Below are 221,381 nucleotides of genomic sequence, written 5' to 3'. Positions count from 1 at the left end.
AGAAGTTTTTCTCCGGCGAAAACTCCGGGGAGTTCTCTGCTGAACACCGCGTTACGTAAGCCGTTGTGCCGTGTCAGTGGAGGCGCATTATAGGGCGTTCTTTCTGGGTGACAAGCATTAATTATAAAAAAATGACTGAGCGATTCATTTTTAAACGAACGGGGTAAAAAGCAACACATCCTGCGTAAATAACGCACGGAAATCACCACATATCGGTTGAAAGAGGCGTATTGTGCATTTCTGCCAATGCTATTCTTTTTTATATTCTTTGCCGAAGACATTACGAAGGACGCTCAATGATTAAATCCGCGCGCAGTATGGCCGGTCTGCCATGGATTGCCGCTATGGCCTTCTTTATGCAGTCACTGGATGCCACGATACTCAATACCGCGCTGCCCGCGATCGCTACCAGCCTTGAACGTTCCCCGCTAGCCATGCAGTCCGCCGTTATCAGCTACACCTTAACTGTTGCCATGCTTATTCCGGTTAGTGGATGGCTTGCAGACCGCTTTGGCACACGCAAGATCTTTATTATTGCCGTTTCGCTGTTTACGCTGGGTTCACTTGCCTGTGCCTTATCGCCCTCCTTATCAATACTGGTCACATCGCGCGTTATTCAGGGCGTGGGTGGCGCGATGATGATGCCCGTCGCGCGGCTGGCCCTTCTGCGTGCCTATCCCCGTAGTGAACTCTTACCTATTCTCAACTTTGTCACCATGCCGGGATTAGTCGGACCGATACTGGGGCCGTTGCTGGGGGGAATCATGGTGACCTATGCCACCTGGCACTGGATCTTCCTGATAAACATTCCGATAGGTCTGCTCGGCATCGTCTATGCACGTAAATTCATGCCTGACTTCACGACACCAAAGCGCCGCTTCGACTTTCTGGGATTTTTATTGTTCGGCATTGGATTAGTGATGATCTCTACCGGCATAGAGCTGTTTGGTGAGCGTATTGTCTCACCCTGGCTTGCGGCAGGCGTTCTGACTGGCGGCGTTGTCTTGTTGCTCCTCTATATAGCCCATGCCCGGCGTCATCCCTCGCCGTTGATCAATCTGCCCATGTTTAAAACACGCACATTCTCGGTAGGCATCATTGGTAACATCGCTTCGCGGCTGGGCACTGGTTGCGTGCCGTTTTTGATGCCGCTGATGCTTCAGGTAGGATTTGGCTATTCTGCGATTCTGGCTGGCTGCATGATGGCCCCCACAGCCATTGGCTCCATTCTGGCTAAACAAAGCGTGACGCAATTACTGCGCTGGTTTGGCTATCGCCGCCTGTTAGTCAGTATTACGATGATCATTGGCGTGATGATCGCCAGCTTCTCGCTGCAGTCACCTTCTGAGGATATTGCGTTCTTATTAATTCCACTCTTTCTGTTAGGTATGGCGATGTCCACCCAGTTTACGGCAATGAACACCATTACCCTGGCTGATTTGGATGACGACAATGCCAGTGGCGGCAACAGTGTACTCGCGGTGACACAGCAGCTCGCGATCAGCTTTGGGGTGGCCGTGAGTGCAGCTGTCCTGCGCTTTTATCAGGAATTTGATAGCACGACAGTAGAACAGTTCCATTCTACCTTCCTGACGATGGGCATCGTCACCGTCCTGTCAGCGCTGACGTTTACGATGCTGCGCAATGGCGACGGACGCAACCTGATTAAAAATCGCGATAAAAAGAAGAAAGCTTAAACCGATCCCCGCGGAACCAGTTCCGGCGTCAGTACCAGCGTCTGCTGGCTGACGTCGGGATTACTCAGACGATAAATCAACGTATCAATAGCCAGTTCACCCAGCTCATCTTTCGGTTGATGAATGGTGCTCAGCGGCGGCGACATATAGCGCGCCAGTTCCACGTCATCATATCCCATCACCGCCATATCCTGCGGAATCTGCAAGCCGGCCTGATGTAGTGCATGGTAAACCCCAACCGCCATCGCGTCGTTGCTGGTAAAAACGGCATGCGGTGGGGTATCCAGCGCTAACAGTTCGAACATGGCGTTATAACCGCCCGCAAACTCAAAGTCACCGCTCACGACATAGTCTGGCGGGACCTCCAGACCGTTTTTCTGCATTGCCTGATGAAAACCTTCAAGGCGCATGCGCGCCGGGGTTTTATCAAGCGGCCCGGAAATACAGGCGATTCGCGAATATCCGCTGTCAATCAGATGCTGTGTCGCCAGTTCACCCCCCAACAGCGCGTTATCCTGAATGATATCGCCCCGCCCTTCGAAAGGCGCCCAGTCCATCATCACCATAGGAATAGAAGGATAACGATTCAGGATTTCCGCCGACGGTAAATGGCTTTCCGTGCACATAATCAGCAAACCATCGACCCGCTTTTGCAGCAAGGTTTCCAGGCTACGATTCATACGGTCTTCGTCCCCGGCGGTATTGCACAGAATCAGGCTGTATCCACGCTCATAACAGCTGTCTTCAACACCACGTACCACTTCGGCATAAAAGGGGTTACTGCTGGCGGTCAGTAGCATGCCGATCGTATGGGTTTGGTTAAGCTTGAGGCTACGAGCCAGTGCCGACGGCGCATAGTTCAGATCGCGAATCGCCTGTTCGATTTTTTCACGCACCCCATCGCTCACAAAACGATTCTTGTTGATGACGTGTGAAACCGTTGAGGTGGAGACGCCCGCCAGCCGGGCGACATCTTTCATCGTAGCCAAGCGCTTAACCCTGTTGCTGTAAAAAGTCGTCGATCTCGGCACGCCAGGGTACAGAGGGCTGTGCTCCCGAACGGGTTACCGCAATTGCCGCAGCAGCGTGCGCAAAGCGAACGGCATCCAGCATGGCCTTGCCTTCAAGACGTGCTGTGATAAACGCGCCGTTAAACGTATCACCCGCCGCAATCGTATCTACGGCTTTCACGTCAAAGCCCGCAACACGTTGCCCCTGGCCCTTTTCACTCAGCCAGACGCCACGGCGTCCCAGGGTGATCAAGACAGTGGGGATGCCTTTATTATGTAACGCAGCCGCCGCACGCGCAGCGTCCTCATCATTTCTGACGGCGATTCCTGTCAGGATTTCAGCCTCAGTCTCGTTTGGCGTAATCACGTCAACCAGCGCTAACAGACTGTCCGGCAGAGCCGTTGCTGGCGCAGGATTCAAAATGACCTGCGTCTGATGCTGCCGGGCAAGGGTTGCCGCCGCTACCACGCTGTCCAGTGGCGATTCAAGCTGCATCAGTAATGCGTCAGCCCCGGCGATAACCTGCTGGTGACGCGCGACGTAGGCTGGCGTTAACGCGGCATTAGCACCGGAATAGATGCCTATATTATTTTCGCCTTCACCATTGACGAAGATCATCGCAACGCCCGTCGATTCACCCTTAATGACCTCTACCGGCTGGGTATCAATCTTATCCTGCGCGAGTTGCTGACAGACACGTTCACCAATGTCATCGGCACCGACACAAGCAATAAAGGCAATATCAGCGCCCGCACGGCCGGCAGCAACAGCCTGATTGGCGCCTTTACCACCAAACGCAATCTGATATTTCTGCCCGATCACCGTTTCGCCGGGACGGGGAAAGTGTGCCAGGTTAAGGATATGGTCAGCATTGATGCTGCCGAGAACGGCCAGTTTTGCGTGTTTGCTCATTGGGAGAGTCCGAAATAAGTGCGCCACCGATGGGTGGCGCAGTGCCCTGCTTTTCTTTGATTTATTTAGTAACCAGTTTCAAATCAACTGGATAAACTGCCTGCACTTTTTCGCCTTTCAGCACTTTATCAGCAGTCTGAACGCCGATCATGCCAATTTTCTCTGGCATCTGAGCAACGGTCGCCGCCAGCTTACCGCCTTCAACGGCTTTCACACCATCTGGCGTGCCGTCAAAGCCCACCACCAGCACATCGGTCTTGCCAGCAGTCTGCAGTGCACGCAGGGCACCCAGTGCCATTTCGTCGTTCTGGGCAAATACCGCCTGCACATCTGGATGCGCCTGCAACAGGTTCTGCATCACGTTCAGGCCTTTAGTACGGTCAAAGTCAGCAGGCTGGCTGGCCAGAACCTTGAACTTGTGTGCATCAACGGCTTTCTGGAAGCCTTCGCCACGTTCACGGGCTGCTGAAGTTCCCGCGATCCCTTCTAATTCGATGATTTTCGCGCCATCACCCAGTTTACGGGCAATAAAGTCACCTGCCATTTTTCCGCCGAAGCGGTTATCAGATGCAACATGGCTTACCACGGTACCCTGAGCCGCCACGCGATCCAGCGTGATAACAGGGATTTTTGCCTGGTTAGCCAGCTTGATGGCATTGCCTACAGAGTCAGAATCGGTTGGGTTGATCAGCAGTGCTTTGGTGCCGCGAACCGTCAGATCCTGCACGTTAGCCAGTTCTTTCGCAGGGTTGTTCTGTGAATCCAGCACGACCAGGTTGTAACCCAGTTTGTCCGCTTCTTTTTGCGCGCCGTCTTTCAGGGACACAAAGAACGGGTTATTCAGCGTAGAGATAACAAGGGCAATGGTATCTTTCGCCATTGCGCTGGCGCTGAGGGTTGCGCCAAGAATGACAGCGAGTGCAGTTAACTTTTTCATCATTTTATCCTGTATAAGAGTCTGAGTTATTTGCTGCTTTTATTATCCACCAGCACCGCCAGCAGAATAACGACTGCTTTGACGATCATCTGGTAGTAGGAAGATACACCCATCAGATTTAATCCATTGTTTAAAAAGCCAAGGATTAATGCGCCAATTAAGGTGCCAACGACGCGGCCTTTACCGCCTGCCAGACTCGTTCCGCCCAGCACGACAGCCGCGATAGCGTCCAGTTCATAGCCTGTACCCGCTGTTGGCTGGGCAGAAGACAGACGCGCCACTTCAATCGATCCCGCCAGCGCGGCCAGCATGCCAGACAATGAGTAAACAATAACTTTCACACGGTTAACGTTGATGCCGGAGAGACGCGTGGCCGCCTCATTACCGCCCAACGCATAAATATAGCGACCCAGGCGCGTGTGATGCAGCATGTACCAGGCGGCGACAAACACCAGCGCCATCAGCCAGACCGGGGTTGGAATACCCAGCGGACGACCAATACCAATCCAGCCAAACAGATCGGCATTATCGTTGAAACCGGTATTGACCGGACTGCCGTTGGTATAAACCATGGTGACGCCGCGCAGCAGTAACATCATGACCAGCGTAGCGATAAACGCCTGCACCTTGCCCCGCGCCACGATGGTTCCCGTGACCGCACCTATCGCCGCGCCCAGCACCAGGGAGGCTGCAACGGCAACAAAGGCATTCACCTCCATGCCTACCAGCGAGGCGGCCACCGCGCCCGTCAGCGCCAGCAGCGAGCCGACGGAAAGATCGATGCCGGACGTTAAAATGACCAGGGTCATTCCCACAGCCATGATGGCATTGACCGATGTCTGCTGAAGAATGTTGAACAGGTTGGCCACAGTAAAGAAATTCGGGCTCTGGCTCGCCACCACAGCAATCAACACAATCAGCGCAATCAGCGATTTTTGCTCAAGTAGCCAGGCTTTGCTGAACCAGCGACGGTTAGATGGAACGGTTTGGGTGGTCATACAACTAAATCCTCACTGTGTTGCTTACCGACGGCTGCTGCCATCAGGCTTTCCTGGGTAGCTTCTTCACGGCTAAATTCGCCGCTTAAACGGCCTTCATGCATCACGACAATACGGTCACTCATGCCCAGCACCTCTGGCATTTCTGACGACACCAGGATGATGCTCAGCCCTTCAGCTTTGAACTGATTAATCAGCTGATAGATCTCTTTTTTGGCCCCGACGTCCACGCCGCGCGTCGGTTCGTCAAGAATCAACACGTTAGGGCGCGTCATCAATCCACGGGCTATCGCCACCTTCTGCTGATTCCCGCCCGATAACAGGCCAATCGGCTGCTCCATCGACGGCGTTTTCACGTTAAATAAGCGAATGAAATCTTTTACAGCGAGCTGCTCTTCCGCATGGCGCAGTCTGCCAGCCGGGTGACTGAAATAGCGTAAGGCGGTAAGCGACATGTTTTCTTTGACTGACATGCCTAACACCAGGCCATCGCGCTTGCGATCTTCGGAGATATAAACGATGCCGTTAGCCAGGCCATCCTGAGGAGAACGGATCACGACTTCACGTCCACTCAGCCAGACCTGCCCCCCGGTACGGGGCAAGGCACCATACAAAATTTTCATTAACTCTGTCCGGCCTGCGCCCATCAGGCCCGATACGCCGAGAATTTCGCCTTTACGTAAGGTAAAGCTGACGTCATCCACGCCAGGGCCGCTGAGGTTCTGAACCTTAAGACGAATTTCGCCGGGCGCCTCATCCAGATGGGGATACTGATCTTCTAATTTGCGTCCCACCATCATTTCGATCAGGCTCTCTTCGCTCATCTCGGCGACCGGACGCTCTGCAATAAATTGCCCGTCACGGAAGACCGTCACGTCATCACAAATCTCAAAAATTTCTTTCATGCGATGAGAGATATAAACGATGCCGCATCCTTGCGCCTTCAGTTCATTGATCACCCGGAACAAGGACAATGTTTCAGTATCCGTCAGCGCATCCGTGGGCTCATCCATAATGATGACTTTCGATTCAAAGCTCAGAACCTTGGCAATTTCGACCATTTGTTGATCGCCGATGGATAAATCGCCCACCAGCTTGTGACTGCTAAAACGCAGATTCAGGCGTTTCAGGAGCGCATCCGCCTCCGCATACATCCGCTTCCAGTTAATGCGACCAAAACCATTAATGAATTCACGCCCAAGAAAGATGTTTTCTGCCACAGTCAACTGCGGGATCAGGTTGAGCTCCTGATGGATAATGCCGATACCGGCTTCCTGCGAGGCTTTCGGTCCACTGAAGGTGGTTTCTTCGCCCAGCCACTGTAGTGATCCGGCGTCACGGGTATAAATCCCGGTCAGCACCTTCATCATGGTGGACTTGCCGGCGCCATTCTCACCGACTAATGCCATAACGCGTCCTGCCCAGACGGACAGCGACGCGCCATTTAATGCTTTCACGCCCGGAAACGCTTTTTCGATGCCTTTGAGCTGCAGTAACGGTTGCATAACGGCCTCAGAAGGTCACACCGGCACTCAGGATGACATTCGCATACGGAGAGCACTCTCCGCTGCGAATGACCGCCTGGCTACGTTGTGTTTGTTGTTTAAACTGTTCATGACTGATGTAGCGGATGGTAATGCGATTTCCCTGGTGCTGTTGCAATGCGTCGAGCACGGCGATCAGTTCGCTATGGAGCTGCGGATTGTGTTGCTTAATTTCTTCCGCGATAAAGGCGCTTTCCACCTGCATCTCATGCGTTACCGCTTCCACCACCTGCATGAAGCCTGGCGTACCCGGTATCAGTGCCAGATCGATACGCTGCGTTTCTGTCGGAATGGGCAACCCCGCATCAGCGATCGTCAACGTATCTGTATGGCCCAGGCGGGCGATAACGTAAGAGAGTTCAGCGTTTAACAGGCGACCTTTTTTCATTTTTCCACTCCAGAGCGAAACGTTTCGCTTTCTGGAGTGTATAAAAAGAAGGTTACAATTCAACCACTGGAGAAGAAATTTGTGATCGCTATCGAAACGTTTCGATATTGCCGGAGGGAATTTGAGTTAGGGACTGTTATGAAAGGAAAACCGGACCGTCAATACGGTCCGGTCACGGGTGATTAAGGAAGCTTCTTAACCTGTTTCACATCCAGTTCAATGCTGTTGAAGTCTTTATCCAGTTCACCTGTCAGCTCAACCCGATCTTTCGGCGAAACCGTGACGCCATTCCAGCGTTTATGGTCGATCTCGACCGTCATTGTGCCGCTTTCATCGCGGAACAAATAATCTTCGTTACCCGTTTGTTTTTCAAGCTGGCCCCTTACGGTAATCCAGCTGTCATCTTTCATCGCTTCAGCCTGCTTCACCGTCACGACGCTGGTGTGATCGGCGTGAAAACCACCCTGCTGCGTGTGTGCTGCCGGTGCAGGCGCATTCGGGTCAACAAAACCGCCTTGTTGTGCCGCCAGTACAGGCGCAGACGCTAACAGTGTTACAGCGATAAGTGCAGCATACTTTTTCATTTCGTCACCTCTTGTCTGTGAATCCGTTCTTTCAGTGACAGCAGTAAACCACACAGTTCTTAACAGGATCTTAAGGGGAAAATATCCTCTTTTTTTAGCCAGACTCGCTGTACAACCGCCATTTCGCTTCGTATAAATCGCTTATTAAAAGGGAGAGACGATGCGCATTTTACTGATTGAGGACGATCGCCTGATCGGCGACGGCATTAAGGCTGGACTCAGCAAGCTGGGGTTTAGCGTCGACTGGTTTGTCTCAGGCGAGGCCGGATTTCAGGCCCTGAATGCCGCCCCGTGGGATGCGGTTGTGCTTGATTTGTCCCTGCCGGAGCGTGACGGGCTGGACATTCTGCGCCAGTGGCGTCAACAGGGCTACGATGTCCCGGTACTCATTCTGACGGCGCGCGATGCACTCGACCAACGGGTTGAAGGATTACAGATGGGCGCGGACGATTATCTGTGCAAACCCTTTGCGCTGACCGAAGTCGCCGCGCGTTTACAGGCACTGATTCGACGACGCCATGGGCAACTGCAACCCGAACTGCGTCACGGCGATGTCGTATTGATCCCCGGTAACCTCAGCGTGGTACAAAACGGGGCCAGCGTTGAACTAAAAAGCCGCGAGATGGCGCTGCTGGAACTGTTTATGCGTAACCCGGGGCGCGTGCTGACGCGCAGCCAGTTAGAAGAAAAACTTTACACCTGGGATACCGAGGTTTCGAGTAATGCGGTTGAGGTGCATATTCATCATCTGCGCAGGAAATTAGGCCAACGCTTTATTCGCACGATCCACGGCGTGGGCTATACGCTGGGGGAAAGCGAATGCGATCGATGAGCTTATTCCTGCGTCTGGGCATTGGCCTGATGTTGATACTCGGCATCTGCTGGGGAGCGGCCACGCTGAGCGCTCGCTACCAGACGCGCGAAACGATCAATGAGCTGTTTGATACGCAGCAACTGTTACTTGCAAAGCGCCTGCTGACACTGAATTTCACCTCAGTGAACGAAACCTCGCTTCCCAGGAGTAAAAAAATACTGCCCCATAACCGGGGCGAACAGGATGATGATGCGCTGGCCTTTGCCGTCTTTACGCGTGATGGAAAACCGGTCCTCAACGATGGCGATAACGGCAAAGATTTTCTCTTTAATGCCGATCATCAGGGCTTTCTGAATGGTCAGCTCAGGGACGATGACGATCCCTGGCGGTTAGTCTGGCTGACCACGCCCGATCAACGCTACCGCGTAGTGGTGGGTCAGGAATGGGAATACCGGGATGACATGGCCAACGATATCGTGAAGACCAGCACGCTGCCCTGGCTGATTTCACTCCCCTTTATGCTGCTGATGTTAACGGGCCTGGTCTGGTATGAACTCCGCCCGCTAAAAAAGCTCAGCCAGCAACTGGCTCAACGCGCACCTGATGATGATGCGCCTTTACAGGCTGACCGCGTGCCGAAAGAGGTGCGCCCGGTCATTGACGCGCTGAATGGGCTGTTTGGTCGAATTCATACGATGGTGCAGCGGGAACGCCGCTTCACGTCCGATGCGGCGCACGAATTACGCAGTCCGCTGGCGGCCCTGCAGGTACAAAGCGAGGTCATCCAACTGGCCGCCGATGACGAGGCAATGCGCACGCATGCACTTCAGCAGTTGGATGCGGGCATTGTCCGGGCGACACGTCTGGTGGATCAGTTACTGACGCTGTCGCGTATTGAAGCAGAGGATGCCCGTAACGCGTTCCAGCCTGTCATGCTGAAGAAAGTGGCGCAGGAAACCCTGACCTCACAGCTGCCGCTGGCAGAGAAAAGTGATATCCGGTTGCGCTTCAATGCTGAAGCCGATCCGGTCATTTCGGGACATCCCTTGCTGCTGTCTTTGCTGATAAGGAATCTGCTTGATAACGCCATTCGTTATACACCGCCAGGCAGCAACGTAGATCTGATTCTTCAGTCAGGAAGATTGCGAGTGGAAGATAACGGCAACCGTTTATCACCCGACGCGCTACAACGACTGGGTGAGCGTTTCTGGCGTCCGCCAGGGCAGGAGAAAAGCGGCAGTGGATTAGGTTTATCCATTGTGCGCAATATTGCCCAGTTACATGGCATGACGCTGCACTTCAGTCAGCTTCCGGAAGGCGGGCTGTGCGTCAGCCTGAGCTGGTAAAAAAAGCGCCTGACAGGCAGGCGCATGCTGTTAAATCTCGACCTGGGTACCCAGTTCAATCACCCGGTTGGGCGGAATCTCAAACTGATCTGGCGCACGTAGCGCATTGCGCTGTAGCGTCATGAACAGCTTGCCGCGCAGTCGCAGATACCATGGCCGTTTGCCGATAATCAGCGACTCATGAGACATAAAGAATGAGGTCTCCATCATGCGGCAGTTCAGTCCCTCCAGCCCACAACGATGGAAAATCTCCTCTACGTTTGGCGTTTCACGCCAGCCGTAACTGGCTACCACACGCCAGAAGGTCGGCGACAACTGTTCGATAGTCACGCGTCTGACGTTATGCACATAGGGCGCGTCTTCTGTGCGCAGTGTTAATAACACCACGCGTTCGTGCAGCACCTTATTGTGCTTAAGGTTATGCAGCATGGCAAAAGGGATCACATTTAGTGCGCGTGACATATAAACCGCCGTTCCGGGCACGCGCACAGGCGGCGATTTTTCCAGAGAAGCAATCATTGCCTCCAGAGAGTTGCCGTGTTCATGCATACGACGCAGCAAACGGAAGCGTTCACTCTTCCATGTCGTCATCACGATAAACATCATCAATGCCAGAGTCAGCGGCAGCCAGCCACCGGAGAAAATCTTGATCAGGTTGGCCGAGAACAGGGATACGTCAATGCACAGCATGGCAATCAAAATCAGTCCAACCAGATAGCGATTCCAGTGCCAGTTCATTATCGCGACGGTCGCGCAAAGCACAGAGGTCAGCACCATTGTGCCCGTGACCGCAATCCCGTATGCCGCAGCGAGATTACTCGAATGCTCAAAACCAATAATCACAATTACCACAGAGAAATAGAGCAGCCAGTTAATGATTGGGATATAGATCTGGCCTGACTCTTTTTCTGAGGTATGAACAATGCGCATGGGCGGCAGATAGCCGAGACGCACGGCCTGGCGGGTTAACGAGAATACGCCGGAAATAACCGCCTGCGAGGCGATGACGGTGGCTAACGTTGCCAGAATCAACATGGGGACAAGCGCCCAGTCGGGTGCCAGCAGGAAAAACGGGTTTTTGATCGCTTCCGGGTGTTTCAGCAACAGCGCGCCCTGACCAAAATAGTTGAGCACCAGCGACGGCAGCACCACCACAAACCAGGCCAGGCGAATAGGAAACTTACCGAAGTGCCCCATGTCTGCATACAGCGCTTCAACGCCCGTAATCGCCAGCACAACGGCGCCAAGCGCAAAGAAGGACACCGATTTATATTCCACAAAGAAGTGCAGCGCCCAGTAAGGATTCAGCGCCTGGAGTACCTCAGGATTGTTGGCAATGCTTCGTGCGCCCAGTATTGCCAGCACGATAAACCACAGCAGCATGACCGGCGCAAACAGTTTACCGACAATCCCTGTACCGTGTTTCTGGATAATAAACAGCAGCGTAAGCACGGTGATTGCCAGCGGAACAATATAGCTGTCCAGGTTGGGCGCGGCGATTTCCAGCCCTTCAATCGCTGACAACACGGAGACGGCTGGCGTAATCACCACTTCGCCATAGAAGAAGCTGCCGCCAATCAGTCCCATAATTACCAGCGTTGCCGTTATGCGCCCGCCCGTATGTCGGCCCGCCAACGACATCAGCGTCAGAATACCGCCTTCTCCGGCATTATCAGCACGCATAACGTAGCTGATGTATTTCAACGAGACCACCAGCACCAGCAGCCAGAAAATCAGCGAAAGAAAGCCAAAGACGGCATCCCGTTCAACGCCAAAACCAAACTGTCCCGAAAGACATTCGCGTAAGGTATAAAGCGGGCTGGTACCGATATCGCCATAGACGACCCCAATAGCCGCAAGCGTTAATCCGCCTAGTGAGTGCTTATTATCAGAGCTCATAAAATGATCTTTTGTTAGATTCTGAGAGGCGCTCAAGCCATCAAAAAGCGCACAGTATGCACGTATTCACGAAAATTTATACTCCGCCGTCAGGGTTACAGGCGGTCATCCCCTGATTTCTTGCGTTCTTATTAACATTAAAAGCCGCGCTATCGAACCTTCTGAAACAAAAAAGCTGACATCGATTAACGCTTTCGCGCATCATACCCTATAGAGTATTGCGTTCGCTAAAACGCTGCGGCTCGACGATCGTAAGGACATAGATGTGATTATGGCTCAACCCCATCTTTTGGCAGAAAGAATTTCTCGGCTCAGCAATGCGTTAGAAAAAGGTTTGTATGAGCGACATCATGCCATTCGCCTTTGTTTGCTGGCCGCACTTAGCGGCGAAAGCGTTTTTTTACTTGGCCCGCCAGGTATTGCAAAAAGCCTGATTGCCCGCCGACTGAAATGCGCCTTTCAACATGCCCGTGCCTTTGAATATTTGATGACCCGCTTCTCCACACCGGAAGAAGTCTTTGGTCCCCTTTCCATCCAGGCATTGAAAGATGAAGGCCGTTATCAGAGGCTGACCAAAGGTTATTTACCGGATGCTGAAATCGTTTTTCTGGATGAGATCTGGAAAGCCGGCCCGGCCATCCTGAATACGCTGCTCACCGCCATCAACGAACGCCGCTTTCGTAATGGCGATAGCGAAGAAAAAATTCCGATGCGCCTGCTGGTCACCGCCTCGAATGAGTTACCGGAAGCCGACAGCGGACTGGAAGCCCTGTATGACCGTATGTTGATCCGCCTGTGGCTGGACAACGTGCATGAAAAACAAAACTTCCGCAGCATGCTGACCCACCAGCAGGATGAAAATGACAATCCGGTAGCCGAGTCGCTGCGCATCAGTGACGAAGAATATGTGCAATGGCAGCAAGGCATCAGTCAGGTTGCGTTGCCGGATAATGTCTTTGAACTGATTTACCAGCTACGTCAGCACCTGGAGAAGCTACCAGAGGCACCCTACATTTCCGATCGCCGCTGGAAAAAAGCCATTCACCTGTTGCAGGCCAGCGCTTTTTACAGTGGCCGCAATGCGATAGCGCCTCTCGATCTGATCCTGCTTAAGGACTGCCTGTGGCACGACGTCGCGTCGATGAAAATTCTGGACAGTGAAATCGATCAGTTGATGACGCAGCACGCCTGGCAACAGCAAACGATCCTGCTGAAACTCCAGCAGCTCAAAGCGCGTCGGCTGGCGTTGCAACAGCAGCAAAGCGTCGCTGCTGCAATTACGCTGGAAAAACACAGCGGTATGTTTAGCCGTAAACCCCATTACGATTTGCCCGAAAGCTTTACCGAGGCACAGTTAACCCTGATGTTGCAGAAACCCCTGGTGCTGCACGACATGCAGGTGACGCATTTGGTGATCGAGCGCGAAGCGCTGGATCACTGGCTGCAAAAAGGTGGTGATGTGCGCGGTAAATTAAATGGCATCGGTTTTGCGCAGACGCTGGATTTGCTGGTGGATGCGCAGCACTGCCTGGCGATACGCGACGTCAGTTTGCAAACCGCCAGGCTGACATTGCCGGGTGCCAGCAGCGCCGATGCCTTGCCGCAGGAAATCAGCGACGCGCTGGATGAACTTGACGGCCAGTTGCGTCAACAGCGTCACCTTTTCAGCCAGCAGCAACGTTGCCTGTTTATCAGCGATGACTGGCTGGCACGCGTCGAAACCAGCCTGCAGGATGTGGCGGAACAGCTCAAACAGGCGCGTAAATGATCTCACTGGAGACGCTGAGTACATTGCTGTCAATCGGCGAAACGGACCTGATTGAAGAGCTTATTCTGGCCTTACTCGCGTCTCCACAGCTGGCGCTTTTCTTTGAAAAATTCCCCGGTATGAAGAAGGCGCTGCTACGTGACGTCCCTCGCTGGAAAGCCGAGATTGACGCCGAACTCAAAGCCACGCCCGTTCCCGACATGCTGGCGGAAGAATTTCAGCTGTTTCAGCGTATTCAGTTACTCAGCGATCGTGAATTTAGCCAGCAGCTTGATGAAACGCTTGCTCACCTCGAACGCCTGACGTCCCCTTTCTTAGAGGAAGCTCGACGGCTGCTGCTGCATAACGATCCCGGTAATCTCAGCACCGCACAACATACCTTATTCCTGCAACGCTGGCGGCTCAGCCTCACACTGCAAACGCTCACGCTGAATGAACAACTCCTTGAGCAGCAGCGTGAACGTCTGATGGCAGAGTTGCAGCAACGTATGGCACTGAGCGGGCAGCTGGCGCCGGTACTGGCGGATGATGACGAGGCAGCAGCCGGACGCTTGTGGGATATGGGCAAAGCCCCGCTCCAGCACGGCGATTACCAGTTGATGCTGCAATATGGGGATTTTCTTGCGCAGCAGCCTGAATTAATGAAGCTGGCTCAGCAACTGGGCCGCAGCCGGGAAGCAAAGTCGGTGCCTTCACAGGATGCCCCGCTGGAAACATTCCATCATCTGGTACGCGAACCGGATGCCGTGCCGGAAGAAGTCAGCGGTATTCATCAGAGCGATGATGTGCTGCGTTTATTACCGCCCGAGCTTGCGGCATTAAGCGTCAGTGAACTGGAACTTGAGTTTTACCGACGCCTGGTAGAGAAGCGATTACTTACTTACAAACTTCAGGGTGACGCCTGGCACGAAAAGATCACTCAGCGTCCGGTCAGCCACCAGCAGCATGAAGAACAGCCACGTGGCCCCTTTATCGTTTGTGTCGATACGTCCGGCTCGATGGGCGGTTTCAATGAGCGATGTGCAAAAGCCTTTTGCCTGGCCCTTCTCAAGATTGCGCTGGCCGATCGGCGGCGCTGTTACATCATGTTATTCGCGCATGACGTAATTGGTTACGAATTAACGGGCGATGACGGACTGGAGCAGGCCATTCGTTTTCTCAGCCAGCGTTTTCGCGGTGGCACCGACCTGGCAGCCTGCCTTTCCGCCGTCATTGCCCGCATGGAAGGGCCGCAATGGCAGGATGCGGATGCCGTCATCGTGTCTGATTTTATCGCGCAACGCCTGCCAGATGAGGTTGTGCGCAGCGTTAAACATCGCCAGCAACAGCAGCAGCAACGCTTTCACGCTGTCGCCATGTCTGCGCACGGAAAACCCGGCATCATGCGTATCTTTGACCATATCTGGCGTTTTGATACCGGCATAAAAAGCCGTTTATTGCGTCACTGGCGCCGTTAAGCCCTACGGCAGAAATTCCATTTTGCTTTATAGTAAATATCTGCAATTACTTATTCAGCAATCTGGAGTGCCCTGTGAACGCTGTTCAACACCATCATGATTTGCCAGCCCCAACCCGAACATTGCTGCTCTCTGGCCAAAACGTCGAACAAAAACGTGCCGAGCTCCTGGCTTATTTCAACCAGACCTGGGCGCTGTACGAGGATCTGTTTACCTGCCTCAACGATCAACGCGCCTGGTTTACAAAAGCGATACCGCTGCGTCATCCGCTGATCTTCTATTTCGGCCACACCGCCACCTTTTATATAAACAAGCTCATGGCAGGCCGCTACATCGACTCACGTATTGACGATCGCATCGAAGCGATGCTGGCAATAGGCGTCGATGAAATGAGCTGGGATGATCTTAATGACAGTCACTATGACTGGCCTTCAGTGGAAGCTGTACGCGATTATCGCGGCAGTGTGAAAGCACTGGTGACGCAGTTTATTGAAACGATGCCGCTGGAATTGCCTGTTAGCTGGGACAGTCCGGCCTGGGTTATTTTGATGGGCATTGAGCATGAACGTATTCATCTTGAAACATCCAGCGTACTGATTCGGCAGTTACCGGTTGAATGGGTAAAACCGCAACCACAATGGCCGGTCTGCAGCGAAGCGCGTCACGATCGCCAGTCCGTCCCGACAAACAGCCTGGTTTCTCAGCCAGGCGGACTGATTACGCTGGGTAAAACCGATGACACCTACGGCTGGGACAACGAATACGGCACGCAGCAGACCGAGCTGAAACCGTTTAAAGCCAGCAAAATGCTGGTCAGTAATGCCGAGTTTTATACCTTTATCGAAGCGGGCGGTTACCAGAACGATCGCTGGTGGGATGAAGAAGGGCTGGGCTGGCGTAAGTTTGCCAGGGCGACAATGCCGACCTTCTGGGTCGGCAACGCCGCGATGCCCGATCAGCTAAAACTGCGTTTGATGTGCGAAGAAGTGGCAATGCCATGGGACTGGCCTGCTGAGGTGAATCAGTTGGAAGCGGCCGCGTTTTGCCGCTGGAAAGCCGAGGAAACCGGAAAATCTGTGCAGTTGCCTTGCGAAGCAGAATGGTACCAGTTGCGTGAACAGGTTGAAGGCGACCAGCCAGACTGGGATCAGGCGCCGGGCAACATAAACCTGGCCTACTGGGCTTCATCCTGTCCTGTTGATCGCTTCCCACAGGGTGAGTTCTTTGACATCGTGGGGAACGTCTGGCAGTGGACGACTACGCCAACCAATGGCTTTGAGGGCTTCAAAGTTCATCCCCTTTACGATGATTTCTCGACACCTACCTTTGATGGTAAGCATTCACTTATTAAAGGTGGCAGTTGGATATCGACTGGCAATGAAGCCATTAAATCGTCACGTTATGCCTTCCGTCGCCACTTTTTCCAGCATGCCGGCTTCCGCTATGTCGTTTCTTCCCATCAGGAAACCATGGCGCTGAACCCTTATGAAACCGACAGCATGGTTTCACAATATCTCGATTTCCAATACGGCCCACGGTATTTCGGCGTTGATAACTATGCAGAAGCGCTGGTCACACTGGCGCTGCCGCACTGTAAGAACCGCGGAGAGGCACTGGATATCGGCTGCGCGACGGGCCGCGCGAGCTTTGAGCTGGCTCGTCACTTTGCGCATGTGACCGGCATGGATTACTCGGCACGCTTTATTGATGTCGCGTTACAGCTGACCACGGGTGAGGATTTCCGTTATGTCGTGCCGGAAGAAGGCGAGTTGGTTGAGTATCGTCAGGTAAGGCTTAAGGACTTTTCTGTTACCAGCGAACAGGCAAAGCGTATTCAGTTTATCCAGGGTGATGCCTGTAATATGAAACCCCAGCCTACACGTTACGATCTGGTCCTGGCATCAAATCTGATTGATCGCCTGCGCCAGCCGGCCCGGTTCCTTCATGATGTCACTCCTATGATCCGCCCGGGTGGCCTTCTGGTTCTGTCATCGCCGTACACCTGGCTTGAAGAGTTTACGCCGAAGGAAAACTGGTTGGGCGGGGTAAGGGAAAATGGCGAAGCGCTGACGACCTTACAGGCGCTACAACGCCTGCTGGCGGCAGACTTTGAGCAAATCGGTTCGCCACAGGACGTGCCGTTTGTGATTCGTGAAACCGCCCGTAAGTTCCAGCACACGCTTGCCCAGGTCACGCTCTGGCGTAAGCGTTAACCCGTGGGCAGCGGCACGTGCCGCTGTCCGTTGGTTGCCAGGGCCGTTATTTTGCTGCACATTCTCCTCAGTTCATTGAAGAAAAACGATAACGAGGATGACAATGCCTGACCATCTGCAGCTGGATAATCTGGACCGGGGCATTCTGAATGCCCTGCTGGAAAATGCGCGAACCGCCTACGCCGAGCTGGCCAAACAGTTCAATGTCAGTCCGGGAACGATTCATGTACGCGTCGAAAAGATGAAGCAGGCGGGCATCATTCTGGGCACGCGGGTCGAGATCGACCCGCGTCAGCTGGGTTTTGATGTCTGCTGTTTTATCGGCATTATCCTGAAAAGCGCCCGTGATTACCCGGCAGCCCTCAGCAAGCTTGAAGCCCTGGATGAGGTCGTGGAAGCCTGGTACACCACCGGGCACTACAGTATTTTCATTAAAGTCATGTGTCGTTCTATCGATGCCCTGCAGCAGGTATTAATCAATAAGATCCAGACCATCGACGAAATCCAGTCCACTGAGACACTGATCTCACTGCAAAATCCAATTATGCGAACCATCAAGCCCTGATCTTTCCACTGGCTTGTGCACAATCTTATCCTTTGACGATCAGCCGTCTGACAACGGCTGTATCGGGTTTATCTAAACTAATAACCTTGTTTTCCACAGGTGGATCACTGCTTGATCACAGCGTACAATACTGGCTTCACCTCAGGAGAGCACGATGGCCGACATTACGTTAATCAGTGGCAGCACCTTAGGCAGCGCCGAATATGTTGCCGAACATCTCGAAGAAAAACTGCAGGAAGCGGGCTTCTCTACGCAGATGCTGCATGGCCCTGAGCTGGAAGAGGTGCCGCAGGAAGGCATCTGGCTGGTGGTAAGTTCAACCCACGGCGCCGGTGAGTTACCTGACAATCTGCAACCTTTTTATGATGCTATTAATGAAAGCCGTCCCGATCTGTCTGCCGTCCGTTTTGGGGCTGTTGGCATTGGCAATCATGAGTACGATCTGTTTTGTGGCGCCATCCGCAATATTGATGCTCTGCTGATTGCCTGCGGCGCGCAGCGTATCGGTGAACGACTGGAAATCGACATTCTCGAACATGAGATCCCTGAAGATCCGGCTGAAGAATGGGTGATGACCTGGAAATCCGCGATCTGAGCGGGTGTGGGATCGTGAAATAATGACGATCCCCAGCAGATAATATTGTTTTTCGTCGGATCCTGCTGTTTGTTTTGTGGATAACTACCCTGCTTTTCTGCGTATAACCGGTAGTTATCCAAAGAACAACCGTAGTTTACTTTCTGAGCTGTGGATAAAGACCTGTTTTGATCCCAGCTTATACGGATCGGGATCACCGATCATTCACAGGTATCGATCCTCGCTACCAACTTGTTTCCTTTGAGGTTTCCGCAGATATCCACAAGGCATGGCGATCCTAATAAGAGATCTAACAGAGAGATCATATAAAGAATAAAGATCTTATCTTTTAAACCTGACGATCCCGCTGCTTTCGCCTCAGCCATAATTTCAGTAGAATCCACCGCCCAGAGAGAACGATCTCTGACTATTCATCAACGAGGTACCACTTCATGTTTTATCAAGATCCTTTTGACGTCATCGTTATTGGTGGTGGTCATGCGGGCACGGAAGCTGCCATGGCAGCAGCCCGAATGGGTCAGCAAACCCTGTTACTGACCCATAACATTGATACGCTGGGACAAATGTCCTGCAATCCGGCGATCGGTGGTATCGGCAAAGGACATTTGGTAAAGGAAGTGGATGCCTTAGGCGGTTTGATGGCCAGCGCGATCGACCAGGCCGGCATTCAGTTTAGGATACTAAACGCCAGTAAAGGCCCTGCTGTTCGGGCAACGCGTGCGCAGGCCGACCGCGTGCTTTACCGTCAGGCTGTGCGTACAGCACTGGAGAATCAGCCCAACCTGATGATCTTCCAGCAGGCCGTCGATGATCTCATCGTTGAAAACGATCGTGTCGTCGGTGCTGTGACGCAAATGGGCCTGAAGTTCCGTGCCAAAACCGTTGTGTTAACCGTGGGCACGTTCCTTGACGGGAAAATTCATATCGGGCTGGATAACTACAGCGGTGGACGCGCGGGTGATCCCCCTTCTATCCCGCTGGCGAAACGTCTGCGTGCGTTACCCTTACGTGTTAATCGTCTGAAAACCGGCACTCCGCCGCGTATTGACGCACGTAGCATCGACTTCAGCGTGTTATCGCCGCAGCATGGTGACAACCCCATGCCTGTGTTTTCGTTCATGGGAAGCGCGTCACAGCATCCTCAGCAGGTTCCGTGCTGGATCACCTATACCAATGAAAAAACGCATGATGTGATCCGCAATAACCTCGATCGTAGCCCCATGTATGCCGGGATCATCGAAGGGATCGGCCCACGCTATTGCCCTTCGATTGAAGACAAAGTCATGCGCTTTGCCGATCGCAATTCGCATCAGATTTTCCTTGAGCCTGAAGGGCTGACCAGTAACGAGATCTACCCGAACGGTATCTCCACCAGCCTGCCGTTCGATGTGCAGATGCAGATCGTACGTTCTATGCAGGGTATGGAAAATGCAAAAATCGTGCGCCCGGGCTATGCCATTGAGTATGATTTTTTTGACCCACGTGATCTGAAACCCACGCTGGAAAGCAAATTTATTGCCGGTCTGTTCTTTGCTGGCCAGATCAACGGCACCACCGGTTACGAAGAAGCGGCGGCCCAGGGCTTGCTGGCAGGCCTGAATGCGGCAAGACAGTCTGCTGATAAGGAAAGCTGGGCGCCACGTCGTGACCAGGCCTATCTGGGCGTGCTGGTGGACGATCTTTGTACGCTCGGCACCAAAGAACCGTATCGCATGTTTACCTCGCGTGCTGAATACCGTTTGATGCTGCGTGAAGACAACGCCGATTTGCGTCTGACGGAAACGGGTCGCGAACTCGGTCTGGTGGACGATGCGCGCTGGGCGCGCTTTAACCAGAAGCTGGAAGCGATCGAGCAGGAGCGTCAGCGACTGCGTGATATTTGGGTCCATCCTAAATCCGCAAACATCGCCGACGTGAATACCGTAACCAGCGCACCGTTGACGAAAGAAGCCAGCGGTGAAGATTTGCTCCGTCGTCCTGAAATGACCTACCTGAAACTGATGACGCTGGAAGCATTTGGCCCGGCGTTAACCGATGAGCAGGCTGCTGAGCAGGTCGAAATCCAGGTGAAATACGAAGGTTATATTGCGCGCCAGCAGGAAGAGATTGAACGTCAGCTGCGAAACGAAAATACATTACTGCCTGCGACGCTGGATTATCGTCAGGTCAGCGGTCTGTCCAATGAAGTTATCGCCAAGCTGAACGATCATAAACCCACGTCAATTGGTCAGGCGTCACGCATTTCAGGCATTACGCCTGCGGCAATCTCGATTTTACTTATTTACCTGAAAAAACAAGGTCTGTTGCGCAAAAGCGCCTGATCTGAACCGGGGCGGGCTTACCCGCCCCCGCTGACTGGACTGATGCTGTGATCAACAAACTCACTTCGCTGCTGCAAGCGGCAAACATTTCTCTTACCGATCAACAAAAACAGCAACTGGTAGCCTATGTCGGGCTGCTGGATAAATGGAATAAAGCCTACAATCTGACGTCCGTACGGGATCCGCAGCAGATGCTGGTGCGCCATATTCTGGACAGCATTGTGGTTGCGCCGCATCTTAAAGGTGCCCGCTTTATCGATGTCGGGACAGGGCCGGGCTTACCAGGTATTCCTCTGTCCATCGTCATGCCTGATGCGCATTTCACTTTACTGGACAGCCTCGGTAAGCGTGTGCGTTTTTTACGGCAGGTCCAGCATGAACTCGGTTTGACCAATATCACGCCAGTGCAGAGCAGGGTAGAGGACTTTCCTGCAGAGCCGCCATTTGACGGCGTCATCAGCCGTGCTTTTGCCTCCCTGGACGATATGGTGAGCTGGTGCCACCACTTACCGGCGGAAGACGGCCACTTTTATGCTCTTAAAGGCGTACGGCCTGATGATGAAATTGCCAACCTGCCTGCGGGATATGCGCTTGATAGCGTGGTTGCATTGCGGGTACCCCAGCTTGAGGGTGAACGTCACCTGGTCATTATCGGACGTGAATAGCTGAAGTTTGCACCGTGCGCGACGACGAGGCATGGTGCATGTGTTACCAAAGATGCGGTAGGGCGACATTTGTCTCATCGGTTATTTCACCTCGCAATGTTAAATACCCACGCGGAAATTATCTGAAAAACTTTTTCACATTTAACTTTTGCTTCACAACTTTTTATCAAAATAATCACGCATTCCTGGAATTTTCCAGGTGTGAATCACCCATTATCCGGTTAAACGGCAATGAAATGTGGTCACGGGGAATAAGCATTTTACGATTCTGAACCCGTCTTCGATGTCAATAGACCCTTTCTATCGTCATTACGAAAAAATGAGGCGGTAATTCTTTTTAAGCAACTGTCCATAAAGGGTTTATTTATTGATTCTTAGCTCAGGTAATTACGGGACGATAAAACCGGCTACGGTGCGAATGCTTATTATGTGATCTAAAGCACGCTTTAAAACAGCATGACGACCGAACTTTTCGGCGTGTAATTCGTAACGACCGGCTCTCTATCTTTGGAAAAATAGTCCTTCGGAAAGAAATTTAGATAATTGTTCACCTTTTCGTTACTTAACGATTGAAATCACAGGTGCGGCCCGTATAATTTGCACGGCTTTTGCTACTTGACTCAAATGCACAAAGGCAGTCTTATACGACACGCGACATACCCCTAAAGGGGCAGGAGAGTATCAGCGTCATGTCAGTGTCTCTTTACAGTGTAAAATACGCCCGAACGGTGCTGATGATTCAGTTAGTGACCATTGTCATCGTCGGTGTTCTCTTTTTTGCCCTGAAAGATATGACCTGGGGCGCCTCTGCACTTGCTGGCGGCGTGGCAGCCTGGCTGCCGAATGTGTTGTTCTTGTTTATAGCCTGGCGCCTGCAAGGGCAAACCCCGGCATCGGGGCGCGTCGCATGGAGCTTTGCTTTGGGTGAAATAGCCAAAGTGTTCGCGACCATTATTTTGCTCATTGTGGCGTTGGGTGTATTCGATGCGGTCTTTTGGCCGGTCGGAGTAGCCTGGTTATCGGTGCTGGTCGTACAGATGTTGGCACCGGCGGTAATTAACAACAAAGGGTAAGAGGCATCATGGCTGCAGGAGAAATCTCTACTCCGCAAGAGTACATTGGTCACCACCTGACTCATCTTCAGTTGGACCTGCGTACCTTCGAGTTAGTGAATGCTCACGACGCTCCCGCGACGTTCTGGGTATTAAATATCGATTCCATGTTTTTCTCTCTGGTGCTAGGAGTTATCTTCCTGGTGTTGTTCCGTAGCGTGGCGAAAAGCGTCACCAGCGGTGTGCCAGGGAAAATGCAGGCGGCTATCGAGCTGGTTGTCGGTTTCGTTGATAGCAACGTGCGCGACATGTATCACGGTAAAAGTAAACTTATCGCCCCGCTGGCTCTGACAATTTTTGTCTGGGTCTTCCTGATGAACTTCATGGATCTGCTGCCAATCGATCTGCTGCCGTATATCGGTGAGCATTGGTTAGGCCTGCCAGCGCTTCGCGTTGTGCCGTCCGCAGACGTGAACATCACGTTATCTATGGCGTTGGGCGTCTTTATTTTGATTCTGTTCTACAGCATCAAAATGAAAGGCATTGGCGGCTTCACGAAAGAGCTGACGCTGCAGCCTTTTAATCACCCGATCTTTATCCCCATCAACCTGATTCTGGAAGGTGTTAGCCTGCTGTCCAAACCGGTTTCTCTCGGTCTGCGACTGTTCGGTAACATGTATGCGGGTGAACTGATCTTTATCCTTATTGCCGGTCTGTTGCCGTGGTGGTCACAGTGGGTTCTGAATGTGCCGTGGGCCATTTTCCATATCCTGATCATTTCGCTACAGGCTTTCATCTTCATGGTCCTCACGATTGTCTATCTGTCGATGGCATCTGAAGAACATTGATTTTTTTCTCAACAATACGCGTTTAACTGAAACAAACTGGAGACTGTCATGGAAAACCTGAATATGGATCTGCTGTACATGGCTGCCGCTGTGATGATGGGACTGGCGGCAATCGGTGCTGCGATCGGTATCGGCATCCTCGGAGGAAAATTCCTGGAAGGCGCTGCTCGTCAGCCTGACCTGATTCCTCTGCTGCGCACGCAGTTCTTTGTTGTAATGGGTCTGGTGGATGCAATCCCAATGATCGCTGTTGGTCTGGGCCTCTACGTGATGTTTGCTGTCGCCTAAAGCCCTGTGTTCACTCTGCGCCCGGCGCAGGCGTGAACGGATTCTGCCGTTTATCACTGATAGCGGCAGAAAAGTTTACTACTTAATTAGAGGCATTGTGCTGTGAACATTAATGCAACAATCCTCGGCCAGGCCATCGCGTTCATCCTGTTTGTCGCGTTCTGCATGAAGTACGTATGGCCGCCGATTATGGCTGCCATCGAAAAGCGCCAGAAAGAAATTGCTGAAGGCCTTGCTTCTGCTGAACGCGCGAAGAAAGATTTGGATCTCGCGCAGGCTAATGCGACCGACCAGCTGAAAAAAGCGAAAGAGGAAGCTCAGGTCATTATCGAGCAGGCGAACAAGCGTCGCACGCAGATTCTGGACGAAGCCAAGACTGAAGCTGATAACGAACGTACTCGCATCGTGGCACAAGCGCAGGCTGAAATTGACGCCGAGCGTAAACGTGCACGTGAAGAACTGCGTAAGCAAGTCGCGTTGCTGGCAATGGCTGGCGCCGAGAAGATCATCGAACGTTCCGTGGATGAAGCTGCTAACAGCGACATCGTTGATAAACTGGTCGCTGAACTGTAAGGAGGGAGGGGCTGATGTCTGATCTGATTACTGTAGCTCGCCCCTACGCCAAAGCAGCTTTTGACTTTGCTGTTGAGCATCAAAGTATTGAACGCTGGCAAAAGATGCTGGCGTTTGCCGCAGAAGTGGCTGCCAATGAACAGATGGCTGACCTGCTTTCCGGTGCGTTAGCACCTGAAGCGCTGGCTGCCTCGTTTAACGCAGTCTGTGGTGATCAACTGGATGAACCCGCGCAGAACCTGATTAAGGTGATGGCGGAAAACGGACGTTTGACAGCGCTTCCAGCTGTACTGGCGCAATTCATTCAACTTCGGGACGCGTATGAAGCGACGGCCGAAGTGGATGTCATTTCTGCCAGCACGCTGAGTGACGACCAGCTGACTAAAATCAGCGCCGCGATGGAAAAACGTCTGTCACGCAAAGTTAAGCTGAATTGCAAAATTGATAAGTCTGTGATGGCAGGCGTGATCATCCGTTCGGGTGATCTGGTGATTGATGGCAGCGTACGCGGCCGTCTTGACCGTCTGGCAGACGTCTTGCAGTCTTAAGGGGACTGGAGCATATGCAACTGAATTCCACCGAAATCAGCGAACTGATCAAGCAGCGCATTGCTCAGTTCAATGTCGTGAGCGAAGCTCACAATGAAGGTACTATTGTTTCTGTAAGTGACGGTATCATCCGCGTACACGGCCTGGCCGATGTAATGCAGGGTGAGATGATTTCCCTGCCGGGAAACCGTTACGCTATCGCCCTGAACCTCGAGCGTGACTCTGTAGGTGCCGTGGTGATGGGTCCGTATGCTGACCTGGCCGAAGGCATGAAGGTCAAGTGTACTGGCCGTATTCTGGAAGTACCGGTTGGCCGTGGCCTGCTGGGCCGCGTGGTGAACACCCTGGGTGCACCTATCGACGGTAAAGGCGCAATCGACAACGACGGCTTCTCGCCAGTCGAAGTGATTGCACCCGGTGTTATCGATCGTCAGTCCGTAGACCAGCCTGTTCAGACGGGTTACAAATCTGTCGATGCGATGATTCCAATCGGCCGTGGCCAGCGTGAGCTGATCATCGGTGACCGTCAGACCGGTAAAACCGCGATGGCAATCGACGCCATCATCAACCAGCGTGATTCAGGCATCAAGTGTGTCTACGTTGCGATTGGTCAGAAAGCGTCAACCATTTCTAACGTGGTACGTAAACTGGAAGAACACGGTGCGCTGTCTAACACCATCGTTGTTGTGGCTTCTGCATCTGAGTCTGCTGCACTGCAGTACCTGGCTCCGTATGCGGGTTGCGCCATGGGCGAATACTTCCGTGACCGCGGTGAAGATGCGCTGATCGTATACGATGACCTGTCTAAGCAGGCTGTTGCATACCGTCAGATTTCTCTGCTGCTGCGCCGTCCACCAGGTCGTGAAGCATTCCCGGGCGACGTGTTCTATCTCCACTCTCGCCTGCTGGAGCGTGCATCACGCGTTAGCGCTGACTACGTTGAGCGCTTCACCAATGGTGAAGTAAAAGGCCAGACCGGTTCTCTGACCGCACTGCCTATCATCGAAACTCAGGCGGGTGACGTTTCTGCGTTCGTTCCGACCAACGTAATCTCGATTACTGATGGTCAGATCTTCCTGGAATCTAACCTGTTCAACTCCGGTATCCGTCCGGCTGTTAACCCGGGTATCTCTGTATCCCGTGTAGGTGGTGCTGCTCAGACCAAGATCATCAAGAAACTGTCCGGTGGTATTCGTACCGCGCTGGCACAGTACCGTGAACTGGCTGCATTCTCCCAGTTTGCGTCTGATCTGGACGATGCAACCCGTAAACAGCTGAGCCACGGTCAGAAAGTGACCGAGCTGCTGAAGCAGAAACAGTATGCGCCGATGTCTGTCGCGCAACAGGGTCTGGTTCTTTTCGCAGCGGAACGCGGCTATCTGAACGACGTTGAGCTGGCAAAAATTGGTAGCTTCGAAGCGGCTCTGCTGGCGTTCGCAGATCGCGATCACGCCGAGCTGATGGCTGAAATCAACCAGTCTGGTAACTTCAATAACGACATCGAAGAGAAGCTGAAAGGCCTCCTCGAGACGTTTAAAGCAACCCAGTCCTGGTAATGTCTGGCGGCTTGTCTGAAAAGGCAGGCCGCAAGGCTTTGAGGAGAAGCTAATGGCCGGCGCAAAAGAAATACGTACCAAGATTGGAAGCGTAAAAAATACGCAGAAGATCACCAAAGCGATGGAAATGGTCGCCGCCTCCAAAATGCGTAAAACGCAGGAACGCATGGCGGCCAGCCGTCCGTATGCAGATACCATGCGCAAAGTGATTGGTCACCTTGCGTTAGGCAATCTGGAATACAAGCACCCTTACCTGGATGAGCGCGACGTTAAGCGCGTCGGCTACCTGGTCGTTTCGACTGACCGCGGGCTTTGTGGTGGTTTGAACGTTAACCTGTTCAAAAAATTGCTGGCAGAGATGAAGGCCTGGTCCGACAAAGGCGTACAGAGCGATCTGGCCATTGTGGGATCGAAAGGCGTGTCATTCTTCGGCGCTGTTGGTGGCAATGTAGTGGCACAGGTCACTGGCATGGGCGATAAGCCTGCGCTGTCTGATCTTATTGGCCCGGTAAAAGTGATGTTGCAGGCCTACGATGAAGGCCGTATCGACAAGCTGTACATTGTTAACAACAAGTTCAACAACACCATGTCTCAGACTCCGACCATTACCCAACTGCTGCCGTTACCGCCAGCGGAAGGTGAAGAAGAGATGAAGGCGAAGACCTGGGATTACCTGTACGAGCCCGATCCGAAAGCGCTGCTGGATACGCTGCTGCGTCGCTATGTCGAATCGCAGGTTTATCAGGGTGTGGTGGAAAACCTGGCCAGTGAGCAGGCCGCACGTATGGTGGCAATGAAAGCTGCAACCGATAACGGCGGAAATCTGATCAAAGAGCTGCAGTTGGTTTACAACAAAGCTCGTCAGGCCAGCATCACCCAGGAACTTACCGAGATCGTCTCGGGAGCCTCCGCGGTTTAACCAGGTTTGGAATTAGGTAGAGGATTCAAGATGGCAGCTGGAAAGATTGTCCAGATTATCGGCGCCGTAGTTGACGTCGAATTCCCTCAGGATGCAGTACCGCAAGTGTACAGCGCTCTTGAGGTTAAGAATGGTGATGCTCGTCTGGTGCTGGAAGTTCAGCAGCAGCTGGGTGGTGGCGTAGTGCGTACTATCGCCATGGGTACTTCTGACGGCCTGAAGCGCGGTCTGGAAGTTGCCGACCTGAAAAAACCGATCCAGGTACCGGTTGGTAAAGCAACCCTCGGCCGTATCATGAACGTGCTGGGCGAGCCTATCGACATGAAAGGCGACCTGAAAGAAGAAGATGGCAGTGCAGTAGAGGTTTCCTCTATTCACCGCCCTGCGCCTTCTTATGAAGAGCAGTCTAACTCGCAGGAACTGCTGGAAACCGGCATCAAGGTTATCGACCTGATGTGTCCGTTCGCGAAGGGCGGTAAAGTCGGTCTGTTCGGTGGTGCGGGTGTGGGTAAAACCGTAAACATGATGGAGCTGATCCGTAACATTGCGGCTGAGCACTCAGGTTACTCGGTATTTGCCGGCGTGGGTGAGCGTACTCGTGAGGGTAACGACTTCTACCACGAAATGACTGACTCCAACGTTATCGACAAAGTTGCGCTGGTGTATGGCCAGATGAACGAGCCGCCGGGTAACCGTCTGCGCGTTGCACTGACCGGTCTGACCATGGCGGAGAAATTCCGTGATGAAGGCCGTGACGTTCTGCTGTTCATCGACAACATCTACCGTTATACCCTGGCTGGTACAGAAGTCTCTGCACTGCTGGGTCGTATGCCATCTGCGGTAGGTTATCAGCCAACGCTGGCAGAAGAGATGGGTGTGTTGCAGGAGCGTATTACCTCCACCAAAACCGGTTCAATCACCTCCGTACAGGCCGTTTACGTCCCTGCGGATGACCTGACTGACCCGTCACCGGCAACTACCTTTGCTCACTTAGACTCAACAGTCACCCTGAGTCGTCAGATCGCCTCTCTGGGTATCTACCCAGCCGTTGATCCGCTGGACTCAACCAGCCGTCAGCTGGATCCACTGGTTGTGGGTCAGGAGCACTACGATGTTGCACGTGGCGTACAGTCACTGCTGCAGCGTTATCAGGAACTGAAAGACATTATCGCCATCCTGGGTATGGACGAACTGTCTGAAGAAGACAAACTGCTGGTGGCACGTGCGCGTAAGATTCAGCGCTTCCTGTCTCAGCCGTTCTTCGTAGCAGAAGTGTTCACCGGTTCTCCAGGTAAATACGTGACGCTGAAAGACACCATCCGTGGCTTTAAAGGCATCATGGAAGGTGAATTTGACCACCTGCCAGAGCAGGCCTTCTACATGGTTGGTGCCATCGAAGAAGCGGTCGAAAAAGCGAAGAAACTGTAATAACGGTTTCCCAGGAGGAAAATTATGGCTATGACTTATCACCTGGATGTTGTCAGTGCAGAGAGCCAACTGTTCTCTGGTCTGGTACAGAAAATTCAGGTGTCAGGTAGCGAAGGTGAACTGGGGATTTTCCCTGGCCACGCCCCGCTGCTGACTGCCATTAAGCCTGGAATGATCCGTATCGTGAAACAGCACGGCGAAGAGGAGTTTATTTACCTCTCTGGCGGCGTGCTGGAAGTGCAGCCTGGCAGCACTACCGTTCTGGCCGATACCGCTATTCGCGGTACCGATCTGGACGAAGCGCGTGCCCTGGAAGCAAAACGTAAAGCAGAAGAGCATATGAACAGCAGCCACGGCGACGTGGACTATGCTCAGGCTTCTGCAGAACTGGCGAAAGCCATTGCCAAACTGCGCGTGATCGAGCTGACCAAAAAAGCGATGTAATCCGGCTTTATGCGTCACGAAATGCCAGCCCATCGGGCTGGCATTTTTTTTATCTGAAGCCCGGATAGCGGGATAATAGCTAATTTCGGAACGAGAAAAATGTAGTAATCTCAGTGCTAAATCGTTTAACGTTCCTCAGTCAAAAATCAGTCAGGATAGATATGTCTAACAGTGCGATGAGTGTGGTGATTCTTGCGGCTGGCAAGGGCACCCGTATGTATTCCGATCTGCCAAAAGTCTTGCATACGTTGGCAGGTAAACCGATGGTTCAGCACGTCATTGATGCCGCTAAAGGGCTGGGTGCGCAACAGGTTCATCTGGTTTACGGACACGGCGGTGACCAGCTCAAAGCCACGTTAACCGACAGTGCCGTTAACTGGGTGTTGCAGGCAGAACAACTCGGTACCGGGCATGCCATGCAGCAGGCAGCTCCGCACTTTGCAGACGACGAAGACATCATGATGCTTTATGGTGATGTTCCGCTGATTTCTGAAGAGACATTACAACGTCTGCGCGACGCGAAGCCGGAAGGCGGGATTGGACTGTTAACCGTCGTACTGGATAACCCTACGGGCTACGGCCGCATCGTGCGTGAAAATGGCACCATCGTCGGCATTATTGAGCAGAAAGATGCCAGCCCTGCACAACTGGCCATTAATGAAATCAATACTGGCATCCTGATCGCTAACGGTGGTGATCTAAAACGCTGGCTGGCAAAACTTACCAATAATAATGCTCAGGGTGAATATTACATCACCGACATCATTGCCCTGGCGCATCAGGAAGGTCGTGTCATCAATGCGGTACATCCGGCACGCAATAGCGAAACTGATGGCGTAAACAACCGTCTGCAACTGGCAACTCTCGAGCGCACTTACCAGCAGGAGCAGGCAGAAAAACTGCTGCTTGCGGGCGTTATGCTACGCGATCCGGCACGCTTCGACCTGCGCGGCACGCTGCAGCATGGTCGGGACGTTGAGATCGACGTCAATGTCATTATTGAAGGCCAGGTAACGCTGGGCAACCGGGTCAAAATTGGTACGGGCTGCGTCATTAAAAACAGCGTCATCAGCGATGATTGCGAGATTAGCCCCTATTCGGTGATCGAGGATGCGAATCTGGCCACTGACTGTACGGTCGGCCCGTTCGCGCGTTTACGTCCCGGCAGTGAACTGGCCCAGGCCGCCCACGTCGGCAATTTTGTTGAAATGAAAAAAGCCCGACTCGGGAAAGGCTCTAAAGCAGGTCACCTGTCTTATCTGGGTGATGCGGAGATCGGTGCCAATGTGAATATCGGTGCAGGGACGATTACCTGCAATTACGATGGCGCAAATAAATTCAAAACCGTTATTGGCGACAATGTATTTGTTGGCTCGGATACGCAACTGGTCGCCCCGGTGAGTGTGGCGGCAGGCGCAACGATTGCCGCCGGAACAACGGTGATGAAAGACATTTCCACTGCCGATCTGGTCTATAACCGTAAAGAGCAGAATCACAAAGCCGGCTGGCAGCGCCCGCAGAAGAAAAAATAATTTTTACGGCCCGGGCTAAACGGGCCGCTTGCAGTACCAAAACTATAATCCCCACTCTCTACAAGGCTCGGGGAACCGGCGATGCCGGACTATCAGGTCATATGACAACGCAATGGCAAACAGCCATGAAGTCAGGAAATAACTTATGTGTGGAATTGTTGGTGCAGTAGCACAACGTGATATCGCAGAAATTTTGTTAGAAGGTTTACGCCGCCTGGAATACCGCGGTTATGACTCAGCCGGTCTGGCCGTCGTCGATCAGCAAGGTCATGTTACCCGTCTGCGTCGTCTGGGCAAAGTTCAGATGCTGGCTGCCGCAGCGGAAGAACAACCTCTGAACGGCGGAACCGGTATCGCGCATACGCGCTGGGCAACCCATGGCGAACCCTCAGAGGCCAATGCGCATCCGCACGTTTCTGAGCACATCGTTATAGTGCACAACGGTATTATCGAAAACCATGAGCCGCTTCGTGAAGCGCTGATTGCGCAGGGTTACCATTTCAGCTCAGAAACCGATACCGAAGTGGTAGCGCATCTGGTTCATCTGGAGCAGAAAAAGGGCGGTTCGCTGCGTGAAGTCGTGCAGCGTGTGATTCCCCAACTACGCGGTGCCTATGGCATGGTGATCATGGACAGTCGCGATCCATCGTGTCTGGTGGCCGCCCGTTCAGGCAGCCCACTGGTGATCGGTCGTGGTGTGGGTGAAAACTTCATTGCTTCTGACCAACTGGCCCTGTTGCCGGTCACTCGCCGCTTTATTTATCTGGAAGAGGGCGATATCGCTGAAATCAGCCGTCGCGATGTTACGATCGTCGATCGTGCGGGTAATACCGTGCGCCGCGATGAGATCGAATCCAGCGTACAGTATGATGCCGGCGATAAAGGTATCTATCGCCATTACATGCAAAAAGAGATCTATGAGCAGCCAAATGCGATTAAAAACACCTTAACGGGGCGTTTTAATCACGGTGCAGTCGATCTCAGCGAACTGGGGCCAAATGCAGAAGCGCTGCTCAGCAAGGTTGAGCACATCCAGATCATCGCCTGTGGCACTTCTTACAACTCTGGCATGGTCTCGCGTTACTGGTTCGAGGCGCTGGCAAACCTCCCTTGTGATGTCGAGATTGCGTCCGAATTCCGCTACCGTAAATCGGCGGTACGTAAAAACAGCCTGCTGATTACCCTGTCTCAGTCGGGGGAAACGGCGGATACGCTGGCCGCGCTGCGCCTGTCGAAAGAGCTGGGGTACCTGGGATCGCTGGCTATCTGTAACGTCGCGGGTTCGTCGCTGGTACGTGAATCCGATCTGGCGCTGATGACCAAAGCGGGTACGGAGATTGGTGTAGCCTCTACAAAGGCCTTTACCACTCAACTGACCGTACTGCTGATGCTGGTGGCAAAACTCGGTCGCCTGAACGGCATGTCCGCAGAAAAAGAGCACGAGATTGTGCATGGTCTGCAGGCTCTGCCAAGCCGCATTGAGCAAATGCTGGCGCAGGATAAGCTGATTGAAAACCTGGCCGAAGATTTCTCTGATAAGCACCATGCCCTGTTCCTTGGCCGTGGCGATCAGTACCCTATCGCGATGGAAGGGGCGCTCAAGCTGAAGGAGATCTCGTATATTCATGCGGAAGCCTATGCGGCAGGGGAACTCAAGCACGGTCCGCTGGCGTTGATCGATGCCGATATGCCGGTCATTGTGGTGGCACCGAACAATGAACTGTTAGAGAAGCTGAAATCGAATATCGAAGAAGTACGCGCGCGTGGCGGTCTGCTGTACGTGTTTGCCGATCAGGATGCCGGTTTCAGTGACAGCGAAGGAATGAAAATCATTCCTCTGCCGCACGTCGAAGAGGCCATTGCGCCTATCTTCTATACCGTGCCGCTCCAGCTGCTCTCCTATCATGTGGCCCTGATCAAAGGCACCGATGTGGATCAGCCGCGTAACCTGGCGAAATCGGTAACGGTCGAGTAATGCATCTTATGCGTGAATCCCCGACGGGATTCACGCGTTTCATTTATTTGATCTTGCTACTGCATTGCTCCAGTGCACGCTGTTGATCGCTGATTTTGCGGTTAGCCTCATCGAGTGAACGCTGCAGGTTATTGATCGTATCCTCATTGTTGCTTAGCTTTTGGCGAGTTGACTGAGGATATTTGCCTGATTTTATAGCGTTTTTGTTAAGTCTTTAATCTTATCTTTCATTGCAATAACACCTTCAACATCGACGGATGATTGTTTAACGGCGCCGTAATAACCCAATATAGCCAGAGCGCCTCTGTTATTAGCTGCGGTATAAAATTTATCTAAATGAATCGTGGGTGTCGTATCATCCGCCTTTAAGCCTGCCAGCGTACAGAGCAGGACGACATTGCACACCAGAAGCTTCTTCATAAATCTCATCGAACATGTCCTTTTCGAGAGGAGTCTTATGAAATGAGCAATAATTGTGCCTGTCATATAACTGTAATATTAACTACATTTTTCTGTCACTAAACTGTCCTATTTTCCCTCCTGCAGCAATCACTGACTCTTACTAAAAAGGCACTTAGCCTGACTTTTCTCCCCTGGAGGGAACATGACACTGATGCGTAGCACCGTAGCCCGAATCCTCGCCGCCTCTCTTGCCGTTAGTGCGGTTTCTGCATTTGCAGCCACCGATCTGACCGGTGCTGGCGGTACATTCCCGGCGCCGGTTTATGCCAAGTGGGCAGCAGAGTATCAGCAAGCCACCGGTAGCAAAATCAACTATCAGGGCATTGGTTCATCTGGCGGTGTAAAACAAATTATCGCCAAAACCGTTGATTTCGGTGCCTCCGATGCGCCTATGAAAGACGAAGATCTGCAGAAATATGGTCTGTTCCAGTTCCCTACCGTAATCGGTGGCGTGGTGCTGGCGGTTAACCTGCCAGGCATCAAATCTGGTCAGCTGACGCTGGACGGTAAAACCGTTGGCGACATCTATCTGGGTAACATCAAAAAGTGGAACGATCCTGCGATTGTTAAACTGAACCCAGGCGTGAAACTGCCCGATACCAACATCAACGTGGTGCGTCGCGCGGATGGCTCAGGTACCTCTTTCGTTTTCACCAGCTACCTGGCGAAAGTGAACGAAGAGTGGAACAGCAAAATTGGTAAAGGCAACACCGTTAACTGGCCAACCGGTCTGGGCGGTAAAGGTAACGATGGCGTAGCAGCGTTTGTACAGCGTCTGCCAGGTTCTATTGGTTACGTTGAGTACGCGTATGCCAAACAGAATAACCTGACCTATACCAAACTGATGGATGCGGACGGCAAAGCGGTTGCGCCAAGCGAAACCAGCTTCTCTAATGCCGCAAAAGGCGCAGACTGGAGCAAATCGTTTGCTCAGGATCTGACCTTCCAGAAAGGCAATGATGCATGGCCGATCACCTCAACCACCTTTATCCTGATTTACAAAGATCAGACTAATGCGGCGAAAGGTGCCGAAGTCCTGAAGTTCTTTGACTGGGCCTACAAAGATGGCGGTAAAACGGCCAATGCGCTGGATTATGCCACCCTGCCGGAGAGCGTGGTTCAGCAGATCCGTGCTGCCTGGAAAGCCAATATCAAAGACAGTTCTGGTAAAGCGCTTTATAAGTAAGTGAATGACCCTGACCAGCCTGCGTGCTGGTCAGCCTTCAAGGGCGGCGTCTGCCGCCCTGATAACTTCTGAGGACGAAGACTTCTATGGCTGCAACGAAGTCGGCATTCAAAGCCCCAGGTAAGCAAGGTGACCGAATTTTTGGCGCGCTGGTAAAACTCTCTGCGCTGATTGTTCTGTTGCTTATGGGCGGCATTATCGTCTCCCTGATCTTCTCTTCCTGGCCAAGCATACAGAAATTTGGTTTCGCGTTTTTGTGGACCAAAACCTGGGACGCCCCTAACGAACAATTCGGTGCACTGGTGCCGATTTACGGCACACTTGTCACCTCAATCATTGCGTTGATTATTGCGGTACCGGTCAGTTTCGGTATTGCTCTTTTTCTGACCGAACTCTCACCAGGCTGGTTACGACGTCCACTGGGAACCGCAATTGAGCTGCTCGCTGCGATTCCGAGTATTGTTTATGGTATGTGGGGCTTATTTATCTTTGCTCCGCTGTTCGCAGAATATTTCCAGACGCCCGTTGGTGATGTCCTCTCGGGCATTCCGATTATTGGCGCTCTGTTCTCCGGTCCGGCGTTTGGTATCGGTATTCTGGCCGCAGGTGTGATTCTGGCCATCATGATCATTCCCTATATTGCTTCAGTCATGCGCGACGTGTTTGAGCAGACGCCGGTGATGATGAAAGAGTCAGCCTATGGGATTGGCTGCACCACGTGGGAAGTGATCTGGCGCATCGTGTTGCCGTTTACTAAAAACGGCGTCATCGGCGGCATCATGCTGGGCCTGGGACGTGCGCTGGGCGAAACCATGGCGGTCACCTTTATTATCGGTAACACCTACCAGCTCGACAGTGCCTCACTGTTTATGCCAGGCAACAGTATCACCTCGGCACTGGCGAATGAGTTTGCTGAAGCCGAATCGGGTGTTCACGTAGCGGCACTGATGGAACTGGGCCTGATTCTGTTTGTTATCACCTTTATTGTGCTGGCGATTTCCAAGTTAATGATTATGCGTCTGGCAAAAAGTGAAGGAGCGCGATCATGACAACAATGGAAGTACAGGCTCGGGCCGAACTGGAAGCGTCACGTCGCAAAATGCAGTCGTGGCGTAGCACCAAGAACAAAATCGCCTTAACGCTGTCCTTGCTGACGATGGCATTTGGCTTATTCTGGCTGGTCTGGATTTTGTTTACCACCGTGAGCCGCGGCATTGACGGGCTTTCATGGTCGCTGTTTACCGAGTCCACACCGCCGCCAAACACGGCGGGAGGCGGATTAGCCAATGCGCTGGTAGGTAGCGGTTTACTGATTTTATGGTCGACATTCATTGGCACGCCACTGGGCATTCTGGCGGGTGTGTATCTGGCAGAATATGGTCGTAAGTCTTTACTGGCGGAAGTGATTCGTTTCATTAACGACATCCTGCTGTCTGCCCCATCGATTGTTGTGGGCCTGTTTGTCTACACCATTGTCGTGGCGCAGATGCACCACTTCTCAGGCTGGGCAGGTGTGATAGCGCTGGCGTTGTTACAGATTCCAATAGTGATTCGCACGACGGAAAACATGTTACGACTGGTACCTGACAGCATGCGCGAAGCAGCCTATGCGCTGGGTACGCCGAAATGGAAGATGATTTCCGCCATTACGCTGAAAGCGTCCGTATCCGGGATTATTACGGGTGTGCTGCTGGCGGTAGCGCGCATCGCGGGCGAAACCGCGCCGCTGCTGTTTACTGCGCTGTCGAACCAGTTCTGGAGCACCGACATGATGCAGCCGCTGGCAAACCTTCCGGTCACCATCTTTAAATTTGCGATGAGTCCGTTCGCCGAGTGGCAAAGTCTGGCCTGGGCGGGCGTACTGATTATTACCCTCTGTGTGTTGCTGTTAAATATCGTAGCACGCGTGGTATTCGCCAAGGGTAAACACGGTTAACGACTGACACGGCCCTGTGCGGTGTCGTATAAGAGAGAAAAGCAATGAGTACTGCGACTGCATCAGCGGGTAAGATTCAGGTCCGTAATCTGAATTTTTATTACGGCAAGTTTCACGCTCTGAAGAACATCAACCTGGATATTGCGAAGAATCAGGTGACGGCCTTTATCGGCCCTTCAGGCTGTGGTAAATCCACTTTGCTGCGAACCTTCAATAAAATGTATTCGCTCTATCCCGAGCAGCGCGCGGAAGGGGATATTCTGCTGGACGGTGACAACATTCTGGCGTCCAACCAGGATATCGCCCTGCTGCGCGCCCGGGTTGGCATGGTGTTCCAGAAGCCGACGCCTTTCCCGATGTCGATTTATGACAATATCGCCTTTGGCGTGCGCTTGTTTGAAAAGCTGTCTCGCGCCGATATGGACGAGCGTGTGCAGTGGGCGCTTACCAAGGCAGCCCTGTGGACTGAAACCAAAGACAAGCTGCATCAGAGTGGCTACAGTCTGTCAGGCGGCCAGCAGCAGCGTCTGTGTATTGCGCGCGGTATCGCCATTCGTCCGGAAGTCCTGCTGCTGGATGAGCCCTGTTCAGCGCTGGATCCCATATCTACCGGCCGTATCGAAGAACTCATTACTGAACTGAAGCAGGATTACACCGTCGTGATCGTGACACACAACATGCAGCAGGCGGCACGTTGTTCCGACCACACGGCGTTTATGTATCTGGGCGAACTGATTGAGTTCAGCGACACCGACACGCTGTTCACCAAGCCGGCACAGAAACAAACGGAAGACTACATTACAGGTCGCTACGGCTGATTAGACAGGAGATCGCCATGGACAGTTTAAATCTGAATAAACACATCTCCGGTCAGTTTAACGCTGAGCTGGAGCACATCCGCACGCAGGTGATGATCATGGGCGGCATGGTTGAGCAGCAGCTGACCGATGCCATTACCGCCATGCATAATCTGGATGGCGAACTGGCCCAGCGCGTCATTGATGGCGACCAGAAGGTCAACATGATGGAAGTGGAGATTGATGAAGCCTGTGTGCGCATCATCGCCAAACGTCAGCCTACCGCTATCGATTTGCGTCTGGTCATGGCGATTATCAAAACCATCTCCGAACTGGAACGCATCGGCGATGTTGCCGAGAAAATCAGCCGCACTGCGCTGGAGAAGTTTGGCCAGCAACATCTGCCGCTGCTGGTCAGCCTGGAATCGCTGGGCCGTCATACTGTGCAGATGCTGCATGATGTGCTGGATGCCTTTGCGCGCATGGATCTTAACGAAGCCGTGCAGATCTACCGCGAAGACAAGAAAGTGGATAAAGAGTACGAAGGCATTGTGCGTCAGCTGATGACTTACATGATGGAAGATCCTCGGACGATTCCCAGCGTTCTGACGGCGCTGTTTTGCGCCCGCGCCATCGAACGTATCGGTGACCGCTGCCAGAATATCTGCGAAATCATTTTCTACTTCGTGAAAGGTCAGGATTTCCGTCACGTGGGCGGCGACAGGCTGGACGCGCTGTTATCCGGTGACGACGACGGTAGCAACAAACCGTCTTGATCTCGCGCAACCGTGCGCCATAAGGCGCACGGCTCCGGCTATTCTGCATAGACCCCATCCTCTTAGCTCTTTATACTTGCGCCAGTTTTTTAACCAACGGGTGCGCACTCATGTCCTCTTCTTTCCCTGTTAAGCAGAGCATTACGCCTGCGAAAGCGATGCTGGCTGCCGTCAGCGGTTATGCCATGGACGGATTCGATCTGCTGATTCTCGGGTTTATGCTGCCCGCTATCAGCCTGTCGCTGGCACTGGATCCGTCACAGGCTGGTTCACTGGTGACCTGGACGCTGATCGGCGCGGTCATCGGCGGCATTGTGTTTGGCCACCTCAGCGATCGCTATGGGCGCATTCGTGTGTTAACCATCACGATACTGATGTTCTCTGTCTTTACCGGATTGTGTGCAGTGGCGCAGGGTTACTGGGATCTGCTGGCGTACCGTACGCTGGCGGGCATGGGACTGGGCGGTGAGTTTGGCATCGGCATGGCGCTGATTGCAGAAGCCTGGCCGGCAGAAAAGCGCAACCGCGCCTCGGCCTGGGTCGGCATCGGCTGGCAACTCGGCGTACTGCTGGCGGCATTTATCACCCCGCCTTTACTGAGTGTGATTGGCTGGCGCGGCATGTTCCTGGTGGGATTACTGCCCGCGCTGGTGTCATTTGTTATTCGCCGCAGCATGGGCGAACCCGAGAGCTTCACCCGTCAAATTAAACATGTTCCCTCGCTGTCCTTTCCCGCCCGACTGAAACTGCTGTTTAAAGACCGTGCCACCAGCAAAGCCAGCCTGGGGATCTTTATTCTCTGTTCCGTTCAGAACTTCGGTTATTACGGCCTGATGATCTGGATGCCCAGCTACCTGTCCTCTAACTTCGGTTTCAGTCTGACCAAATCCGGCGTCTGGACGGCAGTAACCGTGGTGGGCATGACCTTTGGCATCTGGCTGTTTGGCGTGCTGGCCGATCGCTTTGCGCGCTGGAAAATTTTCCTGCTTTACCAGTTCGGTGCGGTCGTGATGGTTGTGGTTTATGCGCAACTGCGCGATCCGACCGTGATGTTGTTTACCGGTGCGCTGATGGGCCTGTTCGTCAACGGTATGATTGGCGGCTATGGCGCATTGATCTCAGATACCTTTCCGCCGCAGGTTCGTGCGACCGCGCAGAACGTATTGTTTAATCTGGGGCGCGGCGTCGGTGGATTGGGTCCGTTGGTAATCGGGCTGCTGGCGGGTAAATTCTCCTTCGTAGCTGCTATCACGCTACTGGCCCTGATCTACCTGCTGGATATTGCAGCAACGCTGTTCCTGCTGCCGAAAAAGCAAAGTCAGGACGATGCGCTGGGGGCGATTGGTTAAGTAACCCGGCTGATGTCACTTAACCGGCTTTATAATGAAGCCGGTTTAAGTTGGCTGGGGATGCCCGGATCGTTTGCTGAACTGAATTCGTCCATTGCGCATGGTTACACTGGCTGTTTGCGTATTCATTCCAGGCCGATGTTGGTGGAAAGACGCAATGCGGAACTTCGCCGCGCGAAAACAGGCAATGATTTCATCGTATTCATCAGGGTTCGCACCATGCTGGCCAGTTTACTCGATTACTACAAAAGTCTTCCTTTGACAGAAGAAGCCTTAAGGTTTCAGTTGGAAAAATGGCTTAGCATGCAACGCTCATGGTGTTGCGATATGTCATTTGCCACACAGTTTCCGTGGAAGGAAACGGGACTCCCTGCGCATTATTTTCTTCAGCGTCAGGTCGATGTGGATGGCGGGCATTACCTGACGGGCCCACGTTACATGGCAGGCGATCTGGCCCGTCCTTTTGTCGATATCGTGGCATTTGATGCCCCCATTACTTCGCATGTCATAACGAAAATTTGCAGGGAATGGTCAGAAATTAAGCCTCAGCGTGTTCGCATTCTCGTGCCTGGCGACATTCCTGTATGCGGAGAAACGGATCAACTCATCTATGCCTCAGCCCTCACCAGCAAGGGAAACGAGGCTGAAGAACATCATTTGACACTAATTCGCGCTGACGCAAGAAGTTTGAGCTGGTGCATGCAAGGGTTGACTGACGCTTATCAACGGGCATGGGAAGCCATGCCTGCTTTGAAAGAAAGTTTACTGCCGACGAATGAAAGGACACTGATGGAAAAAATTTCTGATGGCAGTGTTTTTATTCTTTATGAAGAAGCACAACGTGTCGGGTTTATTGTTTGTGAGGAAGGTACGGTAGGGTTTCTTCAGGCATTCCAGATAACTGAGGAAGTGATATTGCCTGAATATCAAGGGAGATCGCTGGCATCCCTTGCTCAGCAGGTTTTAAGAAAACAGCTGTGTCTTTCGGGTAAACGAAATTCCCTGTTAGCGGGCACGATTGTTCCGGGGAATCGTCCCTCAATCCGCGTAGCCGAAAAAGCAGGCCGTCGATGCGTGCTCAGATATGAATTTCTTCCAGCAGGACAGCCTTGATCGGCGACGATGAAAACCCTGCGCAGCCAGAGGGCAACACCGTTGCCCTCTGGCTGAATTACAGATTCATCAGCGGCAGCAACTGCTGATACAACCGACTGAACGTCTCACGTCTCGGCTGATAATGTGCATGACGAGCCGGATCTGGCTCATGGCGCTGCACCTGCTTCAGGGCCGGAATGGTCAGGTTGTTATCCATTGCCATCTGCGCCAGTCGGGCGGCACCCAGCGCCGGGCCGACATCGCCACCTTCGCAGTAGTCCAGTGTTTGTCCGCTGATATCTGCCAGCATCTGCCGCCAGTAGCGACTTCGTGCTCCACCGCCAATCAGCATGATGCTTTCGGGTGTTACGCCGCAGTCGTGAACCACATCCATGCCATCCGCCAGCGCAAAACCGACGCCTTCCAGCACGGCGCGCGCCAGCTCGGGTCGCCCATGCTGGTGGGTAAACCCAAAGAAGCTGCCGCAGGCATGCGGATTATTATGCGGTGTGCGTTCACCGGAAAGATAAGGCAAAAACCACAAGGGGGGCGCATCGTCTTTTGCACGTTCCGCTTCGGCTAACAGGTGCGGGACATCATCGCAGCCCGTCAGTGACGCTGCCCAGTCCAGGCAGGAAGCGGCGCTCAGCATTACCGACATCAGGTGCCAGCGCTGCGGCAGCGCATGACAAAAGCTGTGTACCGCCTGCTCGGGATTGCTGAGATAGCCTTCGCTGACCACGAAGTACACGCCGGAGGTACCGAGTGACAACATCCCTTGCCCCGGCGCGACCATGCCGACGCCGACCGCGCCTGCCGCGTTATCGCCGCCGCCCGCCACGATCGGCACCTGCGGCAGCGACCAGCGCTGCGCGATCGCGGTTGATAAAGTACCGGTAATCTGGTTGCCTTCGAACAGGGCTGGCATCTGGCTGTGATCCAGCCCGCAGGCCGCGAGCATCTCCTCACTCCAGTCACGCTTTTCCACATCCAGCCACATGGTTCCGGCTGCATCAGACATGTCGCTGGCAAACTCGCCGCTCAGGCGCCAGCGCAGGTAATCTTTAGGCAGCAGCACCCTGGCAATCCGGGCAAAAATGTCTGGTTCGTGCTGTTGCACCCATAATAGTTTGGGCGCGGTAAAGCCTGGCATCATCAGGTTACCGGTGATGCGCCGAGAGTCAGGTACCCGCTGCTCCAGTTCACGGCACTGATCGCCGCTGCGCCCGTCGTTCCAGAGAATGGCGGGACGCAGCACCCGATGCTGCGCGTCCAGCAAGGTCGCGCCGTGCATCTGTCCTGTCAGGCCCACAGCTTTCACCGTGCTCAGGTCGTGCCGTTGTGCCAGTGCCTGCATTGCCTTATCCGTGGCCTGCCACCAGCTTTCGGGATCTTGCTCGCTCCATAACGGATGCGGGCGGGAAACCGTTAGTGGGGCCGTTTCCACCGCCGCCACCTGCCCTTGCACATCCAGCAACACGACTTTTACGCCGGATGTGCCGATATCGATCCCGATTACCATGTCGCGCTCCTTACGGATTAGAAGTCATAGAGGTAATGATTCACCAGGTTTTCCAGTTGTTCCTGGCGACCGCTGCGATGTTGCGGATTGAACTGCTGCTGGTGCGCATGGGCCGCGAGTGTTTCCAGTGAAAACTCACCTTTCAAAATCTGCTGACCAAACTCCCCGTTCCAGCCGCTGTAGCGCTGTGCCACGCGCTGATCAAGCTCACCGTCAGACAGCATACGCGCCGCCACTTTCAACGCCAGCGCCATCGTGTCCATGGCACCGATGTGTCCATAGAACAGATCGTACTTGTCGGTGCTCTGCCGACGTACTTTGGCATCAAAGTTTAAGCCGCCTGTGGTAAAGCCGCCTGCTTTGATAATTTCATACATCACCAGCGCGTTCTCTTCCACGCTGACCGGGAACTGATCGGTGTCCCAGCCGCACTGGGCATCACCCCGGTTGGCATCGACCGAACCAAATACACCCAGCGCAATTGCCGTCGCTATTTCGTGATGGAATGAGTGACCCGCCAGCGTGGCATGGTTGGCTTCCACGTTTACCTTAATCTCTTTTTCCAGGCCAAACTGCTTCAGGAAGCCATAAACCGTCGCGACGTCATAATCGTACTGATGTTTGGTCGGCTCTTGCGGTTTGGGTTCAATCAGGAGCGTGCCCTGGAAGCCGATTTTGTGCTTATGTTCAACGACCATCTGCATAAAGCGGCCAATCTGCTCGCGCTCCTGGCGCAGGTCGGTATTTAACAGCGTTTCATAGCCTTCGCGTCCGCCCCACAGTACGTAGTTTTCGCCCCCCAGCGTTTGGGTCGCTTTCATTGCACTGCACACCTGACTGGCGGCCCAGGAAAATACTTCCGGATCCGGATTGGTGGCGGCACCCGCACCGTAGCGCGGATGTGTAAAGCAGTTAGCGGTGCCCCAGAGTAGTTTTAAGCCCGTTTCCTGCTGTTTCGCCTGCAACGTATCGGTCATTACCGCCAGGTTTTCGCGATAGCTTTTTAAGGAGTCACCTTCAGGTGAGACGTCCACATCGTGGAAGCAGTAGTAAGGCACGTTCAGCTTGTGGAAAAACTCAAAGGCAACGTCCGCTTTCAGTTTGGCCAGCGCCAGCGCATCGCCCGCTTTTTGCCATGGACGATCAAAAGCGCCGACACCAAACATGTCCGCGCCATTCCAGCAGAAGGTGTGCCAGTAACAGGCGGCGAAGCGCAGATGCTCAGCCATGGTTTTCCCCAGGATGACTTCGTCAGGGTTGTAGTGGCGGAAGGCCAGAGGATTACTGGTTTTTGCGCCTTCGTAGCGAACGCGATCAAGCTGGTCAAAATAAGCGTGCATGGTTTGCTCCTTAACAGTGGTCCCGAATGGGTTACCCAGAAGCCATATTGTGCGTATCCGCTTTCTGACCACTCAATTACGATATTTCACACAGGCAGTAAGAGAATTATTTATTGTGCGCTTGCTCGCAAAAAAATATGACAATGAGATGACCTCATGCTGTGCAGTTTGCGGTAACGGCGAGTCTGAAAATGTTAAAATTTGGATCGCGCTCAAAAATTCAGAAATAAACCAAAAAACGTAATAGCCGGATAAAAATCAGTAATTGCTGGCAGGTAAAAATAAGGTGAACAATTCATCCGCCTGGTTCATAGCCTTACAACGACAATAACCGTTCCCTACAGGATGACCATGATGAAAATGAAACCCGCATTACTCGCTGCGCTTACGCTGTTCAGTCAGGCCAGTCTGGCAAAAGAAGTCAAAATCGGCATGGCCATTGACGATTTACGTCTGGAACGCTGGCAAAAAGACCGCGATATCTTCGTTAAACAGGCGGAAGCAAAGGGCGCGAAAGTCTTCGTGCAGTCTGCCAATGGCAACGAAGAAACGCAAATGTCGCAAATCGAAAATATGATCAACCGCGGCGTGGATGTGCTGGTTATTATTCCCTACAACGGTCAGGTATTAAGTAACGTCGTGGCAGAAGCGAAACGAGAAGGCATTAAAGTTCTGGCCTATGACCGCATGATTAATAATGCCGATATCGATTTCTATATTTCGTTTGATAATGAAAAAGTCGGCGAAATGCAGGCCGAAAGCCTGGTGAAAAAAGTGCCCAAAGGCAATTACTTCCTGATGGGCGGATCGCCTGTCGATAATAACGCCCGCCTGTTCCGCGAAGGGCAGATGAAGGTGTTAAAACCCTCTATTGATAATGGCAGCATAAAAGTTGTCGGTGACCAGTGGGTTGATGCCTGGCTGCCGGAAAATGCGCTGAAAATCATGGAAAACGCCCTGACCGCCAATAAAAACCACATCGATGCCGTTGTGGCCTCAAACGATGCTACCGCGGGGGGAGCGATCCAGGCGCTCAGCGCGCAGGGGCTGGCCGGTAAGGTCGCCATCTCCGGGCAGGATGCCGATCTGGCCGCCATCAAACGCATCATGAATGGCACGCAAACCATGACGGTGTACAAACCGATCAAAGAACTGGCGACTGAAGCAGCTAATGTCACCGTCGAGCTGGGCAACGGTCAGACGCCTGCCAGCAATGCCAAACTCAACAACGGCCTGAAAGACGTGCCGTCGCGCCTGCTGACGCCCATCGAGGTCAACAAAGACAATATCGACAGTACCGTGGTGAAAGACGGTTTCCACAAGAAGAGTGAACTCTGATCGCCATCCTGCGAAGGAGAAGACCGATGTTGCTGGAAATGAAAAATATCACCAAGCGTTTCGGCGCGGTGAAGGCGCTGGACAACGTCAGCCTGCAACTGGATGCCGGTGAAGTGCTGTCGTTGTGTGGTGAAAACGGCTCTGGCAAATCGACCCTGATGAAAATCCTGTGCGGACTGTATCCGCACGGGGAGTTTGAGGGGCAGATTCAGTTTTCCGGGGACCCGATCCAGGCACAGACTATTCGCGATACCGAACGCAAAGGAATTGTCATTATCCATCAGGAGCTGGCGCTGGTACGGCAACTGACCGTGATGGAGAACATCTTCCTGGGCGCAGAACTGGGGCGCTTTGGCATGGTGGACGATGAAACCATGACGCTGCGCTGCCAGCAGTTGCTGGAACGGGTCAAACTTAACGTCTCGCCCGACACGCGCGTGGGTGAGCTGGGCCTGGGGCAGCAGCAGCTGGTGGAGATTGCGCGGGCGCTCAACAAACAGGTGCGGCTGCTTATCCTCGATGAGCCGACGTCCTCGCTGACCGAGCAGGAAACCACGGTACTGCTCAGTATCATCCACAACCTGCGCGAGCACGGTATCGCCTGTATTTATATCTCGCACAAACTGAACGAGGTGCGGGCGATTTCGGACACCATCTGCGTGATTCGCGATGGTCAGCATATTGCCACTCGTCCGGCGGCGGGCCTGAGTGAGGACGATATCATCACCATGATGGTCGGACGTGAACTCACGGCGCTCTATCCACATTCACCTCACGAGATTGGCGACACGGTGCTGCAGGTCAGCAACCTGACGGCCTGGCACCCGGTCAACCGCCACATCAAGCGCGTGAATAACCTGTCCTTTACCCTGCGTAAGGGAGAGATCCTTGGTATCGCCGGATTAGTCGGTGCTGGCCGAACGGAAACCGTTCAGTGTCTGTTTGGCGTCTGGCCTGGTCGCTGGCAGGGTGAGATCCGGATTAACGGCAACAAAGTGACTATCCGCGACTGTCAGGAGGCGATCGCGCACGGCATTGCCATGGTACCGGAGGATCGCAAAAAAGACGGCATTGTGCCGCTGATGGGCGTGGGCAAAAACATCACTCTGGCGGCGCTGGATCAGTTCAGCCAGCGCCTGTCCACGATTGACGAAGCCAGCGAGCTGCACGCCATTAATGCCGCTATCGCCCGCTTGCGGGTCAAAACCTCGTCACCTGAACTGCCGATTGGCCGCCTCAGCGGCGGCAACCAGCAAAAAGCGATTCTGGCGAAATGCCTGCTGCTCAATCCAAAAATTCTGATTCTGGATGAGCCCACGCGCGGTATTGATGTGGGTGCGCGGCAGGAAATTTATGTGCTAATCAATGCGCTGGTACAGCAGGGCATCTCCGTCATTGTGATCTCGTCTGAGTTGCCCGAAGTGCTGGGCCTCAGCGACCGCATTCTGGTGATGCATGAAGGGCAAATCAAAGCCGATCTGATTAACGACAATCTGACTCAGGAGCAGGTGATGGAAGCCGCTCTGCGGAGTGAACATTATGCTTAACAGCGAAACCAAGCCCGCCGTATCGACGCCGGCCAACAAGCCCGTCTCCAGCAAGCTCGGCCTGCGTAATTTGCAGGTGCTGGTCATGCTGGGGGCGATTGTGTTGATTGCCCTGTTTTTTACCTGGACTACTGACGGTGCCTGGCTCAGCCCGCGCAACGTCTCTAACCTGCTGCGCCAGACAGCGATAACCGGCATCCTGGCGGTGGGCATGGTGTTTGTTATTATCTCCGCTGAGATCGACCTCTCAGTTGGCTCTATGATGGGGCTGCTGGGCGGCGCGGCGGCGATCTTTGACGTCTGGCTGGGCTGGCCGCTGCCACTGACCATTGTGGTCACGCTGGTGCTTGGCCTGCTGCTGGGCACCTGGAATGGCTGGTGGGTGGCCTACCGCAAGGTGCCTTCGTTTATCGTAACGCTGGCCGGTATGCTGGCGTTTCGCGGCATCCTGGTCGGTATCACCGACGGAACTACCGTTGCCCCGACCAGTCCGGCGATGTCCCAGATTGGGCAAAGCTATTTGCCAGGCGGCTTCGGTTTTGGTTTTGGCTTTATCGGCCTGGCACTGTTTATTCTGTGGCAGTGGCGCTTACGGCTGCGTCGTCAGCAGTTGGGGCTGGCTCAACCGGCGGCGACAGGCACCGTGGCACGCCAGGCGATCACCGCCGTGCTGGTGCTGGGGGCGATCTGGCTGCTGAATGATTACCGTGGCGTACCTACTCCGGTACTGCTGCTGGCATTGCTGCTGCTGGCGGGAATGTTTATGGCCACCCGCACGGCTTTTGGCCGCCGCATTTACGCCATCGGCGGCAATATTGATGCCGCCCGGCTTTCCGGTATCAATGTGGCGCGCACCAAGCTGGCGGTGTTTGCCATCAATGGCCTGATGGTGGCGATCGCGGGGCTGATCCTCAGCTCACGTCTGGGCGCGGGATCGCCTTCTGCCGGGAACATCGCCGAACTGGATGCGATTGCAGCCTGTGTTATCGGCGGCACCAGCCTGGCTGGCGGCGTCGGATCCGTCGCCGGGGCGGTGATGGGCGCGTTTATCATGGCCTCGCTGGATAACGGCATGAGCATGATGGATGTGCCGACCTTCTGGCAGTACATCGTAAAAGGGGCGATTTTGCTGCTGGCGGTCTGGATGGACACCGCAACGCGCCGCCGTATGTAATCGTGTGAACGATCACACTGTGGCGCAAACCATTTCTGTGATGCATCCAGCTGTGCTATGCAATTCGCTGGGAGTTAACGGGACGCTGCCACTATGCATGAGAAACGATACCGCATTACCCTGCTGTTTAACGCCAACAAGGTTTACGATCGTCAGGTGGTTGAAGGCGTTGGCGAGTATTTACAGGCTTCACAGACAAACTGGGATATTTTCATTGAGGAGGATTTCCGCTGCCGCATTGACAATATCCATGAGTGGCTGGGCGACGGCGTGATTGCGGATTATGACGACAGCGCCATTCAGCGTTCGCTGGCAGACGTGGCGGTGCCGGTCGTCGGTGTGGGTGGCTCCTATCATCGTGAAGAGGATTACCCGCCGGTACACTACATTGCCACCGACAACAGCGCGCTGGTGGAAAGTGCCTTCCTGCACCTGAAAGCGCGCGGTATCAACCGTTTTGCATTTTACGGTTTGCCGGCTTCCAGTGGTAAACGCTGGGCACAGGAGCGCGAACTGGCGTTTCGCCAACGCGTCATGCGTGAGCGCTATATGGGCGTGGTTTATCAGGGCATGGAAACCGCCTCTGAGAACTGGCAGCACGCGCAAAACCGCCTGGCCGACTGGCTGCAAACCCTTCCCCCGCATACCGGCATTATTGCTGTCACTGATGCACGTGCGCGTCATCTGCTGCAGGCCTGCGAGCACCTGAAGATTCCGGTGCCTGAGAAGCTGTGCGTAATTGGCATCGACAACGAAGAACTGACCCGTTATCTCTCTCGCGTCGCGCTTTCCTCGGTAGTTCAGGGTTCACGACAGATGGGTTATCAGGCCGCTAAGCTGTTACACCGCCTGCTGGATAAGCAGGTTCTGCCGCTCCAGCGCATTCTGGTACCGCCAGTGAAAGTGATTGCCCGCCGCTCAACCGATTTCCGCTCGCTGCACGACCCGGCAGTGATTCAGGCGATGCATTTTATCCGTTTTAACGCCTGTAAGGGCATTAAGGTGGAGCAGGTACTGGATGCCATTGGCCTGTCGCGTTCTAACCTGGAGAAGCGTTTCCGTGACGAAACTGGCGATACGATTCACGCCATGATCCATCGCGAAAAGCTGGAAAAGGCAAAGGAACTGCTGGCGGGCTCGTCACTCAGTATCAATGAGATCTCGCAGATGTGTGGTTATCCCTCATTGCAGTATTTCTATTCGGTGTTCAAGAAGAGCTATGCGACGACACCGAAAGAGTACAGGCAGGAAAATGGAGAAGTGGCGTAAGAAGGCGACGTTGGCATTTCTGTGAGTACATGAATGAACCGATGACCTGTCGCCATCATCTATAAGGAAGCCGGTCCGAATGTCCTGGGCTGGCTTTCCACTTATATTTTCTCTGAAAGACAAGACGAGAATGTCAGAATGAATATATTCAACTGAGTAACACCGTAAGGCATATTAAAGTAGCTATAAAAGATTTAATTCGTTGATTTATATAATTAATTATTCAAAATTTCTGAGGTTATGTTCTGTTAAACAGTGTGGCAGAGCTTGCTGTCACTCTGTTTAACAATCACCATGATCCATGGTCACCCTTTTTTTGAGGGACTGTGTAGTTCAGTGCTTTTCTGACAGACTGTCGAAAATATACTTCTTTATATTATGGTTTTCTTTGAGAAAGGGCTGGGCCGCTGCCTCGCTTAAGTAGGAATCGCAAAATTCCACAGCCATTCGTAATACCCTGGTTGACTGCGCCTGCGCTGTCATCGTTATTATGGTCATCAGCCACGATTTTACAGACTCCATCGCATTAAGATAGCTTCTGAGGGAGACTGCTGCTTTACTGATTGAGCAGGCTCCAACAAGCCGTCAGTCGCTGTTTTCGTATCCGCGATGTGTAGCGTCGTCATGGCATTACAGCGGCGAGTTATCTGGCCCATCGACTAAAAGGAACGTCAATGCTTAACGTTCGTAATGCCCTGCCGGATGATTACGCAGCCTGGCTGGGGCTCTGGAAAGATTACCTGCTGTTTTATGGTCATCACCTGGATGAGAGCGTCACGCTATCTACCTGGCAGAGAATCCATTCACCTGACTCCGCGCTCATGTGTCGACTCGCCGAACACAACGGCAGCGTGATCGGTTTCGCGATATGCGTGATACACGAAGGGACCTGGGTCACCCAGCCCGTATGCTATCTGGAAGATCTCTTTGTTAAGGAAAACAAGCGCGGCGTAGGTGCTGGAAAAGCCCTAATCGTAGCAGTCTGCGATGAAGCCCGTGAACTGGGCTGGGCGAAAGTATATTGGGTGACAAATGAAAACAATCCTGCCCGCAGATTGTACGATAAGCTGGCACAGGTGGATGATATTGTCCGTTATAACATCAGGCTCTGAGCATCAATCCGCTGGGCTACAGGCCTGAAATCACGATGGATACTGTCTCCAGAATCACCTTCAGCCTTTAAAGGATGCAAGATGGCTAATCGGGAACATCATTACCATATTCACATTCGCTGGACCGGTAATCGTGGCAGCGGTACAGATTCCTACACCGCGTACGACCGCAATGGTGAGCTTGCCGCTGAGGGGAAAGCGACCATCGCACTGAGTGCCGATCCGGCCTTTCGGGGCGATGCCACGCGCTGGAATCCCGAAGAACTGTTGCTGGCCTCGGCGTCCGCCTGCCATAAATTATGGTATCTGCATCTGTGCGCGGATGCCGGTATCATCGTCGAGGCTTATGAGGATGCGGCGGAGGGCACAATGGTCGAGGGTGAGCGGGGGCATTTCACGCAAATCACGTTGAAGCCGTTGGTCACATTGCGCGATCCGGCGGACGCTGCGCGCGCAGAAGCGCTGCACCACCATGCTCACGATGCGTGTTTTATCGCCAATTCGCTGAATTTTCCGGTGAGTTTTGTGCCGCGGTTTGTCTCACGATAAGCAGTGTGCTTCACGGTACTGTTAATCATGCTTAAGTTTTGCGTATATGTGCCGATACTTTATGCGCCACTGGCGAAATCCGTCGCCAGTATTATGTGACCCCCGTTTGGGGCTCAGTCAACATAAGGAGCAACTGCATGGATATTCAGCAACTCACAACGCTGTCTGCAGGGTTAGATCAATGGCAGGCACGTGGTGAAGCCAATGCGACGCTGTTAAAGAAAACCCTGAACCAACAGGCAGATACCATCACTACACTGGTGGAAGGCGTTACTGCCCTTCCCGCGAACCCGGCTGTAGGGCGGAACATTAACACCACCGCCTGATTATTCTGCTCCAGGTTCCCCGGGCGGATCATGTCGTACCGCCCGCTTTATTCCCTTTCCCCGTCGGCTGAATTTCCCTTCATCCCTTCGCTGCAATTTTTTCCAATACCTGAGCTGAGTAAAAGAATGAAATAAGGTATCACTCACGGTCAGGCAGGGAACTCGATGACGCCGCTTCAGTTTACGCTTCGCTCTCCAGAATGGGCTCTTTTTACAGAATTTACAGGCACATATCAGGTGGCGCAGCGCGAGGTTCTTTCGTGCAGGAGTGCAGTGCGATGATGTCCTTTTCGACGGGGTTTTTCTTAAGTCTGTCACTGTGTCTGGATATCGGCATTGCCAACATCGCAATGATTACGCTGGCAATGCAGCGGGGATATTTTCAGGGATTTTCGCTGGGCATCGGCACCTGTATAGGCGATCTTTTTTATGCCGTGCTGGCGCTGGCGGGCATGGCGGTGTTGCTGCAATTCGAGATAGTGCGATGGATAATCTGGTCGGTTGGAGGGCTTCTGCTGACAGGGTTCACCGTTAAAATGCTGATGGCTGCCTTCAGTACAGTTAACGATATCGACACATCACAGGTGACTGTCAGGCTGTCGCTGTTCCGTGAGTTCCGTCGCGGAATTGTACTGGCCCTGTCCTCACCCACCGCCATTCTGTGGTTTGCGACGGTGGGTGGCGCGCTCATTTCCCGTTTCGGGGAGCAAAACCTTACCGGAACCACGCTATTTCTGAGCGGTTTTTTTCTGGCCGGGGTGATATGGACGGGTGTGCTCTGTCTGGTTGGCAGCGTGGGCGGCAGGCTATTAGGACAAAAGTTGTTGAGATATTCCTACATGCTTTCTGCCCTTATCTTTGCCTGTTTTGCTTTTTACGTCATCGTTTCAGGTTATAAAGAATTTTTGCTTTCCTGAACCTACCTGTGAAGCATAGTGTTTGGGCGTGGTGCCCATTACTTTGCGAAACGCATTGATAAAATGGCTTTGATCGTAAAATCCCAGGCGATGCGCGGCGTCCAGAGGATGCTGATTCTGTCGCAGAAGCGCCCGCGCTGCACACAGGCGAAGCTGCATGTGATACTGCAAAGGTGGAAGCCCGGTATAAGCAGTAAAACGCCTCACCAGCGCGTATTTGCTTATTCCCGCTACCTGCACCAATGCATTCAGCGTAAGCTTCATGTTCACATGCTGGCGCATAAAAGCAATGATGCGGTCCAGGTCTTTATCGACCACGGCATCTCGCGTGACTTTCTCAGAGAACAGTTCTGCGCACAACAGCAAAAGTGCCTGCTCTTCCTCTTCGCTGTCATGGTGTTGTGTCAGTTGGGCATAGCGACATATAGCGTTAAATAACCCCTGATGCGTGAAAACGCCTTCAGTTAAAACGGGTGCCTCACAGTGACTGCTGAGATTTTGGCTGAGATTGAATGTTTTTAATAGCGTCTGCGGAATATGGATGCTGAGGAATTCAGCGCCGTGCTGATCGAAACGTGAAGACTGGATGCTGGCCGGATTATACAGAGTGATCTGGCCCGCATTGACCTGCAGTGTCTGGCCATTAAGTGTGATTTCCTCAATGCCCGACAGGTTGGCGCTAAGCACATATTCATCGTGCGTGTGTTTTGGAAAGGTTGCGTTATGCGCTTTAACGCGCGAGCACTCCATACCATTGCGACTAAACCAGTCCAGAGCGTACAGCGCCATTAAAGCTCTCCTCCACAAAATATCAGCGCGCAGATGGCGCTGATAAAGCCTCTCAGCAGACTATATCACCCCGATGAAAAGACGCACATTAACGCGTAATATTCCAGTCGCTTTTGCCACAGGAAAAAACAGGTAGTTAAAGAAAAGAGCGGAGGAGGGCGAAAAGGCATGATTTTTCAGGATTACTGGCAAATTTTAGTGCGCTTTGCTTACCTGGAAAGCCGAAAGCCGAAAGCCGAAAGCCGAAAGCCGAAAGCCGAAAGCCGAAAGCCGAAAGCCGAAAGCCGAAAGCCGAAAGCCGAAAGCCGAAAGCCGTGACAAACAAACCCATCCGCTCTCTGGAATCTAAGCCATGGGTTAACACGTAAGAAACCAACAGGGGAAAAGGGCGCGCTACGTACTAACGTGCGCAAGCAATAAAGCATTATCCTGTTTGTCGTCTGGCAGCAGTCATCAAGATGTGTGCGCTTAAAAGCGCACAACCTTCGCAGTTAACCGCCCTTAGTGCGCAGATAAGATCTGCCAGACAGGTGAGATATCCTTAATCCCTGGCATAGCAAAACGTGAAATATAGCTGCAGCTCGCGCTGAGCCTCTGCTTTTCCTGCCTCAGTCACCCTTACCAAAAACGTTATATGTCAATTCCGCAACGTCGGCATGAGGTTTTAGCTATCAGCGTGATAGATAGCAGGATCACAATTGCGGCACTTATTGTTAACTTTGTATTAATAACTATGGTTATCATTACTCCCATCGAAAGCACACTGCTTTCCCGCTTACATGATAAGGAACCGGATTATGAAAACCATGAAAACACTTTCCCTTGCTGCCGTTGCTGCGCTTTCACTGATGTCAGCCTCTGCTTTTGCGCAAACTGTCACCGCAACTGGTTCCACCCTTGATGGTACCGAAGCGAAAATTGCAGCCCAGGCTGAACAGCAGGGTGCGCAGTACAGAATCATCGAAGCCAACACGAACGACCGTGTCCACATGACCGCCGAGCTGTATAAATAACCGCGTCGTGTTGAAAGATGCGCAAAGAGCTGCCTGATGGCAGCTTTTTTTTGGTCGCTGCAGAGCGTGAAAAGGACGGTTTATGTCGACAGTGACGTAAACCCGGTGTGCAAATAATTTTCCACTTAATGTCAGTCATTACGTTTTAACGCGGCCAAAAAATAAAGGGCGTTGTATTCATCCTTTAATTAACGTTATTAGCCCGGTCACAATCTGTTGCCTGTTTATTCTCCATTGTCTCAAGCCTGCTCTTTCTTCTGCCGATAAACTCTCCAGACCACTCAACATGGCAGTATAAAAATGACAATTCTAAAAAAATTATTTTCCCTTTTCTCAAAACACCAGCATAAACACGCCGCCGATTCGCTCAAAGCACTGAATGATGCCATTCCGATCATCGAGTTTACGCCAGAAGGCACGATCCTTCGGGCAAATGATCTTTTTCTCAACAAGATGGGCTATGAGATAAAAGAAATCGTGGGTCGTCATCACAGCATGTTTTGCTCGCCCTCGCTGGTCAACTCAGCCGAGTATCGCCAGTTCTGGCTACGGCTGGCCAGCGGCAAGAGCTTCAGCGGTAAATACCTGCGTTTGGGCAAAGATAATCATCCCGTCTGGCTGGAAGCCAGCTATGTGCCAGTAAAAGATCGGCAGGGTCGGGTGATTAATGTCATCAAGCTGGCGGCTGATATTTCCGAGCGTATCAGCGAAGCGCAGCAGCAGGATGCCATGGTACAGGCGATCAGCCGCTCAATGGCCGTCATTGCATTTAATAAGGCCGGGGAAGTACTGGAGGTGAATGAAAACTTCCTGAAAGCGACCGGCTACAAAGCCGATGAGATCCTCGGGCGGCATCACCGTATGTTTTGCTCTGAGGAACTGCGTAACAGCCAGGAATATCAGCAGTTCTGGCAACGCCTGAACCAGGGCGAATTTTTTTCCGGCCAGTATCCGCGCCTTAACCGCCAGGGTAAAACCATCTGGCTGCGTGCAACCTATAACCCGGTTTTTGATACCGAAGGCCGGTTATATAAGATCGTGAAATTCGCGACGGATGTGACGGAGCAGGTGTTGCAAAACCAGCAGGAAAACGAAGCCGCTCAGCACGCATGGAAGATGGCGCAACAGACACGTGAAAGCTCGGTAACGGGTGCCGATGTCATCGAAGACAGCGTCAGAACGATGGCGGAAATCGCCAATGAGATGAACAGCGTTTCGGCGGATGTCTTTGGCCTGAACGGCCAGTCGGACCGGATTGCCGATATGGTGCATTCCATTCGCAATATCGCCGAGCAGACGCGCTTTATTGCGCTGAATGCAGCCATTGAGGCTGCCCGCGCCGGCACGTCGGGGCGCAGTTTTGCCATCGTAGCCGCCGAGGTACGCACGCTGGCGGCACGTATTAACGAAGCGACAGAAGAAATAGGACGCGTGGTGTCCAGTAATAATCAGCTGGCGAAAAAGGTGCTGGAAGACATCGAAAATAACCTGAAAAACACGGCGCGTGGAGTCAATCTTATGCGTCAGGCGGGTGAGGTAATCGCCAGTATTCAGAGCAATTCTGAGCGCGTCGAGGAAGCGGTCAGAAACGTTTCCCGTTCATCCACGCCACATCCTGTCTGAGTATTTTTTCCGGTCGCCTGCCTTTACGGGTGACCGGTTTCCCTGCTTAACACCCGCCGTTTCGCGCATATTTCACTTTCTTTGCTGTTAAGCGATAAGGCACTATGGTTCCAGCCTTTTCAACATCACGGGAACGTCTGTCGCCATGCCGGTTAATTTCGATCTTAACGATCTGTACGCGTTTCGCGCCCTGGTCGAATATGGCAATTTCCGCATTGCAGCGGAGTCCATTTGCCTGTCCCAGTCGGCCCTGAGCCGCAGGATTGAAAAGCTGGAAACGGCACTGGGGATTAAGCTGTTCGACAGAACCACGCGCCGGGTTACGCTTACGCTTTATGGTCAGACATTTGCCGCACGTTCGGAGCAGCTGCTCGCTAATTTTGAAGAGGTTATGGCCGATATCAGTAAAGTCAGCCAGGATCGGACCGGACTGGTGACGGTGGCGACGGTGCCCTCTGCGGCCTACTATTTTATGCCGGATGTCATTCGCCGCTTTCAGGCCCGTTATCCTCGCGTACGCGTCAAAATCATTGATAGCAGCGCAGGCAACGTGATCGAGGCGGTAACCAGTGGTCAGGCAGATTTTGGCATTTGCTTCTCCGGCAATCCACCGCCTGGCACCGAATTTTTACCCCTGGTTGAGGATGTTTATGTTGTCGCCTGCCGACACGACCATCCGCTTGCCAGCCGTAAGGGCCTGACATGGCAGGAATTTTATCAGCAGGATTATGTGGGGCTGGATAAGACGTCGGGTAATCGCAACCTGCTGGACTCTGCCCTGGGTCATGTTGTTCCGGCGCGTCCCAGTATTTGTGAAACCCGACATGTGACCACGATGCTCGGTATGGTTGAAGCGGGAATCGGCATTGCTGCCGTGCCCGCCATGTCGATGCCGTCATCCGGTCATTCGGTGCTGGTGCAGTTACCCCTCACCGATCCGGTGGTGAAACGTACTGTAGGGCTGCTCAGACGCAGCGGACGTATTCAGTCGTATATTGCAGCAGAACTGGAAAAGCTCATTACTGAACAGTATCACGCTGCGTAACAGGCTGCTGCGTTTTCACCGAGTGCAAACCGGTTGCGTGAACGACAGCCTGCGCCTGAGCTGAGGCCAGGAAATCAAGTAGCGCTTTACCTGCTTCCGGATGCGCGGCTTTCGCCGGGACAGCGCCCGCGAAGCGGGTAATGTACTGGACATCGTCAGGCAACTCGCCAACAAAAGTCACGCCCTTGACGGGCAGCAGTTCGCTGACCTGCTGCAGTCCCAGTGCATAGTGGCCTTTTGCCACTTCCGAGGCGACAGGAATACGTTCGACCTGATGTGCTTTGTCTTTGACTTTGTCTTCAATGCCTAACTTCTTAAACAACTCGCTGCTGACATACTGACCGCTGGCGCTATCGGAATACGCAATAGACTTCGCGCTCAGTAAGGTTTGACGTAATTCGTCATCCGTCTTAATTGCGGGCTTAGCGTCGCCTTGCTTCACGACAATACCAATCGGCGAGTCAGCCAGCTCCACGCGTGAGCCGGGTTTTATCCACTTGTCTTTTTCCAGCTGAGTCAGCGCATTGCCCACCATAATGACCGCATCGGCCTTTTCACCACGTGCCAGGCGGTTAGGGATTGCCTGCGGGGTTTTACCCATTGAAGGGCCGGATACCAGGATAATTTTGTCACCGCTTTGGGCTTCAAACTGAGGCGTGAGTTTCTCCAGGGCGGCTTTAAAGCCACCAGAGATCATCACGTTCACGTCCTTTGCCAGTACCGTCGTGCTGACGGTTGAAAGCACGAGGGTGGCAAGGAGTGATCGGTATAGTCGTTTCATAATGGAGTCCCTGACTTAATGTTTAACGGCGGGTTGTAAATTGACAGCGCTGCGGCGGTAAAGATACAGCGTCGCCAGTAGGGCACAGACGGCAGCAAAGCTCATCCAGTAACCGGGTGACGCTTTATCGCCGGTGTACTCTATCAATGCGGTTGAAATCACCGGGGTAAATCCGCCAAAGACAGCCGTTGCGAGGCTGTAAGCGAGTGAAAAGCCCGCCACCCGAACTTCGGTTGGCATAATCTCGGTCAGGGCAGGAATCATCGCACCGTTATACAGGCCGTAGATAAATGACAGCCACAGCAGTACGGTCAGCATCATCGTAAAACTCGGTGCTTCGGCCAGCAGCGTCAGGGCCGGATAAGCCGTTGCCAGGGCCAGCAACGTCATGGCAATCAGAACCGGCTTACGTCCAAAGCGGTCCGACAGGGCACCCCCGACCGGCAGCCAGAGGAAATTGGAAATGGCCACCAGCAGCGTAACCAGCAGGCTGTCAGACGCACTGAGCATCAGCACCTTCTTGCCGAAGGTGGGGGCATAAACGGTAATCAGATAGAACGCTGTTGTGGTCATCGCCACCATCAACATGCCCGCAACCACCACCTGCCAGTTAGCTAACAGGGTTTTAAAGACCTCGCGCATCGCCAGATGCTTACGGCGAGCATTAAATTCCTGCGTTTCTTCCAGCTTACGACGCAGAAAGAAAATGAAAGGCACAATCAGGCAGCCAAACAGGAACGGAATACGCCAGCCCCATTCACGAATCGCGCTCTCTTCCAGGGCGGCATTCAGGGCAAAGCCCATGGCAGCGGCAACCATAATGGCGACCTGCTGGCTGCCCGACTGCCAACTGGTATAGAAGCCTTTGCGGCCTGGCGTAGCGATTTCGGCCAGGTAAACCGACACGCCGCCCAGTTCGGCACCGGCAGAGAAGCCCTGCAACAGGCGACCGATAAGCACCAGCATCGGGGCCCAAAGGCCAATGCTCTGATAAGACGGGATTAATACGATCAGAAAGGTGCCCGTAGCCATAATGGACAGGGTTACGATCAATCCTTTACGTCTGCCGACTTTATCAATATAAGCGCCCAGCACCACGGCGCCGATCGGGCGCATCAGGAAACCTGCGCCGAAGACGGCAAAGGTCATCATCAGTGAGGCGAACTCACTGCTCGCCGGAAAGAAAGTATGCGCGATGTAGGTGGCATAAAAACCAAACAGAAAGAAGTCAAACTGTTCCAGAAAGTTGCCCGAGGTAACGCGCAAGATGGCGCCGATTCTGGCGCGAGTGGTCATAGGTGAAGTCGAGGAATGCATCGGTATCTCCAGTTTATCATTGACGCTTTTTGCTGCGCCTGTTGCTGAAGACTGGATCAGGAAAATAAAGTAAATAAGCGCAATAAACTCATCGACTGATGCGCTATGCGCATTAATGGCCGTTAACAATTACATTGGGCTATGTGCAACAAGGCTTTAACAAGTTTGCCGGGCGGGTGGACGTTTAACCAGCCCGAAAAACCGAATGCGCGTTTTGTGACAGGGTTCATACGGGTATTTAAAGGAAAAGGGGTAGCGTAAAGCCTTTGTCAGGTTCTATCAGGCGACGCGCGCGTTCGCCCCATCGCGAGTGAAATCATTCCAGACAGGAGGCGGGTTAGCGGCCGGGCTGAAAAAGCTCGACGAGCATCTTCTCGTTATCATGAATGAAAGCGAAACGATCGCCATCGCCGTTGGGTACGGCACGGGGCGGGGAAACGATCTCGACACCTTTTGCCTGCAGTTCCGCAACCGCCTCATCGAGATCGTCGACCTGAAGCGCGAAATGGTTGATACCGCCGATTTTCAGATTGGTTTCTGCGCGTTGCCGCTGTGGATCCATCGGGGTGGCCTGCGCATGTTGAAACAGCTCCAGTTTCACATTGCCCCGCGCAATAAAAACAACCTGTACGCCCGGCCAGCCATAATCATACAGACGCGTAAATCCCAGCATCTGGCTATACCAGGCTTCACTGGCTTCAATATCCTGAACCACAATACCGATGTGATGAAATGTATTACCGATTGCCGACATGGTGCTTTTCCTTATCAGGTCGCTGAGGTGAATGTCGCGTTGAAACGGCAAGGCGGTGCTGCGCGCCCTTCGTACAGCTTACCACCCAATCGGGCATACGGCAGAAATGCCCGAGGGGCGAGGGTTGCTTATCGTTGCAGGTAAATCCGTACACCGCCTCACACTGGCCGTAGATGACCCGTGTATCGTCTTAAAACCAGGCTTCCCACATCGCACCCAGATTGAAGTCGTCCAGAATATCGTTTTCCCGGCCATTCACGCGTGCGGTGCGCGCATCATCGACCTTGCCGCCCGTCACATAGAAGCGCAGCATGGGACGGAACTCCGGGCCCATCGCGATAGCGATATTCTGCGACAGCGTCAGCTTCCAGCCGTTGTTGCTACCGCCTTCATCATAGTTGACCCGTTGATAACCGGCTTCGAGCCAGGTGGAGTGCACGTCATTCCAGAAATACATCGGGCGCACAATGGCAGCGTAGTTTTTCCGGTTGTCGCTTTTCAGTCGACTGTTGTCATAATCGTGATAGGCCAGCAGATATTCCACCTGCGCCTGCTGAGTAAACAGGTGCTTACCTTCAAAGCTGGTGTAAAGCGTGCTGAGGCCATGGGTTTTGCTGTAAACGCTGTTATCCGCATTGTCTGAGTAGCGTGCAATCACTTTATTGACGCCATGATCGGTGGTGTGGCTTACGACAAACGCACCCTGCCAGGCGTTGAGGCGATCCTCGCTTTCCACGGCCTTAGAGTCGAAACCGTAATTGGCATACATCTCCAGATCCAGCGGCCCCAGTTTCATGCCGTGGATTTTAGATGTGGCGGCATAGTTTCCTTTATCGCCGGTGCCCGATCCGCCCGTACAGGTAATGCGTGACGGATTGGATTCATCGCTAAGCACTTCAGGATTACAGGATTCCACCGCCGCGACGGCAGCAAGGTCAAATTTTATCCCGCCTACGTCAAAGTCTTTTACGCCCGCGCCCTGACCATCGTGGTTCATCCAGAAATAGTCATTGATGTTCTGTTGCGGGCGCTGATGAAAGTCCCGTCCGGCCCAAAGATAGGCATTGGGATTCGAGGCCAGCACGTTGGTCACGCCAGCGTAAGCTTTTTTCAGGTTCACTTCATCGCCCCAGTGATCGATCATCACGTTCACGTCCCAGATGGCACCGTTCGTGCTTTTAAACGCTTTAGAGAGCTGGAATTCGCCGCCGTTACCTTCGTTCCCCAGGCGACCAATACCGGAGGCGCCGTTGTAAGAGCCATCAACATTGACATACTTTTGGTCACCACTTTGGTAATGCGCGCCATAACGGGCGTAGCCGCTAAACTTCACGCCAAAAGGAATGGCCATATCCGGTGACTGTGCAGGACTCTGCGGTTCTGTTATCACATCCGTTTTTTTCGCGACGGCGGCATCCATCTTAGCCTGACGCTCTGCTAAAGCTTTATCGACTGCTTTGGCGACGATAGCGTCGATTTGTTCCTGCGTGAATTCCTGTGCGAGGCCGGCAATCGGGCACAGCGCGGCGCTCACCGCCAGAGGAAGTGAAAATGTTTTTATCATGTTCATGGTTATCTCGTTTACACCTCATCCTTCGGGTTAACACGAATTAACCCGAAAGACGCGTGCTGTTGTTTTCAGATAATAACCCGCCCGTTTCGGCTTATTGACTGTCACCAAAACAAGTTGATTTGTAGAGTATGTTTTCTTTCCAGAGGGATGTTTTTTGTCAGGCGTTCTCCTGTATTAAGCGATCAAATTACCGTTGATAGAGATGAATTATTTCTTCTGATAATTCACGGGCTAATAGCGACGTCATTAAATGATCCTGAGCATGGACCATAATTAATGTCATCGGCTGTCGGGCCTCGCCAGCATCCTGTTCAATTAACCGGGTTTGCATCTGATGGGCCTTGCGGGAATAGTCGTCGGCCTCTTTGAGGCGCGCATAGGCCTCGTCAAACTGGCCTTGCCGCGCCGCCTGCAGGGCTTCAAAGCACAAACTGCGGGCGTGTCCTGAATTGACGATAATCGTCATTACAGCGTCTTCAAGTTCAATCATTATTATCGCTCTCAGTCAAAACCGTTATTTTCGGCAACGTTAGCAAACCAATTCCCGCTCTTTTTTATCGTACGTTGTTGTGTTTCCAGATCGAGTTGCACTAAGCCATAGCGATTTTTATAGCCATTCAGCCAGGACCAGTTGTCGATAAAGGTCCACATATGGTAACCCAGACAATGACAGCCCTCGCGAATGCCTTTATGCAGCCATTTAAGATGTTCGGAAACAAATTCGATACGGTAATCATCCTGAACTTTACCGTCTTGAATAAAACGCTGTTCATTTTCGACGCCCATTCCATTTTCAGAAATAAAGCAGCGAGGGTTGCCGTAATTATCCCGCAGGTTGATCAGAATATCGTAAATACCCGGCGCATAGATTTCCCATCCGCGGTATGGGTTCATTTGTCGGCCAGGCATGTCGTAATGATCGAATAATGCCTCCGGCATAAACGGTGCGTCAGGGTTGACGGCGCTGTCCCGGCACTTCACCCGGCGCGGTTGATAATAATTGACACCCAGCAGGTCGATGATGCCGTCGGCAAGCAAGGCGCTGTCGCCAGGCAGGCAGTGTGGCAACTGGTCATGCTGTTTTAATAAGTCCAGCAGCGCAGACGGATATTCGCCCTTGAGAACCGGATCGAGAAAGCTGCGGTTAAACAGCAGATCGGCATGCTGTGCTGCGTTGACATCTGCCGGATTCGTTGAGCGCGGATAGGACGGTGTGAGATTCAGTACCACGCCTATTTCACCATCATAGCCGCCGTTACGCCAGGCACGTACCGCCAGGGAATGTGCCAGTACGGTATGAAAGGCCACGGTAGCGGCGCGTTTAAAATCCACCACGTTGGGATAATGAAAATCATACAGATAGCCGCCTTCAACCGGCACAATGGGCTCATTAAAAGTAAACCAGTGCTTCACTTTGTGACCGAACAGCGTGAAACAGCGCTGCGCGTAGCGGCCAAACGCCTGCACCACTTCGCGGTTTTCCCAGCCCCCTTTCTCCTGCAGGGCCAGCGGCATATCGAAATGAAACAGCGTGATAAACGGCGTAATCCCCTGCGCCAGTAATTCATCAATGACCCGGTGATAGAAATCGACGGCCTCGGGATTGATCTCATCCGCTCCGTCCGGCATGAGCCGCGCCCAGCTCAGCGAGGTGCGAAAGCTATTGTGCTTTAACGCTTTTAGCAGCGCGATATCCTGCCGCCAGTGTTGATAAAAGCCGGAGGTATCGGCCGGGCCAATACCGTGATGGAAACGATGCGGCTGGTGTGCGAACCAGTGATCCCAGGTGGTGGCGCTTTTACCGCCCTGAAGGCTACAGCCTTCGGTTTGCAACGCCGAACTGGCGCTGCCCCACCAGAAATTGTCAGGAAAACGGTAGTGCATGTGACTGACTCCTTAAGCCTGGGGATGACCGTGCACGGTATTGCCTGCGGGCACGGTATCCTGAATTTTTTTCTCTTCTGCTTTGATCAGGCTGCGTTCGTAAGCGCGCAGAAAAGGTAAGTACATCAGTGCCGACATCACCATGCAGATCAGGCACATGACCAGTGGACTAAGCGCCCAGTTGGCCGCCCAGGAAGCACCAATCGGCGCGGGCGTCGTCCAGGGCGTCAGCGAAACGACCTGCGCAACCCAGCCCAGTTTTGTGGCGGTATAGGCCAGAACGGCATTAATCATCGGGACGCAGACGAAGGGAATAAACAGCAGGGGATTCATGATGATGGGCGCACCAAATAAGATCGGCTCATTGATATTAAAGAAGCTGGGAACCACGCCCATTTTGCCGATGGTACGCAGATGCAGCACCCGGCTGCGCAGCAGTAAAAAGGCCAGCGGCAAAGTGGAACCGACGCCGCCGATAAGCAGATAGTGATCCCAAAAGCCCTGCAGATAGACATGGGGCAGCGCCGCACCGGCTGCCAGAGCGGCCTGATTGGCGGAGAGATTAGCCATCCAGAAGGGATTCATGATGCCAGTGACGATGAGTGCGCCATGAATACCGGCGAACCAAAAAATCTGGCACAGCAGCACCGACAGCAAGATGGCTGGCAGGGAATCCGAGGCGGATACCAGCGGTTCCAGCAGATGCATAATCGCCTGAGGAATAATCATGCCCGTTTTGGCTTCAATAAACAGATTAAGCGGATGCAGGGTGCCAATGATCACCAATACCGGAATTAAAATCTCAAAAGAACGGGCGACGCCAGTGGGGACTTCTTTGGGCAGGCGAATCGTGACGTTATGCTGTTTGAGCCAGGCATAAACACGGGTGGCATAAATCGCGGTAATCAGGGCCGTAAAAATTCCCTGACCGGACAGGTACTGCGTAGAGATCTTTTCATCAGCATAGGGCGCTGCCACCAGTAAAAAGGCCATAAAAGCCAGTAAACCTGACATGATGGGATCAAGGTTGAACTGTCGGCCCAGACTGGCACCGATGCCGACTGAGATAAAGAAGGTCATGACGCCCATGCTGAGATTAAACGGCAGCATCAGTTGCTGGCGATAAGTGACCGAAAAGTCGAGCCAGGCCCGGGCAAAGCTGTTGGTGGTATCCGCTGAAAAGGGCGGGAAAATAAACACCAGCATGAACGAGCCAATAATCATAAACGGCAGGGCCGCCGTAAAACCATCACGAATAGCGATAACGTACTTTTGCTGACCCAATTTTCCGGCGAGGGGCGTAATAGCCTGTTCAATCACCGTCACCATTGACTGATATAACGAACCCATAAATGACACCTTTTAGTTTGTCGCTTCAATAAGCGACAGAGCGTAATCCAGCACGTTGTCACCGCGTTGCATACCGTAGTCCGTCATATCAATAGCCCGGACAGGAATACCGTGGGTGGCAGCTTTTTCTGAAAGCGTGTTTAACATGTACTTCACTTGCGGGCCGAGTAGCACAACCTGATACGTTGGAAACTGCGTATCAAACTCGGCAATGCCCCAGGCATCAATCTGCACAGCGAGGCCACGCTGATCCGCCACCTCTACCATTTTGCGCACCAGCATGCTGGTGGACATACCTGCCGAACAGCACAACATAATCCTGATCATGAGAACGCTCCTTTACGTGTAAAACTTGTTACGGAGATGATTTGATACGATATGGAAACCGGTTTCCATTTGTCGCAAAAGGAAGTGTGACAGGCATCATACTCTGGCTGATAACGGGTGTTTAATTACGATTCAGATCACTAAATTAAGCGGTAAAAATCATTATTGAGTAGAAACGGAAAATCGGTTTCCATGAAAAAATGAAAACGCTATACTGCCTGTGGCGAAAAATTAAGCCGCCGTTTCGGTCAGTTTTCAGGGAGCCGTTTGGTTCTGTTAGGGGAAAATGATGTCTACTATCAACGATGTATCGCGACTGGCTGGCGTGTCAAAAGCCACCGTATCGCGCGTGTTGAGTGGGTCACGTGGGGTGAAAGAGGCCAGTCGGGCTGCGGTGTTAAAAGCGGTGGATGAACTGAATTATCGTCCAAACGTCATCGCCCAGTCACTACTGAGTCAGTCTACGGGCTGTATCGGTGTTATTTGTGCGCAGGAAAATATCAATCAGACGACGGGTTACCTTTATGCGCTGGAGAAACATTTCAGTCAGCATCAAAAACACCTGTTACTTCGTTTCGCCAACACGAAAGCGGACGTGATGACCTGCCTCAGTGAGTTGACCTGTGGGTTATGTGATGATGTCTTAATTATCGGCGCGCGCTTTCCGTTAAACCTGCGTCAGCCAAACGTGATGCTGGTGGATTGTCTGGAATCCGGCGAAGAAGTGAACAGCATCCAGCGTGATCATGCTTTTGCAGCGGAAACGGCCTGTAACTATCTTATCAGTCAAAATCGTCGTCAAATTGCTCTGATTCATCCCGAGGGCATGGGCTTTGCCGATCAGGTTCTGCTGGGCTATAAACATGCCCTGGAAAAAAATTTCCTGCCTTTTAACCGCAATCTGGTCTTTATGGACACGTCATCTTCTTCAGTGGCGTTGCAGGAACTTCTGAACAATGCCTCCACGCTCAATTTCAATGCATTGCTGGTGGCCGATGAGCAGCAGGCACAAAAAGTGATTCCTCAGTTGCAGGCGTTCAATAAGCAGGTGCCAAAAGACATTATGGTCTTTAGTCTGGCCGGCACGCTGGATCTGCCCGGTATCCCGACGATTCCGGCTATCTCATATTCAATGGATGCCATGGCCGCGCGTATTGTGAAGGCACTGAATCAACAGACGCAGAGCGTGTTACATTCCTCAGTAATGCGTGGCGATCTGGTTATTCCCGATTTTCGCCAGCGCTAAGCCACCGGGCCACGCTCAGTGGCCTGTTACTCGAGACGCTGCTCCATCTGTTCGATAATGGCCAGCGCCAGCCCGGTTGCCGGGGCCAGATGCGATTGCAGAAAATGTACCTCCGTATGGGCCGCAATAAACGCCAGTTTGTTGGCCTGCGTCTGATTGAGCACGGCCTGGCAAAAGGTCGGGCTGATGCTCCAGGGACAGTCAATGATGATCGTGGCAGGATTCAGTAATAACATGATTTGGCTGAGCGCGATGCCCAGATAGTTGCCTGCCAGCTGCATCACTTCATTTACGACATTCGGTGCGCTGTCACGACTGTGCCAGGTTAATCCCGGCTGACGCTGGGCAAGCTGTTGGTTAATGGCAGGTTTGCTGATCATCGCCTCCAGACAACCCTGTCGATTACAGCTACAGCGAGGGCCATTTGGCTGGACGGTAAGATGTCCTGCTTCACCAGCGGTCCAGCTGTTGCCGGTGAAAACCACGCCATGCTGCACCAGCGCGCCGCCAATGCCTTCCGCAATGCGCAAATAAAAATGCCCGCTTTCGGCGGGCAGATTGAGCTGTTGCACAGACAGCAGCGCAGCGGCCCTGACGTTATTCATAATCCGAATCGGCAAGGCGATCTGTTTGCGCAGATCACTGGCCAGGTCAACATTCTGCCAGCCCAGGTGGGTCGATAAATGCATCCAGCCTCGCCGTGAATCGACGACACCGGGAAACCCCAGCCCAATTCCCAGCAGCCCTGGCCAGGCTTCCATCAGTTTTTCGCACAGGGCGCCGATTTCAGCCAGGATCGGGCCAGGTTTACTGGTGTCCGTCCGTATTGTCTGTTCGGCAAGCGGTTGTGAAAAGTAATCGCAGATCTGCCAGTGAATCAGGTTTTTTTCCACCATGATACCGGCACTGACCAGCTTTTCCGGGCGCAGGGTAATGTGAATTTTAGGACGGCCAGCCGAAGAAACGCTGGCTTTACCTAGTTCCTGAACCCAACCGTTTTCCAGCAAATCATCAATAATTTGCGAAACGGTGTTTTTGCTGAGTGCCAGTATCTGCGCCAGATCCTGGCGCGATGTGATGCGCAGCTGACGCAGTTGAGCCATTACGCGCTTTTGATTATTCAGCCGCATCAATGCAGGCCCTTTGCCAGTTGCTTTCATGACGGCTTACCCCAGAGGTGAACAGCGGCGAGGGAACGCCCACCGCCAACGAAGTCTTATTAGTTTGATGTCTAATGAAAACTTAGCATTGGGCAGAGAGGGCTGCCAAATAGCAATGTCCTCTGAATAAGGGGATTACGTCAGAAATGGGGGCCAGGCCACAGGATAATGCAACTGGAGAGTAACCCTACCGCCCGCTTCAGCGGGCAGCAACATCAGTATTCGTCACCCCGGACGCGGCTGCGATAGCTTTCCCAGTCGAAGCGCACCCACAGGCTGTTACCTAAACGCATACGATCCATCACGCGTTCACCTAACAGGGCGTTCATTCCGGTGGGATCGAGATTGGTGAGCATCCCCGTCGGACGTTTAGATGACGAGCGGCGGTCAACAATCTGGTTAATAATCACTTTTTCGTAGCGCGATTCACTCTGCATACCAATCTCATCAATGACCAGCAAATCCACGCTGCTCAGATCCTGAATCAGTCGCTCTTCGGTGATATCACTGCTGCCGCTGAACGTTCCTTTCATGCTGGACATCAGATCCGCGACAGTCACGATAAGCACGCTCTTGCCACGCAAAATCAGATCGTTACCGATGGCGGCAGCCAGATGATTTTTCCCTGTGCCCGGCCGACCTGCAAAGACAAAACTGGCGATGTTTCCTTCAAAATTAGCAGCATACTGGCGCGCCTGCTCCAGGGCTTTGCGCTGACCTTCATTCTCGACACGGTAGTTGTCGAATGAGCAGTTAATATGCAAATCACGAATCCCAGAACGCCCCATGATACGCTGCATTTTCATCGCGCGGTTTTCTCGCACAATCGCTTCTGAACGCAACCGCCCCTGTTCCTGGTTCCAGGCCAGCAACTCTTCACCATTGGTGAATTTGGGACGGGTTCCTGCTGGCATCATTCTTTTCAGACGGTTAAACAGATCGTTGGGCGTTTTCATTACTCACCTCGGAAACCATCGGGAATATCGTATTCAGTACTGCTGATCTGCGTAATATCGCGACGCGGCTGTCCGCCATTGGCGGCGCGGTTCATCTGCAGGCTACGCGCCAGCTTCTGTTGCCACTGTACATGATGAAAAAGGCGGCCTTCGGCCTGCCAGTAAGCCACAAAGGCGGCCAGCTCTGCCGCCGTCACCGGCTCGCTGAGCGCGACGCCCCAGATTGCTGCCTGGCGGGTAAAGTCGGCGTCAGGCTGCCAGCCGTCATACATGGCAAACTTGCCGACGGGTTTATGCAGCGTAGCAGAAACATCGTCATACAGACTGTCATCCAGCGCCACATCACTGGGTTGCTGAGCGGCGGCTTCAAGGGCTAATAACTGTGCAAGACGCGCGGGAGTGAGGGCATACATCACCGGCGTGTAATTATCCAGCACCGCCAGCATGCCGTCTTCAGCCTGCTGTAAGGCGCTCTGCGGGTCCTGACGGAAAGCCTCCAGACCGATTAGCGTTGACGTTAAGATTTTGACTGACATGAAAAGACCTGCGGTTAACTTACACCCAACACCGGATCACCTGTCGCGGTGCAGAAGGGCATATTGTACCTTTTTTAAGGCGCGGGATCGCTGAAAAAGCGTTGCCGGCGATCTCCCCGGCGAGCGCCTGTTATGCAACCGTGGGGCGGACAGAGACTTGCGCGTTCACGGCCGGGTTTGCCACAGATAGCGCAGACCGGCCAGCCAACACAGGCTGTATCCCAGCAGCTCTACCCCTTCTTCGGCCATGTTTTTTACCCCGCGGTTGTAATGATCGGGCATCAGGTGTTGCCAGAGGGTGTTCATGCCAAACAGACGTGAGAAAACCAGCACAATCATCAGTCCGGTCGCCATCACGGGCCAACGGTTATGGTGCAGCAGGTTCGCCAGCGTACGGAGCGTCTGCCTGGGAGTACGCATGGCGACGGCGAAACTCGCCAGTGCGGCCGCCAGTGCAAACCACACCCAACTGCCGTGACGAACAAGATCGAAGAAGAAATCCAGCTCGCGGATAAGCATACAGCTGTAAAAACCGGCTATTAAGGTTAATCCACCGCACTGATCGGGACGGTGTCGTGCGGCAATATAAAATGCGCCCGCGAGACTAACTAACAACAGTTCCTGTGTGGTTTCAGTAAAAGAGGCTTCGTGCAGCGCGTTATCCATCCACACCACATCCATATAGAGGGGGACAAGCATGAAGGTGATAAACAGGGAGGCAAAAAGGAATACCGTGATTTCACGGCCGATAAGAATGACTTCGTTACGCATGGAATGACCTGAAAATGACTATCGTTATCATTGTATTCGCCTGGCGTGGGGCTGCCTTCGCTTTCAATGCTTTACGGATGTGGTGGTGACTATGGAAGCCGCCTCGCATTTTGTCATGTGGCGGGTTCAAATGGTGGCAGTTTCCCTCTACCATCGGTCAACAAACTGGCGCTTTATAAAGGAATACCATGATGCAACGATGCGGCTGGGTTACGCAGGATCCCCTCTATCTGGCTTACCATGACAATGAGTGGGGCCGTGCGCAGAGAGATAAACTGGCGCTGTTTGAAATGCTGTGTCTGGAAGGTCAACAGGCCGGGTTATCCTGGATTACGGTGCTGAAAAAACGCGAGAATTACCGCGCGGCCTTTCACCAGTTTGATCCGCAGGCGGTGGCATTGATGAACGATCAGGACGTTGTCCAACTTATGCAAAACAGCGGCATCATTCGTCACCCGGGTAAAATTGCGGCGATTATTGCCAACGCCAGAGCGATGCTGGCGATGGAGGCGGAAGGGGAAGATTTTGCCCATTTCGTCTGGCAGTTCGTCGATAACCAGCCAATTGTTCACCACTATGCGGATTACAAACAGAGCCCGACCACCTCTTCGCAGGCTATAGCACTCTCTAAAGCATTAAAGACGCGTGGTTTTAAATTCATCGGTCCGACAATTTGCTACTCCTTTATGCAAGCCTGCGGCCTGATTAACGATCACCAAACCAACTGCTTTTGCCATCCTGATAACATTTAACACCGCTCCTTTACAAAATAAGACATTGTCTCAGGATTTCCCTCACTTTTACGCGGCATAATCAGGGCCAGTAAGGGGCCGGGGCGCCCCGATTAGAGAAACCCAAGGGACACATAATGCAGAAAAAATTGATTGCCATCTCGTTATTAATCAGCGGTAGCCTGGTGATATCCGGTTGTACCACGAATCCCTATACCGGCGAGTCGCAGGCCGGAAAATCCGGCGTGGGGGCGGGTCTTGGTGCATTAGTCGGCGCCGGTGTGGGCGTGCTTTCATCCTCGAAGAAAGATCGGGGTAAAGGGGCACTCATCGGTGCCGCCAGCGGCGCAGCCTTAGGCGGCGGTGTGGGGTATTACATGGATGTTCAGGAAGCAAAACTGCGCGATAAAATGAAGGGTACGGGCGTCAGTGTGACGCGCCAGGGCGACAATATTGTGTTGAATATGCCAAACAATGTGACCTTCGATTCCAGCAGCAGCAGTCTGAAGCCAGCCGGTGCCAATACCCTGACCGGCGTCGCAATGGTACTAAAAGAGTATCCGAAAACGGCCGTAAACGTGGTGGGGCATACGGATAGTACGGGGTCGCGCGCATTGAATATGCGCCTGTCACAACAGCGCGCAGAAAGCGTGGCCAGCGCCTTGATCGTACAGGGCGTGGCGGCTGACCGTCTGCATACGCAGGGTGTCGGCCCCGACAGCCCCATTGCGACCAACAGCACTGAAGCAGGCAAAGCCCAAAACCGCCGGGTTGAAATTACGCTGAGCCCGTTAAATTGATCATTTCGCCCCCTGTCACTGGGGGCGAAAGACATGCTACTGTCAGTTATTCGACAATTTTTAGACAATAAACTCGGTAAGGTTTCCAGTTGGTGCCTGTACACAGTGCCAGTTAACGCTTTATGCCAGCATGGTTCAAATTGAACAATGGATAACGCATCATGTCACTTAAAGCCATTGCGTCAGTCCTGGGGCTCTCCGTAACCACCGTGAGTCGCGCCCTGAATGGGTATGAGGATGTAGCAAAACACACGCGTCAGCGCGTGGAAGAAGAAGCCCAGCGACGTGGCTACCGTCCTAATGTAGCTGCCCGGCGTTTAAAAACCGGACGCGCTAACGCGGTCGGCGTCGTCTACCCGATGAGCGCCCCGCCCCTCAGCGATATCCATTTCAATAAGATATTACTGGCGCTGGACCAGCGTCTTTCCCACTATGATATCGACCTGCTGTTGCTGACGGACAAACCCTGTGACGGACAGCGTTCACTGATGCGTATGCTACGCAGTCGCGTGGTCGATGCGCTAATCATCACGCACACCTTGCCGCAGGACGAACGCCTGCGCTGCTTACAGCAGAAGGGCTTTAATTTTCTCTCGCTGGGGCGCACTGATGCACAGCAAAATCATGCCTGGTTTGATGTCGATAACGCCGCAGGTTCCGCGCTGGCGGTAAAACACTGCCTGACCCAGGGCATGCAGCGCATCGCCTTTCTCGGGGGAAACGAACGCTGTACGTTTGTTCGCGATCGCCGTCAGGGCTACCTGAACGCCCTGGATTCCGTACCACCTTATGCCACTGCGGCGGTTGCTCCCTCGCGCCGCGCAGGGTATCAACAAGTCTCCGCCTGGCTGGCTGAAGGGCTACAACCTCAGGCCATTATTACCGATAGCAGTACGCTGGCCGAAGGCGCGTTAATGGCGCTTCAGCAGGCAGGACGACTGCAGGGTGAGGATGCCGTCACTTTGATAGCCTGGGATGGACTCCCGGTTGACGCCATCATTGATTTTCCGGTTATTGCGATTCGTCAGGCCAGTGAGCAGGAGAGAGGCGAACAGCTTGCGACCATGGTGATGCAGTTACTGGACGGCGCACCGCTGGCCCGGCTACAGGTCTTGTGGCAACCCAGTCTGCAACTGCCCGCACAGCGCTAACGTGTTTGTCATGCCGGACGCCTGTGGTAGTCTCGCGGCATGCGTAATTTGCGGAATATTCTATGAAAATCAGGCCTTCTCGCGCCACTATTAGCGATGTTGCCCGCGCGGCAAAAACCGGGAAAACCAGCGTCTCGCGTTATCTTAACGGCGAACAGCATCTGCTTTCTCCCGACTTAAAAGCGCGCATTGAACAGGCAATTAGCGATCTTAACTATCGGCCAAGCCAGATGGCGCGCGGGCTTAAACGGGGGCGAACCCGGCTAATCGGGTTAATCATTGCCGATATCACCAATCCCTATTCCGTGGACGTTATGTGCGGCATTGAAGCGGCCTGTCGTGCCTGCGGCTTTACATTGCTTATGTGTAACACCAACAATGAAGTCGATCTTGAACAGCATTATTTGCAGTTGCTGAGTAGCTATCAGGTTGAAGGCATTGTCGTTAACGCGGTAGGTATGCATGAAAAGGTACTGAGCCGGCTGCAGCAATCTTTGCTGCCGATGGTGCTGATTGACCGAAAAATCCCCGATTTTCCCTGTGATGTGGTGGGCCTGAATAATGCTGAAGCGGCAGAAACGGCCACCGATCACTTAATTGATAACGGTTATGAGGCGCTGCTGTTTTTGAGTGAACCGTTAGGCAGCGTGAATACCCGTCGTGAGCGCCTGCAGGCGTTTCGCCAGCGTCTGGCTGCGCATCCGGCCATCCTCCATGAAAATGCAGAAGTCTCGCTGCATCAGCCCGATGTGATGGATACCGTCTTGCGTGACTTCTGTCAGCGTCATGCAGACAGGCGTTGCGCAGTTATGGTGGCAAACGGTGCGCTGACCTTACAGGTGGCCCGTTCCCTTCAGCGTCTAAATTTGCACTGGGGAAGCGACATGGGTTTATTGGGGTTTGATGAGCTGGAGTGGGCGGCGTTGGCAGGTGTCGGGATTACCACGCTTAAACAGCCCACCTGGCAGATTGGCTACCATGCGCTGGAGCGCCTGATTTCGCGTATCGAAGGCCACGATCATCCTCCCTGTGAGCAGGTTTTCTCGGGTGAGCTGATTGTCCGGGGATCAAGCCAGCGTCTTCACTAATTTTCAGATTGTTCCCTTCACTTACGTGCTCGCTTCGTGAGCACGATCATAATTCCGCATTTTGCTACTTTGCTTTGGAACCGGTTCCATTTAACGTTTTTATAACGTTAATACCGATTTTCCCCCTTAGGAGTCCGCAATGGAGCCCGAAATTATCGTCGTCACGGCGGCTTATGGACATCAACAGATTGCTGCGCTGGGCGGACAAAGGGCGCTCTTACCGATCATTCAGCAGGCTGGTGCGGACGGTGTGGAAATCCGTCGCGAATTGTTCGATGACACGACTTTCGATGACCTGCCCGCGCTGGCGCTGGCCATTGATCAGCACCGGCTGCGCGCCAGCTATTCTGTACCCGATACCTTGTTCAGTGAGGACGGTAAGCTGAACCCTTTGCTGACGCGTTATTTTACCGAAGCTCGTCAACTAAACGCGCAGAGACTAAAGGTGGCGCTGGGCAATTTTACGGGGGCTCTGTACAGCGAAACACTGCGCATGCTGATTGCGGAATATGGCGTGCCGCTGACCGTGGAAAATGACCAGACAGTGCACGGCAAACTGCAACCGATGCTGCGCTTTTTTAACGCTGCCCGTGAGGCGGCATTGCCGATTGGCATGACTTTCGATATGGGGAACTGGCACTGGACAGGCGAAAACCCGGAGCAGGCCGCAGTCCTGCTGACCGACCAGGTGGGTTACGTGCACGTCAAAGCAGCGGTGCCGCAGGGGAAAAGCTATCGCGCTATTGCGCTCGACGATGCCGGACCGGGCTGGCAAGACCTGTTGCATCGGCTACCGGCGAGAGCCCCTCGCGGTATTGAATTTCCGCTGGAAGGCGACAATCTGATTGCGGTTACGCGCCATTATGTGACGCTGCTGCGTAATGTCTGAGGAGTAAAAATGACGACTCATCCTAACGGTACGCTTGATGTCATCACGATCGGCGAAGCCATGGCCATGTTTGTCGCCCGCGAAACGGGTGATTTGGCTGCAGTAGAAACATTTATCAAACGCGCCGCAGGTGCAGAACTGAATGTCGCCATCGGTCTGGCACGCCTCGGGCTGAAAGTGGGCTGGGTGAGTCGTATTGGACAGGACGCGTTTGGTCGTTTTATTTGTCAGGTGCTGGATAAAGAAAATATCGACCATCGTCAGGTGACCGTCGATCCGCGCTATCCCACGGGCTTTCAGCTTAAATCTAAAGTGGATGATGGTTCCGATCCGCTCGTGGAATATTTCCGCAAAGGCTCCGCTGCCAGTCATCTGTCACCCGAGGATTTTGACCACGATTATTTTGGCTCTGCACGCCATTTGCATCTGAGCGGCGTGGCGGCAGCAATATCAGACAGTTCGCTTGAGCTGACCAGGCATGCTGCGAAAGAGATGCGGGCGCGGGGTAAAACAATTTCCTTTGATCCTAATCTGCGTCCGGTGCTGTGGCGCAGCGAAGAGGAAATGCGTAAGCAACTCAATCTGTTAGCGGAATACGCAGACTGGGTACTGCCCGGTGAAAAAGAGGGTTACATCTTAACCGGCTATCGCCAACCGCAGGATATTGCCGATTTTTATCTCGATAAAGGGGTAAAAGCGGTGGTGATTAAAACCGGCGGCGAGGGCGCCTGGTATAAGACAGCCGGGGGGGAGCAGGGCCAGGTGGCGGCAATCAAAGTTGATCAGGTTGTGGACACGGTCGGGGCCGGAGATGGGTTTGCCGTGGGAGTCATAAGTGCATTGCTGGAAGGGAAACCACTGGTAGAGGCGATTCGCCGGGGGAACAAAATTGGTTCACTGGCGATTCAGGTGAGTGGTGACAGCGAAGGTTTGCCGACGCGTCAGCAGTTAGGTGATGTGTAGCCCGGCCCGCAAACAGAAACAGAGGAGTTCCCGATGAAAACGCAGATTATCGCGCCTAAACGCTGGTGGTTCATTATGCCCATCGTGTTTATCACCTACAGTCTTGCCTATCTGGATCGGGCAAATTTTAGCTTCGCATCCGCCGCTGGCATCAATGACGATCTGGGCATTACCAAAGGAATGTCTTCCCTGCTGGGTGCGTTGTTCTTTCTGGGGTATTTCTTTTTTCAAATCCCTGGGGCGATCTATGCGGAGCGCCGCAGTGTAAAAAAACTGATCTTCTGGTGCCTGCTGTTGTGGGGCGGCTGTGCTTCACTCACCGGCGTTGTCAGCAACATCCCTGTGCTGGCGGCGATTCGCTTTGTGCTGGGGGTTGTCGAGGCTGCGGTAATGCCTGCTATGCTGATTTACATCAGTAACTGGTTTACAAAATCTGAGCGCTCGCGGGCAAACACCTTTTTAATTCTCGGTAATCCCGTCACGGTCCTGTGGATGTCCGTGGTTTCAGGGTATCTGATAGAGGCGTTTGGCTGGCGGGAAATGTTTATCTTCGAAGGCATTCCTGCGGTGATCTGGGCCATTGCCTGGTGGTTTATGGTACAGGATAAGCCTGCGCAAGCGCGCTGGATGAGCAATGCAGAAAAAGCCGCGCTACAGGCCGCGCTGCAAAAAGAGCAAGAAAGCATCAAAGCGGTGCGCAACTACGGCGAAGCCTTTCGCAATCGTAACGTGATCATTCTCTGTATGCAGTACTTTGCCTGGAGTATTGGCGTTTACGGTTTTGTCCTGTGGCTGCCTTCAATTTTGCGCAACGGTACACAAATGGGCATGGTGGAAGCGGGCTGGTTATCGGCTGTGCCTTATCTGGCAGCCACGATTGCGATGGTGGTGGTGTCCTGGGCATCGGACAAAACGCAAAACCGTAAACTGTTTGTCTGGCCACTGTTGCTGGTGGGTGCCTTCGCCTTCCTCGGTTCGTATATGGTGGGTTCGGGCAATTTTTGGCTGTCTTATACCTTGTTAGTCGTCGCCGGTGCCGCGATGTACGCGCCTTATGGCCCGTTCTTTGCCATTATTCCGGAAATGCTGCCCCGCAATGTTTCCGGCGGCGCAATGGCGCTTATCAACAGTATGGGGGCGTTGGGCTCGTTTATCGGCTCCTGGATAGTGGGTTATCTGAACGGGGCAACCGGCAGTCCTTCGGCCTCCTATATTTTTATGGGTGGCGCACTACTGCTGTCCGTGGTCCTGACGCTTATCGTCAAACCCGCACAAAATAAGGCGCCTCCGCTACAAGGCGCGAAACCGGCCTGAAAGCGTAAGCGTTAGCATTTTCTCCGGGCGACCTTTGTGTTGCCCGTCATTTATTTACAGGAAGCTATCTGATGAAACCCGCCGTCATTCTTTATAAAAAATTGCCTGACGATCTCCGTGCGCGTCTCGCAGACTATGCCACGATCACCGAAATCAACGATTTATCACCCGAAAGCCAGCAGCAACATGCGCAGGCACTGCAACAGGCCGAAGGAATGCTGGGATCGGGCGGAAAAGTCAACGGCGAGTTGCTGGCCAAAATGCCCGCACTGCGCGCCTGTTCCAGCGTTTCTGTCGGCTATGACAACTTTGATGTGGATGCCCTGAATCAGCGAGGGGTAGTGCTGATGCACACGCCAACGGTACTGACGGAAACGGTGGCCGACACCATCATGGCGCTGGTTCTCAGTACGGCAAGACGTATACCGGAGCTGGATGCCTGGGTGAAAGCTGGCAACTGGCAAAAAAGTATTGGTCCGGACCGGTTTGGCATGGATGTGCACCATAAGACGATGGGAATTCTTGGTATGGGACGCATCGGTATGGCGCTGGCCCAGCGTGCGCACTTCGGATTCGGCATGAGCATTCTCTACAATGCGCGCCGTCAGCACGACCAGGCCGAATCGCAGTTTGCAGCCCGCCGGTGTGAGCTGGAAACGCTGCTCAAAGAAAGCGATTTCGTTTGCATCAGCCTGCCGCTTACCGAAGAAACGCATCATTTAATTGGCGCAGAACAGCTGGCGATGATGAAGCCCAGTGCGGTGCTGATCAACGCGGGCCGTGGGCCAGTGGTAGATGAAAATGCCCTGATTACCGCGCTACAAGAGGGCACGATCCACGCCGCCGGGCTGGATGTTTTCGAAAAAGAGCCGCTGCCGACTGACTCGCCGCTGCTGTCGTTACCGAATGTTGTTACGTTGCCGCACATTGGCTCTGCAACCCACGAAACCCGCTATGGAATGATGCAGGACGCGGTAGAAAATCTCATTGCCGCCCTGAGCGGCAAGGTTGAAAAGAACTGCGTGAATCCTCAGGTGCTGAAGTAATCCTGCGGCTGCCCATTGCGCCCGCCGGGAGCGGGCGTTATGGTGGTTATCCCATTCTTTATTACAAATTTTTAACCGCTATGGCTTTTTCTCAGTTCGGCGACAAGTTTACTCAACATTCCGGCATCTCACGTCTGATGGAAGACATGGGCGCAGGCCTGCGTACGCCCGGCACGATCATGCTTGGCGGCGGGAACCCCGCACAGATCCCGGCAATGAACGATTATTTTCAGCAGTTGCTGCAGCAGATGCACGACGAGGGCAAACTGAGTGAGGCCTTATGCAATTACGATGGTCCACGCGGTAAAGCCGTGCTGCTGGATGCCCTGGCGGCAATGCTACGTGAGCAGTGCGGTTGGTCTGTCACTGCGCAAAATATCGCGCTGACTAACGGCAGTCAGAGCGCATTTTTTTATCTCTTCAACCTGTTCGCGGGGCGGCGCAGTGACGGCAGTAAAAAACGGGTGCTGTTTCCTCTGGCTCCAGAGTACCTGGGTTACGCTGATGCGGGCCTGGATGAAGACCTCTTTATTTCTGCCAGGCCCAACATAGAGTTATTACCGGAAGGGCAGTTCAAGTATCACGTCGATTTTGAACATCTCCCCATGAATGACGATGTGGGGCTGATTTGCGTATCGCGCCCGACCAATCCAACCGGCAATGTCATTACGGATGACGAACTTCTGCAACTGGATGCGCTGGCGCAGCAGCATGAGGTGCCGTTACTTATCGACAACGCTTATGGTGTGCCATTTCCCGGCATTATTTTTAGTGATGTGCGGCCGCTGTGGAACCCCAATATCATTCTCTGCATGAGTTTATCCAAACTCGGTCTGCCAGGCGCACGTTGCGGGATCATCATCGCCGATGAGAGCACGATTACCGCGATCGGTAACATGAACGGCATCATCAGCCTGGCACCGGGCAGTATTGGCCCGGCCATTGCCAGCGAAATGATTCAACGTGGCGATCTGCTGCGCTTGTCTGAAGAAGTGATTAAACCTTTTTATCAGCACAAGGTGATGCAAACGATCACCCTTATTCGCCGGTACTTATCGGCGGAGCGCTGTCTGATCCATAAACCGGAGGGGGCAATTTTTCTCTGGCTGTGGTTCCGGGATTTACCGATCAGTACGGAGTTGCTGTACCAGCGGCTTAAAGCTCGGGGCGTGCTGATGGTGCCGGGCCACTTTTTCTTTCCGGGTCTGGAGCATGACTGGCCGCACACGCACCAGTGCATGCGCATGAATTATGTACCGGATGCGGAAAACATTGAGCGCGCCATACAGATTCTGGCTGAAGAAGTGGAGATCGCCTGGCGCGACAGTTAAATCTACAGACCCGATCGGGCAACAAGGCGTCGTCTCTATCCGGCCGGCCTTGATGAAGCGCAACGCTGCCTTAACCCGATCGCAAAGGCATTTTGCATTATTAACAGACGTGATGCGCATATGGCCGTGCGGGCCAGCGCGGGCAAAAGGAGAGTGCGGTGTCGGGAAAAGACTGGCTGTTAGCCCTGTGTGTAGTGATTGCGTGGGGCGTGAACTTCGTTGTCATAAAACTGGGTCTGCATAACATGCCTCCCTTTTTGCTGGCGGGATTGCGTTTTGCACTGGTTGCCTTTCCTGCCCTTTTACTGGTGCGCCGTCCTGCTGTGCCAGTAAAGTGGCTTTTACTTTACGGCATGACCATCAGTTTTGGGCAGTTTGCGTTTCTGTTTTTGGCCATCAAACTGGGTATGCCTGCAGGCCTTGCTTCGCTGATATTACAGGCGCAGGCGTTCTTTACGCTGCTGCTTGGGGCGCTGTTTCTGGCCGAAAAGCTGCGCTGGAATCACATTGCGGGCATGCTGATTGCCACCTCAGGCATTTTTTTATTAGCCACCTCCGGCATGGCTGGCCAGAGCGCCGCCGGCATAACATTGACCACTATGATGCTTATGCTGGCGGCGGCGTTTTCCTGGGGACTGGGGAATATCACCAATAAAATCATCACCCGGCATTATCCCGTACCGGTTATGTCGCTAGTGGTCTGGAGCGCGCTGGTGCCCGTCGTTCCTTTCTTTGCCTGTTCGCTGCTGTTTGAAGGCCGGTCGGCAATCATTACCAGTCTGACGCACATTGATCTACAGACGGTGATGGCGCTGATTTACCTGGCTTTTGTGGCGACCATTATGGGTTACGGCATCTGGAGTACGTTGCTTAGCCGTTATGAAACCTGGCGTGTGGCACCGCTTTCCCTGCTGGTGCCTGTTGTTGGGATTGTTTCGGCAGCCCTGGTGCTGGGGGAAACCTTATCACGCCAGCAGATTGTGGGTGCTGTAATCATCATTGTCGGGCTGCTGGTCAATATGTTTGGTGGCGTGATTGGTCAGCGCTGGCTCAGGCAGCCGCAACATTAGCGCTTACCACTCGTCAAACTGACGTGCCCGACGTAACTACCCTTTCGTAAATGCCTGTGCATGCGCGCGTTTTCGGGCTGGCTTTGGCAGCCCGCTCGCAGAATAAAACCTCCGCCTGGACAGCAATGCGGATGCATGGAAGTATCCGCATTGCCAGGGCGGCCAGACATCTCTTTTCACTCATCACGACTTTCGCCCGTGTGCTTTATAACCGGGCCAGCAATGATGAAGAAGAAAAACGCAACGCCAACACCACATGATGCAACCTTTCGTCAGTTTCTCACCCAACCTGACATTGCCCGCGATTTCATGGAAATTCATCTTCCCGCAGATCTGCGCGCGATTTGCGACTTACGGACGTTAAAACTGGCGTCCGGTTCCTTTGTTGAAGCGGATCTCCGGCAGTATTTCAGTGATGTGCTGTATAGTCTCAAAACGACAGCGGGTGAGGGCTATATGTACGTCCTGATCGAACATCAGTCTTCACCTGACAGGCATATGGCGTTCAGGCTTCTTCGCTACGCGGTCGCGGCCATGCAGCGCCACCTGGATGCCGGCTATAAAACGCTGCCGCTGGTGATACCGGTGCTGTTTTATATGGGTAAACGCAGACCCTATCCTTATTCCACCTGCTGGCTGGATGATTTTACGCATCCGGCACTGGCTCGCAGGCTCTACAGTACTTGCTTCCCTCTGGTTGATATTACGGTAATGCCTGACGATGAGATTGTGGAACATCGCAGCATGGCGGCACTGACTCTGCTGCAAAAGCACATCCATCAGCGCGATCTCGCAAATCTGATGGACAGACTTGTCCCTGTGCTGCTGTCCGGTTATCTTTCGTCATCACAGATTGTATCGTTGGTGCACTACATTGTGCAGGCGGGTGAAACCCCAGACGTCGAGGCTTTTATTCAGGAACTGGCCTTGCGGGTGCCGCAACACGGAGACACGCTTATGACCATTGCACAGCAGCTTGAACAAAAAGGTATGCAGAAGGGCTTTGAGAAGGGTATTCAGACCGGGCGGCATGAAGGCCGTAATGAAGGTAAACGCGAGGTTGCGCGCACTATGCTGCAGCATGGCCTGGACAGAACAACCGTGATGAAAATGACCGGGTTGAGTGAAGCAGATCTGGCACAGATTCAGCATTGATCTGAACCTGCAAAAGAAGGCGCGGGACAGGTGAAGCCTGCGTTTGTCAACGCGACCTGATGCTTTTCGTTTTCTTACCATCAGGCCATCACCGATCGCTTCGCCGCATCCGCATCAATCTGCTTGTCGCGGTCATAAAAAAACGGCCACAACCTGTATGCTGTGACCGTTCTCATGTTTACTCAGCCGTCACGGCCGCTTTATTTTAAAATTTCAATCCGGCGTGGTTTCGCTTCTTCAGGAATCAAACGCTCAAGATCGATGCTCAGCAGACCATTTTCCAGGCGCGCGTCGCGCACGACGATATGGTCAGCCAGCTGGAATTTACGCTCGAAATTACGCTCGGCGATGCCCTGATAGAGATATTTACGTTCTGTCTGCTCTTCCGGATGCGCACCACGCACGATGAGCACGTTGTCGTGGGCCGTAATATCCAGTTCACTCTGAGCAAAACCGGCTACCGCGATAGTGATGCGGTAATGGTTCTCATCAACCAGTTCAACATTGTAAGGGGGATAACCACCGTTGCTCTGATTTTGATTGGACTCAAGCAGGTTGAACAGGCGATCAAATCCGATGGCAGAGCGATAAAGGGGAGACAGATCAAAGTTACGCATAAAAAGACTCCTGAATGTCAGCAAGTTTTGGCAACCTTCCACTATTGGACAGGTTGTGCAGGACCGCATTGCCCCTTTCGGCGGCAGCCTTAACGACCCTGTTTAGAAAATGGGTGCAGACCCCAGGCTTTCAAGACCCGATGCGTGATTTTTTTCGCCAAACTGGCGAAATGGCATACACTCAAGGGTAAATTGCCGGACCAGAACGGACTTCATGACTGAGAGGGTACGCTGGTGCGCTCACGCAATCAGGTGCCAGAATCGAAGGGACGACATATGAAAATGATGAAAAGGTTACCGTTGGCTGGCGTGATGTGTTGCGCAGTCGCTTCCGGTGGATGTTCCAGCGTCATGACGCATACCGGTGCAAGTCAGGGCTACTATCCGGGCACACGTGCCAGTGCCGACATTCTGACGGACAGTCAGGCCAGCTGGGCGCTAAAGCCCCTGGCGCTGGTTGATCTGCCTTTTTCTGCCGTCATGGATACGCTGTTACTGCCCTGGGATTACTATCGCAGCGACAAGGATAAAGCCCTGGATTCGCCGCGTGCCCGCGTGCTTCAGAGTGAAAAGCTGGCCCACACCGAGGAAAATCTGGCGCATGCTCAGCCCATGCCCGCTATGCAACCGTCACAGTAAACAGGTGCTGCCAGCCCTCTTTTTCCCGCATAAAAGCGATCTTTTTTCCATCCGGTGACCAGACCACCGCATCCCCGGACGGTGCCGACCCGGTGCGGGCGGTTAAGCGTTCGCACTCTCCCGTTTGCCAGTGACACAGCATCACGCTGTTGTCGCAAATAAAGGCAATGGCTTCACCACGAGGATGCCAGCTAAATGCAGACTGAATGCTGTGGTTCAGCCGCGTTATCTGGCGCGGTTCACCGCCGTTAGGCGATACCCACCATAATTGAATCACCTGCTGGCTGTCCGCCATCAAAAAGGCGATAGCGCTGCCATCGGGTGAGCTACGTAACCAGTGGCGAGGTTGTTGCGCCAGTCCCTTGCTATAGGTTAACCGTCGCTGTTGAACCCCCGCTGGTGGCGCAGGTAGATGGTGGCTGTCCCCTTCCAGCGGTGAGCGGCCGGGTTTGGCATAGGCTTCCAGTGCCTCTGGCAAATCGACGACAAATACCTCGGGATGCTTGTCTCCTGCCGCGGAAAGCGTGTCGCCAATAAAGGCGATGGCCCAGCGTTGACGGCTGCCGTCCGGCTTTTCATAGCCCTGATGACCAATCCAGCACTCTTCATAGGCCCGATTGATTTGATCGCTGCCCGGCTGTGGGTGCGCTGTCGTTTCACTGACTACTACACAAAAATGGCTGCCATCATATTCGCGCGGATGCTGTTTTTCTGGTTTCACTGCTTTTAACGGGACGGCAATGCCGACATTGCGCAGATCAAGACTGATATCCAGCTCGTGCATCACGTGATCGTTATAGGTGAAGCTGAGGCGCGAGCCATCCGGACTAAAAACATGGACGTGAGAACCGCCGCGCAAAGCACCTGGCGTAAAGGGCGGCGTGATATCGCATGCATCCAGACTGGCGGCCTGACCCGCTTCAATGATCACGCCGCGGCGATGATGAAAGTCATAATGCCAGTTGTCGTCAGGATGCTCTGGCCCATGAATACAGACATAGCGCTCGGGTAAGGTGGGACAAACCGTCACCACGCCAACATGGGCGCCCGCCGTTGCCTCATACAGCACTTCCACTTCGCCGGTATTCACATTAACGCGTTCAATTGTCTTACCGGTGAACGACGCGCCGGAAGGCCGCACATCAAAGGCCAGCCACTGGCTGTCGGGCGTCCAGACGTTGATGTTGGTCAGTTGATGATGACGAGGAGCAAAAGTAATCTGTTTTTCAGGCATGAAAGCACTCGTGAGCAGGCGCGTTATTTGACAGTTGCAGTGATGTTATGGGTAAAACCGTGCAGATGACTGACCTGACTGCGCGGTTTTACCCATAAAAGAAACCGATTAAAGCACCCATTTTTCAATGGCGTGCGCAACCCCATCTTCCATATTGGTTTTGGTCACAAACTGGGCTATTTTTTTCACAGAATCAATCGCATTGCCCATCGCGACGCCGGTCCCTGCGTATTCAATCATCGCCAGATCATTTTCCTGATCGCCTATCGCCATAACCTCTTCCGCTTGCAAACCCAGCTTCTCTGCCAGCATTTTTACGCCATAACCTTTGTTTACCCGACGGTCGAGAATTTCCAGATAGTAGGGCGCGCTTTTCAAAATGGTATACGTCTGGTGCGCATGCTCAGGCAGTCTGGCGATGGCCGCATCAAGCAGAGCGGGTTTATCAATCATCATGAGTTTTGGAAAACGCGTTGCCGGATCCATTTCTTCAACGGCCCGATAACGTACCGGGATGCCGGTCAGGCTGGCTTCATGAATTGTAAATTCGCTGATATCTTTATTTGGCGTATACAGGTGTGATTTATCAAACGCCTGAAAATGCACGCCCAGTTCTCTGGCCAGCTTCTCAACATACATGTAATCGTCAAAGCCCAGCGTCACATCGGCGACGACTTCACCATCTTCAGCCCGATGAACAAGCGCGCCATTATTACTGATGCAGTACTGACCTGGCGTATGGAGATCAAGTTCCATCAAATAACGTTCAATACCAACATAAGGTCGGCCGGTCGCCAACACGATGGAAACCCCTTTTTCCCGGGCGCGGTTCAGTGCCGATTTTACGCCTGCGGTGATCTCGTGCTGCGGATTCAGCAGCGTGCCATCCATATCAATTGCGATCAGTTTAATAGCCATAGCATCCTCATTGTGTCGGGTTTGCAGCAATGCTAGCGCGATTCAGCTCACATTGACCAGTTTATCGGCGCTTTTCAGCACGCGTGAACCATAACGTGTTACGTTTCGCTCCACGATGATCTGGCAAAAAAAAACCCTTCACGAGGAAGGGTTTTATATCTTTTTGTGCGATTAGATATCGATGTTTGCGGCTTTCAACGCATTCTCTTCGATGAAGGCGCGGCGCGGTTCAACGGCATCCCCCATCAGGGTTGTAAACAGCTGGTCGGCGGCGATCGCATCTTTAATGGTGACACGCAGCATGCGACGGCTGTCTGGATCCATTGTCGTTTCCCACAACTGATCCGGGTTCATCTCACCCAGACCTTTATAGCGCTGTACAGACAGACCACGACGGGATTCTTTCACCAGCCACTCAATCGCCTGTTCGAAGCTGGATACCGGTTGACGGCGCTCACCGCGCTCGATGTAAGCATCCTCTTCCAGCAGGCCGCGCAGTTTGCCACCCAGGGCGCAAATTTTGCGGTATTCCGGCCCCATAATAAACTCGCTGTCCAGAGGATAATCCGTGTCCACGCCATGGGTCCGTACGCGTAAAACAGGCTCAAACTGATTCAGCTCACGATTTTCACGTACGTGTGCCACATAGGTGCTGCCGTGCGCTTCACGTTCAGTCAGATAGCTCACCAGTCCGTTAATCCAGGCGTTAACGGCCGCTTCATTACTCAGATCGCTCAGCGTGTCGTGATAGACCAGCGCACGTAACATCGCCAGTGGAAAACGGCGCTCCATACGTTTGATCATCTTCTGCGTGCTGTTAAAGTCCGCGACCAGAGATTCAAGCGGCTCACCACCTAATGCCGGTGCGCTGGCATTGGTGTGCAGCGTCGTTCCGTCGAGGGCGATAGCGATCTGATACTGATCCATCGCCTCATCGTCTTTAATATACTGTTCCTGCTTGCCTTTTTTCACTTTATACAGCGGCGGCTGAGCAATGTAGACGTGACCACGCTCAATAATTTCTGGCATCTGACGATAGAAAAAGGTCAACAGCAGTGTACGAATGTGCGAGCCGTCGACGTCCGCATCGGTCATGATGATGATGCTGTGATAGCGCAGTTTATCCGGGTTATATTCGTCGCGGCCAATGCCGCAGCCCAGCGCGGTAATCAGCGTAGCCACTTCCTGAGACGCCAGCATCTTATCGAAACGCGCCTTCTCAACGTTAAGGATTTTCCCTTTCAGCGGCAGAATAGCCTGGTTTTTACGGTTACGGCCTTGCTTGGCAGAACCGCCCGCGGAGTCACCCTCCACCAGGTAGATTTCAGACAGAGCCGGATCGCGCTCCTGACAGTCCGCCAGCTTGCCCGGCAGGCCAGCCAGATCCAGCGCACCTTTGCGGCGTGTCATTTCACGGGCACGGCGCGCGGCTTCACGGGCGCGGGCGGCATCAATGATTTTGCCGACAACGATTTTTGCATCGCCCGGATTTTCCAGCAGATATTCCGCCAGCAGTTCATTCATCTGCTGCTCAACGGCCGATTTCACTTCAGAAGACACCAGCTTGTCTTTGGTCTGTGAAGAGAATTTTGGATCCGGCACTTTCACCGACACTACGGCAATCAGGCCCTCACGCGCGTCATCACCGGTGGCGCTGACTTTGGCCTTCTTGCTGTATCCCTCTTTATCCATGTAGGCATTCAGGGTACGCGTCATCGCGGCGCGGAAACCGGCAAGGTGCGTACCGCCGTCGCGCTGAGGAATGTTGTTAGTGAAGCAGTAGATGTTTTCCTGGAAGCCGTCGTTCCACTGCAGAGCTACTTCCACGCCAATGCCGTCTTTTTCGGTCGAGAAATAGAATACGGTCGGATGGATAGGCGTTTTGTTCTTGTTCAGGTACTCGACAAACGCTTTGATCCCGCCTTCGTAGTGGAAATGGTCGTTTTTGCCGTCACGTTTGTCTTCCAGACGAATGGAAACACCGGAGTTCAGGAAAGAGAGCTCACGCAGGCGCTTCGCCAGGATGTCGTATTCGAAGTCGGTCACGTTGGTGAACGTGTCATGGCTTGGCCAGAAACGGATACGGGTACCGGTCGCGTCGGTATCGCCTGTCACCGCCAGCGGCGCTTCGGGCACGCCATGCAGATAAATCTGTTGGTGTACTTTGCCTTCGCGACGAATGGTCAGCTCCAGCTTCTGTGACAGGGCGTTAACCACAGACACGCCCACGCCGTGCAGGCCGCCCGAGACTTTATACGAGTTATCGTCGAACTTACCGCCAGCGTGCAGCACCGTCATGATCACTTCTGCCGCGGACACGCCTTCTTCTTCGTGGATACCGGTTGGAATACCGCGTCCGTCATCCTGTACGGAAACCGAGTTGTCCGCATGGATGGTGACAACGATATCTTTACAGTGACCGGCGAGCGCTTCGTCGATTGCGTTATCCACGACCTCGAATACCATGTGATGCAGACCGGTTCCGTCATCGGTATCGCCGATGTACATGCCCGGGCGTTTGCGTACCGCATCAAGCCCTTTCAGAACTTTGATACTTGAAGAGTCATAAGAATTCGACATCAACGTTTCTCGCTCATTTAATCTTTAGGTTGAACCGCTATTTTACCCTGTTCCACGCGGAACATCTTGCCCTTTTCGTCAGTCATGTCGATTACATGCTCGGACGAGATGGCGCTGACAAAGACCTGAGCCTGAGTCGCCTTCAGTCGTTCCGCCAGCAGGCGGCGGCGACTGTCGTCCAGTTCAGAGGCAAAGTCATCAATGAGGTAAACACAACGGCGTCCGCTCTGGTTAGTCAGGAACTCGCCCTGCGCCAGACGCAATGCACACATCAGCAGTTTAAGCTGCCCGCGTGAGAGTAAATCTTCCACCGGCGTACCTTCGGCACGAATACGAAAGTCCGCTTTATGCGGGCCGCTGGCGGTGTAGGTTAGGGCCCGATCGCGTTCAAAGTTGCGTTCAAGCAGTTCGGCATAATCGCTCTCTTTGTCCCAGCCGCGCTGGAACGAAAAACGCAGATCAAATTCGGGTAAAAACTGCCCGCAGGTGGTTACGATCTCGGCTGAAATCGCGTCACTGTACTCGGCGCGCCACTGGCTAATCTGTTCTGCCAGCGGCACCAGTTCTTGATCCCATGGACGAACCTGACTGTAGCGCGTGACCTGACGCAATGCCGCATTGCGCTGTTTGAGCAGGCGCCGCAGGTTGCTCCAGGCATTAAAAAAACCCGGCGTATTGTGAAAGCAGCCCCAGTCGACATAGGCTCTGCGATATTTAGGACCGCCATTAAGTAGGGTAAAACCCTCTGGCGTGATCAACTGCATCGGCAGTAACTGCGCCAGCTCGGCCACTTTATGTCCGTCGCTGCCGTCAATGCGGACTTTGCTCTCCCCGGCGCGATTTTTACTGAGCCCGACGGAGAACTCGCGCTCCTGGCCTTCCAGCCGGCCATGCAGCACAAAGGCGGCCTGATCGTGCCGAATTACCCGTCCCGCCTGCAAACTGCGAAACGCACGTCCGTGGCCCAGCGTATAGATCGCCTCAAGCACGCTGGTTTTGCCGCTACCGTTCGCGCCCACCAGAAAATTAAATCCCGGCGCTAACGCCAGGTCAGCCTGTTCAATATTGCGAAAATCTTTTATTAGCAGGCGGGTTAAAGCCATGAATCAATCCAGCGTGAAGGGCAAAAGTCAGGATGAAAGGGATTGTGCCTTTTAAAAACAAGCCGCTCGGGTCACGGACAATACTGTCCGAAACCCGAATGGCGAGCAGGCCAGCGTACGATGGCCTACAGGCGCATAGGCATGACGACATAGGCCGCCGCCGGGCTGACGACATCTTCAATCTGCACACTCGACACAGAATCCGTCAGCAGCAAACGGACGTTCTCGCACTTCAGCGCATTCAGCACGTCCAGCACGTAACTCACGTTGAACCCAATTTCCAGCTCGCTGCCGTTATAGCTGACATCCAGCATCTCTTCCGCTTCTTCCTGTTCAGGGTTATTCGCGGTAATTTTTAGCTGATTTTCGGTGATATGCAGACGAACGCCACGGAATTTCTCATTCGACAGAATCGCAGCACGGGCAAACGCCTGTTTCAGCAGATCGCAACCGGCTTCCAGCACCTTATCCGGATTCTTGGGCAACACACGACGATAATCCGGGAAGCGACCATCCACCAGCTTAGAGGTGAAGATATAGTCGCCCACATGTGCACGGATATTACTGCTGCCAATCTGTACCTGAAGCGGCGTATCGCCGCCATCCAGCAGACGCAACAGCTCGATAACCCCTTTACGCGGCACGATGACCGAATGGCTGGGCAGCGCCTGGCCAACGGGCATGGAACAGACGGCCAGACGGTGACCATCGGTGGCGACCGTACGCAGTTCTTCGCCTTCGGTCTCAAACATCATGCCATTCAGGTAGTAACGCACGTCCTGATGCGCCATGGAAAACTGCGTGGCTTCAATAAGCCGTTTCAGCGTTGCCTGCGGCAGCGTGAATTCCACCTCGCTCTGCCAGTCATCCAGGTTGGGGAAGTCGCTGGCGGGCAAGGTCGAAAGCGAGAAACGGCTGCGGCCAGAGCGCACCAACATCCGTTCGCCTTCCAGTGTGACGTTGATCTCTGCGCCTTCCGGCAGGCCGCGACAAATATCAAGAAATTTGCGTGCCGGCACGGTGGTTGCGCCAGGCTCGTGCGCCTGAGTAAGCGCCACGCGCGCCACCATTTCCATTTCCAAATCGGTGCCGGTCAGCAACAGCGATCCGTCATTCACCTGCATCAGCAGGTTGCCAAGGATCGGCAGCGTCGGACGACCACCAAGGGGGCCGCTGACTTGCTGCAGCGGCTTTAGCAACTGTTCACGTTCAACAATAAATTTCATAGCGTCACGAAGATAATGTTCTGATGAGATTAGAGAAATCTTCTTTGATGTCGTGGCTTTCTTCACGCAACTGCTCAATCTTGCGGCAGGCATGAAGCACCGTGGTATGGTCGCGACCGCCAAAAGCATCGCCAATTTCCGGCAAACTGTGGTTGGTCAGCTCTTTCGCCATCGCCATCGCCATTTGACGCGGACGCGCGACTGAGCGCGAACGGCGCTTAGAGAGCAAATCCGCGACTTTAATTTTGTAGTACTCCGCAACGGTCTTCTGAATATTATCAATAGTGACCAGTTTTTCCTGCAGGGCCAGCAGATCCCGCAATGCTTCGCGAACGAAATCGATCGTAATCGCCCGACCGGTAAAGTTAGCGTTCGCAATCACCCGGTTCAGTGCCCCTTCCAGCTCACGCACGTTCGAACGTAAACGCTTGGCAATAAAGAAGGCCACTTCGCCCGGCAAACGAATGTCGTTTTCGTCCGCCTTTTTCATCAGGATCGCAACGCGGGTTTCCAGTTCAGGCGGTTCGATCGCCACGGTCAGGCCCCAGCCAAACCGTGACTTCAGTCGATCTTCAACCCCGTTGATCTCTTTGGGGTAACGATCCGACGTCAAAATGATCTGTTGATTGCCTTCCAGCAGGGCATTGAAGGTGTGAAAAAATTCTTCCTGCGAACGCTCTTTATTGGCAAAAAACTGAATGTCATCGATCAACAGCGCATCAACCGAGCGGTAGTAACGCTTAAACTCTTCAATCGCGTTATTTTGCAGCGCTTTTACCATATCCTGCACAAAGCGCTCGGAATGCATGTAAACCACTTTCGCATTTGGCTTACGTGCAATGATGCCATTACCCACGGCGTGCAGCAGGTGAGTTTTGCCGAGGCCAGTACCGCCATAAAGGAACAACGGATTGTAGGCACCGCCAGGGTTATCGGCCACCTGGCGTGCCGCCGCGCGCGCCAGTTGGTTAGATTTACCTTCAACAAAGTTATCGAAGTTATGGCGATTGTTAACATTGGACCGATAGGTCACATCCGCAGGAGCAGGCACGTTGTCCCAGCTCGGACGTAAAATCTGTGTCGGTGCCGGACGGCTTGGCACAGGCTCCGCCGGCGCACTGACGCTGGCCATCGCGGGCTGGCTGACCGCTGCGGCGTGTTGAACCGGACGCGTGCCCACCTCAAAACGCAACAGCGGGACATTGGCACCGCAGAATTCGTTCAGCAATGCGTTGATGCTGTTTAGGTATTTATCCCGAACCCAGTCGAGTACGAAGCGGTTAGGAGCATACAAGGCAAGCGTATTGTCGTTTAATTCAGCCTGCAGTGGACGGATCCACATGCTGAATTCGGTGGCAGGAAGCTCATCCTGCAAACGGGCAAGACACTGTTGCCAAAGCGTAAGTGACACGGCGGACTCCACTCGTACAAATTCGATAAGAAAAAGTAGGCACTAATCTAAGAAACGTTCATTTTTGACACAGACGAAAGAAAGCGCCTGCGACCGCTATCAGCGGTTTTCCACCCCGCAACCATCGGAGGATCGCCAGAGGAAGGGCGGATCATAGCGCAAAGCGCGACAGAGATCTTCCCTTTCTACACAGTTTTTCTCCTTTTTATCCACAGGGCATGAACGCGGGTAAAAGTCTACGCCTGCGGCAGAAAAAACCACCTGGGATCGTGCTGAATGATCCAAATTTTCGGACGGCTTCTCGTTTTTGACGTGTGGCAGGCGAATTTGATCGCAATAAGATCCTGCGCGATCCTTGCGCTTTAACGCAGACCCCGTATAATTCTCCCCCCGGCGTTGTCGCGTAAAGCTCAATGCCCGGACTCAGCGGGCTGTATCCGGGTTTTCTGGCGCCGCGACAAGCGAAGTAAATTGACTCGGGACTGTACAATTATTACAATCCCGCCTCTTTATTAAAGACACATTGAGGCGTCGGTCTGTTTGTTGGCCCGAAAACGCGTCACCCAGTGAAAATTTTCAAGTTTAGGTAGAAATCGCCATGAAACGCACTTTTCAACCGTCCGTACTGAAGCGCAACCGTTCACACGGCTTCCGTGCTCGTATGGCTACTAAAAATGGTCGTCAGGTTCTGGCACGTCGTCGTGCTAAAGGCCGCGCTCGTCTGACCGTTTCTAAGTAATAAAGCTAACCCTGATGGGTAAGCTCGCATTTCCCAGGGAGTTACGTTTGTTAACTCCCACTCATTTCACTTTCGTCTTTCAGCAGCCACAACGGGCTGGCACGCCGCAAATTACTATTCTCGGCCGCCTTAACGCGCTGGGGTATCCCCGCATCGGTCTTACCGTCGCGAAAAAACATGTGAAACGCGCTCACGAACGTAACCGGATCAAGCGATTGACCCGCGAAAGCTTTCGTCTGCGTCAACATGAATTGCCGTCGATGGACTTTGTGGTGGTCGCGAAAAAGGGTGTTGCCGATCTCGATAACCGTATGTTGGCGGAAGCGTTGGAGAAATTATGGCGTCGTCACTGTCGCCTGGCGCGCGGTTCCTGATCGTCCTGATACGCGTATATCAACGCGGTATCAGTCCATTGCTGGGGCCACACTGTCGGTTTCATCCGACCTGCTCTCAATACGGAATTGAGGCCTTACGCAGGTTTGGCGTGATAAAAGGCAGTTGGTTGACTTTAAAACGCGTATTAAAATGCCACCCTTTGAACCCGGGTGGTGACGATCCTGTGCCGCCAAAAACCTTTGATACCAGAGAACATTAACGATGGATTCGCAACGCAATCTCTTTCTCATCGCTTTTCTGTTCGTGTCTTTCATGATCTGGCAAGCCTGGCAGACGGACCACGCTCCGAAGCCATTGCAGACCCAGACCACGCAAAACACCAACAGCGCTGCCGGTGATGCTACCGGTGTTCCCGCCAGTGGCCAGGGTAAAACGATCACCGTTAAGACCGATGTCCTGTCATTAACCATCAACACTCGCGGTGGCGATGTTGATCAGGCGCTGCTGCTGACTTACCCGGATAAGCTGGGTTCTGACAAGCCGTTTGAGCTGCTTGAAACCACACCATCGTTTGTCTACCAGGCGCAGAGCGGTCTGACTGGCCGTAATGGTCCGGACAACCCGAACAACGGTGCGCGTCCGCTGTATACCACGGCACAGGATCACTTCGAACTGGCTGACGGTCAGAGCGAGCTGCGTGTTCCGATGACGTTCACGGCTGAAAACGGCGTTGTCTATACCAAAACGTTTGTGTTCAAGCGTGGCGACTATGCAGTTAACGTTGATTACAACATTAACAACACCAGCCAGCAGCCGCTGGAAGTGTCAATGTTTGGTCAGTTAAAACAGACCATCGATTTGCCTAAGCACCGCGATACCGGCAGCAATAACTTTGCGCTGCATACCTTCCGCGGTACGGCTTACTCCACCAGCGAATCGAAATACGAAAAGATTAAGTTCGATACTATCGCCGATAACGAAAACCTCAACACCACCACCACCAATGGCTGGGTGGCGATGTTGCAGCAGTATTTCGCTACCGCCTGGGTGCCGCGCACGCAGGGAACCAACACGCTTTACACCAGCAATCTGGGAAATGGCGTGGCGGCTATCGGCTATAAATCTGCGCCGGTCACCGTTGCACCGGGTGCACAGCAGACACTGGATGCCACACTGTGGGTAGGTCCGGAAATTCAGGATAAAATGGCCGCGATTGCGCCGCATCTTGACCTGACTGTGGACTATGGCTGGTTATGGTTCATCTCTCAGCCGCTGTTTAAACTGTTGAAGTTCATTCACAGCTTTATCGGTAACTGGGGCTTCTCCATCATCATCATCACGTTCATCGTGCGTGGCATCATGTACCCGCTGACGAAAGCGCAGTACACCTCGATGGCGAAAATGCGCATGCTGCAGCCGAAGATTCAGGCGATGCGTGAGCGTTTAGGGGATGATAAGCAGAAGCAGAGCCAGGAAATGATGGCGCTGTATAAGGCTGAAAAAGTGAATCCGCTGGGTGGCTGTCTGCCGCTGGTGATTCAGATGCCTATCTTCCTGGCCTTGTACTACATGCTGTCTGGCTCGGTTGAACTGCGTCATGCGCCGTTTATTTTATGGATTCATGACCTGTCAGCGCAGGATCCGTACTATATTCTGCCGATCCTGATGGGCATCACCATGTTCTTCATTCAGAAGATGTCACCGACGACGGTGACCGATCCGATGCAGCAGAAGATCATGACGTATATGCCTGTAATTTTCACCGTGTTCTTCCTGTGGTTCCCGTCAGGTCTGGTGTTGTACTACATCGTCAGTAACCTGGTGACCATTCTCCAGCAGCAGCTGATCTATCGCGGGCTGGAAAAACGTGGCTTACACAGCCGCGACAAGAAGAAAGCGTAAAACCGTCGCGGGAGGTCTCCCGCGATAAAACAGGTTATGCTCAGGCGGTCAAAGCGACCGCCTTTGTTTTTTGTAGTGAGAGAAAATGTATGAGCCATAGCGATACCATTGTTGCTCAGGCCACGCCGCCCGGACGCGGCGGCGTTGGCATTTTGCGTGTTTCCGGTCCGCAGGCCGCCGAGGTTGCCCGCCAGGTGCTGGGTAAACTCCCTAAACCACGTTATGCCGACTACTTATCGTTTAACGACAGTGATGGCAGCGTGCTGGATCAGGGCATCGCGCTATGGTTTCCTGGCCCCAACTCCTTTACCGGCGAGGATGTGCTGGAGCTGCAAGGTCACGGCGGCCCGGTGATTCTGGATCTGCTGCTGAAACGGATTGTGGCCCTGCCCGGATTACGTATCGCGCAGCCTGGGGAGTTTTCTGAACGCGCGTTTCTGAACGACAAACTCGATCTGGCCCAGGCGGAAGCCATTGCCGATCTGATTGACGCCAGCTCAGAACAGGCCGCGCGTTCGGCGGTAAATTCCCTGCAAGGCGCATTCTCTGTCCGTGTTAACCAGCTTGTGGAAGCCCTGACTCACCTGCGTATCTACGTGGAAGCGGCCATTGACTTTCCAGATGAAGAGATCGATTTCCTGTCTGACGGCAAAATCGAAGGGCAGCTTAATGCTGTCATTCGCGATCTCGATGCGGTGCGCGCGGAAGCCAGACAGGGCAGCCTGCTGCGCGAAGGGATGAAAGTCGTCATTGCCGGTCGGCCAAATGCCGGAAAATCGAGCCTGCTTAATGCACTTGCCGGGCGTGAAGCGGCTATCGTCACGGATATCGCCGGCACCACGCGCGATGTGCTGCGTGAACACATCCATATTGATGGTATGCCACTGCATATCATTGATACCGCCGGTTTACGCGAAGCCAGTGATGAGGTGGAACGTATCGGCATCGAGCGCGCCTGGCATGAAATAGAACAGGCGGACCGCGTGCTGTTTATGGTTGATGGCACCACCACACAGGCGACCGAACCGGCGGAAATCTGGCCCGATTTTGTCGCTCGCCTGCCGTCTCAACTGCCGATCACCGTGGTGCGCAATAAAGCGGACATCACCGGTGAAACGCTCGGCCTGACGGACGTCAATGGTCATGCCCTGATCAGACTGTCTGCCCGCACCAGCGAAGGGATTGATACCTTACGTGATCACCTCAAACAGACCATGGGGTTTGCCGACAATATGGAAGGCGGCTTCCTGGCACGCCGTCGTCATTTGCAGGCACTGGAATTAGCCGCAACCCACCTGGAGCAGGGAAAACATCAACTGCTGGGCGCATGGGCAGGGGAATTACTGGCAGAAGAGTTGCGTCTGGCGCAGCAGGCGCTAAGTGAAATTACGGGTGAATTTACCTCGGACGATCTGTTAGGCCGGATTTTCTCCAGTTTCTGTATTGGTAAGTAGCTCAGCGGGCAGACGGCGGTGGAAATGTGCATCCAGAAACGCAATCCGCCGTGCGTTGCGCATCGGTTGCCGTAACGCAAGGTATGATAACGAGGGATAAGATTGCTCACGTTTTGCGGCGTGCCAGGTCATTCACACTAAACCGGGCGAATAGGCATCCAAAAGCGTGAACGCAACGTACAGGTTAAATACTGGATGTTTTCCTGGAGAGTTATATGACGATACCGCTTGATGATGCCGCGCTGAATACGTTGTTTTACCAGGCCCGTACGCACAGTCACTGGCAGCCTGAACCGGTGCAGCAGTCGCTGCTGGAGAAGCTCTATCAGATGGTTGCCCTGGCACCGACCTCGGCCAACTGCTCACCCGGTCGCTTTGTTTTTGTCACCTCCGCGGAGGGAAAAGAAAAGCTGAAGCCGGCCCTGGCCTCCGGCAACCTTGAGAAAACCCTGCGCGCCCCTGTCACCGTGATTATTGCCTGGGACAGCGAGTTTTATCAGCATCTGACTATGTTGTTTCAACATGCCGATGCGCGAAACTGGTTTACCAACACACCCGATCTGGTTAAAGAAACCGCATTTCGTAACAGTAGCCTGCAGGCAGGCTATCTCATCATGGCTGCGCGTGCGCTGGGGCTGGATGCAGGCCCGATGTCAGGATTCGATCCGCTTAAAGTGAACGCGGCCTTTTTTGCCGGTACCACCTGGCAGGCCAACCTGCTCATTAACCTGGGCTATGGCTTACCCGACAAGCTCCCGCCCCGATTACCCCGGCTGAGCCTGGAGCAGGCCTGCCAGTTCGTCTGAGTTACTGGAGCGTTACGTGCTTACCGTAACGCTCACTGCTTTCCCGCCCTTTGCGTACGGTTTTAATGCGCGTCGATAAAGGCGATTTTCAATACAAACAGCAAGGCGACAATGACGACGCAGGGGCTGATTTCTCGCCAGCGACCGGTGCCCAGCTTCATCACACAGTACGCAATAAAGCCCAGTGCGATGCCTTCTGTAATCGAAAAACTAAAGGGCATCATGGCGGCAGTTACAAATGCCGGGACGGCTTCGGTCAGGTCATCCCATTTGACGCGGGACAGGCTGGCCGTCATCAGCACGCCAACATAGATTAACGCGCCTGCCGCAGCATAGGCCGGTACCATGGCCGCCAGGGGCGATAAAAACGTGACGAGCAGGAACAGAAGGCCTGTGACCACGGCCATCAATCCGGTACGGCCGCCGACGGCTACGCCGGAGGTACTTTCAATATAGGCGGTCACCGATGACGTTCCTGCCAGCGCGCCCGTTACCGAACTGATGCTGTCGACATACAACGCCTGTTTCATGCGCGGGAACGTGCCTTTTTCATCAGCCAGTCCGGCTTTGTCGGTCACGCCAATCAAGGTGCCGGACGAGTCAAACAGATTGACCAGCATAAAGGAGAATATGACGCCTGCCATGCCGATGTTGAACGCGCCTTTAATATCAACCTGACCGACAATCGCGGTGACAGATGGCGGCGCAGAAACCACGCCCGTGAACGTCACGTCGCCCAGCAGCCAGCCCAACGCCGTGGTGACGATCATCGAAATGAGCACGGCGGCGTGAATGTTGCGTGAGGCCAGAATGGCGATAATAAAGAAGCCCAGCGCACCCAGCAGCACATTGTGTGAGCTGAGGTTACCCACGCTGACCAGCGTATCCGGGTTGGCCACAATGATACCGGCGTTTTTCAGGCCCATCATGGCAATGAACAGGCCAATGCCAGCGGTGATGCCTACGCGCAGGCTAAGCGGAATATTGGCGATCATCCAGTAACGTACCCGCAACAGAGTCAGGATGAGCAGACCCAGTGCGCCCCAGAAGATGGCACCCATGCCGACCTGCCATGAGTAACCCATCGCGCCGACGACCACAAAGGCAAAAAAGGCATTGAGGCCCATCGCCGGGGCCAGGGCGACAGGAAGATTGGCAAACAGCCCCATCAGGATGCTGCCGAACGCGGCAATCAAACAGGTCGTTACGAACACTGCCCGGGTATCCATGCCTGCGACACCTAAAATCTGCGGGTTCACAAAAACAATGTATACCATGGTCAAAAACGTGGTAATGCCTGCGATCACTTCGGTACGAACCGTTGTACGATGCTCCTGCAGTTTGAATACGCGCTGAAAAAGGCCTTGTTTATTCATGCCATTTATCCAGAAGAAAATTTCACCGGCGCGTATCCTGGCGATTTTGCCCCGGCAATACAATGATTTTTCGCAACCGATTGCCATATCCCGGCCCCTCAGGGCCACGCTGACGTGTTAAGGTACCCCGAACAAAAGGAGGAGTCAGATGTCTGTTGAATGCGTCTTTTTCGATTGTGACGGTACCCTGGTTGACAGTGAAGTCCTGTGCACCCGCGCGTATGTCACCACCTTTGCCCAGTACGGGATTACGCTCTCTCTGCAGGAGATGTTCGAAAAGTACAAAGGGGTAAAGCTGTATGACATCATCCGCGACGTCAGTGAAACGCATCGGGTCGCTCTGCCGCTGGAGGACGTTGAACCGGCCTACCGGCGCGAAGTGGCCCGTTTGTTTGACCGTGAACTGAAGCCGATAGCCGGTGCGAAGGCACTGGTCGGGCAAATGGCAGTACCGATATGCGTGGTGTCAAACGGCACGGTGAAAAAGATGCAGCACTCGCTGGGCCTCACCGGCATGCTGAATCATTTCGCTGACCGTCTTTACAGCGGTTACGATATTGACCACTGGAAGCCCGAACCCGAGCTGATGCTTCACGCAGCCCAACAAATGCAGGTACCCGTCGAGCGCTGTATTTTGGTGGATGACTCCGAAGCCGGTGCGCGTGCCGGTATCGCAGCAGGCATGCCGGTGTTCTATTACTGTGCCGATGCTCATAATCCCGAACTCCATCATCCGCTGGTGACCGTGTTCACCGATATGGCCGCATTACCCGCGCTGTGGCGCGCCAGGGGCTGGAACCTGACGCGCTGACTCAGGTCACCCAATGTCGTTTATCCACCCGACTGAGCAGCATTCCCAGCAATAAGCTGCCCACCAGCGTGACGGTAAAAACGGCAGGCAGGTCGAGCCAGGGACGCGCCATATCGTCATAGTGATGGGTGCGAATAAAATGGATGAACAGGGCGTGAAAGCCATAGATGGGCAGAGAGTAGCGCGAAATGATGGCCAGACCGGGCAGCGTACGTTGATTAAAGGCATTTTTGAACACCACCAGCGCGCTTATTGCGGCAATGAATACCAGCGGTCCGCAATAGAGATACCACGTATCGTTAAAGGCACCATTAACGATTAACGCGCGTTTCGTACCCAGCATAATGCCGGTCACGCAGGCCACAAAGGTCACGGCAGCCAACGGTGTGATGGCGCGTCTTTCTGTGTCCATGGTACCGATCGTCCGGCCTAATAAGGCGTAGAGCAGGTAATAGATACTGTCGCCGCTCAGGTAAAGGTTAATGGGCAACCAGTGAAAGCGCCCCCACGACTGGTCCATGGTATTGGGATTCGCGAGGACCACCACAATCAGCACCAGTAGCGCCACGTAGCGCGGCCGCACGCTTTTTACCTGAATCAGGGGCGACAAGAGGTAAATCCCCATGAGCGCGAAGAAAAACCACAGATGGTAGAACACCGGCTTCTGCAGCATTTTTAAAATTGAACGGCCTTCGCCAATTGGCGTCAGCAGGCTGATATAAACCAGTGACACGGCACTGTAAAAAACCAGACATCCCAGCAGTCGCCACAGGTGGCGCGGCTGCGTACTGCGTTCACCAAAGAACAGATAGCCTGAAATCATAAAAAACAGCGGCACACAGATGCGTGACGCTGAATTGAACAGGTTAGCAATATCCCACCAGTGACCTTTTATGGCCATCGGCCCGGTCAGATACCACGTTGTGGTGTGAATGACGATGACCATCAGGCAGGCAATCGCCCGCAAATTATCAATCCAGTAAATCTTTTGCGACATGGTGTCCTCTGGCGCAGTGCGTCCCGGTGCAAAGCGTAGCCAGTCGCGTCGACGTCAACAAGCGCAATAGCGGGGATTCAGAACCCTCTGTGCACAGGATCGCATGAAAACGCATAACCGTATCGGTTAATCAGGCGATGACAGGCCGCCAGCAGGCTAAATCTGACACCAAAAATCCACTCTCGCGGCTGCGCCGCCGGATTTCCGGCTGCATATCACGCGGTCAAAGGGTATACTGTCGCACTCTTTTTTTATCTAGCCGAACCGCGTGCGAACTCATCATGCAAAAGTTTGATACCAAGACCTTTCAGGGCCTGATCCTGACATTGCAGGATTACTGGGCGCGCCAGGGCTGCACCATTGTTCAACCACTGGACATGGAAGTGGGCGCTGGTACTTCACACCCAATGACCTGCCTGCGCGCACTTGGCCCGGAGCCGATTGCTGCGGCCTATGTGCAGCCATCCCGTCGTCCTACCGACGGCCGCTATGGCGAAAACCCGAACCGCTTGCAGCACTACTATCAGTTCCAGGTGATCATCAAGCCGTCGCCGGACAATATTCAGGAGCTGTACCTCGGGTCGCTGAAAGCGCTGGGTATGGATCCTACCGTACACGACATTCGCTTTGTTGAAGATAACTGGGAAAACCCGACGCTGGGTGCCTGGGGACTGGGCTGGGAAGTCTGGCTTAACGGTATGGAAGTGACGCAGTTTACCTATTTCCAGCAGGTCGGTGGCCTGGAGTGTAAACCGGTTACCGGCGAGATCACCTATGGTCTGGAACGTCTGGCCATGTATATCCAGGGCGTGGACAGCGTTTACGATCTGGTCTGGAGCGACGGTCCGTTAGGCAAAACCACCTACGGTGATGTGTTCCATCAGAATGAAGTGGAGCAGTCGACGTATAACTTCGAATATGCCGACGTCGATTTTCTTTTCACCTGTTTCGAACAGTATGAGAAGGAAGCGCAGAAGTTGCTGGCGCTGGAAAAACCGCTGCCTTTGCCCGCTTACGAGCGCATTCTGAAAGCCGCACACAGCTTTAACCTGCTGGACGCGCGCAAGGCGATCTCGGTGACCGAACGTCAGCGTTATATTCTGCGTATTCGCACCCTGACCAAAGCCGTGGCTGAAGCCTATTACGCTTCTCGTGAAGCGCTGGGCTTCCCGATGTGCAATAACAAAAAGTAAGAGGCAGCCATGACTGAGAAAACCTTCCTGGTGGAGATCGGCACCGAAGAGCTGCCACCGAAAGCATTACGTAGCCTGGCAGAAGCCTTTGCTGCCCAGGTGACGGCCGAGCTGGATGCCGCGAATCTGAACCATGGCGAAGTGAGCTGGTTTGCTGCACCGCGTCGCCTGGCGCTGAAAGTCGCCCATTTGAGCGCCTCCCAGCCCGATCGTGAAGTAGAAAAGCGTGGACCTGCCGTTGCCGCCGCCTTTGATGCAGCGGGCAATGCCACCAAAGCGGCAGAAGGCTGGGCACGGGGTAACGGTATCACGGTCGATCAGGCTGAACGTCTGAGCACCGATAAAGGCGAATGGCTGGTCTATCGCGCTCAGGTGAAAGGCGAAGCGGCGCAGGCATTGCTGCCGGGCATGATTGCCACGGCGCTGAGCAAACTGCCGGTACCGAAACTGATGCGCTGGGGCGACAGCGACGTGCAGTTTGTGCGTCCGGTGCACACCGTTACGATGCTGCTGGGCGATGAACTGATCCCCGGCACGATTCTTGGCATCAAGTCCGATCGCGTTATCCGTGGTCACCGCTTCATGGGCGAAAGTGAAATCACGCTTGAGAACGCCGATCAGTATCCGGATGTGCTGGAAAAGCGCGGTCAGGTGATTGCCGACTATCAGGTCCGCAAAGCCATGATCAAAGCCGATGCGGAAGCCGCAGCACGGCGTTTAGGTGGCGTAGCCGACATGAGTGACAGCCTGCTGGAAGAGGTAACATCGCTGGTGGAATGGCCGGTGGTATTGACCGCCACCTTCGAGGAAAAATTCCTTAAGGTGCCGGCTGAAGCGCTGGTTTACACCATGAAAGGCGATCAGAAGTATTTCCCGGTTTATGACGCGGAAGGCAAACTGCTGCCAAACTTTATTTTCGTCACCAACATTGAGTCGAGCGAGCCGCAGCAGATTATTTCTGGTAATGAGAAGGTGGTGCGCCCGCGTCTGGCGGATGCTGAATTCTTCTTTAATACCGATCGTAAAAAACGTCTTGAAGATCATCTGCCGCGTCTTGAAACCGTATTGTTCCAGAAGGAACTCGGTTCGCTGCGTGATAAAACGGATCGTATTCAGGCGCTGGCGGGCTGGATTGCGGCACAAACGGGCGCAGATGTGAATCACGCCACACGCGCAGGCCTGCTGTCAAAATGCGATCTGATGACTAACATGGTGTTTGAGTTTACCGACACCCAGGGCGTTATGGGCATGCACTATGCGCGTCATGACGGTGAAGCCGAAGATGTCGCTGTGGCGCTGAACGAGCAATATCAGCCGCGTTTCGCAGGTGATGATTTGCCGTCCAGCCCGGTAGCCTGTGCGCTGGCCATTGCTGATAAGATGGATACGCTGGCCGGTATTTTCGGCATCGGTCAACATCCTAAAGGCGATAAAGATCCCTTTGCTCTGCGTCGTGCCGCGCTGGGCGTTTTGCGCATCATCGTGGAAAAAAATCTGCCGCTTGATCTGCAAACGCTCACCGAAGAGGCCGTACGTCTGTATGGCAGCAAGCTGAGCAATGCGAACGTGGTTGATGACGTCATCGACTTTATGCTGGGCCGTTTCCGTACCTGGTATCAGGAAGAAGGCCACAGCATCGATACCTTGCAGGCGGTGCTGGCACGTCGTCCAACCCGTCCGGCGGACTTTGATGCACGTATGAAGGCGGTTTCGCATTTCCGTACGCTTGATGAAGCGGCCGCGCTGGCGGCGGCCAACAAGCGTGTCTCGAATATTCTGGCAAAATCAACAGAACCGCTGAATGACAGCGTTCAGGCATCACTGTTGAAAGAAAATGAAGAGATCCAACTGGCCACGTTTGTGACCGCCCTGAGCAGCAAACTGCAGCCTTACTTTGCAGAAGGACGTTATCAGGATGCGTTAATTGAACTGGCGCAGCTGCGTGAAGCGGTAGACAACTTCTTCGATAAAGTGATGGTGAATGCAGAAGACCCGGCGGTGCGAATTAACCGACTGACGCTGCTGTCGAAACTGCGTGAGCTGTTCCTGCAGGTGGCCGATATCTCGCTGCTGCAGTAATCGGTTCTGATACAGATAAAAGGGACGAGATATCGTCCCTTTTTTTATGCCGCCACCCGACCTGCTGGTGGCACTTTATCTTTTTGCGGACGCAATAAAAAACTGAAAACACCTGTGGTTGCGAAGGCATCCTGGCAGCGCAGGGGCTTTTATTAAAGCCGGACGGCAACGAACCCTGTAAATGGACTGCGGCACTGCGCGGCGTGCAGCTTCAGAATGTCCAGGTCACGCCTGAAGACAGCGTCCAGAAATACTGTTGATCCGTCATCGGGCTGTCGCGGAGGGCCCCTGTAAGGAAGGTGACTTTGGGTTGCAGGTAGACATGGAAGGATTTTACAGGGTGCCAGTCAAACGCCACGGCAAGCCATGGCGTTACGCCCTGATGGTTCCAGGTCGGTAAACCACTGCGGGCAGATTCCTCTTCGCTTACCCCGTAGTAATAGCTTGCCTGCTGTTTACTGAGCCAGTCCACACCGGCCTGAGGATAAACGTCCAGTTGCATCAGAGAGACCTGGCCTGCCCAGGCGACTGTACCCAGCCATCCCCGGCTTTCGTTCAGCGTATCGCCAGACAATTCGGTTCGAAACGCACCAAGGGGCGTGATCTTCTGGTAGCTCATGCCGCCCATCATGGTGCTGTGGCGGATGCGTAACTGGCGGAGTGCCGAATCAGAAGTCTGGTCCGGATCAAATTCGTTATCCAGATACCACCAGCGCGCTTTCAGTTGTGTGGTGACATCTTTGATAAAATAGGCGCCCACTTCTGTGCCATCAATATAGACATGATCATTGTCATAGCCCACATAGGGCAGGCCAGAAAACTGAGTTTTATACGCGCGATAGGGCGTAAAGTTCGCTTCCCCCTGCGCACCCAGGCTCAGTCCCTCAGCCCAGGCATGCGTAATATTACCGAGCAGGAGGCAACATAATGCCGTTCTGAAGCGTAATGGGATAGTCGTCATTTTGTCCGGTTATCGTCTGGCTGAGGCGGTGATCTGTCAGGCCTCACAGCCCGAAACGGGGCGTGAGCATACATAAAAATTTGTGCCGCCTTTTCATCCTGAGCGCGCGGGTTGTCTCAGAACAGGGCTGCCCGAAAGGTATATCGGAGCCGCTGCAGCAATGCAAGAGATGGCTACGCTTATTCTCACGGAGTTCATCCCCTGTTTATACTGGTCACGACGGACAGGTTCAGGCTACTGCGCGAATGCGCCATTCCGTGGTGATGGGTAAGGGGAATAACGGAGACGTCGACAGCCCTTTACGTGGGAAAGCAAGGATTGCAGACTGAAATGCGCTAAGGAAACAGGCTGTCAGCACCGCTACCGGCATCAGCGCTGACAGCCTCGCCGATCAGGATGCCGGCGGCGTGGTTCGGGCAAAACTTTCCCGTTGAAAGAGTGTTTCGGCCAGTCTGACCAGTGCGGGCCGCTGAACGCACCAGTTAGGGACAACGCGACGGAAATTCAGGTAGCCAATCATGCAGCCTGTGGCAATGTCGGCCAGATTCAGTTCGCCATTATCGATCCACTTTCCTTCACTCACTTCTTTTTCCAGGCTGTCCAGCCCGCGCTGAATCTTGTCGCGATGGCGTAACAGCACTTCTTCTGACTGGGCGTTACCTGACCGCATTTGCTCACGTACGATCACCAGTGCCGCATCGCTGATGCCATCGGCCAGCTTTTCAAGCTGACGAACCTTTAAAGACGCCAGCGGATCAGCGGGCAATAAAGCCGGTGCCTGACCACGCAGTTCGAGGTACTCCGCAATGATGCTGGAATCGAACCAGACCTGCTGATCCTCCGCGACCAGCGCGGGCACTTTCCCCAGCGGGTTATATTGCGGAACATGGCTGTCTTCGCTGTAGGGCGACGCATTAACAAATTCGAACATCATGCCTTTTTCCAGCATGATGACAGAAATCTTGCGGACAAAGGGGCTGGTATAGCTGCCAATCAGTTTCATTGCGTTACTCCCGTTTAGCGAGGTTTCATCAGCAAAAAACTATTCACCGGGAAACATAAAAGGATTCAGGCCACTGCGTACAAAACCTTCCTGCTCCATACGTGCATCCAGCACTAAAGAGGCGAGATCGTCGGCGACCGGTTCAATGGCCGGATTTTTTTCCTGATAAAGCATTTTCATGTAGCTGCCACAGTCGCCGCAGCTTTCTGCTTTGACGGCCGCGTGCTCGCTGTCCAGTGACCAGTAATGCAGATCGCGGTTTTGGTCGCAATGAGAGCAGGTGTTCTGCACGACGTGCCATTCACTTTCGCACAGGTTGCAGTGCAGGTAGCGCGCACTTTCATGCGAACCCATATGTACGATGCTGGCGACCGGCAGGCTGTGACATACCGGGCAGTGCTGGCGTTGTGCGCCCATCTCCGCCTGAGCCGTACCGGGAATCAATGCCGCCATTTGTGCCCAGTAGATCGACAGCGCAGCCCAGATAAAAGGGGCTTTATCACTGCTCACCTGCGCGTACTCACCCGCAAACAGGGCACTGGCCAGCGTTTCCAGCTCGGTCGCTGACGCTTTCTCCAGGTTCTCTAACACCGCCAGCGCCTGACCGCTCATTTCGGGCTTTAGCTCCGCAACTAACGAGTGCAGCAGGCGATGCCAGTGTGGATCGCGCGACAGAGTATGAATATCCAGCGGCGCTTTATCTTCCTGAGCGCTCCTGAGTAGATGTGCGTGAAGGTTCATCTGCAGAGGATGATCGTACAGAACGATTTCCTGCGCCTGGGCGATGACGGCGGCAAAGCGTAAATAGTCACCCAAAGGATTTTTTGCCGCCAGATCACGCAAACGCGCCGCCCGACGGCTGTATAAATTTTTCAGCCGGGGGAAGAGTAACGGCGGGATCATTTCCGCTGGGTTTTTTTCGCTCTTCTCCAACGGGTCTTTCGGGATAATGCGGATGCGCATAAAAGGCATTTTCCTGTTTGTTGGCTGATTACGCTACTCACGACACCAGCAAAAATGAGGTTGTCTGTATCGGCTACGAATAGCCGTTATGGGCCGGATCTCTCGCCATTTTCCCTCGTGAGCGGTTCTCAGCGAGCAAAGCAGGCGGAAAACCGCGTCAGGAAACCGCAGTGCAAAACAGCTCCCAACAGGCTGAGCATAGCAGTCCAGCCCTTTATCTTCAGTATGAAATACATTTTTCGCCGGCGACAACAGGCATAACGCATTGTGAATAACGGCAAATCGGTGGGCCTTTCACGCTTTATGCTGTCTGCCACCCACAGACTTGTTGCAGCACGGCGCAGGGTACAGAATAGAAGCTATTCAGCATGGCGCAACAGGGTTACCTTTACGCCATCCGCAACAGCTCAGGGTCAGAACAACGTGAAGAACAACGAAGTGAAAGAGGAAACCGGTGCGAGTGAGCGAGCAGGCTTGCGTGAAATCCATGTCTGGCAACGTGACGACCTGCACCATGCTCAGGCCGACTGGTTAGCCGAAGAAGTGCCCGTGGCGTTGGTGTATAACGGTATTTCTCACGTTGTGATGATGACAACGCCCAAGGACCTGGAGGCGTTTGCTGTCGGTTTTTCACTCTCAGAAGGCATCATCGATTCTCCGGCCGATATTTTCGGAATGGATGTGGTGACCAGTTGTCACGGCATTGAGGTGCAGATTGAATTATCCAGCCGACGTTTTATGGCGCTGAAAGCCCAACGGCGAGCGCTGGCCGGCCGGACGGGTTGCGGCGTATGTGGCGTGGAGCAACTGGAGCAGATCGGAAAGCCGCTGACGCCGTTGCCGTTTACGCAGACTTTTCCCCTGGCGCAGCTGGACAGCGCGCTGGCGCAGCTCAAGGACGTCCAGCCCGTCGGGCAAAAAACAGGCTGCACGCACGCGGCCGCCTGGATACATCCTGAGGGTGGACTGATTCATGGCTGTGAGGATGTCGGCCGCCATGTGGCACTGGACAAACTGCTGGGCTATCGCAGTCAGGCCGAATGGGGCAATGGTGCCGTACTGGTCTCCAGCCGGGCCAGCTATGAAATGGTGCAGAAATCGGCAATGTGCGGCGTTGAAATTCTGTTTGCCGTGTCTGCCGCAACCCAGTTAGCGGTGGAGGTGGCCGAACGCTGTCATCTTACCCTGGTAGGATTCAGTAAACCGGGCCGTGCCACCATCTATAGTCATCCGCAGCGGCTGAGATAACGTTTACGTGTTCGGGGCGCTTTGCAGGTCATCCTCTTTACGCACCCAGGCTTTCCGCCACCGAAAAATCTGGCTGCTTTGCATGCTTTTTCAAAACCTTATGTTTAATAGGGCATTGATTACGCTTTTACCGATCATGAATTTAACTATAATGATACGACTGCTTACGCGGCACGTGCCGACATTGTCGTGCTGCTCAAACACTAAATGGAGAGGAAGAACATGAGTTATTCACTGCCATCCCTGCCTTACGCTTACGACGCACTGGAACCGCATTTTGACAAGCAGACGATGGAAATCCATCACACCAAACACCACCAGACTTATGTCAACAACGCCAATGCGGCGCTGGAAGGGACTGAATTTGCCGATCTGCCTATCGATGAACTGATCACCAAACTGGATCAGCTGCCAGCAGATAAAAAAGGCCCGCTGCGCAATAACGCGGGTGGTCACGCTAACCACAGCCTGTTCTGGAAAGGCCTGAAAACCGGCACCACGCTGCAGGGCGAGCTGAAAGCCGCGATTGAAAAAGATTTCGGCAGCGTAGAAAAATTCCAGGAAGAGTTTGAAAAAGCGGCAGCGACCCGTTTCGGCTCCGGTTGGGCCTGGCTGGTTAAGAAAGGTGACAAACTGGCCGTGGTTTCAACCGCTAACCAGGACAACCCTCTGATGGGCGAAGCGATCGCTGGCGTATCGGGTTACCCTATCATCGGTCTGGATGTGTGGGAACACGCCTACTACCTGAAGTATCAAAACAAACGTCCGGATTACATCAAAGCTTTCTGGAACGTGGTTAACTGGGACGAGGCGGCAGCGCGCTTCGCATCCGCTAAGTAAGCGCTAAGCGCCACACGTACTTTCAACCGGCAGAGTGGCTCTGCCGGTTTTTTTACGCCCGCAGGATGCTGTTCTTCCACCCTGCAACTTCTCAATGGTGCCTGCTCTGGCATTTTATTACCTTCAAACTACCTGCACACATGCAGTCGGGCTTAAGGGCCTAAACGAAAATTAAACGAAGCGTCAGTTTACCCCGCTAAATTTTTAACAATTTGAGTCATTAACCTGCCGTTGATGCCGGTCGTTTTATCATCAGTGTCATTATCAGACCAATAAGAATGTCGGCTATGTCTATTTATACTACACACGATGTGATGGCGGATTCATACGCCAGTTTATTTTTTCAATTACTTAGCGGAAAGTACGTCCCCAACAAAATCTGGCGGAGCCGGCGATTCCGGCTTAAATTTGCTTTAAGAACCCTTATTGCACCTGTTACGACTTTGCGTTATTTACAGCAACTTTCTGCGTTACCAAGAATCACCCAGTTAATGCACGTACAGGGGCTGTTACCTGCAAAACTTCATCGCCCCTATCTGCGTGCGGGGATGAGCGTCGCGCAACGGGCGCAGGCGATTCTTGATCATTATGCGTTGATGGGAAGTCTGGAGAACAGTCAGCTTCGCCAGATTCTGCAAAGCGGAGAGGAGACAGTCCTTGCCAGGTTTGAAGGTAAAAATAATGAAGCGTTCAATATTACTTGTCGCTCCGGATATTTCGATCGTGAAGGGGAAGTCACGGTTGTTTTACGTTATGAAAATGAGGCGCTGGCTTCTCTGTCATTTACCATTATGAATGACGAAAAACAGCGAACTTTGCTGATTGGTGGTTTGCAGGGACCACGTAAACATATCTCAAATGATGTTATTCGTGATGCAACGAAAGCCGCACACGGCTTATTTCCTAAACGCCTGTTAATGGAAGTTGTATTTATTTTGGCTCAGCAATGCGGCGTTAAGAAAATTGCGGCGGTTGGCGACGAAACCCATGTTTTTCGTAGCCTGCGTTATCGTCATAGCAAAGGTGATAAGTTTTTCGCCAGCTACAGTGAATTCTGGCTGACGCTGAATGGTCAGGCCCGCGCTGACGGCATGTTTGCGCTGCCGCTGATGTTGCCACGAAAAGCGCTTGAGGACATTGCCAGCAAGAAGCGGGCCGAATACCGCCGTCGTTATACGCTGCTGGATACGCTGGCAGAGCAGGTGAATACGGCTACTGGCCAGCATGCGGTGGATCAGGCAGCTGCCTGATCGCACACATCAAAAGGCGCTTTTGGCAAAGCCTGTCATGACCTGCAGGTTCATTTCTCGTCCCAGCGCGGTCATAGGGTGCACGACAACCAGGCCGCGTACACTTTTCTTTAAGGCACCCAGATTGGCCTGTTCTTTTTTGGTAATTTCGCGGCTGAACGGCAGTTTCTGCAGCTTTTGCGCTTCCTGGCTCAATTTGGCGTCGCGCTGATTGCGCAGACGTTCAATTTCCGTCACCAGCGTTTCTTTCTCTTTTAAAAGCGCGCCCAGCTTTTCAGCATCACCCGCTTCCAGTAGCTGAGGCTCTTTACGGTTCAGCGCGTCCAGTTGATCGCTGAGGCGTTTAATTTCGTTCTTTTCTTGCTCTTTCATGACAACAACTCGTTGAGGAAAACAGGCTAAGGATACACCAAATTCACGACAGATTCTCGGGAGAAGGGTGAAAGAGGGAGCGGTTCAGGCTCCCCGCAGGATTTAGCTGGATGCCTTCTTAAACGCCTGTTTCAGGCTGATACGGGAAATGAGTTCTGTCAGAGACAGTACCATCGTGGAGCGCACCATTTGCAGGTAGCGTTGCTGCTGCATCGCCTGTAAGGCGGGATCGTCTGCCTGTAAGGTGGGAACCGGTGGCCAGGCTGAGACGCAATGCAATTCACCGAAAGGACCCAGAATTTCATCATCGGTAAAACGATAATCGCCCGCGTCGTGATTCAGCTCTTCGCGCAGGGCCAGCAGCAGTTCACAATCTTCATATTCATGACGACTAATCACCCCAAGGCCATAAATCAGCTTAAGCCTAACCGACAGCTCGCCGAGCGGGCCGTCGCCCAGCAACAGGGGCTCCACGGCGTATTTCACGGCGTAGTCATCTTTACGGAATACTTGTAACACCAGCACATTAACGGCTTCGGCCAGCAGTTCAACTGCGGCGAACAGAAAGCTCCGCACCGATCGCCCCGCGTTCAGACGTTCAAGCACACGATTTTCAAAAGCCTGCTTTTCTTCCATTATGGCCTGCGTCAATGTCGTACTGCTGTCGGAGGCGACGTCATCGCCCCCGATCTGGATTGCTAACATGGCGTTATTATGCCATGGCGTGCCAGGCGCTAACGGCTTCTTTTACAATCTCACTGTCAGCCTCCAGGCCAGATACCTGAGCCAGGGTTGCCTGTGGCCCTTTTTCCGCCAGCAGTGCAGCCAGCTCTTGCGCCTGCGGATCCTGGTCGCTGTGGTAGTGCATGGCGGCCGCAATCCCTTTCACCAAATTGGCATGCGGCAATCCGTATTCCAGTGTTCCCAGCGTTGGTTTAATCAGGCGATCGCCCGCACTTAACTTACGAAGTGGCTGCCGACCCACGCGTTCAACATCATCTTTTAAGTAAGGATTTTCAAAGCGGCCCAGGATTTTCTGGATATAGGCAGCATGTTTATCGGCGTCGAACCCATAACGTTTGATGAGCACCGCGCCACTCTCTTCCATGGCACCCTGAACGACGGCGCGAATACCCTCATCAAGAATGGCATCGCGGATGGTCTGGTGGCCAGCCCGTTGTCCCAGGTAGGCCGTAATCGCGTGGCCGGTGTTGAGTGTAAAAAGCTTACGCTCAACAAAGGCCATCAGGTTGTCAGTCAGTTCCATGCCCGGAATGGTGGGCAGATCGCCCTTAAACTGGGTCTTATCCACAATCCATTCGCTGAAGGTTTCCACGGTGACTTCCAGCGGATCCTCACTGCCGGCTTCAGAAGGCGGTACAATACGATCAACCGCAGAATCGACAAAGCCAACATGCGCCTCAAGCCAGGCGTGATACTGGGACGGTAGTGCCTGCAGCACATGCTGTTTGAGCTGACTGGTACCGCGAACCATATTTTCACAGGCGATAATATTTAGCGGCTGAACATTGCCGTTATCACTGCGTTTGGCCAGACCTTTGGCGACGCTGGTGGCGATGCGTTCCAGGATTTGCGGGCCAACCGCAGTGGTAACGAGATCAACTTCAGCGATCAGAGGGATAATATCGTCGCTGGTACTGTTAACGGCGCTGACGCCTGTAACGATATCGACGTTGGCCTGTTCACCGACGACATGCACAGGATATTCATGACGTGCATTCAGGGCATCCAGTACCGTCTGATTCACATCTGCAAAAACCAGCTCAATACCTGCGTCTGCCAGCAGTTTACCAATAAAACCGCGACCAATATTACCCGCTCCAAAATGTAACGCTTTCATAATTTTGACCCATATCAAATGACAACGGGGCGGGCATGTCCGCCCCAACAAAGTGGGACGGGCATAACCGCCCCAGGGAAAATGTCGGACCGAATCAGGCTAACGCTGGCTTGCCTGATAACAGATCCAGCACATCTTGAACGCTGTTGGTATGAGCCAGTTTTTCAATGACCTGCTCATCGTCAAGTGCGTTGGTCAGGCTGGTGATCACCTGAATATGCTCGTTATTGCGGGCGGCGATACCAATGACCAGGCGCGCCACCTCATCGGGTTCATCACCAAACTGCACGCCAGCAGGGTACTGGCAGAAAACCACACCGGTTTTCAGCACCCGGTCTTTAGCCTCAACCGTGCCGTGCGGGACCGCGATCGATTCGCCAAGGTATGTCGGCGTCAGCTTTTCCCGCTCCAGCATCGCATCAACGTACTCGGGCTGAACATAACCCCCTTTCACCAACTGCTCACCCGCAAAGCGGATGGCCTGCTCTTTATTACTGGCATTAAGTCCCAGGAACACGTTGCTCGCCCCCAGTTTAAACAGGTTGGCACTGCCGTCATCATAGCTGTCACCCAATGTTTTCTGTACGACTTCCCGGTTCGCTTCACTCCGGTTTGCCGCCGCCAGGCGCTGGGTCAGCGTGCTGTACAGAGCACTGTCCAGAAAGTTATTCAGTGAAATGTGTTGGGCATGAGGAGCCTGACGAATGGCGCGTTCGGTCAAATCGCGATGCGTAATGACTAAGTCAACATCACCCGGCAGCGCGTTAATGGCGCTGTTGGTTACCGACACATGCGTTAAGCCTGCATCCTGAACTTTCTTACGCAGTACGCCTGCCCCCATAGCGCTTGACCCCATGCCGGCATCACAAGCCACGATGATTTTACGCACATGGTTCAGGTCAACGCTCATCGCATCGCTGGCAACCGCGGCACCTGGCACCGCCTGCCCTTTTGACTCGGCTTTCATGTCATGCATGCGCTGCGTAGCCGCTTCGATATCATCGTCTTCTTTCACTTTGCTGGTTTTGAGCAAAATAGCAGAGACCACGAAGGAAACAGCAAAAGCAGCGAAGACGGCGGCAATATTCGCAAAATAAGCGCCTTTTGGCGTCATGGCTAATACCGCCAGGATAGAACCCGGTGAGGCAGGGGAAACCAGGCCGCCATGCAGAACCGTCAGAGTAAACACGCCGGTCATACCGCCGAGGATCACGGCCAGCAGCAGGCGTGGTGCCATCAGGACATAAGGGAAGTAGATTTCGTGAATACCGCCCAGGAAGTGGATGATAGCCGCACCGCCGGCAGACTGCTTCGCACTACCACGACCAAAGAACATATAGGCCATCAGTACGCCCATACCCGGGCCTGGGTTGGCTTCAATCAGGAAGAAGATTGACTTACCGGCTTCGCTTGCCTGTTGAATCCCCAGCGGTGAGAAGATGCCGTGGTTAATAGCATTATTAAGAAACAGGATTTTCGCCGGTTCGACAAAGACAGACGTCAATGGCAGCAGGTTATTTTGCACCATCAAATTGACGCCAGCGGACAGAATATGTGACAAACCTTCGACAAGGGGACCAATCGCCAGGAAGGCCAGCAACGCCAACAACATGCCGATGATCCCGGCAGAGAAGTTGTTAACCAGCATTTCGAAGCCGCTTTTGATTTTGCCGTCAACCATGCGGTCAAATGACTTAATTGCCCAGCCACCAAGCGGGCCTGCGATCATCGAGCCGAGGAACATCGGCATATCAGCACCGACAATCACGCCCATTGTCGTGATGGCACCCACCACACCGCCGCGATCGCCTCCCACCAGACGTCCACCTGTAAAGCCAATTAGCAATGGCAGCAGGTAAGTGATCATCGGGGCGACAAGTTTCGCCAGTGTTGCGTTTGGAATCCAGCCCGTTGGAATAAACAGCGCGGTGATAATACCCCAGGCGATAAACGCGCCGATGTTAGGCATCACCATATTACTCAAAAAGCGACCAAAGCTTTGAACTTTGACCTTTACTGATGAGGACATAAGCCCACCCCTTGTTGAGACGCGCTGCAACAGGAGCGCGCGTTTGTTTTTGTTTAGCCACTACGGCGATGCGCCGTCAGTATTACTGTATGCAGGCGGACTTTATCACGCGAATATTGGCCTGCGTAGTGGGTGACCCCATGAGTGATGCAGGTCACATTTATGACGGGGTGACAGGGGCGTTTTAAGTGATTTAGATCACAAAATAAGGGTCATACGGGAAAGTTATGGCCACTTTTTGACCATTTCTTTTTACTTTAAGTGATATTGATCACATTTTTATTATGCTGCTTTGTTTATAAAATGTGATTAAAGTCACAACTTAATTTAATAAAAAACGGGCCAGATCACATTTTGATCTGGCCCGTTTTATGAAGCGCAAGCGCGTGGTGAAGTGATTATGAGATGAAGAGTCGCTAATCTGTCCGTGTGAAATTTATTGTCCCGTGCCCTGAACGGCATTCTTGGCCTGAGTCAGTGCCTGGACATTCGCTGATAAACTGGTCATCAGGCTGTTGTACTGGGTAGCCTGTTCCTGAGTAGGGAACTGGACTCCGCCATTATTAAAACTGACGCGTGTCCCCTGTGCCTGAAGAAATTCACCAGTTTTAACCGCATCCTGACTAAGCGCCTGGAGTTTAGGTAACAATGGGATCAACTGAGCGGCAGGCTGAGTGACGACCTTGTCATAGGCGGTATCGAAAACCTTTTTCAGATCGTCAGACTGTTTCAGACCGGCTTTGCTCTTATCCGCCTGCATTTTGGCGCTTTCGAGTTGTTGGGTGGCGACGGTCAGGGCGCTGGTGGCCTGAGCCAGAGAATCCCGGCGACTCAGGTAGTCCTGCGGCACGCGAATAGCAGAAAGCTCATCCACGACCGGGCGCATGCCCTGATCGACCGTCTTATTCACCTGTTGTGAGAAACCATACAAAATCGCGTAATCCCCAGCAAAGGGACCAAAACTCTGTTTCTGGTTTTCACTCAGACTCGGCAGATGTTCACCGCTACGCATAACGGTATTTTGCATGAAATCGATAAACGCTTTGCGTTGTTCGCCTTCTTTATCACCACACGCGGTGAGTTGCAGAACGATAAGCACGCCAGCCAGCATAATGCCGCTGCGTGCCAGGACGCGGGAAATTCCTGAAGCCATGGGTTCAACTCCTGTCAGTAAAACTGGCTGATGTCCGGGTAAGCAGTGGCCTAAAGAATAGAACAAACGTTAATGGCCACACAATGTGAAAGCGCGCTGTCAGGCCATTATGGGTAAGAAAAAAGAGGTTAAACGTAAAATCAGGGCCTCATCCGTTTACAAAGCCTGTTAAAGAGCGGTGAAAAGGCTTTTTTCCATACCCGATAAGGGGCGGCTCGTGCTGTAAAGGCAGTAAGAATAAACCCGGATCGGGGCCTGTTCAGACGCCCTTTGTTAAGCCCGCCCGGAACCGCGCTCACTGCCTGAGCATCCCGTACCGGGTGCAGGCTGTTATAACAGCTATCCTTTAAATGCCCTCTCATTGTTCAGTTGCCTTAAAGTAGTGCAACCTGTCGCTCTGGCTCGCTATGCGAAGGGCCTGTCCAGATGACAGAGCAGGATTAATCGTACTGGTCATTGCCTGATAACCGTTATGTCTTTGGGCGCTGGCGGCACGACAGCCACGGCATCGCCAGTGCGTAGCTTGATAAATTGCTGGTACTGACCGTTTTGTTGTAGAAAATCGAAAGATCTGGCGCATATTTTGCAAATTCTTTTGTTGTAAGCGCGTGCGGGGTTCTGACGATTTATTCACCGAAGAGGGTGAAGAAAAAAAGATCGGAACGCGAAGTGGATGCCGTATCAACAAAATCAATTGCATCAAACGGTTAGGGTTTTTAGCCTTTTTTCAGAATTGTAAAGTTAAAAAAAATGTTTAATTTGCACTGCAAATTGTCAGGTCTCTATCCATACTTAGTCTCCCGGCATATGTTGCATTGCGTTGTCATGTTTAAGCAGCGGTGCAGTACAGGCTGTGTCCCATAAGATTTTCATCATAAATACAAACTCTTATGGGATGCAGCTTGCTTAGTCCGGTTTCTGAACCTGATTTCAGGTTCGTGTACCTTCTTTCACGTGATTCATAGTGAGTTTTAAGGAGTTCTCTATGGAGTTAAAAGATCCTATGTTTGAATTGCTCAGCAGCCTTGAGCAGATTGTTTTGACACGTGATAACAGCCCTGTTGCGCTGCAAACTCAGCGTCAACCTGCAATGCCAGAGCCGCAACGTCTGCGCGAAATGGCGGGAATGCAGGTCGATGAGTTTGCAAAAATCATGGGTGTTAGCGTTTCTTCGGTTAAAAGTTGGGAAGCACAGCGTACGCGCCCTTCAGCAACGGCACAGAAATTGATGAAATTACTTCACGCCAATCCGTATCTTGGACGTCAGCTGCTTGATTAAGTTTTAAAACCCACCCGTTTACAGGTGAGGCCGGTCACAAGGGTGGCCGGCTGTTTAGCCTCCAGCACACAACGCCATCCGTATTTCCTGCCAGCGTCTTATCAGGCAAGCTTTGGTAACACGTCCAGTACGTTACCTACCCAGCAGACAATCACAACGACACCAAAAATGATGACCATGGCGGGAATGATTCTGCCACCCCACACGGTAAAAATTTGGTCGGGAAAGCGTCTCCGGGACTGCATTGCCAGTAGGGCAGGCACGATGACGGCCCACACCGTTGCGCATAAGCCTGCGCCGCCAATGCCATAGAGAAAGCCATTTGGAAAGATCAGGTACAAAAGGCTGGGAGGAAGAAAGGTGAGCAGCACCGTTTTGCCTCGCCCAACGGCGGTATTTTCTATGTTAAACAAGTCCGCCAGATAATCGAATAACCCCAACGTGACGCCAAAAAAAGAGCTGGCAACGGCAAGATTAGAAAAAACCAGCAGGAAAAAGGCAATAACTCTGTCGGGATGGGTGCCCATAAACGACTTCACCAGGGCGTCAACATTGCCCCCCGACGCAATAATGCCTTTAAAACTTTCGCGCGGGATATTGCCCATAGTGCAATACAACCAGAAAAGATAGACAAACAGCGCCAGTAAGGAGCCCAGAACCAGGCTTTTCACCAGCTTGTCTTTCTGCTTGCCATAACAAATTATCAGGCTGGGAATATTGCCATGAAAACCAAATGAAGCAAGGCAGACAGGGATAGCCATAAAGATACAGGCGAAGTAAGAATGCGTGTCACTGAGGCTGCTGGCATCGCTGAGAATGGCATAGTCAACGTCAAAAAATAATGAACCGAAAACAATGATAAAGGCGAGGATTTTAACGCCGAGAAAGAGGGATGTAATCCGGCTTGTTGCCAGTGAGCTTATCCACAGCACGCCAGCAACACCTGCCGCGGTGCCGATGCCAACGACGCGGGCAGGCAAAGTCAGGCCCGTGTGAGCGGACAGCGTTTCGCTGATAATCGCACCATTGGCTGAGATATAGGCGTACGTCAGAATATACAGCACAAACGCAACGGTAATGCCGCTAACTACATTCCATTTTTGACCCAGCAGATCTTTGGTTAATGTATTAAAGCTTGAGCCTGGTGGGTAATTTAAATTGGCCTCCAGCAATAACAGACCGGAATGCAGCATGGAAAACCAGGCGATCACCAGGATAAAAGTGCCCCAGAAAAACCAGGCGCCGGCCAGATCGACGGGCAGTGCAAACATGCCGCCACCGATGACCGTGCCGGCAATAACCATCACGCCCCAAAAGGCGGAATGTTTTTGATGTGGATGATCGTCCATGGTGTCCTCTCAATACGGTATCTCATGTTTATCATTTTTATTGTTGTGAGGTTAACAGAGCGATGCGGCAGAGCGGCTGTCGCTGACAGCCGCTCACTTTACAGGTATGACAGTTAAATCTCTTTAAGTTTTGCAGTGAAGTGGCGCAATACCTCAGGCTCATAGATGAAGGTTAAGCCTTTTATGTTGGCCGCATTCTCTTTCACATGTCCGAATGCTTCAATGATGAAATCCATGTGCGTTTGCGTGTAGGTGGCCCTGGGAAGGGTCAGACGCAGCAATTCAGCCGGGCAGGGCAACTGTTTACCCGTTTTCGGATCGCGACCTAACAAAAATGATCCAATCTCTACCGCCCGAATGCCTGCCACCTTATACAGCTCACAGGCCAGGGCCTGAGCCGGAAACTGATCGGCGGGAATATGAGGCAATAATTTACCGGCGTCGACAAAAGCAGCATGCCCTCCAGCCTGCTGACAGGTCACGCCTATGGATTCCAGCCCGTCTACCAGGTACTGAATCTGGCTGATGCGATAGGCCAGCCAGTCCTGACGCATCCCGTCGTAAAGCCCTACTGACAGCCGTTCCATCGCACCGCCTTCTAAGCCGCCATAGGTGGGAAAACCTTCCTGCACGACGCACAGTGTTCGGCAATCTGTATAGACGTCAAAGACGCGGTCGTCCTTGAAGGAGAGCAAACCGCCCATTGGCACCATGGCATCTTTTTTGGCCGACATCGCCAGCATGTCGGCATATTGATAGCTTTCCCGGGTAATCGCGTCGATTGTCCAGCCCTGGTACTCTTTTTCACGTTGCTGGATAAAGTAGGCATTTTCAGCGAAACGGGCTGAATCCATGACCACAGGAATGTCATATTGCTTTGCGATTTGGTACATGGCTTTTAAGTTGGCCAGGGCGACAGGTTGTCCTCCAGCCGAGTTGCAGGTGATCGTCGCCACAATGTAAGGCACGTGACGGGCACCCACTTCCTTTATACCGTCTTCCAGACGTTGCAGGTCGAAATTGCCTTTAAAATCATGACGTACTGCGGTATCGAAAGCCTCTTTGATATAAACGTTTCGGACAGTGCAGCCGTTAATCTGGCTATGTCCTTGCGTGGTGTCGAAGAAGTAGTTAGAAAAAGCCACCATTTTGGTTCTGTCGAGGCCTTTTTCCTTTTCACGTTTTTTAATTAATACCGGGATATAAATTTGCTCTGCACCCCGGCCCTGATGAGTCGGAATGGTATATTCATACCCAAAGATGGCTTTCACGGCATCGGCTAATGCATAGTAACTGCGGCTTCCACTGTATGATTCGTCGCCCCGCATCATGGCTGCCTGCATGTTTTGTGTCACTGCGCCGGTGCCGCTGTCCGTGAGGAGATCAATAAAAACGTCTTCACTGTCCAGTAAAAAAGGATTCATACCCGCTTTTATTATCGCCGCCTCGCGATATTCGCGGGTCGTCCGTTTAACGGGTTCAATAACACGAATGCGAAAAGGTTCCGGTAAATGTTTAAAGTTATTCATTGCTCTTCCTTTTATTCAGACATGCCGGTGTCGTGACTTTTGCAAATAAATAAAAATCAGGCGTGGCCATTCTTTTAAATTTAAATGTCCATGAATTTCGCTGAGACGGCAGGGTACGTAGCCTGTAAAAAGAGCGAGAAAAGCGATGCAACAGGACGACACTATTTATGCAGTCTTAATGAAATCAGGATGCGCGTGCGTGCACCCGCGACACCGGAGGTATAAGCCAGCGAGTGCTCAGAACGGTAAAAGGAAAGGATTAAGGGCGATGATTGACGATAATATTGTCAAGGTTAAACCATTTAGATAACAGGGCAGGATTGTTTAAGATAATCATAATGTTTCAACTCTCATTAAACATCATATTACCCTATTCTATTATCTTTATAAGTCCATCGTTTTTGTAGGCTATCGTGATTATTATCACAGTAATAAAAGTGTGCTCGTTAAAGGTAAATTATTACTGATTTAACCTGGTTTTGGATCTCTTTCAAAAGCCTATTGCTGGCCCTGTCGTCGTTATTATTACACCGTTACGTTTCCACGGCGTCTGCCATCAGGAAAAAACAGCGGCGTACTCGCAGCACAGGGATTCGGATGACAGGCCCGGTGACGCATTTCGGGAACCGGTACAGCCAGCGCTGCGTTCAGATTCGACTATGGCTGGCGTTTACCTGTTGTGAGAAAGATACTCAGTCAGCGTCAACGTAACCCGCCGTAGCGCGCTGCCTGCTTTATAAACCAGTTCTCGGGCACGCTGTACGGTGCCTGACTTAGCTGTGCAATGCCCTTTTCAATATTTGTCGAGGCCTGATGCCAGAGTATTTCACTGCCTTCTTTGAGCAGGCCAATCTGAATTTTCTTTTCAATCAGGTAAACGCGGGCGAAGTGCGGATCGAAGCGGACGATGGCCCGTGTGTTATCAATAATATCGGCCAGCTTAATAGTTTGCGCTTCAGGACTGGCCTGGGCAGTATGACGGAAATGCGCCATTTTTCTGGCTGCCCGATTTTTTGCCTGCGTGGGGGCGGTATCGGTCAGCATTTCAACCAGTCGGGCCACTTCCGGGCCGAAATGATTTTCAATATCGTTGAGTGTCGTCGCCGTATCTTCTACAGTATCGTGCAGCCAGGCAGCGGCCAGCATAACCGGGTCATCGGTTACGCTTCTGACCAACTCCACCACGGCTGTCGGATGAACAATATAGGGCTCATCCGTATATTTACGCCGCTGTCCTGATTCAGCATGGACCTGCGTGGCATAGCGTCGTGCCTGTTCTTCCAAAGAATCCTGCATGCACTACCCCCGGCTGTCATAAATTGCTTGCAATTAACTAGTGTGCTATCTATATTACTTCCATGAACAGTTATCAAGATGACAAAAAAGTGAAAGCAGCGCCACTGTTGCTCGATCAGCAACTTTGCTTCGCACTTTATTCCGCCAATCTGGCGATGCATAAAGTCTATCGCAAGTTACTTAGCCAGATGGATATTACCTATCCGCAATATCTGGTCATGCTGGTGCTGTGGCAACAGGATTCACTCACGGTGTCAGAAATAGGCGAACGGCTTTTTCTGGATTCAGCGACGCTGACGCCGCTATTGAAACGTCTGGAAAATGCGGGCTTAATCAACCGTCAGCGTTCCCGTCAGGATGAACGTCAGGTGGTGGTCAGCTTAACGGATGCCGGGTGGGCTTTACGTCAGCAGGCTGAAAGTATTCCTGATGACATTCAGTGTGCGTCAGACTGTAGCGAGGACGAGATGTATGCGCTTAAGCTACAGCTCAACCAGTTACGTGACAAACTGATGGCTCCGCGCTAAATTTTCTAATGAGTACAGGCAGTAAATTAACCTTCACTGTTCGACTATGTTATGATGAGTAGCGAGCGATTAAATAGTGCAATGGAGAAAAGCGATGTCTTTAGAACAAGTGGTTTACCGTGCAAAAGCTAAAGCTACCGGTGGTCGTGATGGCCGCGCAACGTCTTCTGACGGCGTGCTGGATGTCAAACTGGGTGTGCCAAAAGAGATGGGCGGCGCAGGTGGCGAAGTCACTAACCCAGAGCAGCTTTTTGCAGCGGGATACTCAGCTTGCTTCCTGGGTGCGATGAAATTTGTTGCTGGCCGCGACAAGATTGCGATGCCAAAAGATGCATGGATTGAAGGTGAAGTCGGAATTGGTCCAATCCCAAATGGTTTTGGTATCGAAGCGACGCTGAATATCCACTTGCCTGACATGGATGAAGCAGAAGCACAGAAGCTGGTTGACGCCGCGCACATCGTGTGTCCTTACTCAAATGCCACACGTAACAATATTGACGTAACACTGAACATTATTCGCTAAGCGATCAAGGGCCTGGTTCCGGGCCCTTCCTTACTTTCTCTTCTGGCCCACTTCCCGGATCGTGCTGAACAGGATTATTTTCTGGTTTATAGCGTGGCCGCGTGCTTAACTGTGCCGCTTTATATCAGGGCATGTCAAAACGCTCAGAATTCTCTTCTTATTTAACCGGCTTGCTTAATTCGCGAACTCTGCAGAAATATGGCAGTCAGATTAACGTTTGGTTAAGCGCTTAGTCCGGGGAAACTCCATTTTTCATGAATTATATAAAATCATTAACACAGCAAAAGCTGTCGCTCTTGCTGGCTTTGTATCTCGGTATACTGCTGAATTTGCCGATTTTTTATCGCCGCTTTGCGGGACTGTTGACAACTTCAACCGTGACAGCCTGGCTCACCGCGCTTACAGAGGTTGTGGCTATCGTACTGTTAACGTTTTTCCTGATGCGGCTGTTATCGCTGGGTGGAAGAGTGTTTTACCGTATTCTGGCCACGTTGATCGTGCTGATTTCTGTCGCCGCCGCCTATTACATGGCCTTTTTTAATGTGGTTATCGGCTATGGCATTGTTGCATCCGTGATGACAACCGATACCGATTTGTCTAAAGAGGTCGTGGGCTATCACTTCATTTTGTGGATGGTCCTGGCCAGTGCGCTGCCGTTGTTCTTCATCTGGCGTAACAGTCTTAGCATGACGCTCAATGAGCAGCTGCGCACACCAGGACAGCGTCTTAAGCCGACGCTTATCCTGCTGGCTTGCGTCGCCCTCGTCTGGCTGCCCATCCGCTACCTTGATAAGTTGCAAAAAAACAATGAGGAAGTGACCAATATCGATCTGCCCAGTTATGGCGGCGTAGTTGCGCACTCCTATTTACCCTCTAACTGGCTGGCCGCGCTGGGCCTGTTTACCTGGACGAAAGTCGACGAAACGCTGGAAAACCATGAACTGCTGGATCCTGCCCAAAAGTTTACCTATGTTGCGCCGCCGGGCTTAGATGATACTTACGTTGTGTTTGTTATCGGCGAAACCACGCGCTGGGACCATATGGGGTTGCTGGGCTACGAGCGTAATACCACGCCGAAGCTTTCTCAGGAGAAGAATCTGGTCGCATTCCGCGGTGAATCCTGTGATACCGCGACCAAGCTGTCTTTACGTTGTATGTTTGTACGTGAAGGCGGCACCATGGATAATCCTGGCCGGACGTTAAAAGAGCAAAATGTTTTCGCGGTAATGAAAGAGCTAGGCTTCACCTCAGAGCTGTTTGCGATGCAGAGTGAAGTCTGGTTCTACGATAACATCAACGCTAATAACTTCTCTTTCCGTGAGCAGATCGGTTCAGAACCACGCAATCAGGGCAAGTCAGTGGATGATATGCTGCTTGTACCTGAGCTGCAGGCATCATTGCAGCGTTATCCAAAAGGTAAGCATCTGGTTGTGTTACATACCAAAGGTTCCCATTACCTCTATTCGCAACGGTATCCGCGCAGTTTTGCGCGTTACCAGCCTGAATGCATGGGCGTGGATGAAACCTGTAGCAAAGCGCAGTTGATTAATGCCTATGATAATTCGGTACTCTACGTCGACAGCATGCTGGACAGCGTATTGGATCAGCTGCGTGATAAGAAAGCGATTGTTTTCTATGCCTCTGATCATGGTGAATCGATTAGCGACAATATGCATTTGCACGGCACGCCGCGTGAGATGGCACCACCAGAGCAGTTCCGCGTGCCGATGATGGTCTGGGCATCGGACAAATACCTGGCGGACTCTACGAATCGCGAAAACTTTGAACGACTGCAGGCGCAACAGCGTACGGGCAAAACCCATCGTCATGTTGAGCTGTTTGATACGATTCTGGGCTGCCTGGGTTATACCTCGCCCGATGGTGGAATTAAGCAGGCGAACAACTGGTGTCAGGCGCCAGCCAGAACGGCGACTAAAGCGCTGTAATCACACAGGGATTTTGGATTGATAACGCCGAGAAGCCGCTGACCGCCTGCTTTCCAGGCGATTGGCCTTAAAAGCGCAAAAAGCGGTTGACGCTTATCAGGGGGAGCAGTAACATGCGCCCCCATCGGCGAGTAGCGCAGCTTGGTAGCGCAACTGGTTTGGGACCAGTGGGTCGGAGGTTCGAATCCTCTCTCGCCGACCATATTTAAGAAACCTGTCTGCAAAGACAGGTTTTTTTTCGCCTGAATAAAAGAGGATGAGAACCTCCGGAGGCGGTTTGCGCCGGGCGAAGCGAGACAACGTTGCGAACGCAACGGCCCGAAGGGGGCTTACGCAGTAAGCCTAATCCTCTCTCGCCGACCATATTTAAGAAACCTGTCTGTAAAGACAGGTTTTTTTTCGCCTGAATAAAAGAGGATGAGAACCTCCGGAGGAGAGCGAAGCGAGACAACGTTGCGAACGCAACGGCCCGAAGGGGGCTTACGCAGTAAGCCTAATCCTCTCGCCGACCATATTTAAGAAACCTGTCTGCAAAGACAGGTTTTTTTTCGCCTGAATAAAAGAGGATGAGAACCTCCGGAGGAGGTTTGCGCCGGGCGAAGCGAGACAACGTTGCGAACGCAACGGCCCGAAGGGGGCTTACGCAGTAAGCCTAATCCTCTCTCGCCGATCCTGTTTAAGCAACCTGTCTGCAAAGACAGGTTTTTTTCGCCTCAATAAAAGCGGGGGAGAACCGCCGAAGGCAGCTTGCGCCGTGCATGCGCAGGGTTTCGTTAATAAAGAGGCCGTCTTTACTCTTTCTGTTTAGTTTTTAACCCAATGATAAAACAGCTTTTTTGCTGCGGCCTGACATAGTCATCGTCACCTGTGTTTATGACGGGGCTTATAACGTGTTGTGAAAATTACGTCATCACAGCAAGCCTTTATGGGTTTGTTATTAGAAAATCTCATGTCAGTAATTTTGTGAAAAACCAATAACACATCCTTGCAGCGCAATTTCATGACAGACCGCTATTTTGCCGTCTCAATGCGATGCAGGCCTTGTTGTCTGAGGGATGCTGGCAGGCGAAATATAAGTTTTGGTTATACTGTAAAAAAGCAAAATGTTAAATTTTTGCGGGAAAATATCAGCATTTTCCGCTGTATGAACGTCATAACGCACAGGGAATCGTTCAGATATCCAACATTTGGCGCTAAATGATGTACGATTTTATTTAGTGGTAATGACTGCTTAACGATGACTGTGGTAGCAGAATGCGTGGAAATAAAGCCACGCCACTGTGCAATATAGGGCGTTAGCGCGCGCAGGGTTTTTTTTATCGTTGCTTGCTATTCCTCACACTCTGTGTAAATAACTAACCGTTGTATTGACGTTCTTTGCAACTGTTGACAAATTGATGCGTCAATAACGGTGCAGATACAGATTTTTCTGATGGGTACTTATCAATCAGCATTATCAAAACAAAAATATCTCACTCTTATCACCCGCTCAGGGTGGACCGCCTGAACCGCATAAAAAAACCAGAGGTCGGGCAATGCACACAACAACACATCACAATGGAGCAAAAGCATGATCAACTCCCTGGCCAAATCCAGGATGCTGAAGGTCGGTCTGAGCCTCGTCGCCATGACCGTAGCCGCAGGTGTTCAGGCGAAAACCCTGGTTTATTGTTCTGAAGGTTCTCCGGAAGGGTTTAACCCGCAACTCTTTACGTCGGGTACGACGTACGATGCCAGCTCTGTTCCAATCTATAACCGTCTGGTTGAATTCAAAACGGGTACGACCGAACTGGTACCCGGACTGGCTGAAAAGTGGGACGTCAGCGCTGATGGCAAAACGTATACCTTCCATTTACGCAACGGCGTGAAATGGCAAACGACTAAAGATTTCAAACCTACGCGTGAATTTAACGCGGATGACGTCGTGTTTTCTTTTGAGCGTCAGTTAGACAAAAACAACAAGTACCACAACGTCTCTGGCGGCAGCTACGAGTACTTTGAAGGTATGGATATGCCAAAGCTGATCAGCAAAATCGAAAAAGTAGACGATCATACCGTTCGCTTTGTGCTGACGCGTCCTGAAGCGCCTTTCCTGGCTGATCTGGGCATGGATTTCGCCTCCATCATGTCCAAAGAATACGCTGACAACATGCTGAAAGCCGGCACGCCTGAAAAAATTGACCTGAATCCAGTGGGCACCGGGCCGTTTGTGCTTCAGCAGTACCAGAAAGACTCACGTATCCTGTACAAAGCCAACCCGGATTACTGGGGAACCAAGCCAAAAATCGATCGTCTGGTTTTCTCGATTACCCCCGATGCGTCAGTACGTTACGCCAAGCTGCAGAAAGGCGAATGTCAGATCATGCCGTATCCGAATCCGGCTGATATCGCCAGCATGAAGAAAGACAGCAAAATTAACCTGATGGAGCAGCCAGGTCTGAACGTCGGTTACCTGTCATTCAACACCGAGAAAAAACCGCTGGATAACGTGAAAGTGCGTCAGGCACTGACCATGGCGGTAAACAAGAAAGCCATCATTGATGCGGTTTATCAGGGCGCCGGCCAGCCAGCGAAAAACCTGATTCCACCGACAATGTGGAGTTATAACAACGATGTTAAAGACTATGCCTACGATCCAGAGAAAGCCAAAGCGTTGCTGAAAGAAGCCGGTATGCCGGATGGTTTCTCTATCGATCTGTGGGCAATGCCGGTTCAGCGTCCTTATAACCCGAACGCGCGCCGTATGGCAGAGATGATTCAGGCTGACTGGGCGAAAATTGGCGTGAAAGCCAAGATTGTCACCTATGAATGGGGCGAGTACCTGAAACGTGCCAAAGCGGGTGAGCACCAGACGGTCATGATGGGCTGGACTGGCGATAATGGGGATCCCGATAACTTCTTCGCAACGCTGTTCAGCTGTGCGGCGGCGAAAGACGGCTCTAACTATTCGCGCTGGTGCTACAAGCCGTTTGAAGATTTGATTCAGCCAGCACGTGCGGAATCCGATCACAACAAACGTATTGAGTACTACAAGCAGGCTCAGGTTGTCATGCATGACCAGGCGCCTGCGCTGATCATCGCTCACTCAACCGTTTATGAGCCTGTAAGCAAGAAAGTTACTGGTTATGTCGTTGATCCATTAGGTAAACATCACTTCGATACCGTCGATATTCAGGAATAACCTTTCGGATTACTGCAGTCAGGGCCGGTTTTACCGGCCCTCAGGCGACCGTGTCAGGTCGCCTGTTATCTGCTCTTTTTTTTCCGGCTAATTACTTTTACAAAAAGAAGCGCTTCCTGCGTCGCGTTCTGCTGTCGCGGGATGCGGTTAATGAGCAATGTTATCTCTGGCCAGGGCCAGAGGAAAACGACTGAGAATTACGCCTATGCTGCAGTTCATACTCCGGCGTCTGGGGCTTGTCATCCCAACGTTCATCGGTATTACATTATTGACCTTCGCGTTTGTGCATATGATCCCGGGCGATCCGGTGCTGATCATGGCAGGTGAACGCGGTATCTCCCCTGAGCGCCATGCTGAGTTAATGGCGATGATGGGGCTCGATCAGCCGCTGTGGAAACAGTATCTGCACTATATCAACGGTGTGCTGCACGGTGATTTAGGTATTTCACTGAAGAGCCGCATTCCTGTATGGACTGAATTCGTCCCGCGCTTTAAAGCCACCCTGGAACTGGGGATCTGCGCCATGATGTTTGCCGTCGCCGTGGGGATTCCGGTTGGCGTTCTGGCCGCAGTAAAACGTGGTTCTGTATTCGATCACACCGCGGTCGGGATTTCCCTGACCGGCTACTCGATGCCGATTTTCTGGTGGGGCATCATGTTGATTATGCTGGTGTCGGTCCAGCTCAATCTCACACCGGTTTCAGGTCGCGTGGCAGATACGGTGTTTCTGGACGACAGCCATCCGTTGACCGGTTTTATGCTGATTGACACGTTCATCTGGGGAGAGCCTGGCGACTTCAAAGATGCCGTCATGCATATGATTCTGCCCGCGATTGTGCTGGGCACCATTCCGCTGGCCGTCATCGTGCGCATGACGCGCTCTTCTATGCTGGAAGTGCTGGGTGAAGACTATATCCGCACCGCCCGGGCGAAAGGCCTGACGCGTATGCGCGTTATCGTCGTTCACGCTCTGCGTAATGCGATGTTGCCGGTTGTGACGGTCATCGGTTTGCAGGTGGGCACCTTGCTGGCAGGGGCCATCCTGACCGAAACCATCTTCTCCTGGCCGGGTTTGGGGCGCTGGCTGATCGAAGCGCTGCAACGCCGTGATTATCCGGTCGTGCAGGGCGGTGTGCTGCTGACGGCTATCCTGATTATCCTGGTCAACCTGTTGGTTGATCTGCTGTATGGCGTGGTGAACCCGCGCATACGTCATAAGAAATAAGGGGGCATCATGTCTGTCGTTGATCCCGCGAGTGTGAATGTCGCACCTAAGCCGATGACCCCGATTCAGGAGTTCTGGCACTACTTTAAACGTAACAAAGGCGCGGTTATCGGGCTGGTTTACATCATTCTGATGCTGTTGATTGCCATTTTTGCCGAGGTGCTGGCACCGCACGGCCCGGCGGAGCAGTTCCGTGATGCCCTGCTGCATCCACCTGTGTGGCAGGAGGGAGGAAGCTGGAGCTATATCCTGGGCACCGACGATGTGGGGCGCGATATCCTCTCGCGTTTGATGTACGGCGCGCGCCTCTCCTTGCTGGTGGGCTGCATGGTCGTTGTGTTGTCGCTGATTTTTGGCGTGATTTTCGGCCTGCTGGCGGGCTATATCGGTGGAGCGGTTGATGCCACGATTATGCGTCTGGTCGACATTATGCTGGCGCTGCCTAGCCTGCTGTTAGCCCTTGTTCTGGTCGCCATTTTTGGTCCGTCGATCGTCAATGCTTCTATTGCTCTGACCTTTGTCGCGCTGCCGCACTATATCCGTCTGACACGCGCGGCGGTACTGGTTGAGGTCAATCGTGACTATGTGACGGCCTCAGGTGTCGCCGGTGCCGGTATGCTGCGTCAGATGTTTGTGAACATTCTGCCTAACTGCCTGGCCCCGTTAATTGTTCAGGCCTCGTTAGGGTTTTCCAACGCCATTCTTGATATGGCGGCGTTGGGCTTTCTCGGTATGGGTGCGCAACCGCCAACGCCGGAGTGGGGCACTATGCTCTCCGACGTATTGCAGTACGCGCAAAGTGCCTGGTGGGTGGTGACGTTCCCCGGATTAGTCATTCTGCTGACCGTGCTGGCATTTAACCTGATGGGCGATGGTTTGCGTGATGCACTCGACCCGAAACTCAAGCAGTAAAGAGGCACCGAGATGGCGTTATTAAATGTAGATAAGTTATCGGTGCATTTCGGCGACGATAAGGCACCGTTCCGCGCAGTAGACCGCATCAGTTATCAGGTTGAACAGGGCCAGGTGGTGGGCATTGTCGGTGAGTCGGGTTCGGGTAAATCCGTCAGTTCTCTGGCTATCATGGGGTTGATCGATTTCCCCGGTAAGGTGATGGCGGAAAAACTCGAATTCAACCAACGCGATCTAAAGCGTATCTCTGAAAAAGAGCGCCGTCAGCTGGTGGGCGCCGAAGTGGCCATGATTTTTCAGGACCCGATGACCAGCCTGAACCCCTGCTATACCGTGGGTTACCAAATCATGGAAGCCATTAAGGTCCATCAGGGCGGTAATAAAAGTACCCGCCGCCAGCGGGCGATTGATCTACTGAATCAGGTGGGGATTCCCGATCCGGCCTCGCGGCTGGATGTGTATCCGCATCAACTGTCTGGTGGGATGAGCCAGCGCGTGATGATCGCGATGGCGATCGCCTGTCGTCCAAAGCTGCTGATTGCCGATGAACCGACGACCGCGCTGGACGTGACGATTCAGGCGCAGATCATTGAACTGCTGCTGGACCTGCAAAAGCAGGAAAACATGGCGCTGATCCTGATCACGCACGACCTGGCACTGGTGGCAGAAGCGGCCCACCATATCATTGTGATGTATGCCGGCCAGGTAGTAGAGAGCGGCAAAGCGTCCGATATCTTTAAAGCCCCCCGTCATCCTTACACGCAGGCGTTATTGCGTGCGCTGCCAGAATTCGCGGCCGATAAAGCACGCCTGGCCTCATTGCCGGGGGTGGTGCCAGGCAAATACGATCGTCCAATGGGCTGTCTGCTGAATCCACGCTGCCCTTATGCTAACGATCGCTGCCGTAAAGAAGAACCTGAACTGCGGACGATTCCGGGACGTCAGTCCAAATGTCACTATCCGCTGGACGATGCCGGGAGACCAACCTATGAGTCCTGAGAAAACGAAGCACGACTATCTGCTGCAGGCTATTGACCTGAAAAAACACTATCCGGTGAAAAAAGGCTTATTTGGTCAGGAGCGGCTGGTCAAAGCGCTGGATGGTGTCTCTTTTAACCTGGAGCGCGGAAAAACACTGGCCGTGGTGGGGGAGTCAGGCTGCGGCAAATCCACGTTAGGCCGTTTACTGACTATGATTGAAACGCCGACGGAAGGGCAGCTTTACTGGCATGGTCAGGATTTATTAAAACACGATCCGCAGGCGCAAAAGCTGCGTCGACAGAAAATTCAGATCGTGTTTCAAAATCCCTATGGTTCGCTAAACCCGCGTAAAAAAGTCAGCCAGATTCTGGAAGAGCCGCTGATCATTAACACTTCGCTCACTAAAGCCGAGCGGCGTGAAAAAACGCTGGAAATGATGGCCAAAGTCGGTCTGAAAACCGAGCACTATGACCGTTATCCCCATATGTTTTCCGGAGGACAACGTCAGCGTATTGCGATTGCGCGTGGCCTGATGCTCGATCCGGATGTCTTAATCGCAGATGAACCGGTTTCGGCGTTGGACGTGTCAGTGCGTGCGCAGGTGCTTAACCTGATGATGGATCTGCAGCAAGACATGGGGCTGTCTTATGTCTTCATCTCTCACGATCTGTCGGTGGTTGAACATATTGCAGATGACGTGATGGTGATGTACCTGGGACGCTGCGTTGAAAAGGGCAGTAAAGAGGCGATTTTTGCTCATCCCCGCCATCCTTACACCCAGGCGCTTCTGTCGGCCACGCCACGTCTGAATCCTGACGATCGTCGTGAACGTATCAAGCTGACCGGTGAACTCCCCAGCCCGCTCAATCCGCCTCCGGGCTGTGCATTCAATGCGCGCTGCCGTCGCCGTTTTGGCACCTGCGTTCAGTTACAGCCGAAACTGAAGCAGTACGGCGACCAGCAGATAGCCTGCTTTGCGGTTGATCAGGATGAAAACCAACTGATTGCGTCAGGTGATGTGACGCGCTAGAGATGTCCTGTCAGGCGGAATCCTTGTAGGTAAACGACAGGTGATTCCGCTTGACTGTAGAAGCCCGCAACGCTGTCGTTACCTTCCTGGCGTCACTCATCGCCAAAAGCACCGCTGGTTAGTGGCACGTTCTTCCTCTGCCCGTTCGCGGCATTCATAAATCCTGGGATGTGACGTGCCGCCGGATTTGAAGAATACAGGTTTTGTTGGCCACGCATTCGCGTAGTAATACTTTACCAACCATAATTCAATATTCTCACAACCCTTAAGCACCAACGTCTGAATGCTGTAAAAACGACAGTACACGAGACAGCTTTTTTTTGCTTTCCAATACAAGGAGTTGTGTTAGCCATGCTCCCCGGGTTAGTAGATACTTAGATCTTAATCATTGAGGCTGATATTTTACTTAAGGCTGTCTCAATAATTTTACGAAATATATGTGAGTTAGTGCTCATTTTTTGCTAAACACAACTAATTAGCATTAAGCTTTCTTATTGAATCTGTTGGTTTTGCAATCAGAATTATCTCACTGTGTTCAAATTATTATGATATATTCCTGGAAAAATCCTCCCTATGTTTTAGGTTGTGGTGTATGAAGAATTACGACGACTTACAGCGTTTTAAGGAAAAGACAAAAACGCTCGATATCGCCTTTCAGGATATGTCAGGCCAATCGCAGGAAGCGGCGGAGAAAAGTAAATGGTCTCTCATTCGTCAACTGGCGAGTGACGATCAGCAAATGCCGTTTAGTGGTGGCCAGCGTATTGATTTACCCCAGCCACAACCGATTCAGGGTGATGAGTTTAGTCTGGACATGGGTTCAGCGTTAACTCAGAGCGCGCAGGTGTCGACGCCTGCATCTGCCTCTTCCCGTTCCCTCATAAACAGCCTGTCAGCCAGCGAGCCGCTTCCTGACGTGACTGAGCCTGCTTCACACGCTTCCTCTTCCCTGTTCCCGACATCCTCAGCAACGCCTCAGGCCGGGGTCGCCGTACAGAAGACGCATGCGCCGGTAACGGCACCTGACACTGCCCCCTCAATCCCGGCACGTCCTGAAGCAGAGAACGGTCGCTTCAGCGATCTGTTCCGTGCGCGTAACAGCGCGTCAGAGAATTTACCTAAAGAAACGTTATTAAAACCGTTACTGGAGAAGATTGCCTTATGCCGTTAGTTTGTGTGTGCTCGCCCAAAGGTGGGGTGGGAAAAACTACGTTGGCAGCCAATCTGGCCTGGAGTCTGGCCCGATCGGGTAGCAAGGTATTGGCAATTGATTTTGATGTACAGAATGCATTGCGTCTTCATTTCGGCGTTCCCCTGAATGACGGACGGGGTTTCGTTGCTCGCTCAGAAGAGCAGGCTGACTGGAGCCAGTCTATTTTGACGACCGGAGGGAACATTTTTGTTCTGCCTTACGGCAATGTTACCGAAGCCCAGCGTGAGCGGTTCGAAGAGAATCTGACTAAAGACCCGCATTTTCTCAAGCGAGGCCTTGATACGTTACTGAACTATCCCGGCCTGGTGATGGTAGCGGACTTTCCTCCCGGACCCGGACCTGCGCTTAAAGCCATCAGGGCGTTAGCCGATATGCATTTGGTCGTTATGTTGGCGGATACCGCCTCCGTGTCACTGTTACCCCATATTGAAGAAAACCGCCTGATTGGGCAGCCGCTGAACAGCCGGCACGGTCACTATTTTGTCCTCAACCAGTGCGACAATCGCCGGAATATCAATCGCGATGTGACCGCTTTTCTTCAGCAACGGCTGGGCGATACGCTCCTGGGGCAGATTCATCGTGATGAAAGTGTGGGTGAGGCCAACGCCTCGCAGCAATCCGTTTATGATTTCAGCCCTGCCTCTGCTGCTGCCTTTGATATCGAACTGATCACCAGGCGTGTCGCCAGTATTCTGAATATCACGGTGGGGAATGGCGAAGTTCAGGCGCAAATTAACACCGGTAACTACTAAATGTAATGACCTGCTCCGGCAGGTTAAAAAAAACAGCTCTTTCAGGGTGGGTCATGGGTAAACTTGGGTTTTACCTGCTGCTGCTGGTGCTTGCACCTGTTGCTGCGGTGATTATTATCACGCCGATGGATAGTCAAAAACAGTATATTTTTGGCTTGATTAGCATTGGTATGGTGTTTTTATTGGGGTTCAGTAAAAGCCGTAAAATAACGGTAGTGATGGTTATTCTTTCCGCCCTGATGTCATCCCGCTATATATGGTGGCGGACGACGGAAACACTGTATTTTAATTCTGAAATCGAAGCGATTCTTGGCATTGGCTTATATATTGCGGAACTGTATGTCTGGCTGATCCTTATACTCGGCTTCCTGCAAACCACATGGCCATTAAAGCGAACGATTGAACCCCTGCCGGAGGACACCAGCCTGTGGCCAACGGTTGATGTCTATATTCCCACGTATAATGAAAGTCTTGATGTCGTACGTGACACTGTTCTGGCCGCACAGTGCATTGACTATCCGCGTGACAAGATAAAGGTTTACCTGCTTGACGATGGAAAACGCCGGGAGTTTGCCGTTTTCGCGGCCGACGTGGGTGTGGGCTACATCACGCGCGACGATAACAGCCATGCCAAAGCCGGTAATCTTAATCACGCAATGAAGATCACAAAAGGTGAACTGATTTGCGTGTTTGACTGCGACCACGTAGCGACCCGCACATTTTTACAGGCAACGGTGGGCCCGTTCCTGAAAGATCCTAAGCTGGCACTGTTACAGACGCCGCACTATTTTTATTCGCCCGATCCTTTTGAACGCAATCTGCGCGCAGCGCGCAGTATTCCTAATGAGGGTGCGCTGTTCTATGGTCCGGTGCAGCAGGGTAATGACAACTGGAACGCGACTTTCTTCTGCGGTTCCTGTGCCGTCATTCGTCGTTCTGCGCTGGAAGAGATTGGCGGTTTCGCCGTCGAAACGGTGACCGAAGATGCCCATACGGCGTTGAAAATGCAGCGTCGTGGGTGGGGATCGGCCTTTCTGGCCATTCCTCTGGCTGCAGGTCTGGCGACTGAACGTCTGGGCCTGCACGTAATACAACGTACCCGCTGGGCCCGCGGAATGACGCAGATTTTCCGCGTCGATAACCCACTTTTGGGTCGTGGCTTAAAGTGGCAACAGCGGCTTTGCTATCTCAATGCCATGCTGCATTTCCAGTTTGGTCTGCCGCGCGTCATCTTCCTGACCGCGCCGCTGGCTTATCTGTTGTTCAATCTGAATATTATCCATTCGTCAGCATCGCTTATTTTTGCTTATGTCCTGCCTCATCTGGTGCTGTCGTTGTCGGTAAACTCGCGTATGAATGGCCGTTTCCGCTACACCTTCTGGGGGGAAATTTATGAAACCGTCATGTGTTTCCACCTGGTGATTCCGACGATTTTGACATTGCTGTCACCTAAGCATGGCAAATTTAACGTAACGGACAAAGGCGGCGTACTGGATCAGGGCTTCTTCGATTTCCATATTGTTCGCCCGCACGTCATCGTTGCGCTATTGCTCAGCATTGGCATCGTAGCGGGTATCGTGCGTGCGACGATGCATGACTATTTTGGTGTCGATCCTTACGTGATTGCCCTTAACGTAGGCTGGGCGATCTTCAGCTTAATTATTTTAATGGCCGCGATTGCGGTCGCGCGTGAAACCAAGCAGGTACGAAAAACGATTCGTATCGAGGTGCAGATTCCGGCCATTATTCATTACGCCAGCGGTATTTCCTCGCGCACTATGACCAGCGATCTCTCAATGGGAGGCGCGCATCTGGACGCACCGGATAACCGTCATGAGCATGACACGATTGAAGAGATCGATCTGTTGCTGAAATCCGGCACGATTACTATCCCGGCAAGCAAAATTTCCGGCGATGAAGAGAGCATTCGTCTCAGCTTTGGCGCAATGCCGCTGTCGCGTCGTCGCGAACTGGTGCGTGTGGTACTGGCGCGAGCGGATGCATGGATTCAGCCTGAATATAAGCAAGATAACCCCCTTACTTCTTTGGGTACCATTATTCGTACTGTTTTCGAACTGTTCTGGCTGACCTGGTTAGATCGCCGTGAGAAACGTAAAGGCGGAGCGCAAAACGTGGCGGTGAAAGAGGACAGTGCAGTATGAGAATGTTGATACAGTCGATGCTTGCAGGGTCGCTTTCGGCTGCATTGTGGGCTCTGCCGGCGTCGGCAGAGGCGCCCATTGCCGGTAATAACGCCAGCCTTACTGCGGTAAATAACGGCCAGACCACGGACAGCAATGCGGTGTTAAACAACAGCGCGGCACCGGAAAGTGGCGCGGTGCCGAATAACAGCGCAGTAATCAACAACAGCCCTGCGACAGGTAGCAGTGCTGCCCCGATCATGAGGACTGCAGCGGATGGTAATACCACCCTCAACAACAGCGCCGCACCTGGCAGCAACGCAGTAATCAACAACAGCTCTGTGCCAGATAGCAGTGCTGCCCCGATCATGAGGACTGCACCGGATAGCAATACCACACCAAACAACAGCCCAGCGCCAGACAGCAATGCCGGGCTGAATAACAGCGCAGCCCCAGCAGCCAGCACCGGGGCAGAGAACCCTGCGGTATCAACCTCAACTCATGAGGCGGCTTCCGGATCGGCGATGCCGAATGGCGGGACAGCCGCTGCGCCGTCTGCCAGCAGCCCTGCTACCGTCACCCATGACAGCAGCGCGCTGTCGAGCGTACCGCCACCGGCGGGGCTTGATAACGCAGAACCGGCCCTGGAAGCGGCGGCGGGTGCAACCCCTTATGCACCGGGTCAGGCTACGGCGACCGCGATGGCCAGCAGCATGCTCAATCAGCCCGTCAGCAGCACACTGAGCGTGGCGCAAATGGGGCAGCGGCAGGGGATTACGCTGACCGGTGGTCAACTGCAATCGGGTATCCTGTTTACGTTGCCAGGCGATGAGGTAGTGACCAACGCACGCCTTAACCTGTCGCTGCGCGTTTCCCAGGCGCTGGCGGCACGTAATACCTCTCTGCAGTTAATGTTAAACGGCCAACCGCTCGGTACGCTGCCGTTAGGTTCGGGCGACAGTGATGAAAGCGATTACCAGCTGGACATTCCGGCGGCCATGATCGTGTCCAACAACAACCTGAGTTTTAAAATTAACGACGCCGATAAGCTGTTGTGCGAAAAAGACAGTGCGGAACAGTATCAGGTGACTATTCTGCCCAAAACGATGTTGAGCCTTGAAGGCCAGCAGTTAAATATTGGCACCAGCCTGCGTAACTTCCCGCGGCCATTTATTGACCCGCAACGTATGACCGCAGCGGATGTCACGTTTGCCTTTACCAACAGCGTTTCACCCGACACGGTCACTGCGGCAGTGCTGGTGGCATCCTGGTTGGGCATTCAAAGTGATTACCGCGGCATCAGCTTCCCGGTTGTCCGCGGTACGCTGCCGGAAAAAAACGGCATCTTGTTTGGTCATCCCGGTGACAAGATTGGCACACTGACCTTTCCTGCCAGTTCAGGGCCCACCCTGCAAATGGTCGATAATCCAGGCAATCCGGTGTATAAGCTGCTGCTGGTGAGCGGCGCAGACGAAAATCAGTTGCGCCAGGCCGCGAATCGTCTGACAACCCAGCCCCTGACTACCGATGGCAGCATGTTACAGGTTAAGCCGCAATCCATTGCCAGTCGCAGTCCTTACGATGCGCCTCGCTGGATCAATACGCTCCATCCTGTCCGTCTGGGTCAGCTGTTGCGCAAAGATCAAAGCCTTACCGCGACCGGTATCTGGCACGATGCGATGCGGGTTAATTTCCGCGCAGCACCCGATCTGTTTTTGTGGGATGGGGATACGGTTCCGCTCCATTTGCATTACCGCTTTCCGTCAGAGACCTGGATTGATGAGAAAAACTCACTGCTCAATGTCACCCTGAACGGAACCTTCCTGCGTAATCTGACCGTCAATAAAGAGGGGCTTCTGGAAAACGTCTGGCACCGCCTGGGTGGCGATGCGCGTCAGGAGCATTACCAGATTAACCTCGATCCCTATCTGATTTACGGCGATAACCAGCTGGCGCTCTATTTTAATATTAAGCCCAAGGCGGATGCGCCCTGCGGCGTGTTACTCAACAACAATATTAAGAGCCGAATTGAAGAGGACTCCTGGATCGATCTGAGTCACACGCGGCACTTTAGCATGTTGCCTAATCTGTCCTACTTTGTGGGCGCTTCGTTTCCGTTTTCCCGTCTGGCGGACTTTTCACAAACCACACTACTGCTGCCCGGGCAGCCCAGCGATGCGGAAATTTCCACGCTGTTAAATCTGTCCGCTCGCGCGGGAAATGCGACGGGTGTTGTCCTGGCACAGAATCAGGTGTTGTTTGGTCTGCCAAACGGCGGCAATAACCTGGCACGGGTTCAGCAAACGGATTTACTGGCCGTGAGCACGACCGGAAACAGCGCATTCAATCAGGCAATGCTCGAAAACTCGCCTTATGACGCTAACGGCAGCGCGCTGGGTGTGAAAGAACCGACCACGCTTGAAAAACTGCGTAGCTGGCTGATGGGTGACTGGTATCGTCAACCACTGGATGCCGATCGCTATTTCTCTTCGAATGAGTCCTGGCGTGGTTTTCTGAGTTACCGCTCGACATGGAACCCGGATCGTCTGGTCGTGATGGCGGTTGCTACCAGTGACGACCAGTTGCTGAGATTACATGGTGACCTCAGCTCTGCCCGCATTAATGCGGCGGTAAGAGGCGATACTGCCATTATTACCGATGAGAATGGCATCCGAAGTTTCCGGGTTGGGCCGCAGTTTCCCAGTGGGGAAATGCCGTGGTACATGATGGTGGTATGGTATGCCAACCAGCACTCGGTATTAATGGCGCTGGCTGCACTGCTGTTTTCCGCCGTGGTAGGCAGTGCCGCGTGGGCCATGTTGAAACGACATGCCTCGCGTCGACTGCAGGCAAATGATAATCGCGATGCCGGTAAGAAGTAAGGGCCATAATAATGAATAAAAACCAAATCAGTGCCGGGATCTGTCGCGCGTTAGTGCTGGGCGGGACAATCGCCTTATCTCTGCCGCTTCAGGCAGCGGAGAGCAGCAATCCTGCGCTGCAGGCGTTATTTGATCAGGCAACCTACTGGCATCAAAAAGCGCACGATGATCTGGCGAAGGCGTCCCTGCAGAAAGTGTTAATGGTGGAGCCTGATAACACCCAGGCACTTTACCTGCTGGCGCTCTATTCTCAGCAAAGTGGCGATAATGCGGGTGCGATGCAGTACCGTGCGCGCCTCAGCCAGGTTTCGCCCAACGATCCGCACCTGGCTGAACTGGATAACGCTCGCCAGCTGCAAAGCATTCCTCAGGCACAGCTCTCCCTGGCTCGCCAGCAGGCGCGGAGTGGCAATATCGCGGCGGCCTTGCAAACCTGGCGCAATACCTTTAGCGGCAATGAGCCGCCCCCCAGCGTTGCTGCGGAATATTACCTGACCATGGCGGGTGACCGTGCCCTGCTGCCGCAGGCGATTGAAGCATTGCGCCAGTTTTCGGCTCAGCATCCGCAGGATATGGGGGCCAGACTGGCGCTGGGAAAAGCACTGACATATCAGGATTCAACCCGACGTGAAGGGATTGAGCTGCTCAGTACACTGGCCAGCGGCAATCAGGATGCCGATCGCTCTCTTCGCCAGGCACTTTTATGGCTGGGCCCCCAGGCTTCAGATGCGCCGCTTTACCAAACCTGGCAGCAGCGTCATCCCCAGGATACTGCGGTGATGGACTATTACCGTAAAAATGTCGGCGGCGCGGAGAAGGGGGCAGGTTTTAGCGCGCTGAACAGCGGTGATGTGAACAGCGCAGAAACCAGTTTTGGCAAAGTGCTGCAGGCGAACCCCCAGGATGCGGATGCGCTGGCTGGCATGGGTTATGTGGCTCAACGAGAAGGCCGTTATCAGGAGGCGGCGGACTACTTGCAGCGCGCGGCACAACTGGGCGGCGATCAGAGCGCCGATCGGCAGAAGCAGGCTGCTGATGCGCGTTTTTATGCCCAGTTAGCCAACGCCCAACAGGCATTTAAAAACGGTGACAGTGCGCAGGCACTGGCACTCAGCGCCCCCCTTACTCAGGCGGAAGGCGAAAAAGGCGTGGCAGCAGGCTTATTCCGCGCTGATGTGTTACGTCGAAGCAATCAACCTGAGCAGGCTGAGCAGGCTTATCGCACGATCTTAAAAAACGATCCGGATAACCGCAATGCGCGCGAAGGGCTGTTCTATGTGTTACGCCAGCAGAATCGCACTGCGGAGGCCAATACATTACTGGCTTCGCTGCCAGAAAGCGTCAGACAAAGTGTGGCGCCGCGTGGCAGCAGCGTCGATCCTGTTCGCCAGTTGGCGAAGCGGCAGGTGGCAGCGGGCAACATCAGTGCGGCTATCGCCACCTTGCAGCAGGGCATTCAGCGCTATCCGCAGGATGGCTGGTTACGCCTTGATTTGGCGCGACTTTATCGGCAACAAGGTGATTCAATCCAGGCGGCGAGCGTGATGCAGCCAGTGATGCGCGACGGCGCCAGCACGGCTGAGCTTTATGCCGGTGCGTTAAACGCCAGCGAAAGTGGTGCCTGGCAGCAGGCAAGCGCATTGCTGGCCCGTATTCCCGCTAGTGCACAAACGCGTGATATGCGGGAACTGGCACAGCGGGTAAATTTTAATCTGCAAATGGCCACGGCCGATCAGTATCTGGCTCAAGGATCTGATGCGGCAGCGGCGAATACGTTAAAAGCCCTTGCCGTCAACCCGCCGGATAATCCGGTTGATGCGGGAAATCTGGCACAGAAACTGGCAAAAGCCGGCGATCTTGCCGGTGCCGTAGCGGTCGTGCGTGGCAATATGCAACGGGGTGTTCAGGGCAATGCCGGTGACTATGCTGCACAGGTGGCCGTGCTGAACCAGGCCGGACTTGAGAGTGAAGCACAACGTTTTCTGAGCACGCCTGCGCTGCAGGCACGCAGTACGCCTAAGCAACTGGCCGACTTGCGTGAAGGCTATTTGATTAACGAGGTGGATCGTCTGCGTCAGCAGAAACAGTACGCCGCCGCGTACGATAAGTTAATTGGCGCGCTGCAGCGCGATCCACAAAACCGCGATTTAATGTTTGCCATGGCCCGTCTCTATCAGGACGGCAAAATGAATAAAGACGCGGGCGTCGTCTATGACTACTTAATGACGCAGGATACGCCGTCGCAGGACGCGCGCGTTGGCGCGATCAATGTTGCCCTGGCGCAAAACGATGTGCAGCGTGCCAATGAACTGGCCCGTGGCCTGACGCCCGACCCGACGCCGCAACGTCAGTTGCTCCTCGCGCAGGTGGCAGAAGCCAATGGCGACCATAGCCAGGCCATGCGTTATCTGCGAACGGCGCGGGGACAAATTATCGGTCTGCAAGGTGCGCAGCCCGGCACCACGCCAACCATCGGCGGACTGGCACTCGCTGACAACCCATTTGTGAACCGCAGCACTTCGCCTGTTGGGCGCACGCCGTCGACGTATGGCACGGTATTGCCCTGGCAGGTTGCGCCGGCCTCATCAGGCACATCGCCGGATGCCACCGTGGCCAGTACGACGAATGTTCCCTCTCAGCAGGCTCAGACGTTACATGATATTGATGCCATGATGGAAACCCTCCAGGAAAAAACGGGCACCTGGGCACAGGGCACGGTACAGGTACGCGGACGTGACGGTGAGTCGGGCCTGAGTCAGCTGACGGAAGCGAAAGCTCCACTCACTTTCTCAACTGTGCCGTTCGGCGACGCACGGTTCGACTTTACCATGACGCCAGTGTCACTGACGGCGGGCAGCGCTGCGGGCGATGCATGGCGGCGTTTCGGCACCAACGCACTGGAACAAGGCAAAGTGGTGGCGGCCAATGGCGCAAAAGTGGACGACGTGCCGACGGCCTCGACCAATTCGCAAACGGCCTCTGGGGTTGAGCTAAGCCTGGCGCTTAAGGGCGACAGCTACAAAGTGGATTTAGGCAGTACGCCGCTGGGCCAGGACCTGAATACGCTGGTCGGTGGTGTGCAGTGGTCGCCCAAAATCACGGACTTCCTGACGCTTATCCTGACCGGGGAACGGCGTGCGATTACTGACAGTCTGCTGTCCTATGTCGGGACTGAAGATAAATCCAGCGGCAAGCGTTGGGGGAACGTCACCAAAAACGGCGGTAATGCCTTACTGAGCTACGATAATGGCGACGCCGGCATGTATGTCGGGGCTGGCGCTTACAGCTATGTAGGTGAAAACGTAGCCAGTAACAACAACCTGCAAGCCAATGCGGGCGTCTATGTTCGTCCATTCCATGCTGACGATCGTGAACTTAAAGTCGGTATGAGTTTATCGTGGATGGATTTCTCAAAAAATCTCAGCTACTTCAGCTACGGACAGGGTGGCTATTTTAGCCCGCAGGATTATGCGTCCATCTCCTTCCCGATCGACTTCACGCGCACCTTCGATGACCTGAAGGTGAATATTGGCGGCGCGTTGGGTTACCAGAGTTACAGCCAGGATAAGAGTGCGTACTTCCCGAACGATCCGTCCCGTCAGGCACAGCTGGAAGCGCTGGCCGCCAACGGGCATGTCAAAAGCGCCTTCTACGAGGGCAACAGTAAAAACGGTGTAGGTTACAACCTGCATGCAGGTGCCGATTATAAAATCGATAAAGATGTCACGATTGGCGGGCAACTGGGTTATGACACCTTTGGTGATTATAACGAAAGCAGCGCGCAGCTCTATTTCCGCTACCTGTTCGGAGACAACTAATGAGTGAAGCTTTGAGTGGGCCGAGCCACCCACATCAGCCTGGCTGGTTTGATCTGGTCAGCGTTCTGGTCGAAGGCATGATTGCCAACGCGGGCCAGGAGCAGGCCACGGCTTTTTTATATAACATGGGTGAATCACTTGCGGCACGTTATGCGTTGCCCGCAGCCCGTACCGTGCAGGATCTGGAGCGTGAATGTAACCTGCAACTGGCCCGCTTCAACTGGGGGTTTGTTCAGTTACAGCCGCAGGATAGTGCCATCTTAATTAAGCACCACGCTGCACCCGCAGGCGACAGTTATCAGCCTGCCGCCGACTGGCAGACGGCATTTGCTGCCATTCTCGCGGGGCTTTTCTCCGGCTGGCTTCAGGGGCAGGGCGGCAGTAAAGCCGTACCGGTGACGCTGGAGCTTAATGACGGCAATACGTTGCATTTCCGATATCAATAAGGTGCTCTGATGAGACTTAAGTCAGTGTGGTCAGGAATTCTGGTCTGTTTTATGGTGATGTTTTTTAGTGCTCAGGCGATGGCCAACGGGTGGGATACCTACAAAAGCCGCTTCCTGCAGTCAGACGGGCGCATTATTGATACGGGAAATAATAATGTCAGCCATACCGAAGGGCAGGGTTACGGCATGTTGCTGGCGGTCGCCTACGATGACCGCGCGGCTTTTGACCGGCTCTGGAAATGGACTCGCACCACGTTGCGAAATCCGCAAAACGATCTGTTCTACTGGCGCTATATTCCCGGAGCACAGGATCCGGTAGCGGATAAAAACAATGCTTCTGATGGCGATGTGTTAATTGCCTGGGCGTTACAGCGTGCGGCGCAAAAGTGGAACGTCGCAGATTACCAACAGGAATCAGACCGCATTCAGCGTGCCATTGTAAAACTGGATGTGGCGAATTTCGGCGGTTACACCGTGTTGATGCCCGGTGCGCAGGGTTTCAACAAAAACAGCTATGTGGTGCTGAACCCGTCTTATTTTCTGTTTGTTGCCTGGCAGGAGTTTGGCCAGCGCAGCCATCTACAGGTATGGAATAAGCTGATTGACGGTGGAATGGCCTTGCTGGGCAAAATGCATTTCGGCAACAGCGACCTGCCGCTGGACTGGGTAGCGCTGAATGCGGATGGTTCCGTTGCGCCAGCGGTGGGCTATTCAAACCGATTCAGTTATGACGCGATTCGCGTCCCGCTCAACATCTGGTGGTACGATCCGCAAAGCTTGGCGCTGGGCCCCTTTCAGCGCCTCTGGCAAGGTTATAGTCGCACGAATACGCCAGCCTGGTTTGATGTTCTGGCCAATACGGCGGCCCCTTATAATATGGACGGCGGCTTACTGGCGGTACGGGATTTGGTGCTGAACCAAACCGGCTACCTGAGCGACAAGCTGTCGCCCGGGCAGAACTACTTTTCTGCCAGCCTCCAGTTGCTGACCTGGACAGCCTGGCAGGAGAAGCACTAAGCGCCTGATGCCCGCTCTGCGGCATGCTGTTCCGGCATGCCGCTTTTCTTATGGTCACTGACGTGACCGCAATTCCGATTCGTCTGCTTCCGCCCCCTTAAGCCACAAATACATCTTGCGATAGGATATACTTGACGCGCTTTTCTTTTCTGATGTCTACGCTCGTCACGAGCCGGGAGTGAATTTTTGCGCGTAAGCCGATCGCTGACGATAAAACAGATGGCGACAGTCTCGCTGATAGCGACAGTGACCATCAGCATTTTTATCGTTATCCAACTGTTTCATTTTGTGCAACAGCGCAGAATCGACTACGCCCAGCAGATGGAGAATATCGCGCATACCGTGCGTCAGCCGCTGTCTGAAGCGGTGCTGAAAGCGGACATCCCTCAGGCTGAACGCATTCTTAATTCGTTAAAACCTGCCGGGATTTTGTCGCGTGCTGATGTGGTGCTGCCGAATGCGTTCCAGGCGCTGCATGCGAACTTCGAAAACGAGAAACCCGTTCCCAGACTGATCGCCAGGATCTTTGAACTGCCGGTGCAAATCACCTTACCGCTCTACTCTGTTGAGCATACCGGTTTACCGAAGCCGCTGGCTTATCTGGTACTGCAGGCGAATTCATTTCGTGTTTACCAGTTTATTCTGAGCACGTTCTCCACGATGATCATCACCTATTTGCTGCTGGCACTCATCCTGTCCGTTTCAATTAGCTGGTGTATAAACCGGTTGGTGGTGCATCCGCTGCGCCGTATCTCCCGTGAAATACAGGAACTGCCACCGCAGGCGATTCTGACCCACAAACTGTCTGTGCCAGCCGATCACCGTGACGATGAAATCGGTATGTTGATTCGCAGCTATAACCGCAACCAGCAGGTGCTTGAGTCCATTCATGATCAGATGAGTCGGTTAACAACGCATTTCGACGTCACCGATCTGCCGAATCGGGCGCTGTTTTTAGCTTTACTGGAACAGTTTATCCGCGCTCGTCGCCATGCTTTTAGTGTGATGGTGATACGCATCGAAACCCTGCAGGAAGCGAATGGTGTACTCAGTGATGAACAGCGCGATACGTTGATGCTGACGCTGGCTGAGAAAATTCGCAGCACCATTGATGATCAGACATTGCTGGCACAGACTGCTACCAGTGATTTTGTCTTACTGATGAAATCAGCCAGCAACCCCTTTCGCGCGATGCGGCTGGCCCGCAATCTGATGATTCGCCTTAATCAGCCTGTCACTCTGCATCAGCTACAACTGCGACCCAATGCCAGTATCGGTCTGGCGTTAAGCGAAGAAGATGAAACGACGGGGGCTAATGAGATGCTGGATCGTGCGACCTCCGCAATGATGTCAGCCCGTCGTCAGGGCAAAAATCAGATCCTGTTTTATGATGCCGCCCTCACCGAACGGGCGCAAAAGCGCTTAACTCAGGAACACGATATCTTACAGGGCTTGCACGACGAGCAGTTTGCCCTCTATTTGCAACCCCAGATTGATATGCGCACCGGCAGGCTGGCGGGTGCGGAGGCACTACTGCGTATGCGTCAGGCGGACGGCCGGTACGGATTACCCGAAGAGTTCATCGCCAGCGCGGAAGAAATCGGGGTGATTTCAGCGATTGGCCGCTGGGTATTTGAAGAAGCATGCCGCATTCTGGCTGGCTGGCAGCGCCATGGGATGAGGGTCCCGCTGAGTATCAATATTTCTGCCGTTCAGTTACGCGATGTCAGCATTGTGAATCATCTGCAATCCTTGCTGGCGCGCCATTCAATTGCGCCAGGCACATTAGTGCTGGAGATTACCGAAACCGCGCAAATGGGCGATGCTGAGCAGGCTATTTCCCTGCTGCGGATGTTGCAAAAAACCGGCGTTGCCGTTGCACTGGATGACTTTGGGATGGGCTATTCCAATCTTAACTACCTGCATCAGTTTAAAGCCTTACCGGTTAACAAACTGAAAATGGATCGCAGCTTTGTTGCCGCGTTGCCTGAGGACGACACGATGGTGCGTATCGTGGCGGCCATTGCTGACATTATTGACCTGGATGTCATTGCTGAAGGGGTAGAAACCAGTGAACAGCGTGACTGGCTGCTGGCCCGCGGTATCACGATTGGTCAGGGCTATCTTTATTCTGAAGCCGTGCCGCTGGCGCAATTTACTCATCAATGGCTGGATAATGCCCTGGAGGAGGAATAACGCCCTGATTCCTTGATTTTGCGAGAAATTTAGTTACAAAACCCCTTGCTGAAGCGTTTCAGTTCAGAATTACGCGCCTATCATTTCCCCTGACTTTGCAGCCCTGTATTAATCACGTAAACAGAGTGTTATTTTCTGTCCACTGCCTGACCTGCCAGCCCTGTCAGACAGTCACAATAAAAAATCCGACAACATTACCTCTCGTTAGTGGATACCTGTTTATGAAACTATTTAAAAGCCTTTATTTCCAGGTTCTGGTCGCCATCGCCATCGGCGTGCTTCTGGGCCATTTCTATCCTGATTTAGGGACGCAGATGAAGCCGCTAGGGGATGGCTTTGTTAAACTGATCAAGATGATCATCGCCCCCGTGATTTTCTGCACAGTCGTTACCGGTATTGCCGGAATGGAAAGCATGAAAGCCGTGGGTCGCACCGGTGCGGTTGCGCTGCTTTACTTTGAAATCGTCAGTACCCTTGCGCTGATTATCGGCCTGATCGTCGTTAACGTTGTGCAACCTGGCGCGGGAATGAACGTTGATCCTGCGACGCTGGATGCCAAAGCGGTTGCCATCTATGCGCAACAGGCTGAGCAGCAAGGCATTGTGGCCTTTTTACTGGATGTGATTCCGGGTAGCGTGATTGGCGCCTTCGCCAGTGGCAATATCCTGCAGGTATTACTGTTTGCCGTGCTGTTTGGCTTCGCATTGCATCGTCTGGGCAACACGGGCACATTGATTTTCAATGTGATCGAGAGCTTCTCAAAGGTCATTTTCGGCATTATCAATATGATTATGCGCCTGGCGCCTATCGGGGCCTTTGGTGCCATGGCCTTTACCATTGGTAAATATGGCGTAGGTTCACTGGTGCAGCTTGGCCAGCTCATTATCTGTTTCTATATTACCTGTGTGCTGTTTGTCGTCGTTGTGCTGGGGCTGATTGCCCGCCTCTTCGGTGGCTTTAGCATCTTCAAATTCATTGCCTACATTAAAGAAGAACTGCTGATTGTTCTGGGAACGTCCTCATCCGAATCGGCGCTGCCGCGTATGCTGGATAAGATGGAGCGGCTGGGTTGTAAGAAATCCGTGGTGGGACTGGTCATTCCCACAGGTTACTCCTTTAACCTGGACGGTACCTCTATCTACCTGACGATGGCGGCCGTTTTCATTGCTCAGGCAACAAATGCGCATATGGATATCTTCCATCAGGTTACCCTGCTGGTGGTATTACTGCTCTCTTCTAAAGGGGCGGCGGGCGTTACAGGCAGCGGCTTTATTGTTCTGGCTGCAACACTGTCGGCAGTGGGACATTTACCCGTCGCCGGCCTGGCGCTGATTTTGGGTATCGACCGCTTTATGTCAGAAGCCCGTGCGCTGACGAACCTGGTAGGTAATGGCGTAGCAACCGTTGTGGTCGCGAAATGGGTTGATCAACTGGATAAAAAACAGTTGGGTGAGACATTAGCGGGCAAAAATGGCGCAAAAGACCCGTCTGAATCCACGATTTAATCCTTGAATGTGATTTAATCCTCTCAAATGCCCGCTGTCACTTGCCCTGACAGCGGGCATTTGGATAATAACCCCACTTGTTTTTTTTCAACGTTTTTCACTTCGTTGCGTGACATCCCGGTCTTCCTGTGGTCAAACCTGTTGTTAATGATCGGCAGCGCGAATCGGCAATGACCGGTTCGCTTATAAACGCGGCTAAACGTGCCAGTGATAACGATTTTTTGAATTGTTTGAGTAGGGGTTCACATGCAGGGCACCAGAATTCGGCTTTTGGTTGGTGGACTAGTGCTGGCAGCGACCAGTTACGGTGCATCCGCTGAAACGCTGCAACCTGATCCAGCCTGGCAACAGGGAAAACTGGACAACGGATTTAGCTGGCAACTGTTGGCAACACCGCAACGGCCAAGCGACCGCATTGAATTGCGTATGGTGGTTAACACAGGCTCACTGGTAGAAAGTGCGCAGCAAACCGGTTTTAGCCACCTTTTGTCACGTCTGGCGCTGGTTCATAACACCGCACTGGATACAAATCAGCAGCGTGCTTTATGGCAGCAGGGCATCGATCCACAGCGCCCGTTACCGCCCGTCATCACATCGTATGATTACACGCAGTATAACTTAAGCTTACCCAATAACCGTCCAGACCTGTTAAAGGAAGCCCTGAACTGGCTGGCTGCGACGGCTGGCGATATGGCGATCACTAATCAGGTGGTGGACACCGCGTTATCTGCTTCCGATCCGGTTAAAACCTGGCCAACGGATACGCAGGATGTCTGGTGGCGCTACAGACTGAAAGGGTCCGCGCTATTAGCACACGATCCGGCAGAGAAACCGCGCGCGCCGGTGGATATCGCACAGCTAAAAAGCTTTTATCAGCAGTGGTACACGCCGGATGCCATCACTCTGTATGTGGTCGGCAATGTCGACAGCCGTAGTTTTTCTGAGCAGATCAATAAAGCGTTCTCCTCGCTGGAAGGCAAGCGCAGTTCGGCTGCGCCGGTGCCGACCTTGTCCCCGTTATCGCATGATCCAGTGAATCTGGTAAGCGGCAGCGGCGCGCAGGACCGCCTTTCTCTGGTGTGGGATACACCCTGGCAGCCTATCCGTGATTCACAAAACCTCCAGCGTTACTGGCGGGGCGACCTGGCGCGTGAGGCGCTGTTCTGGCACGTTCAACGTGCGTTGAGCAACAGCAAAGCGCAGGGCGTTCAGGTTGGCTTTGATTGCCGGGTGCTTTATCAACGCGCCCAGTGTTCCATTAATATGGACACGCGCAACGACAGCCTGGAACAGAATATGAATCTGGTGGCACGTGAGCTGGCCGCCGTACGCGATAACGGTTTGCCTCAGGAAGAGTTTGACGCGCTGATGGCTCAGAAGCTGCTGGAACTGAATAAGCTGTTTACCACCTATGCCCGCACTGATACGGACGTGCTGATCAGTCAGCGCCTGCGCTCGCAACGTAATTCCGTGGTGGATATCGCGCCGGAACAGTATCAAAAGTTGCGGCAGGATTTCCTGGCAGGTCTGACACGTGATCAGATGAATCAGGAATTACGGCAGCAGCTCAGTCAGGAACTCATGATGGTGCTGATTCAGCCGGAAGGCGAAACAGAAACCAATGTGAAAAGCCTTAAAGCTGACTGGGACAAACTGATGGGGGAACCTGCTCCGTCGGCAGTGCAGTCAGGCGGCACTGACGTCAGCCAGCCGGAGAGCAGCCCCGCAGGTGACGCTGCCCCACCGGCCTCCTGATTGATCAGGTTTTTGCCCTGAGCCATTCGGTCACCAGCATCGGCCAACTGGCAAGGGGCAAATCCGCTACACCACGAATGCCGAAGCCGTGCCCGCCTTTCTGATAAAAATGCACTTCCACGGGGACGTTATGTTCCCGTAACGCGCTAAAAAATACCATGCTGTTATTCACTGGCACGTCATCATCATCGGCGGCATGAATCAGCAACGTAGGCGGCACCTGACTGTGAACCCGGGTCTCGAGTGAATAAGCATCGATAGTTTTTTGATCGGGCCAGGCACCTAATAAGCGTGTGCGTGATCCTTCATGGGCCAGACCATCGCGCATACTGATGACCGGATAAACCAGAACCATTGCATCCGGCCGAGGCGACAGGTTTTCTGCACTGTCCTGAACGGGATAAAGTTTTTCGCCGAAACGCGTACCCAGGCTCGCGGTGACGTGGCCGCCAGCAGAAAAGCCCATCATCACAATATATTTTCCGTTTAGCCCGCGCTGTGCCCGTTCACGTAGTACGCGCACGGCGCGCTGTGCGTCGGCCAGCGGTGCATCTGGTCCTTCGTGATGTCCATCATAGGGCAGGCGATAAGTCATTACCGCCAGGGTATAACCCATCGAAGTAAAGAACGTTGCCAGCGCACTGCCTTCACGATCAATCATGATGCGCTGGTAGCCGCCCCCTGGCGCAACCAGCAAGGTGATGCCATTGGATTCAACAGGATGCCAGATAGCCATTTCCGGGCAGCGTACACCGGTTGCTACGCGGTCGTAGGGTTCATACTCTTTTGCGGTATCCACAATCTGGGGCTGAGCACGAGAATCGCTGGCGCCTGGCGCATCACCATTTGGCCAGATATTAATAATTTCTGTATTCATAGCAGTGTCCTGATGCGAGAGATGTTGTCGTTGTTTTGTTCGCGGCCGTGAGAACAGCATCCTGCTGTCGCTGTTTAAAAGATGGCCTGTTTTAATGTAATCGTCCAACCTAAAAGCGGTTTATACATGAGATTCGGACTATGCCTGGCGTTGAAGCTGCCTGGCTAACTTGATAATTTAAAAGGAATAAAAACGCATTAAGATTAGAAACTGTTAACAGATGAGGACCAGAGGCGACGGCGTTAAAACGGCTGAGCTGACTTAAGCTAAATAAGCGGTTTTTCATGTTGCCCTGACGGAAATAGCAGGAATTTATTCCCCTGTGATGTTTCAGGAAACATAATGTCTGGATGCCGGACGGTACGATGCCATTGCGGCTCAATATATCGTCCCGCTTCATGGGGGCTTATTAATCGTCAGTGTATCCTGACCGTCAACTCTCCAGAAGGCGTTCAGGTGGCGTTTCAGTAACAGCCCTCCGGATCACGGAACTGTCCCCTTGATTTACCTTCGTGAACAGTTTTGGCGGCTTTACTACGGTGTCCCACGGTTTTCTGCCAACGCTGTTAGCGCATCGACGTCATTCTGCGCCTTTGCGTTGATGGCAAAAGCCATGCCTTTGAAGCTGCCTTCAGCGAGCGCAGGCGGTACCGTATCGTTGAATATCCTTTTCCTGCGGATAACGTCTGGGCTTCGTACCGCGGTTTTTGAAAAACAGGATGGGGGGATTTGGCTCAATAATCTGCGTCTTACACCCACTCGCTTTGTAAAAGCCTGACGCTTTTTCCCTGTCGCGTATACCAGACAGACCAGATTAATGCGCTTCGTATCCACCCCCGTTTTCCTTCGGGCACAGACATGCTGCCTGTACCGGTGTCCCCGTTATGAGCGACTGGCAATCATTCCGGCATTGCCGAACGCGGAATGATCGCACCGCGGTACTGAATCACTGTGCTGGCGGTGAGATGACCGCGCCGTGCCGCTTCTTCTGTCGTCGCGCCGACAAGTCGCCTGGCCAGGTAGCCCGCACTGAATGAATCCCCGGCGGCCGTGGTATCGACAATCTTTTCTGTTGGCAGCGCGACGGAAGGTACCTCGGCCAATGGCTGGTCTTCAAACGCAATCAGGCACGATTCTGCCCCGCGTTTGATGACGACTTCCTTTACGCCCGCATCACGTGCGCGGGCAATGACGTCCTCAACAGACTGTTCGCCCCATAACTGGTGCTCGTCATCCAGCGTCAGGAACGCCATATCCGTGTTTTCGAGCATTGTCCGGTAAGCCTGGCGAGTAGTGACCTTATCTTTCCACAAGCGCGGGCGGTAATTATTATCAAATATCACTTTCCCCCCGTTTGCCCGACAGTCTGCGAGCAGCTGCATGAGCCGGGCGCGACTGTCGTCAGGGAGGATAGCCAGGCTGATTCCGCTCAGATAAAGATAGTCGTAATGTTTAAGCTGTTGGCAAATATCGTCGGCACCCGGGCCATCAAGCCAGTAACGGGCTGCCGCATCACTGCGCCAGTACCAAAAGGAGCGTTCGCCCCGATCGTCGGTTTGGATCATGTACAAACCCGGCATTTTGTTTTCAAGGCGCTGGATCAGTGCAGTATTGACGTTTTCCGCCTGCCAGCGAGTCATCATCTCTGCACTAAAGGGATCAATGCCCAGTGCGGTGACATAATCAACCCGTACATCCTGTTGACTGACCTGCCGGGCCAGATAAACCGCAGTATTCAGCGTGTCACCGCCAAAGCCGCGTTTGAGGTTCTCACCCTTCTCGGACAACTCAATCATGCACTCACCAATAATAGCGATCTTTATCTGCGTCATGGTTTCAGGCCTGTAGTAAAAGTTCGCTTCAGTCTCGCGTTTGTAAGGCCTGTCGTCAACTTTTTAAAACAGTGTTTTAATTTAATTTAGGGCGCTAAAACATGATAATTAACCCGATAACGCGCCCTGTTTCGGCGATTGTCGTGTCAAAACTCGCGTAGACTCGTGGCTCCTATGTGGCCAGATTTTCACTATGTATCGAAATACAAACGATAATTGCCGCTAAGCCGCCCAAATGAAGGCGCTTACTATCAACCAGGAAAAGACCATGGTTATGGAGAATATTAGTCAATGGCTACCTTCTTCAGTTGACATCACTCCCCAGCAGAAAAAGCGCCTCTTCTGGCGACAGTGTCAACGCCAGTATACCTTTCAGCCTATCTACAAAGTCTCTGGGCGGCTGTTGGCGATTGAGTTGCTGACGGCGGTCATGCATCCGTCTGAACCTGAAAAAAAACTCTCCCCGGAAGCGTATTTTGCTGAGCTGGAGGTAGCAGAGCGCCTTGACGTTGTGCAGGAGCAGTTAACGTTGCTCAGCCAGTGGGAAGCTTTCTTTGCCGATAATGAGGTCATGGCATCAGTCAATATTGACGGCCCCTCTCTGTCATTAATACAACATCATCTGCCGATTCGCAGCCTTATCACCCGATTGCCCTGGGTGCGCTTTGAACTGACCGAGCACCACGTTTTGCCTCAGGAAGAGATGGTGGCGCAAATGCCGGAGTTGGGGCCGCTCTGGCTGGATGATTTCGGCTCAGGGATGGCAAATTTTTCTGCCCTGACGGAGCTGAAATACGACTACATCAAGTTGTCGCGCGAATTGTTTATTTTGTTGTGTGCATCGGGGGAAGGGCGAACACTCTTTCCTATGCTGTTGTCGCTGATTAACCGCTACTGTAACGGCGTTATTGTTGAAGGCGTGGAAACGCAGGATGAATGGGAGCAGGTAAAAGCCTCTCCGGCCATTGCGGCGCAGGGATATTTTTTCTCACGCCCCGCCCCTTTTTCGGAACTGGCGTACCTGCCTGTCCAGCTTGATTGATCCCTTCCGGCTCGCTCTCGACTATCTTTAACGGAGACCGTGAAAGAGCAGGGAGGATGCCTAATGTCACGCGCTGGAAAAATAGTCAGTTGGATAGCGGGAATTTTAGTCCTGGTGATCGTCGTCGTGGTCATTGTCATTGCCACATTCGACTGGAATCGCCTGAAGCCGACCATCAACAAAAAAGTCTCAGCAGAACTGAACCGACCTTTTGCCATTCGTGGTGATTTGGGTATCGCGTGGCAACGACAACGCGACGAACCGGGATGGCGCAGTTTTATCCCCTGGCCGCATCTGCACGCCGAAGACATTATGCTGGGCAATCCGCCTGATATTCCCGATGTCACCATGATTCATCTCCAGCGCGTCGACGCAACGCTTGCGCCGCTGGCACTGCTGCACAAACAAGTCTTTATCCCCTGGATAAAGCTACAGCAGCCGGATGCCCGGTTGATTCAAACCGCCGACAAGAAAAACAACTGGACGTTTACGCTCGCTGAAAGTGACAGCAAAGACGACAATGCACCGCCTTCTGCCTGGTCATTTCGGCTGGACAATATTCTGTTCGATCAGGGAACTCTGCTTTATCGCGATGCGGTTAACAAGGCTGATGTCACTGTAAAACTCAATTCGCTTGGCAAACCTGTGCCTTTCGCGCAAATCGCGGGTGGAGACGACAGCCAAAAAGGGGCGGGCGACTTTGTTTTCGGCTGGCAGGCTGAAGGGCGCTATAACAATGAAAAACTCACAGGCCAGGGTAAGCTCGGCGGCATGTTATCACTGCGAAGCCAGACGACACCGTTCCCGGTGCAGGCAGATGTCCGTAACGGTACTACACGGGTACAGCTTTCTGGCGGTGTGCAGAATCCGTTAAATCTGGGCGGACTGGATGTGCGTTTGCGTTTTTCTGGCGACACGCTGGCGAATCTGTATGGCCTGACGGGCGTGTTGTTACCGGATACGCCGCCCTATGAAACAGATGGTCGCCTTATTGCTAAATTCACTGGTAAAGACGGGTCTGTTTTCCGCTATCAGGCATTCAATGGGCACATTGGCGATAGCGATATTCATGGCTCCCTGACCTACAGCCAGGGCAAACCTCGCCCTAAACTGGTAGGGGAACTGCGATCTGACCAATTGCGTATGGCAGATTTGGGGCCGCTTATTGGCGTTGACTCCGGCAAAGGCAGTGAGAAAACGCAACAGGCTAAGGCAAAGCGCGGCGAAAAATCGACACAGCCTGCCGATCGTGTTTTGCCTCATGATCAATTCGATACGAAAAACTGGTCGGTGATGGATGCTGACGTGAAGTTCAGTGGTAAACGTATCGAACACAGTAATTCCTTGCCGTTAAGCGATCTTTACACGCATTTGCAGCTTGATAACGGTAATCTTCTGCTCGATCCGCTGCGTTTTGGCATGGCCGGGGGCAACCTGAACAGCACTATTCGTTTAGAAGGCGATCGCTCTCCCATGCGAGGCCGCGCGGATATTCATGCGCGCAAACTTCGCCTGCGCCAGTTGTTTCCCAATGTACAGGCAATGCAAAACAGTCTGGGACAGCTTAACGGTGATGCCAGCTTGACGGGCACGGGCAATTCCGTGGCTGACCTGCTCGCAACCAGTAACGGCCAACTCAAGCTGCTAATGAACGACGGACTGATTAGCCGCAACCTGATGGAGATTGCCGGATTAAATGTCGGTAACTATCTGGTTGGTAAGCTGTTCGGTGATGATGAGGTGCGCATCAACTGTGCGGCAACGGATCTGAAATTGCAAAACGGTCTGGCCACGCCAAACCTGTTTGTGTTCGATACGGAAAATGCGGTCATCAACGTGACGGGAAATGCGAATTTCGCCACTGAACGTCTGGACCTGTCTGTGAATCCAGAGAGTAAAGGCATTCGTATCGTGACCCTGCGCTCACCGCTGTACGTCCGTGGTACGTTTAAAAATCCGGATGCTGGTGTGAAGACCGGGCCACTACTGGCGCGTGGTGCGGCAGCCGTTGCCCTGGGTGCCGTGGTAGCACCGGCGGCGGCCTTACTGGCACTGATTTCCCCCAGCGATAATGATGAAAATCAGTGCAGCCGGGTATTGCAGCAGATGAAAAGCAAAAAATAATCAGTTGCGATAGAGCACTTTGATGATGTGATAACCAAACGCGGTTTTCACCGGCCCAAAGGGTTGTAACAGTGGGCAGGTGAAGGCCGCTTTATCAAATGCAGCTACCATCTTTCCCCGCCGGAATTCACCCAGATCGCCGCCGTTTCGGCCTGAAGGGCAGATGGAGTGTTTTTTAGCAAGCTGCTGGAAATTCTCCCCTTTTTTCAACTTCTCCAGCAAGACTCTCGCCTCTGCCTCCTGTTTCACCAGAATATGTAAAGCCGCGGCAGTTTTCGCCATGATGGTGTCTCTGTTGTGTATAATTGCCCTCCATTATAAACCCGTCTTTTCAAATCGCAGAGACGTTAACGGCACCGCGTTCATGCCGTTGGCACGCGTGTGAGGCGAAGCGGGTATCTTATTCCAACAGAGCGATTCCCTATGCGTTTAAACTCCAGCCAACAACGTGCCGTCGAATTTGTCACCGGTCCCTGTCTGGTGCTGGCGGGGGCTGGCTCGGGTAAAACCCGCGTGATCACCAATAAGATCGCACATCTGATTCGGGAGTGCGGTTACCAGGCGCGCCACATTGCGGCCGTGACGTTCACGAATAAAGCCTCACGTGAAATGAAAGAGCGCGTCGCGCAAACGCTGGGGCGTAAGGAGGCGCGCGGCCTGATGATCTCGACATTCCATACCCTGGGACTGGAGATTATTAAGCGCGAATATGCGGCGCTGGGAATGAAGTCTAACTTTTCCCTGTTCGACGACCAGGATCAACTGGCCCTGCTTAAAGACCTGACCAGCCAGTGGCTGGAAGAGGACAAGACCTTACTGCAGCAGTTGATTTCCACCCTTTCCAACTGGAAAAATGATTTGGTTGATCCGCCCAAGGCGGCGGCATTAGCCCGTTCGGAGCGCGATAACGTTTTCGCGCACTGCTATGCCCTGTATGATCAGCACCTTAAAGCCTGTAATGTGCTGGATTTTGACGACCTGATCTTGTTGCCGACCCTTCTGCTACAGCGTAATCAGGAAGTGCGCGAGCGCTGGCAGCAACGTATTCGCTATCTGCTGGTTGATGAATATCAGGATACCAATACCAGCCAGTACGAACTGGTTAAATTGCTGGTGGGTGCCAGAGCGCGTTTTACTGTCGTTGGCGATGACGATCAGTCGATCTATTCCTGGCGCGGAGCGCGTCCGCAAAATCTGATCCTGCTGAATGAGGATTTCCCGACGCTGGAAGTGGTGAAGCTTGAGCAGAATTACCGATCTTCACAGCGTATCCTTAAAGCTGCCAATATCCTGATTGCCAACAATCCGCACGTGTTCGAGAAGCGCCTGTTTTCTGAACTGGGTATCGGTAGTGAACTGAAAGTGCTGAGCGCAAACAGTGAAGAACACGAAGCCGAGCGGGTAACGGGTGAACTGATTGCTCATCACTTTATCAATAAAACGCAGTATAAAGATTACGCCATTCTGTACCGGGGGAATCACCAGTCCCGGGTATTCGAAAAATTCTTGATGCAGAACCGTATCCCTTACCGGATTTCAGGTGGCACCTCCTTTTTCTCACGGCCAGAAATAAAAGATCTGTTAGCGTATTTACGCGTACTCACTAACCCCGACGATGACAGCGCCTTTTTACGGATTGTGAATACTCCCCGGCGTGAAATTGGCCCGGCGACGCTGCAAAAACTGGGTGAATGGGCCACTATCCGCAGTAAAAGTCTTTTTAACGCCAGCTTCGATGTGGGACTGGGGCAGACCCTGACCGGCCGCGGTCTTGAGCATCTGCAGCGCTTCACTCACTGGCTCAATGAGATTATCCAGCTCAGTGAGCGGGAACCCGTCAACGCTGTCCGTGATTTGATTCGCGGCATCGATTATGAAAGCTGGCTGTTTGAAACCTCCGGTAGCCCTAAAGCCGCTGAAATGCGCATGAAAAACGTTAATACGCTGTTTCAATGGATGACGGAAATGCTGGAAGGGAGCGATCTGGATGAGCCGATGACGCTGGCCCAGGTCGTCACGCGGTTTACGTTGCGCGACATGATGGAGCGCGGGGAAAGTGACGACGAGTCAGACCAGGTGCAGCTGATGACGTTGCATGCGTCTAAAGGGCTGGAATTTCCCTATGTTTTCCTGGTTGGCATGGAAGAAGGATTGCTCCCGCATCAGAGCAGTATTGATGAAAATAACGTTGAAGAAGAGCGCCGTCTGGCCTATGTCGGTATCACCCGTGCGCAGAAAGAGCTGACGTTCACCTTATGCCGTGAGCGCCGTCAGTACGGTGAACTGGTTCGCCCCGAGCCCAGCCGCTTTTTGCTGGAGCTGCCGCAGGATGATGTGGTGTGGGAAACCGAGCGTAAGGTGGTCAGTGCTGAAGAGCGAATGAAAACCGGCCAGAGTCGGGTGGCCGGATTACGGGCGATGCTGGAAAAGGCGAAAAAGGGTTAATGCGCCGATCGGGCGTAACCGCAAGTACTCAGGTCAGCGATAACTGCCAGTGTACATAGGACTGGTAATGACTTTCCTGTTCAAGCAGTTCCGCCCGAAGCGGATGTACATCCAGCCAGCCCGCCGGCAATGTGACATTCAGCGCTTCATCATCGGCCTGCATACGTACGGCAGGCAGGGTGTCATCGCGACGGCGACTGGAAAAGATAATCGACAGGCGCAGCAGGCGACACAGGCGCTCTGCCAGACGCGGCGGTACGGCATTTTGTTGGGTCAGTAACGCAAGATCGATGCTGCCGCTTTGGTTTTGCAGTAAGCAGGCGATCAGCTTTTTTTGCGCGGGCGTAAAACCCGGCAGATCAAGATGGCGAACCAGGTAGGCAGCATGCTGAGGTGCCTGACGGAAATCGACGCTCAGCCCGATTTCATGGATAGCACAGGCGCTCAGCAGTAATTCCCGACAGCGCTGATCCAGTTTCCAGACCACGCTGACCTGGCGAAAAAAACTTTCAGCCAGCTGACGTACCCGATCGGCCTGGCACACATCGATGTTGAACCTGCGCTGAACATTTTGCAGCGTACGGCTGCGAATATCACGATCAACAGGTAAGTGCAGCATTCCGTACACCAGCCCTTCGCGCAGTGCACCACCGGCCAGCGTCATGCTGTCGATATTGAGTTCCTGAAAAATGGCGATCAGGATTGAGAGCCCACTGGGGAACACAAGCGCACGTTCCAGCGTCAGTCCTTCGATTTCAAGCTCTTCCAGCTTGCCACATTGAATAGCGCGCTGCTTTAACTGCTGGAGTTTGCTCAGGGTGATGCGCTCATCCATGCCCTGTGCCACCATGATTTCCTGTAACGCCTGCACGGTGCCGGATGCACCGACGCAAACCTGCCAGCTCTGTTTGCGCAGTTCTGCCGAAATGGGCTGCAGCATGGCTTTGGCGGCCTGTTCTGCCTGATCAAAATTTTCCTGCGCCAGGTGACGATCGCCAAAGAAGCGTTCCAGCCAGGTGACACAGCCCATCTGCAAACTAAACAGCACGCTGGCATGGGAGCCGTCACCGGTGGCTAACTCAGTACTGCCACCGCCGATATCGACAACCAGACGTTGATCGGAGCCGCCGGTGGTGTGCGCCACGCCTTGATAAATCAGACGGGCTTCTTCTTCACCGCTAATCACATTGACGGCGCAGCCCAGAATCTGTTGAGCCTTATCCAGAAAGACCTGTGCATTTGCTGCAATACGCAGCGTAGCCGTCGCCACCACCCGAATCTGGTCAGGCGGAATATCCTGAAGTTGTTCCGAGAAAAGCCGCAAACATTGCCAGCCCCGCGCCATCGCTTCAGCTGACAAATGATTGGCGCTGTCCAGGCCAGCAGCCAGGCGCACCTTGCGTTTGATTTTGGCGATAGTCTGAATACTGCCAGACACTTCGCTGACTACCAGCATGTGGAAGCTGTTAGATCCTAAATCAATCGCAGCATAGAGTGTCGATGCGCTTAGCATGGTGAACTTAACCCGAACGTTTACGGTTGTTATGACGTGGAGCACCGCGACGACTGGCGTTATTTCCGCCACGACGCTGACCGTTGCCTGTACGATTACGCGTCAGACGTTTCGGCGGCGGGAGTTCACTTAACAGCGCATCGCTGTTGTATTTGCTCACCGGAATACTGTGACCAATGTACTCTTCAATACCCGGCAGATTTAACGCGTACTCTTCGCATGCCAGGCTGATTGAGTGGCCGCTTGCCCCTGCGCGTCCTGTACGGCCAATGCGATGAACGTAGTCCTCGCGGTCATCAGGCAGATCGTAGTTAAAGACATGTGTCACTGCGGGAATGTGCAGGCCACGTGCCGCAACATCGGTCGCCACCAGGATATCGATGTCACCTTTGGTAAAGTCATCCAGAATGCGTAAACGCTTCTTCTGAGCCACATCGCCGGTCAGCAAGCCGACACGGTGACCGTCCGCAGCCAGATGGCCCCAGATATCTTCACAGCGATGTTTTGTATTGGCGAAAATAATCGCGCGATCGGGCCATTCTTCTTCCACCAGCGTTTGCAGCAAACGCATTTTCTCTTCGTTGGAAGGATAGAAAAGCTCTTCTTTAATGCGGTGGCCCGTTTTTTGTTCCGGCTCGACTTCAACGTATTCGGCGCTATTCATGTGCTCAAAGGCCAGTTCACGCACGCGATAAGAGAGCGTGGCCGAAAACAGCATGCTCAGGCGTTGAGTTGCGGGTGGCATGCGGCGGAACAACCAGCGAATATCTTTAATAAAGCCGAGATCGAACATGCGATCGGCTTCGTCCAGCACCATGACCTGTATGGCGCTGAGGTTGACGTGATTCTGCTTCGCATAATCAATTAAGCGACCCGTGGTGCCGACCAGAATATCGACACCGTTTTCCAGAACTTTTAACTGCTTGTCATAGCCGTCTCCACCGTAAGCCAGGCCTAGTTTCAGGCCGGTCGATGCCGCCAGCGGTTCTGCATCCGCATGAATTTGCACGGCAAGTTCACGCGTAGGTGCCAGAATTAACGCGCGAGGTTGGTTAACCTGGCGTCCCTCTGGTGCAGGGTGAGAAAGAAGATGATGAAACGTTGACGTTAAAAACGCCATCGTTTTGCCGGTACCGGTTTGCGCCTGACCTGCGACATCACGCCCTGAAAGCGTAAATGGCAGTGCTAACGCCTGAATAGGCGTGCAGTTATGAAACCCTTTTTTATCAAGGGCTTCCACTACCTGTGGGTGCAGGGCGAAGTCGGAAAACTTCTGTTCAGTTAAGTGTGTTTTGCTCATAGTGTGGTAGAATATCAGCTTACTATCGCTTTACGAAAGCGTATCCGATGAAATAAAGTCAACCAACATTGGTTTATATTACGCCAATTCGCCAGGCATAATCTTGTGGAGTAAAACATGAGCAGCGATAAAATCGTTCATCTGACCGATGACAGTTTCGACACCGACGTGCTGAAAGCCGACGGCGTTATACTGGTAGATTTCTGGGCTGAATGGTGTGGTCCTTGTAAAATGATCGCCCCAATCCTTGATGAAGTTGCAGAAGAGTATGATGGCAAGCTGACCATCGCTAAGCTGAATATTGACGATAACCCAGGTACCGCACCGAAATACGGCATTCGTGGCATCCCGACGCTGCTGCTGTTTAAAAACGGTGAAGTCGCTGCAACGAAAGTGGGCGCATTGTCCAAAGGTCAATTAAAAGAGTTCCTGAACGCCAACCTGGCGTAAGCGGGCTGAACGTTCGGCAGTGGTTAAATTTTTTCCTCCTGCTGGACGTTCGCTTTTAAGCGTGCTAACTTATTTTCACTGCACTATGATCATACCTTGTAGTTAGCATTCAAAGTTTTCCCTTGTTAAACCCTGTCGCACTGTACCTACCAGCGGTTTAGCAATCTAACGACTAGCTCTACTCTGACTTAAATCGACCGACTCCTCGCTTCCAGTCATCATTCAAGACAACGATCGTTGAGAAGAGTTGAAAAGTCATTAACAGAACAGGCATGGATTAACTGCCATACCATTCACGACAAACATTTCGAGTATTACCCCGAGTTTAAGAACCCATCACTATGAATCTTACCGAATTAAAAAATACGCCGGTTTCTGAGCTGATTACCCTCGGCGAGAATATGGGGCTGGAAAACCAGGCTCGTATGCGCAAGCAGGACATTATTTTCTCAATCCTGAAGCAGCACGCGAAAAGCGGCGAGGACATCTTCGGTGATGGTGTGCTGGAGATATTGCAGGATGGATTTGGATTCCTCCGCTCTGGAGACAGCTCCTACCTCGCCGGTCCTGATGACATCTACGTTTCTCCCAGCCAAATTCGCCGCTTTAACCTCCGCACTGGTGACACCATCGCCGGCAAAATTCGCCCACCAAAAGAAGGTGAACGCTATTTTGCGCTGCTGAAAGTTAATGAAGTCAACTACGACAAGCCTGAAAACTCGCGCAACAAAATTCTGTTTGAAAACCTTACGCCGCTGCACGCTAACAGCCGTCTGCGTATGGAGCGCGGTAATGGATCAACCGAAGACTTAACGGCGCGCGTACTGGACCTGGCGTCGCCCATTGGCCGCGGTCAGCGTGGCCTGATTGTTGCTCCGCCAAAAGCCGGTAAAACCATGCTGCTGCAGAACATCGCACAGAGCATTGCCTATAACCATCCTGACTGCGTGCTGATGGTGTTGCTGATCGATGAGCGTCCGGAAGAAGTGACAGAGATGCAACGCCTGGTCAAAGGCGAAGTGATTGCCTCAACCTTCGATGAGCCGGCTTCGCGTCACGTTCAGGTTGCAGAGATGGTGATCGAAAAGGCTAAGCGCCTGGTTGAGCATAAAAAAGACGTCATCATTCTTCTCGACTCCATTACGCGTCTGGCCCGTGCCTATAACACCGTGGTGCCGGCCTCCGGTAAAGTGCTGACAGGTGGTGTGGATGCTAACGCCCTGCATCGTCCTAAGCGTTTCTTTGGTGCGGCGCGTAACGTGGAAGAGGGCGGCAGCCTGACCATTATCGCGACTGCGCTGGTGGATACCGGTTCGAAAATGGACGAAGTGATTTACGAAGAGTTTAAAGGCACCGGTAACATGGAGCTTCATCTCTCACGTAAGATTGCGGAAAAACGCGTCTTCCCGGCCATTGATTACAACCGTTCCGGTACACGTAAAGAAGAGCTGTTAACCTCTCAGGAAGAACTGCAGAAAATGTGGATCCTGCGTAAAATTATTCACCCAATGGGCGAAATCGACGCGATGGAGTTCCTGATCAACAAGTTGGCCATGACCAAAACCAACGATGAATTCTTCGACATGATGAAGCGCTCTTGATCCTTTTAAGCGCCATCTGAGCAGGATGGCGTTTTTTACTTTAAAAGATCGTAAAATAGCTCTGACGCCACGTTCTGACGTGGCGTTTTTCATTTACGGGCTATAGGATTGTGGTCTGGCAGACGTAATAATAATGACGGTGAAAGTGGTGGACGGTTGACCGTCCGTACACCGCTTAATGCCGAATTCGGAATCTGGGACGGTAATATGCGCCTTCTTTCGCGTATTGTGTGTATCCAGGATGATAGCTGAGAGCGTTTAACGTGAATTTACTCACTATGAGTACTGAGCTTGGTTTAGTTTTTGTCTTTTCCCTGGCGTTTCTTTTCCTTGCTCGTAAAGCAGCCGAGAAAATTGGACTGGTTGACAAGCCCAATATGCGTAAGCGCCACCAGGGGGTAGTACCGCTGGTGGGGGGCATATCCGTTTATGCAGGTATCTGTTTCGCCTTTTACATTACTAATTATTACCTGCCGCACGCCATGCTTTACCTGGCCTGCGCGGGCGTACTGGTATTTGTCGGGGCGCTGGATGACAGGTTCGACATCAGCGTAAAAATTCGCGCGACAGTACAAGGTATTGTGGCTGTAGTGATGATGTTTTTTGGCAAGCTCTATTTGCTGAGCCTCGGATTTATCATAGGCCCGGTTGAATTGATTGTCGGGCCGTTTGGTTACGTCCTCACTCTTTTTGCTGTCTGGGCAGCAATTAATGCTTTCAATATGGTCGATGGCATCGATGGCCTTTTAGGGGGGCTTTCCATTGTGACCTTTGCGGCAATGGGAATTATTCTCTACCTTGATGGCCAACACAGCCTCGCAATGTGGTGCTTCGCGATGATCGCCGCCACATTACCCTATGTTTTTCTTAATCTCGGTTTTCTGGGCCGGCGCTACAAAGTCTTTATGGGGGATGCGGGCAGCACTATGATTGGTTTCACCATCATATGGATTTTGCTCGAAACGACTCAGGGCCTGAGTCATCCTATTACACCTGTTACGGCATTGTGGCTAATCGCCATTCCTTTAATGGATATGGTAGCCATCATGTATCGTCGTTTAAGCAAGGGAATGAGCCCCTTTTCTGCCGATCGTCAGCATATTCACCATTTAATTATGCGGGCCGGTTTTACTTCCCGTCAGGCTTTCGTCCTGATTACTTCCGCTGCGGCACTTCTTGCAGGTATTGGCGTACTGGGAGAATACCTTGCCTTTATACCTGAATGGGTGATGTTAATTCTGTTTCTGATTGCCTTCATGGGTTACGGCTATTGTTTGAAGCACGCATGGCGCGTGGCAAGAAAAATCAGACGCTTTAAACGCCGCCTGAATAATTTTAGAAATGCCAGGAAAAATGAACCCTGATGAGTCTTAAAAAGGATGACGCTGTGATGCCTGCAAACGTTGTGGAGAACGAACTGGATATTCGCGGCCTGTGCTGCCGCTTGTGGCGCGGAAAGCACTGGATAGTCGGTTGCGCAGTGCTGATTGCAGTGGCAGCCTGGCTGGCGACGCTGCTGATGAAACAGGTATGGAGCACAACAGCGATTACAGGACGTCCAACAGTGAATATGCTGGGCTCGTACTATTCACAGCAGCAGTTTCTCAATAACCTGGATGTACGCAATGACGCCGTGACGTTAACCAGCGCGTCTCCCAACGTGATGGATGAGGTTTATCATGAGTTTCTGGTGCAGCTTTCCTCCTGGGATACTCGTCGCGAGTTCTGGCTGCAAACCGACTATTACAAAAGCCGGAAAAGCGGCAATGCGCACAATGATGCGGTCCTGTTAGACGAGCTAATTGATAACATCCAGTTTACGCCAGCGGATACCGCGCGTAACACGTTCGACAGCGTCAAACTGAAAGCGGAAACGGCGAGCGATGCCAACAACCTGTTGCGTCAGTACATTGCCTATGCCAGTGAGCGCGCAGCACGTCATCTCAACGCGGAGCTAAAAGGTGCGTGGCAGGCACGAGATGCGCAACTTCAGGCACAGGTCAGGCGTCAGGAAGCTGTGGCGAATGCCGTCTTCCAGCGTCGCATTCATCGTCTGGAACAGGCGCTGAAGGTGGCCAGCCAAAAAGGAATTACTGAAAAACAGACGAATGAAGTCAGTGAGAGTCTTGCTGACAGCGACCTGTTTTTAATCGGTCAGCCGCTATTGCAGGGGCAACTCGACACCCTGCGTGCGACGGGACCGAGCTTTGATATAAGCTACGATCAAAATAAAGCGATGCTGACGACACTGGATGCAGGACCTGCGTTAACCAACAAATTTCAGACCTACCGTTATTTACGTACACCGGAAGAGCCGGTGTCACGTGACAGCCCACGCCGGGTATTTATGATGGTGATGTGGGGCGCGGTAGGGGCACTGGTTGGCGCCGGTGTGGCACTGGCACGTCGTCGGCGACCCATGTCAGATACACAAGATTGAGAGAAACAGTGTGAAAGTTCTGACAGTTTTTGGCACCCGACCTGAAGCCATTAAGATGGCACCACTCGTTCAGGCCCTGGCACAGGATCCGGCTTTTGAATCACGGCTGTGTGTAACCGCACAGCACCGTGAAATGCTCGATCAGGTGCTGAGCTTATTTCAGCTTCAGCCTGACTACGACCTCAATATTATGCGGCCTGAACAAGGATTAACGGAAATAACCTGCCGTATCCTGCAAGGCATGCACACCGTCCTTCTCGATTTCAAACCCGACATTGTTCTGGTTCACGGTGACACCACAACCACGCTGGCGGCCAGTCTGGCTGCGTTCTATCAACAAATACCTGTCGGCCATGTTGAAGCGGGTTTAAGGACAGGCGATCTGGCATCGCCGTGGCCTGAAGAGGGCAATCGTAAACTGACAGGCCATCTGGCACGGCTGCATTTCACGCCCACCTCCCGTTCCCGCCAGAACCTGCTGGATGAAAATCTGCCCGATGACAGCATTGTGATTACCGGCAATACGGTGATTGATGCCCTGCTGTGGGTGCGCGATCGGGTACTGGATGATAACGCCATTAATGCGCAACTGGCTGCACGTTATCCGTTTCTGGATGAAAACAAAAAGCTGGTACTGGTAACGGGCCATCGGCGGGAAAGTTTTGGCGAGGGGTTTGAGCGTATTTGTAGCGCTTTAGCCGAAATTGCGCGTCAGCACCCTGAGGCGCAGATCGTTTATCCTGTGCATCTCAACCCGAATGTCCATGAGCCCGTTAACCGCATTCTGCGCGACATCAAGAACATTGTGCTGATTGAGCCGCAGGAGTATCTGCCGTTTGTCTGGCTCATGAATCGTGCCTGGCTCATTCTCACCGATTCTGGCGGAATTCAGGAAGAAGCGCCTTCACTGGGTAAACCCGTTTTGGTGATGCGTGAAACCACGGAACGGCCAGAGGCGGTTGACGCGGGAACGGTAAAACTGGTGGGAACGGATACGGCGAAGATTGTTGCCGAAGTCAGCGCATTACTGAATGACGACGAGGCCTGGCAGACCATGAGCCGCGCCCATAATCCCTATGGGGATGGCAATGCCTGCGGGCGAATCTTACAAGCCTTAAAAGATAACAGAGCCAACTTATGAGTTTTGAAACCATTTCCGTCATTGGACTGGGTTACATTGGGCTGCCTACCGCAGCCGTTTTTGCCTCAAAGGGAAAAAAAGTGGTGGGCGTTGATATCAATGCCCGGGCTGTTGACACCATCAACCGCGGTGCCATTCATATCGTCGAACCCGATCTGGAACAGGTGGTGCAGGCAGCCGTTGCGCGTGGCGATTTACGTGCCACCACGCAACCGGAAGCGGCGGATGCCTTTTTGATTGCCGTCCCTACGCCCTTCCAGGCCGATCGCCAGCCCGACTTACGTTTTGTGCAGGCGGCCGCAATATCCATCGCACCGGTTTTGAAAAAAGGCGATCTGGTGATTCTGGAGTCGACGTCTCCGGTAGGCAGTACCGAGCAGATGGCGGAGTGGCTGGCTGCCGCGCGGCCTGATTTACGTTTCCCCCAGCAGGGCGATGAACCGGACGTTTTTATTGCCTACTGCCCTGAGCGTGTTTTGCCCGGCCAGATCATGGTCGAGCTGATTAAAAACGATCGTGTTATTGGCGGCATGACGCCAGCCTGTTCTGCCCGTGCCAGCGCGTTATATCGTCTTTTTCTCCAGGGCGAGTGCGTGGAAACTCATGCCCGTACCGCCGAAATGTGCAAGCTGACCGAAAACAGCTTCCGGGACGTAAACATTGCGTTTGCCAATGAGCTGTCCCTGATCTGTGCTGAGCAGCAGATTAATGTCTGGGAGCTTATTGCGCTGGCAAACCGTCATCCTCGTGTGAATATTCTTCAACCCGGTCCCGGCGTAGGCGGACACTGCATTGCCGTCGACCCCTGGTTTATCGTGGCGCAGAACCCTGACTTAGCGCGACTGATCCGTACCGCCCGCGAAGTGAATGATGCCAAGCCACACTGGGTACTGGAGCAGGTAAAAAAAGCACTGGCAGACTGTCTGACGCAAACCGATAAGCGCGCCAGCGATCTGACGATTGCCTGTTTTGGCCTGGCGTTTAAGCCAAATATTGATGACCTGCGTGAAAGCCCGGCGATGGAAGTCGCCCATTTGATTGCAGACTGGCATCAGGGCCGTACCTGGGTGACTGAACCGCATATTGAGCAGATTCCCGAACGTCTGGAAACGCAGGCCACGCTGGTGTCAACAGAGCAGGCGCTGCAACAGGCCGATATTCTGGTGATGCTGGTCGATCATCAGGCGTTCCGCGCCATTGATGCGGCGCACGTGACCCAGCAATGGGTCGTTGATACGAAAGGTGTCTGGCGCTGAAAACAGACGCTGATTAACAAAGCTCTGAGGAACACATGTCCGTTCACGTTAAGGTCAATCCCCTCGACTGGGAGAGCCAGTTTTTCGGCATCCAGTCTGTCAGACTGGAAACGGGTGGAACATTGCCGCTGGAAAGCGCGCTTCAGCATCCTTGTGCGTTGTTTCAAATTAAAGTGCCCGCTGATCAGACCGCCACTATTGACGCCCTGAATCAACATCAGTTCCAGTTGGTGGAGGGCGAGGCGGAGTTGTCCCTCACGATTAAACGAACCGAGCGGCAAACGGGAGTTCGTATTGCCCGTCAAGGCCAGATCCCCGCACTGCGTGAGGCGGCTTCTCAGGCCTTCCGCCAGAGTCGGTTTCGTTCGCCGTGGTTTGCGCCAGAAGAGAGCGGACGTTTTTACGCGCAGTGGATTGAAAATGCGGTACTTGGCACCTTTGATCATCAGTGTCTGGTGGCCTGCGATGACAGCGGTGCGCTGCAGGGATTCGTGTCTTTGCGTGAGGTAGATGGTGATGCCCGCATTGGCTTACTGGCTGTTGTGCCTGCGGCGCAGGGGCAAAGTATTGGTCAGCGCCTGATGCTGGCGGCAGCTGACTGGGGACGTGTACGCCAGCTCGATCGGCTGCGCGTCGCAACACAAATCAGCAATCTCACGGCGATGCGTCTTTATTTACGCAGTGGTGCACGACTGGAAAGCACGGCGTACTGGTTTTACAGGAGAGGTCATGATTCCCTTTAATGCGCCCCCGGTTGTGGGCAGCGAAATCGACTATATGCAGTCGGCCATGAGCAGCGGCAAGCTCTGCGGCGATGGTGGTTTTACGCGCCGTTGCCAGCAGTGGATGGAACAGCGTTTCGGCAGTGCAAAAGTGTTACTGACGCCTTCCTGTACCGCATCACTGGAAATGGCGGCATTGCTGATCGATATTCAACCCGGCGATGAGGTCATCATGCCGAGTTACACCTTTGTGTCCACTGCGAATGCCTTTGTACTCCGGGGCGCAAAAATCGTGTTTGTGGATGTGCGCCCTGACACGATGAATATGGATGAAACGCTGATCGAAGCCGCCATCACGGATAAAACGCGTGCTATCGTACCGGTACATTATGCCGGCGTTGCCTGTGAGATGGACACGATCATGGCGCTGGCGGCCCAGTACAAGCTGTTTGTCATTGAAGATGCTGCGCAGGGCGTGATGTCACGTTATAAAGGGCGGGCCTTAGGCACTATCGGTCATATCGGCTGCTTTAGTTTTCACGAAACCAAAAACTACACGGCGGGCGGAGAAGGCGGTGCAACGTTGATCAATGATGCCAGCCTGGTTGAGCGTGCGGAAATCATCCGTGAAAAAGGCACCAACCGCAGCCAGTTTTTTCGTGGTCAGGTAGATAAATATACCTGGCGCGATATGGGATCCAGTTATCTGATGGCGGATCTACAGGCGGCTTATCTTTGGGCGCAACTGGAAGCCTCCGAGCGTATTAACCAGCAGCGGTTGCGGTTATGGCAGCGCTACTATAATGCGCTAAAACCGCTGGCAGAAAACGGCCACATTACCTTGCCCACGGTTCCGGCCGACTGTCAGCACAACGCGCACATGTTCTATATTAAACTGCGCGATCAGGAACATCGTCAGGCGTTGATTAACTGGCTTAAAGAGGCCGAAATCCTGGCCGTTTTCCATTATATTCCGCTGCACACTTCACCTGCTGGCCTGCAGTTTTCCCGTTTTGCGGGCGATGACCGCTTCACCACGGCCGAAAGTGAGCGCTTATTGCGGCTGCCGCTGTTTTTTAACCTGTCAGATAATAACCAGAGCACGGTTATCAGCTCACTGCTGAGCTTCTTTTCCTGATGTCATTAGCCAAAGCCTCTGTATGGACGGCCTCTTCAACTCTGGTCAAAATTGCCGTGGGCCTGCTGGTGGTCAAGCTGCTGGCGATCAGTTACGGCCCGGAAGGCGTTGGTCTGGCGGGGAATTTTCGACAGTTGATCACGGTGCTGGGCGTTCTGGCGGGGGCCGGGATTTTCAACGGCGTCACAACCTTTGTCGCGCAATATCGCCAGCAACCGCAGCCGTTGCGCGCGCTGGTTGGAACGGCCTCGGCGATGGTGACAGGCTTTTCAACACTGCTGGCGCTGGTTTTTTTGCTTGCTGCAGCCCCTGTCAGTACCGCCTTGTTTGGGCACGATCGCTATCAAAACGTTATCCGTATCGTTGCTTTTTTGCAGTTCGGCATTGCCTGGGCCAATCTCATTCTGGCTTTAATTAAAGGCTACCGGGATGCACAGGGTAATGCGTTGGCGCTGATGACAGGCAGCGTGACTGGCGTAGCCGGTTATATGCTGTGCTGGGGGCTGGGAGGGTACGCGGGCGCATTAACCGGTTTAGCGATGGTGCCGGCATTACTGGTTATTCCTGCCCTGGTGATATTCAGGTATCGTGTGCCGCTGCCCTTAAGCTGGCTGCGTCCGCATTGGCAGCCTGAGATGGCGCGTCAGCTGGCAAAGTATACGCTGATGGCACTGATCACCGCCGTCACGCTTCCGGTTGCCTGGGTCATGATGCGAAACCAACTTGCCGCTCACAACGGCTGGGCTCAGGTCGGTTTATGGCAGGGCGTAACCAGTATTTCCGATGCTTACCTGCAGTTTATTACCGCAACCTTTAGCGTCTGGCTGCTGCCCACGCTGGCCAGGTTAGAAAACAAAACAGAGATTGCACGAGAGATCGGACGGGCATTGCGCTTTGTGTTGCCGGCTGTCGCGGCGGCCAGCCTGATCGTGTGGATAATGCGGGATATCGCTATCCGCCTGCTGTTTTCTGCCGCATTCCATGATATGCGGGATCTGTTCGTCTGGCAGTTGTGTGGGGATGTTTTTAAAGTGGGGGCTTATGTTTTTGGCTATCTGGTCATCGCGAAAGCATCGTTACGTTTTTATGTGCTGACGGAAATCAGTCAGTTTGCGTTACTGACCCTGTTTTCCCGTTGGCTGATTCCGTTACACGGTGCCAGTGGCGCAGCGCAAGCCTATATGTTCACGTACATTACCTATTTCGCGCTCTGCTGTGGCGCCTTTATTCTCTACTGCCGAAGAAAATGACTTTGATTCACGTTTTGGGATCGGATATTCCCCATCACAATCTCACGGTGTTGCGTTTTTTTAATGACGTGATGAGCACCGAACTGCCTGCGCCTGTGGCGCGTCACTTTATGGTGGTCACCAGGCAGCCGGAAAGCCTTATTGGCTTTGATGCATTGCGCATTGAAACGTTTAGCAGCAAGAAAGCGCTCTCTGAAGCACTTTTACGCCGGGCTAAACAGCGCGAGCAGCGTTTCTTTTGCCATGGACAGTTTAATCCCTGGCTGTGGCTGGCGTTACTGAGTGGCAGGCTGCACCGGTCTCAGGTGTACTGGCACGTCTGGGGCGCCGATTTATATGAAGACTCGCGCAGCCTCAAATTCCGCCTGTTTTATTTTCTGCGTCGTATTGCGCAGGGGCGAATTGCACGTGTCTTCGCGACTGAAGGCGATCTGTATCATTATCAGCAACGCCATCCTTCGGTACCGCGCACCTTACTTTACTTTCCAACCCGTTTACCCACCACGGCGATAACGCCCCGCCCGGATGACATCCTGACGGTGCTGCTGGGGAATTCAGGCGATGCCAGTAATCGTCATACAGAAGGGCTGGAGGCGATTCGGGCGCAGTTTGGCCAGAATGTGCGTATTGCGGTGCCGCTTGGCTATCCGCCCAATAACGATGAGTATATTGCCCGGATTCAGAATGCCGCTGACAGGCTTTTTCCTCAGGGGCAGGTAACGTTACTGCGTGAAAATTTGGCCTTCGATGATTATCTGGCATTGTTGGCGCGCTGCCATTTAGGCTATTTTATGTTCGAGCGGCAGCAGGGCGTAGGCACGTTGTGTTTGTTGATTCAAGCCAATATCCCCTTCGTGCTGACGCGTAAAAATCCTTTCTGGCGTGATGTCACCGCGCAACAGCTTCCGGTCCTGTTCAGCGATGATGCGCTGACGCCTGCTATCGTTGCAGAAGCGCGCCGACAGCTCATGGGATGCGACAAGCAGCACGTTGCGTTTCTGGCGCCGGGCTATCTCGTGGGTTGGCAGGCGGCGTTGCGCCTTTGCGAAGGAGAGCCTTCATGAGTCTACTGGCGTTTAGTGGTCTGCTGTTAGTCTACGTGCTGTCACTCATGATCATCGTCACGCTGAATGTACGCGAGATGAAACAGGAACGATTTAACTTTCACCTGTTTTTTACCTTGCTGTTTCTGCTGACCTTTTATTTTGGGTTTCCGCTTACCAGCATTCTGGTGTTTCGTTTTGACACTCAGGTGGTGCCGGCCGATTTTTTACTGCAGGCGATGCTGTCTGCCACAGCGTTTTATGTCATTTACTTTGTCAGTTACAAGGTCCGTCTCAGGCCGATGGCGACATCACCTGCCCGGCCCTGGCTACAGATGAACCGTGTGGAGACGCATTTGACCTGTGGCCTGCTGGCGCTGGTCGCCATCGCGACCGTGACGGTTTTTTTCATCCATAACGGCTTTTTATTATTTCGCCTCACAGCCTACAACCAGATCTTTTCCAGTGAGGTTTCCGGTGTCGCTCTGAAGCGCTTTTTCTATTTCTTTATTCCGGCGATGTTGATCCCGTATTTTTTACATCCTACACGCCGTAACTGGCTGCTCTTTCTGATTGTCACCGTCAGTTTTGGCTTGCTGACCTATGCGCTGGTTGGCGGGACGCGTGCCAATATCATCATCGCTTTTGCGCTGTTTCTGTTTATCGGAATTACGCGTGGCTGGATAACCTTATGGATGCTGGCCGTCGCTGGCGTGATGGCCATTGCCGGTATGTTCTGGCTGGCGCTGCGACGCTATAACCTGGACGTAATGGGCGCAGAAGCGTTTTATACCTTTCTTTATCTGACCCGGGACACTTTTTCGCCCTGGGAAAATCTGGCGTTGCTGCTCGAAAATTACCATAAAATCGATTTTCAGGGTTTAGCGCCCATGTGGCGTGATTTCTATGTATTTATCCCGTCATGGCTGTGGCCCGATCGTCCTCTGACCGTCCTCAACAGTGCCAACTATTTCACATGGGAGGTGCTTAATAACCATTCAGGTCTGGCGATCTCTCCTACCTTAATCGGTTCACTGCTGGTGATGGGCGGTATTGGGGCGATAGTGCCAGGTGCTGTGGCTGTGGGCTTAATAATTAAAGGCTTTGATAGCTTGTATAAGCGCGGACGCAGTGAGTCAAATCGCTATACGGGGGCCATTCTGCAAAGTTTTTGTTTTGGTGCGGTATTCAACATGATTGTACTGGCGCGTGAAGGGCTGGATGCATTTGGCTCCCGCGTGGTGTTTTTTTGCCTTATTTTTGCGGCCTGCCTGGCGGTAGCGAAACTGCTTTACGGATTACTGAATCATGTCGGTCTGATTCGCAGCCGTAGAGAACGTCCGCTGCATAGCCCATCCTGACGCTGATGCACCTCTGGTATGAAAGGGAAAAACAATAAAGATATGAGTACGCACACCGGTACACCACGCTACGAGATTCGCGGTATCACCCTGTACGGTTTCGACAGCATGACAGCGTTTGTCGATTTTTTGATGCCCCCATCCGGTATCCGTACAGGTACGTTGGTGGCCATTAATGCGGAAAAGGTTTTGAGTGCTGAACGGGATGCGGCGTTGAGCGCCCAAATCCAGCAGGCCGAATTCAATTACCCTGATGGCATCAGTATTGTACGGTCGATTCGAAAGAAATATCCCCAGGCCTCCGTGCAGCGCATCGCGGGTGCCGATCTGTGGGAAGCCTTAATGCAACGCGCTGGCCGCGAGGGGACACCGGTGTTTTTGATTGGTGGCCGTGAGGCGGTATTGGATGAAACGTGCGCGAAGCTGCGTCGTCAGTGGAACGTCAACATCGTCGGTGCCCAGAACGGTTACTTTGTCCCGTCTGAACGTGAGGCGCTGTGTGCCCGTATTGCAGCGAGCGGCGCAAAGCTGGTGACGGTAGCAATGGGCTCACCACGCCAGGAGCTTTTCATGGCGGATTGCCAGAGGCAGTGGCCAGAGGCGCTGTATATGGGCGTAGGCGGCACCTACGATGTCTTTACGGGACACCTAAAGCGTGCGCCTGTCTTCTGGCAAAAACTGGGGCTGGAGTGGCTCTATCGCTTGCTCGTGCAGCCCAGTCGCTTGCGCAGGCAGTTAAAGCTGATGAAATACCTGCGTTATCACTGGCGTGGCGATCTGTGATATCGCTGATTAATGCCAGAATTTCGCGTCCGCACAGGCGTAAATGCGTTATTTGTCGACGAAATGCACAAAGCGTAATCAAACGCGCTATTTTCTTTAAAAAGCACTAGACAGGATGGGCGCTTATCTCTAGTATGCACATCCGCAACGGCGCTACGCGCCCGTAGCTCAGCTGGATAGAGCGCTGCCCTCCGGAGGCAGAGGTCTCAGGTTCGAATCCTGTCGGGCGCGCCATTTAGTTTGTGCGTATGAGCTTCGGTGGTATCAGTACCGCGTTAGGTAGAAAGATTTAAATGCTGTAGGTTTGACTTACAACATTCAGTACAGTGGTGGCTATAGCTCAGTTGGTAGAGCCCTGGATTGTGATTCCAGTTGTCGTGGGTTCGAGTCCCATTAGCCACCCCAGATTTTGCTGGGATACGCGAAGGTGGCGGAATTGGTAGACGCGCTAGCTTCAGGTGTTAGTGTCTTAACGGACGTGAGGGTTCAAGTCCCTCTCTTCGCACCAGGCAAAACAAATTAAAAAAATCGGCGAGTAGCGCAGCTTGGTAGCGCAACTGGTTTGGGACCAGTGGGTCGGAGGTTCGAATCCTCTCTCGCCGACCATTTTTAGAAACCTGTCTGAGAAGACAGGTTTTTTTTCGTCCGTACAAAAGAGGGTGAAGACCACCGAAGGCGGTTTGTGCCGGGCGAAGCGAGGCAACGTTGCGAATGCAAAAACCTGCACAGGAAGCATAGTCTTCTCTCACCAGAACGGTCTGCACAAACAGGTTTATCGTCTTGCCGAAAGGGCGATGCGCATCTGTGAGAGCGGTTTCTGGTCAGATGTGGTGAGAAAGAAATTTGGTTTGCGTTTCCGCCGTAAGCGGCGCTATTGCTCGTCTGTCCAGCCTGATTTGCTTACGGTAGTTCTGCGAAAACAGGGATTACGTGGTTGTCGCAGAATTGAGACGCATAACTCATTGTTTTAAATGAAGTTGACGCGCCTTTACTTTACGTGTCGCTTATTTGCGACGTAAAGCGAGTGCTGTGTCGCATTATCCCGACAATTCCCAGGCAGCGCGCAAAGAGTGATAAAATTATTTATTGCTAATTCCTTGTTTTAATTTAATAAAAAAATAAAAAGCGCAACTGGCATAGATTATGCAATAATTAACGCGTAGATGCTCATTCCACCTCTTATGTCTGCTTCGGCTACATAAACCTGGGAATGACGCAGAGCCAATTTTGGGTACCTGTTGTCTGCCTGCCTGTATCGCGAAAGCCTTACAGGATTAACAGACACCACGTTGAGTCGGGTACCTCTCGGTTGTCAAACCGACCTGATTTTACACCTGCTTTCGGCAGGTGTTTTTTTTGTCTCAACCTGTGGGCGTAAAAAAACCGGGCGAGCCCGGTTTTAACAGATCAGGCATCGGGATTGTTCTTCAGCGTCAGTAACAGACCTTCACGACGCATTTTTGCGGCGTCTTCCGGACGGCGCAGACGATCATACACATCCGCCAGCCAGGCGTAGTCAAAAGCGTCGGGGCGCTGTGCCAGCGCCTGTTGCAGGGCTTCCGCTGCCTGCTGCCATTCACCATGGCGCATCAGTAACTGACCCAGGGTGCTGTGCAGTAAAGGCGTGGCACCATGCTGCTTAATTTGCTGACGTAACGCTTTTTCCAGCGCTTCCGGGTTACCGCTTTTAAGGCGCGGCATCAACAGGACAAGACGATCGTCGTAATGACGTTTCAGCCCATCCAGCAGAATCTCCTGAGCGGTATCGTGATCGTCACACTCAATCAAATGGTCAATCATCGCCACCTGCAACGAGGTCTCATGGCGTGTTTTACGGCTCAGATTTCCCCACCAGCGTTTTAATCCCTCACTGCCCTGATCGGCCATCGCCTGATTCATCAGACCCAGCCAGGCCTGTTGTTGCAGTGCAGCGCGGTGCTCCTCACTGCCAATCTGCGTTTTTTCCATGGACGGGAGGATATCGAGCAGGGCGCTCCAGGCACTGGTACGAATATAAGCCTGCTCGGCCAGGCGCAGGACCTCCGGATGACGCGGAGCCACTTCGAGTAAACGATCAATACTGTGGCGGGCAGCGTGATCTTCATGTCGCGCCAGCTGGATGCGGGTTCGGGTAATCTCGACCGGGATAACATCATTACCAGCCAGTTCAGCCGCCCGTTCAAGATGCTGATTAGCCCGCATTTCGTCGCCTCGTTGCTGAGCCGCTTCGGCCGCGAGCAAATAGTTTGCAACAGGAACATCAGCATGGTCGGCGTCTTTGGACAGCAGCTTTTCTACCTGCCTGAAATCACCTTCTGCCAGTTTAAGCAGGGCGTTTTGTGTCTGGCGCTGTGCACGACGGCGCTTGCGCCCGGTAAACCAGCCACGGGTGCGGGCACCCGTCCGAAACAGGCGACGCAGCAGCCACTCCACCGCCAGAATCACTAACAAACTGATAATCAGGATAATGGCAAGGCCGGTCACACTGGTTTCCACATTCCAGTTGTCGGTCTGGATCAGCACATAGCCCTGATGGCCGGCAATCATCGGCCCCAGCACAATCCCTGCAATCAACAGGACAAAGAGGATAAATACCTTAAGCATGATCAGCCTCCCTGCTGGTTTGCGGCGGCAGAGGGTTGTGCCATCAGGTTACGCACGCGCGTTTGCATCAGTTGTTCAAGCAACGGCTGGCTTTCCAGGCTGTCTGGCAGATCCATATTGATATCTTGCTGGCTAAGTTCATCCAACTGGGCCAGAAACGCTTTTGTCGAGGCATCGTTCGTATCATACCAGGCACGCACCCATGTTGAGACGGTTTCCAGCGACTGCTTGTAGATCTCCTCCTGATGACGCGGCACGGCCTGGGCCGCGATCAGCAGACGAGAACGAATGTTTTCGCGAAGGTAAACGTCCTGATTCGGGGCCAGTAAGGGCTGGGCAGTGTTGTCCCGGCGACGGATGGTAATAAAGTCATCCATAAAATTGTGCCAGCTCTTCACCAGGTTCTGACGCCATTCGCGAATAGAGCCAGAAAGTTCACCGTTGTCGCTGTCCATCGGCGCGTCATCGCTGTCGTTATCGGCCAGACGTAAATTATCCACGTTGTTTGATAGCTGATTAAGCTTCAGGATAATGCCGTCGTAGTCCACCTGGGAGATAGCCGAAAGCGTACTGATATCCTGCGTCAACGCGCGACGCACATTCATGACGCTGGGATCGTTCATATCTGCCAGGCTGGCATCAGCGCTTTTCAGCAGCGCTGCGGCCGTGGTGACATCCTGATCGCTCCACAACTTACGACCCGCCAGTTTCACCAGATAATCTGCCTGAGCCACCAGCCAGCTGCGCACGTCGTTTCCTGAAATGGAGGCTAACTTTTCGCGCAACGCCTGCAGCGCTTTCTCAGAAGCCGCCTGTTGTGCCTGAGCGGTCTCTAACGCTTTTTCTGTGGTGCTCAGCTGCTGAGAAAGCTGCTGTTTATCGCTGTTTGCCTGCTGCTGTAGCCTGGCAAGCTGTTCGCTCAGACTCTGATTGGTTTGTGCCTGCAATTCGGCCTGGTGTTTATCGTTCAGGTATAAACCTGCGCCAATCGCCAGAGCGATGACGATCGCGACCGCTCCCAGGACCATGCCGCTGTTCTTTTGCTTGCGGGGTGGTTGTTCCTGAAGAGAAGCATCGCGATCAACCGCTGGTGTAGTTTCTTCAACCACGGCGGAGGTGTCTTTTTGTTCCGTCATATCTGGCACATCCCATTGTTAAGTTCAACATAACGCGCGCAGTAGCGCATCGTTATCGGCACCTTCGGCTACGTGAATATCCTGCCAACCAAGATTGGCGGCCACAGAAGCCAAACGTTCGCTGACGACAATCAGTCGGCAGCGGAGCAGCCATTCCTCGCGATCGACCTCGGGGAACAGCGAATACAGTTGATGCAACATTTCGCCGCTGGTGACGACCAGCGTAGAAACATGACGATCGCGCCAGCGGCGGCCTTCGATTGCACCGTCATAATGTTTTTGGCAGCGCTGATAACACTCGGCATAGAAGACCTGCGCGCCCCGTGCCGTCAACGTTTCTGACAGCAGTTCGCGGCCCTGATTGCCACGCAGGATAAGCGCGCGTTTACCTGACACCTGCTGCAACGTGGCCAGCTTGATCAGCGCCTCGCTGGTTTCCTGTGCATGAGGCCAGGTCACCTGTAAGCCACTCACTGTATGAAACGCTAACGCGGTACTGCGACCAATTGCATAATAGTCCAGGTCTGCGGGCCATGCTTTGACAGCATGCTGTGTATAGTGGATAACCTGCTGCGAGAGCAGAAAGACCATATCGCCCCGGCGCAGCGTGGTTAGCGAAGCCGGTAATGAGGGCAGGTCAGCTCCCGGCGCGAATTCGATCAGGGGCAGGCTCCACGCCTGTTTACCCTGGGCGTGCAGTCGGGAGACCAGCTCTGCCGCTGCGGGTTCCGGGCGCGTGACCAGAATCGTCATACGGGGGGTTGTCCCTGATAAACGTCGTGCAGAATTTCACGCGCACCGTTGTTAAGCAGTTCTTCGGCCAGCGAGATCCCCATCTGCTCGGCCTGAGACCGTGGCCCGCGGCGCTCGCCGCTTACAACGGTACTGCCGTCCGGCGCGCCAACCAGCCCCCGGAGCCAGAGCTCATCACCATTCAGCACCGCAAAACTGCCGATAGGCACCTGGCAGCCGCCTTCCAGACGGGTATTCATGGCGCGCTCAGCTTTGACACAGACAGCCGTATCATCATGATTCAGTGCCTGTAGTAACCCAATTAAGGTGCTGTCATCCAGGCGGCATTCAATGCCCACCGCACCCTGGCCGACGGCTGGCAGTGAAATTTCAGCCGGCAGGAGCTGGCGAATTCGCGCTTCCAGCCCCAGGCGGTTAAGGCCGGCGGCGGCAAGGATAATGGCGTCATAGTCGCCAGCATCAAGCTTACTTAACCGCGTGCCGACATTGCCGCGCAGCGAGCGAATGACCAGGTCGGGACGGCGTGCACTGATCTGACACTGACGGCGCAGGCTGGACGTACCAATCACCGCGCCATGAGGAAGATCGTCGATCGACGCGTAATGATTTGAGACAAAGGCGTCGCGTGGGTCATCACGCTGGCAAATGGTGACCAGGCCCAGGCCTGCCGGGAACGCTACGGGCACATCTTTCATCGAATGCACGGCCAAATCGGCACGGTTCTCCAGCATCGCCTGCTCAAGTTCTTTGACAAACAGCCCCTTACCGCCCACCTTAGCCAGCGGCGTATCCAAAATGATGTCGCCTTTGGTCACCATGGGCACCAGTTCAACCTGCAAACCCGGATGGGCGCTCATCAAACGCTGCTGTACATATTGTGCTTGCCACATGGCAAGAGGGCTTTGTCGTGTAGCAATTCTGAAAATTTTGTTTAACATGCCGTTAACCATTTAGATCGTTCATCGAATATCCTATCATCGTTGAGGGAAGGCTGTCAGTTTCAACGGATTGAAAAGAACCGCCCGCAGATTAAACCTGAGATATCAGGCAGTAATCGCAGGCCGCTCGTTGGGTGTGCGAAAAGTAGACGAAACCGTGCTAAAATAGCGGTAGCGTAACTTTCTTTACGGTCAATCCGGCGAGTGATAGATTGATCACGTTTCCAGCAATAATCTGCACGACATCTTTATAATAAGTGGCAGAGAGCGGAAGCAGGGTGCTTAACTCCAGGACAACCAGGCGAAACGTCTTGTACCTCTATATTGAGACACTGAAACAGAGACTGGATGCAATTAACCAGCTGCGCGTAGATCGCGCGCTGGCTGCAATGGGACCCGCTTTTCAGCGAGTCTACAGTCTGCTGCCAATCTTATTACATTATCAACATCCGCTGATGCCGGGTTACCTCAAAGGTAACGTTCCACATGGCATCAACGTCTTCACGCCTGATGAAAACCAACTTCAGCTACTGGCCGAGTTAACAGGCGAGCAAGAACTTACCCTGGTTGACGCGCCAAAAGGCGAACTGCCCATTACCGGTATTTACTCGATGGGCAGTACCTCCTCTGTTGGACAAAACAGCGTGTCCGATCTGGATATCTGGGTGTGCCATCAATCCTGGCTGGATAATGAAGAGCGCCTCAATCTGCAGCGCAAATGTGCGCTGTTGCAAAAATGGTGCGCCTCCATGGGCATCGAAGTCAGCTTCTTCCTGATCGATGAAAACCGCTTCCGCCATAACGAAAGCGGGAATCTTGGCGGTGAGGACTGCGGTTCCACTCAGCATATACTGCTGCTGGACGAGTTCTACCGCACAGCCGTGCGCATGGCAGGTAAACGTATCCTGTGGAATATGGTGCCGGGCGAAGAAGAGCATCACTATGATGACTATGTGATGTCGCTCTACGCGAAAGGCGTGCTCACGCCCAACGAGTGGCTTGATTTAGGCGGCCTCAGTACCCTGTCAGCGGAAGAGTATTTTGGTGCCAGCCTGTGGCAGTTGTATAAAAGTATCGACTCACCTTACAAAGCAGTCCTGAAAACGCTGCTGCTTGAAGCCTACAGCTGGGAATACCCGGACACTAAACTGCTGGCGATGGACATCAAACAGCGACTGCACGATGGCGAGATCGTCTGTTTCGGTCTGGATCCTTACTGCATGATGCTGGAGCGCGTTACGCATTATCTCACCAGTATCGACGATCAGCCGCGGCTCGATTTAGTACGCCGCTGCTTCTATCTGAAAGTATGCGAAAAACTCAGTACGGATGACCATCAGCAACGTAGCGGCTGGCGTCGTGAAATTCTGTCGCAGCTGGTGAAATCCTGGGGTTGGGACGACGAAAAGCTCGCTATTCTGGACAACCGTGCCGAATGGAAAATCGAACGCGTCCGCGAAGCGCATAATGAGTTGCTCGATGCCATGATGCAAAGCTATCGCAATCTTATCCGCTTTGCCCGCCGCAACAATTTAAGCGTCAGTGCCAGCCCGCAGGATATCGGCGTGCTGACCCGTAAATTGTACGCTGCCTTTGAGGCTTTGCCGGGCAAGGTGACGCTGGTTAATCCGCAGATCTCCCCCGACCTGTCCGAATCCAACCTGACCTTTATTCATGTGCCGGCGGGCCGCGCCAATCGTCCAGGCTGGTATCTGTATAATCAGGCGCCGGATATGAGCTCGATCATCAGTCACCAGCCGCTGGAATATAATCGCTATCTCAATAAGCTGGTGGCCTGGGCATGGTTCAATGGTCTGCTGACCAGCAAAACCCGTCTGCATATCAAAGGCAACGAGTTGTGTGATCTGGCGCGCCTGCAGGAGCTGGTTGATGATGTCTCCAGCCATTTCCCGCTGCGCCTGCCTGCCCCCACGCCCAAAGCGCTCTACAGCCCCTGCGAAATTCGTCACCTGGCGATCATCGTTAACCTTGAGCACGATCCGACCTCGGCGTTCCGTAACCAGGTGGTGCATTTTGATTTCCGTAAGCTCGATGTCTTCAGCTTTGGCCAGCAGCAGCAATGTTTAATTGGCAGCATTGACCTGCTGTACCGTAACTCATGGAATGAAGTGCGTACGCTGCACTTTAGTGGCGAGCAGGCGATGATAGAAGGGCTGAAGACCATCCTGGGTAAAATGCATCAGGATGCCTCACCGCCAGATACGGTGGAGGTTTTCTGCTATAGCCAGCATTTGCGCGGCTTGATTCGTACCCGTGTGCAGCAACTGGTGTCTGAATGTATTGAACTGCGCCTTTCCAGTACGCGTCAGGAGCCGGGCCGGTTCAAGGCATTACGCATGGCCGGCCAGACCTGGGGTCTGTTCTTTGAACGCATGGGGGTTTCGGTGCAGAAACTGGAAAACGCCGTTGAGTTCTATGGCGCCATATCCAATAACAAGCTGCACGGTTTGTCGATCAAGGTTGAGTCCAATCAGACGCCTTTGCCGCCGGTGGTCAATGGCTACGCCAGCGAAGGGATCATTCAGTTCTTCTTTGAAGACACCACTGACGATCGCGGTTTCAATATCTATATCCTGGATGAAAGTAACCGCGTTGAGGTCTATCACCACTGTGAAGGCAGCAAAGAAGAGCTGGTGCGGGATGTCAGCCGTTTTTACTCGTCGTCACACGATCGTTTTACCTACGGCTCTAGCTTTATCAATTTCAACCTGCCGCAGTTTTACCAAATCGTGAATGTGGGTGACCGTTATCAGGTGATTCCCTTCAGGAATCAGACATTAACGGCGCTGTGCGCCTCACAGCCCGATAACGACAACAACGACTATCAACCACGCTATCAGATGCACTGAGTTCTGCCGGAGGCTTGTGGCGCTCTGCCAGGGCCTGCCACAAGGCTTGCGTGAATTGCTGGGATTTCCTGTTGCTTTTCCAACTTCAACTGCGATGATAAGCATCCAGGACACAGGACATGAAGAGCATAAAGAATGAAGAAAGCGATAAGCCTGTTAGCAATGACACTGGCATTAACAAGCCTTGCAGGCTGTGGATTGAAAGGACCGCTCTACTTCCCACCGCAGGAAACGCCAAAACAAGCCGCGCCCACGTCAGCGCCCACGCAAAAGCAGAAAGCCGAGGCCTCTAAAGCGGATGTGGGCGGTCTGGTGACCGGTGATTCAAGCTCACAAATGAAATAATTCTTATGGCGTATCCGGCGGAGCAAAAAATGCAGTTCTCCAAAATGCACGGTCTCGGCAACGATTTCATGGTTGTGGATGCTGTGACGCAAAACGTCTTTTTCTCGCCGGAACTGATCCGCCGGCTGGCCGATCGCCATTTAGGGGTGGGTTTTGATCAGCTATTGATCGTCGAACCGCCTTATGATCCCGATCTTGACTTCCACTACCGTATTTTCAATGCGGACGGAAGCGAGGTGGCGCAATGCGGTAACGGGGCGCGCTGTTTTGCCCGCTTTGTCCAGCTGAAAGGCCTGACCAATAAAAGCGACATTCGCGTCAGCACCCAGGCGGGCAGAATGGTGCTCAGCGTTACGCCCGACGAGCTGGTCCGCGTGAATATGGGGGAGCCCAATTTTGAGCCCCAGCAGGTGCCTTTCCGCGCTAACAAGGCTGAAAACCTGTACCTGCTTCGCGTGGCGGAGCAGACGGTCATGTTTGGTGCCGTCTCCATGGGAAATCCCCATTGCGTGATTCAGGTCGAAAGCACCAAAACCGCACAGGTCGAGCTGCTGGGACCGATACTGGAAAGCCACGAGCGTTTTCCTGAGCGCGTCAACGTTGGCTTTATGGAAATCATCAACCCTGAACATATCCTGTTGCGTGTTTACGAACGTGGTGCGGGCGAAACGCAGGCGTGCGGCAGCGGTGCCTGTGCAGCGGTGGCCTGTGGCATTCAGCAGGGGATTCTGAGCCAGAAAGTGCGCGTTGATTTGCCAGGCGGTACGTTACACATCGCCTGGAAAGGTGCCGGACAGCCGCTGTTTATGACCGGCCCGGCCACACATGTCTACGATGGGTTTATTCACTTATGAAAAATGTCGAAGAGCAGGTGGAAAACACACCTCTGCTGGACGATGAGGCCGTCAGTGATTATCTGCGACAGCATCCTGATTTCTTTATGCGTAATGCGCGCCAGGTCGAACAGATGGCCGTACCGCATCCGGTTCGCGGCAGCGTTTCGCTGGTGGAATGGCACATGGCGCGCCAGCGCAACCATATTCAACGGCTGGAAGAAGAAATCACCTTGCTGATGGAGCAGGCCACGGCGAACCAGCAACTTTTTGCCCGCCTGCTTGCACTGCAAAGCCATCTTGCCGCCGCGAGTTCACTGCAGGATATGCTGAACCGCTTGCATCGCTGGGCGCGTGAGCTGGGCCTGGCCGGGGCCAATATCCGCCTGTTTAACGATAAGTGGCGGCTGGGTGCGCCCTCTGATTTTGTGCAGCTTGGCCTGGCGCGCCAGGCCTTTGAACCGCTGCGCATTCAGCGCTTCGGTAATGAACAGCACTATCTCGGCAGTATTAATGGCCCCGAACTGCTGCTACTGCTGCCCCAGGCGAAAGCCATCGGCTCGGTGGCCATGTCACTGATGGGCGAACAGGGTGAACTCGGCATCATCATGTTCAGCAGTCGCGACAGCCTGCATTATCAGTCGGGCATGGGAACCTTACTGCTACAGCATCTTTCGCAGATGATGCCGGAATTACTGGAACGTTGGGTGGAGCGCGCATGAGCAGCGTGCTGCAGGAGGCCGTTGACGGATTTCTGCGCTACCTGAAGGTTGAGCGCCAGCTCAGCCCGTTAACGCTGAGCAGCTATGCGCGCCAGCTAGAGGCGTTGGTGAGCATCGCCGATGAAATGAAGGTCGGCGCATGGTCGCAACTCGATCCCGCCATGGTACGCAGTATGGCTGCCCGCAGCCGTCGGGCAGGCCTGGCCGCCAGCAGTCTGGCGCTACGGCTTTCGGCGCTACGCAGTTTTCTTGACTGGCAGGTGAGCCAGGACATGCTGCCCGCCAACCCGGCGAAAGGCATTGCCACACCGCGTAATGGCCGCCATCTGCCCAAAAATATCGACGTCGATGAAGTTAATCAACTGCTGGAAATCGATCTTAACGATCCGCTGGCAATACGCGATCGTACCATGCTGGAAGTGATGTACGGCGGAGGGCTTCGCCTGTCCGAACTGGTCAATATGGACTGCCGCCATGTTGATCTTGAGGCGGGAGAAGTCTGGGTATCAGGAAAAGGCAATAAAGAGCGGCGCGTACCGATTGGACGCACAGCGGTCAACTGGATTCAGCAATGGCTGCCGCACCGTCTCGCCTTTAACGCCGACGACGATGCGCTGTTTCTCTCCAGCCGGGGCAAGCGCATCTCTGCCCGTAATGTTCAAAAACGTTTTGCCGAATGGGGCATTAAACAGGGCGTGAACAGCCATATTCATCCGCACAAGCTGCGTCACTCCTTTGCAACCCATCTGCTGGAATCCAGTGGCGATCTGCGCGCGGTGCAGGAACTCCTTGGTCATGCCAACCTGTCGACGACGCAAATTTATACCCACCTTGATTTCCAGCACCTGGCTTCGGTGTATGATGCTGCGCATCCCCGCGCCAAACGAGGAAAGAGTGAATGAAGTTCTATCGCCCGCTGCGTGCCATCAAAGCGATCACCTTTGATTTAGACGACACGCTGTATGACAACTATCCGGTCATACGTAAAACCACAGAAGCATCGCATGCCGCTCTGCAGGCTTTTCATCCTGCACTGCGTGACGTGACGCCGGATGATGTGGCGACGCTGCGCAATCAACTGCGACTTCGTGAACCTGACATTTATCACGATGTGACAGAATGGCGCCGTCGTACGATAGAGCTGCTTATGACTGACGCGGGCTTAACGGCAGCAGACGCGACAGCGGGCGCCGCCCAGATCATGGAGGTGTTCCATCACTGGCGCAGCCAGGTGGCGATGCCGGCGGAAACCCATGACACGTTGAAAGCGCTGGCGAAAAAAGTCCCGCTGGTAGCGATTACGAATGGTAACGCGCAGCCTGAAAAGCTCGGCCTGTCAGCCTACTTCCAGTTTTCACTGCGTGCTGGCCCAGACGGGCGCGCGAAGCCGTGGCAGGATATGTATCACCTTGCCGCGCAACGCCTGAATATCGCCCCGGGCAGTATTCTTCACGTCGGTGACGATCTCACTACGGATGTGGCCGGCGCGTTACGTTATGGCATGCAAGCCTGCTGGATTAACCTGCGTGAGGGGAATCTGATGCACATTGACGATGCCCGTCTTCTGCCCCACGTTGAAATTTCACAGTTGGCATCACTGACCTCGCTGTTATAATGGCTGTAAATTTATCCAGTCTTATGCTTCGCATTCTCTGACTTATTGGTGCTTATGGACGTTTCTGAACTGCTCGACGGGTTGAATGACAAACAGCGTGCTGCCGTTGCGGCACCGCGCAGCAACCTGCTGGTGCTGGCGGGCGCGGGCAGTGGAAAAACACGCGTTCTGGTGCACCGCATCGCCTGGCTGCTGTCCGTTGAAAACTGTTCACCTTATTCCATTATGGCGGTGACCTTTACCAACAAGGCGGCGGCAGAAATGCGTCACCGTATTGAGCACCTGATCGGCACCAGTCAGGGCGGTATGTGGATTGGCACGTTTCACGGCCTTGCGCACCGTCTGCTGCGTGCGCATCATCTCGACGCGGGCCTGCCGCAGGATTTCCAAATCCTCGACAGTGAAGATCAACTGCGCCTGCTCAAACGCCTGATTAAGGCGATGAATCTGGATGAGAAGCAGTGGCCTGCGCGTCAGGGCATGTGGTACATCAATGGCAAGAAAGATGAAGGTTTACGGCCGAAGCACATTGAAAGCTATGGCAACCCGGTAGAACAGACCTGGCTGCGCATTTATCAGGCCTATCAGGAAGCCTGCGATCGTGCCGGGCTGGTCGATTTTGCCGAGTTGCTGCTGCGGGCCCATGAACTGTGGTTAAACAAGCCCCCTATCCTGAATCACTACCGTGAGCGTTTCAGCAATATTTTGGTGGATGAATTTCAGGATACGAACAACATTCAGTATGCCTGGATTCGTATGCTGGCGGGCGACAGCAGCAAAGTCATTATCGTCGGTGATGACGATCAGTCCATCTATGGCTGGCGCGGGGCGCAGGTTGAAAATATTCAGCGCTTCCTGACGGATTTTCCCGGTGCGGATACCATTCGTCTTGAGCAGAATTACCGCTCCACCAACACGATTCTGAAAGCCGCTAACGCCCTGATTGCCAATAATAATGGCCGACTCGGCAAAGAGCTGTGGACCGATGGCAGCGATGGCGAGCCGGTCTCGGTTTACTGCGCCTTCAACGAGCTGGATGAGTCGCGCTTTGTCGTCAATCGCATTAAAGCCTGGATGGAAAATGGCAATGCGCTGGCCGATTGCGCGATTCTTTACCGCAGTAACGCCCAGTCGCGCGTGCTGGAAGAAGCCCTGCTGCAGGCCAGTATGCCCTACCGGATTTACGGCGGCATGCGCTTCTTCGAGCGCCAGGAAATTAAAGATGCGCTGGCCTATCTGCGTCTGATAGCCAACCGCAACGACGATGCGGCCTTCGAGCGCGTGGTCAATACGCCCACACGTGGCGTGGGCGATCGTACGCTGGATGTGGTGCGTCAGACGGCCCGCGAACAGCAGATCACCTTATGGCAGGCAACGCGTGAACTCCTTCAGTCACGCGCGCTCGCCGGCCGTGCCGCCTCTGCCCTGCAACGTTTCTGTGAGCTGGTGGATTCACTGGCAAGCGAAACCGCCGAAATGCCACTGCACGTGCAGACCGATCGGGTCATCAAGGATTCCGGTCTGTGGCTGATGTACGAGCAGGAAAAGGGTGAAAAGGGCCAGGCGCGTATCGAAAACCTTGAGGAGCTGGTGACAGCCACGCGCCAGTTTAGCTATCAGGATGAAGATGAAGACCTGATGCCGCTTCAGGCCTTCCTGTCGCATGCCGCGCTGGAAGCCGGCGAAGGGCAGGCGGACAAATGGCAGGATGCGGTACAACTGATGACGCTGCACTCTGCGAAAGGGCTGGAGTTCAGTCAGGTATTTATCGTCGGCATGGAAGAAGGCATGTTCCCCAGCCAGATGGCGCTGGACGAAGGTGGACGGCTGGAAGAAGAGCGCCGCCTGGCTTACGTTGGCGTCACACGTGCCATGATGAAACTGACGCTGACGTACGCGGAAACCCGCCGTCTGTACGGAAAAGAAGTTTACCATCGCCCCTCGCGATTCATCGGTGAGCTGCCCGAAGACTGTATTGAAGAAGTCCGGTTACGCGCCAGCGTTACGCGGCCGGTCAGCCATCAGCGCATGGGCACACCGATCAGCAAAAGCGACACGGGGTTCTCTCTGGGACAGCGCGTTCGTCACGCGAAGTTTGGTGAAGGCACCATCGTGAATCTGGAAGGTAGCGGGGAACACAGCCGCCTTCAGGTGGCATTTCAGGGGCAGGGGATCAAGTGGCTGGTGGCTGCCTACGCCAAACTGGAAACCGTCTAGCCGCCGGTTGACGACTTTTTCGTCTCAGCGTAACATGCGCGCACTATTATCATGAGAGGACAATGCCTTGGACACGCCCAGTCGATGCTGGCTCATTAACCTGGTTTTCAGGAATAACATCTAAGGCTATCTCATTACGCTGGTAGCCTTAGCGGTTATCAGCGACCTCCCTTTTTGATCCGTCGCACGAGTCAGCACTGATTTATCGTTTCTCCGTGTTCAGGTTCGCGGTTATCTGTTCCGACCGCCTTACAGCGTTGTCCCATAAAGTCTGCAATGGGGAGTCTTGCTATGCTGAGCGCATTTAAACTTGATAACAGTCGCCTGACGCGTCTGGAACTGGAAGAAGAAAGCGATAAACTGACCACGTCAGTGTGGGTTGACCTGGTCGAGCCTGAGGAAGGCGAGCGCGACCGTGTTCAGTCCGAGCTGGGGCAGAGCCTGGCCACGCGCCCTGAGCTGGAAGATATCGAAGCCTCAGCGCGTTTCTTCGAAGATGAAGATGGCCTGCACATCCACTCCTTTTTCTTTTTTGAAGATGCCGAAGATCATGCCGGCAACTCGACGGTCGCCTTTACGATTCGCGAAGGACGCTTATATACACTGCGCGAGCGGGAGCTTCCTGCCTTTCGTCTTTACCGCATGCGAGCCCGCAACCAGACGTTGATTGACGGTAACGCTTACGAGCTGCTACTCGACCTGTTTGAGACCAAAATTGAACAGCTGGCGGATGAGATTGAAAACATCTATAGCGCGCTGGAAAAGCTTAGCCGCGTGATTATGGAAGGTCAGCAGGGCGAGGAGTACGATCAGGCGCTGTCGCGGTTAGCTGAGCTGGAAGATATCGGCTGGAAAGTGCGCCTGTGTCTGATGGATACGCAGCGAGCGCTTAACTTCCTGGTACGAAAAGCCCGTTTGCCAGGCAATCAACTGGAGCAGGCGCGCGAAATCCTGCGGGATATCGAATCGCTGCTGCCTCACAATGAGTCCCTGTTCCAGAAGGTCAACTTCCTGATGCAGGCGGCGATGGGCTTTATTAATATCGAGCAGAACCGCATCATCAAGATCTTCTCGGTAGTTTCCGTGGTTTTCCTGCCGCCAACGCTGGTGGCCTCCAGCTACGGCATGAACTTTGAGTTTATGCCTGAACTGAAATGGAGCTTTGGCTATCCCGGTGCGATTTGTCTGATGATGCTTGCCGGTCTGGCGCCTTATCTTTATTTCAAACGCAAGAACTGGCTGTAATCGTCTGTCAGGGCCGGTCCAACCGGCCCATTTCGCTGGCCTGCTGGCACAATTCTGCGTAATCTACCCGCTCCATTTTCACAAAAAATTAACTTTTATGGCCTCTCTTTCATTGCGCGTGCAGTGGTTACTGTTGTTGGTCGCATCGGTATTACTTGGCGCGCTCTTCCAGTATTTTCATGTTCCGGCCGCCCTGTTACTGGGCCCGATGATTGTGGGCGTGATGATGGGGTTATCCGGTGCCACATTGCGCATCCACAAGCGGCTGTTCCTGCTGTCGCAGGCGGTACTGGGCTGTATGATTGCGCAGAGCCTGTCACCGTCGATTTTAACGCCGCTGTTACAGGACTGGCCCGTCGTGGTAGCGGTACTGCTGCTGACTCTGGCGGCCAGCGGTGTGTCGGGCTTTTTGCTGGTTCGGTTTAGTCAGCTTCCCGGCCCGACCGGCGCGTGGGGATCGTCACCTGGTGGTGCTTCTGCCATGGTGGCGATGGCGGGAGAATTCGGCGCGGATGTGCGTCTGGTCGCCTTTATGCAGTATCTGCGCGTTCTGTTTGTGGCGGGCGCGGCGGCAATGGTGGCTCGCATCGGCCTGGGCGATGGCGCTCATGCGGGATCACTGGTGTGGTTTCCTGCACTGAACAGCGGTTTTCCGCTGACGATTTGCCTGGTGATCGGCAGCGCCTGGCTGGGCCCCTGGTTACGCATTCCGTCCGGCGCGTTGCTGGTGCCTGCGCTGATTGGCGCTACGCTGCACGCTACCGGAACAGCCGTGCTTCAGATGCCTGAATGGTTGCTTGCCCTGGCGTACGCCCTGATCGGCTGGAGTGTAGGGCTGCGCTTCACCCGACCCATTTTCAAACTGGCGCTGAGCACCCTGCCGCAAATGCTGCTGTCCATTTTCGGCCTGATGCTGCTGTGTGGCGGACTGGCGTGGATGTTGACGCGCGTACTCCATATTGACCTGATGACCGCCTATCTCGCCACCAGTCCAGGTGGCCTGGACACCGTGGCGATCATTGCGGCCGGAAGCGGAGTGGATATGGCGTTTGTGATGGCGATGCAAACCCTGCGGTTATTCACCATTCTCCTGACCGGCCCGGCAATGGCGCGTTTTCTGTCACGCTTTGCGCAGTCGGCCCCGCGCTGAAAACACGACGGCATCCAGAATGAAGACCAGCAATGCCAGCCAGATAAAGCCAAACGTCAGCATTTTATCCGGCGTGATGGTCTCGCCATAAAACAGCACCGCCAGTAAGAACATCAGCGTTGGGCCAAGATACTGAAAGAAGCCAACCGTCGACAGGCGCAGCCGGGCACAGGCTGCGGCAAAGAACATCAGCGGAATGGTGGTCACAATACCTGCGGCGATCAGCAACAGATTCAGGCTGGCGGGATTGGCGGTAAGATGGCTGGTACTGCTGTCTGCAAAACCAAATAAATACAGCGCGGCCAGCGGAAACAGCCACAGCGTTTCAATCAGCATACCGCTCTGGGCATCGACCTGAATTTTCTTCCTCATGAGGCCGTAAAACGCAAAGCTGAAGGCCAGGCCTAATGCAATCACCGGCACCGAACCAAACTGCCACAGCTGCAAAAGGACGCCAGCGGTAGCGAGCGCCACAGCCAGCCACTGCAGACGACGAAAACGTTCGCGCAGGAAAACCATACCAAACACAACGTTAATCAAAGGGTTAATAAAATAGCCCAGACTGGCTTCTAGCATATGCTGGTTATTCACCGCCCAGATAAACAGCAGCCAGTTACCGCCCACCGTGACGGCGGTCAGCGCCAGTAGCAAGACCTTTTTGGGTTGGCGCACGACGCTTCTGACCTGCCCCCAGCTGCGGCTAAGCGTAATCAACAGCAGCATAAACAAGGCTGACCAGATTACCCGGTGCGTCATGATTTCAGTCGCAGGGACGGCTTTAACTAATTTGAAGTAGGCAGGTGCAATGCCCCATATGAAATAAGCGCCAAGCGCAAAACCTATTCCCTGACGGGTTTGCTGGGTATCCATAAATCATCCTGAAAGTTCGTTCTGTACCAAAAGTCACTGAGAGAAAGCGGCGTGACAGAGGGCCGCAATGTTACCGCAGTCCCCGTCATGTCTGTAGCCCGATCTGGCAACAGGCAGGGTCAGGCTTTGTCCTGCTCACGGGCACGCTGGCGGGAAAGACAAATGGCCTGATGATTGTCATCCGCCCACGCAATCAGTTGCTGCATCGGTTTAAGAAAAGAACGACCTAACTCTGTCAGACTGTACTCAACCCGTGGCGGCACTTCCGGATAAAGAGTCCGCAGGATATAGCCGTCCACCTCCAGCCGTTTCAGCGTTCGTGACAGCACCTGACGAGCGACATCGCCAATATGGCGGTGCAGCTCATTGAAGCGCAGCGTGCGCTCGGCCAGCGCCTCAAGAATCAGCAAACTCCATTTATCGCCAATCCGGTCAAGTACATCCCGAATGGGGCAAGCCTGTTCATAACTGAATGTGTTAGGGGATGACACAGACATGGAAAGGGTTCCTGCACGTAGTAATAGTCACTTTCATGTGACTGAGTCAGCACAAAGTGACGTCTTGTTATCCATTTTGCGCGAATGTACCATCCGCAGCGACAACAGTCTATTTTTGTGACCTGGTGTGATATCAAAACCTGATGGCGCGTCCGGGCCATGCCCGGCACCCTGTATAAAGTGATCCTCTGGCGCGGAGCGGTTAGCGCTGTAACGAATGAGCAAGGAGAAAAATGATGGCAACCTTTCTGAAAACCCTGCTGCTGACGGCAGGTATCCTGACAGCGAGCGCTGGGTACGCCGTGCAACCGAAAGAAGGCCGCGATCTTAACGTGGAAGAGGCCAATCGTGCGCTGGTGATCAACTTTTATAATCAATTTTTCAATCAGCACAAGGTGACAGAAGCGGCCCGGGTCGTGGCGGACGATTACCTCCAGCACAATCCCGGGGTGCCGAATGGCAAGGCACCGCTGGTTAACTTTTTCAGCGATTTTTTCAGCAAAAACCCACAGTCAAAAGCGCGCATCGTTCGCAGTGCAACCGACGGTGATCTGGTATGGCTGCATGTTCACTCGACCAATGGTGAACACGATCGTGGTCAGGCTGTTACGGATATTTTCCGCGTGAAAAACGGCAAAATTGTCGAGCACTGGGATGTGATTCAGGCCGTACCGGCGACCTCAGCGAATACCAATACGATGTTCTGAGGCAGGCAGGATACTGTGTGGCAGGGCCTGAACGGTGCCACGCGTCGATTCGCTTAACCGGTCAGGTAGGTCGCGGTTGCGGTGGCAATGTAAAGGCCCTGCTCATTATGTAATTCCACCCGCGCCACAGAGACTTTATTGCCGGCACGCAGTAAACGGCTGCTGGCAATAAAGCGCTCGCCCCGTCCGGGACGGAGATAATCCACCCGCATATCAATCGTCCCCATACGGGACAGTCGCTGGCGCAGCACGTCTTCACTTATCTGCTCATCACGTGTCAAGGCATGGCTCACGCACACCATGCCCGCGGCGACATCCAGTACCGCTGCTGTTACACCACCATGAAGAATGTGCTGGGCGGCATTGCCCACCAGCATGGTTTTGTTGGCAAAACTGATTTCTGCGTAATCGGGTTCCAGGCGATCCAGTTCCAGACCCAGCACCTGATTAAACGGCATGTGATAAATAAAAATTTCACCGACGAGGCGGCGAGCGTCCTGCTGAGTCAATAGCACGGATGACATGGTGTTTAGTCCTGAACAGCTGGTAATTGAACTGTAGATGTTAATAAGATGTTTATTCTATGCTTCGCTCGACAGGGTTTCCAGTTTAGGAAATCAGCGCTGATGTTCACCCACTTTTGTGTGTAGAATGTCCTGCTTTTTACAACACCCATTCGCTTTTATGAATACGCAGTTTTCACCGGAGAATCCTATGCGTAAGCATCGCGCCTTGCTGGCGGCAATGTTACTTCCTGCTTTGGCGCAGGCGGACGAAGCCACAATTAAACATGTTCACGATGCACCGCAGGTGCGAGGCAGCATCATTGCCAACCTGCTGGAGCAGCACGACAACCCGTTTGTGCTTTATCCTTACGAAAATAATTATCTGCTTTACACCTATACCAGCGACATAAATAAAGAGGCGATTTCCTCTTACAACTGGGCAAAAAACGCACGTAAAGATGAAGTGAAATTCCAGCTCAGCCTGGCATTTCCGTTGTGGCGTGGCATTGTCGGTGACAACTCCGTATTAGCGGCGTCTTATACTCAGCGCTCATGGTGGCAGTTATCCAATAAAAAAGAGTCGTCGCCTTTCCGTGAGACGAACTATGAGCCACAGATTTTCCTGGGCTGGGCGACCGATTACTCGTTTGCCGGCTGGACACTGCGTGACGTTGAGGTCGGTGTGAATCATCAGTCTAACGGCCGCAGCGATCCGACCTCACGCAGCTGGAACCGTGTTTATACTCGTCTGATGGCGCAGAACGGTAACTTCCTGGCCGAGATCAAGCCCTGGTTCCGTATTTCAGAAAGCGCGAATAATGACGACAACCCCGATATCACCAAATACATGGGTTATTATCGTGCGAAGTTAGGTTACGCCATGGGCGACAGTATTTTCAGCGTTGAAGGCAACTATAACTGGAATAGCGGCTACGGCGGCGCTACGCTGGGCTGGAGTTATCCGATCACCCAACACGTTCGTTTCTATACGCAACTGTTTAGCGGCTATGGCGAATCCCTTATTGACTACAACCATCGTCAGACACGCGTCGGTGTGGGCGTGACACTCAACGATTTATTTTAATTAACCATCAAGTCAGGATCACAGTGGCAACCTCGGCAGTTCTTAATCAGGAAGCGTTGGCGCAGCAGGTATTACAGGATACCTTCGGCTACCAGCAGTTTCGTCCCGGTCAGCAGGCCATTATCAATGAAGCGCTGAATGGGCGAGACTGCCTGGTGGTGATGCCAACCGGCGGCGGGAAATCACTCTGCTATCAGATCCCCGCGCTGGTGCGTGAAGGGCTGACACTGGTCGTCTCGCCCTTGATCTCGCTGATGAAAGATCAGGTGGATCAACTGCTGGCAAATGGTGTTGCGGCGGCGTGTCTCAATTCGACCATGACCCGCGAGCAACAGCAAAACGTCATGGCGGACTGCCGAAACGGACGCGTAAAGTTGCTCTATATTGCGCCCGAACGCCTGATGATGGATAACTTCCTGGAAAGCCTGGCGCACTGGCAGCCTGCGATGCTGGCGGTGGATGAGGCGCACTGCATTTCTCAGTGGGGACACGATTTCCGGCCCGAGTACGGCGCACTGGGGCAGATGCGTCAGCGCTTTCCCGATCTGCCGGTTATGGCGCTCACGGCGACCGCCGACGAAACCACCCGCCTTGATATCGTCAACCTGCTGCATATGCAGGACCCGCTGATTCAAATCAGCAGTTTTGATCGACCCAATATCCGCTATACGCTGGTGGAAAAATTCAAACCCACCGAGCAGTTACTGCGTTACGTGCAGGATCAGCGGGGCAAGTGCGGCATCATTTACTGCAACAGCCGGGCAAAAGTTGAGGACACGGCCGCGCGCCTGCAAAGCCGCGGTCTCAGCGTGGGTGCCTATCATGCCGGTATCGACAGCGCGCAGCGCGCGCGCGTGCAGGAAGCGTTTCAGCGCGACGATCTGCAAATTGTGGTCGCCACCGTGGCGTTTGGCATGGGCATTAACAAACCCAATGTGCGGTTTGTGGTCCATTTCGACATTCCCCGCAATATCGAATCCTACTATCAGGAAACCGGCCGTGCGGGTCGTGATGGCCTGCCTGCGGAAGCGATGATGCTTTATGATCCTGCAGATATGGCCTGGTTACGTAAATGTCTCGAAGAGAAACAGCCCGGCCCGCTGCAGGACATAGAACGGCATAAATTGAATGCCATGAACGCCTTTGCTGAAGCGCAGACCTGTCGCCGTCTGGTGCTGCTGAACTACTTTGGTGAAGGGCGGCAGCAACCTTGTGGTAACTGCGATATCTGTCTCGATCCGCCTAAGCGCTATGACGGTCTGGTTGAAGCCCAGAAAGCGCTTTCGAGTATTTACCGTGTCGGCCAGCGCTTTGGCATGGGTTACATCGTTGAAGTTTTGCGCGGCGCGAACAATCATCGTATCCGTGAACAGGGTCACGACAAGCTGCCGGTTTATGGGCTGGGTAAAGAGAACAGCCATGAGCATTGGGTGAGTGTGCTGCGTCAGCTGATTCATCTGGGGTTAGTCACCCAAAATATTGCCATGCATTCTGCACTGCAACTTACCGAAGCGGCCCGACCGGTGCTGCGCGGTGAAGTCCCGCTGATGCTGGCGGTACCACGGCTCATTACAACCAGACCGAAAAGCAGCAGTTCGGCAAAAGTCTACGGGGGTAACTATGACCGTAAGCTGTTTGCCAAACTCCGCAAGCTGCGTAAGGCGATAGCGGATGAAGAGAACATTCCACCCTATGTGGTCTTTAACGACGCCACATTGCTGGAGATGGCGGAACAGATGCCGGTCAGTGCGTCAGACATGTTGAGCGTGAATGGGGTCGGTCACCGTAAACTCGAACGTTTCGGTAAGCCCTTTTTGCTGATGATTAAAGAGCATCTTGATGAAGAGTAAAGAGGCATTACCATGTTGATATTGTTTGGCACGATTGCGTTGGTCCACCTTGTTGCGCTCATGAGCCCCGGCCCGGATTTCTTTTTCGTTTCGCAAACGGCGGCCAGCCGTTCGCGCAAAGAAGCGATGTTGGGTGTGTTGGGCATTACGCTGGCGGTCATGATCTGGGCAGCGGTGGCGTTAATGGGCCTGCATTTGATCCTGCAAAAAATGGCCTGGCTGCATCAAATCATCATGGTCGGTGGCGGGCTTTACCTGTTATGGATGGGATGGCAGCTGATCCGTTCCGCGCGTCAACGTCATAAGCAGCCGGTACAGCAGGAACCTGTCGTCGATCTGCCAAAGAAAGGCATGAGCTTTATCAAAGGGTTGTTAACCAATCTCTCTAACCCCAAAGCGGTGATCTATTTTGGTAGCGTCTTCTCATTATTTATCGGTAACGATGTCGGTGGGCTGGAGCGCTGGGGATTGTTTGTGTTGATTAGCGTCGAAACCTTTGCATGGTTTTCTCTGGTCGCCGCAATTTTTGCTTTGCCATGGATGCGGGATAAATATCAGCGTGCCGCGAAGTGGGTGGATGGCATGGCGGGCGTACTGTTCGCCGGATTTGGCATTCATCTTATCCTGTCACGCTAAGGTCGCCAGACCGGCTTTATGCGGCCGCCGACAGTATGCTCTGTCGTGCGGCTGCAGGTGTACATCAGGCCATTCGCCTTGCGCTGGCCAGCAGTCCGCCAATCGCAATAAATAATCCCCCGAAAATACGGTTCATCAGCTTCATCTGTTTAGGGCCTTTGATCCAGCCCGCAATGCGCGTCGCTAAGGTGGCGTAACCAATCATCACCACGATATCCACCAGTACGGTGGTTATGCCCAGAACCAGATACTGCAGCATAAGGGGTTGATGAGGCAGGATAAACTGCGGAAACAGCGCGGCCAGAAACACAATACTTTTGGGATTGGTGAGGTTCACCATGACAGCCCGTTTAAACAGGCGGCGACGCGGCATCGCTTTTGACATCGCGTTGAGATCAATGGTGCCGGCAGCCCGCCACTGTTGAATACCCAGCCAGACCAGATAGCCGGCACCGGCCCATTTCAGAATCTCAAACGCCAGCAGCGACTGAGAAAACAGCGCGCCAAGACCCACCCCTACCAGGGCGATATGCAGCGCGAGCCCTACCTGCAGCCCGGAGATGGAGGCGACGGCACCACGATAACCGTGGCTGATGCCGGTGCTCATGGTGTTAATCGCGCCTGAGCCGGGTGAGAGGCTCAGAATTGTGGTGGTAAGAAGGTAGGTCAGCCACCATTCGATGGTCATGGGTTGTACTCCCGGTCTCGTCTGAAGTGTGACACAATACGCCAGAATGCTGCGCAGAGCCATGGACATCATGCGGCCGTTCAGACTCTTTTTTCCGGCAATCAGGAGGGCGGATGAAGCAACACAGGGCAAGCTGGCTGCGACGCGAAAAGGCCTTTGCCGCCTTTGCTACTGGCCCACTGCTTGATTTCTGGCACAGCCGTGAAGAGTGCGAATTCACTGGCGTTGGAAACCTGACATTGCGCTATGTCCGGTTCATTTCACCGCAACATAAACGCGTCATCCTTATCGTGCCGGGGCGCATCGAAAGCTACGTTAAGTATCCCGAACTGGCTTACGATCTTTTTCACTGCGGCTTTGATGTGATCGTGCTCGATCATCGCGGTCAGGGGCGATCGGATCGTCTGCTGGATGACTCTCACCGCGGGCATGTGGTGGAGTTCAGCCATTATGTTGATGACCTCGAAACGCTCTATCTCAAAGAGATTGTGAGCCGTCATTATCAACAGCGCTATGCACTGGCTCATTCGATGGGCGGCGCGATTTTGACGCTCTTCCTGGCGCGTCAGCCCGGTGCATTTCATGCCGCCGCGCTGGTGGCTCCCATGTTTGGGATTGCGTTGCCGTTACCCGCTTTTCTGGCGCATAAGATTCTTGACTGGGCGGAAAAGCGCCCCGCTGTGCGTGAGGGTTATGCATTAGGCACAGGGCGCTGGCGGGCGCACCCTTTCGGCATCAACCGGTTAACGCACAGCCATGAGCGCTACCGCCGCAGTCTGCGCTTTTATGCGGATGATCCGGCTATTCGCGTGGGCGGACCTACGTATCACTGGGTCAGAGAAGGGATTCATGCCGGGCGCAATATTCTGAGCCAGGTGGATAACATTACGACTCCGTTGCTGGTGCTGCAGGCCAGTGAAGACAGCGTGGTGGATAATCGCTCGCAGGATCTGTTTTGTGACGCGATGGCGGCAGCCGGTCACCCCTGTCAGGGCCGGACACCGCAGGTTATCAGCGGCGCGCGCCACGAGATCCTGTTTGAAAAGGACAGCATGCGCGCCGAAGCGCTCAATACCATCGTCGATTTCTTTTTATCGCAGCATTAGTTCGCAATTTACATTACCGGCTACGGCCAACCGACACCGATACCCGAGGTTTTCATGTACCACATTGTTGTGTCCGATCTGGATGGCACACTGCTTTCTCCCGAACATCGCCTGACCGCCAATGCGCGCGAAACGCTTCAGCAACTGGTCGCGCAGGGCATTCACTTTATTTTTGCCACAGGCCGTCATCACATTGATGTCGGGCAAATGCGTGACAAGCTGGGGATTCCGGCTTACATGATTACGTCAAACGGCGCACGTGTTCACAATCCGGCAGGGGAGCTGGTTTTTAGCCACAATCTGGACGCGGACATCGCCCACGATCTGTTTGGTCTGCAGTATCATCATCCGGACGTGCTGACGCATGTTTATCGCGACGATGAGTGGTTTGTCAGCCGCTGCAGTCCGGCGGAGAAGGATTATTTTCGCGAGTCCGATTTTCACTATCAGGTTTATGAGCCGGGCATGCTGCCGACGGATGGCATCAGCAAAGTCTTTTTTACCTGTGAAGAACCGGAACACCTTGTCCCTATGGAGCAGGCCATCGAAGCACGCTGGGGCGACAGGGTTAACGTGAGTTTTTCGCTGCCGACCTGCCTCGAAGTGATGGCAGGCGGCGTGTCAAAAGGCCATGCCCTGGAAGCGGTGGCAAAACAGTTAGGCTTTACGCTTAAAGACTGTATTGCGTTTGGTGATGGTATGAATGATGTCGAAATGCTGAGTATGGCAGGCAAAGGCTGCATTATGGCTAACGCCCATCAGCGTCTGAAAGACACCTTACCTGAACTGGAAGTGATTGGCAGTAATGCACAGGATGCCGTCCCGGAGACGCTGAGAACACTCTATCTGTCGTAATCCGAAAAGAAGGCCGGTAAGCCGGCCTTCTGGCAAAGCCGTTATGCCCTTTTTTGCTTATGCCGGTGCTCACTGATCATGGTTAACAGCAGCAGCACTACCGCCATAACGGCGCCGGCAATCATCACGATGAATCCGCCATCCCAGCCGAAGTAATCGACGGTATAACCCACAATGGCGCTGGCCGCGACTGAGCCACCCAGATAACCGAACAGCCCCGTAAACCCGGCAGCCGTGCCAGCCGCTTTTTTGGGTGCCAGCTCCAGCGCATGCAGACCAATGAGCATTACCGGTCCATAAATCAGAAAGCCAATCGCGATCATGCAGGCCATGTCCACACCGGGATTGCCCGGCGGATTTAGCCAGTAGATGACGGTAGCAGCGGTAACCAGCGTCATAAAAAACACCCCTGTCGCACCACGGTTGCCGCGAAAGACCTTGTCTGACATCCAGCCGCACAACAGCGTACCGGGAATGCCCGCATACTCATAAAAGAAGTAGGTCCAGGAGGACTTATCAAGCGTGAAATGCTTTACTTCTTTCAGGTAGGTCGGTGACCAGTCGAGGATGCCGTAACGCAGCAGGTAGACAAACACATTTGCCAGAGCGATATACCACAGCAGTTTGTTGGGAAGGACATACTTCATAAAGATTTGTCTTGCAGTGAACTCTTCCTCATGACTTTCGTTGTAATCCACCGGATAGTCGTTTTTATAGGCCTCAATCGGCGGTAATCCACAAGATTGCGGCGTATCGCGCATCAGGGCAAAGGCCAGAATCGCAATGGCGATCGCCCCGAAGGCGGGCATATATAGCGCGGCTTTCCAGTCGTTGAACCACGCCATCCCCAGCAGAAACAGCAGGGGCGGAATCCCGCCGCCGACGTTATGCGCACAGTTCCACACAGAAACGATGCCGCCGCGCTCCTTTTGTGACCACCAGTGGACCATAGTGCGTCCGCAGGGCGGCCAGCCCATTCCCTGAAACCAGCCACAGATGAACAGCAGTACGAACATCACCATAATGCTGGAGGTTGCCCAGGGCACAAACCCCATAATCAGCATTACGGCAGCCGCCAGCGTTAAGCCGGCAGGTAAGAAGACCCGTGGATTCGACCGGTCTGACACCGAACCCATAATAAATTTGGAAAAGCCATAGGCGATGGAGATGCCTGAAAGCGCAAAACCCAGATCGCCGCGTGAGAAGCCTTGTTCAACCAGGTAGGGCATCGCCAGGGCGAAATTCTTTCGAACCAGATAGTAGGCCGCATAGCCAACGAAAATTCCGATAAAGATTTGCCAGCGCAGGCGACGGTAGCGTGGATCGATACGATGATCTTCGACCCGGGGCTGGTGTGGTGCAGGTTTAAAAATACTCAACATAGCGGTGGCCCTCCAGGGCGCATTATGATTTTGATTCCCGGCAGGTTGGGCAAAACTCAAGAAAACGGCGATCGGGATGCGCCATTTCGCGCAGAGAATAGACAGAGATACGTGGCTTTACTGTGATGAATGACAAATATGTTACAGATTTATGACAATCTGGCGCGAAAAGCTCAGGCCGATGCGCTGATGCGCACATTTTTCTGCTGACAGGATATGCCCGATGAGAAGGTAAAAAGCCTGACCGGCAAATTAATGCGTAACTGCCTGGTTAATGCACAGATGTCAACCAGATAAATCTCCCTGCTGTGCGGACATTGTTTACACTGTCGCTCTGTTTATTTCGGGGTTGTTACCGTGCTTTTATTGATCGTTACTACCATTCTGTGGGCTTTTTCATTCAGCCTGATCGGCGAGTACCTTGCCGGTCAGGTTGACAGCTGGTTTTCGGTGCTGATGCGCCTGGCGCTGGCGGCCGTGGTATTTTTGCCTTTCCTGCGCTGGCGCGGCTATCGCCCCTCTACGCTCCTGCTGTATATGCTGGTAGGTATGCTGCAACTGGGCATCATGTATTTACTGAGTTTCGAAGCCTATCTCTATCTGAGCGTGTCTGAATTCCTGCTGTTTACCGTGATGACGCCGCTGTACGTCACGTTGATCTACGACGTGATCAGTCGACGGCCTCTGCGCGCAGGGTACATTTTCAGTGCGTTGCTGGCTGTGGCGGGCGCGGCAATCATTCGTTATGACAAAGTCAGTGATAACTTCTGGTTCGGCCTGTTGCTGGTACAGTTAGCCAATATTTGCTTTGCAGCAGGTATGGTGGGCTACAAACGTTTGCAGGAAACCCGTCCTGTGCCGCAGCACACGGCCTTTTCGTGGTTCTATCTGGGCGCGGTGCTGATTGCGGTGGTGGCTTGGGCCGTCTGGGGCAACCCGCATAAACTCCCGACCACCTCACTGCAGTGGGGCATTCTGGTCTGGCTGGGCGTGGTGGCGTCCGGACTGGGTTACTTTATGTGGAACTACGGTGCTACGCAGGTCGATGCTGGCACGTTAGGCATCATGAACAACATGCATGTGCCGGCAGGCTTGCTGGTCAACCTGGCGATATGGCAGCAAAAGCCACACTGGCCAAGCTTTATTGCCGGTGCGCTCGTGATAGTAGCGTCCTTGTGGGTCCATAAGCGCTGGGTGGTCGGTAAGAACAATCAACAGTGAAGAAACAAGGCATCGCCGCGCACCGGCGCCAAAAGTAGCAGGCCGCTCAGTCTGTTGCGATCCCATGGCGGACGGGGCGCGCGTCGGCAGAAGGCGAGCAAGACGGCGTCTGCTCGCCCGGCAGAGCGGACCGCATTGTTATCCCGGTGCGCTTTCTCCGGCGGGACGAGCGTAAGTCGGCGGCTGGTTTAAGCGGGCTTGCCTGGCGCAGGGCGATGAATCATCGTCAGCCCCTTGAGGAAATTACGCAGAATCTGGTCACCGCATTCACGATAGTTTTTGTGATCCGGTTTACGGAAGATCGCGCCAATCTCCGCCTGAGATACGGTGAAGTTGGCTTTTTTCAGGATATCAGGGATGTCGGTCGTTTTCAGGTCAAATGCAATACGCAGCTTTTTCATGAAAATGTTGTTATTCATCTTACGCTCGATGGAAGGCGCAGGGGCATCCTCACTTTTCCCACGGCGATGAAAGATTAAGCCATTCAGGAAATAGCCCATCAGGACATCGGGGCAGGGGCGAAATGCCGCATCCTCATCTTTTTTCAGCCAACTGGTGATATCGGCCTGAGGAACCTCGCACTCCGCTAAGGCAAAAATCGCCACCATTTTGGCATCGTTCAGATCGAGCATATAGCGCACGCTGCGCAAAATATCGTTGTTAGTCATGGTGAGATCGTCTCAAGGTCAGTCAACAGGCTGCGCATTATAGGGGATTTTGCCCGCCGCCGCGCAGCTTTGTCGCTCATGCGGCTAAACGGCTGCAGGATGCGCGGCATTCCTGACAAAAGGCAAATGTTCACAGGCATGCTGACGGGCAAAATGGATAAAGGCTTCCAGCACAGGCTGACGCTGCTCGCCGTCACGCACGGCGGCATAAAGCCGACTCCATAATCCCTCTCCCAGTGTTTTCGTGATCACTAACCCCTGTTTTTCAAAGCTCTCCACTACCCAGTGTGGCAGTGCGGCAATGCCCATGCGCGCCGACACCATCTGAATCATCAACAGCGTGTTATCCACATTCTTCAGTGCAGGACTGATGCCCGCGGGCTGAAGGAAATGACGCCAGATATCCAGCCGCTGACGCTGCACCGGGTAAATCATCAACACTTCGTCGGCCAGTGCGTCAGGGGATATATGTTCGACCTGAGCCAGAGGATGATCGGGTGCCAGCACCAGGCGCACTTCGAAATCGAACATCGGTGAATAGAACAGGCCCGAGCGCGGCAGAATATCGGACGTTAAAACGATATCCAGCTCACCCTGTTGCAGTGCAGGTTGCGGATCGAAGGTCACACCTGATTTAAAATCCATCACCACCTGTGGCCAGCTCTGACGAAACTTATCCAGTGCCGGCGTAAGCCACTGAATGCAGCTATGACATTCAATGGCAACACGAAGCGTAGTCTGTTGCGGCTCATGGCAGGCCTGAAGCGCCTGCTGAATTTGCGGCAGAATCTGTTCCGCCAGCTGCAACAGAATTTCGCCCTGCGGCGTGAAGCGCAATGGCTGGCTTTTGCGTACAAACAGGCGGAATCCCAGCCGCTGTTCCAGATCGCTGAACTGATGTGACAACGCCGACTGCGTCTGGTGAAGCTGGGCGGCCGCGGCGGCCAGCGAGCCGGTATTCCGCAGAGCCTGAAGCGTCCGGAGATGTTTGAATTCGATCATGAGGGTCCTTCACATCGAAACTGAATAATTTGCGCTTGAGAGACATACAGTACCCGCAGAATATAGCGGTGTAAACATCTGGACGGCTAAACGTGACTGGCGATCAGACTGACCCAGGCATTTCTGGAGAATAGCAAATACCAATCCATAACCCTACTCCCGGCTTTTCACGTACAGGTGTGCGGCGCGAGCTGAAAAATGAGTATTTGCTTATCCAAACGGAACGGACTGGAGGGTGACGACATTCACTCAAGAAATAGCAGAAAAAATGAGGCGCGTTATGTTGCTGCAGAACGGCTATGGGACACTCCGCAATCCAGCATGAAAACCCACCAGGCTTGTGAGCAGGGTTAACGCGGAAAAGCTCTCAGATTTGCGGGTGTTGGATGGCGACGTCGAGAGTTTGGGCGCTTACGCGCCCTTTTTTTATCACTCAGTGGATGCGACACCGTACTGCTTAAACCAGGCTAACATACGTGCCCAGCCGTCTTTTGCCGATTCGGCATGGTAGCTCGGACGATAGTCGGCGTTAAAAGCATGCCCGGCATCGGGATACACAATGATCTCTGCCTTTGCGTTTGCAGCATGTAAGGCCTGGCGCATCTGCTCCACGCTTTCCAGCGGAATGCCGTCATCCTGACCACCATACAAACCCAGCACAGGCGCGTTCAGATCCACAGCAATATCGATAGGATGTTTTTGCTGCTTCATGGTTTTTTCCCCTACCAGGCGACCATACCAGGCCACGGCAGCGCGAAGTTGCGGGTTGTGTGCCGCATAGAGCCAACTGATGCGTCCGCCCCAACAGAAACCGGTAATTCCCATCCGCCGGATATCGCCACCGTTGCGGGCCGCCCAGTTAGCGGCATGATCGAGATCCGCCAGTACCTGACTGTCAGGCACCTTGCTGACCAGTTCTTTAAACAGCGTAGGAATATCGTTGTAGTCGTTGGGGTCGCCTTCGCGGAAGTAAAGCTCTGGCGCGACAGCCAGATAGCCTTCCAGCGCCAGACGACGACAAATGTCGCGAATGTGTTCATGAACGCCGAAAATTTCCTGCACGACCAGCACAACAGGCAACGGCCCGTCTGCTGACTGCGGTTTCGCGTAAAAAGCCGGAAGATTTTCACCCTGACTCGGAATAGACGTCTCACCGGCGTGAATGGCCGGGCTGTCGGTAATAATGGTGGTCGAAGCCGTGGGCTGAACTGCCGGAGCAAACGCGCCTGCGGCTGATTTTTGTGTCATATTATCGTCGGTTTTCATCGTTATCTCCGTGCAAGCGTATGCGCAATCACGTAACTATAGCCTGGGCATTTATTACTGGTTCCGGGCAATGCGTAACAGAGCTTATAACCTTTAAAATACACTTCTCTTTAACATTCTCATGCTGCCTTCCACATCACCATATGTAGCATTACGGAAGGTCTGAGATAAATGTGTGATATTAATCACTAAAAATTTCATAGAAAATGTAACTTTCATTTTCTTGAGTGAAACCAGTCACACATTTAACCCGTTGGGTAACGTAAAGTGGCGTACTGTTTTTCCTTAACCCGGAGTCTGATATGACACAGTCTGACGTTTTCCATCTTGGCCTGACGAAAGCCGACCTGCAGGGGGCGACACTGGCCATTGTTCCTGGCGATCCGGAACGTGTAAAAAAAATTGCCGGACTGATGGACGATCCCCGGCACCTGGCTTCCCATCGTGAGTTCACCAGCTGGCTGGCTAAGCTTGACGGTAAACCCGTCGTGGTCTGTTCTACCGGGATTGGCGGACCTTCCACCTCCATTGCCGTCGAGGAGCTTGCTCAGCTTGGCGTGCGCACTTTCCTGCGTGTAGGGACAACGGGCGCCATCCAGCCGCATATCAATGTCGGCGACGTTCTGGTCACGACGGCGTCTGTACGCCTGGACGGTGCCAGCCTGCACTTCGCACCAATGGAATTTCCGGCCGTCGCCGATTTCACCTGCACAACGGCCTTAGTGGCTGCGGCAGAAGCCTGCGGTGCCAAAACCCATATCGGGATTACCGCCTCATCTGATACCTTCTACCCCGGCCAGGAGCGCTACGACACCTTCTCGGGCCGCGTCGTGAACCGTTTTCAGGGCTCTATGCAGGAGTGGCAGCAGATGGGCGTCCTGAACTATGAGATGGAATCGGCGACGCTGTTAACCATGTGCGCCAGTCAGGGCCTGCGCGCAGGCATGGTGGCGGGCGTGATTGTTAACCGCACGCAAAAAGAGATTCCCGATGCAGTGACGATGAAGCAGACCGAAAGCGATGCCGTCAAAATAGTAGTTGAAGCGGCCCGTCGCTTACTCTAGCCCTTCGTTTGACAGACAGGCCGGCTGTCCGGCCTGTCATGGCCTTGTCTTTACGTCTCGTCTTTCCCCCTCAGTAAATATATCTGGACATTCATACAGTGCGAATTTACCTTTTTCCTCAATAGCCTGACCAGCGGGGAGAATATGGATCAGCACATCATTATCAGCATCTGCCTTGGGCTCGCCGGCCTGGGTGTTGGCTGGATACTGGCGCAAATGCGTGTCAGTCATCAGTTAGCCAGCTTTACCACAGAGCGCCGTCTGCTTAACGAAGCACAACAACGTCAGCAACAGCACATCGAGCAGCTCCAGCAGCAGCTGCAACAGCGCGAACAGGAGTTGAGACAGCTTCATGGATCATTAAGCGGAGCCAATGAGCGCCTGCAACAGCTGGATTACTGGCGTAATGAGAGCGAGCAACTGACACGAGAGCTGCGCAATCAGCTGGAGGTGAACAGCGCGCAGGAAGCCGAGTTGCGTGAAGTGACCATCCGTCTTGAGGAAACCCGTTTTGCAGCGGAAGAGAAGCAGCGCCTGTTGACCAACAGCGAGCAGCGGCTTAGCGCGCAGTTTGAAAACCTGGCTAACCGAATTTTTGAAAACAGCGGTCGCCGCGTTGATGAGCAAAACCGTCAAAGTCTGAACAGCCTGATTGGGCCGTTGCGTGAACAGCTCGATGGCTTTCGGCGGCAGGTCAATGAGAGCTTTGGCGCGGAAGCGCGTGAACGCCATACACTGACCCACGAGATTCGTCAGCTACAGCAACTGAATGCGCAGATGGCCCAGGAAGCGCTCAACCTGACCAAAGCGCTCAAAGGCGACAACAAAATCCAGGGCAACTGGGGCGAGGTGGTGCTGAGCCGGGTACTGGAAGCGTCAGGATTGCGTGAAGGCTATGAATACGATATCCAGGTCAGCATGCAGAACGAGCAGCAAAGCCGCATGCAGCCCGATGTCATCGTCCGGCTTCCCCAGGGGAAAGATGTGGTGATCGACGCCAAAATGACGCTGGTTGCCTACGAGCGGTATTTCAACGCGGATGATGACATTGAACGTGAACAGGCCATTCAGGCGCATATCAGTGCCGTACGCGGCCATATCCGTTTGCTGGGCCGTAAAGATTATCAACAATTGCCCGGTTTACGCTCACTGGATTATGTGTTGATGTTTATCCCGGTTGAACCGGCGTTTTTACTGGCAATCGATCGGCAGCCAGAATTGATCGGCGAAGCGCTCCAGCAAAATATCATGCTGGTCAGTCCGACCACGCTGCTGGTTGCATTGCGTACCATCAACAATCTCTGGCGCTATGAGCATCAAAGCCGCAATGCGCAGCGGATTGCCGAGCGCGCAGCCAGGCTTTACGACAAAATGCGCCTGTTTGTTGATGATATGAGCGGTATTGGTCACAGCCTTGATAAGGCCCAAAACAGCTATCGTGAAGCGATGAAGAAGCTGGCAGAAGGGCGGGGGAATTTGATCGCACAAACGGAAGGCTTCCGTGACTTAGGTGTAGAGGTTAAACGCGCTATCAATCCCCATCTGGTCGAACGCGCGATGCCCGAAAATGAGCACGACAGTATGCCCGGTAACGACCAAAACGCAGAAGAAAGTTGTGAGCGGGTTCGGCACCTCCACGAATAAGCAGGTCGCCAACGTGCCTGACCTCCGTGACTCTGATACACTTCCATAAGTATTGTTTGTGGAGCAGGTAAAACCGATGGCAGATGAATCACAGCAGGAAACTACCCATTTTGGCTTTCAGACCGTCGCCAAGAGCGAGAAAGCCGACAAAGTCGCGGACGTGTTTCATTCCGTAGCGGCGAAATATGACCTGATGAACGACTTAATGTCGTTTGGCGTCCATCGCGTCTGGAAGCGTTTTACCATCGACAGCAGCGGTGTGCGTCGCGGTCAGCGTGTCCTGGATCTGGCCGGTGGAACCGGCGATTTAACCGCAAAATTTTCACGGCTGGTGGGCGAGACCGGGCAGGTTGTTCTGGCTGATATTAACAGCTCTATGCTGAAAATGGGCCGGGAGAAGCTACGAAACCTCGGTATCGTTGGCAATGTCAGTTATGTTCAGGCCAACGCCGAAGCGCTGCCGTTTCCTGACAACTACTTCGACTGCATTACGATCTCTTTTGGCCTGCGTAACGTTACGGAAAAAGAGAAGGCGCTGGCGTCGATGTTCCGCGTGCTGAAACCGGGTGGACGTTTGCTGGTGCTGGAGTTCTCGAAACCTGTTATTGAGCCGCTGAGCAAAGCCTACGATGCCTACTCGTTCCATATTCTGCCGCGCATCGGCCAACTGGTTGCTCAGGATGCAGAAAGTTATCGCTATCTGGCCGAGTCCATCCGCATGCATCCCGACCAGGAAACCCTGAAAGCGATGATGAACGATGTGGGATTCGAAAACACCACCTATTCAAATATGACGGGCGGCATCGTGGCACTTCATCGTGGGTTTAAATTTTAACCATTATGGCCATGACCTTAACCCCCGTCATCACTGCCGGTATTGAAACGGCGCTAAACCGTATTCTCTACCGCGATCGTGGTCTGAAAAGCGCACGTCAGCGTTTAGCAGGCAAGGTACTGATGTTGCGTTTGAGTGAGCTATCCTGGCCGCTGGTGCTGGTGTTCAGTGAGCAACAGCTGGATGTCCTTAGTGACTGGCAGGACAGCAGCGACTGCACGGTCATTACGCAGCTTAAGTCGCTGCCGAAGCTACGCGATCGCCAGCAACTGACGACGCTGATTCGCAGCGGTGAGTTACAGGTCGAAGGGGATTTGCAGGTGGTGCAGCAATTCTCTGCGTTGATGGATCTGGCTGAGCTGGATCCTGCCGAATACCTGGCCCCCTGGATCGGTGATATCGCCGCGCAAGGGATCAGCCAGGGTGCGCAGCGCGCATTTCGCTTGTTTAAAGCAGAAACGCAGCGACGTCAGGATTATCTCGGTCAGGCGTTGACGGAAGAGTGGCGCGTTGCGCCAGGTGCGCTGGAATTTGCCTGGTTTGCTGAGGAAGTTAGCGCGATGGAACGTTCGCTTGAGGCGCTTAATGCGCGTCTGGCACAGCTGGAGGCGAAATGAGTTTTGGAGAGATCCGCCGGTTATATTTCATTATCAAGGTGTTTCTGACATACGGACTTGATGAACTGATTCCCCAAATGCGCATTACTCTGCCGCTTCGGCTGTGGCGGCGGTGCGTGTTTTGGATTCCTAACCAGCACAAACACGAACAGATGGGTATTCGGCTGCGTCTGGCGATGGAACAGCTGGGCCCCGTCTGGATCAAGTTTGGTCAGATGCTGTCCACGCGGCGTGACCTGTTTCCCCCGCAGATCGCCGATGAACTGGCCATTTTGCAGGACCGGGTTGCGCCTTTCGACGGCGTAAAAGCCAAAGCACAAATCGAAGCTTCCATGGGGGCACCGATTGAGTCCTGGTTTGATGACTTCGATATCACCCCACTGGCTTCTGCCTCTATTGCGCAGGTTCACACGGCAACACTGAAATCCAACGGCAAAAAGGTTGTCATTAAGGTTATCCGCCCGGATATTCTGCCGGTGATCAAAGCCGATATGAAGCTGATCTACCGCATCGCCCGTTGGGTACCGCGCCTGCTGCCGGATGGTCGCCGTCTGCGTCCGGTTGAGGTGGTGCGCGATTATGAAAAAACGCTGATCGACGAATTAAACCTGCTGCGCGAAGCGGCCAATGCCATCCAGCTGCGGCGTAACTTCGAAAACAGCCGCATGCTGTATGTTCCCGAGGTTTACTCCGACTACTGCAGCGAAACCATGATGGTGATGGAACGCATCTACGGTATTCCTATCTCCGATGTGGCGACGCTGGAGCAGCATGGCGTTAACATGAAACTGTTAGCCGAACGCGGCGTACAGGTGTTCTTCACACAGGTTTTCCGCGACAGCTTCTTCCATGCAGACATGCACCCTGGCAACATCTTTGTCAGCTATGAGCATCCAGAAGACCCGCAATATATCGGCATCGACTGCGGGATTGTCGGCTCGTTGAACAAAGAAGATAAGCGCTATCTGGCCGAAAACTTTATCGCCTTCTTTAACCGGGATTACCGCAAAGTTGCAGAGCTGCATGTTGACTCTGGCTGGGTACCGGCAGATACCAACGTGGAAGACTTTGAGTTTGCCATTCGTACGGTGTGCGAACCCATCTTTGAAAAACCGCTGGCTGAAATTTCATTTGGTCATGTGCTGCTAAACCTGTTTAACACGGCGCGACGTTTCAATATGGAAGTGCAGCCACAGTTGGTGCTGTTGCAAAAAACGTTGCTCTATATCGAAGGGATTGGCCGGCAGCTCTATCCGCAACTGGACTTATGGAAAACGGCGAAACCGTTCCTTGAAGACTGGATTAAAGATCAGATTGGTATTCCGGCGATCATTCGCGCAGTGAAAGAAAAAGCGCCCTACTGGGCAGAGAAACTGCCCGAGCTGCCCGAGTTGTTCTATGACAGCATGCAGCAGCATAAGCAGTTACGTCTTAGCGTCGATAAACTCGTGAACGATTTGAGTGTCCAACGTACACGTCAGCATCAGGCGCGTTTCCTGTTTGGCGTCGGTGCCACGCTGCTGATTAGCGGTACAGCGGTACTCCTCAGCAGGCCTGAGTGGGACCTGTTTCCGGCGGCATTAATGGCGGCAGGTTTTGTCAGTTGGTTAATCGGCTGGCGCAAGACAAACTGATTGTCACTCGCGGCTGAAACGCGGTAATGTCGCTGACTGAGACCCGAATTAACAAGGGTTTAGGTTGTGCTTCATTCCGCAGTTTTTAACAAAAAATCGAGGCTATCTCATGGGCGGTATCAGTATTTGGCAGTTATTAATTATTGCCGTGATTGTGGTGCTTTTGTTCGGTACCAATAAGTTACGTAATCTGGGGTCGGATTTGGGTTCGTCTATCCGTGGTTTCAAGAAAGCCATGAGTGATGAAGACGACAAAAAAGATCAGCCAAAAGAGCAGGACGCGGATTTCCATGCGAAAACGCTGGCGGACAAACAGCCAACGTCTGCTCAGAAAGACGACATTAAGAACGACAAGCAGGTGTAAACCGTGTTCGATATTGGTTTTGGTGAGTTGCTATTAGTCTTCGTGATCGGGCTGATTGTCCTGGGTCCGCAACGTTTGCCGCATGCGGTTAAAACGGTTGTCGGATGGATTCGGGCGGTCCGTTCACTGGCGGCCAATGTTCAGAGTGAGCTGGCGCAAGAGCTGAAACTGCAGGAACTGCAGGACAGCCTGAAAAAGGTGGAGGAAGCCAGCCACGGCACATTGTCGCCTGAGCTGAAAGAATCCATGGAAGCGTTGCGTAAAACCGCGGATTCAATGAAACGCTCGGTTCAACAGAGCATTGATATCGAAAGAGAAGAAGACGAAGCAAACACCATCCATTCCCCGTTACACCAGACGGGGAGTGACTCGCCGAAACCGGTGACGCCTGTGGCCAGTGAGCAGCAGGCACAGTCACCCGCACACGCACCTGTTGAACCCCATGTCGACGCTGCGGTTGCACCGGCACAGGACAGCAACACGGCGACCACGCCGGTCCCGCCGCGGCCTGCGTCCGGCTATGCCAGTGCTCCGCCGCAATCGCCGGGTCGGACAGACGCACCGCCTGCGGAAAAACCGGGCAACGCCGCGCCGTCGCTCAACCCAGCTTCTCCTCCTTCTGCAAGTGATGAACGATAATGGCCGTTGAAGATACCCAACCACTTATCAGCCATCTGATTGAGCTGCGTAAACGTCTGCTGAACTGCATAATTGCTGTGTTAGTTATTTTTCTGGCACTGATCTACTTTGCTAATGACATCTACCATGCCGTGGCGTCGCCACTGATCAATCAGATGCCAGCGGGTGCCAGCATGATCGCGACGGATGTCGCCTCACCTTTCTTCACGCCGATAAAGCTGACGATGATCGTGTCGGTGTTCCTTGCCGTGCCGGTTATTCTTTATCAGGTCTGGGCGTTTATTGCGCCAGCGCTTTATCGCCACGAACGTAAGCTGGTCATGCCGCTACTGTTTTCCAGTACGCTACTGTTTTATGTTGGCGTGGCCTTTGCCTATTTCATTGTTTTTCCGCTGGCTTTCGGCTTTTTTGCGAAAACCGCGCCGCAGGGCGTCACTATCGCGACAGATATCACCAACTATCTCGATTTTGTCATGACCTTGTTTATGGCGTTTGGTGTGGCATTTGAAGTGCCGGTAGCCATAGTGCTGCTGTGCTGGACCGGTATTACCAGCCCTGAGGATTTAAAAAAGAAGCGTCCTTACATCCTGGTCGGCGCGTTTGTTGTCGGGATGCTGCTCACACCACCGGACGTTTTTTCTCAAACTTTGCTCGCTATTCCGATGTACTGCCTGTTTGAAGTCGGCGTATTCTTTTCACGGTACTATGTGGGAAAAGGCCGTCAGACAGAGGATGAGGAACAGAACACCGAATCCTGATGTCGTATTCAGTACACCCGCAGAAGCGGGAGACACAAGCCAAAAACCGCCGTCAGGCGGTTTTTTGTTTAGGATGTTTTTGACAGAGAGTAAAAATATGTTTGATATCGGTGTAAACCTGACCAGCACGCAGTTCGCCTCCGATCGAAAAAAGGTGATTACGCGCGCCCGTGACGCGGGCGTCACCGGCATGTTGATTACCGGTACCAATGCGCTGGAAAGTCAGCAGGCGCAGCGGCTGGCTGAGGCTCATCCGGGTTACTGCTGGTCCACCGCGGGCGTGCATCCCCATCATGCCAGTGAGTGGTCACAAGAGGTCGCGAATACGCTGCGCCGGCTGGCGGAAAAAGCCCAGGTTGTGGCGATAGGTGAATGCGGGCTGGATTTCAATCGTAACCTGTCCGCACATCAGCAGCAGGAATATGCGTTTGACGCGCAACTGGCATTAGCTGCGGAACTGAATATGCCCGTGTTTCTTCACTGTCGGGAAGCGCATGAACGCTTTGCTGCGGTACTTGAACCCTGGTTGCCCAAATTACCCGCCGCCGTGATTCACTGTTTTACCGGTACCCGGGAAGAGTTAGCGGCCTGCCTGGAAATGGGCTTATCGGTAGGCATTACCGGTTGGGTATGCGATGAACGCCGGGGAATTGCCCTGCGTGAGATGTTGCCGTTGATTCCCGCCGAACGGTTGCTACTGGAAACGGATGCGCCCTATCTGTTACCGCGGGATATGCGCCCACGGCCAACTTCCCGACGCAATGAACCCTGTTTTTTACCGCATATCCTGCAGCAGGTCGCGAACTGGCGAGGCGAGGAACCAGAGGCGCTGGCAGCCCAGGTGGATCATAATGCGCGCACGCTGTTCGGGCTGCGTTAGGCTTTACGGAATTGTCGGTTATCCACGCTCCGGACAACCTGTTTGTTTAGCAGATTCAGCAACAGGATGGAGCGTGCTTCGCCATCGGGCTCTGAGAAGATAGCCCGCAGACCTTCAAACGTCCCTTCGGTGATGATGACTTCATCGCCGTTTTGCGGCGTTTCAGGATCGATCAGCGTTTGTGGCACATCAGTCTGCAGTGCATCAATAACGACAGCAGGTACGGTGGCCGGCGTCGCGCCAAAGCGCACGAAATGGCTGACGCCACGTGTACTGCTGATGGTTGTGGTGTGAATGGCTTCGGGGTCAAACTCAATGAACAGGTAGTTTGGGAACAGCGGTTCACTTACGGTAGTTCGCTTGCCACGCACAATTTTCTCAAGCGCGATCATGGGGCTCAGGCAATTTACGGCTTGCCGCTCAAGATGCTCTTTCGCACGCAATAGCTGCCCACGTTTGCAATAGAGTAAGTACCAGGATTCCATAACTGCTCCCAATGAATGGACGCTAAGAATAGCAAACCTCCACTCAGAGTTATAGCGCATTGGGGTCTGTTACGCGGCGTTGCCTGGAAAATAAACTAAGATTGTTCTGAATGACGAATGCCATCGCATAAAATGAAAAAATAGCCATTATGCGGTAAGGTTCAGCACGAAAACTAAGCGACATTATTCGTCTGATGGTTGCCCGTGACGGGCAAGATAAGCCATGCGGTGCATAAAGCTCCACACATTCATGTAATCAGCCCTATAATGGCAAATTCACTCTGGCCGGAAAGTTGAAGCCGCATGAAATATCAGGATTTAAGAGACTTTATTGCGCTGCTTGAACAGCGTGGTGAACTCAAGCGTATCTCGCACGTGATCGACCCCGAACTGGAAATGACCGAAATTGCCGATCGCACCCTGCGTGCAGGCGGTCCGGCATTGCTGTTTGAGAACCCAAAAGGTTACGACATGCCTGTACTGTGTAACCTGTTCGGTACGCCAAAACGCGTGGCCATGGGCATGGGCCAGGAAGAGGTCAGCGCACTGCGTGAAGTGGGTGAATTGCTGGCCTTTTTAAAAGAACCTGAGCCACCGAGAGGTTTCCGCGATCTGTTCAGTAAAATGCCGCAGTTTAAGCAAGTACTGAATATGCCGACCAAAAGGTTGCGCAATGCGCCCTGTCAGGAGGTGGTTTTCAGTGGTGATGAGGTCGACCTGACCCGAATCCCGGTCATGAAATGCTGGCCCGGCGACGCTGCCCCGCTGATTACATGGGGATTAACCGTAACGCGCGGCCCGCATAAAGAGCGACAAAATTTAGGCATCTATCGTCAGCAGGTGATTGGCAAAAATCGCCTGATCATGCGCTGGCTTTCTCATCGTGGTGGTGCCCTGGATTATCTTGAATGGTGCAAGGCACATCCTGGCGAACGTTTCCCGGTGTCCGTTGCACTGGGCGCCGATCCGGCGACCATTCTGGGGGCTGTCACGCCCGTCCCTGACACGTTGTCAGAGTATGCGTTTGCCGGTCTGCTGCGCGGCAACAAGACCGAAGTCGTCAAGTGCCTCTCAAACGATCTGGAAGTGCCTGCGAGCGCCGAAATTGTGCTGGAAGGCTATATCGAACCCGGTGACATGGCACCTGAAGGTCCCTATGGCGATCACACCGGTTACTATAATGAAGTCGACAATTTCCCGGTGTTTACCGTTACGCACATCACGCAGCGTCATCAGGCGATCTACCATTCTACCTATACCGGAAGGCCACCGGATGAACCCGCCGTCCTGGGCGTGGCGCTGAATGAAGTGCTTGTACCGATTCTGATTAAACAGTTCCCGGAAATCGTCGATTTCTATTTGCCACCAGAAGGATGCTCTTACCGACTGGCGGTCGTGACGATTAAAAAACAGTACGCGGGACATGCCAAGCGCGTGATGTTTGGCGTCTGGTCATTTTTACGGCAGTTCATGTACACCAAATTTGTTATTGTGTGTGATGATGACGTTAATGCCCGCGACTGGAACGACGTCATCTGGGCAATCACGACGCGTATGGACCCGGCACGCGATACCGTATTGGTAGAAAACACGCCAATCGATTATCTTGATTTTGCGTCTCCGGTTTCCGGACTAGGGTCAAAGATGGGCCTCGACGCCACGAATAAATGGCCAGGTGAGACGCAACGAGAGTGGGGCACGCCGATTGTTAAAGATCCGGCCGTTACCGCACGTATCGACGCTATCTGGGATGACCTCGGTATTTTTGATCAACCATCACAGCGTTGATGGTGAGCAATAACCATAAAGACGACCCGACAGAGGGACCGCATGACAACGTTAAGCTGTAAAGTAACTTCAGTTGAGGCGATTACCGACACGGTGTATCGCGTTCGCCTGATTCCGGAAGCAGATTTTAGTTTTCGCGCAGGGCAGTACCTGATGGTCGTAATGGATGAGCGTGACAAGCGCCCGTTTTCATTAGCCTCCACGCCAATGGAAACTGAAATCATTGAACTGCATATCGGTGCCTCAGAGCTGAATCTCTACGCCATGGCGGTGATGGATCGTATTCAGCAGGAAGGGCAAATTGTGGTGGACATCCCACATGGTGATGCCTGGTTGCGTGAAGAGAGTGACAAGCCGTTAATCCTGATCGCGGGTGGCACAGGCTTTTCCTATGTGCGTTCCATTTTACTCACCGCGCTTGCCGAACAACCCAACCGTGATATTGCGGTTTACTGGGGCGGGCGCGAACTGAAGCATTTGTATGATTTGGACGAGCTGGAAGCACTGGCGATTAAGCATCCGAATCTGAAAGTGATTCCGGTTGTCGAACAGCCTGAAGCAGGCTGGCCGGGCCGTTCTGGTACGGTGCTGACAGCCGTCATGCAGGACTTTGCGACCCTGAGTGAGCATGAGATTTATATTGCCGGCCGCTTCGAAATGGCGAAAATCGCCCGTGAACGCTTTTGTTCAGAACGAGGTGCCGTTGAAGCACAAATGTATGGCGATGCGTTTGCTTTTATCTGACGTGACAGCACAAGAAAAAACCCGCCCCTGACAGGCGGGTAAATCTCACACTATAACGTTCCAACGTATTAAACGCGTTCAATAACGGTAGCGATGCCCTGACCCAAACCAATACACATGGAGGCCAGGCCGAACTGCGCATCGCGACGTTCCATAATGTTCAGCAACGTCGTGCTGATGCGTGCGCCTGAGCAGCCTAACGGATGACCCAACGCGATGGCGCCGCCATTGAGGTTGACCTTGTCATCGAGCCTGTCTGACAGGCCGAGATCGTTGATGCAGGGCAGAACCTGCGCGGCAAAAGCCTCGTTAAGTTCAAAAACATCAATGTCATTTACGCTCAGCCCGGCGCGCTTCAGTGCCAGCTTGCTGGCCGGGACCGGGCCGTATCCCATAATGGAAGGGTCGCATCCCACTACTGCCATACTTTTAAGGCGTGCACGGGGTTTCAGGCCCTGCTCTCGTGCGTGGCTTTCACTCATGATCAACATGCCCGCCGCCCCGTCTGATAACGCTGACGAACTGCCCGCAGTGACTGTTCCGTTCACCGGATCGAAGGCAGGCCGCAGTGCTGCCAGTCCTTCCAGGCTGGTATCTTCACGGATGACTTCGTCAACGTCATAGCGTTTCAGGACGCCATCGGCATCGTGACCATGCAGCGCAACAATTTCATTGGCAAAATCGCCACGCTGCGTGGCCTGCCAGGCACGCTGATGAGAGCGCAAAGCAAAAGCGTCCTGCTGCTCGCGGCTGATATGGTGCATGCGCGCCAGCATCTCTGCCGTTAGCCCCATCATCCCTGCGGCTTTCGCAACGGTACGGCCTAAACCCGGATGAAAATCGACGCCATGGTTCATGGGGACATGCCCCATATGTTCGACACCGCCAATTAAACAGGTCTGAGCATCGCCGACCATGATTGCGCGTGCGGCGTCATGTAAGGCCTGCATTGAAGAACCGCAAAGACGGTTAACCGTTGTCGCCGGAACGCGGTGCGGGATTTCAGCCAGCAGCGCGGCGTTGCGGGCAATGTTGAAGCCTTGCTCCAGCGTTTGCTGCACGCAACCCCAGATAATGTCGTCCAGCGTGGCGGCATTAACCCCCGGATTGCGGTTCAACAGAGCACGCATGACATGCGCGGACAGGTCCTCGGCGCGTACATGGCGAAATGCCCCACCTTTTGAACGGCCCATCGGCGTACGCACCGCGTCAATAATTACCACATTTTCCATTTTGATTACCTCAGGCGCTTCTGAACGCGGCTTCATCGATCGGTTTGACGGCGGGATACCAGCTTTCGTGTTGGCGCGCTTTCTCAAGCAGCAGGGCAGGGAGCGCATACAGCCCACCCAATGACGAATAACGTTTCGCCTGATCCACCACGTTGCCGTTACCCAAAGTGTCGAGATAACGGAAAGCGCCGCCACGGAAAGGCGGGAATCCCAGACCATAGACCAGCGCCATGTCTGCTTCAGCAGGTGAGGCGATAATCTTCTCTTCCAGGCAGCGAACCACTTCATTCAACATCGGCAGCATCATGCGATTCAGAATCTCTTCATCACTGAATATCCGTTTAGGCTGGCAGGCGGGTTCGAGTAAGGCATCGACCTCTGCATCGGACACTTTTTTCGGTTTCCCTTTTTTGTCTTCTTCCCAGCGCCAGAAACCCAGACCATTTTTCTGACCAAAACGCTTCGCCTCAAACAGAATATCGATCGCATCGCGATAGTCTTTTTTCATCCGTTCAGGAAAACCGTCCGCCATGACGCTTTGCGCATGATGCGCGGTATCAATGCCCACGACATCCAGCAGCCATGAAGGCCCCATCGGCCAGCCAAACTGTTTTTCCATTACCTTGTCGATCTGGCGGAAGTCCGCACCATCACGCAACAGCATGCCGAAGGCAGCGAAGTAGGGGAACAAAACGCGGTTAACAAAGAAACCCGGACAGTCATTCACCACCACCGGGGTTTTACCCATTTTACTGGCCCAGGCGACAACTTTACCCAGCGTGGCCTCACTGGTTTTCTCTCCACGGATCACCTCTACCAGCGGCATACGTGGAACCGGGTTAAAGAAGTGCATGCCACAAAAATTTTCTGGACGCTGCAACGCCTGCGCCAGATGGCTGATGGGGATGGTTGAGGTGTTTGACGCCAGAATGGCATCAGCGCGCATATGGGTTTCGGTTTCAGCCAGAACGCTGGCCTTGATTTTCGGATTTTCGACGACGGCTTCTACCACGATGTCGGCCTGGTCGAAACCGGCATAATCGAGGGTAGGCTGAATAGTGGCAATGACGCTGGCCAGCTTGTTTCCGTCTATTTTACCGCGTTCCAGTTGCTTATTCAGAAGCTTACTGGCTTCATTCATGCCCAGCGTCAGCGCCTGCGGATTGATATCCTTCATTTTAACCGGCACGCCTTTCCATGCCGATTGATAGCTGATTCCACCGCCCATAATACCGGCGCCCAGCACGGCGGCCTGTCTGGGCGTGCCGCTTTCACTACTGCGTTTTTTGGCCAGACTTTTGATGTACTGATCGTTGAGAAAAATCCCGACGAGCGCGCGGGCCACATCTGACTGTGCCAGCGGAACAAACGCTGCGGTTTCCAGCTTTAGCGCATCATCGCGGCCCAGCGCTGCTGCCGCTTCAATGGTTTTAACGGCAGTGACTGGCGCAGGGTAGTGTTTCCCCGCCGTTTGCATCACCATGCCTTTGGCTATCGTAAAGCTCATCGCGGCTTCAACGGGGCTGAGTTTCAACGGAGCCAGTTTAGGGGCGCGACGGGCACGCCAGCTGCCGTCGTGGGCGGCCGCTTTTAGCATGGTTAACGCAGCATCACGCAGCTTATCGTTGCTGACAACCGCATCCACCAGACCCAGTTTCAGCGCTTCAACACCGTCAACATCTTTGCCTGCGGCAATGATTTCCATTGCACTGTCGGCACCTAACAGACGAGGAAGACGCACGCTGCCGCCAAAACCCGGCATGATGCCCAGCTTCGTTTCCGGTAACCCCAGGCGGGCCGTCGGTGTGGCAACGCGCAAATCCGTGGCCAGTACACATTCACAGCCACCGCCCAGCGCATGGCCCTCAATCGCCGAGATCGTGGGCACCGGCAAATCTTCCAGACGATTGAAGATACTGTTGGCGAAGGTCAGCCACTGGCTCAGTTTCTCTGTCGGCGCATCAAAGAGCGCCAGGAATTCAGTAATGTCCGCACCCACGATAAAGGCGGGTTTTGCTGATCGCAGAAGCACACCGCGCAGGCCGGCATGTTTTTCCAGCACCGTTACCGCATCGCCAAGACTGGCCACGGTTTGCGTATCCAGCTTGTTAACGGAGCCGGGGGCATCAAATACCAGCTCGACAATACCATCGTCCAGCTGGTGAAGAGTGAGGTTAGCGCCTTGGTAGAGCATGTACGTCTCCTGAAACCGCGAAAGGTGATCTGGTCATACCAGATGATCGTGAGTTTGGGAGGGATGTTAATTTTTTGCAAACAGCTCTTTGTTTATTTGCTAACAAGATCACAGCCACGGGGAACCCGGCATCCGGATTTTGCCTGTGATAAACTGCGGCTTTTCCGGATACTGGAGAGGCGGCAATGGATTCACTTAAGAGCTTGTATCACGCGCATATTACGACCTTGCAACAACGTGCTCAGCAGGTATTGGCACGTCATAAACTGGACGCCATGCTGATCCATTCCGGCGAGCTACTCACCGTATTTCTGGACGACCACACGTATCCGTTTAAGGTCAACCCGCAGTTCAAGTCCTGGGTGCCGGTAACACAGGTACCTAACTGTTGGCTGTGGATCGATGGCGTGAACAAACCGAAATTGTGGTTCTATTCGCCGGTGGATTACTGGCACAACGTTGAACCGCTTCCGCACAGTTTCTGGACCGACGACATTGAGATTATCGGGCTGGCAAACGCGAATGCCATTGGCGATCTCCTGCCTGCTCAGCGCGAAAATGTTGCCTATATTGGCCCGGTCGTCGAACGCGCTGCGCAGTTAGGCATTACGGCAGGCAACATCAATCCTAAAGCGGTGATCGATTTCCTGCATTATCACCGCAGTATTAAAACTGACTACGAACTGAGCTGTATGCGTCAGGCGCAGAAAATTGCCGTGGCAGGACATCGCGCTGCCAAAGAAGCGTTTGCGGCAGGTCTGAGTGAATTCGATATTAATCAGGCGTACCTGACCGCGACTGGTCATCGCGATACGGATGTCCCTTACGGCAACATTATTGCATTGAACGAACATGCTGCCGTGTTGCATTACACCAAACTGGATCATCAGCCACCGGCTAAGCGCTACAGTTTCCTGATTGATGCCGGGGCGGAATATCAGGGATATGCCGCTGACCTGACCCGCAGCTATGCCGCACAAAGCGGATCGCTGTATGCCAAAATGGTGGAGGCGATGAATGCGGAAGAGCTGGCCTTGATTGCGACGTTGAAAGCGGGCGTGCGCTACACCGATTACCATCTGCAAATGCATCAGCGCATTGCAAAATTGCTGGTGAAGTTTGATTTGGTCCACGGCATCAGTGAAGAGGCGTTGGTGGCCGAAGACCTGACCGGTCCGTTTATGCCACACGGTTTAGGTCATCCGCTGGGCCTGCAGGTTCATGATGTCGCCGGATTTATGCAGGATGAAAGCGGGACGCACCTGGCTGCGCCAGCGCAATATCCTTACCTGCGTTGCACCCGTGTCATCCAGCCGGGGATGGTGTTAACCATCGAGCCAGGCTTCTACATTATTGATTCACTGCTGGCACCGCTGCGCGCTGGCAAATTCAGTGCGCATTTTAACTGGCAGGCACTGGATGCGCTTAAGCCTTACGGCGGCATTCGCATTGAAGATAACGTGGTTATTCATGCTAATCGCGTTGAAAACATGACTCGCGACCTGCACCTCGCCTGATGGAGGCTTACGATATTCCTGCGAAAGCGCTGAGCGTGAGTGAGGAGACCATCAAAAAGAGCCGGTTTATTACGTTACTGGCGCACACGGACGGTGTCGAAGCCGCGCGGGCTTTTGTCCAGCAGGTAAAACAGGATCATCCGACGGCCCGGCATCATTGCTGGGCCTGGGTGGCGGGCGCGCCCGATGATTCGCAGCAGTTGGGGTTTTCCGATGACGGCGAACCTTCGGGAACGGCGGGGAAACCTATGCTGGCGCAGTTGATGGGGGCAGGCATAGGGGAAATCACCGCCGTTGTCGTACGTTACTACGGCGGCATCATGCTGGGAACGGGCGGTCTGGTAAAGGCTTATGGCGGCGGTGTCCAGCAAGGGCTGAAACAGCTTGAGCGCCAGCGAAAAGTCCCGGTAAGGTTATTCACGTTGCAGTGTGACTACGCCCAGTTGAGCGACATTGAGCGTCTGGTGCAGCGCTACGACGGCAGCATTACTGAAAGTCAGTATTGCGACCGTATCGCGATGACGCTGGCTTTGCCTTATGGACAAATTGAGGGATTTAAGCAAAATCTGTCAGACTTCAGCCGGGGTGCGTTAACGCTTCTTCCGCTTACATCATGATGTTCTTCTCTTTAACTAAAGGAACGGCTTAATGCATTTTCGCGCCATTACCCGCATTGTCGGTCTGCTGGTGATCCTCTTCTCGGTGACGATGATTGTACCCGGCCTCGTTGCGCTGATTTATCGGGATGGTGCCGGCCGCGCCTTCAGCCAGACGTTTATGATGGCTCTGGTGATTGGTTCATTATTGTGGTGGCCAAACCGTAAGAAGAAAACGGAGCTTAAGCCGCGCGAAGGGTTTCTGATCGTGGTGCTGTTCTGGACCGTGCTGGGCAGCGTCGGGGCCATGCCGTTTATCTTTGCCGAACAGCCGCATCTGTCGGTTACCGATGCCTTTTTTGAATCCTTTTCCGGGTTAACCACCACCGGTGCGACGACGCTGGTGGGGCTGGACTCTTTGCCTAAAGCGATTCTGTTCTATCGCCAGATGCTGCAGTGGCTTGGCGGTATGGGAATCATTGTGCTCGCGGTGGCGATTCTGCCCATTCTGGGCGTCGGTGGGATGCAGCTTTACCGTGCCGAAATGCCCGGTCCGTTGAAAGACAATAAGATGCGTCCGCGTATTGCCGAAACGGCCAAGACGCTATGGCTTATCTATGTATTACTGACGGTGGCCTGCGCACTGGCATTATGGTTTGCCGGAATGCCCGCCTTCGATGCCATTGGGCACAGCTTTTCGACGATTGCTATTGGGGGATTTTCAACCCACGATGCCAGTATCGGCTATTTCCAGAGCGGCACCATTAATACGATTGTGGCCGTGTTCCTGCTGATCTCCGGCTGTAACTACGGCCTGCACTTCTCTTTACTGAGTAACCGCAATCTTCGGGTGTACTTACGCGATCCCGAATTTCGTATGTTTATCGGTGTGCAACTGACGCTGGTACTGATCTGTACAGTGGTACTGTGGTTCCATAATGTTTATGACAGTGGCTGGCAAACGTTGAATCAGGCGTTTTTCCAGGTTGTCTCGATGGCGACGACAGCGGGATTTACCACAGACAGTATTGCGCGCTGGCCGCTGTTCCTGCCGGTTTTGCTGCTGTGCTCTGCGTTCATTGGCGGCTGTGCCGGTTCGACGGGCGGTGGCCTGAAAGTGATCCGCATCCTGCTGCTGTGTAAACAGGGGAATCGCGAACTCAAACGCCTTGTCCATCCCAATGCGGTTTACACCATTAAGCTGGGTAATCGCGCGTTGCCAGAACGCATCCTGGAAGCGGTCTGGGGATTCTTCTCTGCGTATGCCCTGGTCTTCCTGATCAGTATGCTGGCCATTATTGCCACCGGCGTGGATGATTTTTCTGCGTTTGCCGCGGTCGCCGCAACGTTAAACAACCTGGGGCCCGGTCTGGGTGTTGTAGCGGATAACTTCACCTCAATGAATGATGTGGCAAAGTGGATTTTAATTTCGACTATGCTGTTTGGTCGCCTTGAGGTATTCACGTTGCTGGTGTTATTCACGCCAACCTTCTGGCGAGAATAACTAATAAGGATGCAGATGATGAAAGCATTAATTCTCTTTTCGACCCGTGACGGTCAGACGCAAAAAATCGCTTCCGCTATGGCGGAGGCGATTAAGGGCGAGCAAGCGTGCGATGTGATGAATATTCAGGATGCAGACGCGATTGACTGGCAGCAATATGATCGGGTGCTGATTGGGGCTTCAATCCGTTATGGTCACTTTCAGCCCGCCGTAAACGAATTTGTTAAGCAGAACCTGGCCGCATTGCAGCAGCGCGTCAGCGGCTTCTTCTCCGTGAATCTTACGGCGCGAAAGCCAGAGAAGCGGACGCCGGAAACCAATGCCTATACCGTTAAGTTTTTAGCGCAGTCGCCCTGGAAGCCCGATTGCTGTGCGGTTTTTGCTGGTGCACTGTATTATCCCCGCTATCGTTGGTTTGATCGGGTCATGATTAAGTTGATTATGCGCATGACCGGCGGCGAAACGGATACGACGAAGGAAGTTGAGTATACGGACTGGGAGCAGGTGCGCGGTTTCGCCAGAGATTTTGCACAGTTACCAGGCAAATCGTACTGAAATAACGCGATCTGGCGAAATTTGAGACGAACAGTAATATTTTTGCAATTAACCCTTGTCAGGCCGCGCGAACTCCCTATAATGCGCCTCCATCGACACGGCACAACGGCTTACGGAATGCGGTGTTGAGAGGGTCAGGCAACTGAGCCGCCGGAGAAAAACTTCTGAAAAAGAGGTTGACTCTGAAGGAGGAAAGCGTAATATACGCCACCTCGCAACAGACGGTTAACCCGCTGGTTGCACTGCTCTTTAACAATTTATCAGACAATCTGTGTGGGCACTCGCAGGATTGATATCCGCGTCTCCGGACGCAAAAAAATATCAAGTCTTAAGAGTGAACACGTATTGAAATTCATTACGACGTTTTCCTTGAGCATCGCTGCACTGGTTGCAGCAAATCAAACTTTA

General features: G+C 53.3%; 196 protein-coding genes, 5 tRNA genes and 3 other RNA genes. 138 read left to right on the top strand and 66 right to left on the bottom strand.

Features of this window, described 5'->3' with window-relative positions:
• The first annotated feature begins 236 nt into the window (after positions 1 to 236).
• A complete protein-coding gene (mdtD, locus tag C7433_RS18440) occupies positions 237 to 1,697 on the top strand; it encodes a multidrug transporter subunit MdtD (protein WP_325992858.1) in 1,461 nt (486 codons plus the stop codon).
• On the opposite strand, the gene rbsR is transcribed toward mdtD, so the two are convergent.
• The 7 genes from rbsR to C7433_RS18405 form a co-directional block, all read right to left on the bottom strand.
• Complete coding sequence (gene rbsR, locus C7433_RS18435; protein ID WP_033737206.1) at positions 1,694 to 2,677, bottom strand: ribose operon transcriptional repressor RbsR; 984 nt, start codon at positions 2,675 to 2,677, stop codon at positions 1,694 to 1,696. The two genes, mdtD and rbsR, sit on opposite strands and share 4 nt — an antisense overlap.
• Positions 2,678 to 2,690: 13 nt before the next feature.
• Complete coding sequence (gene rbsK, locus C7433_RS18430) at positions 2,691 to 3,620, bottom strand: ribokinase (RefSeq protein ID WP_110268688.1); 930 nt, start codon at positions 3,618 to 3,620, stop codon at positions 2,691 to 2,693.
• A 61-nt stretch (positions 3,621 to 3,681) separates the two neighbouring features.
• Entirely contained in the window at positions 3,682 to 4,557 is an 876-nt protein-coding gene (rbsB, locus tag C7433_RS18425) for a ribose ABC transporter substrate-binding protein RbsB (RefSeq protein ID WP_033737208.1), read from the bottom strand.
• A 26-nt stretch (positions 4,558 to 4,583) separates the two neighbouring features.
• A complete protein-coding gene (gene rbsC / locus C7433_RS18420; protein WP_006121183.1) occupies positions 4,584 to 5,555 on the bottom strand; it encodes a ribose ABC transporter permease in 972 nt (323 codons plus the stop codon).
• Entirely contained in the window at positions 5,552 to 7,060 is a 1,509-nt protein-coding gene (rbsA, locus tag C7433_RS18415; protein WP_006121184.1) for a ribose ABC transporter ATP-binding protein RbsA, read from the bottom strand. The genes rbsC and rbsA overlap by 4 nt, the downstream gene beginning before the upstream one ends.
• Positions 7,061 to 7,067: 7 nt before the next feature.
• Positions 7,068 to 7,487, bottom strand: a complete 420-nt coding sequence (gene rbsD, locus C7433_RS18410; protein WP_110268687.1) for a D-ribose pyranase — start codon at positions 7,485 to 7,487, stop codon at positions 7,068 to 7,070.
• A 182-nt stretch (positions 7,488 to 7,669) separates the two neighbouring features.
• Positions 7,670 to 8,071: a YgiW/YdeI family stress tolerance OB fold protein gene (locus C7433_RS18405; RefSeq protein ID WP_006121186.1), complete on the bottom strand. Its 402-nt coding sequence runs from the start codon at positions 8,069 to 8,071 to the stop codon at positions 7,670 to 7,672.
• 160 nt (positions 8,072 to 8,231) lie between these two features.
• Between C7433_RS18405 and qseB the strand changes: the two genes are divergently transcribed.
• Positions 8,232 to 8,903 (top strand): quorum sensing response regulator transcription factor QseB, encoded by a 672-nt coding sequence (gene qseB, locus C7433_RS18400; protein WP_006121187.1) that lies wholly within the window; start codon positions 8,232 to 8,234, stop codon positions 8,901 to 8,903.
• A complete protein-coding gene (qseC, locus tag C7433_RS18395) occupies positions 8,891 to 10,231 on the top strand; it encodes a quorum sensing histidine kinase QseC (protein ID WP_110268686.1) in 1,341 nt (446 codons plus the stop codon). The genes qseB and qseC overlap by 13 nt, the downstream gene beginning before the upstream one ends.
• 30 nt (positions 10,232 to 10,261) lie before the next feature.
• Here qseC and kup read toward each other — a convergent pair whose 3' ends face one another.
• Positions 10,262 to 12,130, bottom strand: a complete 1,869-nt coding sequence (gene kup, locus C7433_RS18390) for a low affinity potassium transporter Kup (protein WP_006121188.1) — start codon at positions 12,128 to 12,130, stop codon at positions 10,262 to 10,264.
• 271 nt (positions 12,131 to 12,401) lie between these two features.
• On the opposite strand from kup, the gene ravA reads away from it, so the two are divergent.
• From ravA to glmS, 18 genes are all read left to right on the top strand, one after another.
• Entirely contained in the window at positions 12,402 to 13,898 is a 1,497-nt protein-coding gene (ravA, locus tag C7433_RS18385; protein WP_033737396.1) for an ATPase RavA, read from the top strand.
• Positions 13,895 to 15,355: an ATPase RavA stimulator ViaA gene (viaA, locus tag C7433_RS18380; RefSeq protein ID WP_033737214.1), complete on the top strand. Its 1,461-nt coding sequence runs from the start codon at positions 13,895 to 13,897 to the stop codon at positions 15,353 to 15,355. Before ravA ends, viaA begins: the two co-directional genes overlap by 4 nt.
• Positions 15,356 to 15,429: 74 nt before the next feature.
• Positions 15,430 to 17,568 carry a 5-histidylcysteine sulfoxide synthase gene (ovoA, locus tag C7433_RS18375; protein WP_110268685.1) on the top strand — a complete coding sequence of 713 codons (2,139 nt, stop codon included), beginning with the start codon at positions 15,430 to 15,432 and terminating at the stop codon, positions 17,566 to 17,568.
• A gap of 103 nt (positions 17,569 to 17,671) precedes the next feature.
• The gene (asnC, locus tag C7433_RS18370; RefSeq protein ID WP_006121192.1) at positions 17,672 to 18,133 is read left to right on the top strand and encodes a transcriptional regulator AsnC; all 462 of its coding nucleotides are present in this window, start codon (positions 17,672 to 17,674) and stop codon (positions 18,131 to 18,133) included.
• A gap of 154 nt (positions 18,134 to 18,287) precedes the next feature.
• A complete protein-coding gene (gene mioC, locus C7433_RS18365; RefSeq protein ID WP_033737219.1) occupies positions 18,288 to 18,728 on the top strand; it encodes an FMN-binding protein MioC in 441 nt (146 codons plus the stop codon).
• Between the two features lie 431 nt (positions 18,729 to 19,159).
• Complete coding sequence (mnmG, locus tag C7433_RS18360) at positions 19,160 to 21,049, top strand: tRNA uridine-5-carboxymethylaminomethyl(34) synthesis enzyme MnmG (RefSeq protein ID WP_033737220.1); 1,890 nt, start codon at positions 19,160 to 19,162, stop codon at positions 21,047 to 21,049.
• A 47-nt stretch (positions 21,050 to 21,096) separates the two neighbouring features.
• A complete protein-coding gene (gene rsmG / locus C7433_RS18355) occupies positions 21,097 to 21,714 on the top strand; it encodes a 16S rRNA (guanine(527)-N(7))-methyltransferase RsmG (RefSeq protein WP_006121195.1) in 618 nt (205 codons plus the stop codon).
• A 689-nt stretch (positions 21,715 to 22,403) separates the two neighbouring features.
• Positions 22,404 to 22,787: a F0F1 ATP synthase subunit I gene (atpI, locus tag C7433_RS18350; RefSeq protein ID WP_006121196.1), complete on the top strand. Its 384-nt coding sequence runs from the start codon at positions 22,404 to 22,406 to the stop codon at positions 22,785 to 22,787.
• Positions 22,788 to 22,795: 8 nt separating this feature from the next.
• Positions 22,796 to 23,614, top strand: a complete 819-nt coding sequence (atpB, locus tag C7433_RS18345) for a F0F1 ATP synthase subunit A (RefSeq protein WP_033737226.1) — start codon at positions 22,796 to 22,798, stop codon at positions 23,612 to 23,614.
• Positions 23,615 to 23,662: 48 nt separating this feature from the next.
• Entirely contained in the window at positions 23,663 to 23,902 is a 240-nt protein-coding gene (gene atpE / locus C7433_RS18340) for a F0F1 ATP synthase subunit C (protein ID WP_003849523.1), read from the top strand.
• Between the two features lie 102 nt (positions 23,903 to 24,004).
• Positions 24,005 to 24,475: a F0F1 ATP synthase subunit B gene (gene atpF / locus C7433_RS18335; RefSeq protein ID WP_013023933.1), complete on the top strand. Its 471-nt coding sequence runs from the start codon at positions 24,005 to 24,007 to the stop codon at positions 24,473 to 24,475.
• Positions 24,476 to 24,489: 14 nt separating this feature from the next.
• Positions 24,490 to 25,023, top strand: coding sequence for a F0F1 ATP synthase subunit delta (gene atpH, locus C7433_RS18330; RefSeq protein WP_006121199.1), 534 nt, complete (start codon positions 24,490 to 24,492; stop codon positions 25,021 to 25,023).
• A 14-nt stretch (positions 25,024 to 25,037) separates the two neighbouring features.
• A complete protein-coding gene (gene atpA / locus C7433_RS18325) occupies positions 25,038 to 26,579 on the top strand; it encodes a F0F1 ATP synthase subunit alpha (protein WP_028725331.1) in 1,542 nt (513 codons plus the stop codon).
• A gap of 52 nt (positions 26,580 to 26,631) precedes the next feature.
• Positions 26,632 to 27,498 carry a F0F1 ATP synthase subunit gamma gene (gene atpG / locus C7433_RS18320; RefSeq protein ID WP_006121201.1) on the top strand — a complete coding sequence of 289 codons (867 nt, stop codon included), beginning with the start codon at positions 26,632 to 26,634 and terminating at the stop codon, positions 27,496 to 27,498.
• Positions 27,499 to 27,528: 30 nt separating this feature from the next.
• Positions 27,529 to 28,926 carry a F0F1 ATP synthase subunit beta gene (gene atpD, locus C7433_RS18315; protein ID WP_006121202.1) on the top strand — a complete coding sequence of 466 codons (1,398 nt, stop codon included), beginning with the start codon at positions 27,529 to 27,531 and terminating at the stop codon, positions 28,924 to 28,926.
• 24 nt (positions 28,927 to 28,950) lie between these two features.
• Complete coding sequence (locus C7433_RS18310; RefSeq protein WP_013023936.1) at positions 28,951 to 29,370, top strand: F0F1 ATP synthase subunit epsilon; 420 nt, start codon at positions 28,951 to 28,953, stop codon at positions 29,368 to 29,370.
• 161 nt (positions 29,371 to 29,531) lie between these two features.
• Positions 29,532 to 30,902, top strand: a complete 1,371-nt coding sequence (gene glmU, locus C7433_RS18305; RefSeq protein ID WP_110268684.1) for a bifunctional UDP-N-acetylglucosamine diphosphorylase/glucosamine-1-phosphate N-acetyltransferase GlmU — start codon at positions 29,532 to 29,534, stop codon at positions 30,900 to 30,902.
• A gap of 145 nt (positions 30,903 to 31,047) precedes the next feature.
• Positions 31,048 to 32,877 carry a glutamine--fructose-6-phosphate transaminase (isomerizing) gene (glmS, locus tag C7433_RS18300; RefSeq protein WP_033737230.1) on the top strand — a complete coding sequence of 610 codons (1,830 nt, stop codon included), beginning with the start codon at positions 31,048 to 31,050 and terminating at the stop codon, positions 32,875 to 32,877.
• A gap of 192 nt (positions 32,878 to 33,069) precedes the next feature.
• Here glmS and C7433_RS23950 read toward each other — a convergent pair whose 3' ends face one another.
• Positions 33,070 to 33,297, bottom strand: a complete 228-nt coding sequence (locus C7433_RS23950) for a hypothetical protein (RefSeq protein ID WP_226374602.1) — start codon at positions 33,295 to 33,297, stop codon at positions 33,070 to 33,072.
• A 184-nt stretch (positions 33,298 to 33,481) separates the two neighbouring features.
• Here C7433_RS23950 and pstS point away from each other — a divergent pair, with 184 nt between their 5' ends.
• From pstS to C7433_RS18260, 7 genes are all read left to right on the top strand, one after another.
• The gene (gene pstS / locus C7433_RS18290; protein WP_006121207.1) at positions 33,482 to 34,525 is read left to right on the top strand and encodes a phosphate ABC transporter substrate-binding protein PstS; all 1,044 of its coding nucleotides are present in this window, start codon (positions 33,482 to 33,484) and stop codon (positions 34,523 to 34,525) included.
• Positions 34,526 to 34,611: 86 nt separating this feature from the next.
• The gene (gene pstC, locus C7433_RS18285; RefSeq protein WP_006121208.1) at positions 34,612 to 35,574 is read left to right on the top strand and encodes a phosphate ABC transporter permease PstC; all 963 of its coding nucleotides are present in this window, start codon (positions 34,612 to 34,614) and stop codon (positions 35,572 to 35,574) included.
• Entirely contained in the window at positions 35,571 to 36,461 is an 891-nt protein-coding gene (pstA, locus tag C7433_RS18280; RefSeq protein WP_033737233.1) for a phosphate ABC transporter permease PstA, read from the top strand. The genes pstC and pstA overlap by 4 nt, the downstream gene beginning before the upstream one ends.
• Positions 36,462 to 36,505: 44 nt before the next feature.
• On the top strand, positions 36,506 to 37,279 hold the full coding sequence (pstB, locus tag C7433_RS18275) for a phosphate ABC transporter ATP-binding protein PstB (RefSeq protein WP_033737235.1): 774 nt from the start codon (positions 36,506 to 36,508) through the stop codon (positions 37,277 to 37,279).
• Between the two features lie 17 nt (positions 37,280 to 37,296).
• The gene (phoU, locus tag C7433_RS18270; protein WP_006121211.1) at positions 37,297 to 38,034 is read left to right on the top strand and encodes a phosphate signaling complex protein PhoU; all 738 of its coding nucleotides are present in this window, start codon (positions 37,297 to 37,299) and stop codon (positions 38,032 to 38,034) included.
• Positions 38,035 to 38,144: 110 nt separating this feature from the next.
• Positions 38,145 to 39,383, top strand: a complete 1,239-nt coding sequence (locus tag C7433_RS18265; RefSeq protein WP_110268683.1) for an MFS transporter — start codon at positions 38,145 to 38,147, stop codon at positions 39,381 to 39,383.
• Between the two features lie 12 nt (positions 39,384 to 39,395).
• Positions 39,396 to 40,496 carry a GNAT family N-acetyltransferase gene (locus C7433_RS18260; RefSeq protein ID WP_052133176.1) on the top strand — a complete coding sequence of 367 codons (1,101 nt, stop codon included), beginning with the start codon at positions 39,396 to 39,398 and terminating at the stop codon, positions 40,494 to 40,496.
• A 58-nt stretch (positions 40,497 to 40,554) separates the two neighbouring features.
• On the opposite strand, the gene xylB is transcribed toward C7433_RS18260, so the two are convergent.
• Both xylB and xylA read right to left on the bottom strand, forming a co-directional pair.
• Complete coding sequence (gene xylB / locus C7433_RS18255) at positions 40,555 to 42,000, bottom strand: xylulokinase (protein WP_110268682.1); 1,446 nt, start codon at positions 41,998 to 42,000, stop codon at positions 40,555 to 40,557.
• A 17-nt stretch (positions 42,001 to 42,017) separates the two neighbouring features.
• Complete coding sequence (xylA, locus tag C7433_RS18250) at positions 42,018 to 43,340, bottom strand: xylose isomerase (protein ID WP_033737241.1); 1,323 nt, start codon at positions 43,338 to 43,340, stop codon at positions 42,018 to 42,020.
• Between the two features lie 354 nt (positions 43,341 to 43,694).
• On the opposite strand from xylA, the gene xylF reads away from it, so the two are divergent.
• The 8 genes from xylF (at position 43,695) to C7433_RS18205 (ending at position 51,572) form a co-directional block, all read left to right on the top strand.
• Positions 43,695 to 44,678: a D-xylose ABC transporter substrate-binding protein gene (gene xylF, locus C7433_RS18245; RefSeq protein ID WP_110268681.1), complete on the top strand. Its 984-nt coding sequence runs from the start codon at positions 43,695 to 43,697 to the stop codon at positions 44,676 to 44,678.
• 26 nt (positions 44,679 to 44,704) lie between these two features.
• Positions 44,705 to 46,225, top strand: coding sequence for a xylose ABC transporter ATP-binding protein (locus C7433_RS18240; protein WP_006121215.1), 1,521 nt, complete (start codon positions 44,705 to 44,707; stop codon positions 46,223 to 46,225).
• Positions 46,218 to 47,399 carry a xylose ABC transporter permease XylH gene (gene xylH / locus C7433_RS18235; protein ID WP_110268680.1) on the top strand — a complete coding sequence of 394 codons (1,182 nt, stop codon included), beginning with the start codon at positions 46,218 to 46,220 and terminating at the stop codon, positions 47,397 to 47,399. Before C7433_RS18240 ends, xylH begins: the two co-directional genes overlap by 8 nt.
• Positions 47,400 to 47,492: 93 nt before the next feature.
• On the top strand, positions 47,493 to 48,668 hold the full coding sequence (gene xylR, locus C7433_RS18230; RefSeq protein ID WP_033737245.1) for a D-xylose utilization transcriptional activator XylR: 1,176 nt from the start codon (positions 47,493 to 47,495) through the stop codon (positions 48,666 to 48,668).
• 674 nt (positions 48,669 to 49,342) lie between these two features.
• A complete protein-coding gene (locus tag C7433_RS18220) occupies positions 49,343 to 49,780 on the top strand; it encodes a GNAT family N-acetyltransferase (protein WP_033737248.1) in 438 nt (145 codons plus the stop codon).
• An 81-nt stretch (positions 49,781 to 49,861) separates the two neighbouring features.
• Positions 49,862 to 50,329: an OsmC family protein gene (locus C7433_RS18215; RefSeq protein ID WP_039339158.1), complete on the top strand. Its 468-nt coding sequence runs from the start codon at positions 49,862 to 49,864 to the stop codon at positions 50,327 to 50,329.
• A 137-nt stretch (positions 50,330 to 50,466) separates the two neighbouring features.
• The gene (locus C7433_RS18210) at positions 50,467 to 50,655 is read left to right on the top strand and encodes a YjfB family protein (protein ID WP_006121221.1); all 189 of its coding nucleotides are present in this window, start codon (positions 50,467 to 50,469) and stop codon (positions 50,653 to 50,655) included.
• Positions 50,656 to 50,933: 278 nt separating this feature from the next.
• Positions 50,934 to 51,572: a LysE family transporter gene (locus tag C7433_RS18205; RefSeq protein ID WP_110268678.1), complete on the top strand. Its 639-nt coding sequence runs from the start codon at positions 50,934 to 50,936 to the stop codon at positions 51,570 to 51,572.
• On the opposite strand, the gene C7433_RS18200 is transcribed toward C7433_RS18205, so the two are convergent.
• Positions 51,543 to 52,361: an AraC family transcriptional regulator gene (locus C7433_RS18200; protein ID WP_110268677.1), complete on the bottom strand. Its 819-nt coding sequence runs from the start codon at positions 52,359 to 52,361 to the stop codon at positions 51,543 to 51,545. The two genes, C7433_RS18205 and C7433_RS18200, sit on opposite strands and share 30 nt — an antisense overlap.
• Before the next feature lie 797 nt (positions 52,362 to 53,158).
• On the opposite strand from C7433_RS18200, the gene C7433_RS18190 reads away from it, so the two are divergent.
• From C7433_RS18190 to C7433_RS18180, 3 genes are all read left to right on the top strand, one after another.
• Complete coding sequence (locus C7433_RS18190; RefSeq protein WP_033737256.1) at positions 53,159 to 53,374, top strand: YdgH/BhsA/McbA-like domain containing protein; 216 nt, start codon at positions 53,159 to 53,161, stop codon at positions 53,372 to 53,374.
• A gap of 300 nt (positions 53,375 to 53,674) precedes the next feature.
• Positions 53,675 to 54,997 (top strand): PAS domain-containing methyl-accepting chemotaxis protein, encoded by a 1,323-nt coding sequence (locus C7433_RS18185; RefSeq protein ID WP_110268675.1) that lies wholly within the window; start codon positions 53,675 to 53,677, stop codon positions 54,995 to 54,997.
• A gap of 145 nt (positions 54,998 to 55,142) precedes the next feature.
• Positions 55,143 to 56,042 (top strand): LysR family transcriptional regulator, encoded by a 900-nt coding sequence (locus C7433_RS18180; RefSeq protein ID WP_033737398.1) that lies wholly within the window; start codon positions 55,143 to 55,145, stop codon positions 56,040 to 56,042.
• Here the strand turns inward: C7433_RS18180 and C7433_RS18175 are convergent.
• The 8 genes from C7433_RS18175 to C7433_RS18140 all read right to left on the bottom strand — a co-directional run bounded on the left by C7433_RS18175 (position 56,017) and on the right by C7433_RS18140 (position 64,028).
• Positions 56,017 to 56,823, bottom strand: coding sequence for a substrate-binding domain-containing protein (locus C7433_RS18175; protein WP_110268674.1), 807 nt, complete (start codon positions 56,821 to 56,823; stop codon positions 56,017 to 56,019). The two genes, C7433_RS18180 and C7433_RS18175, sit on opposite strands and share 26 nt — an antisense overlap.
• A gap of 15 nt (positions 56,824 to 56,838) precedes the next feature.
• Positions 56,839 to 58,140 carry an MFS transporter gene (locus C7433_RS18170; RefSeq protein WP_033737399.1) on the bottom strand — a complete coding sequence of 434 codons (1,302 nt, stop codon included), beginning with the start codon at positions 58,138 to 58,140 and terminating at the stop codon, positions 56,839 to 56,841.
• Positions 58,141 to 58,477: 337 nt separating this feature from the next.
• Complete coding sequence (locus C7433_RS18165) at positions 58,478 to 58,894, bottom strand: VOC family protein (protein WP_054634764.1); 417 nt, start codon at positions 58,892 to 58,894, stop codon at positions 58,478 to 58,480.
• 190 nt (positions 58,895 to 59,084) lie between these two features.
• Complete coding sequence (locus C7433_RS18160) at positions 59,085 to 60,464, bottom strand: carbohydrate porin (protein ID WP_033737263.1); 1,380 nt, start codon at positions 60,462 to 60,464, stop codon at positions 59,085 to 59,087.
• 190 nt (positions 60,465 to 60,654) lie between these two features.
• Positions 60,655 to 60,957, bottom strand: a complete 303-nt coding sequence (locus C7433_RS18155) for a PTS lactose/cellobiose transporter subunit IIA (RefSeq protein WP_110268673.1) — start codon at positions 60,955 to 60,957, stop codon at positions 60,655 to 60,657.
• A gap of 11 nt (positions 60,958 to 60,968) precedes the next feature.
• A complete protein-coding gene (locus C7433_RS18150) occupies positions 60,969 to 62,351 on the bottom strand; it encodes a glycoside hydrolase family 1 protein (protein WP_033737268.1) in 1,383 nt (460 codons plus the stop codon).
• A gap of 12 nt (positions 62,352 to 62,363) precedes the next feature.
• Positions 62,364 to 63,701, bottom strand: a complete 1,338-nt coding sequence (locus tag C7433_RS18145; protein WP_033737270.1) for a PTS sugar transporter subunit IIC — start codon at positions 63,699 to 63,701, stop codon at positions 62,364 to 62,366.
• 12 nt (positions 63,702 to 63,713) lie between these two features.
• Positions 63,714 to 64,028, bottom strand: coding sequence for a PTS sugar transporter subunit IIB (locus tag C7433_RS18140; RefSeq protein WP_110268672.1), 315 nt, complete (start codon positions 64,026 to 64,028; stop codon positions 63,714 to 63,716).
• 289 nt (positions 64,029 to 64,317) lie between these two features.
• On the opposite strand from C7433_RS18140, the gene C7433_RS18135 reads away from it, so the two are divergent.
• Entirely contained in the window at positions 64,318 to 65,274 is a 957-nt protein-coding gene (locus C7433_RS18135) for a LacI family DNA-binding transcriptional regulator (RefSeq protein WP_039339256.1), read from the top strand.
• A gap of 26 nt (positions 65,275 to 65,300) precedes the next feature.
• Here the strand turns inward: C7433_RS18135 and C7433_RS18130 are convergent, their stop codons facing one another.
• From C7433_RS18130 to C7433_RS18115, 4 genes are all read right to left on the bottom strand, one after another.
• Positions 65,301 to 66,434 carry an ROK family transcriptional regulator gene (locus C7433_RS18130; RefSeq protein ID WP_110268671.1) on the bottom strand — a complete coding sequence of 378 codons (1,134 nt, stop codon included), beginning with the start codon at positions 66,432 to 66,434 and terminating at the stop codon, positions 65,301 to 65,303.
• A gap of 215 nt (positions 66,435 to 66,649) precedes the next feature.
• Positions 66,650 to 67,390: a DNA replication protein DnaC gene (gene dnaC / locus C7433_RS18125; RefSeq protein ID WP_006121359.1), complete on the bottom strand. Its 741-nt coding sequence runs from the start codon at positions 67,388 to 67,390 to the stop codon at positions 66,650 to 66,652.
• The gene (gene dnaT, locus C7433_RS18120) at positions 67,390 to 67,926 is read right to left on the bottom strand and encodes a primosomal protein DnaT (RefSeq protein WP_110268670.1); all 537 of its coding nucleotides are present in this window, start codon (positions 67,924 to 67,926) and stop codon (positions 67,390 to 67,392) included. Before dnaT ends, dnaC begins: the two co-directional genes overlap by 1 nt.
• Before the next feature lie 165 nt (positions 67,927 to 68,091).
• The gene (locus C7433_RS18115) at positions 68,092 to 68,697 is read right to left on the bottom strand and encodes a hypothetical protein (RefSeq protein ID WP_058701537.1); all 606 of its coding nucleotides are present in this window, start codon (positions 68,695 to 68,697) and stop codon (positions 68,092 to 68,094) included.
• A gap of 191 nt (positions 68,698 to 68,888) precedes the next feature.
• Between C7433_RS18115 and C7433_RS18110 the strand changes: the two genes are divergently transcribed.
• From C7433_RS18110 to C7433_RS18060, 11 genes are all read left to right on the top strand, one after another.
• Positions 68,889 to 69,449, top strand: a complete 561-nt coding sequence (locus C7433_RS18110; protein ID WP_110268669.1) for a DNA-3-methyladenine glycosylase I — start codon at positions 68,889 to 68,891, stop codon at positions 69,447 to 69,449.
• Positions 69,450 to 69,565: 116 nt separating this feature from the next.
• Complete coding sequence (locus C7433_RS18105; RefSeq protein WP_006121355.1) at positions 69,566 to 70,228, top strand: OmpA family lipoprotein; 663 nt, start codon at positions 69,566 to 69,568, stop codon at positions 70,226 to 70,228.
• Between the two features lie 161 nt (positions 70,229 to 70,389).
• Positions 70,390 to 71,379: a LacI family DNA-binding transcriptional regulator gene (locus tag C7433_RS18100; RefSeq protein WP_033737280.1), complete on the top strand. Its 990-nt coding sequence runs from the start codon at positions 70,390 to 70,392 to the stop codon at positions 71,377 to 71,379.
• Positions 71,380 to 71,441: 62 nt separating this feature from the next.
• Positions 71,442 to 72,467, top strand: a complete 1,026-nt coding sequence (locus tag C7433_RS18095; protein ID WP_110268668.1) for a LacI family DNA-binding transcriptional regulator — start codon at positions 71,442 to 71,444, stop codon at positions 72,465 to 72,467.
• Positions 72,468 to 72,606: 139 nt separating this feature from the next.
• Positions 72,607 to 73,356 (top strand): sugar phosphate isomerase/epimerase, encoded by a 750-nt coding sequence (locus C7433_RS18090; RefSeq protein ID WP_006121352.1) that lies wholly within the window; start codon positions 72,607 to 72,609, stop codon positions 73,354 to 73,356.
• A 9-nt stretch (positions 73,357 to 73,365) separates the two neighbouring features.
• Positions 73,366 to 74,319 (top strand): sugar kinase, encoded by a 954-nt coding sequence (locus tag C7433_RS18085; protein WP_054688589.1) that lies wholly within the window; start codon positions 73,366 to 73,368, stop codon positions 74,317 to 74,319.
• Positions 74,320 to 74,352: 33 nt separating this feature from the next.
• Positions 74,353 to 75,633 (top strand): MFS transporter, encoded by a 1,281-nt coding sequence (locus C7433_RS18080; protein ID WP_110268667.1) that lies wholly within the window; start codon positions 74,353 to 74,355, stop codon positions 75,631 to 75,633.
• Between the two features lie 71 nt (positions 75,634 to 75,704).
• Entirely contained in the window at positions 75,705 to 76,679 is a 975-nt protein-coding gene (gene ghrB, locus C7433_RS18075) for a glyoxylate/hydroxypyruvate reductase GhrB (protein WP_039339173.1), read from the top strand.
• Positions 76,680 to 76,759: 80 nt separating this feature from the next.
• Complete coding sequence (locus C7433_RS18070; RefSeq protein WP_006121367.1) at positions 76,760 to 78,010, top strand: valine--pyruvate transaminase; 1,251 nt, start codon at positions 76,760 to 76,762, stop codon at positions 78,008 to 78,010.
• 158 nt (positions 78,011 to 78,168) lie between these two features.
• Positions 78,169 to 79,080, top strand: a complete 912-nt coding sequence (locus C7433_RS18065) for an EamA family transporter (RefSeq protein ID WP_058701535.1) — start codon at positions 78,169 to 78,171, stop codon at positions 79,078 to 79,080.
• Positions 79,081 to 79,305: 225 nt separating this feature from the next.
• On the top strand, positions 79,306 to 80,235 hold the full coding sequence (locus tag C7433_RS18060; RefSeq protein ID WP_110268692.1) for an Rpn family recombination-promoting nuclease/putative transposase: 930 nt from the start codon (positions 79,306 to 79,308) through the stop codon (positions 80,233 to 80,235).
• A gap of 200 nt (positions 80,236 to 80,435) precedes the next feature.
• Here the strand turns inward: C7433_RS18060 and ibpA are convergent, their stop codons facing one another.
• Positions 80,436 to 80,852: a small heat shock chaperone IbpA gene (ibpA, locus tag C7433_RS18055; protein WP_006121371.1), complete on the bottom strand. Its 417-nt coding sequence runs from the start codon at positions 80,850 to 80,852 to the stop codon at positions 80,436 to 80,438.
• Between the two features lie 276 nt (positions 80,853 to 81,128).
• Here ibpA and C7433_RS18050 point away from each other — a divergent pair, with 276 nt between their 5' ends.
• The gene (locus tag C7433_RS18050; RefSeq protein WP_006121372.1) at positions 81,129 to 81,491 is read left to right on the top strand and encodes a YceK/YidQ family lipoprotein; all 363 of its coding nucleotides are present in this window, start codon (positions 81,129 to 81,131) and stop codon (positions 81,489 to 81,491) included.
• On the opposite strand, the gene C7433_RS18045 is transcribed toward C7433_RS18050, so the two are convergent.
• The 6 genes from C7433_RS18045 to dnaA all read right to left on the bottom strand — a co-directional run bounded on the left by C7433_RS18045 (position 81,472) and on the right by dnaA (position 89,963).
• Positions 81,472 to 82,725, bottom strand: coding sequence for a DUF3748 domain-containing protein (locus C7433_RS18045; protein WP_110268666.1), 1,254 nt, complete (start codon positions 82,723 to 82,725; stop codon positions 81,472 to 81,474). The genes C7433_RS18050 and C7433_RS18045 overlap by 20 nt on opposite strands.
• Positions 82,726 to 82,833: 108 nt before the next feature.
• Complete coding sequence (gene yidA / locus C7433_RS18040; RefSeq protein WP_006121374.1) at positions 82,834 to 83,643, bottom strand: sugar-phosphatase; 810 nt, start codon at positions 83,641 to 83,643, stop codon at positions 82,834 to 82,836.
• A gap of 171 nt (positions 83,644 to 83,814) precedes the next feature.
• On the bottom strand, positions 83,815 to 86,223 hold the full coding sequence (gene gyrB, locus C7433_RS18035; protein ID WP_006121375.1) for a DNA topoisomerase (ATP-hydrolyzing) subunit B: 2,409 nt from the start codon (positions 86,221 to 86,223) through the stop codon (positions 83,815 to 83,817).
• 17 nt (positions 86,224 to 86,240) lie between these two features.
• Positions 86,241 to 87,326 carry a DNA replication/repair protein RecF gene (gene recF, locus C7433_RS18030; protein ID WP_006121376.1) on the bottom strand — a complete coding sequence of 362 codons (1,086 nt, stop codon included), beginning with the start codon at positions 87,324 to 87,326 and terminating at the stop codon, positions 86,241 to 86,243.
• Between the two features lie 125 nt (positions 87,327 to 87,451).
• Complete coding sequence (gene dnaN / locus C7433_RS18025; protein ID WP_006121377.1) at positions 87,452 to 88,552, bottom strand: DNA polymerase III subunit beta; 1,101 nt, start codon at positions 88,550 to 88,552, stop codon at positions 87,452 to 87,454.
• Between the two features lie 4 nt (positions 88,553 to 88,556).
• Positions 88,557 to 89,963 carry a chromosomal replication initiator protein DnaA gene (gene dnaA / locus C7433_RS18020; protein WP_006121378.1) on the bottom strand — a complete coding sequence of 469 codons (1,407 nt, stop codon included), beginning with the start codon at positions 89,961 to 89,963 and terminating at the stop codon, positions 88,557 to 88,559.
• Positions 89,964 to 90,561: 598 nt separating this feature from the next.
• Here dnaA and rpmH point away from each other — a divergent pair.
• From rpmH to C7433_RS17985, 6 genes are all read left to right on the top strand, one after another.
• Positions 90,562 to 90,702: a 50S ribosomal protein L34 gene (rpmH, locus tag C7433_RS18010; RefSeq protein ID WP_000831330.1), complete on the top strand. Its 141-nt coding sequence runs from the start codon at positions 90,562 to 90,564 to the stop codon at positions 90,700 to 90,702.
• Positions 90,703 to 90,716: 14 nt separating this feature from the next.
• Positions 90,717 to 91,076, top strand: coding sequence for a ribonuclease P protein component (rnpA, locus tag C7433_RS18005; RefSeq protein ID WP_013023999.1), 360 nt, complete (start codon positions 90,717 to 90,719; stop codon positions 91,074 to 91,076).
• A complete protein-coding gene (gene yidD, locus C7433_RS18000) occupies positions 91,040 to 91,297 on the top strand; it encodes a membrane protein insertion efficiency factor YidD (RefSeq protein WP_006121380.1) in 258 nt (85 codons plus the stop codon). Before rnpA ends, yidD begins: the two co-directional genes overlap by 37 nt.
• Before the next feature lie 2 nt (positions 91,298 to 91,299).
• A complete protein-coding gene (gene yidC, locus C7433_RS17995; RefSeq protein WP_006121381.1) occupies positions 91,300 to 92,940 on the top strand; it encodes a membrane protein insertase YidC in 1,641 nt (546 codons plus the stop codon).
• Between the two features lie 89 nt (positions 92,941 to 93,029).
• A complete protein-coding gene (mnmE, locus tag C7433_RS17990; RefSeq protein ID WP_006121382.1) occupies positions 93,030 to 94,394 on the top strand; it encodes a tRNA uridine-5-carboxymethylaminomethyl(34) synthesis GTPase MnmE in 1,365 nt (454 codons plus the stop codon).
• Positions 94,395 to 94,609: 215 nt separating this feature from the next.
• Positions 94,610 to 95,200, top strand: coding sequence for a malonic semialdehyde reductase (locus C7433_RS17985; RefSeq protein ID WP_110268665.1), 591 nt, complete (start codon positions 94,610 to 94,612; stop codon positions 95,198 to 95,200).
• Positions 95,201 to 95,262: 62 nt separating this feature from the next.
• Here C7433_RS17985 and C7433_RS17980 read toward each other — a convergent pair whose 3' ends face one another.
• Positions 95,263 to 96,576, bottom strand: coding sequence for an NCS2 family permease (locus C7433_RS17980; protein WP_110268664.1), 1,314 nt, complete (start codon positions 96,574 to 96,576; stop codon positions 95,263 to 95,265).
• Positions 96,577 to 96,724: 148 nt separating this feature from the next.
• Between C7433_RS17980 and yieH the strand changes: the two genes are divergently transcribed.
• The gene (yieH, locus tag C7433_RS17975) at positions 96,725 to 97,387 is read left to right on the top strand and encodes a 6-phosphogluconate phosphatase (protein WP_110268663.1); all 663 of its coding nucleotides are present in this window, start codon (positions 96,725 to 96,727) and stop codon (positions 97,385 to 97,387) included.
• Between the two features lies 1 nt (position 97,388).
• Here yieH and C7433_RS17970 read toward each other — a convergent pair whose 3' ends face one another.
• Complete coding sequence (locus tag C7433_RS17970; protein WP_110268662.1) at positions 97,389 to 98,384, bottom strand: acyltransferase; 996 nt, start codon at positions 98,382 to 98,384, stop codon at positions 97,389 to 97,391.
• Between the two features lie 281 nt (positions 98,385 to 98,665).
• On the opposite strand from C7433_RS17970, the gene glyQ reads away from it, so the two are divergent.
• On the top strand, positions 98,666 to 99,577 hold the full coding sequence (gene glyQ, locus C7433_RS17965; protein ID WP_006121387.1) for a glycine--tRNA ligase subunit alpha: 912 nt from the start codon (positions 98,666 to 98,668) through the stop codon (positions 99,575 to 99,577).
• A gap of 9 nt (positions 99,578 to 99,586) precedes the next feature.
• Positions 99,587 to 101,656, top strand: coding sequence for a glycine--tRNA ligase subunit beta (gene glyS, locus C7433_RS17960; RefSeq protein ID WP_110268661.1), 2,070 nt, complete (start codon positions 99,587 to 99,589; stop codon positions 101,654 to 101,656).
• A gap of 211 nt (positions 101,657 to 101,867) precedes the next feature.
• Here the strand turns inward: glyS and C7433_RS17955 are convergent, their stop codons facing one another.
• The 3 genes from C7433_RS17955 to fdhE all read right to left on the bottom strand — a co-directional run bounded on the left by C7433_RS17955 (position 101,868) and on the right by fdhE (position 104,583).
• Complete coding sequence (locus C7433_RS17955) at positions 101,868 to 102,617, bottom strand: MipA/OmpV family protein (RefSeq protein ID WP_233255799.1); 750 nt, start codon at positions 102,615 to 102,617, stop codon at positions 101,868 to 101,870.
• Between the two features lie 391 nt (positions 102,618 to 103,008).
• Positions 103,009 to 103,620, bottom strand: a complete 612-nt coding sequence (locus C7433_RS17950) for a glutathione S-transferase (RefSeq protein WP_006121390.1) — start codon at positions 103,618 to 103,620, stop codon at positions 103,009 to 103,011.
• Between the two features lie 39 nt (positions 103,621 to 103,659).
• Positions 103,660 to 104,583: a formate dehydrogenase accessory protein FdhE gene (gene fdhE, locus C7433_RS17945; RefSeq protein ID WP_039339184.1), complete on the bottom strand. Its 924-nt coding sequence runs from the start codon at positions 104,581 to 104,583 to the stop codon at positions 103,660 to 103,662.
• A gap of 474 nt (positions 104,584 to 105,057) precedes the next feature.
• Here fdhE and fdhD point away from each other — a divergent pair, with 474 nt between their 5' ends.
• From fdhD to C7433_RS17930, 3 genes are all read left to right on the top strand, one after another.
• Positions 105,058 to 105,831, top strand: coding sequence for a formate dehydrogenase accessory sulfurtransferase FdhD (gene fdhD / locus C7433_RS17940; RefSeq protein WP_369974389.1), 774 nt, complete (start codon positions 105,058 to 105,060; stop codon positions 105,829 to 105,831).
• 222 nt (positions 105,832 to 106,053) lie between these two features.
• Positions 106,054 to 106,671, top strand: a complete 618-nt coding sequence (sodA, locus tag C7433_RS17935) for a superoxide dismutase [Mn] (RefSeq protein ID WP_110268659.1) — start codon at positions 106,054 to 106,056, stop codon at positions 106,669 to 106,671.
• A gap of 287 nt (positions 106,672 to 106,958) precedes the next feature.
• Positions 106,959 to 107,921: a VirK/YbjX family protein gene (locus tag C7433_RS17930; RefSeq protein WP_033737309.1), complete on the top strand. Its 963-nt coding sequence runs from the start codon at positions 106,959 to 106,961 to the stop codon at positions 107,919 to 107,921.
• A gap of 9 nt (positions 107,922 to 107,930) precedes the next feature.
• Here the strand turns inward: C7433_RS17930 and C7433_RS17925 are convergent, their stop codons facing one another.
• The 5 genes from C7433_RS17925 to C7433_RS17905 all read right to left on the bottom strand — a co-directional run bounded on the left by C7433_RS17925 (position 107,931) and on the right by C7433_RS17905 (position 113,336).
• Positions 107,931 to 108,293 (bottom strand): YibL family ribosome-associated protein, encoded by a 363-nt coding sequence (locus C7433_RS17925; protein ID WP_006121395.1) that lies wholly within the window; start codon positions 108,291 to 108,293, stop codon positions 107,931 to 107,933.
• A gap of 102 nt (positions 108,294 to 108,395) precedes the next feature.
• Complete coding sequence (locus C7433_RS17920) at positions 108,396 to 108,998, bottom strand: MltR family transcriptional regulator (protein WP_172677666.1); 603 nt, start codon at positions 108,996 to 108,998, stop codon at positions 108,396 to 108,398.
• A gap of 7 nt (positions 108,999 to 109,005) precedes the next feature.
• On the bottom strand, positions 109,006 to 110,154 hold the full coding sequence (gene mtlD / locus C7433_RS17915) for a mannitol-1-phosphate 5-dehydrogenase (RefSeq protein WP_033737311.1): 1,149 nt from the start codon (positions 110,152 to 110,154) through the stop codon (positions 109,006 to 109,008).
• A gap of 94 nt (positions 110,155 to 110,248) precedes the next feature.
• A complete protein-coding gene (locus tag C7433_RS17910) occupies positions 110,249 to 112,183 on the bottom strand; it encodes a PTS mannitol transporter subunit IICBA (protein WP_110268658.1) in 1,935 nt (644 codons plus the stop codon).
• A 436-nt stretch (positions 112,184 to 112,619) separates the two neighbouring features.
• Positions 112,620 to 113,336 (bottom strand): DUF3053 domain-containing protein, encoded by a 717-nt coding sequence (locus tag C7433_RS17905; protein ID WP_006121399.1) that lies wholly within the window; start codon positions 113,334 to 113,336, stop codon positions 112,620 to 112,622.
• A gap of 985 nt (positions 113,337 to 114,321) precedes the next feature.
• On the opposite strand from C7433_RS17905, the gene C7433_RS17900 reads away from it, so the two are divergent.
• The gene (locus C7433_RS17900) at positions 114,322 to 114,615 is read left to right on the top strand and encodes an HTH-type transcriptional regulator (protein ID WP_006121400.1); all 294 of its coding nucleotides are present in this window, start codon (positions 114,322 to 114,324) and stop codon (positions 114,613 to 114,615) included.
• Between the two features lie 101 nt (positions 114,616 to 114,716).
• On the opposite strand, the gene tnaB is transcribed toward C7433_RS17900, so the two are convergent.
• From tnaB to C7433_RS17880, 4 genes are all read right to left on the bottom strand, one after another.
• A complete protein-coding gene (gene tnaB / locus C7433_RS17895; RefSeq protein ID WP_006121401.1) occupies positions 114,717 to 115,964 on the bottom strand; it encodes a low affinity tryptophan permease TnaB in 1,248 nt (415 codons plus the stop codon).
• A gap of 113 nt (positions 115,965 to 116,077) precedes the next feature.
• Positions 116,078 to 117,493, bottom strand: coding sequence for a tryptophanase (gene tnaA / locus C7433_RS17890; RefSeq protein WP_110268657.1), 1,416 nt, complete (start codon positions 117,491 to 117,493; stop codon positions 116,078 to 116,080).
• 259 nt (positions 117,494 to 117,752) lie between these two features.
• Positions 117,753 to 117,830 (bottom strand): tryptophanase leader peptide, encoded by a 78-nt coding sequence (tnaC, locus tag C7433_RS24155; protein ID WP_071988795.1) that lies wholly within the window; start codon positions 117,828 to 117,830, stop codon positions 117,753 to 117,755.
• A gap of 365 nt (positions 117,831 to 118,195) precedes the next feature.
• Positions 118,196 to 118,789, bottom strand: a complete 594-nt coding sequence (locus C7433_RS17880) for an HD domain-containing protein (protein WP_054688580.1) — start codon at positions 118,787 to 118,789, stop codon at positions 118,196 to 118,198.
• A 62-nt stretch (positions 118,790 to 118,851) separates the two neighbouring features.
• Here C7433_RS17880 and C7433_RS17875 point away from each other — a divergent pair, with 62 nt between their 5' ends.
• The 22 genes from C7433_RS17875 (at position 118,852) to C7433_RS17765 (ending at position 146,839) form a co-directional block, all read left to right on the top strand.
• Positions 118,852 to 119,316, top strand: coding sequence for a MarR family winged helix-turn-helix transcriptional regulator (locus C7433_RS17875; protein ID WP_033737315.1), 465 nt, complete (start codon positions 118,852 to 118,854; stop codon positions 119,314 to 119,316).
• A 94-nt stretch (positions 119,317 to 119,410) separates the two neighbouring features.
• Positions 119,411 to 119,839 carry an organic hydroperoxide resistance protein gene (locus C7433_RS17870; protein ID WP_006121405.1) on the top strand — a complete coding sequence of 143 codons (429 nt, stop codon included), beginning with the start codon at positions 119,411 to 119,413 and terminating at the stop codon, positions 119,837 to 119,839.
• A gap of 254 nt (positions 119,840 to 120,093) precedes the next feature.
• Positions 120,094 to 121,785, top strand: a complete 1,692-nt coding sequence (gene eptB / locus C7433_RS17865) for a kdo(2)-lipid A phosphoethanolamine 7''-transferase (protein ID WP_006121406.1) — start codon at positions 120,094 to 120,096, stop codon at positions 121,783 to 121,785.
• Between the two features lie 125 nt (positions 121,786 to 121,910).
• Positions 121,911 to 121,987: transfer RNA gene (locus C7433_RS17860), tRNA-Pro, on the top strand.
• Positions 121,988 to 122,020: 33 nt separating this feature from the next.
• A non-coding RNA gene (locus C7433_RS17855) (RtT sRNA) lies at positions 122,021 to 122,148 on the top strand.
• Positions 122,149 to 122,181: 33 nt separating this feature from the next.
• Positions 122,182 to 122,297: non-coding RNA, RtT sRNA (locus C7433_RS17850), on the top strand.
• Between the two features lie 33 nt (positions 122,298 to 122,330).
• A non-coding RNA gene (locus C7433_RS17845) (RtT sRNA) lies at positions 122,331 to 122,458 on the top strand.
• Positions 122,459 to 123,355: 897 nt separating this feature from the next.
• Positions 123,356 to 124,966, top strand: coding sequence for a dipeptide ABC transporter periplasmic-binding protein DppA (gene dppA, locus C7433_RS17840; protein WP_006121407.1), 1,611 nt, complete (start codon positions 123,356 to 123,358; stop codon positions 124,964 to 124,966).
• A 205-nt stretch (positions 124,967 to 125,171) separates the two neighbouring features.
• On the top strand, positions 125,172 to 126,191 hold the full coding sequence (dppB, locus tag C7433_RS17835) for a dipeptide ABC transporter permease DppB (protein ID WP_033737316.1): 1,020 nt from the start codon (positions 125,172 to 125,174) through the stop codon (positions 126,189 to 126,191).
• 9 nt (positions 126,192 to 126,200) lie between these two features.
• Positions 126,201 to 127,103: a dipeptide ABC transporter permease DppC gene (dppC, locus tag C7433_RS17830; protein ID WP_006121409.1), complete on the top strand. Its 903-nt coding sequence runs from the start codon at positions 126,201 to 126,203 to the stop codon at positions 127,101 to 127,103.
• Positions 127,104 to 127,115: 12 nt separating this feature from the next.
• Entirely contained in the window at positions 127,116 to 128,102 is a 987-nt protein-coding gene (gene dppD, locus C7433_RS17825) for a dipeptide ABC transporter ATP-binding protein (protein WP_006121410.1), read from the top strand.
• The gene (gene dppF, locus C7433_RS17820) at positions 128,092 to 129,114 is read left to right on the top strand and encodes a dipeptide ABC transporter ATP-binding subunit DppF (RefSeq protein ID WP_039339199.1); all 1,023 of its coding nucleotides are present in this window, start codon (positions 128,092 to 128,094) and stop codon (positions 129,112 to 129,114) included. The genes dppD and dppF overlap by 11 nt, the downstream gene beginning before the upstream one ends.
• Positions 129,115 to 129,706: 592 nt before the next feature.
• Positions 129,707 to 130,285 (top strand): cellulose biosynthesis protein BcsO, encoded by a 579-nt coding sequence (gene bcsO / locus C7433_RS17815; RefSeq protein ID WP_006121412.1) that lies wholly within the window; start codon positions 129,707 to 129,709, stop codon positions 130,283 to 130,285.
• Positions 130,276 to 131,079, top strand: coding sequence for a cellulose biosynthesis protein BcsQ (bcsQ, locus tag C7433_RS17810; protein WP_054634734.1), 804 nt, complete (start codon positions 130,276 to 130,278; stop codon positions 131,077 to 131,079). The genes bcsO and bcsQ overlap by 10 nt, the downstream gene beginning before the upstream one ends.
• Positions 131,080 to 131,132: 53 nt before the next feature.
• Positions 131,133 to 133,241, top strand: coding sequence for a UDP-forming cellulose synthase catalytic subunit (gene bcsA, locus C7433_RS17805; protein ID WP_006121414.1), 2,109 nt, complete (start codon positions 131,133 to 131,135; stop codon positions 133,239 to 133,241).
• Entirely contained in the window at positions 133,238 to 136,102 is a 2,865-nt protein-coding gene (gene bcsB, locus C7433_RS17800; protein WP_110268656.1) for a cellulose biosynthesis cyclic di-GMP-binding regulatory protein BcsB, read from the top strand. Before bcsA ends, bcsB begins: the two co-directional genes overlap by 4 nt.
• A gap of 11 nt (positions 136,103 to 136,113) precedes the next feature.
• A complete protein-coding gene (locus tag C7433_RS17795) occupies positions 136,114 to 139,920 on the top strand; it encodes a cellulose biosynthesis protein BcsC (protein ID WP_039339203.1) in 3,807 nt (1,268 codons plus the stop codon).
• A complete protein-coding gene (gene bcsD / locus C7433_RS17790; RefSeq protein ID WP_039339205.1) occupies positions 139,920 to 140,366 on the top strand; it encodes a cellulose biosynthesis protein BcsD in 447 nt (148 codons plus the stop codon). Before C7433_RS17795 ends, bcsD begins: the two co-directional genes overlap by 1 nt.
• A gap of 9 nt (positions 140,367 to 140,375) precedes the next feature.
• Positions 140,376 to 141,383 carry a glycosyl hydrolase family 8 gene (locus C7433_RS17785; RefSeq protein ID WP_033737323.1) on the top strand — a complete coding sequence of 336 codons (1,008 nt, stop codon included), beginning with the start codon at positions 140,376 to 140,378 and terminating at the stop codon, positions 141,381 to 141,383.
• 186 nt (positions 141,384 to 141,569) lie between these two features.
• Positions 141,570 to 143,579, top strand: coding sequence for a biofilm formation regulator HmsP (gene hmsP / locus C7433_RS17780; protein WP_110268655.1), 2,010 nt, complete (start codon positions 141,570 to 141,572; stop codon positions 143,577 to 143,579).
• Between the two features lie 215 nt (positions 143,580 to 143,794).
• Positions 143,795 to 145,084, top strand: a complete 1,290-nt coding sequence (locus tag C7433_RS17775; RefSeq protein WP_172677667.1) for a dicarboxylate/amino acid:cation symporter — start codon at positions 143,795 to 143,797, stop codon at positions 145,082 to 145,084.
• A 246-nt stretch (positions 145,085 to 145,330) separates the two neighbouring features.
• The gene (locus C7433_RS17765) at positions 145,331 to 146,839 is read left to right on the top strand and encodes a pitrilysin family protein (RefSeq protein ID WP_110268654.1); all 1,509 of its coding nucleotides are present in this window, start codon (positions 145,331 to 145,333) and stop codon (positions 146,837 to 146,839) included.
• A gap of 4 nt (positions 146,840 to 146,843) precedes the next feature.
• On the opposite strand, the gene C7433_RS17760 is transcribed toward C7433_RS17765, so the two are convergent.
• From C7433_RS17760 to C7433_RS17750, 3 genes are all read right to left on the bottom strand, one after another.
• Positions 146,844 to 147,716, bottom strand: a complete 873-nt coding sequence (locus C7433_RS17760) for an alpha/beta hydrolase (RefSeq protein WP_006121422.1) — start codon at positions 147,714 to 147,716, stop codon at positions 146,844 to 146,846.
• A 534-nt stretch (positions 147,717 to 148,250) separates the two neighbouring features.
• Positions 148,251 to 148,550, bottom strand: a complete 300-nt coding sequence (locus C7433_RS17755; RefSeq protein ID WP_110268653.1) for a hypothetical protein — start codon at positions 148,548 to 148,550, stop codon at positions 148,251 to 148,253.
• Positions 148,551 to 148,615: 65 nt separating this feature from the next.
• Positions 148,616 to 149,548, bottom strand: a complete 933-nt coding sequence (locus tag C7433_RS17750; protein WP_110268652.1) for a sugar kinase — start codon at positions 149,546 to 149,548, stop codon at positions 148,616 to 148,618.
• A gap of 268 nt (positions 149,549 to 149,816) precedes the next feature.
• Here C7433_RS17750 and pdeH point away from each other — a divergent pair, with 268 nt between their 5' ends.
• Complete coding sequence (gene pdeH / locus C7433_RS17745; RefSeq protein WP_058701519.1) at positions 149,817 to 150,590, top strand: cyclic-guanylate-specific phosphodiesterase; 774 nt, start codon at positions 149,817 to 149,819, stop codon at positions 150,588 to 150,590.
• A 63-nt stretch (positions 150,591 to 150,653) separates the two neighbouring features.
• Complete coding sequence (locus C7433_RS17740; protein WP_110268651.1) at positions 150,654 to 152,714, top strand: AsmA family protein; 2,061 nt, start codon at positions 150,654 to 150,656, stop codon at positions 152,712 to 152,714.
• On the opposite strand, the gene ppiC is transcribed toward C7433_RS17740, so the two are convergent.
• Positions 152,715 to 152,996, bottom strand: a complete 282-nt coding sequence (gene ppiC / locus C7433_RS17735) for a peptidylprolyl isomerase PpiC (protein ID WP_039339212.1) — start codon at positions 152,994 to 152,996, stop codon at positions 152,715 to 152,717.
• A gap of 141 nt (positions 152,997 to 153,137) precedes the next feature.
• On the opposite strand from ppiC, the gene rep reads away from it, so the two are divergent.
• Positions 153,138 to 155,159 (top strand): DNA helicase Rep, encoded by a 2,022-nt coding sequence (rep, locus tag C7433_RS17730; protein ID WP_110268650.1) that lies wholly within the window; start codon positions 153,138 to 153,140, stop codon positions 155,157 to 155,159.
• Between the two features lie 28 nt (positions 155,160 to 155,187).
• On the opposite strand, the gene gppA is transcribed toward rep, so the two are convergent.
• Positions 155,188 to 156,672, bottom strand: a complete 1,485-nt coding sequence (gene gppA, locus C7433_RS17725; protein WP_006121428.1) for a guanosine-5'-triphosphate,3'-diphosphate diphosphatase — start codon at positions 156,670 to 156,672, stop codon at positions 155,188 to 155,190.
• A 7-nt stretch (positions 156,673 to 156,679) separates the two neighbouring features.
• On the bottom strand, positions 156,680 to 157,972 hold the full coding sequence (gene rhlB / locus C7433_RS17720) for an ATP-dependent RNA helicase RhlB (RefSeq protein WP_033737345.1): 1,293 nt from the start codon (positions 157,970 to 157,972) through the stop codon (positions 156,680 to 156,682).
• Positions 157,973 to 158,089: 117 nt separating this feature from the next.
• Here rhlB and trxA point away from each other — a divergent pair, with 117 nt between their 5' ends.
• The 16 genes from trxA to C7433_RS17640 all read left to right on the top strand — a co-directional run bounded on the left by trxA (position 158,090) and on the right by C7433_RS17640 (position 171,763).
• Complete coding sequence (gene trxA / locus C7433_RS17715; RefSeq protein ID WP_006121430.1) at positions 158,090 to 158,422, top strand: thioredoxin TrxA; 333 nt, start codon at positions 158,090 to 158,092, stop codon at positions 158,420 to 158,422.
• Positions 158,423 to 158,763: 341 nt separating this feature from the next.
• Complete coding sequence (rho, locus tag C7433_RS17710) at positions 158,764 to 160,023, top strand: transcription termination factor Rho (protein WP_006121431.1); 1,260 nt, start codon at positions 158,764 to 158,766, stop codon at positions 160,021 to 160,023.
• 278 nt (positions 160,024 to 160,301) lie between these two features.
• Positions 160,302 to 161,387 (top strand): UDP-N-acetylglucosamine--undecaprenyl-phosphate N-acetylglucosaminephosphotransferase, encoded by a 1,086-nt coding sequence (gene wecA, locus C7433_RS17705; protein ID WP_033737346.1) that lies wholly within the window; start codon positions 160,302 to 160,304, stop codon positions 161,385 to 161,387.
• 26 nt (positions 161,388 to 161,413) lie between these two features.
• Positions 161,414 to 162,463, top strand: a complete 1,050-nt coding sequence (gene wzzE / locus C7433_RS17700; protein ID WP_110268690.1) for an ECA polysaccharide chain length modulation protein — start codon at positions 161,414 to 161,416, stop codon at positions 162,461 to 162,463.
• A gap of 10 nt (positions 162,464 to 162,473) precedes the next feature.
• On the top strand, positions 162,474 to 163,604 hold the full coding sequence (wecB, locus tag C7433_RS17695; protein WP_110268649.1) for a non-hydrolyzing UDP-N-acetylglucosamine 2-epimerase: 1,131 nt from the start codon (positions 162,474 to 162,476) through the stop codon (positions 163,602 to 163,604).
• On the top strand, positions 163,601 to 164,860 hold the full coding sequence (wecC, locus tag C7433_RS17690; protein WP_110268648.1) for a UDP-N-acetyl-D-mannosamine dehydrogenase: 1,260 nt from the start codon (positions 163,601 to 163,603) through the stop codon (positions 164,858 to 164,860). Before wecB ends, wecC begins: the two co-directional genes overlap by 4 nt.
• A gap of 35 nt (positions 164,861 to 164,895) precedes the next feature.
• Complete coding sequence (gene rffC, locus C7433_RS17685) at positions 164,896 to 165,603, top strand: dTDP-4-amino-4,6-dideoxy-D-galactose acyltransferase (protein ID WP_006121436.1); 708 nt, start codon at positions 164,896 to 164,898, stop codon at positions 165,601 to 165,603.
• On the top strand, positions 165,590 to 166,720 hold the full coding sequence (rffA, locus tag C7433_RS17680; RefSeq protein WP_006121437.1) for a dTDP-4-amino-4,6-dideoxygalactose transaminase: 1,131 nt from the start codon (positions 165,590 to 165,592) through the stop codon (positions 166,718 to 166,720). Before rffC ends, rffA begins: the two co-directional genes overlap by 14 nt.
• Positions 166,720 to 167,970, top strand: a complete 1,251-nt coding sequence (gene wzxE, locus C7433_RS17675; protein ID WP_058701514.1) for a lipid III flippase WzxE — start codon at positions 166,720 to 166,722, stop codon at positions 167,968 to 167,970. Before rffA ends, wzxE begins: the two co-directional genes overlap by 1 nt.
• Positions 167,967 to 169,034 carry a TDP-N-acetylfucosamine:lipid II N-acetylfucosaminyltransferase gene (locus C7433_RS17670; RefSeq protein ID WP_110268647.1) on the top strand — a complete coding sequence of 356 codons (1,068 nt, stop codon included), beginning with the start codon at positions 167,967 to 167,969 and terminating at the stop codon, positions 169,032 to 169,034. The genes wzxE and C7433_RS17670 overlap by 4 nt, the downstream gene beginning before the upstream one ends.
• Positions 169,031 to 170,374: an ECA oligosaccharide polymerase gene (gene wzyE, locus C7433_RS17665; protein WP_006121440.1), complete on the top strand. Its 1,344-nt coding sequence runs from the start codon at positions 169,031 to 169,033 to the stop codon at positions 170,372 to 170,374. Before C7433_RS17670 ends, wzyE begins: the two co-directional genes overlap by 4 nt.
• A gap of 42 nt (positions 170,375 to 170,416) precedes the next feature.
• Positions 170,417 to 171,157, top strand: a complete 741-nt coding sequence (wecG, locus tag C7433_RS17660) for a lipopolysaccharide N-acetylmannosaminouronosyltransferase (RefSeq protein ID WP_058701552.1) — start codon at positions 170,417 to 170,419, stop codon at positions 171,155 to 171,157.
• A gap of 157 nt (positions 171,158 to 171,314) precedes the next feature.
• A tRNA-Arg gene (locus C7433_RS17655) sits at positions 171,315 to 171,391 on the top strand.
• A gap of 95 nt (positions 171,392 to 171,486) precedes the next feature.
• Positions 171,487 to 171,562: transfer RNA gene (locus tag C7433_RS17650), tRNA-His, on the top strand.
• A 16-nt stretch (positions 171,563 to 171,578) separates the two neighbouring features.
• Positions 171,579 to 171,665, top strand: a tRNA-Leu gene (locus tag C7433_RS17645).
• 21 nt (positions 171,666 to 171,686) lie between these two features.
• A tRNA-Pro gene (locus C7433_RS17640) sits at positions 171,687 to 171,763 on the top strand.
• Positions 171,764 to 172,564: 801 nt separating this feature from the next.
• Here C7433_RS17640 and hemY read toward each other — a convergent pair.
• From hemY to hemC, 4 genes are read right to left on the bottom strand one after another with little or no spacing between them, the layout of a single operon-like run.
• A complete protein-coding gene (gene hemY / locus C7433_RS17635; RefSeq protein ID WP_033737352.1) occupies positions 172,565 to 173,761 on the bottom strand; it encodes a protoheme IX biogenesis protein HemY in 1,197 nt (398 codons plus the stop codon).
• Positions 173,762 to 173,763: 2 nt separating this feature from the next.
• Entirely contained in the window at positions 173,764 to 174,897 is a 1,134-nt protein-coding gene (hemX, locus tag C7433_RS17630; RefSeq protein ID WP_110268646.1) for a uroporphyrinogen-III C-methyltransferase, read from the bottom strand.
• A gap of 24 nt (positions 174,898 to 174,921) precedes the next feature.
• On the bottom strand, positions 174,922 to 175,650 hold the full coding sequence (hemD, locus tag C7433_RS17625) for a uroporphyrinogen-III synthase (protein WP_006121445.1): 729 nt from the start codon (positions 175,648 to 175,650) through the stop codon (positions 174,922 to 174,924).
• Complete coding sequence (gene hemC, locus C7433_RS17620) at positions 175,647 to 176,588, bottom strand: hydroxymethylbilane synthase (protein WP_054634795.1); 942 nt, start codon at positions 176,586 to 176,588, stop codon at positions 175,647 to 175,649. The genes hemD and hemC overlap by 4 nt, the downstream gene beginning before the upstream one ends.
• A gap of 311 nt (positions 176,589 to 176,899) precedes the next feature.
• Between hemC and C7433_RS17615 the strand changes: the two genes are divergently transcribed.
• The 10 genes from C7433_RS17615 (at position 176,900) to C7433_RS17575 (ending at position 187,585) form a co-directional block, all read left to right on the top strand.
• On the top strand, positions 176,900 to 179,458 hold the full coding sequence (locus C7433_RS17615) for a class I adenylate cyclase (RefSeq protein ID WP_033737355.1): 2,559 nt from the start codon (positions 176,900 to 176,902) through the stop codon (positions 179,456 to 179,458).
• A gap of 135 nt (positions 179,459 to 179,593) precedes the next feature.
• On the top strand, positions 179,594 to 179,803 hold the full coding sequence (locus C7433_RS17610) for a lipoprotein (protein ID WP_033737356.1): 210 nt from the start codon (positions 179,594 to 179,596) through the stop codon (positions 179,801 to 179,803).
• Positions 179,804 to 179,832: 29 nt separating this feature from the next.
• A complete protein-coding gene (gene dapF / locus C7433_RS17605) occupies positions 179,833 to 180,657 on the top strand; it encodes a diaminopimelate epimerase (RefSeq protein ID WP_110268689.1) in 825 nt (274 codons plus the stop codon).
• Positions 180,654 to 181,358 (top strand): DUF484 domain-containing protein, encoded by a 705-nt coding sequence (locus C7433_RS17600; RefSeq protein WP_006121450.1) that lies wholly within the window; start codon positions 180,654 to 180,656, stop codon positions 181,356 to 181,358. The genes dapF and C7433_RS17600 overlap by 4 nt, the downstream gene beginning before the upstream one ends.
• A complete protein-coding gene (gene xerC / locus C7433_RS17595) occupies positions 181,355 to 182,260 on the top strand; it encodes a tyrosine recombinase XerC (protein ID WP_033737359.1) in 906 nt (301 codons plus the stop codon). Before C7433_RS17600 ends, xerC begins: the two co-directional genes overlap by 4 nt.
• A complete protein-coding gene (gene yigB, locus C7433_RS17590; protein ID WP_033737361.1) occupies positions 182,257 to 182,973 on the top strand; it encodes a 5-amino-6-(5-phospho-D-ribitylamino)uracil phosphatase YigB in 717 nt (238 codons plus the stop codon). Before xerC ends, yigB begins: the two co-directional genes overlap by 4 nt.
• Before the next feature lie 54 nt (positions 182,974 to 183,027).
• The gene (uvrD, locus tag C7433_RS17585) at positions 183,028 to 185,190 is read left to right on the top strand and encodes a DNA helicase II (RefSeq protein WP_039339236.1); all 2,163 of its coding nucleotides are present in this window, start codon (positions 183,028 to 183,030) and stop codon (positions 185,188 to 185,190) included.
• 67 nt (positions 185,191 to 185,257) lie between these two features.
• The gene (gene ysgD, locus C7433_RS24150) at positions 185,258 to 185,314 is read left to right on the top strand and encodes a YsgD/CorL family protein (RefSeq protein ID WP_349887138.1); all 57 of its coding nucleotides are present in this window, start codon (positions 185,258 to 185,260) and stop codon (positions 185,312 to 185,314) included.
• 167 nt (positions 185,315 to 185,481) lie between these two features.
• Positions 185,482 to 186,435 (top strand): magnesium/cobalt transporter CorA, encoded by a 954-nt coding sequence (corA, locus tag C7433_RS17580; RefSeq protein WP_006121454.1) that lies wholly within the window; start codon positions 185,482 to 185,484, stop codon positions 186,433 to 186,435.
• A gap of 97 nt (positions 186,436 to 186,532) precedes the next feature.
• The gene (locus C7433_RS17575; protein ID WP_033737366.1) at positions 186,533 to 187,585 is read left to right on the top strand and encodes an AbrB family transcriptional regulator; all 1,053 of its coding nucleotides are present in this window, start codon (positions 186,533 to 186,535) and stop codon (positions 187,583 to 187,585) included.
• Here the strand turns inward: C7433_RS17575 and rarD are convergent.
• Both rarD and C7433_RS17565 read right to left on the bottom strand, forming a co-directional pair.
• Positions 187,556 to 188,455: an EamA family transporter RarD gene (gene rarD / locus C7433_RS17570; protein WP_054688544.1), complete on the bottom strand. Its 900-nt coding sequence runs from the start codon at positions 188,453 to 188,455 to the stop codon at positions 187,556 to 187,558. The two genes, C7433_RS17575 and rarD, sit on opposite strands and share 30 nt — an antisense overlap.
• 119 nt (positions 188,456 to 188,574) lie before the next feature.
• The gene (locus tag C7433_RS17565) at positions 188,575 to 188,952 is read right to left on the bottom strand and encodes a helix-turn-helix domain-containing protein (protein WP_110268645.1); all 378 of its coding nucleotides are present in this window, start codon (positions 188,950 to 188,952) and stop codon (positions 188,575 to 188,577) included.
• Between the two features lie 233 nt (positions 188,953 to 189,185).
• Here C7433_RS17565 and C7433_RS17560 point away from each other — a divergent pair, with 233 nt between their 5' ends.
• Entirely contained in the window at positions 189,186 to 189,659 is a 474-nt protein-coding gene (locus C7433_RS17560) for an ester cyclase (RefSeq protein WP_110268644.1), read from the top strand.
• 53 nt (positions 189,660 to 189,712) lie between these two features.
• Here the strand turns inward: C7433_RS17560 and C7433_RS17555 are convergent, their stop codons facing one another.
• Positions 189,713 to 190,183, bottom strand: coding sequence for a thioesterase family protein (locus tag C7433_RS17555; RefSeq protein WP_110268643.1), 471 nt, complete (start codon positions 190,181 to 190,183; stop codon positions 189,713 to 189,715).
• Positions 190,184 to 190,373: 190 nt separating this feature from the next.
• Between C7433_RS17555 and pldA the strand changes: the two genes are divergently transcribed.
• From pldA to rhtC, 3 genes are read left to right on the top strand one after another with little or no spacing between them, the layout of a single operon-like run.
• The gene (gene pldA / locus C7433_RS17550; RefSeq protein ID WP_033737373.1) at positions 190,374 to 191,249 is read left to right on the top strand and encodes a phospholipase A; all 876 of its coding nucleotides are present in this window, start codon (positions 190,374 to 190,376) and stop codon (positions 191,247 to 191,249) included.
• 23 nt (positions 191,250 to 191,272) lie between these two features.
• Positions 191,273 to 193,099: an ATP-dependent DNA helicase RecQ gene (recQ, locus tag C7433_RS17545; protein WP_006121459.1), complete on the top strand. Its 1,827-nt coding sequence runs from the start codon at positions 191,273 to 191,275 to the stop codon at positions 193,097 to 193,099.
• Positions 193,100 to 193,111: 12 nt separating this feature from the next.
• Complete coding sequence (gene rhtC / locus C7433_RS17540) at positions 193,112 to 193,735, top strand: threonine export protein RhtC (protein WP_006121460.1); 624 nt, start codon at positions 193,112 to 193,114, stop codon at positions 193,733 to 193,735.
• 64 nt (positions 193,736 to 193,799) lie between these two features.
• Here rhtC and rhtB read toward each other — a convergent pair whose 3' ends face one another.
• Positions 193,800 to 194,423: a homoserine/homoserine lactone efflux protein gene (rhtB, locus tag C7433_RS17535; RefSeq protein ID WP_058708543.1), complete on the bottom strand. Its 624-nt coding sequence runs from the start codon at positions 194,421 to 194,423 to the stop codon at positions 193,800 to 193,802.
• 113 nt (positions 194,424 to 194,536) lie between these two features.
• Here rhtB and pldB point away from each other — a divergent pair, with 113 nt between their 5' ends.
• On the top strand, positions 194,537 to 195,529 hold the full coding sequence (gene pldB, locus C7433_RS17530; protein WP_006121462.1) for a lysophospholipase L2: 993 nt from the start codon (positions 194,537 to 194,539) through the stop codon (positions 195,527 to 195,529).
• A 54-nt stretch (positions 195,530 to 195,583) separates the two neighbouring features.
• On the top strand, positions 195,584 to 196,384 hold the full coding sequence (gene yigL, locus C7433_RS17525; protein WP_033737375.1) for a sugar/pyridoxal phosphate phosphatase YigL: 801 nt from the start codon (positions 195,584 to 195,586) through the stop codon (positions 196,382 to 196,384).
• Positions 196,385 to 196,425: 41 nt separating this feature from the next.
• Here the strand turns inward: yigL and glpT are convergent, their stop codons facing one another.
• Entirely contained in the window at positions 196,426 to 197,766 is a 1,341-nt protein-coding gene (gene glpT, locus C7433_RS17520) for a glycerol-3-phosphate transporter (RefSeq protein ID WP_058708542.1), read from the bottom strand.
• Between the two features lie 357 nt (positions 197,767 to 198,123).
• Between glpT and C7433_RS17515 the strand changes: the two genes are divergently transcribed.
• Positions 198,124 to 198,987, top strand: a complete 864-nt coding sequence (locus C7433_RS17515; protein ID WP_006121466.1) for a carboxylate/amino acid/amine transporter — start codon at positions 198,124 to 198,126, stop codon at positions 198,985 to 198,987.
• A gap of 188 nt (positions 198,988 to 199,175) precedes the next feature.
• Here the strand turns inward: C7433_RS17515 and C7433_RS17510 are convergent, their stop codons facing one another.
• The 3 genes from C7433_RS17510 to C7433_RS17500 all read right to left on the bottom strand — a co-directional run bounded on the left by C7433_RS17510 (position 199,176) and on the right by C7433_RS17500 (position 201,923).
• The gene (locus tag C7433_RS17510) at positions 199,176 to 199,655 is read right to left on the bottom strand and encodes a DUF1456 family protein (RefSeq protein ID WP_006121467.1); all 480 of its coding nucleotides are present in this window, start codon (positions 199,653 to 199,655) and stop codon (positions 199,176 to 199,178) included.
• Positions 199,656 to 199,739: 84 nt separating this feature from the next.
• The gene (gene metR / locus C7433_RS17505; RefSeq protein ID WP_006121468.1) at positions 199,740 to 200,657 is read right to left on the bottom strand and encodes an HTH-type transcriptional regulator MetR; all 918 of its coding nucleotides are present in this window, start codon (positions 200,655 to 200,657) and stop codon (positions 199,740 to 199,742) included.
• Positions 200,658 to 201,086: 429 nt separating this feature from the next.
• Positions 201,087 to 201,923, bottom strand: coding sequence for a dienelactone hydrolase family protein (locus tag C7433_RS17500; RefSeq protein ID WP_006121469.1), 837 nt, complete (start codon positions 201,921 to 201,923; stop codon positions 201,087 to 201,089).
• Between the two features lie 302 nt (positions 201,924 to 202,225).
• On the opposite strand from C7433_RS17500, the gene udp reads away from it, so the two are divergent.
• From udp to tatD, 9 genes are all read left to right on the top strand, one after another.
• The gene (udp, locus tag C7433_RS17495) at positions 202,226 to 202,987 is read left to right on the top strand and encodes a uridine phosphorylase (RefSeq protein ID WP_006121470.1); all 762 of its coding nucleotides are present in this window, start codon (positions 202,226 to 202,228) and stop codon (positions 202,985 to 202,987) included.
• A 144-nt stretch (positions 202,988 to 203,131) separates the two neighbouring features.
• The gene (rmuC, locus tag C7433_RS17490; RefSeq protein ID WP_110268642.1) at positions 203,132 to 204,631 is read left to right on the top strand and encodes a DNA recombination protein RmuC; all 1,500 of its coding nucleotides are present in this window, start codon (positions 203,132 to 203,134) and stop codon (positions 204,629 to 204,631) included.
• Positions 204,632 to 204,707: 76 nt separating this feature from the next.
• Positions 204,708 to 205,466: a bifunctional demethylmenaquinone methyltransferase/2-methoxy-6-polyprenyl-1,4-benzoquinol methylase UbiE gene (ubiE, locus tag C7433_RS17485; RefSeq protein WP_033737381.1), complete on the top strand. Its 759-nt coding sequence runs from the start codon at positions 204,708 to 204,710 to the stop codon at positions 205,464 to 205,466.
• Between the two features lie 11 nt (positions 205,467 to 205,477).
• Entirely contained in the window at positions 205,478 to 206,083 is a 606-nt protein-coding gene (locus C7433_RS17480; RefSeq protein WP_039339260.1) for an SCP2 domain-containing protein, read from the top strand.
• The gene (gene ubiB, locus C7433_RS17475; RefSeq protein WP_006121474.1) at positions 206,080 to 207,717 is read left to right on the top strand and encodes a ubiquinone biosynthesis regulatory protein kinase UbiB; all 1,638 of its coding nucleotides are present in this window, start codon (positions 206,080 to 206,082) and stop codon (positions 207,715 to 207,717) included. Before C7433_RS17480 ends, ubiB begins: the two co-directional genes overlap by 4 nt.
• Positions 207,718 to 207,826: 109 nt before the next feature.
• Entirely contained in the window at positions 207,827 to 208,081 is a 255-nt protein-coding gene (tatA, locus tag C7433_RS17470; RefSeq protein WP_033737383.1) for a Sec-independent protein translocase subunit TatA, read from the top strand.
• Between the two features lie 3 nt (positions 208,082 to 208,084).
• A complete protein-coding gene (tatB, locus tag C7433_RS17465) occupies positions 208,085 to 208,720 on the top strand; it encodes a Sec-independent protein translocase protein TatB (RefSeq protein WP_033737384.1) in 636 nt (211 codons plus the stop codon).
• The gene (gene tatC, locus C7433_RS17460; RefSeq protein ID WP_006121477.1) at positions 208,720 to 209,478 is read left to right on the top strand and encodes a Sec-independent protein translocase subunit TatC; all 759 of its coding nucleotides are present in this window, start codon (positions 208,720 to 208,722) and stop codon (positions 209,476 to 209,478) included. The genes tatB and tatC overlap by 1 nt, the downstream gene beginning before the upstream one ends.
• Positions 209,479 to 209,575: 97 nt before the next feature.
• Complete coding sequence (gene tatD, locus C7433_RS17455) at positions 209,576 to 210,358, top strand: 3'-5' ssDNA/RNA exonuclease TatD (RefSeq protein WP_006121478.1); 783 nt, start codon at positions 209,576 to 209,578, stop codon at positions 210,356 to 210,358.
• Here tatD and rfaH read toward each other — a convergent pair.
• Positions 210,355 to 210,843, bottom strand: a complete 489-nt coding sequence (rfaH, locus tag C7433_RS17450; protein WP_006121479.1) for a transcription/translation regulatory transformer protein RfaH — start codon at positions 210,841 to 210,843, stop codon at positions 210,355 to 210,357. The two genes, tatD and rfaH, sit on opposite strands and share 4 nt — an antisense overlap.
• A 303-nt stretch (positions 210,844 to 211,146) precedes the next feature.
• On the opposite strand from rfaH, the gene ubiD reads away from it, so the two are divergent.
• Both ubiD and fre read left to right on the top strand, forming a co-directional pair.
• A complete protein-coding gene (gene ubiD / locus C7433_RS17445; RefSeq protein WP_054634712.1) occupies positions 211,147 to 212,631 on the top strand; it encodes a 4-hydroxy-3-polyprenylbenzoate decarboxylase in 1,485 nt (494 codons plus the stop codon).
• Between the two features lie 42 nt (positions 212,632 to 212,673).
• On the top strand, positions 212,674 to 213,375 hold the full coding sequence (gene fre / locus C7433_RS17440; RefSeq protein ID WP_033737387.1) for an NAD(P)H-flavin reductase: 702 nt from the start codon (positions 212,674 to 212,676) through the stop codon (positions 213,373 to 213,375).
• 68 nt (positions 213,376 to 213,443) lie between these two features.
• Here fre and fadA read toward each other — a convergent pair whose 3' ends face one another.
• Together fadA and fadB are read right to left on the bottom strand one after the other, a co-directional pair.
• Positions 213,444 to 214,607: an acetyl-CoA C-acyltransferase FadA gene (fadA, locus tag C7433_RS17435; protein WP_054634792.1), complete on the bottom strand. Its 1,164-nt coding sequence runs from the start codon at positions 214,605 to 214,607 to the stop codon at positions 213,444 to 213,446.
• A gap of 10 nt (positions 214,608 to 214,617) precedes the next feature.
• Complete coding sequence (gene fadB / locus C7433_RS17430; protein ID WP_110268641.1) at positions 214,618 to 216,801, bottom strand: fatty acid oxidation complex subunit alpha FadB; 2,184 nt, start codon at positions 216,799 to 216,801, stop codon at positions 214,618 to 214,620.
• 185 nt (positions 216,802 to 216,986) lie between these two features.
• On the opposite strand from fadB, the gene pepQ reads away from it, so the two are divergent.
• From pepQ to hemG, 4 genes are read left to right on the top strand one after another with little or no spacing between them, the layout of a single operon-like run.
• Positions 216,987 to 218,318: a Xaa-Pro dipeptidase gene (gene pepQ / locus C7433_RS17425; RefSeq protein ID WP_054634710.1), complete on the top strand. Its 1,332-nt coding sequence runs from the start codon at positions 216,987 to 216,989 to the stop codon at positions 218,316 to 218,318.
• The gene (locus tag C7433_RS17420) at positions 218,318 to 218,935 is read left to right on the top strand and encodes an IMPACT family protein (protein WP_110268640.1); all 618 of its coding nucleotides are present in this window, start codon (positions 218,318 to 218,320) and stop codon (positions 218,933 to 218,935) included. The genes pepQ and C7433_RS17420 overlap by 1 nt, the downstream gene beginning before the upstream one ends.
• Positions 218,936 to 218,966: 31 nt before the next feature.
• Positions 218,967 to 220,418, top strand: coding sequence for a Trk system potassium transporter TrkH (trkH, locus tag C7433_RS17415; RefSeq protein ID WP_033737393.1), 1,452 nt, complete (start codon positions 218,967 to 218,969; stop codon positions 220,416 to 220,418).
• 18 nt (positions 220,419 to 220,436) lie between these two features.
• The gene (gene hemG, locus C7433_RS17410; protein ID WP_033737395.1) at positions 220,437 to 220,973 is read left to right on the top strand and encodes a menaquinone-dependent protoporphyrinogen IX dehydrogenase; all 537 of its coding nucleotides are present in this window, start codon (positions 220,437 to 220,439) and stop codon (positions 220,971 to 220,973) included.
• Positions 220,974 to 221,381: the final 408 nt, after the last annotated feature.

The sequence above is a fragment of the Pantoea sp. PNA 03-3 genome (assembly GCF_003201175.1).
In the GTDB taxonomy this organism is placed as follows: Bacteria; Pseudomonadota; Gammaproteobacteria; order Enterobacterales; family Enterobacteriaceae; genus Pantoea; species Pantoea stewartii.
Note: the sequence above shows the minus strand (reverse complement) of the source record. Positions and strands in the feature narration are given on the sequence as shown.

What these genes read in the sequence shown, in the direction of transcription:
- C7433_RS17875 (WP_033737315.1), top strand. Translation starts at nt 118,852, where the DNA reads ATGAACAGTTATCAAGATGACAAAAAAGTGAAAGCAGCGCCACTGTTG.
- C7433_RS17565 (WP_110268645.1), bottom strand. Translation starts at nt 188,952, where the DNA reads ATGTCTGTGTCATCCCCTAACACATTCAGTTATGAACAGGCTTGCCCC.
- pldA (WP_033737373.1), top strand. Translation starts at nt 190,374, where the DNA reads ATGCGTAAGCATCGCGCCTTGCTGGCGGCAATGTTACTTCCTGCTTTG.
- C7433_RS18050 (WP_006121372.1), top strand. Translation starts at nt 81,129, where the DNA reads ATGAAAATGATGAAAAGGTTACCGTTGGCTGGCGTGATGTGTTGCGCA.
- yigL (WP_033737375.1), top strand. Translation starts at nt 195,584, where the DNA reads ATGTACCACATTGTTGTGTCCGATCTGGATGGCACACTGCTTTCTCCC.
- C7433_RS17985 (WP_110268665.1), top strand. Translation starts at nt 94,610, where the DNA reads ATGACGATACCGCTTGATGATGCCGCGCTGAATACGTTGTTTTACCAG.
- C7433_RS17500 (WP_006121469.1), bottom strand. Translation starts at nt 201,923, where the DNA reads ATGAAAACCGACGATAATATGACACAAAAATCAGCCGCAGGCGCGTTT.
- C7433_RS17905 (WP_006121399.1), bottom strand. Translation starts at nt 113,336, where the DNA reads ATGGCTTCAGGAATTTCCCGCGTCCTGGCACGCAGCGGCATTATGCTG.
- C7433_RS18080 (WP_110268667.1), top strand. Translation starts at nt 74,353, where the DNA reads ATGAAAACGCAGATTATCGCGCCTAAACGCTGGTGGTTCATTATGCCC.
- dppD (WP_006121410.1), top strand. Translation starts at nt 127,116, where the DNA reads ATGGCGTTATTAAATGTAGATAAGTTATCGGTGCATTTCGGCGACGAT.
- kup (WP_006121188.1), bottom strand. Translation starts at nt 12,130, where the DNA reads ATGAGCTCTGATAATAAGCACTCACTAGGCGGATTAACGCTTGCGGCT.
- atpI (WP_006121196.1), top strand. Translation starts at nt 22,404, where the DNA reads ATGTCAGTGTCTCTTTACAGTGTAAAATACGCCCGAACGGTGCTGATG.
- rhlB (WP_033737345.1), bottom strand. Translation starts at nt 157,972, where the DNA reads ATGAGCAAAACACACTTAACTGAACAGAAGTTTTCCGACTTCGCCCTG.
- xylF (WP_110268681.1), top strand. Translation starts at nt 43,695, where the DNA reads ATGAAAATGAAACCCGCATTACTCGCTGCGCTTACGCTGTTCAGTCAG.
- pdeH (WP_058701519.1), top strand. Translation starts at nt 149,817, where the DNA reads ATGGTTATGGAGAATATTAGTCAATGGCTACCTTCTTCAGTTGACATC.
- trkH (WP_033737393.1), top strand. Translation starts at nt 218,967, where the DNA reads ATGCATTTTCGCGCCATTACCCGCATTGTCGGTCTGCTGGTGATCCTC.
- C7433_RS17795 (WP_039339203.1), top strand. Translation starts at nt 136,114, where the DNA reads ATGAATAAAAACCAAATCAGTGCCGGGATCTGTCGCGCGTTAGTGCTG.
- bcsD (WP_039339205.1), top strand. Translation starts at nt 139,920, where the DNA reads ATGAGTGAAGCTTTGAGTGGGCCGAGCCACCCACATCAGCCTGGCTGG.
- trxA (WP_006121430.1), top strand. Translation starts at nt 158,090, where the DNA reads ATGAGCAGCGATAAAATCGTTCATCTGACCGATGACAGTTTCGACACC.
- pstS (WP_006121207.1), top strand. Translation starts at nt 33,482, where the DNA reads ATGACACTGATGCGTAGCACCGTAGCCCGAATCCTCGCCGCCTCTCTT.
- bcsO (WP_006121412.1), top strand. Translation starts at nt 129,707, where the DNA reads ATGAAGAATTACGACGACTTACAGCGTTTTAAGGAAAAGACAAAAACG.
- wzzE (WP_110268690.1), top strand. Translation starts at nt 161,414, where the DNA reads ATGCCTGCAAACGTTGTGGAGAACGAACTGGATATTCGCGGCCTGTGC.
- C7433_RS18260 (WP_052133176.1), top strand. Translation starts at nt 39,396, where the DNA reads ATGTCACTTAACCGGCTTTATAATGAAGCCGGTTTAAGTTGGCTGGGG.
- wzxE (WP_058701514.1), top strand. Translation starts at nt 166,720, where the DNA reads ATGTCATTAGCCAAAGCCTCTGTATGGACGGCCTCTTCAACTCTGGTC.
- rbsR (WP_033737206.1), bottom strand. Translation starts at nt 2,677, where the DNA reads ATGAAAGATGTCGCCCGGCTGGCGGGCGTCTCCACCTCAACGGTTTCA.
- asnC (WP_006121192.1), top strand. Translation starts at nt 17,672, where the DNA reads ATGCCTGACCATCTGCAGCTGGATAATCTGGACCGGGGCATTCTGAAT.
- C7433_RS18095 (WP_110268668.1), top strand. Translation starts at nt 71,442, where the DNA reads ATGAAAATCAGGCCTTCTCGCGCCACTATTAGCGATGTTGCCCGCGCG.
- mnmE (WP_006121382.1), top strand. Translation starts at nt 93,030, where the DNA reads ATGAGCCATAGCGATACCATTGTTGCTCAGGCCACGCCGCCCGGACGC.
- hemY (WP_033737352.1), bottom strand. Translation starts at nt 173,761, where the DNA reads ATGCTTAAGGTATTTATCCTCTTTGTCCTGTTGATTGCAGGGATTGTG.
- tatC (WP_006121477.1), top strand. Translation starts at nt 208,720, where the DNA reads ATGGCCGTTGAAGATACCCAACCACTTATCAGCCATCTGATTGAGCTG.
- wecA (WP_033737346.1), top strand. Translation starts at nt 160,302, where the DNA reads ATGAGTACTGAGCTTGGTTTAGTTTTTGTCTTTTCCCTGGCGTTTCTT.
- mioC (WP_033737219.1), top strand. Translation starts at nt 18,288, where the DNA reads ATGGCCGACATTACGTTAATCAGTGGCAGCACCTTAGGCAGCGCCGAA.
- dapF (WP_110268689.1), top strand. Translation starts at nt 179,833, where the DNA reads ATGCAGTTCTCCAAAATGCACGGTCTCGGCAACGATTTCATGGTTGTG.
- C7433_RS17740 (WP_110268651.1), top strand. Translation starts at nt 150,654, where the DNA reads ATGTCACGCGCTGGAAAAATAGTCAGTTGGATAGCGGGAATTTTAGTC.
- C7433_RS18115 (WP_058701537.1), bottom strand. Translation starts at nt 68,697, where the DNA reads ATGCGTAACGAAGTCATTCTTATCGGCCGTGAAATCACGGTATTCCTT.
- wecG (WP_058701552.1), top strand. Translation starts at nt 170,417, where the DNA reads ATGAGTACGCACACCGGTACACCACGCTACGAGATTCGCGGTATCACC.
- dppC (WP_006121409.1), top strand. Translation starts at nt 126,201, where the DNA reads ATGTCTGTCGTTGATCCCGCGAGTGTGAATGTCGCACCTAAGCCGATG.
- C7433_RS17900 (WP_006121400.1), top strand. Translation starts at nt 114,322, where the DNA reads ATGGAGTTAAAAGATCCTATGTTTGAATTGCTCAGCAGCCTTGAGCAG.
- C7433_RS18165 (WP_054634764.1), bottom strand. Translation starts at nt 58,894, where the DNA reads ATGTCGGCAATCGGTAATACATTTCATCACATCGGTATTGTGGTTCAG.
- xylA (WP_033737241.1), bottom strand. Translation starts at nt 43,340, where the DNA reads ATGCACGCTTATTTTGACCAGCTTGATCGCGTTCGCTACGAAGGCGCA.
- rarD (WP_054688544.1), bottom strand. Translation starts at nt 188,455, where the DNA reads ATGGATACCCAGCAAACCCGTCAGGGAATAGGTTTTGCGCTTGGCGCT.
- glpT (WP_058708542.1), bottom strand. Translation starts at nt 197,766, where the DNA reads ATGTTGAGTATTTTTAAACCTGCACCACACCAGCCCCGGGTCGAAGAT.
- tatD (WP_006121478.1), top strand. Translation starts at nt 209,576, where the DNA reads ATGTTTGATATCGGTGTAAACCTGACCAGCACGCAGTTCGCCTCCGAT.
- corA (WP_006121454.1), top strand. Translation starts at nt 185,482, where the DNA reads ATGCTGAGCGCATTTAAACTTGATAACAGTCGCCTGACGCGTCTGGAA.
- xylH (WP_110268680.1), top strand. Translation starts at nt 46,218, where the DNA reads ATGCTTAACAGCGAAACCAAGCCCGCCGTATCGACGCCGGCCAACAAG.
- glyQ (WP_006121387.1), top strand. Translation starts at nt 98,666, where the DNA reads ATGCAAAAGTTTGATACCAAGACCTTTCAGGGCCTGATCCTGACATTG.
- C7433_RS18045 (WP_110268666.1), bottom strand. Translation starts at nt 82,725, where the DNA reads ATGCCTGAAAAACAGATTACTTTTGCTCCTCGTCATCATCAACTGACC.
- yieH (WP_110268663.1), top strand. Translation starts at nt 96,725, where the DNA reads ATGTCTGTTGAATGCGTCTTTTTCGATTGTGACGGTACCCTGGTTGAC.
- C7433_RS17785 (WP_033737323.1), top strand. Translation starts at nt 140,376, where the DNA reads ATGAGACTTAAGTCAGTGTGGTCAGGAATTCTGGTCTGTTTTATGGTG.
- C7433_RS18215 (WP_039339158.1), top strand. Translation starts at nt 49,862, where the DNA reads ATGGCTAATCGGGAACATCATTACCATATTCACATTCGCTGGACCGGT.
- gppA (WP_006121428.1), bottom strand. Translation starts at nt 156,672, where the DNA reads ATGCTAAGCGCATCGACACTCTATGCTGCGATTGATTTAGGATCTAAC.
- C7433_RS18210 (WP_006121221.1), top strand. Translation starts at nt 50,467, where the DNA reads ATGGATATTCAGCAACTCACAACGCTGTCTGCAGGGTTAGATCAATGG.
- qseC (WP_110268686.1), top strand. Translation starts at nt 8,891, where the DNA reads ATGCGATCGATGAGCTTATTCCTGCGTCTGGGCATTGGCCTGATGTTG.
- C7433_RS18265 (WP_110268683.1), top strand. Translation starts at nt 38,145, where the DNA reads ATGTCCTCTTCTTTCCCTGTTAAGCAGAGCATTACGCCTGCGAAAGCG.
- bcsA (WP_006121414.1), top strand. Translation starts at nt 131,133, where the DNA reads ATGGGTAAACTTGGGTTTTACCTGCTGCTGCTGGTGCTTGCACCTGTT.
- glmU (WP_110268684.1), top strand. Translation starts at nt 29,532, where the DNA reads ATGTCTAACAGTGCGATGAGTGTGGTGATTCTTGCGGCTGGCAAGGGC.
- pstB (WP_033737235.1), top strand. Translation starts at nt 36,506, where the DNA reads ATGAGTACTGCGACTGCATCAGCGGGTAAGATTCAGGTCCGTAATCTG.
- atpE (WP_003849523.1), top strand. Translation starts at nt 23,663, where the DNA reads ATGGAAAACCTGAATATGGATCTGCTGTACATGGCTGCCGCTGTGATG.
- ppiC (WP_039339212.1), bottom strand. Translation starts at nt 152,996, where the DNA reads ATGGCGAAAACTGCCGCGGCTTTACATATTCTGGTGAAACAGGAGGCA.
- glyS (WP_110268661.1), top strand. Translation starts at nt 99,587, where the DNA reads ATGACTGAGAAAACCTTCCTGGTGGAGATCGGCACCGAAGAGCTGCCA.
- ubiD (WP_054634712.1), top strand. Translation starts at nt 211,147, where the DNA reads ATGAAATATCAGGATTTAAGAGACTTTATTGCGCTGCTTGAACAGCGT.
- rmuC (WP_110268642.1), top strand. Translation starts at nt 203,132, where the DNA reads ATGGATCAGCACATCATTATCAGCATCTGCCTTGGGCTCGCCGGCCTG.
- dnaT (WP_110268670.1), bottom strand. Translation starts at nt 67,926, where the DNA reads ATGTCAGTCAAAATCTTAACGTCAACGCTAATCGGTCTGGAGGCTTTC.
- yidC (WP_006121381.1), top strand. Translation starts at nt 91,300, where the DNA reads ATGGATTCGCAACGCAATCTCTTTCTCATCGCTTTTCTGTTCGTGTCT.
- C7433_RS18150 (WP_033737268.1), bottom strand. Translation starts at nt 62,351, where the DNA reads ATGCACTACCGTTTTCCTGACAATTTCTGGTGGGGCAGCGCCAGTTCG.
- rep (WP_110268650.1), top strand. Translation starts at nt 153,138, where the DNA reads ATGCGTTTAAACTCCAGCCAACAACGTGCCGTCGAATTTGTCACCGGT.
- pstA (WP_033737233.1), top strand. Translation starts at nt 35,571, where the DNA reads ATGACAACAATGGAAGTACAGGCTCGGGCCGAACTGGAAGCGTCACGT.
- yidA (WP_006121374.1), bottom strand. Translation starts at nt 83,643, where the DNA reads ATGGCTATTAAACTGATCGCAATTGATATGGATGGCACGCTGCTGAAT.
- hemD (WP_006121445.1), bottom strand. Translation starts at nt 175,650, where the DNA reads ATGACGATTCTGGTCACGCGCCCGGAACCCGCAGCGGCAGAGCTGGTC.
- tatA (WP_033737383.1), top strand. Translation starts at nt 207,827, where the DNA reads ATGGGCGGTATCAGTATTTGGCAGTTATTAATTATTGCCGTGATTGTG.
- rpmH (WP_000831330.1), top strand. Translation starts at nt 90,562, where the DNA reads ATGAAACGCACTTTTCAACCGTCCGTACTGAAGCGCAACCGTTCACAC.
- udp (WP_006121470.1), top strand. Translation starts at nt 202,226, where the DNA reads ATGACACAGTCTGACGTTTTCCATCTTGGCCTGACGAAAGCCGACCTG.
- C7433_RS18205 (WP_110268678.1), top strand. Translation starts at nt 50,934, where the DNA reads ATGATGTCCTTTTCGACGGGGTTTTTCTTAAGTCTGTCACTGTGTCTG.
- fadB (WP_110268641.1), bottom strand. Translation starts at nt 216,801, where the DNA reads ATGCTCTACCAAGGCGCTAACCTCACTCTTCACCAGCTGGACGATGGT.
- mtlD (WP_033737311.1), bottom strand. Translation starts at nt 110,154, where the DNA reads ATGAAAGCGTTACATTTTGGAGCGGGTAATATTGGTCGCGGTTTTATT.
- ravA (WP_033737396.1), top strand. Translation starts at nt 12,402, where the DNA reads ATGGCTCAACCCCATCTTTTGGCAGAAAGAATTTCTCGGCTCAGCAAT.
- ibpA (WP_006121371.1), bottom strand. Translation starts at nt 80,852, where the DNA reads ATGCGTAACTTTGATCTGTCTCCCCTTTATCGCTCTGCCATCGGATTT.
- C7433_RS17980 (WP_110268664.1), bottom strand. Translation starts at nt 96,576, where the DNA reads ATGAATAAACAAGGCCTTTTTCAGCGCGTATTCAAACTGCAGGAGCAT.
- bcsB (WP_110268656.1), top strand. Translation starts at nt 133,238, where the DNA reads ATGAGAATGTTGATACAGTCGATGCTTGCAGGGTCGCTTTCGGCTGCA.
- wecC (WP_110268648.1), top strand. Translation starts at nt 163,601, where the DNA reads ATGAGTTTTGAAACCATTTCCGTCATTGGACTGGGTTACATTGGGCTG.
- C7433_RS17910 (WP_110268658.1), bottom strand. Translation starts at nt 112,183, where the DNA reads ATGTCCTCATCAGTAAAGGTCAAAGTTCAAAGCTTTGGTCGCTTTTTG.
- C7433_RS17870 (WP_006121405.1), top strand. Translation starts at nt 119,411, where the DNA reads ATGTCTTTAGAACAAGTGGTTTACCGTGCAAAAGCTAAAGCTACCGGT.
- pepQ (WP_054634710.1), top strand. Translation starts at nt 216,987, where the DNA reads ATGGATTCACTTAAGAGCTTGTATCACGCGCATATTACGACCTTGCAA.
- rbsD (WP_110268687.1), bottom strand. Translation starts at nt 7,487, where the DNA reads ATGAAAAAAGGTCGCCTGTTAAACGCTGAACTCTCTTACGTTATCGCC.
- wzyE (WP_006121440.1), top strand. Translation starts at nt 169,031, where the DNA reads ATGAGTCTACTGGCGTTTAGTGGTCTGCTGTTAGTCTACGTGCTGTCA.
- dppB (WP_033737316.1), top strand. Translation starts at nt 125,172, where the DNA reads ATGCTGCAGTTCATACTCCGGCGTCTGGGGCTTGTCATCCCAACGTTC.
- C7433_RS17950 (WP_006121390.1), bottom strand. Translation starts at nt 103,620, where the DNA reads ATGAAACTGATTGGCAGCTATACCAGCCCCTTTGTCCGCAAGATTTCT.
- C7433_RS17480 (WP_039339260.1), top strand. Translation starts at nt 205,478, where the DNA reads ATGACCTTAACCCCCGTCATCACTGCCGGTATTGAAACGGCGCTAAAC.
- C7433_RS17925 (WP_006121395.1), bottom strand. Translation starts at nt 108,293, where the DNA reads ATGAAAGAGCAAGAAAAGAACGAAATTAAACGCCTCAGCGATCAACTG.
- C7433_RS18090 (WP_006121352.1), top strand. Translation starts at nt 72,607, where the DNA reads ATGGAGCCCGAAATTATCGTCGTCACGGCGGCTTATGGACATCAACAG.
- rho (WP_006121431.1), top strand. Translation starts at nt 158,764, where the DNA reads ATGAATCTTACCGAATTAAAAAATACGCCGGTTTCTGAGCTGATTACC.
- xylR (WP_033737245.1), top strand. Translation starts at nt 47,493, where the DNA reads ATGCATGAGAAACGATACCGCATTACCCTGCTGTTTAACGCCAACAAG.
- pstC (WP_006121208.1), top strand. Translation starts at nt 34,612, where the DNA reads ATGGCTGCAACGAAGTCGGCATTCAAAGCCCCAGGTAAGCAAGGTGAC.
- rbsC (WP_006121183.1), bottom strand. Translation starts at nt 5,555, where the DNA reads ATGACCACCCAAACCGTTCCATCTAACCGTCGCTGGTTCAGCAAAGCC.
- C7433_RS18180 (WP_033737398.1), top strand. Translation starts at nt 55,143, where the DNA reads ATGCCGGTTAATTTCGATCTTAACGATCTGTACGCGTTTCGCGCCCTG.
- rbsK (WP_110268688.1), bottom strand. Translation starts at nt 3,620, where the DNA reads ATGAGCAAACACGCAAAACTGGCCGTTCTCGGCAGCATCAATGCTGAC.
- C7433_RS18220 (WP_033737248.1), top strand. Translation starts at nt 49,343, where the DNA reads ATGCTTAACGTTCGTAATGCCCTGCCGGATGATTACGCAGCCTGGCTG.
- C7433_RS23950 (WP_226374602.1), bottom strand. Translation starts at nt 33,297, where the DNA reads ATGAAGAAGCTTCTGGTGTGCAATGTCGTCCTGCTCTGTACGCTGGCA.
- C7433_RS17765 (WP_110268654.1), top strand. Translation starts at nt 145,331, where the DNA reads ATGCAGGGCACCAGAATTCGGCTTTTGGTTGGTGGACTAGTGCTGGCA.
- uvrD (WP_039339236.1), top strand. Translation starts at nt 183,028, where the DNA reads ATGGACGTTTCTGAACTGCTCGACGGGTTGAATGACAAACAGCGTGCT.
- C7433_RS17955 (WP_233255799.1), bottom strand. Translation starts at nt 102,617, where the DNA reads ATGACGACTATCCCATTACGCTTCAGAACGGCATTATGTTGCCTCCTG.
- C7433_RS18085 (WP_054688589.1), top strand. Translation starts at nt 73,366, where the DNA reads ATGACGACTCATCCTAACGGTACGCTTGATGTCATCACGATCGGCGAA.
- rffA (WP_006121437.1), top strand. Translation starts at nt 165,590, where the DNA reads ATGATTCCCTTTAATGCGCCCCCGGTTGTGGGCAGCGAAATCGACTAT.
- C7433_RS17510 (WP_006121467.1), bottom strand. Translation starts at nt 199,655, where the DNA reads ATGACTAACAACGATATTTTGCGCAGCGTGCGCTATATGCTCGATCTG.
- fdhE (WP_039339184.1), bottom strand. Translation starts at nt 104,583, where the DNA reads ATGCGCATCCGCATTATCCCGAAAGACCCGTTGGAGAAGAGCGAAAAA.
- C7433_RS18110 (WP_110268669.1), top strand. Translation starts at nt 68,889, where the DNA reads ATGCAACGATGCGGCTGGGTTACGCAGGATCCCCTCTATCTGGCTTAC.
- mnmG (WP_033737220.1), top strand. Translation starts at nt 19,160, where the DNA reads ATGTTTTATCAAGATCCTTTTGACGTCATCGTTATTGGTGGTGGTCAT.
- ghrB (WP_039339173.1), top strand. Translation starts at nt 75,705, where the DNA reads ATGAAACCCGCCGTCATTCTTTATAAAAAATTGCCTGACGATCTCCGT.
- C7433_RS18405 (WP_006121186.1), bottom strand. Translation starts at nt 8,071, where the DNA reads ATGAAAAAGTATGCTGCACTTATCGCTGTAACACTGTTAGCGTCTGCG.
- C7433_RS18170 (WP_033737399.1), bottom strand. Translation starts at nt 58,140, where the DNA reads ATGCATTCCTCGACTTCACCTATGACCACTCGCGCCAGAATCGGCGCC.
- viaA (WP_033737214.1), top strand. Translation starts at nt 13,895, where the DNA reads ATGATCTCACTGGAGACGCTGAGTACATTGCTGTCAATCGGCGAAACG.
- C7433_RS18200 (WP_110268677.1), bottom strand. Translation starts at nt 52,361, where the DNA reads ATGGCGCTGTACGCTCTGGACTGGTTTAGTCGCAATGGTATGGAGTGC.
- C7433_RS17920 (WP_172677666.1), bottom strand. Translation starts at nt 108,998, where the DNA reads ATGTTAGCAATCCAGATCGGGGGCGATGACGTCGCCTCCGACAGCAGT.
- glmS (WP_033737230.1), top strand. Translation starts at nt 31,048, where the DNA reads ATGTGTGGAATTGTTGGTGCAGTAGCACAACGTGATATCGCAGAAATT.
- fre (WP_033737387.1), top strand. Translation starts at nt 212,674, where the DNA reads ATGACAACGTTAAGCTGTAAAGTAACTTCAGTTGAGGCGATTACCGAC.
- tnaC (WP_071988795.1), bottom strand. Translation starts at nt 117,830, where the DNA reads ATGATTATCTTAAACAATCCTGCCCTGTTATCTAAATGGTTTAACCTT.
- recF (WP_006121376.1), bottom strand. Translation starts at nt 87,326, where the DNA reads ATGGCTTTAACCCGCCTGCTAATAAAAGATTTTCGCAATATTGAACAG.
- C7433_RS18105 (WP_006121355.1), top strand. Translation starts at nt 69,566, where the DNA reads ATGCAGAAAAAATTGATTGCCATCTCGTTATTAATCAGCGGTAGCCTG.
- rhtC (WP_006121460.1), top strand. Translation starts at nt 193,112, where the DNA reads ATGTTGATATTGTTTGGCACGATTGCGTTGGTCCACCTTGTTGCGCTC.
- C7433_RS18070 (WP_006121367.1), top strand. Translation starts at nt 76,760, where the DNA reads ATGGCTTTTTCTCAGTTCGGCGACAAGTTTACTCAACATTCCGGCATC.
- atpB (WP_033737226.1), top strand. Translation starts at nt 22,796, where the DNA reads ATGGCTGCAGGAGAAATCTCTACTCCGCAAGAGTACATTGGTCACCAC.
- atpA (WP_028725331.1), top strand. Translation starts at nt 25,038, where the DNA reads ATGCAACTGAATTCCACCGAAATCAGCGAACTGATCAAGCAGCGCATT.
- rffC (WP_006121436.1), top strand. Translation starts at nt 164,896, where the DNA reads ATGTCCGTTCACGTTAAGGTCAATCCCCTCGACTGGGAGAGCCAGTTT.
- dnaN (WP_006121377.1), bottom strand. Translation starts at nt 88,552, where the DNA reads ATGAAATTTATTGTTGAACGTGAACAGTTGCTAAAGCCGCTGCAGCAA.
- C7433_RS17760 (WP_006121422.1), bottom strand. Translation starts at nt 147,716, where the DNA reads ATGAATACAGAAATTATTAATATCTGGCCAAATGGTGATGCGCCAGGC.
- C7433_RS17610 (WP_033737356.1), top strand. Translation starts at nt 179,594, where the DNA reads ATGAAGAAAGCGATAAGCCTGTTAGCAATGACACTGGCATTAACAAGC.
- dppA (WP_006121407.1), top strand. Translation starts at nt 123,356, where the DNA reads ATGATCAACTCCCTGGCCAAATCCAGGATGCTGAAGGTCGGTCTGAGC.
- C7433_RS17555 (WP_110268643.1), bottom strand. Translation starts at nt 190,183, where the DNA reads ATGTCATCCGTGCTATTGACTCAGCAGGACGCTCGCCGCCTCGTCGGT.
- C7433_RS18130 (WP_110268671.1), bottom strand. Translation starts at nt 66,434, where the DNA reads ATGAAAGCAACTGGCAAAGGGCCTGCATTGATGCGGCTGAATAATCAA.
- C7433_RS18240 (WP_006121215.1), top strand. Translation starts at nt 44,705, where the DNA reads ATGTTGCTGGAAATGAAAAATATCACCAAGCGTTTCGGCGCGGTGAAG.
- dppF (WP_039339199.1), top strand. Translation starts at nt 128,092, where the DNA reads ATGAGTCCTGAGAAAACGAAGCACGACTATCTGCTGCAGGCTATTGAC.
- rbsA (WP_006121184.1), bottom strand. Translation starts at nt 7,060, where the DNA reads ATGCAACCGTTACTGCAGCTCAAAGGCATCGAAAAAGCGTTTCCGGGC.
- gyrB (WP_006121375.1), bottom strand. Translation starts at nt 86,223, where the DNA reads ATGTCGAATTCTTATGACTCTTCAAGTATCAAAGTTCTGAAAGGGCTT.
- C7433_RS18140 (WP_110268672.1), bottom strand. Translation starts at nt 64,028, where the DNA reads ATGATCAGGATTATGTTGTGCTGTTCGGCAGGTATGTCCACCAGCATG.
- hemG (WP_033737395.1), top strand. Translation starts at nt 220,437, where the DNA reads ATGAAAGCATTAATTCTCTTTTCGACCCGTGACGGTCAGACGCAAAAA.
- rfaH (WP_006121479.1), bottom strand. Translation starts at nt 210,843, where the DNA reads ATGGAATCCTGGTACTTACTCTATTGCAAACGTGGGCAGCTATTGCGT.
- xylB (WP_110268682.1), bottom strand. Translation starts at nt 42,000, where the DNA reads ATGGTAATCGGGATCGATATCGGCACATCCGGCGTAAAAGTCGTGTTG.
- bcsQ (WP_054634734.1), top strand. Translation starts at nt 130,276, where the DNA reads ATGCCGTTAGTTTGTGTGTGCTCGCCCAAAGGTGGGGTGGGAAAAACT.
- ubiB (WP_006121474.1), top strand. Translation starts at nt 206,080, where the DNA reads ATGAGTTTTGGAGAGATCCGCCGGTTATATTTCATTATCAAGGTGTTT.
- pldB (WP_006121462.1), top strand. Translation starts at nt 194,537, where the DNA reads ATGAAGCAACACAGGGCAAGCTGGCTGCGACGCGAAAAGGCCTTTGCC.
- tnaA (WP_110268657.1), bottom strand. Translation starts at nt 117,493, where the DNA reads ATGAATAACTTTAAACATTTACCGGAACCTTTTCGCATTCGTGTTATT.
- C7433_RS17560 (WP_110268644.1), top strand. Translation starts at nt 189,186, where the DNA reads ATGATGGCAACCTTTCTGAAAACCCTGCTGCTGACGGCAGGTATCCTG.
- sodA (WP_110268659.1), top strand. Translation starts at nt 106,054, where the DNA reads ATGAGTTATTCACTGCCATCCCTGCCTTACGCTTACGACGCACTGGAA.
- C7433_RS18145 (WP_033737270.1), bottom strand. Translation starts at nt 63,701, where the DNA reads ATGGGTTCGTTATATCAGTCAATGGTGACGGTGATTGAACAGGCTATT.
- hemC (WP_054634795.1), bottom strand. Translation starts at nt 176,588, where the DNA reads ATGTTAAACAAAATTTTCAGAATTGCTACACGACAAAGCCCTCTTGCC.
- C7433_RS18160 (WP_033737263.1), bottom strand. Translation starts at nt 60,464, where the DNA reads ATGAACATGATAAAAACATTTTCACTTCCTCTGGCGGTGAGCGCCGCG.
- C7433_RS18310 (WP_013023936.1), top strand. Translation starts at nt 28,951, where the DNA reads ATGGCTATGACTTATCACCTGGATGTTGTCAGTGCAGAGAGCCAACTG.
- C7433_RS18100 (WP_033737280.1), top strand. Translation starts at nt 70,390, where the DNA reads ATGTCACTTAAAGCCATTGCGTCAGTCCTGGGGCTCTCCGTAACCACC.
- atpD (WP_006121202.1), top strand. Translation starts at nt 27,529, where the DNA reads ATGGCAGCTGGAAAGATTGTCCAGATTATCGGCGCCGTAGTTGACGTC.
- metR (WP_006121468.1), bottom strand. Translation starts at nt 200,657, where the DNA reads ATGATCGAATTCAAACATCTCCGGACGCTTCAGGCTCTGCGGAATACC.
- rnpA (WP_013023999.1), top strand. Translation starts at nt 90,717, where the DNA reads ATGGGTAAGCTCGCATTTCCCAGGGAGTTACGTTTGTTAACTCCCACT.
- C7433_RS17880 (WP_054688580.1), bottom strand. Translation starts at nt 118,789, where the DNA reads ATGCAGGATTCTTTGGAAGAACAGGCACGACGCTATGCCACGCAGGTC.
- C7433_RS18135 (WP_039339256.1), top strand. Translation starts at nt 64,318, where the DNA reads ATGTCTACTATCAACGATGTATCGCGACTGGCTGGCGTGTCAAAAGCC.
- C7433_RS18060 (WP_110268692.1), top strand. Translation starts at nt 79,306, where the DNA reads ATGAAGAAGAAAAACGCAACGCCAACACCACATGATGCAACCTTTCGT.
- atpG (WP_006121201.1), top strand. Translation starts at nt 26,632, where the DNA reads ATGGCCGGCGCAAAAGAAATACGTACCAAGATTGGAAGCGTAAAAAAT.
- C7433_RS18185 (WP_110268675.1), top strand. Translation starts at nt 53,675, where the DNA reads ATGACAATTCTAAAAAAATTATTTTCCCTTTTCTCAAAACACCAGCAT.
- ubiE (WP_033737381.1), top strand. Translation starts at nt 204,708, where the DNA reads ATGGCAGATGAATCACAGCAGGAAACTACCCATTTTGGCTTTCAGACC.
- phoU (WP_006121211.1), top strand. Translation starts at nt 37,297, where the DNA reads ATGGACAGTTTAAATCTGAATAAACACATCTCCGGTCAGTTTAACGCT.
- eptB (WP_006121406.1), top strand. Translation starts at nt 120,094, where the DNA reads ATGAATTATATAAAATCATTAACACAGCAAAAGCTGTCGCTCTTGCTG.
- tnaB (WP_006121401.1), bottom strand. Translation starts at nt 115,964, where the DNA reads ATGGACGATCATCCACATCAAAAACATTCCGCCTTTTGGGGCGTGATG.
- C7433_RS17930 (WP_033737309.1), top strand. Translation starts at nt 106,959, where the DNA reads ATGTCTATTTATACTACACACGATGTGATGGCGGATTCATACGCCAGT.
- rbsB (WP_033737208.1), bottom strand. Translation starts at nt 4,557, where the DNA reads ATGAAAAAGTTAACTGCACTCGCTGTCATTCTTGGCGCAACCCTCAGC.
- xerC (WP_033737359.1), top strand. Translation starts at nt 181,355, where the DNA reads ATGAGCAGCGTGCTGCAGGAGGCCGTTGACGGATTTCTGCGCTACCTG.
- yigB (WP_033737361.1), top strand. Translation starts at nt 182,257, where the DNA reads ATGAAGTTCTATCGCCCGCTGCGTGCCATCAAAGCGATCACCTTTGAT.
- C7433_RS18190 (WP_033737256.1), top strand. Translation starts at nt 53,159, where the DNA reads ATGAAAACCATGAAAACACTTTCCCTTGCTGCCGTTGCTGCGCTTTCA.
- yidD (WP_006121380.1), top strand. Translation starts at nt 91,040, where the DNA reads ATGGCGTCGTCACTGTCGCCTGGCGCGCGGTTCCTGATCGTCCTGATA.
- C7433_RS17600 (WP_006121450.1), top strand. Translation starts at nt 180,654, where the DNA reads ATGAAAAATGTCGAAGAGCAGGTGGAAAACACACCTCTGCTGGACGAT.
- C7433_RS17970 (WP_110268662.1), bottom strand. Translation starts at nt 98,384, where the DNA reads ATGTCGCAAAAGATTTACTGGATTGATAATTTGCGGGCGATTGCCTGC.
- atpH (WP_006121199.1), top strand. Translation starts at nt 24,490, where the DNA reads ATGTCTGATCTGATTACTGTAGCTCGCCCCTACGCCAAAGCAGCTTTT.
- hemX (WP_110268646.1), bottom strand. Translation starts at nt 174,897, where the DNA reads ATGACGGAACAAAAAGACACCTCCGCCGTGGTTGAAGAAACTACACCA.
- rhtB (WP_058708543.1), bottom strand. Translation starts at nt 194,423, where the DNA reads ATGACCATCGAATGGTGGCTGACCTACCTTCTTACCACCACAATTCTG.
- fadA (WP_054634792.1), bottom strand. Translation starts at nt 214,607, where the DNA reads ATGGAAAATGTGGTAATTATTGACGCGGTGCGTACGCCGATGGGCCGT.
- C7433_RS18155 (WP_110268673.1), bottom strand. Translation starts at nt 60,957, where the DNA reads ATGATTGAACTTGAAGACGCTGTAATGACGATTATCGTCAATTCAGGA.
- C7433_RS17750 (WP_110268652.1), bottom strand. Translation starts at nt 149,548, where the DNA reads ATGACGCAGATAAAGATCGCTATTATTGGTGAGTGCATGATTGAGTTG.
- C7433_RS18175 (WP_110268674.1), bottom strand. Translation starts at nt 56,823, where the DNA reads ATGAAACGACTATACCGATCACTCCTTGCCACCCTCGTGCTTTCAACC.
- C7433_RS17575 (WP_033737366.1), top strand. Translation starts at nt 186,533, where the DNA reads ATGGCCTCTCTTTCATTGCGCGTGCAGTGGTTACTGTTGTTGGTCGCA.
- qseB (WP_006121187.1), top strand. Translation starts at nt 8,232, where the DNA reads ATGCGCATTTTACTGATTGAGGACGATCGCCTGATCGGCGACGGCATT.
- dnaC (WP_006121359.1), bottom strand. Translation starts at nt 67,390, where the DNA reads ATGAAAACGCCCAACGATCTGTTTAACCGTCTGAAAAGAATGATGCCA.
- C7433_RS17420 (WP_110268640.1), top strand. Translation starts at nt 218,318, where the DNA reads ATGGAGGCTTACGATATTCCTGCGAAAGCGCTGAGCGTGAGTGAGGAG.
- C7433_RS17670 (WP_110268647.1), top strand. Translation starts at nt 167,967, where the DNA reads ATGACTTTGATTCACGTTTTGGGATCGGATATTCCCCATCACAATCTC.